Here is a 230,686-nt window from a genome sequence, read left to right on the forward strand (position 1 = left end):
GGCATCTTTCCGATACAGTTCTTCAATCTGACGGACAATCCTCACGAATCGGCTGGCGATAGACCGGTTCTGCTCCTCAATCCATTTGTCAACACCGAATATCGGAGGTTTACCAGTGATTCGTGGCGGCTCAAAATCTATCTTGTGATTGCGGAAAGGTTGCACCACTCTACCGACACGGTCTATATTCTTTGTCATCTGCTCCAGTTCCTGCTCCTTTTCTTGAAGCTTACATGCCTTGTCTTCAAGCTTTGACTGGTATTCGGAAATCTGTTTTTGTATCCTGGTCTTTTGAATTTCATATTCCTGAAGAGCGATTTTGCCGGAAGCCAGAGACTTCTCAATTTCTTCAAGTTGGGATTGAGACCTGAATATCTGTGCTTCCAACCTCCGTGTCATAGTCTGCAGCCCCTTGACTGCTTTCTCTGCTTGTTTAGCATCTTTGGCCAGTTTCCGGATATAATCGCGTTTACTAAGATGACTGACATTCCGGCCTTCAATACTGTCACCACGTTCCAGTCCGTATTTGCTCCCTACCTCTTCGTATAGTGAGGTGTGCATTTCCCGAAGAATATGGCCATACCCATAACGGCTCTTCCCGAACTTAGCCGACCACATGACGCATTCGCGTCCGCTTTTGGCTCGTTGTCCGACAGGAACGATCAAGGCATGGATATGCGGGCTGCTCTCATCAAGATGAACCTGGAAGCCGATGATGTTTTCCTGTCCGTACCGTTTGGCGCACCAGTCATAGACATCTTTCGCCCATTGTTCGATTTCCGGACATCGCTGGAGATGACTGTTGTCTGCACCCTTGTCCAGATTTACGGTTTGGGGCCCAAATGCCATCTCAAGCATACGGTCATGATTACCTCCGAAGATAAATTTCGCACAACAGTTTGGTTGAATTTTGCTGTCCGGTTTGAAAGGCTTCCAGCCCAGTTCAGTCAACCGTTCATGCAAACGTACTTCAAGCGATTTCTCTTGATAGCCTAACGGATGAACTTTCCCATCGGGCCCAATCTCAAAATTCAGTTTCATTCGGGTCTTGTCATAGTGATTGGTCGGATCCTGATTCTTTCTGTCAATCTTGTCGTCATTCCAATGCCTTTCGTTTTCATTCGCCTCTGATGTGCCGAATGACTTCCCGGCTTCAACATGCATGGCCTGTTTAATATCTGTGTTCATATAGGGTATTCTTTTGATAAATGATTAATATTTGAGCTTGCTCTTGTACCAGTCCGCTCTGCGGGACAATGACCGGATTTTATTGCCGCCAGGCAAAAAGTCCTTATTGTGTTAAGGACTTTCTATAAATCCTCGGAACAAGTTCCTTTACTATTCAATAAGTTCCAGATCCAGTTCATCAATGAGTAATTGTAATGCTGGATTACGTTGTATCATCTGATGGAGTATCTGTCTCTTTGATGGTGAATACAGAAAGAAGTCTGCAATGTCCAATCCTTGGCTGCGTTGCTCTTCATCGGATGTACATTCCAAAACATTGGACACAACAACCCGTTTGCATATTCCAGACAACAAAGCAGACTTTTCTTTCCATTGTTCGGTTGCTCCTAAATCAGGGATGAGAGTAACCTCCCTGCCTTTGAGGACCTGCATGGCTTCACTATTGAAACAACCGTTCTTTCCACCTGTTGCCAGCCATATATAATCGGGGATAAAATGGCTCATTACAACAGCGGTCTTTTCACTTTTCACTTTCCACCAGCATTACCGGAGACGATGAATTTTTCAGAAGATGTTCTCCAAACAGACATTGCTTCAAATGGAAATCCTGCAACTTCAACTCGGAATGCGCCCAGCTGACAAAAGCCTTAGGCTCTTTAACCCGATGCCCTGTCTCAGCATTATAGCACATTACCTTGCCTGTTCTTACCTGTCCATTTATATCTGTCTGCCAGAAAACCGTTGCGCCTCCCCATTTTGAAGATAGGCATCCAACGGAAGACCTGTTTCCGGAATGCCTTCCACTTCCGAACGAAGCATGTTGGTCAAATGAATGGTGTTAAACATAACCACCTCCTTCCTGTTGGGGAAGTTCATCACCAATAGCGAAAGCTTCATAATGGAAACGACGCAGAAAGCGGTCCACGTCTTCCTGCGTGTACCAGTATTTATCACCTTCACGCGAGTAGCCGAGATAGCCGTTGTCTCGCAACTTTTTCAGATACTTTTCTTTGATGTTCAATTTCTCCATCAAAGACTTGTTGTCATATAGACGGTGTCCGCCTTCCTGTGCCGGAGGCGGCAGTTTCTCTTGTCTCTCCACTATGCTGAGAATCTTTTCAAGCAATTCCCGGTCGCATAGTTTCTTTTCACCATTTAATTTTTGAGCCATAGTTTATAGTATTATGGCTTAACCTTCCTTATGCACACTCGGACTGTAAGCCGGGTTTACGTGCTATGATACGACTGTGCACATCGTACCAAAAGCACGGTGCAAAGGTTCAAACTCATTAGTAATCTTGGTGTTAGAATGAATTAGATACTATATTAGAGGTCGTGTTAGAGTTGCATATAACACGGAGGTAATGAATTTATAATCTGCTGCTTATCAAACAAAAAAAGAGTAGCACATTGGCTACTCAAATAACTTGTCAATTTTCTCGGATCCTGTAGGCGCAGCTTTGTTTTTTCGGGTATGCCTTGATTGAGTCAGATCTTTCATGTTAAATAACTTATCTAATTCAGTACCCGGAAATAATTCCACCCTGCCTGGCATCCAGAACGGCTTATCATCATACTTGGTTTTTTCAGGATAATCTTCGCAATAGATACGTCCACACATATATGCAAGAAGAACTTTGTTCAAAGTCCACTCATAATGGTCATCGTCGATAATGATATATCCTTCTTCAATGGCTTTATCAAAGATCTTTCTTGCCAATTCAGTATCAAGCCGAGGCGGTAAAGTCACTTTATGGTGGTCTGGAACCATATCTTTTTGCACAGATTCAGTTTCTGCGATTTTCTTTCCCTTAATTCGCTTCTTTTGATACAAGTCCTCTGCTGCATAGATCAACGTTATTGCACATCCGATAGCAGTACTGATTCCGACAATGACAGCCGTGCCGGTTTCTGTTCCCCAAGATGGACGAAGCACCCCTAAGCCAAGAAGGATGAGGATACCGATAATGGTAGTGAGTCCTACTCCCCAGAATACCTTACGGCTGTTTAACCTGTATATATAGGTTACAACCAGTACAATAAGGAATCCTGCTATCAGGATACATGCAACTCGAAATGGCAATGATATCATGTTTCTTTATCTTTTCACAGTGATTATACAGTCAGGTTGATTAATTCTCCGCTCAGTTTTGCCACCTCTGCCGATAGCGTTTCCGGCAGGAAACGGGCATAAACCTTCTCTGTAATATCCGTGCTGCTATGTCCGAGCAGACGGCTGACTACCGACATGGATAGTCCCTTGTTCAGCGCAAAAACCGCAAATGAGTGCCTGGCTGCATGCATCGAGAGACTGAACGGAAGGCAGATCTGTTCACCGACAACGGCCAGCGACTGGTTGATGCATTTCGTGGCATTGTTGCGGGCTTTGTACAGTGCCTCCGCATCATCCAAATCCAAAGTCTCTTTTACAAGGTTGAACACATACCGGCATCCCTCACGTTTTTCCCGCCATTGCTGTAATATATGTAATGCAGGTTCAGTGAGCGGTATGACATGCCGTTTGTTTGTCTTTATCATAATCTTCCGCAACTCTTTCCTTGCGAAGTCGATATGTTTCCATTGCAGGGTCATCACATCCACTACACGGAGACCGCAGGCGTGGAACGCAAAGAAGAACATCTCCAAAAATTCTTTTCTACGAGGTTCAGTACAGGTCTTGTAATATTCAAGCAATGCCGCCATCTGTTCCTTACTTAGACTTTTGCCGTCAAACTCTGCCTCTTCTTCAGAAAGCGATACCTTAGTTACAATGCGCATATCTTGAATCCTTGCATTGACGGCAGGTTCCATCATGCCCATTTCACAAGCGTATGCACATGCTTTTAATATCGGAGTCAGAGAGTGGTTGATAGTGGCATCACTATTCTGCTTGATTTCCCTGCGCCACGATATATAACTGTCTAACAACTCCGGAGTCATATCGCCTACATAAATGCTGTCAGAACGATAGGTTCCCTGTCGGGTAGCCCTCAGGAATGTCTGGAATATATTCATGCAGCTCTTTCCGTTTTCATACCGACTCCTTCCGATTCTGTTTCTTGCATAGTCTGAAGAAAGACGTTCCAATGTAAACTCTACAAAGTCCTTCCCTTGATCACGACGCGCAAGAGGTTTGTCCGCAAGAAAGCCGGATACGACATCAACGGTTATCTGATTAGGATGTTTTTCGTTATATTCGGCAAGTAGCGAATCTATACGTTCAACACGTGCCAACAATAACTGGTTAAGCCGTTTGGATTCAGCGCCATGACTTGCACGTATTTCACCCCGTCCCTGATTGCCGTTCTGGTTCCAGTCCGCAACCTTGACAAAAACATTCGTTGTCTTACGGATTACCTGCCTGTTCCAAGTGTATTCCAACTCGACAGGATAGGCTTTTTCCTTGTCAACTACTTTCGGTGTGCGAAGGCGGTATTTGCCCAATGGATATAGTCTTTTCGGTCTTCCCATATGCTTTTCCTCCTAATTCAATATTCCCGAGGAGAAGCAAAGGTAATGTATTTTAGACAAACAAACCCAGTTTTCGAGAAGAAAAACTGCAATTTAGACAAACAAACCGCACTATATAACACCATAAAACACCAACGCGACAAACAATTATCTTTGTTTATCGCGTTGATATTTAATTGTTTAAATAGTCCGAGGGGCGTCAATACTCGTCCTCGTTGAAGAAGAAGTCGTCCTTGGAGGGGTAGTCGGGCCAAATATCCTCGATGGATTCGTATATTTCGCCTTCGTCTTCTATTTCCTGAAGGTTTTCGAGGACTTCGAGCGGAGCTCCCGAACGGACTGCATAGTCAATCAATTCGTCTTTGGTTGCGGGCCAGGGGGCATCTTCGAGCTTCGAGGCCAGTTCAAGCGTCCAATACATAGTTATAAAATTTTAAGTTCTTAATAATCAGCAGCTTAGTTGCTCAATAGGGCATATTGCCCTTATGATCGATTTGCAAAAGTATAAAAAAAACGAGAAAAACAAAGAAAAATTGTTATTTCTTGGAGACGTAGAGGGTGAATCGAACAAAAACGTTCGAAATCCGAACTCCGACAGCAAGCTTCGGAATCAGCCCTGGGACCAGATTCCTGAGACCGACGGATGCTTCCCGGGGCGTATTTTCTGCCCGGCTATTTTGTGGCGACGAAGAAGAGGTCGTAACACCCCTCGGCTACGGGTCCGAGGCGATAGTCCTCCATGCGGATCGAGGTTGTCAGGTCGTTGTTTTCGCGGAGAAGTTTGCGACGGTTGAGGCGGTTGAGCAGGTCGTAGGGGATCTGCAGCATCCAGCGGGGGAGCCGGTGTTGGAGATCGAGGGGGTCGAAGCGCGTGATGCGCTCCACGCCGCGGCGGTTTTTCTCGTAATAGGCTGCGACCTGCTCGTTCCCGAAGACCCCGAGCGCTTCGATCCCGGGGAAACAACTCCCGAGGAGCTGCCTCAACTCTTCGGCGGTGTATTCGCGGACGTGCCAGGGATTGCGTGTGAGCGACATCGGGGCATTGGGCGTGGTGACGATAAAGCGGCCTCCGGGTCGCAGCACGCGGTGGATTTCGCGCACGAACTGCCGGTCGTCGCGGATGTGCTCGATGACCTGGAACGAGATTACGCAGTCGAACGACGCCTCGGGAAACTCTATCGGGGGGACGACGGCCTGGCGGAATTCGACATCGGGCCGTGCGAGCAGTTCGTTTGCGGGTCGGTGCTTGTCGAGGGTGACGAACCGCCGGGCATGAGGGGCCACGACCTCGATTCCGTATCCGGCCCCGGTTCCGATTTCGAGCACGTCGCCCGCGATGCGTTCCGCGGCGGCGTGATAGGCGAGCAGCGAGCGCTGGAATACGAAGTTGTCGGACGCCTCGCGGGAGACCCGTTCCGCGGTGTTGATTTTGGCCATCTTCCCGATTCTTTTTTATAAAGTCTTGTCCTCTTTGAGTTTCGTGCCGTTAGGGCCGGTTTCGACGAGCCCGCGCTTGAGGAGCATCCCGAGCGAACGTTTGAAGGTCTTCTTGCTCATGCGGGTCATGCGCCTGACCTCTTCGGGGTCGCTGTCGTCGTTCAGGGGGATGAACCCGTTGTTTTCGCGGAGCAGGCGGAGCAGCACTTCGGCGGAGTCCCTGACCTGAGCGATCCCGGACTGCTGGAGCGAGAGGTCGATGCGGTTGTCGTCGGTGATGCGGGCGACGTAGGCGGTCAGTCGGTCGCCGACGGCCACGGGCTGAAAGATCTGGTTGCGGTAGATCATGCCCCAGTGCCGGTTGTTGACGACGACGCGGAATCCGATGGGGCTTTCCGATGCGACGAGGATTGCGACCTGTTCGCGGGGTTTGACGCTGATGAGTTCGTTGTTGACGAATGCCTTGAGTTTTTCGGTTGCCACGCAGCGTCCGGTGATGTCGTCTTCGTAGAGATAGACGAGGTATTCGTGTCCGACGAGTACGCCTCCCTGCTGGTTTCGGTTGGGGAGGAAGAGGTCCTTTCCGTGGAGTCCCCAGTCGAGGAATGCGCCGTGCGGGGTTTTGTCGACGACGCGCAGGAATCCGGCCTCACCGGCCTTGAGCCGCGGGGTTTCGGTGGTAGCCACGAGCCGGTCTTCGGAGTCGTGGTAGATGAAGACCTCCTTTTTGTCGCCGATTTTGTCGGAGAGCGACGTGTAACGGTTCGGCAACAGCACCTCCTGGTGCTCCTCGTCCGCGAGGTAGATGCCGTATTCCGAGATGCGGCTGACGGTAAGGGTTTCGGTATGTCCGGCTCTGAGCATTTCCTTGTCGAGATTGGTCCGGTGCAAAAGTACGTTTTTTTCGCGGGTTTTCAAATTCCGGGGCGGGGGACGCCGCGATTCCGACCCCGGAAGTTGCCGTTTTGCGGAGAAAACCGTATCTTTACGGAGATCCGGAGCCGTTGCTCCGGACGTAAGAAAAACGACGTGCACGATGAATTCCCGAACTGGTCTCGAATTGAGTTTTCTGCAACTGGACGCCGGCCTGGTCCGCTACCGGTCGCTTTCCGCACTGGGGGAGGTGGTGGAGCGTGCTCCGGGGGATCTGGTGCTTCTTCCGGAGATGTTCGCCACGGGCTTCCGGACGGATGCCGGGGCTGTTTCGCAGCCGATGGAGGGGGCGATCGTCACCTCGCTGCGGTCGTGGGCATCAAGGAGCGGGAAGGCGGTCGTGGGGAGCGTGGCGATCCGGACGGCGGAGGGCTTCCGCAACCGGCTGATCTTCGCACACCCTTCGGGCGAGGTGTCGTACTACGACAAGCGCCACCTGTTCCGTCCGGGCGGGGAGGCGGAGGCGTTCAGCCGCGGGACGCAGCGCACGGTGATCGAATACCGGGGCGTTCGGTTTCTGCCGCTTCTCTGCTACGACCTTCGGTTTCCGGTCTGGAGCCGCTGCCGGGGCGACTACGACGTGATTCTGTGCAGTGCGGCGTGGCCTGAGTCGCGGCGCGACGTATGGCGGACGCTGCTGTGCGCCCGGGCGCTGGAGAACCAGGCGTGGATCGTGGGTTCGAACTTCTGCGGCGAGGATGCCGCAGGGCGTTACGGGGGCGGTTCTGCGGTCATCGACTGCTTCGGGCGCTTCCGTGCGGAGGCCACGGCGACGGAGGAGACGTGCCGCACGGTTCGTTTTCTGCCGGAGGAGCAGCGGGCCTTCCGGGATCGTTTTCCGACGTGGCGCGAGGCGGACGACTTTGTGCTGACGCAATAAAATCGGAGAAAATATCGTATCTTTGCACGATTCCCCGACCCCGAGGGGCATGAAGTCTTGTGCGCGGGAGTGAACGGGGTGTTTTTTGGATTCCGATATGGAGGAGACGATCAAGATAGAGGGCGCGCGGGTCCACAACCTGAAGAACGTGGATCTGGAGATTCCGCGCCGCAAGTTGGTGGTGATCACGGGCCTTTCGGGCTCGGGGAAGTCGTCGCTGGCCTTCGATACGATCTATGCGGAGGGGCAGCGGCGCTACATGGAGACGCTGTCGACCTATGCGCGGCAGTTCGTGGGGACGATGGAGCGCCCCGACGTGGACAAGATTTCGGGTCTGAGCCCGGTGGTTGCCATCGAGCAGAAGACCACGAACAAGAACCCGCGCTCGACGGTGGGGACCGTGACGGAGATCAACGACTTCCTGCGCCTGCTCTACGCGCGGGCGTCGCGGGCCTACTCGCCGGTGACGGGCGAGGAGATGGTCCACTACACGGATGACCGGATCGTGGAACTGATCCTCGAAGGCTTTGCCGGGCGCCGCATTGCGCTGATGGCGCCGGTGGTGAAGGGCCGCAAGGGCCACTACCGCGAACTGTTCGAGTCGCTGGCCAAGAAGGGCTACATCTACGCACGCATCGACGGTGAGATCCGGGAGATTTCCTCGGGGATGCGCCTCGACCGCTACAAGATCCACACGATCGACCTGGTTGTCGACCGGCTGATCGTGGGGGAGGAGTCCCGCGACCGGCTGATGACCTCGCTCAAGGAGTCGATGCGCCAGGGCAAGGGTACGATGGCGGTCTACGACTACGGGACCGAACAGCAGCGCTTCTATTCGCGGCACCTGATGTGCCCGACGACGGGCATCGCGTTCGAGGACCCGGCTCCGCATACCTTCTCGTTCAACTCGCCGAAGGGCGCCTGTCCGCACTGCAACGGGCTGGGCGAGGAGGCGGTCTTCGACCTGGGGAAGATCATCCCCGACATGCGGCTTTCGCTGCGCGAGGGGGCCGTTGAGCCGCTGGGCAAATACCGCAACAACATGCTTTTCGCAACGCTGGAGATGCTGGGGCGTCGCTACGACTTCACGCTGGACGATCCGCTGGATAGTTTTTCGGAGGAGGCGCTCAACGCGGTGCTGTACGGCGATTCGGAGCCTTTGACGGTCGACCTCACGGAGTTCAGCTCCTCGGGCGGGCGCCAGTTCCTCTCGTGGGAGGGCGTCGCGGAGTACATTGGCCGCACGGAGGACGACGACTCGAAACGGGGTCAGAAGTGGCGCGAGCAGTTCCTTGTCTACCGGAAATGCTCGGTCTGCGGGGGCACGCGGCTCAAGAAGGAGGCGTTGCAGTTCCGCATCGCGGGGAAGAACATCGCGGAGGTCTCGGCGATGTCGATTGCGGAGTTCTCGGAATGGGTTCCGACGCTGCGCGGGGCGATGAGCGACAAGGAGTGGAAGATCGCGCAGGAGATCGTCAAGGAGATTTCGGAGCGTCTTCGCTTCCTGATGGACGTAGGCTTGGGCTACCTGTCGCTGGCGCGGTCGTCGCGGTCGCTGTCGGGGGGCGAGAGCCAGCGGATCCGGCTGGCGACGCAGATCGGCTCGAAACTGGTGAACGTGCTTTACATCCTGGACGAGCCCTCGATCGGCCTGCACCAGCGCGACAACCGGCGGCTGATCCGGAGCCTCGAGGAGCTTCGCGACGCCGGGAACTCGGTGATCGTCGTGGAGCACGACGAGGAGATGATGCATGCCGCGGACTTCATCGTGGACGTGGGCCCGAAGGCGGGGCGCCGGGGCGGACTGATCGTAGCCGCGGGGCGGTTCGACGACATCCTGAAGGCGAATACCATCACGGCCGACTACCTGACGGGCCGGCGCCGGATCGAGATTCCGGAGACCCTGCGCCCGGGCACGGGCGAGGCGATCACGATCCGGGGGGCGCGGGGCAACAATCTCAAGAACGTTACGGTGCGCTTCCCGCTGGGGAAACTCATCTGCGTGACGGGTGTGAGCGGATCGGGGAAGTCGACCTTGGTGAACGAGACGCTGCGTCCGATCCTTTCGAAAGCGCTCTACCGGTCGCTGGACCAGCCGCTGGAATACGATTCGATCGAGGGGATCGAGCATATCGACAAACTGGTGGTCGTGGACCAGTCGCCGATCGGCCGCACGCCGCGCTCGAACCCGGCGACCTATTCGAATGTCTTTGCGGACATCCGCAAGCTGTTCGAGATGACGCCCGACGCGCAGATCCGGGGCTTCAAGGCAGGCCGCTTCTCGTTCAACGTGAAGGGGGGCCGGTGCGAGGAGTGCCGGGGTGCGGGCGTGCAGACCATCGAGATGAATTTCCTGCCGGACGTCTACGTGCGTTGCAAGGCGTGCGGCGGCCACCGCTACAACCGCGAGACGCTCGAAGTGCGCTACAAGGGGAAGAACATCGACGACGTGCTGAACATGACGGTGAACATGGCGGTGGAGTTCTTCGAGAACATCCCGACGATCTACCAGAAACTGAAGGCGATCCAGGACGTGGGACTGGGTTACCTGACGCTGGGCCAGCCCTGTACGACGCTGTCGGGGGGCGAGAGCCAGCGGATCAAGCTCTCGGCGGAGCTGTCGAAGCGCGATACGGGCCGCACCCTTTATATATTGGACGAGCCGACGACGGGGCTCCACTTCGAGGATATCCGGCTGCTGCTCGACGTGCTGAACAAACTGGTCGACCGGGGGAATACGGTGATCGTCATCGAGCACAACCTCGATGTGGTGAAGGTTGCCGACCACCTGATCGACATCGGCCCGGAGGGTGGCGTTGCGGGTGGCGAGATCATCGCCGAGGGCACGCCGCACGAGGTGGCCCAATGCGAACGGAGCTATACGGGCCAGTTCCTGAAGCAGATGGGCCTTTGATTTCGGGTATCCGGGCGGCACGCTGTGCCGTCCGGTCTTTTTTGCGGGAGAGAACGGCTGCTCCACAGCCCGGATTCCCCGGACAGTGGAGTTCCAGGCCGTTTTTGCAGGTAGTTCTGCCCGTGCGGGCGTTAGTTTGCGTTCCGGGCCTCCGGGTTTGCCTGCGGCATCGATTTTGTGTTCATGGCCGGTACAAAACCTGATGTGCCATGAAAAAAACAGCCATTATTGTAGCGGGCCTTCTGCTGTTTGCGGGGGCCGTCACCGTGATCGGACAGAAGAAGGTCCTCTCGCCGAAGGAGGAGCGTCGTGAAGTGCGCGAGCAACGGCGTGCGGAACGTATCGCCAACTATGAAAAGACGATGGATTCGACCATTCTGTCTCGGAATTTCCAGTTCAACCCGCAGACGATGCAGCGTCAGCCGGCGGGCCCGATGCGCCAGATCATGAACCCGACGTTCAACGTGGGGATCTGGGACGGGACGGTGGACATCTGCCTTCCCTACATCAAGGGATATGTACCTCCCTATTACACGACGATTCTGAACTATACGGTTTCGAATCTGCAGGGTTATACGACCGAGCAGACGCACGAAGGATGGATGGTGACCTTCTCGACGTCGCTGTTCTCGGCGTCGACCTACACGTTCACGTTCGAGATCTACTCGCGGACGGGCGGTGCGAACCTGACGATCACGAATCCGTGGTACAGCCCGGTCCAGTATTCGGGAACGATCTCGCAGCTGTACTGATCGGCGCCGACCGCGTGAAAAAGCCTCTCCGGAGTTCGGAGAGGCTTTTTTTACGGTTTGCGATCCGCCTCGGTCAAGGCCGGAAGATGAGCGCCACGGCCGAGACCGATACGCCCTCCTCGCGGCCTTCGAATCCGAGCCGTTCGGTGGTTGTGGCCTTGACCGAGACGCGGTCGGCGCCGATTCCGAGGTCCGCGGCCATCACTTCGCGCATCCGGTCGATGTAGGGGCGGAGTTTGGGCCGCTGCATTTGGATCGTGCAGTCGACATTGCCTATTTTGTACCCCTTTTCGCGGAGGAGCGCCGCGACGCGCCGCAGGAGGACCCGGGAGTCTATTCCGCGGAACTCATCCGCGGAGTCGGGGAAGTGGAGCCCAATATCCCCGAGCGCTGCGGCGCCGAGCAAGGCGTCGCAGAGGGCGTGAATGGCGACATCGCCGTCCGAATGGGCGACGCACCCTTTGGTGTGGGGGATCTCGACGCCTCCGAGCACGAGCCGCAGGCCGTCGGCCAGGGCGTGTACGTCGTAACCGTGTCCGATTCTGAAATCCGTCATAACGTGAGATTTTGAGTTGCCAAAATAGGGAAAAAAGCGTAACTTTGCAAAAATACATGAAGCCTATGTCAGCAATCTCTACTTTGGAACCGCGCCTGGTGTGGGAGCAGTTCGATGCGATCACGCGGGTTCCTCGCCCCTCGAAGAAGGAGGGCAGGATCATCGAATTTCTGGTTGATTTCGCCCGGCGGCACAACATCGAATATAAGAAGGACGCCATCGGAAACGTGGTGATGCGCAAGCCTGCGACGCCGGGCTACGAGACACACCCGGGGGTGATCCTCCAGTCGCACATGGATATGGTGTGCGAGAAGAATTCGGACGTGGAGTTCGATTTCGAGCACGACGCGATCCGTCCGCGGATCGACGGCGAGTGGGTGAAGGCCGAGGGCACGACGCTGGGTGCCGACTGCGGGATCGGGATGGCTGCGGCGCTGGCCGTGCTGCTGGACCCGGATGTGCAGCACGGGCCGCTGGAGGCGCTCTTCACGGTGGACGAGGAGACGGGCCTCACGGGAGCCTTCGAACTGGGCGAGGGGATGCTTACGGGCAAGTACCTCATCAACCTCGATTCGGAGGACGAGGGCGAATTGTTTATCGGCTGCGCCGGGGGTATCGATACGATTGCGACGTTCCACGGCACGATGGAACCGGCGCCGAAGAACTACGCCTTTTTCCGGGTGGATGTTTCCGACCTGCAGGGCGGCCACTCGGGCGACGACATCGACAAGGGGCGCGTCAACTCGAACAAGACGGTTGCGCGGCTGCTGTGGGACGGGATGCAGTCCTGCGAGCTGCGCCTGAGCTACTTCAACGGCGGGAACCTGCGCAACGCGATACCGCGCGAAGCCTATGCGATTTTCGGGGTCCCGGCGCGCCTGAAGGATGATTTCGTGAAGCGCTACCGGCTGTTCGCCGCGGACCTTGAGGCGGAGTTCCGCTTCCGGGAACCGAACTTCAGGATCACGCTGAACGAGATGCCGGAGGTCGAGGAGGTGCTCGACGCGCGGACGCAGTTCGGACTGGTCTACTCGCTGGTGGGCGTGCCCAACGGGGTGGTTTCCATGTCGTTTGCGGTTCCGGGGCTGGTGGAGACCTCGACGAACCTCGCATCGGTGAAGTTCGAGGGGCGGGACCGCATCGTGGTGACGTCGTCGCAGCGGTCGTCGGTGGAGAGTGCCAAGACCTACGTGATGCAGATGGTCGAGTCGGTCTTCGCTCTGGCGGGCGCCGACGTGGCGCACTCGGACGGTTACCCGGGCTGGACGCCGAATCCCGATTCGGCGCTGCTGAAGGTGACCGAAGCGGCCTACGAGCGGCTCTTTTCGACGAAGCCGAAGGTGCGTGCGATCCATGCGGGCCTGGAGTGCGGACTCTTCCTGGAAAAGTACCCCGATCTGGAGATGGTGTCGTTCGGCCCGACGCTGCGGGGCGTTCACTCGCCGGACGAGCGGCTGGAGATCGCCACGGTGCCGAAGTTCTGGTCGCTGCTGTGCGAGACGCTGAAGAACCTGTAAGGGGAGGCTGCGGCGCCGTTTTCGCGGCTCCGGAATCGTCTGCCGTCCCGCTGATTTTCATGAAAATGTAACAGAAAAGTTTCGGTTTCGCAGTCAATGTTTCAGACCTTTGCGCCGAAACCCACGTCCATGTCGAAGATGAGAAACCTTCTTCCCAAACTGATCCGGCCGCTTGTTTTGTCCGGTCTGCTGCTGCCGGTTTCGGGTCCTGTTTTCGCCGATGGGGCGGATAGCTGCCGGAGCGCCCAGACGCTTGCGTCGGCGAGGCCGGACGGCATCCGGAGCCGGGCATCCGAACCGGTCTTTACGGTTCAGTTGCACGGGACCGTCCGTGCAAAATTCGAATACCAGCCCGACTTGGGGCAGAGTCGTTTCCAGGTGCGCAATGCGCGTTTCAGCGTTTCGGGAAGCGTGACCCGGGTGGTGGACTACAAGGCGGAGATCGACCTTTCGGACGAGGGAGCGATCAAGATGCTCGACGCCTATGGCCGTTTGAATCTGCTGGACCGGCGCCTGCGGGTGACGATCGGCCAGATGCGCGTCCCGTTCACGATCGACGCGCACCGCTCGCCGCACCAGCAGTATTTCGCCAACCGGTCGTTCATTGCCAAACAGGCCGGGAACGTGCGCGATGTGGGTGCGACGCTGGGCTGGACGTTCGGCCGTGAGGTCCCTGTAACGCTGGAAGGGGGTCTTTTCAACGGTTCGGGACTGACGGACCAGAAGGATTTCTGGACGCGGTCGTTCAACTACTCGGCCAAGGCTCAGATAAAGTTTGCCGACCGGGTGAACCTTGCGCTGAGCATCCAGAAGACGCATCCGGACATCGTGGACATCCATATGTACGACGTGGGGGCCTACTACGAGAATCCGCTGTGGCACATCGAGGCGGAGTACCTCCGGAAGAACTACGCCAAGGATGCCTTCGAGGGGGTGAACGTGGTGGATGCGTTCATTTGCCGGAATCTGCCGCTTCGGAACTGCCGGGGCCTGCGTCAGATCTCGATCCTGGCGCGCTACGACTACATGTCGGACCACAGCACGGGTATCGCCGACCCGACGACGGGGCGGCTCGTGCTGGACGACCCGGAGCGCCACCGCGTGACGGGCGGTGTGACGCTGAGCCTGGGCCTTCCCTTCCGGGCGGACCTGCGGCTCAACTACGAAGCCTATTTCTACCGCCGGACGGCCACTCCGGCCCTCTCCGAACAGGACAAGGTCGTGGCGGAGTTCATGATCCGCTTTTGATGATCCGCTGCTGAGGCTCGGTGCAGAAAATTGCCCGGACCGTTCCATCGTCGGCCTGTTTTGTTAACTTTGTATCAGAAAAAAGTTTACGGAATATGTCGAACGGGCTTTTTTGCCGCTTCCTTCCGCTTTGCGCCTGCCTGGCGGCGCTGTTTCTGCACGGCGTGGCCGCGGCGCAACCGTATTCCGACGACGAATATTATCCCTATGCCGAACGGGAGGAGCGCCGTCCGCTTCTCACGACCGATACGGCGCTCTTCTACCGGGCGGTGCAGGGCACGGCGGACCTCTACGGCGAACATACCGACTTCACGCTGCCGGATGTTGCCGCCCGACGCCGGGGGCTGGACTACGACACCGAACGCACGGCCCTTTCGGGAATCGACCTTTCGTATCGTTACCTCACGCTTTTGCGATTGCTCGGGGCCGAGGAGACGCGCACTCCGGGCCTGCAGCCGGTTCCGGGTCTGAGGGCCGGGGCTGGTGGAGCGACCCTGGTCCGCTTTCCGGCCGGGGAGCCGTTGCAACCCTACCTGGTTTCGGCGCGTTTTGCCGACCGCAACTACCGTTTCGGGGCCCGGCTGGCGGGGACGACCCGCCTGGGGCGGACGTGGCACCTTTCGGCCGCCGCGGATTTCCGCACGGGCCGCGACCTGCGGGTCGAGGGGGTCTTCACGAATGCCGTGACGGGCGGTTTCCGCCTGTGGCGCCCGTTCGGGGAGTCTGGCGATGAGGGCACCCTGTCGCTGCTCTGCATCGTTCCGGTCTCGGCGCGGGGCACGCGCCTCTCGACTTCGGAGGAGGCCTTCACGCTGACGGGCGACCGTCTCTACAATCCGGCCTGGGGCTTCCAGGAAGGCCGCGTGCGCAATTCGCGGGTTCGGCGTGAGACGCTTCCGCTGACGGTTGTGACGTGGGAGCGGCGGCTTGCGCCCTCGACGACGGTTTCGGCGGCACTCGGTGCGGAGACGGGCACGAACCGCTACAGTTCGCTGGGGTGGTACGACGCCCGGACGCCGATGCCGGACAACTACCGCTACCTGCCGAGCCATACCGGCGACCGGGCGACCGAGGAGGCGTGGCTTGCGGGGGATCCGCACTATACGCAGATCGACTGGGACGAGTTGATCCACCAGAACCGGATGGCGGGTGGACATGCGGTCTATGCGCTGGAAGACCGTGTGGAGCGACTTTGCAATCTGGGGCTCTACGCCTGTTTCGAGACGGATGTGAACCGGCGGCTGACACTCCGTTACGGCGTGGAGCTGCGCCTCGACGACCGCCGTCATTACAAGGAGATGCGGGACCTGCTGGGAGCGGGTTATATTACGGACATCGACCAGTACCTGATCGACGACGACACCTACGGCAACCAGCTTCAGAACAACTTGCGGCATCCGGACCGGACGATCCGCGAGGGCGACCGTTTCGGCTACGACTATACGCTGTCGGCGCGCTCGGGGCATCTGTTTTTCCAGACGGACTACCGCTCGGACCGCTTCCGAGGGGACGTCTGGGTGTCGCTGGGGAGTTCTGCGGTGAACCGCCGGGGCCACTACGAGAAGGAGCTCTTTCCGGGGAGCCAGTCCTGCGGGCGTTCGCGGGTGCTTCGCTTTGCGCCCTACACGCTGCGGGCCACCTGCGGTTGGTCCTTCACGCCGCGCCAATACGTCGGGCTGTCGCTGCTGGCTGCGGCCCGCACGCCCGATGCCGGGGATCTCTTCTACCAGCCGCTCTACAACAACCGCACGCTTGAGAATCCCGTTCTGGAACGAACCTTCGCGGGCGAGGCGACCTGGCGCATGACGGGTCCGGTCGTGGATTTCCAGGCGACGCTTTTTGCGGTGCTGACACTCGACGGCGCGGAGACCCGCCGCTACTACGACGACCTCTCGTATGTCTATTGCGACATGGCGGTGACGGGCATCGGAACCGCCTCGTACGGGATTGAGGCCGCTGCCGACATCCGGCTTTCGGATCGCTGGCTGTTGACGCTGGCGGCTTCGGCGGGCCGTTACCGCTATGTCCGGGATCCGGTTGTGACGGTCCTTTCGGACGTGGACAACACGGCAGTCGACCGGGGATCGCGGAGCCGGATGGGCGGTTGCGAGGTGGGCGGGGCCCCGCAGGTGACCGCGGCGTCCGAACTGGCGTGGTTCGGCGGAAAAGGGTGGGGCGTTCGCGCCTCGGTGGGCTATGCGGGCCGACGCTTTGTGGAGGCGATGCCGCTCCGGCGCACGGACCGCCTGGCGTCTCAGACCGGCATTACCCGGGAGGCCTTCGCGTCGTTTACGGAGCAGGAACGGCTTGCGGATGCGCTGACGCTGGATGCCTCGCTGTTCAAGAGTTTCTGGTTCGAGCGCTCGCGGCTGACGGTTTCGCTGCTGCTGAAGAACCTGTTAGGGGATTCCGACATCGTTTACAACGGTTACGAATCGCTCCGGGTTCGGCGGATCTCGTCGGGCGACACCTGCTATTACACGCCCCACGCCACGCGCTATACCTATCTGCTTCCGCGGACGTTCTACCTTACGGTTTCGTACCGGTTCTGAAAGGGAGCGCGAAAAATCTCGAAATTTTTTGGGATTTTGGTTTCGAATTCGTATTTTGTTGGGGTAAAACCTTAAAAACTTCAACCCATGATTGTCGGAATTCCAAAAGAGATCAAGAACAACGAGAATCGCGTTGGTCTGACCCCGGCGGGGGTCCAGGAGCTCGTGAAGCGGGGACACCAAGTGTATGTGCAGGCTACGGCCGGAGAGAACAGCGGTTTTCCGGATGCGGCCTATACGGCGGTCGGCGCCGAACTGTTGCCGACGATCGAGGATGTCTACGCGCGTGCGGAGATGATCGTGAAGGTCAAGGAACCGATTGCCCCGGAGTATAAGTTGATCCGCCGCGACCAGTTGGTTTTCACCTACTTCCACTTTGCGAGCAGCGAACCGCTGACGCACGCGATGCTCGACAGCGGTGCGGTTTGCTGTGCATACGAGACGGTCGAGCGGGCCGACGGGTCGCTTCCGCTGCTGATCCCGATGTCGGAGGTTGCGGGGCGAATGGCCGCGCAGGAGGGGCGATATTTTCTGGAGAAGCCGCGGGGCGGCAAGGGGGTTCTGCTGGGCGGCGTTCCGGGCGTGAAGCCTGCAAAGGTCTTCGTGATCGGCGCGGGGGTCGTGGGTACGGCTGCGGCGCGGACGGCTGCGGGAACGGGCGCTGACGTGACGATCTGCGACATCTCGCTGCAGCGTCTGACCTACCTGGCGGACGTGATGCCGAAGAACGTGAAGACGCTCATGTCGTCGGAGTACAACATCCGCGAGGAGTTGAAACACGCCGATCTGGTGATCGGTTCGGTGCTGATTCCGGGCGCGAAGGCCCCGAAACTGGTTACGCGGGAGATGCTGAAACTGATGGAGCCGGGGACGGTGATGGTTGACGTTGCGATCGACCAGGGGGGCTGCTTCGAGACTTCGCACCCGACGACGCACGAGGACCCGGTCTACTACGTGGACGGGATCCTGCACTATTGCGTGGCGAATATTCCGGGCGCGGTTCCGCGGACGTCGACGCTTGCGCTGACAAACGCGACGTTGCCCTACGTGCTGCAACTGGCCGACAAGGGCTGGCGTCGTGCGGCGCGCGAGAATGCGGAACTGGCCCTGGGCCTGAACATCGTTTCGGGAAAGACGGTCTACCGGCCGGTTGCCGAGGCGTGGGATCTTCCTTACGAACCGTTGGCGTTGTAACGGCGGATGTGGGGCGATTTGCGGCCCTCCGAGTTCCGGACTCGGGGGGCCGCTGCCGTATGAAAGGATGAAATTTGCGTATTTTGTTTTTGAAAATCTTAAAAAATGATTATATTTGCCAAAGAACGAGCCTGTTATGGGACCCGGGAACCTTTCGGACTGACATGAAAACGGACGCAAACGGGCGGGCTTTCAAGGCCGAAGGCTGGTTTGGGTTACGAATTGTAAGCATACAGGCGAAAAAACAGCTGCAAGAGCGTTAAGCGGTGGCGTTTTCCGCACGGGATCGTGGGGCGGCGTCACTGAAATTTTTACCCTATAATAACGGAGGTTCGAGTTATGAGTGAAAGACTGTACATTTTCGACACGACCTTGCGCGACGGGGAGCAGGTTCCCGGTTGCCAGTTGAACACCACGGAGAAGATCGAGGTCGCCAAGTTGCTGGAGGCTTTGGGCGTGGATATCATCGAAGCGGGTTTTCCGATTTCGAGTCCCGGAGATTTCAATTCGGTGCTTGAAATATCGAAGGCGGTATCGGAGCCGACGATCTGTGCGCTGACGCGGGCCGTCGAGAAGGATATCGACGTGGCGGCCGATGCGCTTCGGCTTGCGAAGCGGAAGCGGATCCACACGGGCATCGGGGTTTCGCCGCAGCATATCTATGACAAGCTCCGTTCCAATCCGGAGCAGATTCTCGAACGGGCGATCGCGGCGGTGAAATACGCGAAGCGTTATGTCGAGGATGTGGAGTTCTACGCCGAGGATGCGGGCCGTGCGGATCCGGTGTACCTGGCCCGGGTCGTGGAGGCTGTGATTGCCGCGGGCGCCACGGTGGTGAACATCCCCGACACGACGGGCTACTGCCTTCCGAACGAATACGGGGCGAAGATCAAGTACCTCGTGGATCACGTGCCGAACATCGACCGGGCCATTATCTCGACGCACTGCCACAACGACTTGGGGATGGCTACGGCCAATACGCTGAGCGGCATTCTGAACGGGGCGCGTCAGGCTGAGGTGACGATCAACGGCATCGGGGAGCGTGCGGGCAACACGTCGCTCGAAGAGGTTGTGATGACGTTGCGCTGCCACAAGGACGTGGCGATCGACACGGGGATCAACTCGCGCCTGATCACGAAGGCCTCGCACCTGGTTTCGAGCCTGATGAACATGCCTGTGCAGCCGAACAAGGCGATTGTGGGTCGGAATGCCTTCGCGCACTCCTCGGGGATCCACCAGGACGGGGTTCTGAAGGCCCGTCAGACCTACGAGATCATCGACCCGCAGGACATCGGGCTGAACGAGTCGGTGATTGCGCTGACGGCGCGGAGCGGACGTGCGGCGCTGGTTCACCGTCTCGAACTGCTGGGTTACGACCTGACGCAGGAGGAGATCGACGCGACGTACGAGAAGTTCCTGGCGCTGGCCGACAAGAAGAAGGAGATCCACGACTACGATTTGCTCTACCTGGTCGGGGACATCGATCGGATGAAGCAGCAGTCCATTGCGTTGAAGTTCCTGCAGGTGACGACCGGGACGCTGGTACCGACGGCGACGGTCGTACTGAAGTTCGGGGACCACGAGCGGATGGCGATCGGTACGGGCAACGGACCCGTGGATGCAGCGGTTTCGGCGATCAAGACGCTGATCAACGAGAAGGTGGTTCTGACGGAGTTTCTGATGCAGGCCATCACGCGGGGTTCGAACGACGTGGGCCGCGTCCACGTTCAGGTGGAGTGCGGCAACCGCACGGTCCACGGTTTTGCCGCGCATACGGATACGACGCGTGCGTCGATCGAGGCGTTCCTCGACGCACTTCGCGCCTTGAATGTTACGGAACGCAAGGAAGAGCAGGCGTGATATGATGGGAAAGACGCTTTTGGACAAGATTTGGGACGCACACACGGTGCGTATCGAGGACGGGGGCCGGTGCGTGCTCTACATCGACCGCCAATACATCCATGAGGTGACCTCACCGGTCGCCTTTGCGGGGCTGGACCGGCGTGGGATCGGGGTGGCCCGTCCGTCGCAGATCACGGCGACGGCGGACCACAACATCCCGACGTTGAACCAGCATCTGCCGATCGAGGAGCCGGAGTCGCGGCGCCAGGTGGCGGCGCTGGAGGCGAACTGCGCGAAGTACGGCATCGAGCACTTCGGCGTGGGGAACCCGCGCCAGGGGATCGTGCACATCATCGGCCCGGAGCTGGGCTTCACGCAGCCGGGGATGACGATCGTCTGCGGTGACAGCCATACGTCGACGCACGGGGCCCTGGGCGCCGTGGCGTTCGGCGTGGGGACGTCGGAGGTGGAGATGGTCTTCGCCAGCCAGTGCATCATCCAGACCAAGCCGCGTACGATGCGCATCACGGTCGACGGGGCGCTGCGTCCGGGCGTGGAGGCGAAGGACGTGATCCTCTACATCATCTCGCGGATTACGGCATCGGGCGGTACGGGCTACTTCATCGAGTTTGCCGGGAGCACGATCCGCTCGCTGTCGATGGAGGGTCGGATGACGGTCTGCAACATGAGCATCGAGTGCGGGGCGCGGGGCGGCATGATCGCTCCGGACGAGAAGACGTTCGCCTACCTGCGGGGCCGCGAACGGGTGCCGCAGGGCGCGGATTTTGAGGCCGCCGTGTCGCGCTGGCGGGAGCTGTACAGTGATCCGGACGCCCGGTTCGACAAGGAGTACCGCTTCGACGCCGCCGACATCGCCCCGATGATCACCTACGGCACGAACCCCGGCATGGGCATGGCGATCGACGGTGAGATCCCGGCTGCTGCGGACCCGAAGGCACTGGAATACATGGGCTTCCAGGCCGGCGAACGGATGCTGGGCAAACCGGTGGACTACGTTTTCGTCGGGAGCTGCACGAACGGACGGATCGAGGACCTGCGGCGCTTCGCCCGACTGGTCAAGGGGCGCCGGAAGGCCGAAGGCGTGACGGCGTGGATCGTCCCGGGCTCGAAGGGCGTGGAGGCTCAGGCACGGGCCGAGGGTCTGGACACGATCCTGGCGGAAGCGGGCTTCGAACTGCGGCAGCCGGGCTGTTCGGCGTGCCTGGCGATGAATGCGGACAAGATTCCGTCGGGGAAATACAGCGTTTCGACTTCGAACCGCAACTTCGAGGGTCGTCAGGGTCCCGGTGCGCGGACGATGCTTGCGGGCATAGCGGTGGCTGCGGCTGCTGCGGTAACGGGTCGCATTACCGATCCGCGCGAACTTTTCGGATTTTAAAACCACGAAAGAGATGTCCATACCCAAATTCGTTACGTTCACTTCGGGGGCGGTGCCCGTCGAGGTGGAGAACATAGATACCGACCAGATCATCCCGGCGCGCTTTCTGAAAGCCACCGAACGCAAGGGCTTCGGGGATAACCTCTTCCGGGACTGGCGCTACGATGCGGCGAACCGTCCCGTTGCGACGTTCCCGCTGAACGACCCGCGCTATGCGGGGCAGATCCTCGTGGCGGGGCGGAACTTCGGCTGCGGAAGTTCGCGCGAGCACGCGGCATGGGCCATTGCGGACTACGGCTTCCGGGTCGTGGTTTCGAGTTTCTTTGCGGACATCTTCCGCAACAATGCGCTGAACAACGGCCTGCTGCCGGTCCGTGTCGAGGAGCCGTTCCTGCGTGGGATTTTCGACGAGATCCGCCGCGACCCGTCGGCGCAGTTCACGGTCGATCTGGATAACCAGCGCTTCACGATCGTGTCGAGCGGCGCAAGCGCACCGTTCGAGATCGACGCCTATAAGAAACGGTGCCTGCAGAACGGCTACGACGACGTGGACTACCTGCGGAGCATCTCGGCGGAGATCGCCGCCTTCGAGAAGAACCGCAGCTGACCTCCGGAGCGATGCAATCCACGGTAGAGATTCTGGATACGACGCTGCGCGACGGCGAACAGACCTCGGGCGTTTCGTTCAACGCCCGGGAGAAGCTGTCGATTGCGCGGCTGCTGCTCGAAGAGCTCTGCGTGAACCGGATCGAGATTGCCTCTGCGCGGGTTTCGCAGGGCGAGGAGCGTGCCGTGCGGGCCATTGCGGAGTGGGCCGCGGGACGGGGATATACGGATCGGATCGAGGCGTTGGGTTTCATCGACGGGGGAGTTTCGGTCGAATGGCTTTGGCAGGCGGGCTGCCGGGTGGTAAACCTGCTGGCCAAGGGTTCGCGGAAACACTGCGAGGAGCAGTTGCGCCGCACGCCGGCCGAGCACCTGTCGGACGTGCGTGCGGAGATCCTGCGGGCCTCGGAGCGGGGGATGGGTGTGAACCTCTACCTCGAAGACTGGTCGAACGGGATGCGCCATTCGCCGGATTACGTCTATGCGATGCTCGACGGGCTGGCGGATCTTCCGGTGCGGCGGTTCATGTGTCCCGACACGCTGGGGGTGCTGGACCCCTATGATACGGAGCGCTTCTGCCGCGAAATGACGACGCGCTACCCGTCGCTTCGTTTCGACTTCCATGCCCACAACGATTACGACCTGGCGGTGGCGAATACGGCCGCTGCGGTTCGAGCGGGCTTCGGGGGCGTTCACGTGACGATCAACGGGTTGGGCGAGCGGGCGGGTAACGCGCCGCTGTCGAGTACGGTGGCGGTTCTTCACGACCGGCTGGGGTGCCGCACGGAGATCGACGAATCGAAAATCTACCGCGTGAGCCGCACGGTGGAGTCCTATACGGGGGTTCGCATCCCGACGAACCGTCCGATCGTGGGCGCGAACGTCTTCACGCAGTGCGCGGGGGTGCACGCCGACGGCGACAACAAGAACGGGCTCTATATCAGCGAACTGCTTCCGGAGCGCTTCGGCCGGGTCCGGGAGTATGCCCTGGGCAAGACCTCGGGGAAGGCGAACATCCTGAAAAACCTCGAAGTGCTGGGCATCGACCTGGACGAGGCGGCGATGCGGAAGGTGACGGAGCGGGTCGTGGAGCTGAGCGACAAGAAGGAGCTGGTGACGCTGGACGACCTTCCGTACATCATTGCGGACGTGCTTCGCTACGACCAGACGGACGCACCGGTTCGGATTCTGAACTACAGCCTGTCGCTGGCACAGGGTTTGCGGCCTGTTGCGACGTTGCGGATCGAAATCCACGGCGAGCAGTACGAGCATACCTCGGCGGGAGACGGACAGTACGACGCCTTCATGCGGGCTTTGCGGTTGATCTACCGCGAGCAGTTGGGCCGGAAGTTCCCGATGCTGCGGGACTACGCGGTCTCGATTCCGCCGGGCGGGCGGACGGACGCCTTCGTGCAGACGATCATCACGTGGGAGTGGGAGGGGCGCACGTTCCGCACGCACGGACTGGACGCCGACCAGACGGAGGCGGCGATCAAGGCGACGGTCAAAATGTTGAATATCATCGAAACAAACCATACGAATCATGGAAATCAAGATTGCACTGTTGCCCGGTGACGGCATCGGCCCCGAAATCATCGCGGAGGCCGTGAAGGTGTTGGACCGGATTGCCGAACGTTTCGGCCATCGAATCACCTATACGCGGGCGCTGGTGGGCGCTGCGGCGATCGACGCCGTGGGCGACCCTTACCCGGAGGAGACGCACCGGATCTGCCTGGCGGCGGATGCGGTGCTGTTCGGGGCGATCGGGGACCCGAAGTACGACAACGACCCGACATCGAAGGTGCGTCCCGAACAGGGGCTGTTGCGGATGCGCAAGTCGCTGGGGCTGTTTGCGAATCTGCGTCCGGTGACGCTGTTCGAGGCGTTGGCTGACCGTTCTCCGCTGCGCACGGAGGTGGTGCGGGGCACGGACTTCATCTGCGTGCGGGAGTTGACGGGCGGCATCTATTTCGGGCGTCCGCAGGGACGCGACGAGGATGGCCGCCGGGCCTTCGACACCTGCACCTATACGGTCGGGGAGATCGAACGGGTGCTGCATGTGGCGTTCCGGCTGGCAATGGCGCGCCGCCGCCGGCTGACGGTTGTCGACAAGGCGAACGTGCTGGAGACTTCGCGGCTGTGGCGGGAGACGGCGCAGCGCCTGTCGGGCGAATACCCGGAGGTGAAGGTGGACTACATGTTCGTGGACAACGCGGCGATGCAGATCATCCGCCAGCCGACGCATTTCGACGTGATCGTCACGGAGAACATGTTCGGGGACATCCTGACCGACGAGGCGAGTGTCATCAGCGGGTCGCTGGGGATGCTATCGTCGGCGAGTGTCGGGGCTGATGTGGCCCTGTTCGAGCCGATCCACGGGTCGTATCCGCAGGCTGCGGGGAGGAATATCGCCAATCCGATGGCGACGATCCTCTCGGCGGCGATGCTGCTCGAACACCTGGGTCTCGACGCCGAGGGCCGTGCGGTCCGCGATGCGGTGAATGCGGCGCTTGCCGCGGGGATTGTCACCGAGGATCTGGCGGCTCCCGAAGCGCGGCGTTATACGACCTCGGAGGTGGGCGACTACGTCGCGGCGCACGTGTAGCGGGCCAACGGCCCCGGACCGCCCGGACCGCCCGGACCGCCCGAACTGCCTGGACCGCCCGGATAGCTCGGACCGCCCGGACCGCCCTTTTTGCGTCCGTTTTTTCCGCTCCTTTCCGGCAACCGGCCGGGCCCGGAATCAACCTCTTGTGCAGACCGTTTTCGCGGTCTGCATTTTTTGTACTATCTTTGCATCGGAAAAACGGCGGCCCGGCGACCGACCATCACGGGCTGCAGATAATCGACAAGAGACATGGCAGGATCGAATTTCGTGGATTACGTCAAGATTTTCGCCCGTTCGGGGCACGGCGGAGCGGGCTCGGCACACTTCCGTCGCGAGAAGTTCGTGGCCTTCGGGGGGCCGGACGGCGGCGACGGCGGCAAGGGGGGCAGCGTCGTGCTGGTGGGCGACAAACAGTACTGGACGCTGATCCACCTGAAATACCAGCGCCACCAGTTCGCCGAAGATGGCGAGAACGGCTCCGGGGCGCGCTCTTCGGGCAAGGATGCGAAGGACATCGTGATTCCGGTGCCGCTGGGCACGGTGGCTCGGCGCGTGGTGGAGCTGGAGGACGGCACGACGGCACTCGAACCGGTAGGGGAGGTGACCGAAGACGGTGAACGCCTCGTCCTGTTGAAAGGGGGCCGTGGCGGCCTCGGAAACTGGCATTTCAAGAGCGCCACGAACCAGACCCCGCGCTACGCCCAGCCGGGCGAGGAGGGCGACGAAGGGGCCTTCGTGCTGGAGCTGAAGGTGCTGGCGGACGTCGGGCTGGTGGGGTTCCCGAATGCGGGGAAATCGACCCTGCTGTCGGTGGTCTCGGCCGCGAAGCCCAAGATTGCGAACTACGCCTTCACGACGCTGGAGCCGAACCTGGGGATCGTCGAGGTGCGCGACCACAAGTCGTTCGTGATGGCCGACATCCCGGGCATCATCGAGGGTGCGCACGAGGGCCGGGGGCTTGGAACGCGCTTTCTGCGGCATATCGAACGCAATTCGGTGTTGCTGTTCATGATTCCGGCCGACAGCGGGAATATCCGCCGGGACTATGAGATCCTGCTCGGCGAGCTGACGCAGTACAACCCGGAACTGCTGGACAAGGAACGGCTGCTGGCCATTACGAAATGCGACATGCTGGATGACGAATTGATGGCCGAGATGCGGTCGCACCTGCCGGAGGGTGTCCCGTCGGTTTTCATCTCTTCGGTTTCGGGCCTGAATATCCAGACCCTGAAAGACATGCTTTGGGAGGCGCTGCAACGGTAGCGTGATGCCCTCCCTTGCATTGAATCACACCCGGGACGGCTCTGTCCCGGGTTTTTCGTGGAGTGGGGCCGCCATGCACAACAACCCTCCCTTTTGCGTGCGCGGATGGCTGTTTTCGCCTCCGTTGCTGTTGCCGTTTTCTTTGTTTCCCCCGCCCCCCCCGTTTCTATCGGGCGGTTGCCGCCGTCTCGTCGGAAAATACCACCTCCCGAAAGGTGACGCGCAGTGCATATTTCCCGCCGAAATAGTCGATCACTCCACCCAGCGTCCCGCTTCCTGCGGGCAGGGGTTCCTTGGCATAGTCGCAGTTTTCGAGTGTTCTCACGAGAAACCGCATTCCGTTTGCATCCATGATTTCACGTTCGGTGGTTACGGTTCGTCCGGTTTCGGGGTCGGTGTCGCACCACGGCTTCCCCGCCTCGACGAACCGGACACCTTCGAACCGCACCCGGGTGTCGATGTGCTGGCTCCCGACCTCTTCGAACGCGAGCGGAACGCTGCGGGGCATCTCGACATCCGTGCCGGGAAAATGAAAATAGCGTTCGATCTCCTCCTGCGGAATCACTCCGCTGCCGTATTCGCCGGGTTCTGTTCCGAGACCGACCTTTCCGCCGTAGTCGGTGAGCACGAGCCCGTTGCATCGCACCTCCACCCGTGCGCCGAACGGGAACCGGTCTGCCAGCGGATCCCCTTCGACGGCGATGGCAATGCCTCCGCTGTCGTCCTGGAGGATGATTTCGCGGGAGAATTCACCGTAGAGGTCATTGGCGACGACCTGCCCGCGAATGGTTGCATCCTGCGAGATCCGGAGAGCGGACCGACCGTCGCACAAGGCCTTGAGCCCGGCGATCGAAAGTTGCGACGCCTGGGGTGTTTCCTGAAATTCGGGCTCGGTTGCGGTGTTGCAGGCGGCGAGGAGCAGCAGGCTAACGGATACAATCGTTTTCATCGCGCAGTTTGAGGATGTACCGACCCTCCCCGGCCTCGTCGTACTGCAGGATTCCGACCAGGGCGACGGTTTCCGTGGGGACCTCTTTTCCCGCGAATGCGGCATAGGTACGGACATAGGTGTAGATGGTGTTTCCGGATTCATCCGAGAATTGTTTGTATCCGGCCCATGCGGAGGTCGTGATCTCTTCGGGGAGATAGCGGAGGCGGTCGATCCGCACGAGGGTTCCGCAACGTTCGGGTGTGAGTTCGGGGATCGAGAGGCGGGCGGGATCGATGGGGCAGAGGGTTTCGGAGTCGCGGGAGAGCACGTTGTCCAGTGCGGCCTTCGAGCCGATGTAGTCGGTATCGTATCCGCTACCGGGAGCGGACGGGTTCCCTATCTGGAGGACCCCGCGGCTTTCGGCAGCGGTAAGTCCCTTCAAGTGGAGGGTCACGCGGCATCCGACCGGGAAATCGTTGTGCAGCCGGTCGATTCCGGCCATGATTTCGAGGGCTGCGCTATTCTCTTCGATGCAGATCGTGCGGTAGAAGTTTTCTGCGGCATCGGAGCTGGTGACGGTTCCGCGGACCGAGATGTCCGAGGCAATGGCGAAAGGCACGCCGAGGTATCGGCTTCTGATGTTGGCGATGGTTTCCGATACGGGCCCTGCGTTCTCCGTTTTGCCGGGAGATCCGAATCCGGAGTCATAACACGCAGCCATACAGGCTCCGGCCAGGAAGACCAGGAGCGCCGCAAGGGTTCGATGCAACAAGTTTCGGAAATTTTTCATGGAGTCTTGTTTTCCGATCACACTTTTCTCTTCCTCTTTACAGCCCGTTTTCCGGGGCAGGCATCCTTCCTCGCCTCTCTCCCTCTTTACAGCCCGCCTTCCTGGCCAGGCTTCCTCTCTCCTCGTCTCTCATCTTTCACCTCTCTCACTCACTTCTCACCTCTCTCACCTCATACCTCTCACTCTCTGCACTGCCCCCCCCCTCGGTCAGGCTTCGATTCTCGAATCCTTCAGACCGAGGAAGTAGAGGATTCCATCGAGCCCGATGGTTGAGATGGCCTGACGGGCCGTAGCCTTGACCTTGGGTTTTGCATGGAATGCGATTCCGAGCCCCGCAAGGTTGAGCATCGGGAGGTCGTTCGCCCCGTCGCCGACGGCCACGGACTGTTCGATGTTGATCGACTCGAACTGACAGAGCAGGCGGAGAAGTTCCGCCTTGCGCCGTCCGTCGACGACCTCCCCGACGTATCGTCCGGTGAGTTTCCCGTTTTCGATTTCGAGCTCGTTTGCGTATACGTAGTCGAAACCGTATTTCTGGCGGAGGTAGTTCCCGAAGTAGGTGAACCCTCCGGAGAGGATTGCGGTCTTGTATCCGACACGCTTGAGGATTGTCATCATGCGTTCGAGGCCCTCGGTAATGGGGAGGTTGTGTGCGATCTCCTCCATGACGGATTCGTCGAGGCCCTTGAGGAGCGCGACGCGGCGGGTGAAGCTTTCGCGGAAGTCGATTTCTCCACGCATGGCGCTTGCGGTGATTTCGCGGACCTGATCACCGACTCCGGCTCGTTCTGCGAGTTCGTCGATGACTTCGGTTTCGATGAGCGTGGAGTCCATGTCGAAGCAGATGAGCCGGCGGCTGCGGCGGTAAATGTCATCCTTTTGGAATGAAACGTCGAGCCCGATTTCGGAGAGGTTCATGAAAGCCTCGTGCATGGTGCTTCTCTCCTGGTCGGACAGGGACCCGCGGACGGAGAGTTCGATACATGATTTTGCGGCCCGGTTGTCCTCCTTGAGGGGCATTCGGCCGGTGAGACGTTTGATAGCGTCGATATTGAGTCCGTGCTGAGTGACGACCTTGGTGACTTCGGCGATATGGCGGGCGGTAACGGTCCGTCCGAGGAGCGTAAGGATATATCTGTTTTTACCCTGTCTTCCGACCCAGTCGTTGTATTTCTCCTCGGAGATGGGCGTGAAGCGGATCATGACCCCGAGTTCCGTAGCCTTGAATAGGAGTTCCTTCATGATGTTTCCGGACTTGTCGGATGTCGTTTTGATCAGGATTCCGAGGGTGAGGGACTGGTGGATGTTCGCCTGTCCTATATCGAGGATGAATGCGTTGTATCGGGCGAGGATCTCCGTGAGAGAAGAGGTCATCCCGGGCTTGTCTTCGCCGGATATGTTTATCTGGATAATTTCGACGTTGTTCTGCATGGTTTCTCGACGGGTGTTTTTGATGTTTTGTTTAAAAAGGATAAACAAAGTTAATAAAGTTCTCTATTTTTTGGCTATTTTTGCATGATAAAATGGATTGTGGCGAGTCAAAAAATGCGAATTCGGAGGCATTTTTGCAGGGCCATCCTTAAACGACAAGAATTATGTGGACACTATTTGCCGCCGATGCTCCCGCAGCTCCGCTCATGCTTCCCGACAGCGTGCAGAAGGCGAACTTCGCCGAAGCGGTCAACCGCCTGATGAATCTGAATTTCGGAGAGATTCTCCACAATCTGCTGTCGGAGTCGCTGTGGATTGTCGTCAAGATCGTGATAGCCCTGGTCATCTACTACCTTGGGCGATGGATCCTGCGTCGTCTGATCCGGCTGCTGGACGTAGCGATGGAGCGCCGGAACGTGGACCAGTCGTTGCGGACCTTTTCGCGGAGTTCGGTACGAGCGGTATTCATGCTGCTGCTGCTCCTGATCGTGGTATCGACGCTGGGCGTGAACGTGACGTCGCTGATTGCGGTTGCCTCGGCTGCGACGCTGGCCATCGGTATGGCGTTGAGCGGCACGGCTCAGAACTTTGCGGGCGGGGTTATGATCCTTCTGATGAAGCCCTACCGGGTCGGGGACTATATTTCGGCGCAGGGACAGTCGGGCACGGTGCGCGAGATCAAGCTCTTCTCGACGGTGATCACGACGACGGACAACCAGACCATCTATATCCCGAACAACTCGATCGCGACGGCGATCATCGACAACTATTCGACTGCGGAACTCCGGCGTGTGGACTGGACGATCGGGATCTCCTACGGCGACGACGTGGATACGGCGCGGGCGGCAGTTCTGGGGATGCTGAAGGGCGATCCCCGGATCCTTCCGGACCCGGCACCTGAGGTGTGGGTTGCGGCGCTGGCGGACAGTTCGGTGAACCTGACGGTTCGGGTATGGACACGGAACGAGGATTACTGGAACGTCCTTTTCGAATATAACGAACGCTACTACAAGGAGCTTCCGAAGGCGGGGATCAACTTCCCGTTCCCGCAGATGGACGTTCACGTGAAAAACGATTAACGGAGGGCCAGCCCCTCGGGACAAATAAGCTGTCGAACCAAATCAAGAAGAGACTATGGAACTGAAAGAGATTCTGGCCATTTCGGGCCAACCCGGTTTGTATAAATACGTAGCGCAGTCGACGCGGGGAGTGATTGTTGAGTCGCTGTTGGACGGGCGTCGGATGAACGCCTCGTCGAATGCCCGTGTGAGTGCGCTGTCTGAGATTTCGATGTTCACCGAGGGGGATGACATTGCGCTGGCGGATGTCTTCACGCGGATCTACGCACATACGGGCGGGCAGCCGGCCATCGATCCGAAGTCGAGCCCCGAGGCGTTGAAGGCGGCCTTTGCGGAGGTTCTTCCGGAGTACGACCGGGACCGGGTTCATGTTTCGGACATCAAGAAATGCTTCTCGTGGTATAACCTGCTGGTGAGCGTGGGCTTCACGGAGTTCAAGCTTCCGGGCGAGGATGCTGCCGCTGGGGAGGAGAAATAACCTTATTTTTTAAACGTATGGAAAGTCGGATGAAACGGGTTCTGGCGCTGGTTGCCCACGATAACATGAAGCGCGACCTGGCGGAGTGGGTGGACTGGAACAGCGACAAGCTGGGACGCCACCATCTGGTGTGTACGGGAACGACGGGCAAGATGGTTGAGAAGACGCTTCGCGCTCACCATGCGGAGCACGAGGCCGCGGATGGCACGGCTCCCGAGTTGGAGATCACGCTGCTGAAATCGGGTCCGTTGGGTGGTGACCAGCAGTTGGGGTCGATGATTGCCGACGGGAAGATCCATGCGCTGATCTTCTTCTGGGATCCGATGTCGGCGCAGCCGCACGATGTGGATGTGAAGGCTTTGCTTCGTCTGGCGACGCTTTACAACGTTCCGACGGCCGTCAACCGTTCTTCGGCGGACTTTCTGATCTCGTCGCCGCTGTTCGAGGACGACGACTACCGGCCGGAGGTGAAGGACTACAAGGCCTACATCGAACGGGTGCTGCAATAGGGCAGGCGCGGGGCGGGAATCTGCCGCCATGCGAGCGTGTGCCGTCACGCGAGAGCCTGCCGCCATAATCGAAGGGCCGTTTCCCGGAAGGAGAAACGGCCCTTCGTTTTTCCGGTTTCCGGAGAGGGGGAGGGACGGTTTTTCGGTTGTTTTGTGCCGCCTTCGGACCGAGACCGGGGCTTTTCCCCGGGGTCAGAGATCGTGGGAGAGGGGAGCCGGGACGACCCCCGAGAGGTCGTATCCGCCCCAGCGTTCGGCAACGTAGTCGAGCGTGGCGGAGAGTTCGTCGACGTCGAGCGACGTGACGAGCCTGAGCCGTGTGGGCTTGAAGTCCGGGAGTCCCTTGAAGTAGGTGGTGAGATGGCGCCTCATTTCGAGAATCCCGACATGGGGGCCCTTGATTTCGAGTGATTTGCGGAGGTGTTCCTTGGCGATGGCGACGCGTTCCGTGACCGACGGCTGCGGCAGGACCTCGCCCGTAGCGAGGAAATGCTTGATTTCGCGGAAAATCCAGGGACGTCCGTAGGTGGCGCGGCCGATCATCACGCCGTCGACGCCGTAGCGGTCGAACATCTCGCGGGCCTTGGGACCCGAATCGACATCTCCGTTCCCGATGATGGGGATGCGGATGGCGGGGTTGTTCTTGACGGCGCCGATGAGGGTCCAGTCGGCCTCTCCGCGGTACATCTGGGCGCGGGTTCGCCCGTGAATGGTGAGTGCTGCGATCCCGACGTCCTGGAGGCGGAGGGCGATCTCCTCGATGTTTTTCGAGTCGTTGTCCCATCCGAGGCGGGTTTTGACCGTGACGGGTGTGTGGACGGCCCGGACGATCTGTCGGGTCATTTCGACCATGAGATCGGGGTTGCGCATCATGCCGGAACCGGCTCCGCGCCCGGCGATCTTCTTGACGGGGCATCCGAAATTGATGTCGATGATATCGGGTCCGGCGGCTTCGGCCATGCGTGCGGCCTCGACCATGGGCTCGATCAGATGGCCGTATATCTGAATGCCGACGGGGCGTTCTGCGTCGTCGATTTCGAGTTTTTTGAGCGACTTGGCAGCGTCGCGGATCAGTCCGTCCGAAGAGATGAATTCGGTGTAGACGACATCGGCCCCGAAGCGTTTGCACATGTACCGGAACGAGGGGTCGGTGACATCCTCCATGGGAGCAAGCAGCAGGGGCCGTTCTCCGAGGTCTATGTCGGCTATCTTCATGCTTCTTTATCTTCTTCGGAGGGGACGGGTTTGAAGGCGACGAGGATTTTGTCGATGCGTGCACCGTCCATGTCGACGATTTCGAACGAGAATGCGTTCCATTCGATTTTTTCGCCTGTTTCGGGGATATGCCCGAGCAGGTCGAGGATCAGTCCGCTGACGGTGTTGTAGGCATTGGCGGGGAAGTCGTCCTCGACGCCGAATGCGGCGAGGAAGTCATAGAACGGGCACTGCCCGTCGACGAGCGCGCTTCCGTCGTCCCGTCGGACAATATCGGGCTCTTCGCGGGGGTCCGGGAGTTCGCCGACGAGGGCTTCGAAAATATCCTTCAGGGTGATGATCCCTCGCGTGACGCCGAATTCGTCGCAGATGATTCCGTATCCGAGTTGTTCGTTGCGGAGTTGTTCGAGGGCGTTGTAGACTTCGAACTCCTCGTGGAAGAACTTCCCGGGGGTAATCAGTTTGCGTATATCGAAACCGGGGTCGGTGAGATGGAGGAAGAGGTCCTTGAGATAGACCACGCCGAGGATTTTGTCGAGGCTTCCGTCGCCGACGGGATAGCGGTTGTGCGGCGCCTGTGCGACGATTTCGTGAATCTGTTCGGGGGTCATCGAGACGTCGATCCATGCGATTTCGCTGCGGTGGGTCATGATCGACTCGACGGTACGGTCCCCGAGCGAGAATACGCGTCCGACGATTTGCTGTTCGACCTCCTGGACTTCGCCGTCCTCGGCCCCCTCCTGGATGATGGAGCGGATTTCGGCCTCGGTGACCTTGCTTTCGGCCTCTTGAATTCCCAGCAGGCGGGTCATGGCGGCGGTGCTTTTTGCGAGGAGCCAGACGAAGGGCGAAGCGATTGCGGCGAGGAATCCCATGGGTCGGGCGACGATCTTTGCGGCGCGTTCGGCGGCATTCATGCCGATCCGTTTGGGAACGAGTTCTCCGAAGATGATGGTCAGATAGGTGACGATGATGACGATGGCGACCTGGGCGATGACGGTTGCGGTCCGGATGGGGATGCCGAGTGCGGCGAGTTGCGTACCGAACTTGGCGGCGAGGGTATCGCCGGAGTAGATACCGGTAAGGATTCCGATCAGGGTGATTCCGATCTGAATGGTGGAGAGGAATCGGTCGGGGTCTTTCGTGAGTTTGAGTGCTTTTCGGGCACCTTTGCTTCCCTGTCGGGCCTGCATTTCGAGGTTTGACTTCCGGGCGGAGACGAGTGCCATTTCGGACATGGCGAAGATTCCGTTGAGGAGGATCAGGATGACGATGATGAGAATTTCCATGCGTAGGTGGGGGTATTTCGGGGTACAAAGATAATGCAAGTCGGGAGAAAAGCCAAAAGAAAAGGTCCGGGAGGTTGGTAATTCGTTGAAAAGCGTTAAATTTGCGGACAAAAATCAAACGGACATGAATATCGAGAATTATATTTCGGAAGCGGTTCGCGGTTCGGTCGAGTCGCTTTACGGTCCGCTCGGGGACGAGCAGTTGCAGATTCAGAAGACGCGTCGGGAGTTCGAGGGCGACTATACGCTGGTCACGTTTCCGCTGTTGCGCCGGAGCCGGAAGTCTCCGGAGGCCACGGCGACGGAGATCGGGGAGTACCTGACGGCGCATGTTCCGGAGATCGGGTCCTATAACGTGATCAAGGGTTTTCTGAACTTGTCGTTGAATCCCGCGTTCTGGGGGTCCCGTTTTTCGGAACTGGCCGCCGACGAGCATTACGGGGAGGCTCCGGCAACGGGCCGGACGGTGATGATCGAGTATTCCTCCCCGAACACGAACAAGCCTTTGCACCTGGGCCATATCCGCAACAACCTGCTGGGCTACTCGGTCGCGCAGATCCTGCAGGCGAACGGCCACCGGGTGATCAAGGCGAACCTGGTGAACGACCGTGGGATCCACATCTGCAAGTCGATGCTGGCGTGGAAGCTCTACGGCGGGGGTGAGACCCCCGAATCGTCGGGCATGAAGGGCGATCACCTCGTGGGCAAATACTACGTGGAGTTCGACAAGCACTACAAGGCGCAGGTCAAGGAGCTGATGGCCGCGGGGCAGTCGGAGGAGGAGGCGAAGAAGAACGCCCCGATCATGCGCGAGGCGCAGGAGATGCTGCGGCGGTGGGAGGCGAAGGACCCGGAGGTCTACTCGCTGTGGGAGACGATGAACGGCTGGGTCTACGCGGGTTTCGACGTGACGTACAAGGCGCTGGGCGTGGACTTCGACAAGGTCTACTACGAGTCGCAGACCTACCTGCTGGGCAAGTCGCTCGTGGAGGAGGGCTTGAAGAAGGGGGTCTTCTATCGGCGTCCGGACAACTCGGTGTGGATCGACCTGACGGGCGACGGCCTGGACGAGAAGCTGCTGTTGCGCGGCGACGGGACGTCGGTCTACATGACGCAGGACCTGGGTACGGCCTACCGCCGCTTCGAGGACAACAAACTCGACGACATGATCTACGTCGTGGGCAACGAGCAGAACTACCATTTCCAGGTGCTGAAACTCGTGCTGAAGAAACTGGGCTATGCCGAGTGGAGCGACCACATCACGCACCTGTCATACGGTATGGTGGAGCTTCCGGAGGGTAAGATGAAGTCGCGCGAGGGCACGGTGGTGGATGCCGACGATCTGATCGCCGCCATGGTGCAGACGGCGCGGGAGATGTCTGCCGAGCTGGGCAAGCTGGACGGCTGTACGGAGGCGGAGGCCGATGCTGTTTCGACGATGGTCGGACTGGGCGCGCTGAAATACTTCATATTGAAGGTGGACCCGAAGAAGACGATGCTGTTCGACCCGCGCGAATCGATCGACTTCAACGGCAATACGGGCCCGTTCATCCAGTATACGCACGCGCGAATCTGCTCGGTGCTTCGGAAGGCCGCGGAGAGCGGGGTTGAGGCGGCGAAGGGGATTGGCGCGGATATTCCGCTGCTTGCGGAGGAGATCGACCTGATCAAGCAGTTGACGGAGTACCCGGCGACGGTGAAGGCGGCGGGCGACAACTTTGCTCCTTCGATCATCGGGGCCTATGTCTACGACCTTGCGAAGCAGTTCAACGGCTACTACCACGACCATTCGATCCTGCGGGAGGAGAATGAGGCGGTTCGGTCGATGCGGCTGGCCCTGGCGCAGCAGGTTGCGCGTGTGATCCGCAAGGGCATGTCGCTGCTGGGCATCGAGGTCCCGGAGCGGATGTAGAGCGACACAGGAAGGGCGCAGATGTTCTGCGAACTGCCCGATACGGAAAGCGGAGACTCCTATAGGAGGCTCCGCTTTCCGTTTTTATTGGATATGCAATGTCAGTTCAGAGGGATCAGATTGATGATTTTATTGCTGGATTCCTTCTCGTTGATGATCGAAATCCGGCCCTCGGTCGATACTTCACCGATCACGACCTTTCCGTCCTCATAGCGAAGCGCCGTAAATATCAGCCGTTTATTTGCTGCATCCGCAGTCATTTCATAAAGCTCGTATTCGTTATAGGGGAAGATGTAAGACGTTTTCTGGATCGAATAATCATCCAGATTGATTGAATACATGGCGTCATTCGTAAAACTGATATTTGATTCAGGGATGGTTTTGTCGATATAATCAAATATTATATAATCAAGTAAAGTTTGGTTATCGACCAGATTCCCGCCGTCATAGTAGGGTTGATCTGCCGGATAAGTCTTTTTTGCGGTAACTTTCGTTCCGTCAAACTCGTAAAGTTTATCGGCAACTCTTTCCAAACTTCCATCTTCACCATCTTCCGTAATGCCTGTCACGAACAAATCGACACCACTTTTCCCATTTATCATGTGACAGGAGAAACTCTCATTGGAAGGATTTTCAAATTGGCAGACTGGTGTTTTTTCGATGTTGTCGACAGCTTTGGGCGTTATTCTGTAAAGCCAATTTTCACTATTCTCAAAGACGTAGAAATTGCCATCTGTGGTAATAAAAGGCGCTGTACCGCCGTATGGGACAATGCTTCCATTAGGAAGCTTGAATTTGGAAGTTTCATACTGGTAATAGATAATACCATCCTTATTGACCAGACAGCCTCCACATTTTTGGCCCTCCGGTAATACGGATTCCCAAGTAAAATTTTGAGGATTCAATCTGTAAAGTTCGTAGTCATGTGTAATGAAATACAACATGCCATCAGCCCCCTCTGAATACGGGACAACAGAAGAACTTTGAAGCAATGAAATATTAGGAAACAGATATAATTTTTCCGTTTTCAGATCGGCGATCATCCTGGAATATAAGGCGGGCTCGATCAACAGGAGATTCTTGGTAAGTCTTTCGATATTATCCCATTTCTCCCGGAGGAAATATGAATACACTTTTTATTTAAAGGAATTCAAAGATACTCAAAAATTATCGTTAACCAAAAAACAGGTTGAAAAAACTTTGATTGCACAAGTTTTTTGTGGGATGAAACTTGTGAAAATGGAAGTCGTTAACCAACACTCTACAGACGTGAAAACCATCGCACTGACGTACTGTGGCATGTGCTGTAGATGTGGCAACTGCCGCAACGGCCACATGAGCAAGCATGTTCAGACATCGATGGGAGAAGTGACCATAAACACTCTTACGGATCTCCAGAACAGAGGAGTTCACAGCCATCGAAGAAGAGATACGATAGAACTCAGAGAGCAAGGAAAACGAATTAAAAGAACCTCAAGCGGAAGGGTCATTGTCTACCCCCCCCCAATACCTCGGTTGAATCGATCCCTTGTGAGCAGGTTTTGGACACGGATGCTTCCGAGCCCGTCGAACAGGAGCCCGACGCACAGATATGTCCTTATCAGATTGCATAGCTGGAATATACGTCGGTAACATCGGATGACTTTGCACAAGGTTATTATGACTCACAAGTGATGGATAAAGTACGGTCTGTTATAACAAAAGAGGCCCTGTCAGTCGAGCGTAGCTTTGTAAACGAGTACTGAATTCTTTTGCTATTGCTATCGCACACATGGGTACTCGGCTTGCGGCTCATATGGATTATTTTTTGAAACAAATGAACCTTCGAACTACGAGGAAAAGAACCACTCTCTATTGGAACGAAGATCAGTATCCGGAATCAAACAATCTTCAATCAATCTTTAAGACAAACCATGCAAAAAAACGTTCCTGGGGGTGTGACGTTTTTGTTTCGGCTGTTTCCGCCTTCGGCCGTGATGCGGGGAGCAGACTCGGAGCGGAGTCAATTGCTTGTATAACAACGGCCCGCAGCCTTTGAAGGTTGCGGGCCGTCTTTTCCGAAGGAGGTACCTCTGCCCCGCCTTCACCCAGTCGTTTTTTATTCGGGTCGAAGAGGTGGATTGTAAAAACCATGGCGGAGCCGTTCATGGAATGGCAGTTCGTCCGTATGCGGGTCAGTTTCCTCCGGAGACCACGATGAGCGCCAATCCCAGGATGAACAGCACGAACATTCCAGTCAGGAGCCGATGGACCTTGGGACCGGTACCTTTGAACTCCTTCCAGACAAATACGCCCCACAATGCTGCAATCATGGGTGCCCCCTGTCCCAGTGCATAAGAGACAGCAGCTCCGGCTTTCCCGGCCGCAATGTAGCTGAACAATGTTCCCAGAGCCCAGATGCATCCGCCCAGGATTCCGACCAGATGGGTGGAGAAACTGCCCCGAAAATAACTCCCATAAGCGACCGGTTCTCCGGAGAACGGATATTTCATCACCAGTGTATTGAATACGAAATTGCTCAGGAAAACACCGACGGAGAAGAGAACAAAGGCACTGTACGGAGTTGCCAGTCCGGCTTTCGGTGCCGCGAAGTTTGTCAGATCCATGGCATCTGCCACGAAACGATAGAAAAACGACATTAAAATACCTGCCAACAACGCCAGGATCAGCCCTTTACTTTTTGAATGGCGATCGACACCGTCCTGATTGTGTTTCGAGGCAATGCCATTGCAGACAACGGCCAAGACGACAAGGAGAACGCCCGCAAAGAGGAATACGGGATCACCTTTCGGGGCTCCGATGTAATTGATGATAACCCCCAACACCAGTGCGATTCCCACACCCAGCGGGAAGGCCACGGCCATGCCGGCCAAAGACACGGATGCCGAAAGCAGGATGTTCGAGGCGTTAAAAATCACACCGCCCAGGATGGCACTGCCCATTTTCCCGGGATCGATCTGTCCGATATCGGTCAAAAAACTGCGTCCTTCCGTTCCGACGCTGCCGAGCGTAAAGGCCGCAAGGAGCGAGAAAATTAACATTCCAATCGTGTAATCCCAATAGTAAAGTTCATAGCGCCAGGTATTGGCAGCCAGTTTCTGCGTATTTCCCCAGGAACCCCAGCACAACATCGTCACGATGCAAAACACGACGGCCAGCGGATAACTTTCTACGATAAACATATCTTTCTCGGTTTTAATTCATTTTAAATCGACTTCCCCGTGCAAACCTCAATCAGGCGGGTTGTTGCCGCCGGGATCTGCTCTTCGGAAAGGGTCAGATAACGATGGCGCCCTTCAGGGTCCGGAGTAAACCGACTGTATCCCTCCTCGGTGATGGTGATCCGTCCGGATTCGGACGTATCGAAGGAACCTTGCTCCGGTTCAATAGCATACAATACCGCCGTCAGATCCCAAGTTTCCCGGTCGTATGGCATGGGCAGATAAGTCTTGTATGAGATACACAACGGAGCGGTTTCCCCTCCGAAATCTCGAAGGACGCTCTCGGCCGGATAATGAATGCGGGCCCCGACCTCCCATCCGCTTGCGATCAACGGTGTCGGCCATTCCGAGAAGAGGATCCGGGAGGCGTTCAGATCTTGCAGAATATTCCATTCCGGGTTGTTGAAGGTGGCGTCGTTGTAGGTGCCGCCCATCAGCGAAAGCAGTTTCACCTTCCGGGCAACCAGTTCCTGCCCGGTCATTGGAGAGATCTCGTCGCCTGGCGACTGCAAAAGCCGCGCGACGTTGGTGTAGGGCCCCACCGCGATGAACACCACCGAAGCGTCTTCGGCCTCGGCCAGCAACCGCCGGTAGAGTTTGTACCCCTCGGGGATACTGTCCGCAAAACTCCGTGCCGGCACAAGAACCGGTTTTCCGGAGATGAGCGTGTCGAGCGTCCGGTCGATGTAGTTTCCAGCTTCCGGATAGGGGTTGACCCCTTCATAAACATACCCCAGCGGGATGTCGGGTTCGCCATTGTAACGGCAATAGGCATCTATGTACTCTATCGAACGGGGATACATCTTTCCGATTCCGATACCCCGAAGTTCTATCTTGCCGGCCTTGTGGTAATTCAACAGCATTTGCAGGGCCAGGACATCGTCAATGTCGTTTCCCGGATCCGTGTCGAAGATTACGGGAACGGGAGCCGGATGTTGCGGCTGGTCGGAACAGCCCGTCCATGCAAACGACAGGCCGATCAACAGGAACAATACGATCGATTTCATGTTTTTTCTGTTTGGGCTCTTTCCGAATGAAGGTTCCCCATCCGGAAAGAGCGTTTATATCTGTTTATTATTCTACCTGCGGCATGTCCTCCACCGCAATCATCTTGAACTCGTAATACTTGTCACCCAAGGCCTGGTAGTTCACGAAATCCGGGCGTCCGTCCGCACCGCAGCAGTAGAACGAATAGACCCCGATGCGGGTTCCATTGTCGGTCACGGTCAGACAACTGCTCATCAGATCGGGCGATGGATTGGGATGGCTGTCCCACAAGGCAAAGAAGTGTACGAAACGGACATCTCCCGTGCTGTTCACATCCATGAACCATCCATCCCACGGGTCGGCGCCCATTGCCCCCGTCACCGGATCCACCGGATTGTTGGGCCAGGCCATTCCGGTCCATTGCAGGACGCTGTGCGTGGCGACATTATAGAAATTATAATACTCCAGAACAGGAACCGGTCCATAGCCGAAATGATACCCGTTGCGGAACATTTGCTTTTCGCTTCCGTCCCAGGTTTCGACCTTATAGGGAGCCGTCGTATTCTCGACGTCGGCTGCTACGACTTTGTTCAGGTCATCCTTCAGGCAAATGACATAATCCTTGCCCTCCCGCCATTTGAAGCGGTTCCCGTAATCACTCATGACGGCCGTCAACGTAAACTGAGTGGTGTAGGTTCCTTCCGCATAGGTCAGCGTATGCTTGATGAGCTTGGTGCCGGGCGTTGCCACGGAATAGTCCAACTGGCCCGTGGTCGAGATCTCTTTGCCGTCGACCGTCCACGATTGGGTTCCCGTAATATTATCGTCGAGTTTGGCCGTAATCCGGACCATTTCGCCGATACTGCGTTCGAAGGAGCGCTGATCGGTCGAGAAGGTGATTCCCGGATTGGTACCCTGGGATACAATGACCGTAAAGCTGTGCCGATCGGCTCCGTATCCGTTCAGTGCGGAATAGACCACCTCGAACGTTCCCGCTTCCGGGAATGAATATTCCAGACGGGCCTCTTTTCCGATGACCACATCGCCGATCCGCCATTCATGTTGGACGTTGTATCCTTGGGTGACGGTGGCTTCGAGGACGAACAGGGCTCCTGTCTTCGCCTCAAACGTGGTTTGGTCCGACGACAGAACGGCCTTGGGCGGGATGGTGTGCCCCGGAATATCGAGATCATCTTTTTCCGAACATGCGGCCGTTGACAGCAGCAGGCAGAGAACAAACACCTTCGGGATAAACTGTTGAAACGTTTTCATAGGTTAGGTTCATTAGAAATTTCGATTCTTGACTAAAAACTCTTCTACTTCACTCCGGTTCGGGATGGAGGGTTGTGCCCCGCGTCGCATCACGCTGAGGGCCGAAGCAGCGCTGGCAAAGCGCATGGTATCAGCGGTGATTTCGGCTCCGCGGGCCTCTACGGCCAATGCTCCGCAGAAAACATCTCCTGCGGCGGTCGTATCTACGGCCTCGACCCGGAATGCCGGGATGGTCAGACTCCCGGATGCCCGATACAGGTAACAGCCCTGGCGACCCAGGGTTATGACGATTTGCCGGGCCCCGGCCTGATGTAGCCGTTCGGCGACTTTTTCCAGCGGATATTCATCCAGGGAGAGTCCGCTGACCAACGAGGCTTCCGAGCGATTTACGACCAGGATGTCAATGGCCGACATCAGATCCGGATCGATTCGGCAGGCCGGTGCGGGGTTCAGCAAAACGGGAACACCCCTACGTTGAGCCGCAAAGGTGGCTTCCCGAATCGTCGCATAGGGAATTTCGGCCTGCAGCACCAGCATTCCAGCGCCCGAGAGTACCGATTCCCGTGATTTGAGAACCTCGGGGGTCAATGAATAATTGGCACCCGGAGCTACGGCAATGGAGTTTTCGCCGCTTTGATCGACCAGAATCAGGGCAGTTCCGGTTGCCTTATCCGGGTCCGTAAAGATGTGTGAGACATCGATTCCTTCCGAAGCGAAATGCTCCAGCATGGCACGGCCCGAGAGGTCATCGCCCAGGGCCGCCACCAGGACGACGTCGCCTCCCAACCGGGCTGCGGCTACGGCCTGATTGGCTCCTTTGCCGCCGAAGGCCTGCATGAAACGTGCACCTCCGACGGTTTCTCCGGGCCGCGGCATCCGCTCCACGACCGAAATCAGATCCATATTGGAACTTCCGATGACAACTGTTTTCATGACTTCGTATTTTTGAGTTCGAATTCATATTCTCCGGGCCACAGCGATTGCGGTTTTTGTCCCGGCAACCGCAATGTCGCGCGCGTATTGGGCGGGATCCGGAAGCGATACACCGTTTTCTGTCTGCCCACCCGCCATTCCGATTCGATTGTTCCGCAGATCGATCGATACGAGCCTTTCATCCATCCGATCCGGGAATCTGGGTGCGGGGCGAGGATGATATGCCGAAAACCCGGACTGGCGGTCTCGATTCCGAGCGCGTAGCGGAAGAGCCATTCGGCGACGGATCCGAACGCATAATGGCTGAACGAGTTCATGCGAGCGTTGTTCTCTCCGGACCGGCCACCAAATCCATACTCCCGGGTGTAGCTGTCCCATCGTTCCCAGATCGATGTGGCGCCGTTGAGTATCGAATAGCCCCATCCCGGATAATCGGGCTGCAGCAGCAGATCGTAGTCCAGTTCGTCATAGCCGTACTGAGAGAGGACCATCATGACGTGTTTGGTTCCCAGGAATCCCGTGGTGAAGCGTCCTCCGTTCCGGACGATCATGTCGGCCAAACGGTCCGCAGCGGCCTGAGCCAGAGTCGTCGGATAGAGTCCGAAATAGAGAGCCAGCGCATAAGCCGTCTGGCAGTCGTTTCCGCGCAGCGTTCCGTCGGGTGCGATATACCGCTTGGCGAAAGCGCTCCGGATACGGGCTGCCAGCGAGGCGTAATGGACCGAATCCTGACGGGCGCCGAGGGCTCCGGCCATCTGTGACATCAAATCGGCATCATACGCATAGTAGGCATTGGCGATGAAGTCATCCGAGGCTGTTTTCCCTACGGCCAGCCAATCTCCGAACGTCGGAATCGGTGGCTGCAGGTCTTCCGAGGCGCTTTGCTCGTAGAACGAGAGGAAGCGTTTCATCCCGGGATACATCCGCTGCAGAACCCGGCAGTCGCCATAGACCTGCCAGAGTGTCCAGGGGACGATGACTCCCGCGTCCATCCACCCGGGGGCATACTCCATTGCGATGGCATACGGATACGGCGCATAGCTTGGATAGGCGCCATAGCTGCGCTGAGCATCGTCCAGATCGACCAGCCACTTCGAAAGGAACGATTGGACATCGGAGTGGTACGTGGAAGATCGGGCGTAGATCTGAATGTCTCCGGTCCAGCCCAGGCGCTCATCCCGTTGGGGACAATCGGTCGGAATCTCGAAGAAATTCGCCCGCTGGGTGGTCGAAATGTTGGCCCAAAGCCGGTTCACGAGTTCATTCCCGCAGGAAAATTGTCCAGCCTCCTGAAACGAAGAGGTCAGGACGATTCCGGTGAGGGTCCGTTCATCCGGTTCATACCCCAGCCCCGAGAGCTCTACGTACCGGAATCCATGATACGTCATGCGGGGCATCCACGACTGGGAGCCGTTGCGCAGCGTGTAGTAATCCGTAGCGCGGGCGTATCGGAGATTTTCGGTCATCAGGCTTCCGTCCGCATTGAGCATCTCTCCGTATCGGAGTTTTACGGTCCTGCCCGCTTCTCCGTGCACCTGCAAGGCGACGGTTCCGGCAAAATTCCGCCCTAAGTCGAAGATCCAGGCATCGGGGCCCGTCCGCCGGATCGACACCGGGGTCAGGCGTTCGATTTCACGTACCGGGTCGGTCGGTGCGGCCATCAATGCCCCGTCGGGATTCATCGCCACGGAGGCGGGGGCCCAGGACTGCGCCTCGAATCCCGGGGAATCCCACCCCGGTTGTTCGAGACGTGCATCATAGACCTCCCCCATGAGCAGATCAGCCTGACGAATCGGGCCTTCCGCCGCCTTCCAGTCCGGTCCCGAGACCAATGCGGTGCGGCTTCCGTCGGCATATTCGATCTCGATCCGGCACAACAGGGCCGGATCGACTCCGTAGAACTCCCGGGAGCGTTCCAGGTGTTCCAGAATCCCGAATCCGACATATCCGGCATACCATCCGTCCGCGACGATGGCACCGATCGTATTCTCTCCGTCCAACACCAGGTCGGTCAGATCGTACGTGTTGTAATAGATCCGTTTTCGGTAATCAGACCATCCCGGTGTAAAGTAGTCGGTACCGATCCGTTGTCCGTTCAGGCGCAGTTCATAAATGCCTTTGGCACTGGCATAGACTACGACTCGCCGGACCGGTCCGTCTATCACGAAATCGCGTCGGAAGTAACGTGCCGGTGGCAGAACGAGTCCGGTGCTGTCGGCCGGAGTCTCGATCCGGTACGTAATCCACCGGGCCGGGGCCCAGTCCTGATAGGTTTGCAGTCCCATGCTCCAGCGTGCCGGAGCGCTCCAGTCGGAGCTAAATTCATCACCGGGGATCTGTACATTTTCAAAAAAGATTACGGTGTTTCTCACAAGGCGAACTCCACTTGATCGTAACGGTTCCATCCGCCGCGCGTAAAGTCGGGAATCTCGACCGGAACAGAGCCGTTGTCGAGCGAAATCTCCGACAGCGGAATCAGGCAGCACCATTCGGCCAGATCGTAGACATCCATGTCCAGCGGCAAGCCGTTGCGCAGACAGTAGATCAGACGATAATCCATGATGAAATCCATGCCGCCGTGTCCACCCACCTGCTTGGCTTTCTCCTCGATGTCGCGGACGATGGGATGCTTGTAGCGCTCCATCATGGCATTGAACACCTCTTTGGGCAGGAAACTGTGGGCATTGAGGTTTTCGTGATCCTTGGCGGCTTCCGGATCGATGGCTTCACCGGCCAGCGCAAGCCCGCTGACGGGATATTTGTTGGCAAAGCCCCGGGTTCCGCTCAACTGGAACATCCGGCTGTACGGACGGGGTGACGAGACGTCATGCTCGATGAGAATCGAGCGGCCCTGCTCCGTGCGGATCATCGTCATCGTGTGATCGCCGTTCCGGAAGTCAGCGACCTCCTCTCCGGTTTTTTCGCGGATATAGGCGGGCTTGTTCACGGCCCTGGTGTCAAGCGATACCAGATAATTCATCTTGTCTCCGCGGTGAATGTTCATCGCCAGACATACGGGGCCGAGTCCGTGCGTGGGATAGACATCTCCCCGGTGGTGACGGTTGTAATCCATCCGCCAGTCGTTCCAATATTCATCCCAGAAGGCTTCCAGATTGTGGATGTAGGCACCTTCACCGTGGAGCAGATCGCCGAAAACGCCGTGCTGGGCCATGTTGAGACAGGTGAGTTCGAAGAAATCGTAGACGCAGTTTTCAAGCTGGATGCAATGTTTGCGGGTCTGTTCCGAAGTGTTGACCAATTCCCAGATCTCGTCCATGGTCATGGCGGCCGGGACCTCGATGGCCACGTGTTTGCCGCACTTCATGGCCTGGACGCCCATCCGGGCATGGTTCTTCCAGTCGGTGGCGATGTAAACGAGGTCGACATCGGGCAGTGCGACGACCTCCTGCCAAATCTCGGGATCGCCGGAGAACTCACGGGCTGCCGGAAGGCCCCGGGATTCCAGAATCCGGTTGCATTTGGCGGTGTTCTCCGGCAGGATGTCGCACAGAGCCACGATTTCGACGCCTTCGATGTGGGTCATCCGCTCGACGGCTCCCGGGCCGCGCATCCCCAGTCCTATGAATGCCACGCGGACCGTGGGGATGGGTTCGGCGGCAAATCGGAGCATGTCGCTCTGCCCGGCCGGCCGGGGCGGGGTTGGCGTGTGGATCATGCCTGTCCGGGGATCCGAACAGGCGGCCGACAGCAGCAGGCCGGCGATAAACAGCAGTTTCTTCATTTCTTTAATTCATTAGATTATTCACTGATAAACCAGCTTGAATTACAATAACCGATTCAAATGAGCAATGTTTTCAGATAAAAAACTCAACTGTTTCACATTTTCCTCGCCTTGGATGCAGGGTTTGAAACGCTCGTTTTCGGGAGTGGCGATCAAGACGGCATCCGCCGTCTGGGGAGGCTCGAAGAAACGGTTATAGCCCGCAAAACAATGCTCGGGATCGATTCCGAACTTGTCGGCCAGCGCTTTCCGGCGCAGCGGATTGGGTTCCACCACGCCGGCTGGTCGCAGCCGTTCGGGATGACGTACGGCATATTCGAGGTATTTGCTGGCCCGGTTTCCGGCGCCGGTGGCGACGATGGTCACCGGGCGTTTCAAAAAGGAGGTTCCGGCTATGGTTTGTATGTGAAGCAGCCTTGCGGGAGGGGAGGGCATCCGAATGCGTGAGGCCCTCCCTCGCCGCAGGATTCAGAGTTCTTTGATTCGGATGTTGCGGAACCGGATGCCGGGCCCGTGCCCGAGGAGTCCGATGTGCCCGCGTTTGTTGAAGAGTCCGGGATGGTTGCGTCCGTCGACCGTATAGGGGTTCTTGTTCGATCCGTCGGGAGCGACGTTGTGTCCCTTGCAGGCCGTGCGGATGTTTCCGTCGAGGATCACCTCGCCGTTCACGGTGACGGTGATACGGTCCCCTACGGCGCGGATCTCCTCGGTGTTCCAGGTGCCCAGTTCACCGAACACGACGTGTTTCTGTGCGGGAATGATGCCGTACACCGAGCCGTGCTGCTGGTAGATGCGCAGGTTCTTGTAGATCGGAGCGTCGTGGTCGAGGATCTGTATCTCCATGCCGTGGTAGGCGGCATCGACCCCCATCGGGGTACGGATTCCGATGCCGTTGTTCACGCCCTCGCGGACGAACGAGAACTCGAACCGCAGGACGAAATCCCCGTACTCCTTGACGGTATAGAGGTTCCCGCTGCCTCCGAACTGTGCCGTGACGTAGATCGTGCCCTCCTGCGGGACGTAGTTGGTCTTGTTTCCGGTCCACTTTTCGAGCGAGAGCCCGTCGAAGAGGAGTTCGAAACCCTCCTTCGCCTCGTCTTCCGGGAGTTCAAACCGCGGGATGGCGGCATAGCGCGCCAACAGTCCCTTGATCTGGTCGACGGCATATCCGGCATCGGGGTCGTTTTTTGCGAGTCCGGCATAGATCGTCCGGGCCTTTTCGAGCGCATCCACCACGCTTTCGCCGCCCATGCCGGGGTTCCGGGCCGCGATGCTCTTGACGGCGTAGGCGGCGGACTCTCCGGTTGCCGGATCGTCGAGGTATGCCGCGGCGATGTTCAGGGCAGGCAGCGAGCCGGTTTGGGCCAGGGCCCGGAGGAGTTTGTTCCGGACCTGTGCTCCGGGTCGGAGATCGAGCCCTTTGCGGTAATACTCGACCTGTCGGCCCGGCTCGGCTGTGGCGACGAAGTCGGCATAACGCGCGATGGCGGCATCGGTCCAGCGGGGATTCTGCCGGGCCAGCTCATGGAGCACATCGAGCATGGAGGGGTTGTCGACCGTGAGCAGGGCCTGGAATGCGGCCTCGGGGTCGGATGCGGCGAGCAGGTCGTCGATGGCCTGCCGGGTTCCGGCGAAGGCCAGCAGGGGGTAATAGCGCGTTTTCTCGGGTGCACTCTTCAAATGCTCCGCAACCCGTGCATAACGGGCATCGGGCTCCTGTGCGGCAAGCGCGTTTTTCAGCGCCGCCTGATAGTGGGTCACCTCTTTTTCGGACGCCTTGTCGAGCAGCGCGCAGAGCCGGTCGAAATCCCGCATCGTGCAGATCCCGGCCAGCGCCTCGATCGCGGCGTTGCGGACCTCCCCGCTGTCGGAGTCGAGGCGGTCAAAGACCTTCTCCGCCGCGGCCGAGATACGGCGTGCGGCGATCAGTTTCAGTGCGCGGACCTGAATCCCGGGAGTGCGGTCGAGAGCTGCCATGAGCCCCTCGTTCACCGATCCGTTGAATGCCGCGAGGGCGGCCTCGGCTTCGGCGGCATGGGGGCCATCCAGCGCGGCGATCAGGGCTTCGAGGGCCTGTTGGCCGCCGATCCGCCCTGCGGCGCGGATGGCAGCCGCAGCGAGTTGGTCGTCCGAGGATCCGATCAGCGGCGTGATGCGTCCGATCTGTGCCGCGGCATGGCGTTCTCCGAGCCAGTTGACCAGATCGGTGCGTGCCTCGTCGTCCAGTGACGGGATCCGTGCGGCCAGTGTGGCGCAGAGCTCCTCGTCGGCAAAATCCCGGGCGAAGTCAAACGCTGCCCCGCGGTATTGGCGGTTGGGATCCTCGAGTGCCTGAACCATCCGCCGGGTGCGTTTGCCGACGTCGTAGCGGAGCTGCAATTCCAGCGCTGCGATCCGTATATTGGTTCGGATGGCGGCCTTCGTCAGGGATTTTGCGGCAGCCAGCACCTGTTTCGTCTGTCCCATCTCGGCGAGACGCCCCAACAGCCGCAGGTAAGCCTCCGGGGCGTCGCTCGTCCCGGAATCATAGTCCGCAGCGGCCGCCGCATCGGCCAGTACGCGGAGCGAGGCCTTGCTTCCGCAGCATCCCAGGGCGTGATAGACGGCGTTGCGGGTTTCACCGTCGCACTCGCCGGCCCAGCGGAGCAGCGTCGGCTCTGCCGCCGCGACTCCTTTTGCTGCAGCGGCCAGCGCCAGCCGGGCGTCGGGTCGTTCGCTGTTGCGGATCAATCCGGCCAGGATCTCCTCACTGCCCGGAGTGGAGATCAACCCCCGGATGGCCACATCGGCAAGGTATTCGTCATGGGCGTATGCCTCGAAGAGCGGGGCATCCTCCGCCGTGGAGCAGAGCTGGAGCAGCGAAAGCAGGAAGGCCCGGTTGGGATTGTCCGTGCATGCGGCGATGCTCTGCGCGAGCCCTTGCCGCACGGCATTGCGGGCCTCTTCGCGTCCTTGTTCCGTTACGTAGTGGACCACGCCGCTGAGCGCATATTCCACCGGGGCGTTGGAACCCTCGGCTGCCGGGACGAGCATGCCGGCCATTTCGCGGATGCCGACGCTTCCCGTGGCGGCCAGCTCCTCCATCATCTCGTTGTACTGTACAGGGGTCTGGGCCGGGAGTTGAGCCAGGGCGTCGGCAATGATCGTCGAGAGCGTCCGTTGTCGGGCATCCCTCACCTCCTGGGCCCCGGCGAACAGTGGCAGGAGCAGCCCGCCAAGCAGTATGATGAACAGTTTCTTCATGGTTTGCAGATTTTGACGGTTGGCTATCAGATTTTCCAGGGCGCACGCATCGGCTGGTCGATGAGTCGGTTTGCGGCGTCGTCGCCGATGAAGAGCTGGGACTCGGGGTCGAAGTGCAACGTGCGGTTCAGCCGCAGGGCGCAGGCGCCCAGGTTGACCAGCGTCGAACTCCGGTGCCCCTTGGCCTCGTCGAGCGTAAAACGCTCCCGCGTGCGGACGCAGTCCAAAAAATCGGTGTTCTGCGGCTCCGGGTCGGGCATCTCGGCCAGTTTGTTCATGATGTCGGGAATGGTGCACTCGAAACCCTTGTAGACCTTGCCTTCGGGACCTTCGATGTAGGGAACCTTTCCCTCGCTCTCGAAGCCTTCGCCTTCGAGCACGATCTGGCATCCGTCGTCGTAGGTGTAGGTGATCTTCCGCCAGATGCCCACGGCGTCGGGGTGCTGCTGCGGAGCGTCCACCTCGATCTTCACCGGCGAGGTGCCGTCCTTGCCCAGCAGGTACTGGACCGGGTCCATGTAGTGCTGCCCCATGTCGGTAAGGCCACCGCCGTCGTAATCCCAGTACCCGCGGAAGGTCTGGTGCGTGCGGTGGGCGTTGTAGGGCTTGTAGGGTGCGGGCCCGAGCCAGAGATCGTAGTCCAGCGCCTCCGGAACGGGCTGCGGAGCAAGGTGCTCCTTCCCGACCCAGAAGAATTTCCACGTGAAGCCCGTGGCTCCCGAGATGGTCACTTTCAGTGGCCAGCCGAGCAACCCGCTGTCGATGAGCTTTTTGAGCGGCTGCACCGTGGTCCCGAGTCCGTAGAAGGTGTCCTTGAAGCGGAACCAGGTGTTGAGCCGGAAGATCCGGCCGTTCTGCCGGACGGCCTCCACGACGCGCTTGCCCTCACCGATGGTGCGGGTCATCGGCTTCTCGCACCAGATATCCTTCCCGGCGCGGGCCGCCTCGACGGCCATGATCCCGTGCCAGTGAGGCGGCGTGGCGATGTGGACGATGTCCACGTTCGGGTCGTGGATCAGATCCCGGTAGTTATGGTAGGCTTGCAGCTTCTGCCCGAATTTCTGCTGTCCCAGCGCCACGGCGCTGTCCAGATGGTTCCGGTCCACGTCGCAGACGGCGACCAGACGGCATCGCGCGTCGCTGGTGAAGTGGTAGCTCGAACGGCCGATGCCGCCGACGCCGATGATTCCTTTGGTGAGTTGATCGCTCGGGGCGATGTGTTTCGGACCTCCCAGAACCCAGCGGGGTACGATCGTGAAGAGCGTTGCGGCACCCGCGGCCTTGAGAAATTCCCTGCGGTTGAGTCCCATGTCTTTTGAAGTTTTGCGGTGGTTGTTCGTGTTGTCAGAGTGTCGTGAGTTTCAGGTTCCGCCATTGGACCTTGATGCCGCCGCCGTCGTGGATTTGCAGCGCGATGCGGCCCTGTGCGTCACCGATCTTAGCGTCGTGCAGGTCGCTCATGGGCTCGCCGTTGAGCCAGGTCTGGACATGGTCGCCCTCGACGCGCAGACGCAGCGTGTTCCAGTCGCCCTCTTTGAGGAGAGACTCCTTCTCTTCGGGAATCTCCGACAGCCAGCCCCGTCCGTAGGATTCGTAGATGCCGCCCGTATCGTTGCCCTTCGGCGCCACCTCGCACTGCCAGCCGCGGATCTTCACCGGCGGCAGCACGAACGACCGGAAGAAGAGGCCCGAATTGCCGTTGGACTGCTGGCGGAACTCGACCGTCAGATCGAAATCGTCGTAATAGGCGCGTGTGGCAAGGTAGCCGTATTGCTTGTCGGGACCGCTCTCGCAGACGAGGTTCCCCTCGGCGTCGACGTACCACTTCTCCGTGCCGTAGATCTCCCAGCCCGTAAGGTCGCGACCGTTGAAGAGCGTGATCTCACGGCCTGCTTTGCGGGGCAGCTCCTTGATCTTCAAATTGCGGAACGAGGCCGGATAACCGTGGTCTTGAAGGCAGATCACACCCCGGTGCGCCAATCCGTATTCGGGTGCGTTCTCCCACTTGCCGCTGTGCTTGCGGGCGAACCAGTCATCCGTCCAGGCCTCGAATTCGAGGATTTTGCGGCCGTTGAGCCAATGCTCGACGTGCCCGTTGTCAAAGACGATGCGCGAGGTGTTCCATTCGCCCTGCGGGTTGACCTGCATGGCCGACTTGTCGGGCAGATACATCGCGTAGTCCACGCCCAGACGCTGCCACTCTTCGAGCTTCGTCGGTGCGTTGTCGGCCTCCCACCCCGCTTCGTCGATGAGCTGGTATTCCGGACCGGTGACGTAGGGAACCTCGAAGTTCGGATCCTCCACCACGTGGTAGAGCATGCCGCTGTTGCCGCCCGGGGAGAGTTTCCAGTCCCAGTCGAGAATGAAGTTTTCATACTGTTTTTTGGTGACGATGTATCCCGTAAGGTCGCTGCCGTCGCCTGCGGCCTGGATGCAGCCGTCGACAACGTGCCACGGCATCGTCAGCGAGTCGCCGTTGAAGTCTTTCCATTGGTCGAGCGTCTTCCCGTCGAAGAGCAGCTGCCAACCCTCGGCCTGCTCCTCCCGGGTCAAGGTATTTTGGGGCGTCGAACAAGCGACAAGGGACAAGGATAATCCCAAAAGAGAAGCAGTTACCTCTGCAACATATAACTTCATAGTCTTAAATGTTTATTTGTTAAAAATTATATTTAAAAAAACCGTTGGTGGAATTAAAGACATAAAACTTTTATGGAGAAAAGGATGCGCATATTATATTTAGTAAATTAGATGTGCTCAAACATCTGATTTACATATACCGTATGCGCAACTTATATGCAATATTCGCAAAATATCTGGACATCTGCAAACAAAAAGCAGGAAATTTAGTCAATGAACAAGGTAATGTGCCCCGTCCGGGCGGGAAAATCTGCGCACTTACAATCCTACAATATATTAAGTTAAGGCTCTTTTGTTGTCCATGTAATATCATTTACCGAGGAGGCTAAATAGCTTGTATTGGTCATCGCAGAGAATAGCGGACAGATCTCGTCCGTTGTGAGGTCGTACCTGCGAAATGGGATGATTTTTTATAATAACTATTACATATTCGATATATTTTCCGGTACTTTTTGATTGTAAACAGAATTTTTTGCTATATTTGCAATAGTTCGTAAAAGAGATTCTCATTCAGGCCGCCGTTACATCAATTGTTGAATTTAAGCCAGATCGATGATATAACGAATACCCTCACTTGGTTATGAAACTGCGAATCGCATGCTTGCTGTACGTATTGGTTTCTACTGCTTCAATGGAAGCAGCACCGCTATGGCTGCGCTATCCTGCCATCTCTCCCGACGGTTCGCAGATCGCCTTTACCTATAAAGGCCGCATATACGTCGTTTCTGCAAATACCGGAGGGGGGGGGAATTTTGCCCGTTCTGTAACATCCGGTGAAAGTTACGCCTGTTATCCCGTCTGGTCGCCCGATTCGAAGATTTTGGCCTATGCCAGCGATCGGTACGGTAATTTCGACATCTTTACCATTCCTGCCTCAGGGGGTGTTCCCACTCGCATAACTGCGAACTCGGCCCAGGAGACGCCTTTCGCGTTTTCGAACGACGGCCGCAGCATCTATTTCGGGGCTACCATTTCCGATCCGGCGCAGAGCGCGCTCTTCCCGAAAAGTTACATGGAGGAACTTTACCGCGTCAGCGTCCGGGGCGGCCGCTATGAGCGCGTATTAGCCACGCCGGCCCAGTGGATATGCCTGAGCGACAACGGAGAATCATTTCTCTATCAGGACCGCAAGGGCGGGGAGAACGAATGGCGCAAGCATCATACCTCTTCCGTCACCCGCGACATCTGGAGTTACGATATCGCATCGGGCAAACACACCCGTCTGACAACTTGGGAGGGTGAGGACCGCAATCCCCGATACTCACCGGATAACCGATCCGTCTATTTCCTGAGCGAGCGCAGCGGAAGTTTCAATGTCTGGAACATGCCTGTCGATAATCCGTCGGAAGCCCGCCAGGTAACCTTTTTCAAGACCCACCCGGTGCGTTTTCTGTCGATTTCCCGCGACGGAACGCTCTGTTTTGGTTACAACGGCGAAATCTACACGATGAGCGGTTCCTCCGCGCCCCGAAAGCTCGACGTAGCGATCGTGCCCGAGGAACCCGCGGATAAGTACGCACGGCTACCGGTCAAGGAGGGCCACGACGCAGTCGTCTCTCCCGACGGAAAACAGATCGCGTTCGTTTCCCGCGGCGAGATTTTCGTAACATCGTCTGCTTACAACACGACCCGGCGCATCACGACATCCGCAGAAGCAGAGGAGAGCCCTGTCTTTGCTGCCGATAACCGCACGCTGGCCTACGCTTCGGAACGCGACGGTTATTGGAACATATACACGGCGACGATCGTTCGGGATGAAGACCCCGATTTTCCGAATGCGACGATACTCGAAGAAAAACCGCTGTTCAAAGCCGGGAAAATCGACCGGACATGCCCGCAATACTCCCCCGACGGAAAGGAACTGGCTTTTGTCGAAGAGCGTTGCCGGCTGATGGTTCTAAACCTCGCCAGCGGCAAGATCCGCAGGATCACCGACGGCGAACGGTCGTATTCCACCGACGGAAGTATGGATTACGCATGGTCCCCCGACGGCAAGTGGTTCGCCCTGAGCTATACGGGCAACCGTCACTATCCCTATTCCGACATTGGCCTCGTTAGCGCCCAGGGCGGCCCGATCCATAACATCACCAACACGGGTTATTTCGACAGGCAGCCGGTATGGTCGCCGGACGGGAACGCGATTCTCTTCTCGTCGGACCGCTACGGCATGCGCAGCCACGCTTCGTGGGGATCGCTGTATGACGTGATGGCCGTATTCCTGAATCGCAGGGCCTACGAGATCGCGCAGATGGACGAGGAGGAGTACGCATTTTACAAGGAGTCCGAAAAGCGTTCTGCTGAGGACGGCGATACAAAAGATCCCGAAAAAGAGAATGATTCCCCAAATTCTCCGAAAGATATTGTCGTGGAACTGGCCGGTATCGAGGACCGCATCGTACGTCTCACCCCCTTTTCCGGGAACCTGCGTGGATACACGCTCGACAAAAAGGGTGAACATCTCTATTATTCGATGTCGTACGGAGCCGCCTACGACATTTGGCAGCTGAACCTGCGCAACCGGGAAAACAAGGTGCTGCACAAAGGACAGGGCGGCGCGCTCGCATGGGACGAACGGATGGAAACGCTCTTCAGCTTCGGACGCGGCATGAAGAAGTTCAAGAACGGGACCGGTGCGGTGGAAACCGTACAGCCCAGCGGTGTCCTGCAACTCGACCGGCGCGCCGAGCGGGCCTATATGTTCGACCGCATCCGCCGGCAGGAACGGGAGCGTTTCTATGAGGAGTCGATGCACGGCGTCGAGTGGGAGGGCCTGTGCCGGAATTACGAACGTTTCCTGCCTCATATCGACAACGACTACGATTTCGCCGAGATGACCAGCGAATTGCTCGGAGAACTGAACGTCTCCCATACCGGATGCCGTTACAGCCGCCCGGCGAGCGACGATGACGACGCCACGGCCGATCTGGGGCTGATCTTCGATTTCGACTATCGGGGCGCTGGCCTGCTCGTGGCGGAGGTGGTCGCGGGAGGACCGTTCGACAAGGCGTCGTCGGAGGTCAGGGCCGGGGATATCGTGGAGCGAGTCAACGGACAGGAGATTCCGGCGGGAGCCGATTTCTATCCTTTGCTGAATCACCTGGCCGGACAACGCACGCTGGTTTCACTCTACCGGCCCTCGACCGGAAAACGCTGGGACGAAACGGTCGTCCCCATCTCCCAAAGCGCGCTGTCGAAACTGCTGTACAAACGTTGGGTAAAACGGCGGGCCGCCGATGTCGAACGGCTTTCGAACGGCCGTCTGGGATATGTCCACATCGAATCGATGGGCGATGCCAGTTTCCGCACGGTCTACGCTGACATGCTGGGTCGTTACAACCATTGCGAAGGAATCGTCGTCGATACCCGATTCAATGGCGGAGGGCGGTTGCACGAGGACATCGAGATATTGCTCAGCGGGGAAAAATACCTGACCCAGGTCATTCGCGGCAAGGAGGCCTGCGACATGCCCAGCCGTCGGTGGAACAAGCCGTCGGTCATGCTCACGTGCGAAGCGAACTACTCGAACGCCCATGGAACCCCCTGGGTGTATCAATACCGTAAAATCGGCAAAGTGGTGGGAATGCCGGTCCCGGGAACCATGACGAGTGTGTCGTGGGAGCGGTTGCAGAATCCCGCCCTTGTTTTCGGAATCCCGGTTGTCGGATATCGAACGGCAGAGGGAAAGTATCTTGAAAATTCGCAATTGAACCCCGACATCACAGTCGCAAACACCCCCGAAATGGTGGTATGCGGTCGGGACGAGCAGTTGGAGCGGGCTGTAAAGACACTCATTGAGCAGATCGACGCTCCTGCCGGGCACCGGTATCGATGATCGTACCCGTGTACGTTCTTGCCGAATTGTCCACGGGTATGCGGTCATAGCAATTCCAGTCTTCGAAACTCCTGCGAGTTCTCATAAAACAATTCATTTCATTTAACCCAAAAGCAAAACGATGAAAAAGATCTGCATTCCGTTATTGCTTTCCCCGCTCATACGCCACGCGGGGAAGCGAACTCATTCAGCCCGAAAATCGATGGCCAACAGTATCGTTGCGGAAGTGACAGCGAGTCGTAGGCATACACCGCTGAATCGATCGGGAGGACTGTCCAAAAGTTCCTTTTATTCCTAAGGGCCCGGATCAGACCGGTCTGCAAAGAGAGGTCTTTTCCATGAACGGTATGCATTATTTCAATTTCAATTCCATATGATTAGAAAATTACTCGTATTGTTATCGACGGTTTTCTGCATAACGGCAGCTTCAGCCCAGACCCAGACGGTCAAAGGCCGGATCGTCGATGAAAACAACGCACCCGTCATCGGTGCGACCGTTGTCGTCAAAGACCGCCCGACAATCGGCACTTCGACCGATGTCAAAGGCGAGTTCGTCCTCGCGGGGGTTCCTCAGAAGGGGAAACTCCAGATCTCTTACGTCGGCTACAAAACGCAGGATGTGGATATTTCAACATCGCTCATCAAGGTAAAACTCGAACCCGACTCCCAGGCTGTCGAGGCCGTTGTGGTGACGGGTATGACGAAAATGGACAAACGTCTGTTCACGGGAGCTGCCGACCAGTTAATCGCCGATGACGTGAAGCTGGCCGGTATGGCGGATATCAGTCGCGGTCTGGAAGGACGTTCGGCGGGAGTATCCGTTCAGAACGTCTCCGGTACGTTCGGCACAGCGCCGAAAATCCGCGTGCGTGGAGCCACCTCGATTTACGGCAGTTCGAAACCGCTGTGGGTCGTCGATGGCGTCATCATGGAGGATATTGTCGATATTGACGCCGATGCCCTCTCCTCGGGCGATGCCACAACGCTTATTGCATCGGCTATCGCCGGGCTCAATGCGGAGGACATCGAAAGTTTCAATATTCTGAAAGACGGTTCGGCTACCTCGATTTACGGAGCGCGAGCCATGGCGGGTGTGATCGTCATCACCACCAAGCGCGGCCGTGCCGGCGTCAGCAGCATCAATTACACCGGTGAATTCACCTACCGCATGATCCCGTCCTACAAGGATTTCAACATCATGAACTCGCAGGATCAAATGTCGGTGTACATGGATATGCAGCGGAAAGGATGGCTCAACCTCGCCGAAACCGTCACCGAATCGGAATACGGTGTATTCGGTAAAATGTACCAGCTTATCTCGGCGGGGCAGTTGCAAAACGACGATGCGAGTACCGCGGCATACCTGCGTGGGGCAGAATACCGCAATACGAACTGGTTCAAGGAGTTGTTCAACAATAACATCATGCACACCCACTCGGTGAGCCTCTCGTCGGGTACCGAAAAATCGACGTACTATGCTTCACTGAGCGCCATGAGCGATCCGGGCTGGACGAAGGCCAGCAAAGTGGAACGCTACACGGCAAATATCAACGCCACCTACAACATCTTCAAGAACCTGTCGCTGAACGTGATCTCGAACGGCTCCTATCGCAAGCAGGAGGCTCCCGGAACCCTCTCGTCGGCAACCGACTACGTAACGGGCGAAGTGAAGCGTGATTTTGACATCAACCCCTATTCCTATGCCCTCAACACTTCGCGGACGCTCGACCCCAAGGAGTTCTACACGCGCAACTACGCGCCCTTCAATATCCTGCATGAGTTGGACAACAACTACATCGACCTTTCGGTCGTCGAGACCAAATTTCAGGCGGAACTGAAATGGACGCCTGTCGAAGGGCTCGATCTGAGTGCCCTGGGAGCCGTGAAGTACCAGGCTTCGACCCAGGAGCATAATATCACGGAGGCTTCAAACCAGGCGGTTGCCTACCGGACGGTTGATCCGACCACGGTCCGGGATAAGAACCCCTACCTCTACACCGACCCGGACAACCCCTATGCCGTACCGGTAACGGTTTTACCCGTCGGCGGTATCTATGAGCGGACGGATAACAAAATGCTCTCGTATGACTTCCGGGCTTCGGCCACCTACAACAAAACGTTCAACAACACACATATCATCAGCCTCTACGGCGGTATGTCGGTGAACAAAATCGACCGCCACAACACCTGGTTCCGCGGTTGGGGACTCCAGTACGACATGGGTATGGAGCCTTATTACGATTACCTCGTCTTCAAGCAGGGCATGGAAAACAGCAGCAAGTACTATACGATCGGCGACTCGTTCTACCGCGAGGTGGCGTTCTTCTTTAACGGCACTTATTCCTACAAGGGACGTTACACGATCAATGGTACATACCGCTACGAAGGGACCAACAAGATGGGCAAGAGCCGCAGGGCCCGCTGGCTGCCTACGTGGAACATTTCCGGAGCGTGGAACGTCCATGAGGAGCGTTTCTTCGACCACATCCGGCCGGCGTTGTCGCATCTTTCGCTGAAAGCCTCCTACTCGCTGACCGCAGACCGCGGTCCGTCGTACGTCACCAACTCACTGGCCGTCATCGAAGCGACGACTCCCTGGCGTCCGTTCAGCGGCGACAGTGAAACCGGACTTGAAGTCTCCAGTCTCGAAAATGCACAACTCACCTACGAGAAGAAGCACGAGTTGAATCTCGGCCTCGATGCGGGGTTTGTCAACAACCGCATCAATCTGGCTTTCGACTGGTACAAGCGTGACAATTTCGATCTGATCGGAACGGTTACGACACAAGGCATCGGCGGCGAGGTCTCCAAATACGGCAATGTCGCCGAGATGAAGTCGAACGGTGTCGAACTCAGTCTCTCGACCAAGAACATCCAGACCAAGAACTTCAGTTGGACGACCAATTTCATCTACTCGCACATTCATAACGAGGTGACCAAACTCGAAACCTCGACACGCGCGATGTCGTTAATTTCCGGTACGGGATTTACCATGGAGGGGTATCCTGCGCGTTCGCTCTTCTCGTTCCAGTTCGCGGGACTAAGCGAAACCGGTCTGCCAATGGTTGTCAATACGGAGGGTGAGGTCAGCTCCACATCATTCAACTTCCAGGACAGCAATGAAGACCATCTGAAAAAGAACCTCGTTTACTCGGGCCCTGTCGATCCGACTGATCTGGGTAGCTTTGGTAATATATTCCAGTATAAGGGCTGGCGTCTGAACGTCTTCATGACCTACTCGTTCGGCAACGTTGTCCGGCTCGATCCCGTCTTCAGCGGCTCCTATTCGGACCTCGACGCCATGCCGCGTGAGTTCAAGAACCGTTGGATGATCGCCGGCGACGAAGCGTACACGAATGTTCCCAGCATTGCATCGAAGCGCCAGCTGCAGCTGGACTCCTCCATCAAATACGGATACAGCGCCTACAACTATTCGACGGCACGCATCGCCAAGGGCGACTTTATCCGCATGAAGGAGATCTCGCTGTCGTACGACTTCCCGAAGAAACTGATTTCAAAGATTCGTCTCTCGTCGCTGTCGCTCAAACTGCAAGCCACCAACCTCTTCCTGATCTATGCAGACAAGAAACTCAACGGTCAGGACCCGGAATTCTACAACACCGGAGGCGTCGCAGCTCCCGTTCCGCGTCAGTTCACGCTCACGGTACGAATCGGTTTATAAACTCCGGCCATTCCAACTAAAAAAGATTCTTATGAAAAAAAGCATCATATATTTATTGAGTACCGCGATCATCATCCCGGCATTGGTGTCGTGCAGCGATTTTCTGGATCAGAATCCCGACCTGCGCACGACGCTGGATTCCGAGGAGAAAATCGCCAATATTCTCGTTTCGGCTTATGTGAGCGGATCGGGCAGCTATCAGCTCGTCGCTGAATTGTCGTCGGACAACGTCTGCGACCGAGGTGTCACAAAAGATTACAACCAGTTCTATCAGGATGTTTATGAATGGGCGGAAGATGTAACCAGCAACAACGATGCCCCGCGGAACATCTGGAGCGCCAACTACAGCAACATCGCCAATGCCAATCAGGCCCTCTCGGCTATCGAGGAAATGGGCGGTCCCATCACGGCATCGCTCAAGGCCAGCAAGGGCGAAGCGCTGTTGTGCCGGGCCTATTCGCACTTCGTGTTGGCCAACATGTTCTGTATGCCCTATAACGCCGAAACGGCGGAGAATTATCTGGGCATACCTTATATGGATCATGCCGAAACCGATCTTAATCCCCAATACGAGCGCGGGACGCTCAAAGAGGTTTATGAGAAAATCGGCCGGGACATCGAAGAGGGCATTCCCCTGATCGACGACACATCCTATTCGGTACCCAAATACCATTTCAACTATAAGGCCGCCTGTTGCTTTGCCTCACGCTATTATCTCTTCATCCACGACTGGGACAATGCCATCAAATACGCGACGATGGCGCTGACCTCCAATCCGGAGTCGCTGCTGCGCGATTACGATGCGATCGCAGCCCTGCCCAACAGCTCCAGCCGACATCAGGAATACGTCAATTCATCCAGTAAGGCCAATTTCCTGCTTCAAGCCGCCACTTCGAGCAGCGGACTGGTTTTCGGATGGTACACGACTGCCGGACGTTACGCGCACGGCAAACTGCAGGGAACTTATGAAACCGTTCAGCCCAAAAAAGGCGGCCCGTGGGGCAGCGGAGTGAGCTTCAAGGCCGGGCATGCGGTGCTCGGCTCCTCCGGCAAATACATTCTTCCCCGAACATGGCGCGTATTCCAATATACCGATCCCGTGGCCGGAACCGGCTTTAACAAGGCTGTATCCGTCTTGTTCAGCACCGAAGAGGCACTGCTCAACCGCGCCGAAGCTTACATCATGAAAATGAGCGAAGATCCGTCAAACGCGGACCTCGCATTGGCGGACATGAATCTTTACGCCGGAAACCTCTTCTCATCAGGCTTCACCCCCATGACGCTCGAATCGATCAAGGAATGGGCGACGGTAACCTACAAGGATTATTCGGAACTCTATGTCGGGAAGACTTCGACCACCAGTCCGCAGACGCTCAATCCCAAGAAAAAGCTTTTCGCCGCCCCCTACAACGCGCTGGAAGAGGAACAGGAAAGCATGCTGCAAGCGCTCATCTTCATGCGCCGCTACCAGTTCCTCCACGAAGGCATGCGCTGGTTCGACACGCGGCGTTTCGGCATCACGGTCTACCGCTACCTGCTCGACGAGGACGATGAAACCATCCTGCAAATCACCGACAAAATCAGTGATGAAAACGGCACACCCGATCCCCGCCGGGCTCTCCAACTTCCGTCCGATGTCATTTCAGCCGGTCTGACTCCCAACCCGAGAAACTAAAAACGACACGTATGAAAAAGTCTCTGATTTATATTCCATTTTTAGTCGCACTGATTTCAGTGTGCGTAACATCGTGTTCAAACGATGATGACCTGAGCTCCACCAGCGTGGTTCGGGCGACGGCCACCGAAGAGAACGATTTCGACCGCTGGCTTACCCGCAATTACGTGGAACCCTACAACATCCAGTTCAAATACCGGTTCGAGGACATCGAGTCGAGCATGTCGTATTATCTCACCCCCGCCAGCTACGAGCAATCGGTAGCCATGGCCAAACTGGTGCGCCACATGTGTCTGGAAGCTTACGACGAGATCACCGGCAGCAAAGAGTTCATCAAGAACTATTTCCCGAAAATCCTTTACATGGTCGGCTCCTATGCCTACAAGACCAATGGATCCTTGGTGCTGGGAACAGCCGAAGCCGGGACCAAGATCACGCTCTACAATCTCGACAACCTGAACCCCAAGGCTGTCAATGCGAAAACGGCCTACTTCAAGACGATCCATCACGAATTCGGCCATATCCTTAATCAGACAAAGCCCTATTCGACCGATTTCGCCGAAATCTCGGGCCCCGACTATGTCCAGGATCAGTGTTTCGATATCTACACGACTGACGCAAAAGCATTGCAGGCCGGATTCATCTCACCTTACGCTTCAAAGGCCGACAGCGAAGATTTTGTGGAACTCGTCGCGCTTTATGTGAACCGTACCGCTGATGAGTGGGAGGAGATGCTTGCGACAGCCGGCGACTCGGGACGCTCGAAGATCGAGTCCAAATTCGAAATCGTATACAACTACATGAACAACAGTTGGAACATCGACCTGGACGAATTGCGTGAGATCGTACTGCGCCGGGCTGCCGAAGCTCCCAACCTCGATTTCGAATCTTTAGACGATTAGAACAATTCCGAAACAAACGAATAATAAGACAATATGAAAAAAACAGCAATACTGGCGCTTCTGTCGCTTCCGCTCCTTCTCTCCTCGTGCCTGTTCGACGAGGAGGACGTGTTCGACAAATCCGCGTCGGAACGCATCGAGGCAGCCAAGATTGAGGCCAAAACGGTCCTCGAAGGGGCGCCGAACGGATGGCACGTCCGTTATTTTCCCTCCCCGACCCAGGAATTCGGCGGCTATAACGTATTCTTCAAATTCTCCGAGGGCAATGTCACGATTGCCTCCGAAACCGAGACGGATCCTGCAACCGCTGAGACAAGCCTCTATACACTGGGTGAGGACCTGGGTGTCACGCTCAACTTCGACACGCAGAATTCGGTTATCAACTATTTCGTCCATCCGCGCAACCCCGACGGGCTGGGCTCGACCTATAAGGGAATGGAAGGCGATTACAAATTCACGGTAATGAGCACTTCGCCCGAAGAGGTGCGTCTGCGCGGCATCATCTCGGGCAATACCTACATCCTGACCCCCCTGGCCGACGATGTCGTCTGGGCGACTGAAATGGAGACCTATCAGGACTGTGCCGTGGATATGTCGTTCAACAGCTATTCGTGCGTGGTAAATGGGCAGACTTATCAGACTACCCTTACCAACCGCCGGTTCACGATCAAGCTCGATGATGAAACCACCATCTATGCTCCGTTCATCTACACCAAAGACGGCATCAGTCTCTACGAGCCGATCACGATCGACGGCGTGACGGCACAAGACTTCACATTCGTTGATGAATACTACTTCGTGGAGGCTGGCGGCGCCGACTTCAAAATCATGACACCCGAGCCGGTCCGTTCGGACATCACGTTCCAGGTGGATGTTCCCGACGATACGAAGACCTACAATAAGGTCGTCGTAAATGCGGTTCCCTCGAACGATACGGAGTACTATTACATCGGAGTGATGCTGAAATCCGAATTCGAAGCTCAACACGAAAAGAAACTCCTGCAAAGTCTGGTCAGCACGCTCAACGAAGACATCGGCGCAGGAGATGATGTAGAAACGATCGCAGCAAGCAGACTTCTGAAAGGAACAAGCACTTATACGATGGAGTACCCGAGTTTCTACGACGAATACGTGGCTATCGTATTCGGATGTGCGGTTTCCAATGGATTCATAGTTTCCACAACGTCGATTACCTCAGTACCATTCTCAATTGACTCCTCGCTGCTGCCTTCGGATACCAGCGACCTGTACAAAAGATGGTTGGGCAAATGGAGAGTTACCAGCACCTCGTCGCAGGTAAACGGGGAACCCGTAACATTTGAAATAACCGTAAAACCGGGTACGGTCAATTCTTCCTATATGATCCGTGGATGGGGTATTACGATTTACGGTGACATGTACGATTTGCGAGCCTATTACCAAGCGTCCTATAAAGGAACAAGCACTTCGGCCATTCCGATCCCGGAGTCCACTGGTATTCTGTACACCAAGACCGATAACGATATTTACGGCTACGACGATATTTACCCGATTCGAACACGCTACTCCCGCATTACCTATTCGAGTGGGGCTTATTCGTCATTCACGACGACTCAGACCTCGCCCAAACTCGTTGGTATATATGACGATACGAAGACAGGCGAGGCGAAGATGTACGGCGTCCGTTTCAATACCGGAACCGATTACGTCGGTATAGAGTTCTATCGGTGGTCGGAAAACATGGCATCCTACTACACCTCGCCGACCGTTCGTCCGGGCTATACCGCCAAAGACTTCCCTGTGGGACCATTCACGTGGGTTCAGTTGGTGGATGCCGATGGAAACGTGCTTTCTTCCGACGAAGCCGTTACAACCAACACCGTTGCAACGTCCGGATCAGCCGCAAAAGTTGCCGGTTCGGAGAGTATCGCAGCTTGGGAATAATCCCTTAGCCTCCTGTATAAAAACTGTCTGCGTTAAGCAGACAGTTTTTATTTTGTATTGAGCGTCATGGGTATTTGCAGACTTTGGGCGGAGACCTGTGGGTCGATTGGTTGATAACCGCCCTTCTGGCGCTATTTCACGTAATTAGACTGGATACTATGTTCTGGAGGAGTAAAGTGTAATTTTTAATCAACTCCTAAACTGAGTTGCCATTTCATCATCTGCCACAGGCCCGATTACGATGTCGAAATGGTGTGTTGGATGCACACTGTTTCGGTCCCTGTTTCCCATCACAAAGAGAGCCCATTCTTCATTCGGAGTTGCAAATTCCTTGATCGATAGCTGTAATAGAGGCTGATTCCGTACTCCCTGGACAGGGGTTCGAGGATGTCCGTGCGGTGGATCTCCTTCGTGTCGAGGTTTACAAGGTGGTAGAGGAATCCGTTTGCCGTGTGCTCGACCCGGCAGATGACATAGCGTTCCTGCGACATGTAAGGGCCGAAGCCGATAACGATCTGATTCTCTTGGGCGACTTGGATTTCGGTGTCGGTGGTCGTACCTCCGAACAGGGAATAATACCTGGACATGGTGTTGTGTGTTTAGATGTTAGCAGACGAGAGAGAAGAGGAAGGAAAAGAGGCCGATCAGCACGACGGAGGAGAACAGGCGAGAAGACCCCGCAGGAGGTTAGAGCAGAAGAGAAGGGACAAAACGACCCCAAGAAAGCCATTCCCGAAGAGGTGGAAGTAGAGGACTGCCGCCCCGAGTTGAGCCGCCGCCCGTACCCCCAAACCGATGCTGAGTGGAAGGTTGGAGGTTTTCTGGTTCCTGTTGTTTTTCGTTGTGCTTTTCATAGCCTTCGACTTTTTTTTATGCCGTAGCGGAGCCGGTATGGATGGTATCTTGGTTCAGGAGCTATGCAAGGCCGGGCTTAGCCCGAGCAAGATTTTTGCGCCAAATACGCTCGCCCGCAGGGAAAGAGGAAGATTTTGCGCAAAACCCCCGAGGGGCCTGATCTTGAACGGGCGTGAAGCCCGAAGATACCTTCGCTGCTGAACCGGGATACCTTCCATCCGATCCGGGAAGGTGGTCGTGAAGGAGGAGAAGGTTATAGGAAAAGGATAACGAAAAATGCGAACGCAGGTAGGGGTGATTATTCTTTAATCACTGCGGAATGCAGAATCGCATTCCGAAGGATTCCATCAGATAAGATGCTATGATGGATTATAGGTATAATAATAAGAGCAACACCGTATTGGCGTTGCTCTTACGATAAATGGTTTTGTAAATTTAGCTCACCGGATATTGATCGTCTAAATCGAACGGCATGACGACCATTTTGTGTTGCGGACGGTAAAGCAACCATTTCCGGAAGGCTTCGGATTCCATGGTGCGAACTCTAAATGACAGAGCCGCGATCATCTCCAGATTGTAAAGATCCACATAGCCGGACATTTGATGCGTGTGAAATTCATCCATCCGTTTGTCTTTGTAGATTGCCCGAATATTGCTGCTGATGGCAGCCGGGAAAACCCCGAAGAGCCGGGCTATCTGCAACTGTGTCATCCAAACCGTTCCATCGGGTGAGAGGTGAACCGTAACACGATTGTTTTCTGCGTCAATGGTTATTGAACCGAATTTTATCTCGTATGCCTCCATAATTATGTTGCAGTGTTTTATTATATAACGCTTGTCGTGCGGTGTTTTCGTGTGCCGACGTGATTGAGTTTTTGGGCCAGTAAATCCATGTCCTTGCTGACTTTTCGGTCTGTGATTCTGGCGTAGATCTGCGTGGTGCGGATATTCGTATGACCGAGAATCTTCGAGACGGTTTCGATGGGCACGTCGTTGGCCAGCAGCACCGAGGTGGCGCAGCTGTGCCTTGCCATATGGAAGGTCAGTTTCTTGTTTATCCCGCACATGGCGGCAATCTCCTTCAGATAGTCATTCACCCGCTGGTTGCTGATTACGGGCAGCAGTTTTCCGTCGGGGAGCTTACCCTTGTACTTTTTCAGGATGGCAATCGGAATATCCAGCAGACGGATCGATGCCGTTACCTTGGTCTTGTGCCGTTTGCGGATGATCCAGAGGTTGCCGTCGAAGCCGGTGCTGATGTCGTCGGGCTGCAGCTCGCAGACGTCGATATAGGAGAGAGCCGTGAAGCAGCTGAAGATAAACAGGTCGCGGACCTGTTCAAGCCGTCGGGAGGGGAACGTGTGGTGGTAGATGGCCATAATCTCCTCCATGGTCAGGTACCCGCGGTCGGTTCGTTCGAACTTGACCTTGAAGTTTCCGAAGGGATCTGCGAAGAGCATACCCGTATTCTTGGCGAAATTGACCACGGTGCGGAGCCGCTGGACGAATTTCATGGCCGTGTTGTGGTTGCAGCCGTGGACATTTTCGTTGAAGAGCAGGAAATTTTCGACGAACAGGACGTTGATATCCTTCAGCGGCATGTCCGACACGGAATACTTGTATTTGATAAACTCTTCGAGCCGGCGCCTGGTCAGCTCGTAGCGCCAGTAGGTTTTATTGGTCGGATCCATCTTCACCTTCTGCAGATACTGCTCGTTGTGCTGTGCAAAGAATTCGAGGATGGTGCGCGTTTTTTCTGTTTTTCCCAGGTAGGCGTCTCTGACTCGCTCGGCCGTAACGTAACCATCGATATCAAGAAGAGTATGATAATGTCTCTGGACCTTCATCTTGATATCTTCAAGTAACAGGTTGATTCTCACCGATTCGGTAGTTCGACCAGCGGCTTTTCCCAAAGAGACGCTCCACAGTTTGGGGTCTATTTCCAGTTGGGTGTTAAACTGGCTGATGGCCTGATCGACGGTAATGCGGGCAATAATTGGCGCTTTTCCGGTCTTTTTGACCGCGTTTCTCTTCACATAGAAGAGTACCTTGAAAGTGTTTTTCATAACCTCATTCTTTAGGTTGTAAAATTATTGTAATTAGTTAAAAATGAGGAGTATAAAACACAGACAAATTGCGACAGGAAGCTGCCAATTTGCGACTTTTTGTGACCTAAAATTGAAAAACAAAAATCGGTCACGAATTGGTCACAAAACTCTGTCAAAATATGGCTGTTTTGTGTCCGAAATTGGCTGACCGACTCAATAAAAAAATCTCACAATACCCTGATATTGTGAGATTTGGCTAATTTTTGTCCGGATTTGTCCGGATAGGTGGTGAACCCGCTGGGGCTCGAACCCAGGACCCCAACATTAAAAGTGTTGTGCTCTACCTGCTGAGCTACGGATTCTCCCGAGCCAAAAGGTTTGAATCTCCGTTTTGGTGGTGCAAATGTACGGATTTATTTTGAATTTCCAACATCCGACCTGAAAAATTCTGCAAATATCGCTTTTCGATTGCTTCCTTGCTTCGTATTCCCGTTCCCGACATTCCCGATTGCGAAATTTCCCGTGCCGATTTTGTTTTGCCGAAATAAAAAGATAATTTTGTAGTCGTTAAACCCGAAAGTTCACTTTTAAACCCTGTATATCTATGTGTAAAGCGCTGATTATCGGAGCCGGAGGTGTTGGGACCGTGGTGACCCAGAAGATTGCCGCCAATCCCGTCTTCACGGATGTGATGCTGGCCAGCCGTACCAAATCCAAATGCGATGCCGTGGCTGCGGCCATCGGCGGCAACCGTGTGAAGACCGCCGAGGTCGATGCCGACAACGTGCCGCAGCTGTGCGAGTTGTTCCGGTCCTTCAAGCCGGATATCGTGGTCAACGTGGCGCTCCCGTACCAGGATCTGACGATCATGGATGCCTGCCTGGAGTGCGGCTGCAACTACCTCGACACCGCGAACTACGAGCCCCGCGACGAGGCGCATTTCGAATATTCGTGGCAGTGGGCCTACCAGGACCGCTTCAAGGCTGCGGGGCTGACGGCGATCCTCGGCTGCGGCTTCGACCCGGGCGTGACGGCGATCTTCACGGCCTACGCCGCCAAACACCACTTCGACGAGATCCACTACCTCGACATCGTGGACTGCAACGCCGGGAACCACGGCATGGCCTTCGCCACGAACTTCAACCCCGAGATCAACATCCGCGAGGTGACCCAGAAGGGCCGCTACTACGAGAACGGACGGTGGGTCGTAACCGAACCGCACGAGATCCACAAGCCGCTGAACTACCCGGGGATCGGCGAGCGCGAATCATACGTAATCTACCACGAGGAGCTGGAGTCGCTGGTGAAGAACTACCCGACGATCAAACGGGCGCGCTTCTGGATGACCTTCGGGCAGGAGTACCTGACACACCTGCGCGTGATCCAGAACATCGGCATGGCGCGCATCGACCCGATCATTTACAATGGGGTGGAGATCGTTCCGATCCAGTTCCTGAAGGCGGTGCTTCCGGACCCGAAGTCGCTGGGTGCGAACTACCACGGCCAGACCTCGATCGGCTGCCGGATCCGCGGCGTGAAGGACGGCAAGGAGCACACCTATTATATCTATAACAACTGCGACCACGAACAGGCCTTCAAGGAGACCGGTACGCAGGCCGTGTCGTTCACGACGGGCGTTCCGGCGGCGCTGGGCGCTTCGATGTGGGCCAAGGGGCTGTGGCGCGGAGCGGGCGTCTTCAACGTCGAGGAGTTCGATCCGGATCCGTTCCTGGCGGAGCTGGGTGAGCAGGGCCTTCCGTGGCACGAGCTGTTCGACGTCGACCTGGAGGTGTGATTCCCCGATTAAATTGCGGATGTGTTTTAGCATCCGCAATTTTTTTCTTAAATTTGCTTTGGAACCCCAAATCTGTCCTGCCTATGACATAATCCAATGAATCCTGATCGAGACGCCCGGACATAGGCGTCGAACATATATATAAAAGCGCATTGGCTTTTTTTCTTACTCCCGAAAATTGGACACTTTCGCACAACGTAAGGAACAAAGGTTGATGCTTGCGCTGTTTATCAGCGTGGGCATTGTCTTATATTCTACGTTGTGTGGGTCGTCCAATACCCCGGGAGTGGATATAATGATATGTCCACGTTTTTTTATTGAAACAATCCATTGTTGTTATGAAAAGGTATATTTTACTTGTTTTTTGCATCGTCCTGGGAATTATTTTTTTATACATGCCGCTGGCCTACGTCGAAGCCTTCGGATCCGGCCAGGGCCTCGATTTCGAATACTACATCATATATAGCAATGCCGCCGGCGATGATGTGACCTCGGTCGCCTTGACGATCTCGTTTTTTTCCTATTTTCTGATTTTCGCGGCATTGCTGCTCCGGTGGATCCGGATCGCCAAATGGCTGAGTGCGCTGGCGCTCATTTCTCCGGTTGTTTTGCTGTTTTATCTCGATTTCATAAGCGGTGTGGATTACACCGGCACGTTCGTATATGTATTGTTGAGCGTCGTATTTTTCATTCTTTGCCTGACGCTCAAGCCCAACCGGCGACCCGACAAAAAAACGGCCGGGGCAGCCGAGTACAACCGAAACGAGGATATCGCACGGAATAAGTGGATCAGCGTTTGCTCCTATTTGGGCATTCTGGTGTTGATCCCGCTGTTTGGCGGCAGGGATTCACGCTTCGCGCGCTTTCACGCCAACCAGGGCCTGGTTCTCCTGATCGGCTTTGTCGCCGTGTATGTTCTGAAATGGATCCTGTGGAAAGGCCTGTGGGTATGGCTGATGGAGGATTCGTCCGAACCCGGAGTACCTTGGATATGGGTTGTTTTCAATAAGTTCGAGATATTGGTCACGCTGTTTTTTATTTTCCTGGCTGCATTTGGAATCACCAATGTCCTCCGAGGACGGGAGGAGCGGCTGCCGTTGATCGGGAAAATCCGTTTGCTGAAATAATTCCGTGTCCGATCTTCGCAGAACGGACAAGTAGGTATAAATACCTATTTTGCAAGAAATCATCGGCCGCAAGTCGCTCCGAGCCGATGATTTTCTTATTTTTGTCCCTGTTTTGAGCAAAAAACGACGCGATGATTGACTTTCTGAAACTGCCGTCTCCGTGCTACGTGCTCGACGAGGAGCTGCTGGACCGGAACCTTGCGGTGATCGACCGCGTGCGCCGCGAATCGGGCGCGGAGATCATCGTCGCCTTGAAGGCCTGCGCCATGTGGAGCATCTTCCCGGAGCTGGCGGCCCATGCCGACGGCGCGACGGCCAGTTCGGCGGCCGAAGCGCGGCTCGTACTGGAGGAGTTCGGCAGCCCGGCGCACACCTACGCTCCCGTCTATACGGATCGCAACATCGACGAAATCCTGCGCTGCAGCAGCCACATCACCTTCAACTCCCTCACGCAGTACGAACGTTTCGGACAGCGGGCCCTGATCAACGGGCTCTCGTGCGGCCTGCGCATCAACCCCGAGTATTCGCCCGTGGAGACCGACCTCTACAACCCCTGTGTGACGGGTTCGCGGCTGGGCGTCACGGCCGAACAGCTGGCCGCCTGCGGGGGCCTTCCCGAGGGGATCGAGGGGCTTCACTTCCACGTGCTGTGCGAATCGCGCCCCGAGCACCTGCGGCGGGCGCTGGAGGCCGTCGAGCAGCGCTTCGGCGCGTGCCTCGATCGCGTGAAGTGGCTCAACATGGGCGGCGGGCACCTGATGACCCACGCCGACTACGACTGCGACGAACTGATCGCCCTGCTGCGTGCGTTCAAGACCCGTCACCCGCACCTGCGACTGATCCTCGAACCCGGAAGCGCCTTTACGTGGCGGACGGGCTACCTGGTCTCGACGGTGGAGGATGTGGTCGTCAACGGCGGCGTGCGCACGGCGATGCTCGACGTATCGTTCGCCTGTCACATGCCCGACTGCCTCGAAATGCCCTACAAACCGGCCATCATCGGGGCGCATGAACCCGCCGACGGAGAGCCGCGCTGGCGGATGGGCGGCACGAGCTGCCTGGCCGGGGATTTCTACGGCGACTGGGCATTCGACCACGAACTGCAGGTCGGCGAGCGCATCGTCTTCGAGGACATGATCCACTACACGATGGTCAAGACGACGATGTTCAACGGCGTGCAGCACCCGTCGATCGTCATCGTGCGGCGCGACGGCCGTGTGGAGATCGTCCGCGAATTCGGCTACGAGGATTTCAAGACGCGGATGTCCTGACGGGCCCGCAAGCCATACGAACACAAACAAGAACCCCAAGATAGATGGAAAAATTCGAACCTACCGCTTATACGCTCGAATGCGTGGCCACGGGCCGCGAGTTCGAGGATACGGGCTGGATGCTCTCCGACTCGCAGTGCAAGGAGCCGTCGCTGATCCGCGCACGGTATGCCAAGAAGCAGATCGAGGTGAAGCCCGCCGAATGGGGGCTCTACCGCTTTGCGGACTGGATGCCGGTGCGCCGGATGCTGAAAGGCTCGTCGGCCCCGGTTACCTATCGCAGCAAGGGCCTTGCCGAGCGCCTCGGACTGGAAAACCTCTGGATCACGTTCAACGGCTATTATCCGGCCATCGGCGCGACGATGACGACCTGCTCGTTCAAGGAGACCGAAGCCTATTCGGTGTGCGGACGCGCGGCGGCCGACGAGGATCGGGTGCTGGTGGTGGCTTCGGCCGGGAATACGGCGCGGGCCTTCGCCAAGGTTTGCTCCGACAATGGCATCAAGCTGCTGCTGTCGGTGCCGTATGACAACATCGACGCACTGTGGTTCGAGAAGCCGCTGAATCCCTGCGTGAAGCTGATCTCGTGCGCCGCGGGCGGCGACTATTTCGATGCTATCCACCTGAGCGATCTGGCGCTCAAGGGCAAGGGCTTCTACGCCGAGGGCGGTGCGAAGAACATCGCGCGCCGCGACGGCATGGCCTGTACGGTGCTGTCGGCCGTAACGACCATCGGCCGCATCCCGGACTACTATTTCCAGGCCGTCGGCAGCGGTACGGGCGCCATTGCGGCGTGGGAGGCCAATATGCGCCTGATCGAGGACGGGCGTTTCGGCAAGAACCTCATGAAGCTGATGGTTTCGCAGAATGCGCCGTTTGTTCCGATGTACGATGCCTGGCAGGCGTCGTCGCGGGCCATGCTGCCCTACGACAGCGACAAGGCACGGCGCGATGCGGAGATCATCGACGCCAAGGTGCTCTCGAACCGCAAGCCGCCTTACAGCCTGGCGGGCGGTCTGTACGATGCACTGAAGGCCACCGGCGGGGAGGTGTTCGCCGTGACGAACGCCATGGCGCGCAAGGCCCGCAAGCTCTTCAAGGAGCTGGAGGGTGTGGATATCTACTCGGCTGCGGGTGTGGCGCTGGCCTCGCTCATCAACGCGGTGAATGCCGGGAAGATCGCCAGGGACGCCACGGTAATGCTGAACATCACGGGCGGCGGTGAAGAGCACTTCAAGGAGGCTAAGGAGCTCTGGTACCTGAAGCCGAGCCTGGTTTTCCCGCTGGATCCCGACACCGACGAGGTGGTCTCGAAGGTCGAGGCGCTGTTTGCCGAGTAAAGGGCGGACTCCGGTCCCGGAGCAATCCAGCCGAATTCAGAAAAAGCGACCTTCGGGCCGCTTTTTTATTTTCCCGAAATACTTATCTTTGTCGGCGGTTCCGCCCGGGGCGAAGCAGCCGGACCCGGAGGGGCCACGGACACAAGTTTTATTAACCCAAAATTCAACATTTATGGAACACATCCAGGCACAGATGCTCCCCGCGGGGATGCGCTGGCGGCGTTGGAACCGCAAGGGCTGGTCGGCCTTTGCGAGTCTGAACCGGAGCGTGTCAATCGGGGTGCTCGCTGTGGGGATGTCGATCCTGCTGCTTGCGACGCCGAGTGCGTTGGCGCAGACCTCCGACACGACCGCGGTCCTGAAGACCCTTCGGATCCGGGAAGTGGGGGTCACGGGGAGCCAGACGGCCCCCACGCGCAACGCCCAGTCGCACACTCCGCTTTTCGACCGGAAAGCCCAGGCCGCGGCGCCTGTCCAGACGCTGGAATCCGCCCTGCGCCTCACGCCTTCGGTCGACATCCGCGAACGCGGGGGGAGGGGAGCGCAGGCCGACATCTACATCCGCGGCGGATCATCCGACCAAACCATGATTCTGCTCAACGGCATCGACTTCACGGATGCCCGCACGGGACACCAGTCCCATGCGCTGCCGGTCGATCTCGACTGCATCTCTTCCGTCGAGCTCATCGACGGAGTTCCGGGCGTGGGGGCCTACGCCGGGGCGGTGAACATCCGCACGGCGCCCCTGCGCCCGACCTATATCCGCTTCGAGGGCTCGGGCGGCCAGTACGGCTACGGCTACGGCAATCTCTCGGGTGCCGTGACGTCGGGACGTTTTTCGGTGCTGGGCGCGGCGTCGTACCGCCGCAGCGACGGCTACCGCCACAACACCGACTTCACGAACTGGAATACCTTTGTCCGGGCGACTTACGACGGCCGCCGGGCGGGCTTCTTCGATTTCCAGGCCGGGTGGCAGGACCGCGATTTCGGCTCGAACGGCTTCTATGCGGCCTACAACCCCGACCAGTGGGAGCATACGGCTACGGCCTTGACTTCGCTGCGGTGGACGAAGCGTGTGGGGCGCTTCTCGCTGGGAGCGGCGGTGAGCTACCGACTGAATTTCGACCGCTACGACTGGACGCGCGGCACGGCACTCAACCGCCACCGGACGGACAATGCCGGGGCAAAGGTGTGGGCCGACTGCAACTGGCGGTGGGGCACGACGACCGTGGGCGGCGACTGGGCCTTCAACCACATCTACAGCACGAACCTCGGCGAACCGCTCGCTGTTCCCGAGGGACACTACACCCGCGCCAAGGCGCGTCATACGGGGAACGTGTGGCTGCGGCACGCGCGGAGCTGGCGGCGTTTCGACCTTGCCCTGTCGGGCGGTGTGAGCCTGACGCCCTACGGAACATCGGCGCTGTGGAGTGCTTCGGCGGGCTATGCGCCGACGGACGGGCTGCGGATCGAGGCCGGGGCGTGGCAGTCGATGCGGCTGCCGACCTTCACCGATCTCTACTACAGCTCCCCGGCACAGATCAACAACTTGGACCTGACACCGGAACGCGCTGTCACATACCGCATCGGCATGAGTTATATGAAGCGTTGCTGGAACCTGTCGGGACAGCTCTACTACCGCCTCGGGCGCGACATCATCGACTGGGTCTGGTACGAGGATTCGGACGAGAGCCCTGCCGCCTGGCGCGGGAAGTGGCACTCCGAGCAGTCGAGCCGTCTCAACACCTTAGGGGTCGAGATTTCGGGCGGTTACGCCGTCACGGAAGGGTTCCTGCGGCGCGTGACGCTCTCCTACGGCTACATCACCAACGACCGCCGCTCGGACCTCATCGCCAGGAGCGCCATGGACTTCATGCGCCACAAGGCGGCCCTGTCCGTCGGTGTGCATTTCCTGCGGCGGCTGTCGCTGACGCTGACCGGCTCGGTTTACGACCGCAACGGCAGCTACACGGCCTATCCCGTCACGGGGAACTCGTCGATCACCGAGGTGCGTGATTATAAACCCTATTTCCTGCTGGACGGACGTCTTGCGTGGGAGAAGGGGTGGTGCCGCCTCTATGTCGACGTTGCGAACCTCACCGATACCCGTTATTGCGACATCGGGGGCATCCCGCTGCCGGGCATCTGGTGCACGGGGGGCGTGGTGCTGACCTTCGGCTCGTGACTTTTTCGGGGAACAGGATTCGGCTCGTCGGGTTTTCCGGCGGAGGCCGGCGCCTCGATTCCCTGTCTCCGGCTGCAATTCAGGACCGCCCGGTCTTCCCGGGCGGTCCTTTCTGTTTTTCGGAAAATAGCGCCTTTTTGTTACGCTCTGTCGGAAAAATTCCGAAAAAATTCGTATATTTGAAGCAGAAGAACCCTAAAAGCAGTAATTTATGCGGAAACGTATCGTGGAGTGCGTGCCCAATTTCAGCGAGGGACGCGACAAGGAGGTGATCCGGCAGATCGTGGCGGCCATCGAGTCGTCGGGAGGTGTGAAGGTGCTCGACGTGGATCCGGGCGAGGCGACCAACCGCACGGTCGTAACCTTTGTCGGCGACCCCGAATCGGTTGTCGGAGCGGCTTTTGCCGGCGTGAAGCGGGCCGCGGAGCTGATCGACATGCGCCGCCACAAGGGGGCGCACCCGCGGATGGGCGCCACGGACGTCCTGCCGCTGATCCCGATTGCGGGAATCACCCTGGAAGAGTGTGCGGCACTGGCCCGCGACCTGGCGAAACGCATTGCCGATGAACTGCTCATCCCGACCTACTGCTACGAGGCGGCGGCCTTCCGCCCCGAACGGAAGAACCTGGCGGTCTGCCGCGCCGGCGAGTATGAGGCGCTGCCCGAGAAGTTGGCCCATGCGGAGACGGCCCCCGATTTCGGGGCGCGGCCCTGCGACGAAGGGGTGGCCCGCACGGGCGCCACGACCGTCGGGGCGCGGGATTTCCTGATAGCCGTGAACTTCAACCTCAATACGACCTCCACGCGGCGGGCCAACGCCATTGCGTTCGATGTGCGTGAGAAGGGGCGCCCGGTGCGTGAGGGGAATCCCATCACGGGCAAGGTGGTGAAGGATACCGCGGGCAATCCCGTGATGCAGCCCGGCACCCTGAAGGCTACGAAGGCGATCGGATGGTTCATCGAGGAGTACGGCATCGCGCAGGTCTCGATGAACATCACGGACATTTCGGTCACGCCGCTGCACGTGGCTTTCGACGAGGTGTGCCGTCGGGCCGATGCACGGGGCGTGCGCGTCACGGGTACGGAGATCGTGGGACTGGTCCCGAAACGGGCGCTGGTCGAGGCCGGGAAATACTTCCTGCGCAAGCAGCACCGCTCGGTGGGGATCTCCGAGGAGGAGATCGTGCGGCTGGCCGTGAAGTCGATGGGCCTGGACGATCTGAAACCCTTCAAACCCGAGGAGAAGGTGATCGAATACCTGCTTGAAGCGCAGGTTGAGAAGAAGCGGCTGATCGACATGACCTGCAAGGGGTTTGCCGAGGAGACCGCAAGCGAATCCCCGGCTCCGGGCGGCGGGTCGATTTCGGCCTACATGGGGGCGCTGGGCGCCGCGCTCGGGACGATGGTGGCGAACCTCTCCTCGCACAAGGCGGGGTGGGACGACCGCTGGGAGGAGTTTTCCGACTGGGCCGAGAAGGGGCAGACGGTGATGCAGGAGCTGCTGCACCTCGTGGATGAGGATACCGCGGCCTTCAACCGCATCATGGCGGTCTTCGCCATGCCGAAGTCGACCGATGAGGAGCGGGCGGCCCGGAGTGCCGCGCTGCAGGAGGCGACGCTCTATGCCACGGAGGTGCCGCTGCGCACGATGCGGGCGGCGCTGTCGGTCTTCCCGATCGTTCGGGCGATGGCCGAAGAGGGGAACCCCAATTCGGTGTCGGACGCCGGGGTCGGGGCGCTGGCGGCCCGGAGCGCGCTCTTCGGGGCGCGGCTGAACGTCAGGATCAACGCCGCCGGGTTGAAAGACCGTGCAAAGGCCGACGCGCTGGTGGCCGATGCCGATGCCCTGGCCGCCGAAGCCGAACGGCTCGAAAGGGAGATCCTGGAGATCGTCGAACGGAAAATAGGGTAGTGCCCTCGAACAACTCACGAAGAATGACGAAAAACACGAAAAATATGACAAGGGAAGAGTTCCAGAACGATATTCGCGCGGGAATCCCGGACCGGCTGCCCGCCGCGAAACCTTACGACAAACAGATCAACCACGCCCCGAAGCGCAAGGAGATCCTCTCGGACGAGGAGAAGGTCCTCGCGCTGAAGAACGCCCTGCGTTACTTCCCGGCCAAACACCACGCCGTGCTGGCCCGGGAGTTTGCCGAGGAGCTGCGCCGGTACGGCCGGATCTACATGTACCGCCTGCGACCCGACTACGAGATGTATGCGCGTCCGATCGACGAGTATCCGGCACGGTGCCGTCAGGCCGCAGCCATCATGCTGATGATCCAGAACAACCTCGACCCGCGCGTGGCGCAGCATCCCCACGAACTGATCACCTACGGCGGAAACGGTGCCGTGTTCCAGAACTGGGCGCAGTACCGGCTGACGATGAAATACCTCTCCGAGATGACCGACCGGCAGACGCTGGTCATGTATTCGGGTCATCCGCTGGGTTTGTTCCCTTCGCATCCGTGGGCGCCGCGCGTTGTGGTGACCAACGGCATGGTGATCCCCAACTACTCGAAACCCGATGACTGGGAGCGCATGAACGCCCTGGGGGTCTCGCAGTACGGGCAGATGACCGCCGGGTCGTACATGTACATCGGCCCGCAGGGCATCGTCCACGGCACGACCATTACGGTGATGAACGCCGCGCGCAAGCGTTTCGCCCCGGGGCAGACCGATGCCCGGGGGATGCTGTTCGTCTCGTCGGGACTCGGCGGCATGTCGGGAGCCCAGCCCAAGGCGGGCAACATCTCGGGTATGGTCTCGGTCATCGCCGAGGTCAACCCCAAGGCCGCGCAGAAGCGTTACGAGCAGGGATGGGTCGACGAACTGCATGAAGCACTGGATGAACTGATACCGCGTATCAGACAGGCCGTCAAGGAGAAAGAGGTCGTCTCACTGGCCTACGTGGGCAACGTTGTCGACCTCTGGGAGCGTCTTGCCGCCGAGCAGATCCCGGTCGACCTGGGGTCGGACCAGACCTCGCTGCACAACCCCTGGTCCGGCGGCTACTATCCCGTCGGGCTGAGTTACGAAGCCTCGAACAAGATGATGGCCGAGGAGCCGGTGCGTTTCCGCGAATGTGTGCAGGAGTCGCTGCGCCGTCAGGTCGACGCCATCAACAAACTCGCCGCGCGCGGCATGTACTTCTTCGATTACGGCAACGCCTTTCTGCTCGAAGCCTCGCGCGCCGGGGCTGCCGTCATGGGGCGTGAGGGGCGTTTCCGCTATCCCTCCTATGTCGAGGACATCATGGGACCGATGTTCTTCGACTACGGCTTCGGGCCCTTCCGCTGGGTCTGCACCTCGGGCCGCGAAGAGGACCTCGCCACGACCGACGCGCTGGCCGCCGAGGTGCTCGAAGAGATCCGCAAGGATGCTCCGGAGGACATCCGCGGGCAGCTGGACGACAATATCCACTGGATCCGCGAGGCCGGGCGCAACCACCTGGTCGTCGGTTCGCAGGCCCGGATCCTCTACGCCGACTGCGAGGGGCGCACGAAGATCGCGCTGGCCTTCAACCGCGCCGTGGCCGACGGACGTTTGTCGGCTCCCGTGGTGCTGGGGCGCGACCACCATGACGTCTCGGGAACCGACTCGCCCTACCGCGAGACGGCCAACATCTACGACGGTTCGAACCGCACGGCCGACATGGCCGTGCAGAACGTCATCGGCGATTCGTTTCGCGGCGCCACATGGGTCTCGATCCACAACGGCGGCGGCGTCGGCTGGGGCGAGGTGATCAACGGCGGCTTCGGCATGGTGGTCGACGGCACGGAGGAGTCCGAGCAGCGGATCCGCGGGATGCTCTTCTGGGACGTCAACAACGGCATTGCCCGCCGCAGTTGGGCCCGCAACGACGGAGCCCGTGCCTCCATTCTCCGCGAGATGGAGCGCACTCCCGAACTGCGGGTGACGATGCCCCATTCGGCCGATGATGAACTGGTGCGCAACGCATTGAACAAAAAAGGGTAACAACGGTTATTTAACATGGAAATTCATCATATCTCGACGGCGCGGCTGACCATTGGCCGTGTCCGTGAAATCCTCGAACGCCACCTGCCGATCGACCTGGGCGCCGATGCCAGACGGCGCATCGTCCGCTGCCGTGAATACCTCGACCGCAAGATGGAGAACCCCGACCGCCCGATTTACGGCATCACGACCGGGTTCGGGTCGCTGTGCGACATCTCGATCGGCCGCGGGGACCTCGCGCAGCTGCAGCGCAATCTGGTCATGTCCCACGCCTGTGGAACCGGGGAGCGCGTTCCCTCGGAGATCGTCCGGCTGATCCTCCTCTTCAAGATCCAGTCGCTGGCCTACGGACATTCGGGTGTGCAGCTGGCAACGGTCGAACGGCTCGTGGAGTTTTTCAACCGCGGCATCCTGCCCGTCGTCTACCAGCAGGGATCGTTGGGCGCTTCGGGCGACCTGGCTCCGCTGGCCCACCTGAGCCTGCCGCTGCTGGGTCTCGGCGAGGTCGAATACAAGGGTGAGGTCCGTCCCGCGGGCGAGGTCCTCGACGAGTTGGGCTGGCAGCCCATCGAGCTGCAGTCGAAAGCCGGGCTGGCCCTGCTCAACGGCACACAGTTCATGAGTGCCTACGGCGTCTGGTCGGTGATCGCCGCACAGCGGCTGAGCGGGTGGGCCGACCGTATCGGCGCCCTTTCGCTCGACGCCTTCGACGGCCGCATCGAACCCTTCTGCGACGAAGTGCACCGCGTCCGTCCCCACAAAGGGCAGCGCGAGACCGCACGGGTCATCCGCACGCTGCTCGAAGGCAGCGAACTGATTGCCCGACCGAAGAAGCATGTGCAGGATCCCTATTCGTTCCGCTGCATCCCGCAGGTGCACGGCGCCTCGAAGGATACGATCGACTACGTGGCCGGGGTCCTCGAAACCGAAATCAACTCCCCGACGGACAACCCCACGGTCTTTCCCGAAGAGGATATGGTCGTCTCGGCCGGGAATTTCCACGGCCAGCCCATTGCCCTGGCGATGGATTTCCTGGCCATCGCGCTGGCCGAGCTGGGCAACATCTCCGAGCGGCGGACTTACCAGCTGATCTCCGGAGCCCGCGAGCTCCCGAAATTCCTCGTCGCCAATCCCGGGCTGAACAGCGGCTTCATGATCCCGCAGTACACCGCGGCGTCGATCGTCAGCCAGACCAAGGGGTTGTGTATGCCCGCGTCGGTCGACTCGATCCCCTCGTCGCAGGGGCAGGAGGATCATGTCAGCATGGGCTCCAACGCCGCCACGAAGCTCTGGCGCGTGGTCGGCAACACGGAGCGCGTCCTGGCCATCGAACTCTTCAACGCCGCACAGGCCCTCGAATTCCGCCGCCCGGCCCGCACGTCGCCCGTTCTGGAGCGTCTGGTCGCCGAGTACCGCAGGCGGGTCCCCTTTATCGACAACGACCAGGTGATGTATCCCCACATCGCCGCGTCGGTCGAATTTCTGCGTGAACAACGATGAAACGGCTGCTGGTTAAAAACATCGGCCGCATCGTCGGCATTCAGCCCGTCGGGCGGCAGCGCATTTGCGGCGCGGAGATGGACCGTCTGGAGACGCTCGACGACGCCTGGCTGCTCGCCGACGGCGAACGGATCGCCGCATTCGGGCGCATGGAGTCGCTCGACGGCGTGACGGCCGACGAGGTGGTCGATGCCGGAGGCGGGATGCTCTTCCCGTCGTTCTGCGATTCGCACACCCACCTGGTCTATGCCGGGAGCCGCGAGCAGGAGTTTTTGGACAAGATTCACGGGCTCTCCTACGAGGAGATCGCCCGTCGTGGCGGCGGGATTTTGAACTCCGCCGACCGGCTGCACGAAACCTCCGAGGAGGAGCTCTACCGCCAGGCCATGGAGCGCGTCCGCGAGATCATCGCAATGGGAACCGGCTGTGTCGAGATCAAGAGCGGTTACGGACTTTCGACCGAGGACGAACTGAAGATGCTGCGCGTGGTCCGCCGCATCCGGCAGACCGCACCGCTGGAGGTGCGTGCCACCTTCCTCGGCGCCCATGCCGTTGCGCGGGCCTATCGCGGACGGCAGGCGGAATATGTCGATCTGGTCTGCCGCGAGATGATCCCCGCCGTGGTCCGCGAAGGGTTGGCCGATTTCGTCGACGTCTTTTGCGACGAGGGGTTCTTCACCGTTGACGAGACGCGCCGCATCCTCGATGTGGGGCGGCAGTATGGTCTGCGGGCCAAGATTCACGCCGATGAACTGGCGGTTTCGGGAGGTGTGGAGGTCGGCGTCGCGTGCGGGGCCCTTTCGGTCGACCATCTCGAACGCGCCGGAGAGGCCCAGATCGAGGCGCTGCGCGGTTCGGAGACGATGCCCACGCTGCTGCCCGGTGCCGCCTTCTTCCTCGGGATGAGTTATCCCCCGGCCCGGGCGATGATCCGCGCGGGGCTGCCCGTGGCGCTGGCTTCGGACTACAATCCCGGCTCGTCGCCCTCGGGGAACATGCGCATGGTCGTCTCCCTGGCCTCCATCCGCATGAAGATGACCCCCGCCGAGGCCATCCATGCCGCCACGCTCAACGGCGCCTGTGCCATGGGGTTGAGTGCCGATTTCGGAAGCATTACTTCCGGTAAGGCAGCCAACTTCTTCATTACGAAGCCTATGCCTTCCGTCGAGTTCTTCTCCTATGCTTATCAGACGCCCGTTATCCGCAGGGTATTCCTGCAAGGGCGTCCGATAATAACGCTTCCTGACCCGATGGCGTGATGCCGATTGTGCCGATTGATCCCGCAGGCTCTCCGATTTTCCCCTCCCCACAACCGAATCCGTGTCATCCATGAACAGTCTGAAAGGTATCCTCTGGGCGGCTCTCTCGTCGTCCACGTTCGGCCTGGCGCCCCTCTTTACGCTCCTGTTGCTCGGGGTCGGTTACTCCTCCTGCGAGGTGCTTGCCTATCGCTGGGGCGTCGCCTCGATCTGTCTCATCGCTTTCGGGGCGTTGTCCGGCCGCAACTTCAAACTCTCCCGCGACGAATGGAAGAGCGTGCTGCTGTTGAGCCTCTTCCGCGCCACAACCTCCTTCAGCCTGGTGATCGCCTATCAGAACATCGCCAGCGGCGTGGCGTCGACCATTCACTTCATGTATCCGCTGGCCGTGGCGCTCGCCATGATCTGCTTCTTCCGGGAACGCGGCTCGGTCCGCATCTTCCTGGCCGTCGCCCTCTCGATCGTCGGGGCCGTGCTCCTGTCGCTCGGAAACGAAGGGTTCGTCCGCGGAAATACCACCCTCGGAGTCGTTGCCGCCGCCGTCTCGGTATTCTCCTATGGCGGCTACATCGTCGGCGTGCGCCGAAGCCGCGCCGTACAGATCGACTCCATCGTCCTGACCTGCTACGTGATGGGAATCGGCGCCCTGCTCTTCTTCATCGGCGGGTGCTGCTCCGGCGGCGTGCGGATAGAAACCGACCCCCGGGTCTGGCTCTATATTCTCGGAATCGCAATCCCCGCTACGGCCGTCTCGAACATGGCGCTCGTCAAGGCCATCAAGAGCATCGGCCCCACGATGACCTCGATCCTCGGCGCCATGGAGCCCTTTACGGCCGTGGTGATCGGAATCCTCGTCTTTGCCGAACCCTTCACCGGACAGGGCATGGCGGGAATCCTGCTGATTGTGGCCTCCGTTACGATCGTCGTGTGGAAGGAGCGCCGGAGCGAAGGTCGGGCAGAAATATCGCAATGATGCCCAACAGCGGCAGGAAAATCGACGAGGTGATCTGAAAAATCAGCGTGATGAGCCCGATCTGCGCGAAGGTGAAGCCGAAACTCTCCCGGAAGATCGGGTACATGGCCGGAATCACCGACTGGATCATGTCGTTCAGCAGATGGCAGAAGCCGATTGTGAAGAGGATCGGGTAGGCTGTTTCCGCCTTGAGCGTCGGGTGTCCCTTGAGTTTGTCCAGCAGGCTTTTCATCGCTTATCTGTTCGGTTTGCGGATCGTCCGCGCGGGCAATCCGGCCGCAAAGATAGCAATTTTTACCCGACCCCGGCACCTCCTGCCTGCCCGTCTGCCCGCCCGCTCACTTGCTCGACCGGTACGCCGAAGGGGTCATCCCCGTGTGCTGTTTGAAATACCTTCCGAAAAACGACTGGTTCGAAAAGTTCAGGTAGTAGGCGATCTCCTGGATGTTCATCGGCGAGTGTTTCAGCAGATTCTTCGCCTCCAGCACGACGTATTCGTCGATCCACTCCGTTGCCGTGCGCCCGGTCGTCGTACGCAGGAGCGTGGTCAGGTATTTCGGCGTCAGGTGCAGTTGCTCGGCATAGAATCCTACCGAGCGCTCCTGCATGTAGTGCTTCGACAACTCCTCGATAAAGGCATTGAAATAGGTGTTGTTGCGCTTGCGGGTCGGATTTTCCTCCGTTTCGAGGCTTTTATGCCCTCCGCCGGTCCGGTTGTCGATGAGCCGGCACAGCCGGTAGGCCAGCGTCCGGAACAGCGTGCGCATGATCTCCTTCGACAGCGGGTCGCGGCGTCCGCTCCGCCATTCGGACGTAATCTCAGACAGGCTCCGGAGAATTTCGTCCAGCTCCTCGCGGCTCAGCGGAAGACACGGGTTTTCCCGTACCGCCATGAAGAGGTGTATCATCTGTTTCAGGTCGACCTGTATCCGGCTCAGGAACTCCTCCTCGCACAGAATAAAGTGGACCGAAACCTCCTCCTGCGACTCCACCTGGACGATCGTTCGCGGCGGACAGACGAACAACGTCTGGGATTCGACCACGCAATGCTTCAGATTCGAGGTGACCGTCATCGAACCTTTGGAACAAAATATCGCCCCGAAAGCATTGACCCGGGTCGGAAACCGGAACAGGCTCATCGCCTCTTCCGTATCCAGACCCTCCCGGTGTCCCAGAATGCAGCCGTCGTAGTAGAGATCCTCCGGTTGCGGCGGGTAAATGGCAATCAGGGAGGCCAGCGAGAAACTTGAAATTTCCTTTTCGTTCATTTTTTTACTCGATTTTTTCGCAAAAATAAATATTTATCGTTATCTTTTTGTCGAAAAGTACGAAATCGAACCTTTCGGCGAATTCGTCCGACGCGGAGGCCTTTTCCGTCGACGCCGAAAAGGGGATATTTGCATCGGAAAACAAACGGAAATTAGAATCGATATGAAACGTATGCTTTTTGCCGCCGCACTCCTGTTGGGAGGCGGTTGTGCCTCTTCCGGAACCTCTTCCGCACCGTCCGGACCCCTGAGCGTCGGAACCCTTGTCGTCGAACCGCGGGCCGACATCGATGCCGGACGCTATGTCGGTGTCATCGAGGAGACGGAGGCTGCGGCCCTCAGTTTCCCGACTTCCGGGACCATCCTCCGGATGTCGGCCGAAGAGGGTGACAGGGTCCGTCGCGGTGACCTGATCGCAGAACTCGATCCGACGTCGGCACGCCAAACCTTCGAAGCCACCGAGGCTGCGCTCGGGCAGGCCCGCGATGCCTGCGCACGCCTGCGGCAGCTCCACGATGCCAACAGCCTGCCCGAAGTCCAGTGGATCGAGGCCCAAACCCGCCTCCGGCAGGCCGAGGCGGCCTTCGGAATCGCCCGGAAAAACCTCGATAACTGCAAGCTCTACGCCCCCTTCTCCGGGGTCGTCGGAACGAAACGGGCGGCGGTCGGCGAAACGGCCATGCCCGGCGTACCGGTCGTGACCCTTCTGGAAATCGGCTCCGTGAAGGTGCGCTTCTCGGTCCCCGAGCAGGAGATCGCTGCCATAAGCGCCGACAGCCGGGTGACCCTGCGCGTTCCGGCACTGGGTGATTCGCTCTTCACGGCCGGGCCCGTCGAGAAGGGGGCCGTGGCCAATCCCGCCGCACATACCTATGACGTCCGGGCCGTGCTGCCCAACCCCGGTGCAAAACTCCTCCCCGGGATGGTCTGCCACGTGACGGTCGTACCCGCCGGGGCTGTCGAGGAGATTGCCGTACCGGTTCGGGCCGTGCAGCAGGCCGGTGACGGCAGCCGTTTCGTCTGGTGTGTCAAGGGCGATTCGGTCGTGCGGGCCGAGGTCCGCACGGGACGCTTCGTCGGAAACGAGGTCGTGATCGAGTCCGGGCTCCGGGCCGGTGAGCGCATCGTGACGGACGGTATGCAGAAAATCGGTCAGGGTTCCAAAGTCTCGCTGCGATGAAAGCCTCGAACAACATCATAGCCTGGTCCATGCGGAATTTCCGCATCACCTTCCTGATCATAGGCTGCCTTTTCGCCTTCGGGGTCTATGCCCTGGTGCACATCCCCAAGCAGGAGTTCCCCGAATACACCATCCGCCAGGGCGTTGTCGTCGGACTCTATCCCGGCGCTACGACCGAGGAGGTCGAGGAGCAGTTGGCAAAGCCCCTCGAACAGTTCCTGATGACCTACAAGGAGGTCAAGCGCAGCAAAACGACCTCCACGTCGCAGAACGGCATGTGCTACGTCATGGTCGAGCTGAACGACGACGTCAACAACAAGGACGAAGTGTGGTCGAAGATCAAGCACGGACTGGCCTCCTTCAAGGCGCAGCTGCCTGCCGGAGTGGTCGCCCTGGTGGCCAACGACGACTTCGGGGACACCTCGGCGCTGCTCATCACGCTGGAGTCCGATACGCGCTCCTACCGCGAACTGAAGGAGTACATGGATGAACTGAGCGACCGCCTGCGCCGCATCGAGTCGGTCTCGAACCTCCGCCCCTACGGCGTGCAGCAGGAGCAGATCTCGGTCTACGTCGACCGCGAGCGGCTGGCCGCCTACGGCATCGGCGAGAAGGTCGTCTCGTCGGCCCTTGCCGCGCAGGGGCTCACCCCGCTGGGCGGTTCGGTGGGCAACGCCGAGACCGAAACCCCGATCCATCTCGCACCGTCGCTCGCCGGGGAGCACGAGGTCGCCGAACAGATCGTCTGGAGCGATCCCGACGGCCATGTCCTCCGCGTGAAGGATGTGGCGCGCGTCGTGCGCGAATACGACGACCCGGACAGCTACATCCAGAACAACGGACACCGCTGCGTGCTGCTCTCCATGGAGATGCAGGCCGGGAACAACATCGTCGAGTACGGCAAGGAGGTCGACGGAGTGCTGCGGCAGTTCGTCGAGGAGGTGCTCCCCGCGGATGTCTCCGTCGAGCGCATCGCCGACCAGGCCAAGGTCGTCGGCGACTCCGTACACTCGTTCCTGAGGGACCTCTTTGTCTCGATGGCCATCATCATCGTCGTGATGATGATTCTCTTCCCGTTCCGTTCGGCGCTCGTCGCCGCCATCACCATCCCCGTCTCGACGTTCATCTCCGTCGGGGTGATGTACCTTTTCGGGATACCCCTCAATACGGTGACACTCGCCGCGCTGATCGTCGTCCTCGGCATGATCGTCGACAACTCGATCGTCGTCATCGACGGATACCTCGACCTCCTCGGACGCGGCCACTCGCGCTGGTATGCCGCCGTCGAGAGCGCCCGCGAATTCTTCCCCTCGCTGCTGCTGGCTACGGTCTGCATCTGCATGATCTTCTACCCGCTGCTCTTCACCATGACGGGCATGTTCCTCGACTTCCTGAACTTCTTCCCCTGGACGGTTACGATCAACCTGATGGTCTCGCTGCTGTTGGCCGTGCTGGTGATCCCCTTCCTGGAGGTGCTCATCATTCCCGCCGTCCAGCCCCGCAGGGAGGACCGGGTGTCGTTGACGGACCGCGTGCAGAACTTCTACCGCCGCGTCCTGGCCTGGACATTCCGCCACGGATGGCTCACCATCTCGATGGGCGTCGCTTCGGTGGTCATCGCCCTGGCGATCGTTCCGCTGCTCAAGTTCCGCATGGTGCCCTTCGCTGACCGCGACCAGTTCGCCGTGGAGATCTACCTCCGGTCCGACGTCCCGCTCGAACGGACCGCTGCGGTGGCCGACTCCGTATACCGGGTCCTGCATGACGACGAGCGCGTGAAGTCCGTCACGTCGTTCGTCGGATGCTCCTCGCCCCGGTTCCAGATGAGCTACGCCCCGCAGATGGCCGGGAAGAACTACGCCCAGTTCATCGTCAATACGGCGTCGGTCAGTGCCACCGAGGAGATCCTCGACGAATATGCCGATGCCTGGGCCGACCGTTTCCCCGAAGCCTATGTCAAGTTCAAGCAGCTCGACTATCAGAACGTCCCCTCGCTGGAATTCCGCTTCTACGGCGACAATCTCGACTCGCTGCACGTGGTTGCCGAACGCCTGATGGAGCGGATGAGGGAGATGCCCGAACTGCAGTGGGTTCACTCCGATTACGAGGACCCGCGGGCGATTGCCGAAGTGGCGCTCGACCCCGTGACCGCCCCGCAACTGGGTGTTACCCGCGCCCTGACTGCTGCCAATCTGGCCCTCGCGGCCGGAGATGTCGCCGTGGGAAGCATCTGGGAGGGCGATTACAAACTCCCCGTCGTGCTGAAGAACGACCCCCGCAACGGCGAACGCTCGCTGTCCGACATCGGCGATACGTATGTCTCGTCGCTCGTCCCGGGTGTGAGCGTCCCCCTGCGGCAGATCGCCACGGTCGAGCCCCGCTGGAGCGAAACGAAAATCATCCACAGAAACGGAATGCGCTGCATCACCGTCTCGGCCGACCTCAAACGCGGGGTGAATGCCATGCGCATGACCTCCCGGATCCAACAGGTCGTCGATAACGAACTGACGGTCCCGGCCGGGGTTACGACGGAGGTTGGCGGCGCCCGCGAGTTCGATGCCGAGACGCTTCCGCCCATCATTTACGGATTGAGCATCTCGCTGGTCATCATCTTCTTCTTCATCCTTACGAATTTCCGCAAGTTCGGCATTTCGCTGGTCATCATGGCTGCCATGTCGCTCTGTCTGTTCGGCGCGATGGTCGGGCTGTGGATTGCCAACTTCACCATCGGGCTGACCTCCGTGATGGGATTTATCACGCTGCTCGGCATGATCGTGCGCAACGTCATCCTCATGTACCAGCACGCCGAGGACAAACGCAAGGTCTGCCACTGGTCGGCTCGCCTGGCCGCCTACGATGCCGGAAAGCGGCGCATGGTCCCCATCTTCCTGACAACGGCCACGACCGCCGTGGGTGTCGTGCCCATGATGCTCGGCAGCAGTACCTTCTGGGCGCCGGTCGGCGTGACGATCTTCGCCGGAGGCATCGGGTCGCTGATCCTCGTGGTGACGATTCTTCCGGTTCTCTATTCCAAAATCTACAAGTGATGAAAACTCCTTTCATATATCTGTTCCTCGGGGCGGGCCTGCTGTGCACCGTCCCGGCTGCGGCCCGGACGCTGACGCTCGAAGCGTGCCGCGAGGCTGCCGCGGAGCACAACCGCACGCTGCAAAACAGCCGTTTCGATCTGGAAGCCGCACTCCAGACCCGGCGTGAAGCCTTCACGAACTACTTCCCGCAGATCTCCGCTTCGGGCGGCGTCTTCCAGGCCCAGCACGGGCTGGTACAGGCCGATTTCGGGGTGACGATCCCCCAGATGGGGACGATGAATCTCCCGATCTCGATGGTCAAGCGCGGCGCGTTCGGCAGCATCACGGCCGTGCAGCCCGTGTTCGCAGGACTGAAGATCGTCAACGGAAACAAACTGGCCCGGTTGGGCGAAGAGGTCGGGCAGCTCCAGGTGCGGAAGACCGAAGCCGAGGTCCGCGAGCAGACCGATACCTATTTCTGGCAGATCGTCTCGTTGAAGGAGAACCTCTCGACGCTCGATGCCGTTGAGCGGCAGTTGGATGAAATTCACCGTCAGGTCGAACTCTCGGTCAAGGCGGGGCTCGTGACGGCGAACGATCTGCTGCGGGTCGAGTTGCGGTGCCAGGAGATCGCTTCCGACCGGCTGAAGGTCGAGAACGGGCTGAAGGTCTCGAAACTCCTCCTGGCCCAGCATATCGGCGTCGACTGGCACGGTTTCGACATCGAGATGCCCGCGCTGGCCGAACCCGAAGCGCCGGAGCGTTTCTACGTCCCGGTGGAGGAGGCCCTCGACCGCAGGGCCGAGTACCTGCTGGCTGAAAAGAACGTCGAGGCGCAGAAGTATCAGAAGCGCATGGAGCGAGGCAAACGCCTGCCGACGGTCGGCGTCGGGGCCGGGTATCTCTACTACAACATGACGGAGAAGGATGTCGATGACGGGATGGTTTTTGCGCAGGTGTCGGTGCCGATCTCCGAGTGGTGGGGCGGGGCCCACGCCCTGAAGAAGGCCCGCATCCGCGAGCAGCAGGCCGAGAATGACCGCCTGCAGGCCCGCGAAATGCTGGTCGTGGAGATCGAGAAGACCTGGAGCGAGGTCCAGGAGTCCTATGCCCAGATCCTGCTGGCCCGTCGTTCGGTAACCTCCGCCACGGAGAACCTGCGCCAGAACCGCAACTTCTACGAGGCCGGTACCGCTCCGCTGACCGATCTGCTCGATGCCGAAACGCTCTATACCCAAAGCTGCAACGACCTGACGTCGGCCTGTGCCGCCTATCGCACGTCGCTGGCCCGCTACATGCGGGTCACCGGACGGTAGGGGAGCCGCGCGTGGAGTGCCGGATGCGGAGGGACGGCCCGGAGCCGCACCTCCGCATCTTTTTATTTCGGGTGCGATTTCGTATCTTTGCCGCGGGTATGCTGCTGCGCATCAAAAATATGGTTTGCGACCGTTGCGTAATGGTTGTCCGCACCGAGTTGGAGCGGGCGGGGTGTCGCGTGCTTGCCGTCCGCCTGGGCGAGGCCGAGGTCGAGGGCGGATTGTTGCCCGGGGAGAAGGCCCGGCTGGCCGAAAGGCTCGAAGCCCTGGGGTTCGAACTCCTCGAAGACCGCCGTGCCCGGATGATCGAGGCCGTCAAGCGGGCCGTGATCGAACTCGTCCGCGCGGAGGAGGTGATGCCCGACGTGCGCCTCTCGGAATACCTGCAGGAACGCCTGCGGGTCGATTACCGGCAGATCAGTACGCTCTTTTCCGAAACCGAGGGCCGGACCGTAGAGAAGTATTTCATCGCCCAGAAGATCGAACGTGTGAAGGAACTGCTCGTCTACGACGATCTCTCGCTCGGCGAGATCGCCTTCCGGCTCGGCTACTCCAGCGTGGCGCATCTCAGCGCCCAGTTCAAGCAGGTGACCGGGATGACCCCCAGCCGCTACAAACTCATGGGGTCGGCCGGCCGCCGCACCATCGACTCCGTATAGTTCCCGGGGCAGGGCCGGTGCCGGTGCCGATTCGGTCCCTGTCCTTCCTCCGCTCTCCCGTCTGCGCCGTCCGGCTTTCCCGTTTCGGGCCGTTCGCACGCCACACCCCTCCCGCCCCGGGGTGTTTGCACCGTTTCCCCGCCCCTCATCCCTGAAAAATCCTGTAACGGAAACCGAAAAATCTGTAACGCCGAAGCCCTCCCCGCGCGCTACCTTTGCAGCAGAAAAACCGATCTGTCATGCAGGAGTATATCATGCCGTTCGTCGGGCTGCTCAACGAAATGTCGCCCTATCTGTTGTTGGGATTTCTGATCGCCGGGGTGTTGCACGCCTTCGTGCCGGGCCGTTTCTATGCCCGCTATCTGTCCCGCAACGACTTCCGTTCCGTGGCGTGTGCCGCACTCTTCGGCGTGCCGCTGCCGCTCTGCTCCTGCGGCGTCATCCCCACGGCCATGGCCATGCGCCGCGAGGGAGCTTCGCGGGCCGCCACGGTTTCGTTCCTGATCGCCACGCCCCAGACCGGTGTCGACTCCATCCTGGCAACCGCCGCACTGCTCGGCCTGCCCTTCGCCCTGATCCGTCCCGTCGCGGCTTTCGTGACGGCGTTGTTCGGCGGGATGCTGGTCGGACGGGTCGTGCGCCGGAGCGAAGCGGTGGCTGAAAGCACGGCTGCGGAGTCCGAAAGTCTCCGACGGCCGTTCCTCGAAAAGTGCCGGGAGGTATTCCGTTACGGGTTCTCCGGGATGATGCAGGACATCGGCCGCTGGCTCCTTGTCGGACTGCTGCTCGCCGGGGCCATTACGATCTTCGTTCCCGATGACTTCTTCGCCGTCACGGGACAACATCCCCTGTTGGAGATGCTGCTCGTACTCGGGCTTTCGATCCCGATGTACCTCTGCGCTACGGGGTCGGTGCCCATTGCCGCGGCGCTGATGCTGAAGGGGCTCTCGCCCGGGGCCGCTTTCGTGCTGCTGATGGCCGGGCCCGCCACCAATATCGCCGCCATACTCGTCGTCGGGAAGGTCCTCGGGCGCAGAACCCTGTGGCTCTATCTCGCCGCCATCATCGTCGGAGCCGTGGGTTTCGGATTGGCAATCGATACGCTGCTCCCCGCCGGGTGGTTTCAGCCCCGGGCGTTTGCCGCCTGTGCGGAGCATTGCACCGATGCGGCTGTCCCCTGGTGGAAGGCGGCATCGAGCGTGCTCTTTCTGCTGCTGCTCACTGCGGCGCTTGTCCGCCGGTTCCGGAAATCCTCAAACGACAAACTCGATAAACCTATGGAAAAACGTTTCAGAATCGAAGGCATGATGTGCAACCACTGCAAGGCCCATGTCGAACGAGCCTTGTCCCGGGTCGAAGGGGTGACGGCCGTGGAGGTCGACCTCGCGGCGGGTATCGCCCGTGTCGAGGGGAAGTTCGAGACCGAAAGTGTCCTCTCCGCGGTCCGTGAACTGGGATACGGATGTTCGGAACAGGGGACGGTCAACGCACGATAATCTCGTCGGTGAAGAGCCCGCCGCCCGGACTCCCGTTGTACAGGGCCCGGCAGCCCGGCAACCTGCACGCCCGGGCCCGTTCGGTCAGCCACAGCGCCCAGCGGTGGAAATCGGCGTAATTTTTCCCTCCGGCGTGCTCCACGCCACCTCCGCTTCTCCGCAAGTACGAATCGGTCGGCTGACGGCTCCGGAACCGGGTCTCTGCAAATGCCCCGGAGCCCTTTTGCGGCCCGGGACATTTGCTTTTTCGGGCGGATTTCCGTAATTTGGCACCCGCAAAATCTCCGAGAAATGGCTGACAACTATCTGGGCCGCAAGATGGAGGAGTACCGGGCCCGAAAGGATGCCCCGGTCCGCCGCCCGGCGATGACCCTGACGAAACTCCTGTTGCGCAACCGCAGCTACAGGGGGTATGACCCCCGCTTTGAGGTCCGCGAGGACCAGCTTCGAAGCCTCATCGAGGTCAATACCCGGATCCCTTCGGCGCGCAACCAGCAGGTCTTGCGTTTCCGGCTGGTGCTTGCCGACGAGGCTCCGCGGCTGCTGCCGCTTATCCGCCTGGGCGGGGCGCTCCCCGAACTGCACCTGCCGTTGCCCGGTACCGAACCCAATGCCTTCATCGTCATCTGCGCGACCGTTGCCGAGGACCGCTATGTGGATATCGACCTCGGGATCTCAGCCCAGAGCATGTTGCTGCGGGCTGCCGAGATCGGGCTGAACGGCATCTGCATCGGGGCGTTCGACCGGACGCGGGTCCGCGAGGTGCTTCGCCTGCCTTACGATCCGCTGCTGATCCTGGCCGTCGGGAAGGGGGCCGAACGGATCGAACTCGTGGAGATCGCCGCCGAGAAGAGCCATGCCTATTACCGGCGTGAGGGCGTGCACTACGTGCCGAAAGTCCGGCCCGACGACCTGCTGATCGCCCCGAGTTCCGACTGATCCCCGGGCCCGGGCATCCCGACACCTCTTTCAGAAGTTTGAGAAAGTTTCTTGCCGGATGTTTGCTGTTGTTTCGAGGCCGTGATGCCATTCGAAGGAATGGCAATAGCGATCTGGGGGTCATCGGGAGGCATACAACGCTGATCCTTGCAGATCATCCATCCGACAGACACTCCAAGAACAAAAAGCCTTGTAAACAAACAGTTTACAAGGCTTTTGCTTCATTTGGCTCAACTCTATGTCGGCGCCTCATTCATATCGGCAGACTTCTTCGTCACCCCCCCCCTCCCTGGCGGTGTGTAGGGTGGGGTGGATGCTTGTCCGCACCATGAAGATTATCAGCAGGATATGTGGCAGCAAAACATGGCCCACCGATCAGGTGTCTTCACATATCCGCCCATCTCTTATTGGGTGATGGCAATGTTACGCACCTGATCCTCAAATTCGCTGCGAACGCAAAGTACGCGGTTTCGGATTTTCGACCGATAGTTGCAAATAGTACTTATCGAATACCGTAGAAATGTCGAAGATTCAGGAGCGTCGTATCGGAGATACGCACGGACAAGCTCAAAAGCGCGGCTACCGATGCTGCCACTGTCATAGCAAGCGGAGTGGGTTCTCTTTTCGGCAGCGGAAAAATGAAGAAACTGGAGCAATCCAATGAAGAATTGTGTCAGGAAATTGCCAAACGGGACAAGGACATTGATGACTTGAAAGCCCAAATGCAACGTATGCAGGAACAGCACGGCAAGCAGATACGCAACCTGCAAGGAATACACAACCAGGAACTTGAAGCCAAAGACAAGGAAATATCACGGTTGAATACCCTGCTTGAAAAGGCTCTCAAGTGGTTTCCGATGCTCAGGGAGATGTTGAGAATGGAAAAGTTGTGCGCTGCCATCGGCTTTACCAAAGAAATGATAGAGAGCCTCCTGACCAAGAAAGAGGCTATCAGGTGCAACGGCAGGATTTATTCCGAAGAACACAGGCGGAAGTTTGACATCAAGAACGATATTTTCAAGGTGGAAAAGAATCCGACAAATGACAGCAAACTGGTACTGACCATAAACAGACAGCCGATTGGCGAATGGTTCAAAGAGCAGTTTGATAAGTTACGGCAAGGCTTACGAATATCAACAGAAGAACCCCAAAAAAGTAGAGGATTTAAATTGTAATTACCCGTTGGCGGAATTAAAGGCATAAAACTTTTATGAAGAAAAAGTTGCGCATATTATTGGTGTTTAGTAAATTAGAGGTGTCTAAACATCTGATTTACATATACCGTATGCACAACTTATACGCAATATTCGCAAAATTTCTGGACATCTGCAAACAAAAAGCAGGAAATTTAGTCAATGAACAAGAGAATGTGCCCCGTCCGGGTGTTGTCCCCAAGTTTTCCGACCTTGAGGTGGTCGCTCTGAGCATGGCATCCGAAGCGGTCGGAATAGACAGCGAGTCCCTGTTGTTTTCCAGATTGAAGGAATACGGGGACAAAATGCCGAACCTTATATCCCGGAGGCAATACAACGACAGGCGCAAGTTTACGGCACAGCTCTGCAGGCTCATCCGGGAGAGAATCGCCAATGAGATGGATGGCGGCGAAGATTATTTCTGCATTGACTCCAAGCCGGTAGAGGTATGTCGGATAGCACGCGCCAAGCGTTGTACGATGGGCGGGAATGACTACCGGAAAGCCCCGTCCTACGGATATTGTGCCTCACAAGGTACATACTACTATGGGTATAAGCTGCACGCCGTCTGCGGGTTGAGCGGGGTCATACACTCTTTCGACCTGACGAAGGCGGGCGTGCATGACATCAATTACCTGAAGGATGTCAAGGTCGATTATTCCAACTGCACTGTGATTGGAGACAGGGGCTATATCAGTGCCGATGTGCAACTGGACCTTTTTGAGACGGCCCATATTCGTTTGGAAGTGCCTTACCGGAGAAACCAAAGGGACTGGAAACCTGTCTTCCATCCATTTGCCAAAGCCAGGAAAAGGATAGAAACCTTGTTCTCACAGCTATGTGACCAGTTTATGCTCATACGCAATTATGCGAAAGACACGGATGGGTTGTTCGCCCGGATTATCGGGAAAATCAGCGCACTTACAATCCTACAATACATTAACTACAAAAACAACAAGCCCATTGGAAGAGTCAAGTATGCGCTGACTTAATTCCGCCAACGGGTTGTAATTGTTAAATCGCTCAAATTTAGCAGGAAGGAGTAAGCGAATAGCATTTTGGTTACTCCTTTTTTCCTATCTTATGCTATCTTTGCACCCGTGTTTAATTTATCATTTACATTTCAGTTATGGGAATTATAAAAAGAATGTCCGTTCTCCTAATAGTTATTCTGTTAGGTTATACTTCTGTCTATTCACAAACACCGGCGGATGTGAAAATGGGTGAAATCCTGAACCATGGTGATTTATTTCAAATTAAGGAGCAATATCCGATATTAAGGGATTCTGTCAGCATAGAAATGTTGAATCTTGTGTCTGAAGCGCAACTCGGTGTAGGTTTCAATCAACTGGAAAGAGCAGGTGTTGCATTGGATAGTCTGTTGCAGTTTCATCAGGCCGAGCTTGGTGCAGAGACATCAATAGGAATGGCAGCCTTGCAAGGCATGAATTTCTTGAATTTGGGAATGTATGAGCAAGCTGGAAAAGTTGGAGAAGGTTTGGTTAATACGCTTAAAAAATCTGTACCGTTTGAAGCTCTTTATAGTTTTGTGTTTATAGAGAAAGTCGGCAAAGCACTTGCCAATGTACCTAAGCCTTATCTTGAACGCCCTGACCGGGACATTACTGTACCGTTAATTGTGGAAACCGTAGGAAGAGGCAAACATATTTATATTCCTGTGGAAGTAAATGGCATAACGAAAAACTATATTTTCGATACGGGCTGTTCATTTGGAAATTTCGTTTCAGAAAAGTATGCGGAAGAAGTTGGTTTAAAGGTTTTGGCGGATTCAATTCCTGTATCGGGTATGGAAATAGGCTTTGTAAAGCTTGCTATGGCAGATTCATTGAGAATCGGAGAACTGGTATATCATAATCCTGTTTTTATGGTTGCACCTCCTGACAATGAAGTGGACCCAGTGTTTGCATTTGACGGAGTACTGGGTTATCATTTTATCAGAGATGCAAGGGAAATAATCATAGACAATGAAGCGGGCGAATTTGTATTTCCACAGAAAATATCTGATGGAGAACCGAATATGTATCTGTCATCAAATACACCTCAAGTAAGGATTAGTTATGATGGACATCCTTTTGATTTGATTTTTGATACAGGCAATGTAAAATCTGATTTGGGGAATAAATTTGCAGAAACATTTCCCGATGCAATTGAGGGGCTCACGGAACAGACAACCTCCCGTGGAGGCTTTGGTGGTATATCTCAAACAAAAGCAGTCGTATTACCTGAATTTCGTTTTGAGGTGGCAGGTTCCACAGTTACATTATATAATACAGAAGTCATTAAAAATACGGAATCCGGTAGTCAGTTATTTTCTGGCTCATTAGGAGCGGATTTCGTGTTATCATTCAAACGGTTAGTTATTAACTATCAAAGCATGTTTATACGTGGAGAAAAATAGCAATAGTCGCAATAAATGAAATGAGGGGCAAACTTCAAGGTAAGTTTAGCCCTTTGTTTTTGCTTCATAATAGAAAACACCCGACCTTACATTCTTGGGTGTAAAATCGGGTGTTTAATTTGCAAAACATTGATTTTCAATGTTTATTGCGGTGCGTAGGGGACTCGAACCCCTGACCCCGTGCGTGACAGGCACGTATTCTAACCAGCTGAACTAACGCACCCCTTTTCGGTATTGCGAATGCAAAGGTAGTGTATTTTTTTGAATCGGCAAGCGTTTCAGGCCTTTTTGAAGAAAGAAAATTGTACGCTTCCGTAACTTCTTAATTGCCAGAACTCCGGATAATCCTCAAAATCCATTTTTCTGGAATGTTCGAAAATCAGCATTCCGTCCTGCCGCAGCAGATTGCGGTCCAGCACCTCCCGAATGACCGATTCGCTACCTTCGAGATCGTAGGGAGCGTCCGAAAAGATGATATCGAACTGCTTGGCGCAACTCTTCAGATAGAGAAAGACGTTGGCCTTGACGGGGTGGAGGCTTTCGATTCCCAAATTCCGGGCCGTCTGCCGGATAAAGTCGTAATGCACGGGATTGATCTCCACGGAGGTGACGCTCCGGGCACCTCGCGAGGCGAATTCGTAGCTGATCGACCCGGTTCCGGCGAAGAGGTCCAGGACGTCGCACTCCTCGAAATCGACGAGGTTGTTCAACACGTTGAAAAGATTCTCCTTGGCGAAATCGGTCGTAGGCCTTGCCTTGAGATTCCGCGGGGGATTGATCGCCCGACCCTTGTATTTTCCGCTGATTATTCGCATGTCACGGTTTTGAATTTTTTCCCGAACCATTTGCGGAGATCCCGGTCCTCGTGTCCGGCGAGTCTCAGGTCGTATTCCGCGAGCGGGAAGCTTTGCGCGAGCCGTTCGATGAAGTAGGTTGTTTCCTCGGGGCTGGGGGCCGGGATCACCTCGGCGAACTGCAGCACGCCGTCACGGTATATTTTCGTGTAGAGCAGGTTTTCCCGGCGGGTGATCCAGACTGTTTTTTCGCGTTTTTCGGGCTGGTGGAGCAGCGGCGTGGAGAAACTCAGCCGTCCGGAATATCGCGTTTCGAGTTGTTCGAGGAGCGTTCCGTCCACGGCGACCAGGGCCACAACACCGTTTCGGGGTCCGCAGCAGACGACTTGTTCATTGTCATGGGCCGGGGTCCCGTTAGCGGTGAGGAGTTCGCGGGCGGCCTGGGGGTCGAAGAGGTGCTCCGGGACGAGCACGGTGCGGGGGAGGATGAGCTCCACCTCCAGTGTTTCAGCGCCTTCGGCCGCGGGCCACCGGGCAGGCTCGGGGCGTGAAAAAGAGTGTCCATCCAACGACTGCTGAATGGACACTCCGAAGGATGAGGATGCGGAATTACTCCCAGTTACCTGCTTCATTGTTACCGGCATCCATGGAGCCGAACTTGAGTCCGGCATAACGGTTGAAGTTGTTCTCCTCGTCGTCGATGAGGTTGATGACCTCCTGGCGGTAAGCGATCGTATCGAGGAACATCTTGTAGGGGGCGCGGCACTCTACGACGGGGATTACGACTTTGGATTCGGTGGTGATGATACCTGCCTCCAGGATGAACTGTGCCTTGTTGTCGGTTCCGGGGATGTATCGGAATGCCTGGACATCCTCACGGGTGAGTTTCTTGGGGGCGAAGATGGTATCGATGACTGCGATTTTGAACTTTTCGACATTCTTGCGGCCCGATTTCTTCAGCATGGCCATAGCGACGGAGTCATCTTCGTCGACGATCTTTCGTTCGAGTTCGAGGGTATCGGTCAGGACGAAGGCCTCCAGGGTATCGAAGCTGGCGGTAAAGCGCTGATATTTGGTTTTGAAGGCGCGCTCAGCGGTACGGATGTCCTGCAGGCGTTCGATGACCAGCGCTTTTTTCTCCTTGGTTTCCTGTTCGAACCGGATCGGGGTTGAGATCTGGTCGTAGATGACATAAACCAGTACGATGATAGCTACAGCAAGAATGATTTGAAAGAGTTTTTTCATTTTATAAAATATTTGTTGTTAATTTTGCACGGTAAATCAGCGCCACATGTTCAGTACACGTATTGCGACCCAAATTTACGGTAAAATTTGTTTCGAAACAACTCCCGGACAAAAAAAAATCATAGAAAAATTGTCTGAATACCTTTCTGACGGGGATTTTTCGAAGATTTTCGTCTTGAACGGCTATGCGGGTACGGGCAAGACGACGCTTGTGGGGGCCCTGGTCGGGGCGCTCAAGGATTTGGGGATCAAGTCCGTATTGCTGGCGCCGACGGGCCGTGCGGCGAAGGTTCTGGCGCGGTACGCGGGGGAGAAGGCGCTGACGATCCACAAACGGATCTACCGTCAGCGGACGAACGCGGATTACGAGTCGAAATTCTCCCTGAATCTGAATCCCGAGCGGGGAGCCGTGTTCATTGTGGACGAGGCATCGATGCTTTCGGACCGGAGTTCGGAGGGGGCGGTTTTCGGCAGCGGGTCGCTGCTTTCGGACCTGGTGGCGTATGTGCGTTCGGGACGCGGGTGCCGTCTGATTCTGGTGGGGGACAGTGCGCAGCTGCCGCCGGTCGGGAGCGATTTCAGTCCGGCGCTGGACCCTGCGGCGCTGTCGGCCTACGGCGAGGTGGTCTACGGGACGATGGACGAGGTGGTTCGCCAGGAGTCCGAATCGGGCATCCTCTTCAATGCGACACTGGTTCGGTGTATGGTTGAAAACGGGCTTTACGAGATTCCGCATTTCGAACTGGACTTTCCGGACATCGAGGCGATCGACGGCGGGGAGTTCCTGGAGCGGCTGGAGGATTGCTACGCCCGCTACGGGCGTGACGAAACGATCGTCATCACGCGCTCGAACCGCCGTGCGAACCGTTATAACGAAGGGATCCGCCGGAATGTCCTGTATGCCGAGGAGGAGATCGAGAGCAACGACATGCTGATGGTGGTGAAGAACAACTACTATTTTCCGGAGCATACGCAGGATTGCCCGATGAACTTCATTGCCAACGGGGACATAGCACGGCTCAAGCGTCTGGGTCGTTTCGAGGAGTTCTACGGATTCCGGTTTGCGAATGCGGTTCTTTCGTTTCCGGACTACGACGATGCGGAACTCGACTGCAAGATCCTGCTGGATACGCTTGCGTCGGAATCCCCGTCGCTGACGCGGGAGGAGTCGACGCGGCTTTTCTACGAGGTGGAGAAGGACTACACGGAGATCCGGAGCAAGCTGAAACGGTTCCGTGAAATCCGTGAGAATCCGCATTTCAACGCCCTTCAAATCAAGTTTTCCTACGCCGTGACGTGCCACAAGGCGCAGGGCGGACAGTGGCGAGCGGTTTTTGTGGACCGTTGCCTGTTCGGGGACGAGCCGATGACGCGGGACCTGCTGCGGTGGCTCTATACGGCGCTGACGCGGGCCACGGACAAATTGTATCTGGTCAATTTCGACAAGGCATTTTATGAATAGCGAACGACACCCTTTGCAACCGTTTTTACCGTCGGGGGCCCGGATTCTGCTGCTGGGGAGCTTCCCGCCGCAGCGGAAACGCTGGTCGATGGAGTTTTTCTACCCGAACCTGCAGAATGACATGTGGCGGGTCGCCGGGTTGCTTTTTTTCGGGGACCGGGAGCACTTCCTGACGGCGGACCGCAAGGCATTCGACCGGTTGCGCATCGAAGCGTTCTGCCGTGAGCGGGGAATCGCTCTTTACGATACGTCGGAAGAGGTAATCAGACTGAAGAACAACGCTTCGGATGCGTCACTTCAAGTGGTGCGCGAGGTCGATCTCGAAGCCCTTCTGGCGCAAATCCCGGCGTGCCGGGTGCTTGTCGCCACGGGCGGGAAATCGGCCGAGACACTGAGCCGGATCCTCGGATGCGAACTTCCGGCCGTGGGCGAGTGGACCCGGGCCGCGTATGCGGGCCGGGAGTTGCAGGTTTGGCGGATGCCCTCCACGTCGCGGGCCTTCCCGCGCCCGGTGGAGTGGAAGGCGGAGTTTTACCGGCGGGCCTTCTCCGCCGCGGGAATTTTCTGAGCCGCTGCGGGGCTTTTCAGTCCAGGGATCTCCGAAAACCCCGCAGGGTTGAAAGGGGCCCCTGCTTGATCGTCGCGGAGGGGATTCTCTGCTCCGACCCTGGCCGCCCCGGGAGGGGAAAAAGTTGGAAAAAGGTCGAAAAAAATTCGAACCGGGGCTTTGCACGGTATCCGAAAAAGCCCTATCTTTGTGTGTCAAAATTATACCTTTTCCACTTTGGCCTCAAATCAAAAAACCGAAAAGAAAAACGAGAAAAAATACGTCGAGACACCCCTGATGAAGCAGTATTACGCGATCAAGGCGGTGCATCCCGACGCCATTCTGCTTTTCCGCGTGGGGGACTTCTACGAGACGTTCGGCGACGACGCCATCAAGGCGAGCGGCATCCTGGGCATCACGCTCACACGCCGTGCGAACGGCGCCGCCTCCTACGTCGAACTGGCCGGATTCCCCTACCATGCCATCGACACCTACCTTCCGAAGCTGGTTCGGGCGGGCGAGCGGGTTGCGATCTGCGAGCAGTTGGAGGACCCGAAACTGGTCAAGGGATTGGTCAAGCGGGGCGTCATCGAACTGGTGACACCGGGCATCGTCCTCGGGGACAACATCCTGGCCAACAAGGAGAACAACTACATCGCGTCGGTATACTTCGGGCGCCAGACGACGGGCGTCGCCTTCCTGGACATCTCGACGGGCGAGTTCTACGTCGCCGAGGGTACGGACGGCTACGTGGACAAGCTGATCTCGAATCTCCAGCCGAAAGAGGTTGTTTATCAGCGGGGCTATGAGGATCATTTCACGCAGGCCTTCGGGTCGCGGCTCTACACCTACCGGCTCGACGAATGGGTCTTTTCCGAGGAGGTCAACCGCGAAAAGCTCTGCAAGCAGTTCGGCACGAAGTCGCTCAAGGGCTTCGGCATCGACCACTTCACGAGCGGCATTTCGGCCGCGGGGGCGATCCTCTACTACCTGGAGTTCACCGAGCACCGCGAAACGGGCCATATCGCCTCGATCTCGCGCATCGACCAGAACGACTACGTCTGGGTGGACAAGTTCACGATCCGGAACCTGGAGCTTTTCTCGTCGAACGGCGCCCGGGAGAAGTGCAGCTTTGCGGATGTCATCGACCGCACGCTGACGCCGATGGGCGGACGCCTGCTGAAACGGTGGATCGCCATGCCGATCAAGGACCCGATGAAGATCAACGAGCGGCTGGACGTCGTGGAGCGCTTCACGAAGGATGCCGACCTGGCGGATACGGTCCGGGAGCAGGTCGCGCTGGTCGGGGACCTGGAGCGGATTGCGGGACGGATTGCGGCCCAGCGGGTTGCGCCGCGGGAGTTGGTCCAGCTGAAGAACTCGCTTACGGCGATCGGGACGCTGAAGGCGGCGCTGGAGTCTACGGACGACGAGCGTCTTCACGCCCTGGCGGCGCAGATCGACATCCTGTCGGAGATCCGCGACCGGATTGCGCGCGAGATCTACCCGGACCCGCAGAACAACCAGATCCAGAAGGGCGGCGTCATCGCCGACGGCGTGGACCCCGAGTTGGACGACCTGCGGCGCATCGCGCTGCACGGCAAGGACTACCTGGCGCGGATCCAGCAGCGGGAGAGCGAAGAGACGGGCATTCCGTCACTGAAAATCAGCTACAACAACGTCTTCGGCTACTACATCGAGGTGCGCAACACGCACAAGGACAAGGTCCCGGAGACGTGGATCCGCAAGCAGACGCTGGCGAATGCCGAACGCTATATCACCGAGGAGCTGAAGGAGTACGAGGAGAAGATCCTCGGGGCGGAGGAGAAGATGCTCGTGCTGGAGCAGCGGATCTATGCCGAGATCCTGGCCTTCATCTGCGGGTCGCTGACCCCGATGCTGCGCGACGCGGCGGCCGTGGCGCGGATCGACTGCCTGCAGTCGTTTGCGCAGCTGGCCGTCGAGCGGCGCTACGTGCGCCCGGTTCTCGATGACGGCAAGCGTATCGAGATCAGGCAGGGCCGCCACCCGGTGATCGAGACGCTGATGCCCGTGGGCGAGGAGTACATCCCGAACGACGTGATGCTCGACGACCAGAAGCAGCAGATCATGATGATCACCGGACCGAACATGTCGGGTAAGTCGGCGCTGCTGCGCCAGACGGCCCTGATCATCCTGATGGCGCAGATGGGGTCGTTCGTTCCGGCGAAATCGGCCCATATCGGGGTTGTGGACAAGATTTTCACGCGCGTGGGGGCCTCGGACAATATTTCGCAGGGCGAATCGACCTTCATGGTGGAGATGCTGGAGTCGGCGAGCATCCTGAACAACATCTCGGACCGGAGTATCGTGCTGCTGGACGAGATCGGCCGCGGGACGAGCACCTACGACGGTATCTCGATCGCGTGGGCGATGGTCGAGTACCTGCACAACCATCCGACGGCCCGTGCCAAGACGCTCTTTGCGACGCACTATCACGAGCTGAACGAGATGGAGCAGATGTGCCCGCGGGTGAAGAACTACCACGTTTCGGTGAAGGAGATGGGCAACCAGATCGTCTTTCTGCGCAAGCTGGAGCGGGGCGGTACGGAGCACTCGTTCGGTATCCACGTAGCGCGGATGGCGGGCATGCCGGCGTCGGTGGTGGCGCGTGCGGACGAGATCCTGCGCAACCTGGAGCTGGTCTACGGCAACAACGAGATCGTCCCGAGCCGGAGCCTGAAGGACCGGGGCAGGAAGTCGGCGGCACAGGCGGTGAAGGAGGCGGCCGAAAGCGGCATCCCGCAGAACATGCAGCTGTCGATGTTCCAGTTGGACGACCCGGTGCTGGTCCAGATCCGGGACCAGATCAAGGGGATCGACATCAATGCACTGACGCCGCTGGAGGCGCTGAACAAGCTGAACGAGATCAAGAAGATCACGGGATTATAAACCGTTGGATACGCATACTGAAAAGCCCCAAACCTGGGAATGGTTGGGGCTTTTGCTTTTGGCGGCCGTTTTTTCCGTACCTTACCCGCGCTCGATCAGGGATCGGATGCTCTGAATAAGCATGGCCACGGCTACGGAGTTGAAACCTCCCTCGGGGATGATGACGTCGGCATACTTCTTCGAGGGCTCGACGAATTCGTCGTGCATGGGCTTCACCGTGGAGGTGTACTGCGTGATGACGGACTGCATCGTGCGGCCGCGTTCGCAGACGTCGCGCAGGATCCGCCGTGCGAGCCGGATGTCGGCATCCGTATCGACATAGACCTTGATATCCATCAGGTCGCGCAGCTCCTTGTTCTCGAAGATGAGGATTCCGTCGACGATGATCACCTTCGAGGGCTTCACGCCGACGGTCTCCGGCATCCGGTCGTGGTCGACGAACGAGTAGACGGGATGTTCGATCGGAACGTTGTTCTTCAGGGCCTTGATGTGCTCGACGAGCATGTCGGTATCGAAGGCCTGGGGATGGTCGTAATTGAGTTTGGTGCGCTCCTCGTAGGTGAGTTCGGGATGCGCCTTGTAGTAGTAGTCGTGGCAGAGCGTAGCGACGTCATCCCCCTCGAATGCCTCCTGCAGTCGTTTGACGAGGGTCGATTTTCCCGATCCGGTACCTCCGGCAACTCCGATAACCGTAACTTTCATCTCGTGTCGATCGTTTTAGGGTAGTCTGATGGTCCAAAAAAGGACCGCCCTCCGTTGTAGGGCAGTCCTTTTCCGTAAATTAAGCGTCGATATTGGCGTAATGGGCGTTTCGTTCGATGAACTCGCGGCGGGGCGGCACGTCGTCACCCATGAGCATCGAGAAGATGCGGTCGGCTTCGGCGGCATTTTCGATGTTCACCTGGCGCAGAATGCGCGTGTCGGGATTCATCGTCGTCTCCCACAACTGGTGGGCGTTCATCTCACCGAGACCTTTGTAGCGCTGTACGTGGGCACCCTTGCCGAACTCGGCGGTAATTTCGTCGCGCTCCTTCTCGGTCCAGCAGTAACGCTCCTGCTTGCCCTTCTTGACGAGGTAGAGGGGCGGGGTGGCGATGTAGACGTGGCCGTTCTCGATGAGCTCCTTCATCTTGCGGAAGAAGAAGGTCAGCATCAGCGTGGCAATGTGGCTTCCGTCGACATCGGCATCGGTCATGATGATGATCTTGTCGTAACGCAATCCTTCGAGATTCAGTGCTTTGGAGTCCTCCTCGGTACCGATCTTGACACCCAGGGCGAGGAACATGTTCTTGATCTCCTCGTTCTCCCACATCTTGTGCTCCTGGGCCTTCTCGATGTTCAGGATCTTGCCTCGCAGCGGCATGATAGCCTGGAAGTTGCGGTCGCGGCCCGACTTGGCGGTACCGCCTGCGGAGTCACCCTCGACGAAGAAGATCTCGGCTACGGAACGGTCGCGGCTCGTGCAGTCGGCGAGTTTTCCGGGCAGTCCCGATCCGGAGAGGACGGTCTTGCGCTGAACGAGTTCGCGGGCATGGCGGGCGGCGTGGCGGGCCGTAGCGGCAAGGATGACCTTCTGCACGATGGCGCGGGCATCCTTGGGGTTCTCTTCGAGGTAGTTGCCCAGGGCTGCGGCCATGGCCTGGTCGACGGCTGCGGCGACCTCGTCGTTCCCGAGTTTGGTCTTGGTCTGGCCTTCGAACTGGGGCTCTGCGACCTTCACCGAGACGACGGCCGTCAGACCTTCGCGGAAGTCGTCGCCGTTGATGTCGAACTTCAACTTGGCGAGCATTCCCGAATCCTCGGCGTATTTCTTGAGCGTGCGGGTCAGGGCGCGGCGGAATCCCGTGAGGTGCGTACCGCCCTCGATGGTATTGATGTTGTTGACGTACGAATGGACGTTCTCCGAGAAGGAGTCATTGTACTGCATGGCGACCTCGACGGGGACCCCGTTCTTTTCGGTATCGAGGTAGATGATCTGCTCGATGATCGGCGTGCCGCGTGTGGCGTCGAGGTACTTGACGAACTCCTTCAGCCCCTCTTCCGAATAGAAGTGGTCTTCACGCAGCTTGCCTTCGTCGTCGGGGCGGCGGTCATAGAGGTTGAGCCGGATTCCCTTGTTCAGGAAGGCCAGTTCGCGCAGCCGGTTGGCGAGGATGTCGTACTTGTACTCGGTGGTATGGGTGAAGATTTCGGCGTCGGGCTTGAAGGTGACGATCGTACCGCGGTCGGAGCACTCTCCGACGATCTCGACCTGCGACGTGGGCTTGCCTTTGGAGTAGGACTGTCGGAAGATCTTGCCGTCGCGGTGGATTTCGGCGATGAGGAGTGTCGAGAGGGCGTTGACGCACGATACGCCGACGCCGTGGAGGCCTCCGGAGACCTTGTAGCTTCCCTTGTCGAACTTGCCTCCGGCGTGGAGGACGGTCAGAACGACCTCGAGGGCCGATTTACCCTCCTTCTCGTGGAAGTCGGTGGGGATACCGCGGCCGTTGTCCTTGACGGTGATGGAGTTGTCCTCGTTGATCGTGACGTCGATGTCGGTGCAGTACCCGGCGAGGGCCTCGTCGATGGAGTTGTCGACGACCTCGTAGACGAGGTGGTGGAGGCCCTTTTCGCCGATGTCGCCGATGTACATGGCAGGGCGTTTCCGCACGGCTTCGAGGCCTTCGAGGACCTGGATGTTCGACGCGGAATATGCTTCTTCCTGTTTCTTAACGTTTTCTTGTTCGGTGCTCATTTCGTCGTTTTGAAATATCGTACAAATGTACGAAAAAGTTTCGGATAATCCAATAGAGCGGAACGCCGCCGGGGATCGAAAAAAAATCAGGCGAGTTCGGCCGTGAGATCGACTTCGCGGATCTTTCCCTGGGCGAAGAGGATGGCGCGGGCGGGGTAGTTCTCGATCAGCGCCGTGTTGTGTGTGGACATGACGACGGCGCAGCCGTTCTCGGCGATCCGCCGGAAGAGCTTCATGATTCCGTCGGCCGTCACGGGGTCGAGGTTTCCGGTGGGTTCGTCGGCCAGCAGCACCTGTGGATCGTTGAGCAGCGCCCGGGCGATCACCAGCCGCTGCTGCTCGCCTCCGGAGAGTTCGAAGGGCATCTTGTAGCTTTTGGATCCGAGTTCGACCAGCCCGAGGACCTTGTCGATGCGTTCGCGGATCTCGTGCTCATGCTTCCAGCCGGTAGCCTTCATCACGTAGTAGAGGTTCATGAAGACGTTTCGGTCGGTGAGGAGCTGGTAGTCCTGGAATACGATTCCTATGCGGCGGCGCAGGTGGGGGATGTCGCGGCGGCGGAGCCTCCGCAGGTCGAACCCGGCGACTTCACCTTCACCGGTCAGGAGCTGCATTTCGGCATAGAGGGTCTTCAGCAGGGAGCTTTTTCCGCTGCCGACGCGCCCGATCAGGTAGACGAACTCGCCGGGCCGGACGGCGAGGTTTACGTCCGAGAGGACCATTTCGCCCTGTCGGAGGAGTTTTTTTTCGGAGATGCTCCCGAAGGGGTCGTCGGCGTGGTAGATGGCTACGTTGCGGAGTCTTACGACGTATTTGCTGTCCATGGTTGTCGCGGTTTTCGGAAAACAAATATAGGAAAAATATCCGGAAAGGGGAGCGTGGCGGGAAAAAACGAAAAAAATGTATTATCTTTGCGGGGTCTACGGTCGACTTCGCCGCAGAATCCGGGGGTGCCCGGTTTTGACAGCAGGCAGAGTTTGATGGTAAGCACGCCGAGCGCTGTGTGGCGGCTCGTAAATCCCGACGCTCGAACTATAAATGGCAATAACAGCTACGCACTCGCTGCCTAATTTTCAAGGAAAATTGGCTTAATCGCCGGAGCCCAGGAGCTTTGGCGACGAGTATCCCGGAGGGCGGTTCCGCTCCTTAACGGCTCTCCATACGGGGTATCATTCATTGGGGGATAGCGCGCCGGAAGTCCCGGCCGGTGTGCGAAAATCAAGGGACTGGGCCTTGCACTGGGTTGCCGCCTGCCAGGTGCGAGGAGAAGGACCAAACGGCGGCTAAGCGTGTAGAAAGCTTTCGGGTTCCCTGTTTGGACGCGGGTTCGACTCCCGCCACCTCCACGAATTAAAATGGTATCTTCTTAAATATTAAGTAGATACCATTTTCTGTTTCACTAACCGTTTCACTATTTGTCGATGCCGGCAAAAAATGGATGTCTGCTCAACATATCGGCATTCTCCTGGGCGGATACCTTTATGTATTTCAAAAACGTGCTCTCTTTGGTGTGCCCAGTTATCTTCATGATGGCGATAGTTGGGACCCCAGATTTGTAAGCGTTCGTCGCAAATGAACGCCGAGCCGTATGTGATGACACCAATTTATATTTGGGCATTACGACTTCTACGTTTCGTCCTCCAACGTTTCTATTTATGAGCACGTCTTTCGTAATACCGGCCATCCGGCACAATTCCTTGATGTGTCCGTTTAACTTCTGATCTGTAATGGTGTCGGACAGGTCGAATCCGCTGTCGATAATCTCCCGGACAACGGGGTGGATAGGGATAACAACCGATGTTCCAGTTTTATGCGTTTTGATTGTAATAAACGTGCCGATATGCGCATCCCTCAGCCGCGAGAAGTCTGACACTCGGAGTCCCGTGTAGCAGCCGATCAGGAATAATCCTCTTGCTCGCTCTAATGCGGCTATCCTCCGGGGTATATTATCCCCTTCTTTGGCCTTTTTCGAGGCGGTATCAGACAATACGGCCTTCTCGATGTCGAGATCATGAATCAGCTTCAGCTCGTCCATGTCGAGATAAACGTTGTCCACAGGATCCTTGGGCGCTATAAAATCCCGGTGATCCGTACCGTGCCCATCGTGGAGGCCGTCGTTATCACGCGATTCTCTGTAAGTCTGTTTGACGATATTTATAACGTTTCCGAAGTAGTTCCGGGAATATCCCTTTTCGTAAAACCAATGCTGGAATCGGTTGTAAAAGTCGATATTAATATCTGTAATGCGGAGCCTACTCCGGGTATATTTCTCAAATTCCCGAAGTTTTCGCAATGCCTGCTCGTATTTTATGACCGTGTGCTTGTCTCTTACCAGAGCGTATCGGGGGATGTATACCGTCTCGATATAATCACAGAAGTAAGCGGTGTTTTCGCTTCCAACTTCATCCCTATCGTCATTCTTCAGCTCCGATATTACCTTTGCAAACTCTTCCGGAGATGGAACTCTTTGTTCAGATTCGAACTTCATGACGGCTTGTCGCCCTATATTCTCCCAATGCTCAATGGCTTCGTTTATCGGCTTACCGTCAAAATTGGCCGTCACCTTCGCGCGGTGTTTCACAGAGCTCCAATACTTCGGCGGGAGGCTTACCCCGATGCTCTTGCGATACTGCTTGCCGTGGAGTGACACAACCATTGCAACGGTAGCTGTGGGCCGCCGTTTATTTACAATTATGAAGGTGATCATTCGGCTTGAGATATGGCCTCCGAAGCTGAGATTAGTTTTTGCAGGCAATCTTCTCCGTATCTCCTTACAAAATGTCCTTCAATAAGATACGTATTGTCTATATAATCATAATATACTCTTACCCCGGTGTCTTTTGTGTACCCTACCAGCGCTATTCCTTTATCTTTCGATATTGCTATTGCCTTGTCTATGTCGTATTCTTTGTAATTGGTGAGACTGTCTGCCTCCGAACGTTCCGATTTATAATCAGAGCGTGTAGTAAATTTTTCAACTGGAGCACTCTTTGACATTATAAATACATATGCTCCGGAGCCTTTTGCTGATACTGTTTGCCACGCAGCTTCGAGTTTCCATCCTCTATATCCAAAATAATTCAGGGCGTCGATTTGGTTGTTAAAAACAATAGGGTTACCATTGCTATCCACTAACCTTAAATCATTATTATTCTTGAAAAGCGAACCATATTCTTGCCCATAGTTAACCGACACCTGAACCTTTTGGGAAAAAGATTTAGGTATAGCCCAGATTTCGATGAAAGAAGTAACATTCTGCGAAAAAGAGGTGCAGAATACCGATGTTGAAATCAATAAAAGTAAAATCTTCTTCATAGTAACTATTTTTTGTTTACAACTCGATTTATATTTGCGATAACACTTATTATGAATATACCGGCGAATACAACAGCTACAAATGTTGAATTGATCTGTAATAGTCAAGACTTGTTCTGACATTTTCTATACTATCGGGCAAAAAAAGTGTCCGATGCCATCTGCGAAGATACGCAACTATTCTCACTCTCACAACCTGGTGAGCCAATAACCTGCTCATCAGGTTGTATTTTCCCTGCATCCTGCAATTGATATCTCCTTGCCACCTCCATTCCTTCGAGGAAAGTCTGCATGGGTGTTTTCCCGAAACAGTATTTCCCGGAGTGCGTCCTTTGCGTGTTATAGGAGTTCATCCAAGTGTCAAGGTCTGCCTGCAGTTGTTCTATCGAGGTGTATATCTTCTTCCTGAAAGCGATGGCGTAGAATTCGTTCTGGACAGTCCTGTTGAAGCGTTCACAGATGCCGTTTGTCTGCGGGCTCTTGGCCTTGATCTTGGAATGGTCTATGTCCTCGATGGCCAGATACAGTTCGTATTCATGTGTTTCCCTGTTTCCGCAGTATTCGGTTCCCCTGTCCGTGAGCATCCTCATCAGTTTCAGGTCATGCTGCTCGAAGAACGGAACCACCCTGTCATTGAGCATGTCCGCCGCCACGAGCGCGTTCTTCCTGTCGTAAAGTTTGGCGAATCCGATTTTGGAATAGGTGTCGATGACCGTCTGCTGGTAAATGTGCCCCACGCCTTTGATATACCCTACATAATAGGTGTCCTGCGCCACAAGGAAGCCTGGATAATAAGTCTCTATTTCCCCGTGTGCCTGTTTCTCCGCCTTGGCTTTTTCCAGCGCGGCCACCTGGTTCTCGTCAAGCACGATGCCTTCCTGCTCCACCTTGGTCGAAAGTGCCTTCAGGCGTTTCTGGAAGGTCTCCATGTCATGCCTGAGCCAGATGGAGCGCACTCCTCCGGGAGATACGAGTATGCCTTTCTTGCGCAGCTCGTTGGATACGCGTACTTGTCCCAAAGCCGGGTTGGCTATGGCCATCTGCACTACAGCCTGCTCTATGCGCTCCTCCACGCGGTTCTTTATCACCGGCTTTTTACGGGAAATCTCCTGCAGGGCCAGTTCTCCGCCCTGCTCGTACAGTTCCTTGAAACGATAAAAACTGTCACGGCTGTATCCCATAATCTTGCAGGCTCGTGACACGTTTCCCAACTGTTGGGACAGCTCAAGCAGTCCCAGTTTGTTCTTGATGACTTTTTCTGATGTGGTCATAACTTAATCTGCTTTTATGTTACAAATCTACTCTTTTTATGCGTAACTGTCAGATTAAGTCTTGACTAATTCAATTGATCCAATCCGCCGCCACCGCTATGACAAGGAATATCATAAAACCCACAACGATGATGCCTCCGATCGTGAGCTGCATATCTTTTCGGTCCTTTTCATGCTGGGCTTTCAACATATCGACCTCTGCACGGAGGCGGCTTATCTCGGCATCACGGCGAGCCACCTCGGCCATCTGCCTGGATATTTCCTTTTGCGCATTCTCCAATGCGCGCCCATATTGAGCTTTCAGTCTTTCTATCTCCGACGCCAATCCATTGATTCCGCTGTCTGTCGTTCTTCGGCTCCTTCTGCGCGTTTTCCCCGGGTTGGCTATGTCGTTGTAGGCTTCATTTATCCGTTTTATAAGATCGTCGAAAAATGGATCTCCGTCGTGTTTGTCGGGATGAAGTTTGCTTACGTACAATTTGTACGCTTTCTTCACCTCCTCCAATGTTGCATTGTCGGACAATCCAAATATTTCGTATGGATCCGTCATATTACAGCTGTCTTCTATTTACTTTCCCTTTCACGAGAAATATTTTCAGAACGCAGTCCCGAGGGACTATCGTGTCGCCGGCATATCTCGGATTCGTGGCCCGGAGGATGAATTTCTGCCTATCTTCTGACAAATATACGTTTTTTATTGTTCGCAGGTTGTCGCAATCGGCATTCGTGATGACGAGATACGGCTCGCCCCAAAGCATCGAATCGACATTGCGAATCTCTCGGACCAGAATCACCTCCCCGGGGTAGAAGTCTGGGATCATACTGTCACCGTATACGGGGAATGCGGCGTCGCAGTCGTTCAGTGGCGGGAAGTTGATATAGTATTGCACCTCTTCGCGCACGTCGTGGAACGATTCGGTTATGGACGCCGTCACGTCCATGTCGTAGTATGGTATTCCTTTCTCATCGGGGACCAAGGCCGCCGATTTCAGCATCTGTCCTTCTCCCGTCTGCAACCATACGATATTGAGTTCGGGATATACTTTGGATATTTTCGCCAAATTATCGGCCCGAATGCTGTCTCCTACATTGTTTGCAAAACCACGAGACACACCAATGCGTTCAGCGAACTTCGCTTGTCCAATACCCAGGTATTTCAAAAATTCTTTGAGCCTTGATTTAACGGTGGAGCCCATTGCATAAAATATTTATGTATATTTGTAAAAACAAACCATTAAATTATGATTCTTACTCTTGTTATTGCCGTTGCTTTCGGATCTATTTTCGCAGCCATCATAGAACGGTGGCTATGAGATATTTTATTTAAAAATTAAGAGTATCCATCAAATCATCAACATTATGAGTACATTGAACAAGATTATCGATTTCGCCCGGCACATTCGGTATAAAAAGAAACATCATATAAATCTGACAGAACAAGAAAAAGATGATGCTGATTTCTTATTGTCGTGCGTCTTCTCTACCATATCATTGATCGGGTCTATTATCGTACTTATTTTAACGTTCTTATAAATGCCCAAATAGACAATACAATCGATATGGTGGATATGATATAGGGATACCATCTTGTAGAAAAGTCAAAAATATCCTTCCTATCCCTTGCTTTCTGCGCCTTGTGCCTTATCTTCTGCTCCTTGTTAATGGCGGTTATGTATTTGACATAGCCGCCGTTTTTGCATATTTCACGAGTCTTTGCATTCGCTCCCCATCCGGCGCCTACCTGATCTAAAAGTCCCGAATCCACTATTTCGCGTTCTATATCATCCTTTTCAGAATCAGACAGCACACGGCCAGCCACGCTATCGGCCAAAACGCCTATATCCTGATAATATCCACGGGCTTCCACACATTTGAAAAGGATAGCGTTAATTATATCGTTTAATTCCATATCTGACAATCAACCATTTATAAAATAGCATAAAATAATTATGCAAAATAATTTGTTTGCATAGAATATTTATGTATATTTGCACTGTCCGGACGAACGTACTACAAAAGTACGCGGGTTCGGACAAAAGCAACTGTAAAGATTTACAAAAATTTCGACAAAAGCAAATGATTGAGACTGTTTCTGAGAGTACGATGCCTACAACCGCATTTGCAAAAGGCATAAGAGAACTCGCTGCGAAAGATCGGCTGAAGGCCGCAAGGGTCCGCGAGGCCATAACCATGGCGACCGGTGTCCGCCGCTCGCAGTATTTCGAGCGACAGAACGGCAACGTGCCTCTGTCGCCCGCAGAGAAGAAGGTAGTAGGCCAGATATTCCGCCGCTACCGGATAACCGACCCCTGGGGCGTATGAAATGTGATGCCGACATACTGTCTCGGGCAGAGACCCGAGTGATGCAGGCTGTTATCAATACGAAAGGCGGCAATATAACACGGATAGCGGCATCTCTGCACGTCACGTATCAGGCCGTGGCCAATACGCTGTCGGTGATGTACGACAAGTTGCAGGGAGAATTAGACGGGAATCGAACGATTCAGGCGCTGGTTGTCTGGTATTACAGGTTCGAGATAGGGCGTCGCATCGGGGCCGCCTGCCTGCTGGGTTTGTTCTGCGCCTACACCTTCGGAGGCGGAGAGTTTGAGCGAGCGGCACGCCGGACACGACGCAGTCGTCGGGAGGTTGAATATGTAATCGAAGCATAATATCATGACTGCATACGAGGCATTTGAGCACTATTCGCAACTGGAGGCGAAATGCGCAGCTCAGGAGGAGTTGCTTTCGCACAGCGTAGACGTGAGGCGGTTCGACGGCATAGGGATGACAACCAAAGAAGCTGCCCGATACCTTGACATGCGTCCGAGCACGGTTCGGGATTATGTCAAGCGCGGACTTCTGGTCCTGCATCCGGATTCTACCGACGCAAAGATTGTGGTAAAAGCCTCGGACGTGCTGTCGAAGACGAAAGAGCAGCTTCGCCGTGCGAAGAGAAGATTGAAGTGGCACTTGAAAGACTGACATCTATGACAATGACAGAACGCTGGCCCCACCGGGGCGATGAAATCCAGGTGTTTGACCTGACGCCGGAGGAGGCATACCGGCAGAACCGGAAAGATAACCGGACGCGCCGATGGGCGATTATCCGATGCACGATCCGGCGGTGGCTGGGAATGAAATAGCAATCCGGGTGTGTGGTGGAACAATGAGATACACGGGAATCTGAAGCGGTCGAACGCAAAAGGACTGGTCAAAACAGTTGAGAGGTTGGAAATCCTCGTACCGGTCGCCCAAAACCGCATGGCAGGGATGCCGATCGGGTAATAAGATCAAGAGACGTAACGTCGTTCCCCGGTCAATCGACAATTAAAAGCGTTGCAGGTGCAAGTCCTGCCACACCCTCAGATAGCCACCCGACGAGGTGAGGGGTCTATCGCTGGCAATAACCCCACAGCAAAGCGATGAGGCAGTCGGAGCCGATACCATTCCGACCAACGCTGGCGACGTATACGTCAGGCGTGCGGACGCTTTGAAGATTCCGCCGCAAGTAAGCAAATAGCCGAAATGCGCGAACAACCGGCACAGGTTCCGAAGCTGCGATGATATGAGCGGTTAGGACCACCGGGAGAAATCGACAATACCATTATACCCGGTGTGGCTTGACCGCCTATCCGGGTGCAAACCAAAACTACAAAAACATGTACGTATACAAATGGATTGAAGGCGAGAAGGAAATGATCGACTTCTGCCTGAAACGCTTTAAGATGAAGCCTCACTTCTGCGAAACGATCGGTCACTGCGGGACTGCGACCATTCACATGATCTACAAATACAGAGATGTGAATGACACAAGTAAGGGATGCGCGCAGATGTTCTTCCTATTCATGGAGCACCCTGCTGGGAAAATTGGATGCATGGACCTGGACAAAATAGAACGATGGACCTATGAAGAAATCAGAGCTGATCGAACTTCTCTTGTCAAGTGACGAGGAGGAAGTGTTTGTCGAGATCGACGGATGGCAGCACGAGATAGAAATTGGGCACGTAGAAGAAGCCTTCGATGGATTTGACGAGGTGTTTCCAGCGTCGATAAGTTTGAAAGCAAAAAACAGTTGATATGGTACGAAACCCACAACGCGAAATCCTCGCCTACCTGCTGGCTGGCGGGAGGCTGACGGTACAGAAGGCAATACAGATGTTCGATACAACGGAACTGCGACGAATCGTATCCCGGCTGAAAGACCGGGGATTCCCCGTTATCGCCGATAAACAATACGGCGAGACGAAAACGGGCCGACGGGTACGGTTTAACGAGTACCGTATGGGTCAAGACCTTGGCAGCTTACAATAGCCGGTCAATTCGCAAACTTACCATTTCCGCCGCCATCCGTGAGGACCGCGGCGGTTCCGCTCCAATCATGCCCGACGGGGTAGGGGCGGTTTAGAGGGCCTTTTGTTGGAAAGCCGACAGGGGTGTCCCCTTCCGGTCCCATGTTCGATTCCGGGAGGCCCGCAACTTTGACTACAAGTATGGCAAAACTGTTTATGCGTTACAAACAATTAAACAAATGTTTTGCCGTTATACAAAAAAAACATATTTTTGCATCAACAAGGGATTTGCTTTATGAAACGATTTTTTATCATATTCATTGATAGCGTCCTGTATTTCTTCTCCAGCGGAGAGAATCCTATAGAGAAATATCAGAAGATGCGGCGTCAAAAATCCGATTCGGAAAATATGGCGCAGGATTGGGTAAATGTGGGAAATGATATAAGACGTGCTTATGAAAACTACAAATCCTGTTGAAAGAAATTCCCAGTTAGTACAGGTTGAACAGCCTTATTCGGGCCCTCTTCCTCGTCCAGAGGATTTAGCCAAGTACGATCAGATTGTGCCCGGAGCTGCGGAACGCATTATAAATATGGCAGAGAAGGAAATGGATCATCGACATAAAACCGATGACAAAACGACGAAAAATGTCGTAAGAGTTACTCTGCTGGGTATTATTTTCGCTTTCATATCTGTGCTGATTCTATCGGGTTTGGTAGGATATGCCTTATATAAGGGGTTTGATTCCGTGGCAGCCTCTATTGCTGTCGGGTCTATCGCCGCTGTTGCAGGAGTATTCATATTTTTCAAATCCAAACAACGGAGATAAATATCAGCATTATAAGTACGGAACCGAGGTTTTTCCTCGGTTTTTTCGTTTTATTTTTTGCCAATTCAAAATGAATCGCTATATTTGCCATTGCCAAACAACTGCAATACGCAGCTAACAAGTACATACGAAGCTCTTTTGGGCGTGTTCCCGTAGCACTTCTACTCTGCGTAGTTGTGGTTGTTTGGCGACAATAGGGGGCACGCCCTCTTTTTATACATACGTCAAACAAACTTGTGTTCTACAAATGCCAAACAACAACACAAGTGGGACCCGGGTACAAGGTACCCCGACCACGTCTTACACGCGGCTCACGAAAGCCGAACTGGTTGCCATCATCAACGGCAACGTCATGAATCATCCCCTCTCCTTCGAGGAGTTCTACCGCTGCGCAATTGCCGCTGTTTCGAAATGGTGCCACCAGGTTCGGAACTGCAATTTCGCCTGCACCGACAGCGTCAAGTCGACGCTCGACAGCCTGCATCACATCTACAAGAATCTCTGACTATGGCAAGCCTCGTAACCTTGCTGCTGTGGCTGGGAGCCATAGCAGCGGTGTTCGGGATCGTGTATTCCGACAAGCGCATCTACAACGCCGTGGATGCCATTCTCAACCGTATTTTCGAAAAATTCGACTGACCATGAACACACAGAACCAACCAGTAGAATCGCTCTGGTATTATCCCAGCGAGTACATCACGGGCCGTGAATCGAATATCCCGAGATCGACGGCCGAATTCTGCCTCAAAGAACAGACGATTGAGGAATTCTGGCGCAATGCGGTGAAGGCTATCGACCAGATGTCGGACAGCGACAAGGACGGTGTGGTTTACACCAGCGACGGGATCGGGGTGTTTCTCGGGCCGTGGGACATCGACATCCGGCACAACTACAAGTGGACGGAGGAGCGGGGCGGATATACCTATATGGGGATCTGGGAGCCGTATGCCGAACTTGCCGAGAGCTTCGAGGTAGTCGGCGCCCACGACTACGACAACGACGTCGAGCTGCACAGGGTTGTCCGGCTGCTCAACCAATACTACAAGGATAACGAGAACATTTTGTTGAACCGATAAAAATCAGAATTATGGAAAACACGAACATGAATGCCGTAGCAACGGTAGATTTCCGCAACCTTCCCGACCTCTCGAAAGCAGAGCCCGAACCGATCGAAATGTCGGGCGAATACTGGACGCCCGAAAAGGAGGGTGAGACCCGCCGATTGTTCTTCGTGGGGCTGAACATGGAGAACGTAGTCGAAATGGAGACAGGCGAAACCCGCGAGCTGTTGGTGGCCCAGTTTGCCGAGCACGTCAACGGAGATCTTCGCGCCGTACGCAACGGATCGCGCCGCCTGGTGGGGATCTTCGAGTCGTTTCAGGCGTCGATCAAACCGGGCGATGCATTCGAGATCACCTACCTGGGCAAGAAGAAGAACTCGACGAACAGCTACAAGTCCGACAACTGGAGCGTCAAGCGGCTTGTCATCAAGAAATAGTGTGATGGAGGTAGGTTTTCAGACATACGATCTTTCGGAGGCGACTGTAACGGGCGAGGAACTTTGCCCGTTGCAGTTCGACCGGACGGAGTACACGCCTTTTGAGGAGTTCATCCACCGCCTCGATAACCTTCCCGAGAAACCACGCCGCGTATACAACTATGCGCTGGCGGTCAACGGAAGGGTAGCCAACGATCGGATGGAGACGTACCTCAAAGCGGCAGGAGAAAGTTCCTCGCTGCTGAAGGAGGCGTTGAAGTCTCCGCGGCACTATCTGATCGCCCGCAATGAGGAGATCGCGCCGCGCGATGTCCGACACTTCGAGCTGGGGACGTTCGCACATGAAGCAATACTCGAACCCCGTCGGTTCGAAAAGGTCGTGGTGAAACCCAAGGCCGACCGTGGAACCATCCGCGGGTGTGTCGAGTTGATCCGATTCTTTTCCGATCTGTTGAATATACCGCAGGTTGAGATCGACCCGTCATGGAAGCTGCCGACGCTCAAAGGGATGGCCGCGGACATGGAAGCTCAATGCGAAAAGGCCGGGTACACGCTGATCGACCGCACGTATTACGACATCATCCGGGCCATGAAGGTATCGTTCAATACCTACGGCGGCGGCATTCTCCCGCGGATCATGCCATACGTGAAGACCGAGACGTCTATGTACGGGTGCGATACGTCGACGGGCCTCAAAGTGAAGATTCGACCAGACGGACTGCTCCTCGAAGAGAACTTCGGCGTGAATGCCATTCTGTCGGTGAAGACCACCAATGCGACCTCCGTCGAGGCATTCATGCGGGACTGCGCGAAGTACCGCTACGAACTGGCCGAGGGAATGTATCTGAAAGTCGCCGGTGAGATCACGGGCCGCGAGTTCACCGCCACGCTGATGGTCATGGCCCAGACGGTGCTTCCGTTCCAGGTGGCGGTGTTCTACTGGGACGCCGAGGATCTGCAGGTCGGCAAGTACAAGTACGCGCAAGCGCTCGACATCGTGAAGCAATGTCGGGCCGCCGATACATGGCCGGGATTCGATGCCAAGGCCGAAGAGGGCGCACACGGGATCATCCAGTGCAAGTTGCCCGACTACATTAAGGCGAAATTGCTGCCGCAATATCTTTCCGAATAACCAAATCCAATTCACAACACCATGATTGATTTGAAAAACTATGTTCCGGAACATCCGGAATTCAAACTGCCGAAAAACGTATCGTTCCCGAAGGTGATCTTCGAGGGTGCCAAGAACATGGACGAAATCCGCAAGCAGTTGTCGGGTAAGTTCATCGCCGAAAGTACGCCGGGTGTGAAGGCTTTCCGCTTGCTCGATGCATACGAACGAGCCTCGATCCGCGCCAACTACTCCGAGTTGATGGAGGACGAGCAGCCGAAACTGGAGGACGCACTCGCGGAGGTGGAGGCACAATGCAAGGCCATCATCAAAGAGGCCAAAGACAAACTGCAGGCCGTGACAACGCAGATCCGAGATCTCGTATATCAGGTAAAGCGCGGTGACAAGGAGGTCGACCTCCCGGGAGAATCGACGATGCGCATGGCCCTGTGCGGGTACTATCTGTATTACGCCTGGATCGACGGGAAATTCCAGTTGTGCCGGGTAGACAAGATCCCGTCGTGGGATGAGCAGAGTCTCTTCGCCAATCTTGAGACCAACAAGCAGGCATTCCTCGAAGTGTTGGGTATCGACATGAACGAGACGTATGAGCAGGCTTCAGCACCGTCCGGGACGGAAGAGTAACTATGTGAAGAAGCTGCAGAGCAAGGAATGGCAGGAGGTGTGCCGCCGGGTGAGACTCCGCGACGGCCACCGCTGCCAGATCTGCGGCAGGAGCTATTCACTGGAAATTCACCATACGACATACTACGACGACACGGGTATGTCGATCGTAGGCCGCGAGGCTGACTTCCTGGATAAACTGATCACTCTCTGCGAAGAGTGTCACCGAAAAGTACATCGAAAATGACATGGCAAGACCCAACAAGACAGGATTAGACTATTTCCCGTTGGATGTTGACTTCTTTGCCGACGAAAAGATCGCAGCCATATCCGGAGAATTTGGGATCAAGGGCGAAATCACGGTCATCAAGCTGCTTTGTGCGGTATACCGGAACGGATACTTCATACTGTGGAATGAGCCGCTGAAATACAAACTGCTCCGTGATCTCCCGGGTGTGAGTCCTGAATTGATCGACCAAATTGTAAACCGCTTGGTCAGGTGGGGATTCTTCGACGAATCCCTGTTTGACTCGGTGAAGGTTCTGACGAGTCGAGGCATTCAGAAGCGATTCTTCTCCATAACCCGCAGACGCGGATTGCCGCATGACGCAAAGTATCTGTTAGCAGAAAATGGGTGCAATGGAGTTATTGACGACAATAACCCAGCCGCAACTGAATTATTGACGGCAAAAACCCCACAAAGTAAAGTAAAGAAAAGAATAATATCTACTACGACGACTACCGCGCGCGAGGATTTGGACGATTCCAATGATTCGGTAAATGACTTTTCTGCAACCCCCGAAAAAGGTTGCGCGGAAAAAGTCCCCCCGCAGGTGCCGCCGGGAACATACTCGCTGGTACCGATCGACGAACTGGCCGCGTGGATGAAGTCCGAAACGGCATGGATAGAGCAGCTTTGCATCAACCTGCACAAGGATCCGGAGTACGTGAAACGCAGGATCGACGAGTTCGCAGCGCATTGCGCCAACAACGGCGAGACGGCCAAAGACAAGGGCGACTGCAAACGGCACTTCAACAACTGGCTGCGGAAGGTAGAAAATCAACCGAACAACAACTACACAAATGGCAAACGAACCTACAACAAGACAGAACCCCCAAGCGCCGACGAGCTTGACCGCGCCATTGCGGAAGGATTCGCTCGCGCTCACACTCGCCAGGAATGGGAGTAGTGAGGTGTCCGTATTCGGATCGACGCCCGCCACGGTGATGCAGATCCGGCAGAGCGTGCACAAGCTTTCCGTGGCATTCCCGCAGATGAGCCAGGATTTCTTCAACCTGCTGGTCGAGCGCATTGTCAAGACGAATATGTCGTCCCGGCGGCTTGAATACGCCGTGAACCGGGTGCTCGACACGTTCACCTACAAGCAGCTCACGATAGCCGACATTTTGAGCATAGACGTCCGGTGCCGGATATTGTCCTACTCCGAAATGTGCAACGAGGCCGCCCGCCGCAATGCATCCACCGACGATTACGCGCCTGTCCGCATCGGAGGGTCAGATAAGCCCGGCTGGGTGCTGAAGGTCGACAAGGCGAGATACAATATCCCCGACGAGCTATGAAGTACATCGGGATAGACCCGGGCAAGAAAACCGGATTTGCAATTTGGGATCACGACGCCAGGTATCTGGCCGAGGTGACCACGGTGTCCATCACTCAGGCGATGGAGAAGGTCCGCATGATGGCCGACATCCTGGGTCGTGAGAACATCCGCCTGTTCATCGAGGATGCCCGGCAAAGGACGTGGTTCGGGAACAGCGGACCCGAGAAGTGGAAGGGCGCAGGGAGCATCTGCCGGGACAGCACGATATGGGATGACTTCTGCCGTGAGCTGGGCGTGGAGTACGTCATGGTCGCCCCGCGTCACAATACGACGAAGTTGAAGGCGGCACAATTCAAGACGATCACCAAATGGCAAGGCAGGACTGACGAACACGCAAGGGATGCCGCCATGTTAATTTTCGGGCGGTAAATTTCGACGATCTATCCCGGCGTGGATAGTTCTACTTTGGAAAAGTAATCGAAAATATGAAACCCAAAGAGTTTTTCGACAAGGTTTGCCGGATGCGCAAGGCGCAGAAGGAGTATTTCCGCACCCGGTCGGGGCGGGCACTCTCTGACAGCAAGAGGTTAGAGAAGAAGATCGACGACGAGATCGAGCGGGTGAACAAGGTGGTGGAGGCAAAGAATAACCCGAAAATGGAATTTTGAATATGTCAGGTAACAAAAATAAAAAGATTGCATTCAACTACTTCGGTGGAAAGTTTACATGGACCGAATACCTCTATGCGAACTTTCCCGTGGGTTTTACGCATTTGATCGATCTGTTCGCCGGGTCGATGGTAGTGTCGCTAAACTATCACGGGAATGTGATTCGCACGGCAAACGAGATCAACGGCGAAATCACCAATTTCTTCACGCAGCTTCGAGATCACGAAGAGGAACTCGTCAGGGCCTTGCGGCTGACCCCTTACTCGGAAGTAGAGTTTGACAATAGTTGGGTGGCAGAAGATGCAGAGATCTCCGATTTGGAAAAGGCTCGTCGATTCTACGTTCGCGTGCGGCAATCCTTCTTCGGACTGGGTGCGCAGCGTCAAAAGAAAGGCTGGCACATGGCGAAACAGCAGGTCCGGGCACAGGCTGGCGAGGGCGTGTCCCGCTGGAAAAATGCCGTCGAAAAATTGCATGAAGTAGCTGCAGAGATTCGCAACAATTTCCAAATTATGAACTGCGACTACATGACCGCGATTGATCGAATTGACTTCCCAGGGGCCTTCTTCTACTGCGATCCTCCGTATCCGCAAGAGTGTCGGAACTCTCGAAATGATTACCGCTATGAATTTTCGGTGGAAGATCATGAGCGCTTGGCGGATCGACTTCACCACATTGATGGGCTGGCTATGGTCAGCAGCTACGACTGCAATCTCACCAATCGATTGTATGCCGACTGGTACAAAGTCAAGTTTCCGTTCAAGAGGACCAATATCCGGAGCGGCATTGTAAACGGATCGGGTACTCTGATGCAGGAGTGCATTTGGATGAATTACGAGCCGCAAGCACAGACTCTGAAACTCTTTTGATATGGCAGCCGAACTCCTCTACATCGACCTGTTCTGCGGGGCCGGAGGTACCTCGACGGGTATCGAACGTGCTCGCCTCAATGAGCGGAAGTGCGCCCGGGTGATTGCCTGCGTGAACCACGACGCGAACGCGATTCTGTCGCACGCGGCCAACCATCCGCACACCCGACACTTCACCGAGGACATCCGCACGCTCGACCTCGGTCCCCTGAAGGCGCACACGACCGCCGAGCGCATGAAGAACCCCGACGCGAAGGTCGTGCTATGGGCGTCGCTCGAATGCACGAACCACTCACGGGCCAAAGGCGGCATGTCGCGCGATGCCGACAGCCGGACGCTGGCCGAGCATTTGTTCCGCTACATCGAGGTGCTGCGGCCCGACTATATTCAGATCGAGAACGTCGTCGAGTTCATGGAGTGGGGCCCGCTGCGGGTGAAGGTTGTTCGCGATCCGGAGACCGGTGCCGAGAGCTGCCCGCTCGACATCAAGCACGACCGCAAGCGGAAACAGACGACGGTCGCTCCCGTCTGGATCCCGGATCCCGAACGGAAGGGAACCCTCTACCGCAAATGGGTAGAGGAGGTATGTGCCCGCGGCTATCGGTTCGACCATCGCGTCCTGAACTCGGCCGACTTCGGCGCCTACACCTCGCGGGTCCGCTACTTCGGGCTATTCGCCCGGGTCGGCCTGCCGATGGTGTGGCCCCAGCCGACACACGCTCGGAAACCGACGGCCGATCTGTTCGGAGGCTCGCTGAAACCTTGGCGTGCCGTGCGCGACGTACTGGATTTCGACGACCGGGGCGAGTCGATCTTCACGCGCCGCAAGCCGCTCGTCGATGCCACGCTCGACCGGATCCACGCCGGGCTGGTGAAGTTCGTGGCCGGAGGTCAGGACGCCTTCCTCGTGAAGTGGAACTCGGTGAACGGAAAGACCGGGAAATACATCGCCCCGGATCTCGATGCCCCGTGCCCGACGGTCGCCACGCAGAACCGCCTCGGCGTGGCCCGCGTAAACTTCCTGTCGAAGCAGTTCGGCGGAGATCCGCAGAGCAAGAACATCGGCGTCGACGGTCCGGCCGGGACTCTGACGACGGTCGACCATCACGCCTTTGTCTCGGCCTACTACGGCAACGGTTACAACTCGTCGATCGACAGCCCGGCGCCGACCCTCACGACGAAGGATCGCTTCCAGGTGGTGCGGCCGTTCTTTGAAGGTCACTGTATTGCCTGGGCGGTCCGCGCGGATGACACCCCGGCGATGCGGCGCATCAAGGAGTTCTGCGCGCTGTACGGTATTGTCGACGTGACGATGCGGATGCTGCGGATCTCCGAGATGAAGCGCATCCAGGGATTCGGTGACGACTACGTGCTGGTCGGCACCCAGGAGGAACAGAAGAAGTACCTCGGCAACGCCGTGGTGACGCAGGTAGCTACGGCGATGTGCGAGGCGCTGGCCAGAGCCCTTTCGGAACAGACGGCGGGGCGGGTCGCATCATAAAAACCAAAAATCGAGGAATATGAAAATACTTTACCTGCCGCTCAAAAAGGAGTGGTATGAAATGATCGAGCGGGGCGAAAAGCTACCGCCGAGGAGACTGAGAATTTCTTAAAAAGATAGGAAAATGAAAAATGTTATAACACACGGATCAAAGTATGGTAAATCCATATACAGCCGTAAATGTTCGCGATGCGGATGCGTGTTTGAATTTGATAGGGGAGATATTGATAAAGTTTTTTATGACCATCGAGATGGATGCACTTATTGGTATATTGAATGTCCCGAGTGTGGTGATAAAACGGGATTCCCCGAAATAAAACCGATAAGAGTTGAATTGGTAGAATAGCGAGATTCTCGCAAAACCTCTAAATAATTATGAAAACGATAAAAGAAATAGCCATTGAGAAGATACCTGACGCTTTCGACCCCGATGAAATACTTCCAGCAAGAGAAGGCCATTTGGTGAATATTGAAAGGAGAGGATTCATTGAAGGAGCTGCTTTCGTGAAGCAAGACCTAACACGCTGGCACGACCCGGAGGAGTTTCCGGAGACGGACGTCGAGGTGCTGGTAAAAATAGACACGCTGCGCAACAAATACGACATTATGAAGCATAACCAGCACGGATGGTGGCAGAAGGCCCCGGGCGGCGGATGGTGTGCGCCAAAGTACAAGCCGATCGGATGGCGGCATATTCACGAACTATAACAGCGTACGATATGGAAACGTGCGATGAATGCGCAAACTATGAATGCGACAACTTTGATGGGGTAGGATGGTGTAATCTTAACAAGGCTATGGTGCTACACGATGATCCTGCCTGCAAAGAATTTCGGGTGTCGGCGAACGTGGATAGTCGGTAAAATAAGAAAAAGAGGCAACCCCGAAGGATCACCCCTGCTCAAAACAAAGATAGTGATTTATTTCGGGTTTGCAACATGACGAAGCGAGAACTTATCGACAACATCGCAAGGGACGGGCTGGTCGAACGGCTGGTGGCGAACGTATGCCACCGCCGCCATCGCTCCCTCCCGGACCTCGTGCAGATGGTCTACGAGGTCCTGCTCAACTACGACGAAGAGAAGCTGATGCGCATCCACCGAAGGGGTGCGATCAACTTTTTTATTGTACGGATTATCGAGAATTTATATTTCTCACGGACGAGTCCCTATTATCGGCAGATTCGGAGATTCGCCCAGCATAGCGACATCTTGAAAGATGAATAACGATCGCCACATTCGGCTGCGGCTCCTCGATGAGGAGTACACGGCCAGCAAGGGAGTGTTCGACGATGACGACGCCCGCGTACGCCGTTGCAAGGCGGCGCTCCGAAGGTTGTCAGACTCCGACCGCCGTCTCTTCATCCTGTATGCCGACACGGGAAGTGTCCGCAAGCTGTCGCAGACTCTCGGTGTCAGCAAGTCGACGGTGCAGAACCGAGTATCCGAAATTCGTCGCAAACTTAAAAAGAGCATGAAATGAGACCATATTTTGACCTTCTCCTCCTCGCCGTTGTCATCGTCTATATCATCGACGTCAGCGGCGTAATGGAAAGTATCAAGGGCACATTATCCCGATGGCTCGGCGCCAAGGTATCCAGGATTCGCCGCCCTTTCGACTGTTCGCTCTGCATGATCTGGTGGGCGGGCATCATCTACATCATCGCCGTCGGAGAATTCTCGCTGCCCACTCTCTCGTGGGTGGCGGTTCTGTCGGCCATGTCGACCCGCATCCATCGGGCCATCCAGTTCCTGCAGGATGCGGCCGACGCATTCTTTGATTTCCTCACCTCCAAAATAAACGGTCATGGCAACGAATAAGAATCTGCGAGACATATCGAAGCTACCGCCGGAGGAGCATCGCAGGCTTTCCAGCAAGGGAGGCAAGGCGTCACAGAAGGCACTGCGCGAGTTGAAGACCATGCGCGAGTATGCCCGGGAGCTCGCAGCCATGAAGACGACGATCGTCAACCAGGACGGCACCGAGCAGGAGGTTCCCTACCTGGCTGCCGTAGTGGCCTCGCAGTACAAGCAGGCCATCGACAAGTCAGACACCCGGGCAGCGGAGTTCATCGCAACGCTCCTCGACGAGTTGAAGCAGGCGCAAGTCATTGCCCCGAGCTTTGTGATTCAGGTCGGGGATGCCAAGCTGGCCGAGGAGCTGGCGAAGGCCGTAAAGGACAAATGACATGATCACGGAAGCGACATTCTCCCGCAACTTCCGCGAGAAGTTGCTCCCGGCGTGGAACCTTCACCCCCGCTACCTGGATTCGTGCGGAGGTGCCCGATCGGGGAAGACATACTCGATTCTGCAGATGTTCGTATTGAAGGCCTTGGCCGAGGCCGCCGACGGAAGCCCGGCGAAGATCACATCCGTGGTATCGGAGACTCTTCCCCACCTGAAGCGAGGCGCCATCCGTGACTTCAAGAGCATCATGCAGAGCTGGGAGATATGGAATGACCGCCAGTGGAACCGCACCGACAACATATTTACCTTTTCCAACGGCGGCATGATAGAGTTCTTCTCGGCGGACAGCCCCGGCAAGGTTCACGGCCCGGCCCGCGACCGGCTCTTCATCAACGAGGCACAGAACGTTGACTACGAAACCGCCCGGCAACTCTTCATCCGAACCCGGGACCGCATCATCATCGACTACAACCCCGTGCGGGAGTTCTGGGTGCACGAACACATCCAGGGACGGCCCGAGTGCGTGTCGATTCATTCGACGTACAAGGACAACGATTTTTTGACTCCCGAGCAGGTAGCCGAGATCGAGAGCAACAAGGGATCGGGCAACTGGTGGCGGGTGTACGGTGAGGGCAAGATCGGGCAGGCCGAAGGCGTGATCTTCGACTTCACGCAGATCGATGCCATGCCCGAGTCGTCGGATATGGTCGAGACATACGGCATCGACTTCGGATTCACCAACGACCCGACGGTGATTGTCCACGTCAAGGTGCACACCGGGCGAAAGGAGATCTACGTCGACCAGCTCGAATACCGAACCGGAATGCTCAACCGGGACATCATCCGCACGCTCGATGCGTACAAGGTGCCGAAGCGGACGATCCCTATCTTCGCGGATGCTGCAGAGCCCAAGAGCATCGCCGAGATTGCGCAGGCCGGATTCAACTGCAAGCCGAGCTACAAGGCGACACGCAAGGCCGAGCAGATCGCCTTCATGCAGCAGTATAAAATGTTCATCACGAAGCGGAGCGTCGAGGGCATCAAGGAGGCCCGCAACTACTGCTGGGCGAAAGACAAGGACGGCCGCCCGCTGAACGAGCCGCAGGCATTCGCCGACCACTTCATGGATGCGATGCGATACGCTGCCTATTCACCCTTTGCCGACTTCCGCAAGTCGGGACACTACAAGATCATCAACAGATAGCAGACTATGATAACCAACTACAACAGCCTCACGGTAGGCAAGTATGAGGCCCTGCTTCGAGCACGGGCCGACCACGAAGGCGACACGAACGAATTGAACCTTCACGTGCTGTCGATTCTCTCGGACATGACCGTCGACCAGCTCCTCGATCTGAAGGTCCCGGAGTTCCGGGCCATGATGGACCGGGCGGGATTCCTTTGCACGGCACCCCGGCCGTCGGATGTCGCCCGGCAGTACCGGTTCGGGAATCTGACTCTCGTGCCCGTGACCGACATCCGGAAAATGGTGGCGGCTCAGTACATCGACTTTCAGAATTTCTCAAACGCCGGTGAGGGCCGACAGGCGGAACTGCTCTCCTGCTTCCTCGTGCCGAAAGGCATGAAGTATAACGACGGCTACGACATCCTCGAAGTGCAGCAGGCGATCCGGGATTTCATGCCCGTGACGGCTGCTTTGGGCTTGCTTGCTTTTTTTTTGAGAAGATTGCATCGCTCAACAATCAATACCCTGCGCTCTTCGGCAAAGAAGATGCCGAAGAACCCGCAGACGGAGGAGACGATCAAGGCGACGAACCGGTTGATCAGTTCTCTGCAAAGTGGGGCTGGATTGCCAATGTCGATGCCGTTTCTGAATTGATGCGCACGCCGTGGTCCGAGGTATGGGAAATGCCGGTCATTGAATTTCTCAACATGCTGGCATACCGCCGAGACAAAATCGAACAGAAGAAAAAAGAACATCAGGAATGGATTCGAACACATTGATCAGTTTCTCGAACCTCGCTGCCGTGCTGGCGAAATACGGCGAGGCCGTATGCGAGGCATATCGCAAGGAGCTGCGCGATATGGGCAAGGACGCATCGGGACTGCTGTCGAAGAGCGTCCGGTATATGGTCAACCGGGGCGGCACCACCTACGCCGTGGATCTGTCGTTGCAGGACTACTGGTATTATGTCGAGTATGGCCGTCGCCCGTTGAGCCGGTTTCCGCCGCTGGACAAGATTCTGCAATGGATCAAAGTCAAGCCTGTAATTCCCCGTCCGATGGACAACGGCAAGTTGCCGACGGAGAAGCAGCTCGCCTTCCTGATCGGGCGAAAGATTGCCATGGAAGGCATCAAGCCCACACCGGCACTCGACACGGCCGTGGGGCTGGCCTATGACCAGTTCATCGAAGAGATAGGCAAAGCTATCACCGCCGACCTGTCCGACGCCGTGGATGGGGCTCTCGACAGCCTCGTGACGCGATGAGCGCGGACGGAATACGAAGATTTTATATTTCCCCTAAAATACACAAGTATGGCAACACCTATATGGAAGGGATACACCGTGAGTCAGCAGACCGAAGACGATTCGCTGTCTTATATCATCAAGTGTGACGGGGCCACGATCTACACCGGAAAGGCATACAAGCGCCCGGGGGCTTCCGATATATCGTTCAACATCGGAGACGTATGCGCTCCTTTCTTGTCTTCGAACGCCAAAATAGCGACGGCTACCACGGGCTTTATGGCATCTTCCGAAATGCAGCGGACATTTGTCGTAGAGGATTTGTCCGGGACCGCTCTTGCGACCGTAGATTTCTCCAACGATTGGAGTTGCAAAGGTGCCACCCCAAACTTCGCATCGGACCCGGTACAGCGTAAAATTGACCCAAGGCAGCTTCTGCTCGCTTCGATGTATGAGGCATCCAAGGTGATTGCGCAGACGGAAGGATCGTCGCCTCAGACGCAAACACTCTACGATGGAGATCCCGCATCGGGTGTGGCCTGCGTGGACAGCCTTTCAGGAGCGACATCCGTCACGATATCCGCGAACACGACGGGTGGATCTTCGACGATGACATACGATGTAGTGAAGCCGTGCGCCAGATACGTCCTCTACTATGTCAACGCCTTCGGGGGATGGGATTCGCTTCTGACGGCAGGGAACGACAAGCGGGTCGACAACTACACCAGATCGACGTACAAGAAGGTTTACTCGCCTTCAGATCTTTCCGACCGCGGTACGGTGAATTACCGCAACGATATAAATCGGACTATATCGCTCGTTACCGACTGGCTTACCGACGAGGAATCGGCGCGGATGCACCATCTGTTCGGGTCTACGAATGTCCTGCTGCATGACTTGGTGGATAACATTATCCGTCCGGTTACGCTTACGGCTACTTCGTGGACCGAGAAGACCTTCCGAAACAACGGCGCCAAGCTCGTGAATTATCAGATCGATGTAACTATCGCGCAGGATTTCGTGAGATTATGAGACGAAAAATCAGACTATACATCGGCGATGCAGAGGCCGATCTCTCGACCGATTCACTGGTTCAGATGAACTACAAGGCCGACGACCTGAATAACCCGGCCATCGTCAAGAACAGCTATTCCCAGCAGGTGACGCTGCCGTCGACGCGCAACAACGATGCTATCTTCGGCATGATGTTCCGGGCCGACCGGAGAACTACGGCCGGAAGCGGCGGCACCGGCCCGGCTTTCAGCCCGCTGGTACGCACCCCGTTCTCGATATACGACGAGGCCGGAGAACTGCTTGAATCCGGCTACGTGAAGCTCGACAGCGTGACCGACAAGAACGGCAGTGTGTCGTATGGCGTGACGCTCTACGGTGGTCTCGGGTCGTTCTTCTACACGCTCTCGTATGACGACGAAGGCAATGAACTCACGTTGGCTGACCTCCCGCTGTTGAGCGACGACCCGGATGACAAGATCGAGTTCACGATCAACAAGGAGACCGTGGCCGAGGCGTGGGCGTCGCTTCGGGCCGGAATTGCCGGACCGTGGCAGGTCGTGAATTTCGCACCGGCTTACAACGGACTGCCGAAGGGCGACTTCAGCGCCGATGTGGGTGTCGGCAACCCCGCAAATGTAGGCGGCGAAACGTCCTACCCGGATGGGAGCAACGTATATCGCCCGATCAACAACAACGCCCTTTATGAACTTGGCGAGGAGTTCACGGAGTGGCAGACGAAGGATCTGCGGAGCTACCTGCAGCGGCCTGTGTTCTCGGTGAAGGGCATGATTGCGGCCATAGGGAGATATGCCGCATCGAAGGGTTTCACACTGAAACTCGACGATACGTTCTTCAATTATGCGAACGAGGCGTATGAGAAGGCGTGGGTAACGCTTCCGTTGCTGACAACATACGAGCGGGAAGGGATGGAAGATGATTTTACTGTTTCGGGTAGCGCCGATTCGGAACAAACCGGAATCGGCGAATACGAGGATGGTATTGTAATGAATTTAAATCCTAACAATACGAATACGGATGCTCTGGTAACTGTAACGGTAAAACCCGATATTTTTCTTTCAACAAATCCCGATGGCAATCCGTTACCCAGTTACCTCAATAAAGGGAAAGGCCCAACTTCTCAAGGGACTCTTGGCATCATGATATTTGAGCAACTGATTCTTTATGGTGCAAATAACGATATTGTGTCAGCCAGTCCTATACAAGTATACACTTCGTATGATCTTGATGAATTTGAATCCGCCGCAGATTGGGCAGACAAAGCAAATCTCCCGGGGGCAGATTATGGCTATGGCGCTAATTTGGTAGTGTGCGGGACCCTGGATCATACTACTACGCTTGCGGGTACAAGTCATGCTATCGGATCGAATTATCTTCAAGAGTTGACTGCTTCGGGGGTCGGAGTTGTGAAAGCATCTGTTAGGATATGGGTGCGAACGGTGAGCTATGTTGTTGCTGGCGGTGTTACCACTTGGACGCTTAGCGATGATGAACCAATCAAGATTCCATGGTACTCGCCTGAATATTTCGATGTTAATTCTTACGATTCGACGGTAAGTGATGGCACTCTGCATTATAAGATCGACGTCCAACTCCGCAGCGACTCGAAGATCACGCAGTCGATTATGTTGTCCGACACGATGACCCCGGCGGAATTCCTGCTGTCGTACTCCAAGACATTCGGGCTGTCGTACGCCTACGACAAGGGATCGAAGACCGTGTCGCTGCTGACCCGCAATTCGCTCTACACCGACGATGTCGTGGACATAGAGGATCGCATAGATCGGTCGAAGGAGATCAAGACCACGCCGCTGGTTTCCGAATCGAAGTGGCTCTCCTTCGCTTCGGGCGAAGCCGAAGGTGACTTCGTCGAGTTCTACCGCAATAAGTACGGCAGGGAGTATGGCGATCAGAAGGTGAATACGGGCTACGACTTCAATGCCGACACCAACGACGTACTCGAAAGCGTGGAGTTCACCGGAGGCGCCGAAGTGCTGGAAAAATCTATCTACTACAACAACATCACCAGCGGACCAACCGGACCTTCGGGTCTTAATGGACGAACGCGCATCTGCTCGACGTTCCTCAATGGGGCGGCGTCCTACAAACTCTATTTGAACGGGTCGGACAAGGACGACAGCGTGGACCTCGAAGGCATCACGCCGGATGCTACGGCCACGATCACTCCGTTCAACGTTCCGCTTCCGGCCTACGACATCATCCCGAAACTGCAATGCCACACGGACGACGGAAGCGCCACCGATGGGAAAGGCATCCTGCTCTTCTTGCGTGGCAGCATCGCGGATGACGAGGCGGCGGCAACGGCCTACGCCCGATTCATCATCACCGACGATTCGAGTGCGATGTACGATCTCAACGGCGGCCCCTGCTGGGAACTGTCGGAAGGAATCGTCGCCAGCGATATGCCGATATTCGGGCGTCACTGGATGAGCGGCAACGAGATCGAGCAGATGATGGATTTCGGCATCCCGGCCGAGATCGACATCCCCAATCTGTCGGTAAACTCCGAAGCCTCGATCTACACCCGTTACTGGAAGAACTATATCGAGGATATGTACAACGTCGATACCCGGATATGCTCGGCATACGTCGACTTTCGCGGCATCCAGGTGAGCGACGAGATGCTACGCAAATTCTTCTTTTTCGACGGGTCCGTCTGGCGGCTGAACGGCATATCGAACTACTCGCTGACGACTGTCGGAACGGTGCAATGCGAGTTTGTGAAGGTGATGGATATGAAGGCCTACACCGAAGGGCAGATTATGCCCTATGAGATGATTATCCAGTTGACGACCGATGGAAATGATCTATATGTGAAGACATCGATGCCTCTTAAAGAAGGCGAGCGAATATCTATCCTTACGCGAGGGGCTGCACGTAGCGGGAGAATGGATATTACTCTTGGGAAAAGAGTTTACAAACGATCATCCCGCAGATGGCATATCAGCAACTCCCAATTCATCGTGTCTGATAATGGTAGAATATCCGTACCGGCGGAAGGCGAAGCCAATAACTATCGTTGGCGTATAGATGATGACGTAAAAACAGGAATTCAATATCTGCACATCAGAAAGGCCAATTGGTCGACCGGGTTTGGTTATAAGATCACCGGTGATACAGATCGCGCCGTTACGTTCGCAGTTGCAGTGGTATCCGGAAAGAATTCATACGCGAAGGAGGTTTCGAACCGATGCTACTTCGAATCAAGGGCCCACATCCGAAATGGAGAGCTCACCCAGGAGTTCGTAGTGACGAAATAGAACCCCGCTCGCCGAAGCAAAGCGGGGCAATCCAACGTGGAAGATAACTCCAACGCAATAGCAAAGATAGGCGTTTTTTGTAAAAAACCAAAAAATAATGGCAGAAGAGATCAAACGAGTGATCGAGGTGGATGCGACATCCAGCTCGAAAACCATCCGGGAACTCCGCGAGGAGATCGAGAAGCTGAAAAAGACCCTCTCCGAGTTGACGGCAGGGACCAAGGAGTTTGCCGAGGCGCAGGCCCGAATGTCGCAGGCGCAGGAGGAGGTCAACCAGGCGATGGAGATCAGCGCCAAAAACGAGGATGCGCAGGTCAAGAGTATGCAGGAGCTGCGGGCGATCATCGACGAGAACACGGGGTCGTTCGGCTTCCTCGTGGCCCGGATGCAGGAGTTGAAGGCAGGCATCGACGCCACCAATGCCCGGATCAAGCAAATCACCAAGGATTACGATGAGGGCCGGATGGCCGTCGACGACTACAACCAGGAGCTGCAGGAGAACCTGGAAGAGTTGCAGAAACTCCGCACGGAGCAGGGCGATGTCCGCTCCTCGCTGAACGCCTCGACAAAGGCCCTGCTTGCGGCCAAGGGATCCTACACCGAGATGTCGCAGACGCTGGGCCAGCTCCGCAATGCCTACCGGCAGTTGAGCAAGGAGCAGCGGGAGGGCGCCGTCGGCACCGAAATGCTGGGGCAGATCAAACTGCTCGATGCGGAGTTGAAAGAGGTCGACGCATCGATGGGTAACTTCCAGCGGTCGGTGGGAAGTTATGAAGAGGCTCTTCGAGCAGTATTGCCAGAAGAGGCATCTCAAATTGTTACTCTTGGCAAAATGGTAGATAAAAGCGGAGGGGTTTCAGCCGCTTTTAATATCATGACATCGGCAGTAGGAAGAATGACAAAGGCGGCCATCGCCTTCATAGCTACGCCACTGGGTATGGTGTTGACGGCTCTTGCTGCCGCCGCAGGAGTCGCCTTTGCGCTGTTCAATGCCCGTAACAAGGAGATCGAGAAGCAGGCCGATGAAAGCGCCAAGGCATTGGAGAGACAGAAGGAGCAGATGGACCGGCTGTCGGCAGATATTGACTACACGATCCGCCTCCTCCGGGTGCAAGGTAAGGAAACCGAGGCCAATGCGATGCAGATGCAGAAGTATGAGGATGCCGTCACCGCATCGAAAAACGCTCTCGAATCCTTCCAGGCGGAATATGAGCAGATGTCAAAGCGTGAAAAGCGGGCGAATGAGGAGAATTTGAAAACGCTCCAGGAACGGTATAATGCCGCCAGGGATGCTCTCGAAGGCTACCAACAAGATCTCGATGTCGCTTATGCCGCAGAGGTCACCGCCGAGCGGAAGAAAAACGCCGAACTTGCGGAGGAGCAGCGCAAGGCCGCCGCAGAGAAGCAGCGCATCGCCGAAGAGACGAACGCTGCCATCCGTGAGGCCAACGCCGCATTCCGGGATGAAACGGCCTTGATGCAGGCCGAGCAGGGCGCGGGAACGCAGAGCGGAGATCTCGCCCTGGCGCAGGAACAGTTCCGGCAGGAGTTGGCCGCCTTTGAGGCGATGGTCGACGAGAAGCAGATCGCCGAAGAACTGGCGATGGAAAGGCGGAAGGTAATGCTCGAACAATTCGGGCAGGAGATCGCCGAGATTCAGGCCAAGTATCTGAAGCAGGAGAACGACCAACTTATCAAAGCGCTCGACGAGGAGATGGCTGCCGAGTTCGAGGTAGACAAGAAAAGGATAAATCAGGAACTTGCCAATAATAAAAAAAGAGAGCAGAACGCAGAGGATTTACTCAAGCACAGGAGGATGATCACCCAGCAGACAGGAGCACTTCTGCAGGCGGGGGCGCAGCTGGCTGGAGAGAGCACGGCGGTAGGTAAAGCGATGGCAGTTGCAGCGGCAACCATATCGACTTATCAGACCGCACAAGCTGCCTACCAGGCGGCATTTATGCCGGTGCCCACATTCGCCAGCCCAGCATTGGGCGTCATCAACATGGCGGCGGCCATTGCCACGGGGTTGGCAAACATCAAGAGTATCCTTTCTGTCGATTCGTCCGGTGGTACCGGTTACGGGTCGTCCAGCTCCTCCGGGGCTGCGGTCAGCACTCCGACGATCGTCACACCTCCGGCCGTGGTGCAGGAGGTCGCAACGGTGCGCTCGCTCACCGGAGCCAGCGAGGAGGAACGGCTCAATCAGATGGCCAGCGACCAGCGTGTCTACCTGGTCTATGCGGACGTCGAGCAGGCCGGGAGGCGGGTGCAGGTCCAGCAGTCGGAGACGAGTTTCTAACAGCCCGGATGACGGGTTAAGGTCGCAGGAAACTGCGGCCTTTTTTTGTGCCCTGTTGGACAGAAAACGGGCAATGAATATTTCCCGGTAGAATGGCAACTTTGAATCGAAATATACCCTTCTACTGGGCAGAATTGAGCGACAACGAGGACGGCATGGTGTGCGTATCTCTTGTCGACGATCCGGCCGTTGATCGCAACTTCATGGCATTCTCGGCCGAGAAGAAGATCCCCGTGTGCGCTATCTCCGACGAGGAGAAGCGACTCGTGCGCGGTGTTCTCATGCGTGCCGACTTCCCGATCTATCGCGTAGCCCCCACCGGTGAGGAGTTCTACATCATCTTCTCGGCTCCTACGATTCGCCGCATGACCGAGCGGTTTCTCGAACAGGGGAACCAGGGCAACGTCAACACAATGCACATCCCCGGATCCGACGTCGAGGGGGTCAACCTCGTGCAGCTCTTCATCAAGGACAAATCGGCCGGCATCGACCCTGCGGACTTCGAGGACGTGGAGGACGGCAGCCTCTTCGGCGAGTACCATGTGACCAATGATGCCGTGTGGTCGGACATCAAGGCCGGGAAGTTCAAAGGCTTCTCCATTGAGGGGATCTTCTCTGTGTCCAAGGATTCACATCAGTTCAACAAACAACAAATAAACGAAATGGCAAGACTCGAAAAACTCAAAACTCGGCTGGCGAAGCTCCTGGCCGAGTTCGGCGTCGTATCCACCGACAAAGGCGCGCTCTACTGGGACGGCGACGAGGACCTGAAGGCCGGAGACATGGTGCACAAGGAGTCCGAAAGCGGCGAGCGCAGCGCGGCTCCCGATGGCCAGTACACCACGGAGGACGGCAAGACCATCGTCGTCGTGGACGGCAGGGTGTCGGAGATCGTCGACCCGAAGGCAGAGGTTGACGGGGCAGGCGAGACTGATCCCGCAGGCAGCACCGAACCGACGCCCCCGGAAGACGACCCTTCGCCCCGTGACGCCGAAATGCAGGAGATCCGCAAGGATCTCTCCGACATCCGCGACATGCTCGAAAAGCTCATGGGCGCGATCGAATCCACCAAATCCGACTTGAAGGCCATGAAGCAGGCCCCGGCCGCTTCGTCGGCACACGAGGAGTTCAAGAACCTCACCCCCGGCAAGACCGGAGATTCGCGGCTCGATCACCTGGCCGCAGTCGTAGGCGCAAAAAAGTAACCAAAAACGCAGACAATATGGCAACGAACAACATCATTGCAACGTCGCTCCCCGAGTACGTGGAGCAGAACAAACTGCCGCTGATCAACATGGTTGTATTCGGCGGCCGCACCATCGGTATGATGACCAAGCAGACAGGTATCAAGACCAAGGCAGCCATCAACTACCTGGATACCGACCCGGTATTCCAGGAGGGACAGGGCTGCGGATTCACGGCACAGGGTACCGCAACGCTTACCCAGCGCGAGATCGAGACGGGTCTCATCAAGGTGAACATGGACTTCTGTCCCGATACGCTGTTGGGCAAGTGGGCCGAGTACCTCGTGCGCATCGGAGCCAACAGCGAGGAGCTGCCCTTCGAACAGTATCTCATCGAGAACATCATCAGCCACATCAACGCAAAGATGGAGAAGGCCGTATGGCAGGGCGACACTTCGTCCGGAGATAACGACCTGAAGCACTTCGACGGGTTGATCAAGATCGCCACCAACGAATCGGACGTCATCGACGTGAGCGTGGCTTCAGGAGCATCAGCCTATGATGCCATCAAGCAGGTGTACATGGCTATTCCCGAGGAACTCCTCGACAAGCAGGTGTACATCTTCGTTGCTCCGGCGATCTTCCGCGCCTTCACGCAGGAGATGGTAGCCAAGAACTACTATCACTATGCCGGCCCGCAGAACGAGAACCCGCAGGAGTTTATCTTCCCCGGCACGAACGTCCGCGTAACCTCTGCGGCCGGACTGACCGGAACCCGCTACCTCTTCGCGTCGACACTCGACAACCTCTTCTACGGCTGCGACGTGGAAGGCGATAAGGAGGAGGTGAAACTCTGGTTCTCGGACGACGACGACGTCTTCAAGCTCAAGGTGCGGTGGAATGCCGGTACGCAGGTCGCATTTCCCGACCGGGTTGTACTCGGCACCATGGCAGCCGATCCCGTGGAGCCGACGGCGCTGAAGGTTGCAGTCGAAGGTACCGTGACTACCGAGGCGGCCGAGGCAGCTGAGGCGGCTGAGGCGGCCGTGACTACCGAGGCGGCCGAGGCAGCTGAGGCGGCTGAGGCGGCCGTGACTACCGAGGTGGCCAAAACGGCCGATGTCGGAGCGTAATCCACACAAAACAGGATTTATTAACCGAGCGGGGCGGGTATAACGCCCGCCCTGTTCATAAAGCACAAATACATGGCTTGTTCTCAAACTTATAACGGGATTCCTTATGATTGCAGCTCCTCGATGGGCGGCATCCGGGAAGTATACATTGCCAACCATGACGATGTTACGGAAAAGACCGTATCTGAAGACATGATCACGGCGATCACCATGGCGGAAGGCGGCGAACCGAGTGCGACGAAGAAATTCAAGACCTACAGTTTCCGTAAAGGCACCGCGTCGATGACTTCGACGCTCAATGTCGACGCTGCAAATGGCGTGAACTACGTCTCCACGGACCTCGTTCTGCAGTTCGGGAAGATGGAAACGGCGAAACGGGTAGAGATCGCCAACCTCGCCATCGGTGAAGTAGACGTCATCGTTAAGGATGCCAATGGGAAATATTGGTATCTGGGATACGACGAGCCTGTGACAGCCAGTGCCGGAGAGGGCTCAACGGGTACCGCGGCGACGGACGCGAATCGTTACCAGATCACCTTGCAGGACCAGTCGCAGACTTTCCCATACGAGGTCGACCCCGAGATCATCGAAGGCCTCATTGACTGACATTCGGAACGCACCCCTTCGGGGGTGCGATTCCTTAAAACACCGTAATCATGAAACTGACGCAGAATGAACTGGAAATCGTCGGCCGTTGGGAGAAGAACCTCCGTACCGCGATCCGGGCGAAATATCTCCGCCATGTGGGGCGGGCGGCCATTGAGACCATGGTGCCCATCTACGAGCGGGCGACGGGGTATCGGATTCGAGTGAACTGCAACTGCGGAGCCTGCGTTCTTGACTTCCTGCAGCGGATGGGCGCTGTCTACTTCGCGGATCTCGAAGAGATGGAGGCGGCCAAAAACACACAACCGGAAACCGAGGTGCCCAAACGCCGATCGAAAAAGAGAAAACAATGATATACGCCAAGCAGACATCCGATGCCCAGACGCTATACATCCCGCGCAACGTGTTCATGACGCAGGCCGGGGTGTTCGTCCTCTCCGTGAAGAATACGGTGGGGCTCGATCGTATGGGTATCAAGCCGGACGGCGTTGTGCTCGGCCCGCTGTACTACGAGGTGGCCGTGTCGTTCCCGGATGGCATGACTGAGGGCGAATACGAGTACGAACTCACGCAGGGAGGGTGTCTGATGGCTTCTGGCCTTATGATTGTGGGTAATTACGACGAGCCGAGGTCTGAATTTGCTCAATCAATTCAATACAAGCAGTATGGCAGATGAAGAGAAGAAAATATCGCTGTCCTTCGCAGCTCTGAACCCGTACATCGAACAGTCGATCATCTCACCCAAGGAGGAGAAGTATCCCGGCCGGGAGTTCATCCAGTGGGGTGACCGTAACGCGTATCCTGACTACCTCGAAGACCTTTGCGAGAATGTAGCATCCCTGCAGAGCATCATCGACGGATCGGCCGACTATGTATGCGGCGAGCGGGTCAACGTGTCGAGGGCTCTGCAAGGGCAGTACATGAACCGGAAGAACCAGACAGCCGACGATCTGGTCAGAGAATTGGCCGTCTCGTTCTTCACCTACGGCGGATTCGCCGTGCAGGTGATCCGCAGCCAAAGCGGAGATATTGTCGAACTGTATGCCATGGACATGAAGAATCTGCGATGTGACAAGGATAACGAGGTATTCTACTACTCGGAAACATGGAATCGTCGTTTCTCTATGGTCAAGACGATAGTGTATCCGAAGTTCATCCCGGATGCGCGCGGCATACCGTCATCTGTGCTGTTCGTCAAGAACACGGCATACCACACCTACCCGCGGCCCAAGTATGCCGCCTGCCTCAAAGCCTGCGAGATCGAGAGAAGCATCGACGAATACCACCTGAACTCCATCAACAACGGATTCATGGGATCTGTTCTTGTGAATTTCAATAACGGAACCCCCACAGACGAGGAGCAGGAGGAGATCGAGAAGGGTATCAACGAGAAGTTTGCCGGGAAAAGCAATGCAGGGCGAATCGTTATCGCCTACAATGACACGAAGGATAACGCCACGACGATCGAGAACATCGACGTGCCCGATTACGGTGACCGCTACGACTCCCTCGCCAAACGCAGCCGTCAGCAGATCTTCACGGCCTTCCGGGCCAACCCGAATCTGTTCGGCATCCCGACGGAGAACCTGGGATTCTCGCAGGAGGAGTATGACGCCGCCTTCAGACTCTACAACCGGACGCAAATCATGCCTGTACAGAAGCTCATATGCAGATCCATCGGCAAAATCTTCGGCGACCAGAACTATATGAAGATCGAACCTTTTACACTTGCGCAAAATGGCAGAAGTTCTACTGACATCTGAGGAGTTCGTGAAGAGCATCTCGAACATCAGCGACAACCTCGCCGGGAAGTATATGCTGCCGGCTATTCGCGAGGCGCAGGAGATCAACCTCCGGGAGATCCTCGGCGATGCCCTCACGGACAAGCTGAAGAAGATCGTGGAATTAGGTCAGACGAATAACCCCGAGAATGCGATATACAAGGAGTTGATAGAGGTATCGCAGTATTTCCTCGCTTATCAGACGATCTCTGGCCTGCCCTACAAGGTAGGCTACAAGATCGGTAACATCGGCGTGGCGAAGACTACCGACACCAACGTGCAGGGAAGCACTCTTGCCGAGATCTCGAACATCCAGAACTACTACCAGAGCAAGGCGGATTTTTATGCGGCAAAAATTCAGCGTTTCGCGCTTGAAAACTACACGCAGCTCCCCGAACTCACGCAGAACGACTGCTACCATATTCGAAAGAACCTTCACAGCTCCGCAACGTGCAGCATCTGGCTGGGCGGCGCGCGTGGCAAAATATACGGAAAGAAATGACGCTCGAAGAAACAATCCGCACGCTTGAAGCCGTCGCCCTGCAACAGCAGAGCGTGGCCATGGTCATCGACAACGACATCTTCAAGCTCAACACCATCCCCAATGCCAAATATGCGGTGTTCGCCTACACGCAGGGCGAGCATCTGACCAGCGTGAGCGGGGATTTGGCAACATATAGGCTCACCCTGTTCTATGTCGACCGCCTGCTGGCCGACAAGAGCAATCAGACGCAGATCCAAAGCACGGGGACGCAGGTGCTCCGCAATATCATGACGATGATGTCGGAATTGGACTTCCAGGTCGACAATATGCCGATTCAGCCCTTCACTCAGCAGTTCGTAGACGAATGCGCCGGAGTGTACTGCGCCGTGTCTATCGGAGCCGCCAATGGCTGCGAATGTATGCCGGGATTTACGGAGGTTCTCCGCAAGCTGAATGCGGCGACCGATAAGGCCAATGAGGCGGCAGACCGCGCAAATGCCCTTGCCGACAACCCTCCCAAAATCGTGCTCAACGATCAAGGCTATTTCTGGGCGTTCTACGACGAGGACACGAAGCAGTATGTGGTTTCGGAATATCCGGCTCGTGGCGAGAAGGGTGACACTGGCGACCCTGGCGCGGATGCCGCAATCACGGGTGCCACGGCATCGGTAGGCACGGGCGTCGGCAATCCTGCGGTCAACGTCACGACGGGAGGGACTCCACAGGCCCGAACGTTCGACTTCGCGTTCGACGGCCTTACACCGGACATCACGGCGGATGCGCAGGGCGTGATCTACTCCAACGGCAAGCAGGTTACGGACGTCATCAAGGAGGCGGTAGGGCTGGCCACGACGGCCACGAAGGACGCCAACGACGCCGCAGACCGAGCGAACGAACTGGCGGACAATCCTCCGAAGATCGTGGAGGTCGACGGCGTGAGATATTGGGCCTTCTGGGACGATGATACCCAGAAGTATGTCACGTCGGGGTACCGGGCGGATGGTGTGCCGCTCTATGCCTCGTTCTACGTCGACCCGGAGACGATGGACCTCTTCGCGGTCTATCCGGAGGGCTACGGAGACGGGCCTACGTTCTCGCTCAATAACGGCGACCTTTCAGTAACGATTAACGAATAAAGACAAAGATATGGCAACAACGAATCTCGGCCGGGTCGGCCTTGTCAACCAAGGGGTTTACAGCGCCTCGGAAACATACTCGAAAAACGACTTCGTGAGCGACGGTAACAACTCGCTCTACTTCTCGCTTCAGGACAACAACACGGGGCATGCCTTGAGCGAATCGGCGTGGTGGTTCAAGTTCTTCGACGGGACGGCGGCCAACACGGCGGCGGCAGCGCAGGCAGCAACGGATGCCGCAGCGGCGGCGGCTCTTGTCGAGCAGCAGGTGGAGGGCGCGACTCCTTCTCTCGACGTTGCGGAGAATACCTTGTATCTCTGCGGAGAACTGACGTCGCTGACGCTAACGAGCATACCGACGTCGACGAAACTCTCCATCATCCGCTTCACGTCGGGCGATACGGCCACGCAGTTTGCATACCCCGAAGGCACGAGCATCACGGGCTGGAGCCAGCCGCAGGCAAATACGAACTACAGCCTTTTCATCTGGGAGGGCGCGATAACCATGATCTACGATGAATAGCTTCTACGAATATTTCGCCGCACAACAGAAGATGGCCGCCTACCGGCAGGCCAAGCGGATGCAGCGCGGGGTGAAGTTGGGGGAGAACCAAGCACCTTCGATGGCGACGAAGTTTACAACAGCGCCGCTACAAATAGGAACGGGAGATTTCTCGGTGGAGTTCTATGGTAACTCATACGGGTCCGACGCGAATCTTGGTTATCCTTTTATCTCATACGCTGATGGTATCGCTTTGAATAGAAAATTCAGTGCTATTGCGCGACCAGGGACAAACGGCGTTGCGCTTCTGCCATTTGGAGAATCTACATTTAGGCCATCCTATGTGGTAGAGGATGCTGACGCTTTATTTCACATGGTCGTAACGAGATCAGGAACTGACGTCGCTCTGTATATTGATGGTAGTAAAGTGAATGATTTTGCCACGGATTCCATTGTTGATTTTGGTACTATGGATTTCCTGATAGCCAACAGCCAAAATGTAGGCTTCGTTCGTGTCTGGAACTACGCCCTCTCTGCAGACGACGTTACCGCACATTATAACAACGGCGACCCGATGGGGTATGTCGTGCCGAAGGCGATGCGGGACTTGTCTCCTATTCAAATAACTGGCGTAAATACATATACATGGACAGGCCCTGAAGATGTAACAGAGTTTCGTGTAACATCTTCCCCTCGATTGCAATACTTACACAAATATCGAGTGAATATAAGTGTGTCCGATTATCAATCAGGTACTCCATATTTATATGCAGGCTCTGTTGTTAACATTCCTGCTTCTAACGGGACGTATGACGTTGAGTTAGAAGTATCCGATGCTCAGTATATTTACGTTACAATGTACGGTGGGAGCCCTGGTTCTGATCGCCGCCTGACTCTCACCGTCAACAGCATCACTCCCGTCGGCCTTCTCGCGGAATACTTGCCGCAGAATCTGATGTACGGACGGGACGACAAGACGATCGCAACCTCCTGGCTCGACAGCGCGAAGCAGCTGCCGCTGTCGGACGAGTATATGGAGCCGCTCTTTCAGTCGATCGGCGGATACGACATGGCGGCCAACGGTGTGCCGGAAATACTCTACCACGAATAACCAAAAGCAATCACTATGCAATACGCGAAACTTGAAAACGGATATTTGATCCCGGCCCCCGGCGAGGTACGGCAGGGCGGGATGGTCATCATGAACCCAGGGCCGGAAATCCTCGGCCCGCTCGGATACAAGCCCGTGGAATATGCGGAGCGTCCGGAGATCACGACCCCGGGCAACGAACTCCGAGAGGCCTACACCGACAACGGCGACCGCATCACGGTGACGTGGGTTGAATACACGCCGGAACCGGCGCCGGAACCCTCCTACGAGGAGCAGGTCGTCGCCTTGATCCGCGAATGCTACTCGTTCGATGATGAGCTGGCAATCCTCCGCCAGCAGAACCGAAAGCCGGAGGAATTTGCAGCCTACGACGACTACTGCGAGGCGTGCAAGGCGCAGGTAAAACAGAAACTCGGCATGGTATGAAACAGCTCCTCGACAAGATCGTCGGCTGGCTGAATAAGATCCCGGCCGACAAGTACAAGCACTTCGCCGCAGGAACGGCCGTTGCGGCGGTTGTCCTGCTGGCTGTGGCGTTGTTCGTTTCCAAATGGCTGGCGCTGACAGCCTCGGTCGTGGCGGTGATCGCGGCGGCCGTCGGCAAGGAGAAGGTCGACGCCAAGGCGGATCTCCGCGATATTGTGGCCACCCTCTGCGGAGGCGCTGTCGTGTGGATAACGTATTTAATCGGATAAAGATATGGAAGTGGATGCCGGACAAATTACGAGCGTAGCGAAAGGAATCAGTGATTTAGGAATGATGGCTGTGACGGCAGGGGTGTTTCTCCTGCTGTCTATGGGGCTGATGATTTCGTGCTTCGTATGGTTCAAATCGCTAATCAATGGTATCATAAACGACAACAGAGGCGCGATGCAGGAGTTGTTGGATGAAACCCGCGCGCAGAATGAGAAGTTGACAGATATATCGGAGGGACTTCGCCCCGAAACCCAGTTGCGAATCAAGAACACTGCTAATGTGTTCTTCGATCTGGCTGTCGAGAAGGTGTGCCGAATCATTAAGAAGGTTCGGGAGGAGAATCATATTGTCGACCACGAAGCGACAGCGGCAAAGATCAGAACGCTTTTGCACAACATCCACGAAGATCGGAATACGCGATTCGAAAGCTATACCTATCGAGGTCGGAAACTGTCCGAATATACGGATATCGCATGGGTTGAGAAGGTCGCCTCTGTTGTCGAGGATGAGATCTACAATTCGGCCGGGCCAAATAACGGGCGGGCATACACGAATGTGAAGGCCGCCTATGACGATATTAAACTCGATTTCTATAAAAGACTGAACCGTTAAACAAAATAAAGCTATGACAAGGACAACGAAGAAGATTATGATTATCGCGGCCGCCGCGGTGGCGCTGGTTATCGTGTTCAACCTGTTGCCGAACGGCATCCGCATCGCCTCGACGATCTCTGCAGGCGTCGGATTTGTGGCCGGAATCGTCGCCAAAGTGTGGTATGACCACGAAACACAAAAGAAGGAGATCGAGGTATGAAAATACTCCTGGATAACGGACACGGCGAGGATACGCCCGGCAAGTGCTCGCCCGTTTGGCCGGACGGGTCACGCTTGCGCGAGTATGAATTCGCCCGGGACATCGTGCGCCGGATCTTCGATCGGCTGCACGCCCGGGGTGTCGTGGCGGAGATCATCGTCCCGGAGCTCCGGGATGTGCCGCTGTACGTGAGGGCCAACCGGGTGAACGATATCTGCGAGGTCGCCGGGAAGTCGAACTGCCTGCTGGTGTCGGTCCATGCCAACGCCGGAGGCGGTACCGGCTGGGAGGCCCACACCTATCTGGGCGATTCGATGTCGGACCGCTATTCGGCCCTCTTCTACGGGAAGGCCGAGGCGGCGTTCGGCAGGGAGTGGAAGATCCGGAAGGGAAGCGCCGATCCCGCGGATCCAGACTGGGACAGTGACTTCGCGATCCTGCGCGACACGAAGTGCCCGGCGGTGTTGACCGAGAACTTCTTCATGGACACGGAGCGCGACTGCCTGTTCCTGCTCTCGGAGGAGGGCCGCGAGCGGATCGCCGCGATGCACGTCGAGGCGATCATGGCCTGCATCGACTACCACCAAACGGCGGCGAGGAAATGAGTAAATGGATCACTTCAGCGATTGTCCTGTCCGCCACCTTCCTCGGAGGGTGGTGGCTGGGACAGCGCATGGCCCGGCCGGAGGTCGTCGAGCGGGTGCAGGTCGATACGGTGTTCTACGAACGGCCGAAGCCGATCAGCACGTCGGACATCACGGTGAGCGTCAATGTCCCGAAGCTGGTATTTGCCCGAAACCCCGTAATGTTGCATGCTGACTCGGGAAATGTTGCCAGTAATGTTGCCAGTAACGTTGCCAGCTTTACTAACCAAGGCACTAACCAAGCTACTACCCAAGTTGCTGAAACCGTGACAAATTGTAACGGTTTGGAACCATCAATTAAGAATTACTTAAATATCGACAGCGTGCAGATAACGGTCGCGGAGCGCACGCTGGAGTACCGGGATTCGACATACTACGCCCGGGTTGTCGGGCCTGTCGTGGGTACGCTGGGTCCCCGTCTCGACTACTTCGAGATTTACAACACGACGGTCGAGCGGGTGCAGCTCGTCCGCGAACCTTACGCCTGGGAGTTGGGCCCTGCTCTGGGGACCTGGATAACCTCGGACGGCAGTGGTGTGTGGGCCGGAGCCTGCGCCAGGCGAACGTTCGGCCGATTCAGCGTGTCGGCCTCGGCGGGATACGACCCCCGCAAAAAAAGCGCCTTCGGCCAGATCGAGGCCCGCATGGCGCTGTGGAGACGGTAATCCTATTTCAAGGCGTTGAGTGCGGCCTTTACGAAGTCGGCCATGCTCAATCCTCTTTCTTTTAGAATCGCATTCAGCGCGGCTCGGGTGTCGATTGGGATCCGAAACGACATGGTGACCGTCTCGACGTCCGACGGCTTTCGTCCGGCACCAAGTCGTGCTCCGCCGCGCTTCTCATTCTTATTCATGTTTCGTTATTTTTTGAAGCAGCTCGACCGACTCGCGTGCCGATTTCAGCGCATTGATGAATCGGTCGGATCCGGCTTTCCCGTTCATGTCTTCAAGGAGGCCTCGCTGCGATTCGGCAATTCGGATCACGTCGTCGATTGCGGCGATCTGCTCGTCGAACGGAAGTCCCTCGCGCCGGACGGCGGACTCCTCGCCATGCAGATAGGCTTTCAACGCCTTCTTCATCAGCGGCCGGAGCCGGTTGATGTGCGCAACAGGTTCATAAAGCATCCTCACGACCTCCAAGACACATATCACCTCGCCGACAACGGCGAAGATGTACCGGTTATCGATCTCTGATTCAGTGAGCCCTTCCAGACTCTTCTCGAACTCTCCTCGGCGGGACTTGGGCAGTTTGTAGACGCGGGCAATGAACCCGACCTCTTTGTCGGGGCAGACCACGAAGTCGTCGGAGAAGCGGGATGCTTCCGACCGACGACTCCGATCAATGATGAAAGAAGGGTATTCCCTACTCATATTCTTGCTGATTCATAGATTACGATATTCATCATATTCTTCAGGCGACAGACTCTGTGTGCATTTCAATTTGCATCGCAACTCAAAAAAACGTTCGTCTTCAGCCGACATAGGGGGATATGAAATTTGCTGGGGCTCGTTATAGACTTCGTTGAAAAGTCGAATTATCTCTTCCTTAAAAGCCTCCTCTCCGGCTCTCCGACGTATTCTCTGCGCATTTTTAACCTCCCTCGAGGCCATTATCCGGCAAATAGTCCTACCGTCAAATAGATGAATGAATACACGTCCGCTTTCTTGAAACTCGTTAATCAATCGGACTTCGTTGATGTTGATGTTTTTCATAATTTCCGCTTAAAGCCCGTCGGCTGTATTAGTTGTTTTCTGTACTGCAAATATAATACGAATATTTGAATTGTGCAAGCATTTTTCAAAAAAATGTTTCACTGTTTCACTAAAAAGTGAGAATTTAATCCGTCTATTTGTTAACCATAATGCCGTAAATGTAGATCCTGCACGCAAACTGCCCTATATGGTAGTGCGAAATAAGACCCGCCACCTCCACGAACGAAACCGGCATCTTCCTGAACAGAAGGGGGATGCCGGTTTTTGTTTTACGTGCGGTCTGCCTGAATTCCGGATTTTCCCGAAACGGCGCCGCCTATCGGGAAAAAATGCTATCTTTGTGTTGCGAATCATAAAAAACTACCGTACCGATGAAAAAAATATTGTTGCTGGGCTCCGGGGAGCTGGGCAAGGAGTTCGTGATTGCGGCCCAGCGGCTGGGCCAGACGGTCGTGGCGTGCGACAAATATGCCGACGCTCCGGCCATGCAGGTAGCCGACGGCTTCGAGGTCTTCGACATGCTGGACGGCGAGGCCCTTGCGGCGGCCGTTGCGAAACACCGCCCGGACGTGATCGTCCCGGAGATCGAGGCGATCCGTACCGAACGTCTCTACGACTTCGAATGCGCGGGCATCCAGGTGGTCCCGAGTGCGCGTGCCGTGAACTTCACGATGAACCGCAAGGCGATCCGCGACCTGGCAGCCAAGGAGCTGGGGCTGAAGACCGCCCGCTATTTCTACGCTACGTCGCTGGAGGAGCTGCGCGAGGCGGCCGACCGGATCGGCTACCCGTGCGTGGTAAAACCGCTGATGTCCTCCTCGGGCAAGGGCCAGTCGGTCGTGAAGGGTCCCGAAGAGGTGGGGGCGGCCTGGCGTTACGGCTGTGAGGGTTCGCGGGGCGACATCCGCGAGCTGATCGTCGAGGAGTTCATCCGTTTCGACAGCGAGATTACGCTGCTGACCGTGACGCAGAAGAACGGCCCGACGCTCTTCTGCCCGCCGATCGGCCACGTACAGAAGGGCGGGGACTACCGCGAGAGTTTCCAGACGCCGCCCATCGCGCCGGAACACCTGGCCGAGGCGCAGCGCATGGCCGCCGCGGTGACCGAAGCGCTGACCGGCGCCGGGCTCTGGGGCGTGGAGTTCTTCCTGAGCCACGAACACGGCGTCTACTTCTCGGAGTTGTCGCCGCGTCCGCACGATACGGGCATGGTGACGCTGGCCGGGACGCAGAACCTCAGCGAATTCGAACTCCACCTGCGGGCGGTGCTGGGGCTTCCGATCCCGGAGATCACCTTCGAGCGGATGGGGGCCAGCGCGGTGATCCTCTCGCCGGTGGCCACGCAGACGCCGCACTACGAGGGTATCGGAGCGGCCCTGGCCGACAATCCGCGCACCGACATCCGCATTTTCGGCAAACCCACGGCGCGGGTCAATCGCCGCATGGGGGTCGTCGTGGGCTACGAGCCGCTGGGGAGCGACCTCGACGCACTCCGTACCCGGGTGAAAGCCGCCGCCGCCAAAGTCAAAATCACCGAATAAACGAAAATAGAGACGACGACACATGAAAACCTACGCGATTATCGAGACCGAGAAGGGGACGATGAAGGCCGAACTGTATGCCGACGAGACGCCGGGTACGGTGGCCAATTTCGTGGACCTTGCCGAGCACGGCTTCTATGACGGGCTGACTTTCCACCGGGTGATTCCGGACTTCGTGATCCAGGGCGGCTGCCCGCGGGGCGACGGGACGGGCGGTCCGGGCTATACGATCAAGTGCGAGACCTCGGCGCCGCGTCAGCGTCACGACCGGGGCGTGCTCTCGATGGCCCACGCGGGGAAGGACACCGGCGGTTCGCAGTTCTTCATCTGCATGAACCGCGAGAATACGCAGCATCTCGACGGCGTACACACCTGCTTCGGCCAGGTTGTCGAGGGGCTGGACGTCATCGACGACATCCGCCGCGGGGACCGCATCCTCACGATCCGCATCGTCCGGGAGTAATCCGACGCTCCGGACCGCATACCGACCGCTCCGATTGCATCGGGGCGGTTTTTTGTGCCCGTGCCGGCCACGCCGGCCACACGTCCTCCCTCCGGACGGCTCTTTTCGGGCCACCTCTCCCTGCCTGATTCCTTCGCCCCCCCACACACAAAAAAAAATCAGCCGCCCCGAAGGAGGACGGCTGAAGGAGAATCGGCATTCGATCAGCCGGTCTATTTCCCGAATGCGGCCTTGATCTTGTCGGTCGCCTTCTTGAGCAGCTCTTCGGGGCAGCAGAGCGTGATGCGGATGTAGTTCTTGCCCTCCGAGCCGAAGATTCCGCCGGGGGTGAGGAAGACGTCGGTCTTCTCCATCACCTCGTCGGAGAACGAGAAGCTGTCGCCCTCGTAGCCTTCGGGGAGCTCGGCCCAGACGAAGAGCCCGGCCTGATGCTCGCGGTAGCGGCATCCGAGCGTATTGAGCAGCTCGTAGGCCTGACGCTCGCGGCCGTAGTAGATGGCGTTGAGCTCCTTGAACCACTCCTCGCCGAGTGCGAGGGCCGTAGCCGAAGCCGCCTGAATGGGGTAGAACATACCCGAGTCCATGTTGCTGCGGAAGGTCATCACGTCCTTGATCCATTCGGCCTTGCCGACGAGCACGCCGACGCGCCATCCGGCCATGGAGTGCCCTTTCGAGAGGGAGTTGAGTTCGAGGGCCACCTCCTTGGCGCCCTCGACGGCCATGATCGACAGCGGGCCTGCCGAGTTGCGGATGAAGCTGTAGGGATTGTCGTGTACGATCAGGATGTTGTGCCTGGCGCCGAAGTCGATGATCTTCTCGAAGAGCTCCATCGAGCCGACCTGTCCGGTGGGCATGTTGGGGTAGTTGACGAGCATCATCTTCACGCCGTCGAGCCCGGCCTTTTCGATGGCCTCGAAATCGGGGTAGAAGTTCGTCTCCTTGTTGAGCGCATAGGGGACCATGACGCCCCCTGCGAGTTTCACGCCGGCGGAGTAGGTCGGATACCCGGGGTTGGGGACGAGGACCTTGTCACCGGGATTGAGGAACGTCATGCAGATGTGCATGATACCCTCCTTGGACCCGATCAGGGGATATACTTCGTTCTTGAAGTCGAGGTCCACGTGATACCATTTCTTGTACCAGTCGGCAAAAGCTTTCCGCAGGATGGGTTCGCCCTGATAGGACATGTATTTGTGAACATCGGGGCGCTGTGCCTCTTTCCCGAGGCATTCGATCACGGAGTGGTGCGGCGGGAGGTCGGGGCTTCCCATGGCAAGTTTGATGATCTGGCGGCCGGTTGCCGCTTCGATCTCGGCGATTTCACGCAGGCGGCGCGAAAAATAGTACTCTCCGATTCCGTCCAGCCGATGCGAACGGGCGATGTTGACTGCTTTTGCCATATTGTGATAGTATTTGGGGATTATGTACTGATGGCAAAGATAGGGAATTCGGGTGATATTAAAAAATTATAGGAATAAAAAAACGGCCGAAGCCGCTTTTTTGTTATAACGCAAACAGAATAAAGATCTGGGCGGAGAGGAGCCTGAGGAACATGACCATGGGGTATACGGTCGAATATCCGACGGCGGGCATGTCATTCCCGGCCGTGGCGTTGGCATAGGCCAGGGCCGGGGGATCGGTCGTGGAACCGGCGATCAGGCCCATCAGGGTGTAGTAGTTCATCTTGAGCCAGAGGCGTGCGACGATGGCGACGATGAGGATCGGGACCACGGTGATGATGACGCCGTATCCGATCCAGCGATACCCGCCGTTGACGATGGCATCGACGAAACCGTCTCCGGCGCCGATTCCGACGGCAGCGAGGAAGAGTGCGATTCCGATTTCGCGCAGCATGAGGTTGGCGCTGGCGGTGGTGTAGGTAACCAGGTGGAAGTGGGTTCCGAAGCGTCCGATGAGGATGGCGACGATCAGCGGGCCTCCGGCCAGGCCCAACTTGACGGGCTGGGGGACATTCAGCAGCGGGATCGAACCCAGCAGGACTCCGAGGGCGATTCCGACGAAGATGGTGATGAGGTTCGGATGGTCGAGTTTCTTGAGGGAGTTTCCGAGGACGTCGGCGACCTTGGCCACACCTTCGGCGGGCCCGACGACCATCACGCGGTCTCCGACCTGGAGTTCGAGGCCCTGATAGGGGATGAGGTCCATACCGGCGCGGTTCACGCGGGTGATGTTGATTCCGTACTTGGTGCGCAGGCGGAGGTCTGAGAATTTCTTGCCGTTGATCGAGGATTTGGTGATGAGGATGCGCCGGGAGATGAGCTCGGCATTGGGGGTGTTGTTGCCCCAGTCCTCGTCGGTAAGCTCGACGCGGTGTCCGAGGAAGGCCACGACGGCCTCGACATCCTCGGCCTGGCAGATAACCCAGAGACGGTCTCCGAGGTGGATCTTCGTGTCGGCGTCGGCCATCGTGATACTGCCGTCGGGGTGCATCACGCGGGAGATGACGAACTGCCGGTTCACCAGATCGCGGACATACTCGATGCTGCGGCCCTCGATGATCTGGTTGGTGAACTCCACGGAGACCTTTTCGGCGAGTTTCTGTTCGTTGGCGAGTTCGGCGAGCCCCTCGTCCTCCTTCCTGAAATCGACGCGCAGGGCGTATCGGATGAAGATCATCGAGAGGATGATGCCGACGACGCCGAGGGGATAGGCCACGGCATAACCGAGGGCGATCGAGGGGTCGTTGATTCCCGAGGCGTCGGCATAGGCCTGCTGGGCGGCACCGAGCCCGGGGGTGTTGGTGACGGCGCCGGAGAGGATTCCGACCATGGTGGGGATCGGCGTGCCGGTTGCGACGTGGATGATGTAGGCCGCCAGAACGCCGAGCAGGACGATGGCCGTGGCGCACCCGACGAGGGTGACGCCTCCGTGCTTGAATGCGGAGAAGAATCCGGGGCCGACCTGCAGGCCGATCGAGAAGACGAAGAGGATGAGCCCGAACTCCTGGACGAAGTTCCGGACCTCGCTGTCGACAGTCATGCCGAAGTGGCTGGCGATGATCCCGACGAAGAGGATCCAGGTGATGCCGAGCGAGACGCCCTTGATCTTGATCTTTCCGAGGAGGATGCCGAGGGTGATGACCAGTGCGAAGGTCAGCACGGCATGCGCGATGCTGTTTCCGAAGAAGAGGGAATACAACCAGTCCATATTTAGCCGAAATGTTCGAGGATTTCCACAAAAGTAGTGTTTTTGCAGAAATTTAAAAAACTTTTCCGACGGGATTTTTCGCGGCGCGGGCGAATCAGTATAAATATCGCTCCATGAGGGGCATCAGCAGGGCGGTAGCCAGTCCCATGAGGGCCATGGCCAGGCCGCTCAGGGCCCCTTCGACGGCCCCGATTTCGATGGCGCGGGCGGTTCCGATTCCGTGAGCAGCGGCGCCGAGCGCAAAGCCTCGGGCTTCGGGGTCGCGCACGCCGCACCTGCGGAGAATCCATTCGCCGAAGATGCTGCCGAAGATCCCGACGCAGAAGACCACTACGGAGGTGACGGAGACGTTGCCGCCCAGGGGCCCGGCAACCGACACGGCGATGGGGACGGTGACCGATTTCGGGGCGATGGAGTTCAGGATCTGCCGCTCGGTGCCGAAGGCCATGGCGATGTAGACGACGCTCAGCACGCCGACGACGCATCCGGCGAGGGTTGCCACACCGACGGGCAGCAGACTGCCGCGCAGGCGTTCGACCTGCTCGTAGAGGAGATAGCCGAGAGCGACGACCGACATGCCGAGGGCGAAATTGAGCGCCCCGGTGGCCTGCTGGTAGCGGGGGTAGTCGATTCCCGTGCACTTGAGGAAGACGATGACGGCGACGAAGGTCAGCAGCACGGGGTGGAGCAGCGGCATCCGCAGGCGACGGTAGACGAGTCCGCCGAGACAGTATAGTCCGACGGTGAGCGTCAGCAGGAAGAGGTCCGAGGAGAGGAACGAACGGTCAAGCATCGTGGCGGTGTTGTTTGATATGACGGAGGCGGGCCCTTCGGTTCAGGCTCTGGAAGGTTTTCCCGGCGACGAGCAGCACGAGGATCGTGGAGACGATTCCGGAGACGACGATGGCCCAGAGGTTTTCGAGGATGACGCGGTAGGAGTCCATGAGCCCGACGCCGTAGGGTACGAAGAAGAGGGCCATGGCGCCGAGCAGGAACCGCGCGGCGGGGCGGACGGTTTCGGCCTTGACCCAGCGCAGGCAGAGCGCGGCAAAGAGGAGGATCATGCCGATGATGTTTCCGGAGACATAGCCTCCGGTGAGCAGGCTGAGGGCATTTCCCACAAGCCAGAAGAAGAGGATGAAGAAGAGTCCGGTCATAGGATCGAGGTCGTCCGTGCGGGGCGCTCCGCGACGAAGCCGGCTTCACTGCAAGCCGGCTTCGGGGTGCTCCGCCGTTTTCGGGCGGCAAAGATAGTACAGGCGGAAGGGAAACGCAAATTTATTTTTGTTTGGCGCCTCTCAGGGGGCACTGCGTCGAGGAGCAGGAGGCGCATCCGCCCCTGCGGCGCCCGCACAGCAGGCGACAGAGCCACCCGACGGCCGCCACCACGGCGAGGAGGACAATCCCTCCGGCGATCCACTCCTGCCACTCCATCCCTCAGAAGATGCTTGCGATGTGGTAGACTGCCCAGGCCATGACCCAGGCAACCGCCGTGTTGTAGAAGATCGAGGCGACGGCCCATTTCCATCCGGCTTCGGAGCCGATGGCGACGACCGTGGCGATGCAGGGGACGTATAGCAGGATGAAGACCAGGAACGCCAGGGCCGAGGCCTTCGAGAAGTCGCCGCTGGCCAGCAGCCGGCGCGACAGCGAGGCGTTCTGCTCCTCCTCCGAGAGCTCCGCCGCCCGGTGTTCCGCAGCCGTACCGTCGGCAACCGCGATCGAGGTCGGGCCGTCCGCCCCGCCGATGATCCCGACGGATTCGGGCGGCTGCGCCCCGGCTTCCGGCCGTGTTCCGGCGGCTTCCGCCGTGGCGATCGGCCCTTCGGTGACTTCGGGCATCGCCTCCGTGCCTTCGGCGTAGAGCACACCGAGCGTCGAGACGACGATCTCCTTGGCCGGAAGCCCCGAGAGCAGCGCCACGCTGGCCTTCCAGTTGAACCCGAGGGGTTCAAAAACCGGCTCGCAACCCTTTCCGATGCGCCCGAGATAGGAGTTTTCGTAATGGGATTCGCTTCCGGCGGCCTTGTCCGTGCGGGGGTAGTAGCTCAGGGCCCAGACGATGACCGACGCGACGAGGATCATGCCGCCCATCTTTTTGAGGTACTGTGCACACTTGTCCCACATGTGGGAGAGGGTTGTTTTCCAGGTCGGGAGGCGGTAGGGCGGGAGTTCCATGACGAAGGGGGTCTCGTCCACGGGGAAGAGGAACCGCCGCATGAGCCGTGCGGTGACGACGGCCAGCAGAATCCCCAGCAGGTAGAGCCCGAGCATCACGGTCCCGGCATTCGCCGGGAAGAAGGTGGCCGTCAGGAGGATGTAGATCGGGATCCGGGCGCTGCACGACATGAACGGCGTGATGAGGATGGTGATCAGGCGGCTGCTTCGGCTTTCGATGGTGCGGCAGGCCATGATGGCGGGGACGTTGCATCCGAAACCCATGACGAGGGGTATGAACGACTTTCCGTGTACGCCGATGCGGTGCATGACGCGGTCCATGATGAAAGCGGCGCGTGCGAGGTATCCTGAATCCTCCATGAAGGCGATGAAGAGGTAGAGGATCATGATGTTCGGGAGGAAGACGATGACCGAGCCGACGCCTCCGATGATTCCGTCGACGAGCAGGTCGCGCAGGGCCCCGGCGGGCATCAGGGCGTCGATTCCCGCACCGATCCATCCGACCAGGGCGTCGATCCACGCCTGGGGATAGGCCCCGAGGCTGAACGTGCACCAGAACATCAGCCCCATCAGGGCGAAGAAGATCGGGAATCCCCAGAGTTTGTGGGTGACGAAGGTGTCGATCAGGGCCGTGGCGGAGACCTCTTCGTTCTTGCCGGGGGTGAAGGTCTCCTTCAGGGCTCCCTGGATGAATCCGTACTTCTGGTTGGCGAATGCGGTCTCGACATCCTCGCCCAGGGCGTCGGCGATGCGTTTGGCCTCGCGGTCGCGGATCTCGGCCCAGACCGGGTACCGTTCGCACCCTTTCAGGGTTGTTTCGGCCTGGGCGTCGCGTTCGAGCATCTTCATGGCCCAGTAGCGGGGCGGGAATGCCTTGGGCAGTTCCCCGCGGTGGAGGCTCATGTCGCCGTTCAGCTTGCGGAGGCTCTCGTCGATCACGGGCCCCATGTTGATATGGATGTGGCGGACGCGCTCGTCGCGGTTTTCGTAGACATCGATCACCGTATCGAGCAGTTCGTTGATACCCTTGTTGTTGCGGGCCTCGACCGGGACCATCGGCACACCCATCATGCGTCCCAGGCTGTCGTAGTCCAACCGTGCGCCGCTGGCCTGCAGTTCGTCGAACATGTTCAGCGCCACGACCATCCGAGGGTTGATATCGATCAGTTCGGTCGTGAGGTAGAGGTTTCGCTCGATGTTCGAGGCGACGACGGAGTTGATTACCACGTCGGGGGTCTTCGTGGCGAGGTGGTGGCGCACGTAACGCTCCTCGGGGGTGTAGGCCGAGAGGGCATAGGTCCCGGGCAGGTCCGTGATCTCGAAGCGGTAGCCGCGGTAGAGGCAGTAGCCGCTCTTGGCCCCGACCGTCACGCCGCTGTAGTTTCCGACATGCTCGTGCCCGCCCGAAATGGCGTTGAAGAGCGATGTTTTGCCGCTGTTGGGGTTCCCGACGAGCGCCACGGCGATCGTGCGGCTCTGCCGGGTGAGGACCTCCTCGATCGACGAACACTCCTCCTCTTCGGAGGCGGTCTCCGCTGCGGTTGCGGGGAGGCCTTCGGGGCTCATCTCCGGAGCTGCGGCGTTCTGCCGGATGTGTTCGGCCCGGCGTGCGAGGTATTCGTCGGCCTCGGAGTCGGAGAGCACCTCGACCATCTCGGCCTCGCTGCGGCGCAGCGAGATGTCGTATCCCATGATCCGGTATTCGATGGGGTCCTTGAGCGGCGCGTTGAGAATCACCTCGACACGCTCTCCGCGGACGAAACCCATCTCCATGATGCGGCGCCGGAAACCGCCGTGTCCCATGACCTTGACGATTGTGGCGGACTCGCCGCTTCTGAGTTCGGAAAGACGCATTTTTCAGATTTCAATTTGGCCTCCAAAAATACGACATTATTCCGACATAGGCAATCCCCATTTGTGGGTATCTCCGTACGGCCCCGGGCTTCGGAGTTCGGGGCGCGCGGCTCCGGGTTGCGGGTAACGGCCGGAACGGATCGCCCCGCCGGACCCGGATAAACCGGCCGTCGGAGGATATTTTTTTTGTTCCGGATTGCCAAAAAGCGGTGCAGAAGCCCTTCAAAGCGATTTTTTTGTCAAAAAAGATGCGTTTTCCGGGCTTGGAAAGATGATGTTTAGAATATTTTTATATCTTTGCGTTGATAACAACCCTAAACAACTCCAAAACAATTAAATTAAAAAAGACATGAAAGAGTTAGTAGAAAAGATCAATGCCGAGTTCGAGGTATTTGCTGCCAATGCGGCTGCTCAGGTTGAGAAGAACAACAAGGCTGCCGGCACGCGCGCCCGCAAGTCCGCTCTGGAGCTTTCGAAGCTGATGAAGGAGTTCCGCAAGGTTTCCGTAGAGGCTGCGAAATAATTCGGACTCCGAATTTACGGGAAAGGCCGCATCCCAACACGGGGTGCGGCCTTTCCCGTATGTTGTGTGTCGGAAAAGATGCCTCAAACGGGGCGCTGCCCCAACCTTATTTGCTCTCCGGACGGCTTCCGGATCCCTTCCGGTCGCCCATCCTTGTCCCTTCTCTCCCTTCTCTCCCTCCTTCTCTTCCTGCCCCGCTTGCCCCGGGCCTGGCCGGAATCCTACGGTTTTACGCCGTAGCGGTCGAGCACCTCGAAATCCTCCTCCCGGAGTCCGGTTTTGGCGTAGGGCACGGCTTCGTTGTGGTCGTTCAGGTAGAACCGGGGGGCATTCCAGTCGAAATCGGAACTGACGAGCGAGACCTTCGTCGTGAGATAACGCCCCTGGATCGAGGCCATGTCGGCCATCGTGTGGAAGAGGGCATGTGTCGTGGCCGGGGCCGTTTCGTTGGCGCGAGCCGCGGCGACCTTTTCGGGGAAGAACCGGCGGTAATCCTCCGAGAACCAGGCCAGCGAGGCCACGTAGAGCTGATAGGCGGTCGTGGTGGGCGAGGCGTGGAGGAAGCGTTCGCGCCGGTCGTCGATCAGGTCCTCGCCGTGGTCCGCACAGTAGAGCATTGCCGCGGAGGTACCCTCTAACGAGCGGAGGAACCCGATGGTTTCGGCCAGGAAATGGTCCGTATAGAGGATCGAGTTGTCGTAGGCGTTGACCAGGAAGTGCCGGTGCTGGGGCGCGATGGCCACGTCGTCGTCGGGCAGGAACCGGGCGAATTCGCGGGGATAGCGCTGGTGGTAGCTGAAGTGCGACCCGTAGCAGTGGAGGATGAAGAGGATCTTCCGGGCTTCGGAACGGTCGATGACCTTGCGCATTTCATCGAGGAGCTGCATGTCCTGCCGCGGGGACCGGATATAGATCACGTGGCTGGCATCGTGAGCGAGGTTGTCGATCATGGCACCCTGTGGCGACTGGTTGGAGATGAACCACGTTTCGAAGCCGGCCTCGTTGAAGAGTGCGGGCAGCCCCTTCCGGCGATAGAGTTCCTCGTGTTCGCCGGTGGCCACCGACGAGAGGATCAGGGGCACGCTCTTGTGGGTGGTGTTGCTTTGGGTGAGCATGTTCCTGAAGACCACGACATCCTCCATCCGGGACAGGCGCGGATTGGTTTCGCGTTCGTATCCGTAGAGCTGCCAGTTCATGGCCCGGGCGGCCTCACCTATAATATAGACATAGATTTCGCGTTCGGGGAGCTGCGCCGTGCGCCGCGCCTCGAAGGTAAAACCTTCGGACGTCTTGTCGAAGTTGTGGGCCTTTCGGAACTCCGAACCGCTCAGCCCGAGGTTGTAGAGCACGTTCAGGGGGAATATTTCGTCGCGGAGGACGTGCTTCTCCTCACTCACGCGGTAGGCGGGCCAGAGGGCGATCAGCCCCAGCGCGAAGAGTGCCGCACCGGTCAGTCCGATATTCAGCCGGGTAGTCCGTGTGATGTAGCGTTTGTGGGCGATTTCGCGCGCGGCGAGCCACAGCAGCGGCAGGTAGAGCACGCAGACCAGGACGACCGAAGGGTAGATGTTTCCGAGGAGTTCTCCGGCCTCCCCGGGGTTCGTGGTGAGGAGGTTGGTGAACATATCGGTAGCGATGATCGAGCTGCCGAAGAGGTAGAGCAGGACGATCTGGAAGGCGCAGAAGAAGATGAAGGGGAATCCGAGCCAGATCATCACGCCGGACCTCCGGAGCGCGACACTCCACATCATGTAGAAACCCAGCGGCAGCAGGATAAGCACCTCGTCGGTCCATCCGGAGTAGGGCTCGGTATTGGCCAGCACACAGTTCGGGATGATCAGCACCACGAAGAAGTAGACGGTCAGCAGCGTAGTGAAACGGCTGCGCGTCTTGACCTTGCGGGGTTTTTCGGTCCGATTCTTATCCGCACCCATAAGCGAAAGTTCTTAACTTAAAATGCCTCGTTGACACTCAGCAGGAAACTGCTGGTCTCCTTGCCGAATCCGTAATCGAGGCGGACGTTTACTCTTTTCTTGAGTTCCCAGCGCAGGCCGAGCCCGTAATTGGGCAGGGTCTTGCCCCAGTCGAATTCAGCCAGCGAGGGGAATACGTTTCCGGCACCGCCCCAGACGACCGCGCCGATACGCCGCCAGATGCGCTGCCGGAGTTCGATCTGGAAGGTGATCATGTCGTTGTCGGTGAAGCGTCCGAGGTAGTATCCGCGCATCCGCTGGTTGCCGCCCATACGGGCGAGCATGGGCCAGGGGGTTCCGTCGGAGTTGAATTCGGCGTAGAGGTCCGTGGCGAGGATGGCATCCTTCCAGACCCGGTGGTAGGCATCGGCCGTGATGGTGGTCTGCCAGAGCGCCTTGCCGCAGTTTCCGAGGCTTTTCGGGTAGCAGGTCTCCTGGAAACTGACATAAACGCCCTTGAACGGATTGGGAATGAAGTCGCGGCTGTCATACTCGGCGATGGCCCCGATTCCGGTGGCGATATACTGGGGATTCTCTCCGGCGATATATTCGGGCCTGGAGAACTTGATACCGCGCGTATAGTCGAAGTTGACAACTCCTCCGAGGTAGGTATGGGGCAGGATCTCATGCAGGTAGCGGCCTTCGATCTGGATTCGTTTTTCGGAGTAGGTGCTCACCTCGTTGTGAAGACCGTTGTCGTAGCCGATTCCCCAGAAGTCGCGGGGTGCGGAGATGAACTCCGCGGAGTAGCTCAGCCGCTGTCTGTTCTTCGCAAAGATGGTGTTTCCGGAGACGCCGACGGCATAGAAACCCGAAATGTAGATGCTTGCGAATACCGAAATATCCGAAGGGACCGTAATCGAATCGGTCCGGTCGATCCGGTAGAGCCCCGCAGCGAGGAGACCGATTCCGAGACTGGTGGTCTTCGAGTAGCTGGGGCCTCCGGCGAACGTGAAGTCGATCTTCTTTTCGAAGGTGCGGTCGGTGGTCGATTGGCCGAAATAGTCAACGATCCGTTTCAGGAAGGGCTTCTTCCGGGGAGCTTCCTGCGGCAGGGGGGTATAGGTGTAACGGATCGTATCCGAGTCCGACACACGGATTCCGGATTCCTGGGCATACCCCGGGCAGACGGCTCCCGCACAGAGAATCAGGAGAGCCCATAAGGCGGATCGGTGCACCATGCGCCTACCGGTACTTCTCAATGGTTTGATAGAAAGCCTCCTTGTCGGCCTCGGAGAGCACGCCTTTCCGGAGGAAGACCAGCTCGCCCTCCTTGGAGACGATCATCAGCACGAACTGATTGTTGCAGTCTCCGAGTTTCCAGGCCGAGCTCAGCGTCCGTTCCTGATCGGCCAGTACGATAGCACCGTTTTTTTCGGTGCGTTTCTTGGCCATGCTGCGAGCCATTCCGTTGGGGATCATGGGGGCATCCTTGAGGTTCATGACGCCGAAGCCGTAGATGTTGTCGCCCTGGGCGCGGTGGTTCTCTTCGAGTTCGAAGGTAAAGTCCTCGTTCTGCTTGTGGCGGTCGGGATCGACGTAGAATATCATGAGGTTCTTCTCTCCGAAACAGGGCAGTTTGGCGGGTTTCCCGTCCAGGTCGAGCAGTTCGACATTCTGGACCTTGCGCGGGAGTTCCTGGGCAGAGGCCGCTGTCGACAGGGTCAAAACCGCGGCAGCCAGCAACACAGTCATTTTCATCTTCATGGTAGGTTCTCTCTGTTTGTCGTTTTCGTTATAAACAAATCGGGGCAAAGGTACGATAAATTCTTCGAACATGGGGAGTTTTGGCGTCCCTATTATTGTTCTAATCGTCATTTTTTTCAACAGGAAGGGCCAAAGCGGGGCTGTGACGCGGCCGTTGGAGAGCCAGTCCGCATTTTCCGGACGGGCCAGTCGGAAAAAATCGGGAGAAAGAGTTGCCGGAACGGTCGTCAGGAATTATCTTTGCAATCATGAAAACGAGCATACTTTTTGTCTGCCTGGGCAATATCTGCCGGTCGCCGGCCGCCGAAGGGATCCTGCGCGACCGGATTGTGCGGGCGGGGCTTTCGGATCGGATCGAGGTGGATTCGGCGGGGACCTACGGGGGTCACCGCGGCGACCTTCCGGACCCGCGGATGCGGAGTGCGGCCTCACGGCGGGGGTATTCGCTGACCCACCGGGCGCGTCAGGTCCGGGAGGAGGATTTCGAACGCTTCGACCGGATCGTGGTCATGGACGACATGAACTACGAAACGCTGCATCGGCTGGCGCCGTCGCGGGCCGCGGCGGAGAAGATCTGCCGCATGACGGATTTCTGCCGCCGCCATCCCGACCGGACGTATGTCCCGGACCCGTATTACGAGGGTCACGAAGGTTTCGAACTGGTGCTGGACATGCTGGAGGACGGTTGCGAGGGCCTGTTGGCGGACCTGGAGCGGGAGAGGCGGATTTGAATGCCGTATTCGGATATACGACGGGCGCCGGATCCTCTCCGGCGCCCGTTTTTTTTGTGTGATGACTTGGCTAAAAGTCGAAACCGAAACTCAGGCTGTAGGTATTGTGGAGAAGTGTCTCCTTTTTGGCGAATAGGTAGGCGAAATCGAGTCTCAGGTGCAGGATGCGCACGCCGCCGCCGACCGACCAGTAACTCGGATAGTAGCAGCGCTGTTCACCGTAGTGATATCCGGCGCGGAACTGGACGAGCTGCATGAGGTTGTACTCCATGCCGAGTGAGAGTTGGAATCCGCGCACCCCTTTGGGATAGAAATAGTAACCGAGATCGGTTCCGACGGTGATTTCGTGGGCGTCGGAGAGGTACGTATCAAGGGCGACACCGGCGGCGAGGTCCATCGGGAGGATGTAGTCGGTATCGTTGAGATAGGCCCCGAGGTTGGCGATCTTGGCACCGGCGCGCAGGGCGGAGTAGGAGCCGATGTTTTCGAGGGGGAGCTGATAGGCGATGCAGAGGTCGGCGGCCAGGGCGTCGGCCGAGATTTCGGGACGGCTCAGGTGCAGATAGCGGGCCACGACGCCGACGGCCCAACGGCCGTTGATCTGTCGCGAGTATCCGAGATCGACGGCCATGTCGCTGTTCCCGCGTTCGCGCAGATACTGCCGCCATCCGGCCAGGATAAGGTTCTCGCTGCCGAGGCGGCAGGAACCCGAGACGGCATAGTAGTCGAAACTTCCCTGTCCGTAGTAGGAGGAGGAGATTTGCGAGGGGCTCCGCTGGAACAAGGCCGTTGCGGAGTTGTTGTAAATGGCGTGTGAGCCGGAGAGGGTAGTCATCATCACGCCACCCATTCCGATGGTTTTGGCATCGGGCGTGGGGAGTGTAGCCTCCTGAGCGGAAGCAGCTCCGGAGATCAGGGCCGTAGCGGCCAGCAGGGTCATGAATCGTTTCATACGGGACAAAATAAGGGAAGCGCCGCGGCAAACGAAAAGCGCGTTACTGTGCCGAACCGCATCCTATATTCTGCAAATATACAAAAAAACGCGCCCTCCCTCAGTTTTGGGCAGAAAAAAGAGGAGCGTCTCCGCAAAGAGGGGTAGGGAGACGCTCCGGCAAGTTTTTGGAGTCCGGATGGTTCCGGACTGCGGACGGGCTGTTTTAGCAGTTCATGGCTCCGCAGCAATGGATCACCTGACCGCTGACATACGACGAGAGGTCCGACGCGAGGAACAGGGCGACTTTGGCCACCTCTTCGGGCGTGCCGCCGCGGCGCAGGGGGATCTGCTTGTACCACTCCTCCTTGACCGAATCGGGGAGTTTGTCGGTCATATCGGTCATGATGAACCCCGGGGCGATGCAGTTGGCGCGGATTCCGCGCGATCCCATCTCCTTGGCGATGGACTTGGCCAGGCCGATCATACCGGCCTTCGAGGCGGAGTAGTTGCACTGACCGGCGTTTCCGCTGACACCGACCACCGACGACATGTTGATGATCGAACCGGCTTTCTGACGGGCCATCACGGGCGTCACGGCGTGGATGAAGTTGAAAGCGGACTTGAGGTTTACGGTCAGGACGGCGTCCCACTGCGCCTCGGACATGCGCATCATCAGGCCGTCCTTGGTGATTCCGGCGTTGTTGACGAGGATGTCGATGCGACCGAAATCCTTCATGATCTGGTCGATGACCTGATGGGTCTCTTCGAAGTCTGCGGCATTGGAGGCGTAGCCTTTTGCCTTGACGCCGAGCGCGGCGATTTCGGCTTCGGTAGCCTTTCCGTTCTCATCGATAACCAGGTCGGTGAATGCGACATCGGCACCTTCGGCGGCGAATTTCAGAGCGATGGCCTTTCCGATACCGCGGGCGGCACCGGTCACAATGGCCACTTTTCCTTCGAGCAGTTTCATAATCTGACTATTTTTAAGGTATTATCATCCAATTTTCCGGCACAAAGATAGGAAAAATATCTTAAAAGCCCGCTTGCGGAAAGAAATTCGGCAAATTTGCTTATCTTTACGGGCTGTAAAGCATGTCGACGCCATGAAAAGCCTGTTTTCCGTATTTCTGCTTCTTCTTGCCGGATCCGCAGCGGCCTCCGAGCCGTGGATCTGCACCGACGCGGGAACGCGCCTGGTCTATGAGGAGTCGATCGGCGGAGAGCGGACCGCGACGCTGGACAAACTCGTGTCGGTAGAGAGCGACGGTGAAATCCGCCTCTCCTATACGCGGCAAGGCCAGCCGGTCGTCGAACGCTGGAGGGTCTATCCCGATTCGACGGTCCTGCTCATCGAGGCTCCGGAACAGATGTACGAACTGCTCCGCACCATGCAGGTGGATGAGGTCGAGATCACGGTTCGAAACCAGGTCCTGCCTGCGGAGATGAACCCCGGCGAGGAATTCCCGGGCTTCGGATTTACGCTTTCGGGGCGGAAGGAGGGCGAGCGGACGTCGATCTCGGTGCTTTCGGACCGCGTGCGGGTGGTCGGCCGGGAGCGAATCAAGACGCCGGCTGGAAAATTCGAGGCCACACGCATCGAGTACCGGACCACCACCACGACCGGAGACACGACGGTGGAGATTCCCATGACCCAATGGGTTGCTCCCGGCATCGGCCTGGTCCGCCAGGAGATTCCCGTTCTGGGAGAGATCACCAGCGTCATCGAACTGCAAAAAATCATTCAATAACCCAGATAAAACATGAAAAGAGATTCCCGGATTTTCGAATTGATTGGCGAGGAGCGCAACCGTCAGATGCACGGCATCGAGCTGATCGCCTCGGAGAACTTCGTCAGCGAAGAGGTGATGGAGGCCATGGGCTCGGTGCTCACGAACAAATATGCGGAGGGCTATCCGGCAGCACGCTATTACGGCGGCTGCGAGGTGGTGGACAAGGTGGAGCGTCTTGCCATCGAACGGATCTGCGAGATCTACGGCGCGGAGTGGGCCAACGTGCAGCCGCACTCGGGTGCGCAGGCCAACATGGCGGTCTTCTTCGCGTGCCTGCAGCCTGGCGATACCTTCATGGGGCTGGACCTTGCACACGGAGGCCACCTTTCGCACGGTTCGCCGGTGAACATGTCGGGCAAATACTTCAAGGCCGTCGGCTACCAGCTGGACGAGGCGACGGGCCGCATCGACTACGACGCCATGGAGCGCAAGGCGCTGGAGTGCCACCCGAAACTGATCGTCGGCGGGGCTTCGGCCTACTCGCGCGAGTGGGACTACAAGCGGATGCGCGAAATCGCCGACAAGGTGGGTGCGCTGCTGATGGTGGACATGGCCCACACGGCGGGTCTGATCGCCGCGGGGCTGCTGGAGAATCCGGTGAAATACGCCCATATCGTCACCTCGACGACGCACAAGACGCTGCGCGGGCCGCGCGGCGGTATCATCCTCATGGGCAAGGACTTCGAGAACCCGTGGGGACTGACGACGCCGAAGGGGGCGGTGAAGATGATGTCGCAGATCCTCAATTCGGCCGTCTTCCCGGGCATCCAGGGAGGCCCGCTGGAGCACGTGATCGCCGCGAAGGCCGTGGCATTCGGCGAGGCGCTGCAGCCCGAATACAGGGAGTACCAGCGTCAGGTCCAGAAGAACGCCGCAGCGATGGCCGCGGCCTTCACGAAGCGGGGCTACAAGATCGTCTCGGGCGGCACGGACAACCACCTGATGCTGGTCGACCTGCGGACGAAGTTTCCCGAACTGACGGGCAAGCTGGCCGAGAAGTGCCTCGTGGCCGCCGACATCACGACGAACAAGAACATGGTTCCGTTCGACACGCGCTCGCCGTTCCAGACGTCGGGACTGCGCTTCGGAACGCCGGCCATCACGACGCGCGGACTGAAGGAGGAACAGATGGACTACATCGTCGGGCTGATCGACCGGGTTCTGAACGATCCGGAGAACGAGGCGAACATCGCCGCCGTGCGCAAGGACGTGAATGCGCTGATGGCAAACTACCCGCTCTTTGCCTGGTAACCGGAAGGGAGAAGCCATGGAAGAGGTCCTGGATTTTCTGCGACGGTTGTCCGAGAACAACGACCGGGAGTGGTTCGACGCCCACCGGTCGGAGTGGGTGCATGTCAAGGGGCTGTGGGCGGACTTCACGGCGGAGCTGATCGAGGGGATCGCGTCGTTCGACCCCACGGTCCGGGGGCTCCGGCCGCAGGACTGCACCTACCGCATTGCCCGCGATACGCGTTTTTCGGCGGACAAGCGTCCTTATAAGAGCTGGCTCGGGACATTCGTGGCTCCGCGCGGCAAGAAGTCGGGCTATGCGGGCTACTACTTTCACGTCGAACCGGCGGGCGACGGACTTCTGGGCAATCACCTGCTGGCCGCGGGGGCGGTCTGCATCGAACCCCAGGTGCTTCGTTCAATCCGCGAGGAGGTGCTGGACCACGGCGCCGAGATGCTGCAGTCGATCGATGCGGCCCGGGGCTTCCGGCTCGACACGACGAACCGCCTGAAACGGGTTCCGACGGGGTTTCCGGCCGATTCGGAGTATGCCGAACTGCTCAAGCAGAAGGATTACTGCCTGGAGAAGCCGGTCCCGGAGGAGTTCGTGCTGGCCGACGGCCTTCCGGAGCGTCTTGTGGAGGAGTTCCGGCGGACGAAACCCTTCCTCGATCAGCTGAACCGGGCGGTCCAGTACGCCTACGAGGAGATGTAATCCTCCGATTGCATAAAAAAGTAGAGAGGTCGATCCCGTGATGGGACCGGCCTCTCTCTTTTGCCTTTGCTGCGGCCGGCTGCGGGGAGGGGGGGGTGAAGCAGCCGCACGCCTTTCGTCTTCAGCCGAACCCCGGATCTTCTGAATCCCGGCCCCCACCGGAGGCCGGAGCCAGCCCGGCTATTCGACCGTCACCGACTTGGCAAGGTTCCGGGGCTGGTCGACGTTGCGGCCCTTGTAGACGGCGATGTAGTAGGCCAGCAGCTGCAGAGGTACCGAGACGACAACCGGCATGAGACACTCGGTGATGACCGGGACCTCGATCACGTAGTCGGCCGAACGGCGCACCTGCTTGTCGTTGCGGGCGCAGACGGCGATGATCTTGCCGCCGCGGGCCTTGATCTCCTCAATGTTCGAGGCGGTTTTTTCGTAGGTATGGTCGGGGGTGGCGATGGCCACGGTGGGCATTTCGGCATCGATCAGCGCAATGGGCCCGTGCTTCATCTCGGCAGCGGGGTAGCCTTCGGCATGGATGTAGGAGATCTCCTTGAGCTTCAGAGCCCCTTCGAGGGCCGTAGGGTAGTTGTAGCCGCGCCCGAGGTAGATGAAGTTGTGGGCGTAGGTGAAGATCTTCGAGAGGTCGGCGATCTGCGGGGCGACCTTCAGCACCTCTTCGAGCGTCTCGGGCAGACGGAGCAGCGCCGCGGCCACTTCGTGATAATAGGCATCGGAGACGGTTCCCTTCTCGCGTCCGATGGCCAGGGCGAGCATCGCCATGACGGTCACCTGCCCGGTGAAGGCCTTCGTCGAGGCGACACCGATTTCGGGTCCGACATGGATGTAGGCTCCGGAGTCGGTAGCGCGGGCGATGGAGGAGCCTACGACGTTGCAGATTCCGAAGACGAAGGCTCCGGCCTTGCGGGCGAGTTCGACGGCCGCCAGCGTATCGGCGGTTTCGCCCGACTGCGACACGGCGATGACGATGTCATCCTCGCAGATGATGGGGTCACGGTATCGGAACTCCGAGGCGTACTCCACCTCGACCGGGATGCGGCAGATCGACTCGATCAGGTGCTCGCCGATGAGCGAGGCGTGCCACGAGGTTCCGCAGGCCACGAAGATGATCCTCCGGGCCCGCAGGAAGCGGTCGCGGTGGTCGATCACGCCGGAGAGTTTCACCTCGCAGGTCTCGGGGTTGATCCTCCCGCGGATACAGTCGACGAGGGTCCGGGGCTGTTCGTAGATCTCCTTGAGCATGAAGTGGGGGTACCCGCCCTTTTCGAGCTGTGAGATCGAGAGTTCGAGTTTCTTGATGTCGATCCGGGCGTCGTGGTTGTCGAGCGTCAGGAGTTTGAGCGGGGCGTTGCGGTTGATGACGGCGATCTCCCCGTCGTTTACGTAGACGAACTCCTGCGTATATTCGATGATCGAGGCGGCGTCCGACGAGAGGAAATACTCCCCGTTGCCGATCCCGACCACCATCGGGCTGCTCTGCCGGGCGGCGATGATCTCGTCGGGGTTGCCTTTTTCGATCACGGCGATGGCATAGGCCCCGACCACCTGGCGGAGCGCCTGGCGCACGGCTTCGAGCAGCGAACAGCCGTTCGTCGTGCGGATGTACTCGATGAGGTTGACCAGCACTTCGGAATCGGTGCTGCTGCGGAAGGTGTATCCGTTTTCGACGAGCGCCTCCTTCAGCACGCGGTAGTTTTCGATAATCCCGTTGTGGATCAGCGCAATGCGCTCCGATTCGGAGTAGTGGGGGTGGGCGTTGGCGTCATTCGGCACGCCGTGCGTGGCCCAGCGGGTGTGGGCGATTCCGATGGACCCCGAGAGGTCCTTGCCCTGGAGGAAGTGCTCCAGATCGGAGACCTTTCCCTTGCATTTGAAGACGTTGAGCGCACCCTTGTCATTGACCAGCGCGACTCCGGCACTGTCATAACCCCGGTATTCGAGGCGGTGCAGCCCCTTGATCAGAATCGGACACGCCTCGCGCCGTCCGACATAACCGACGATTCCGCACATGAGTTATCGAGATTTTAGCGGAGCCAAGATAAGAAAATTTTTTAATAACACCACACGGCAAGGGGCGGGAATTTGCTCCCGCCCCTGAAATCGGCCCGTCATGAGCTTCCCGAAGCCCCTTCCGGCAGTTACCGGACGTAACGGCGCATTTCGGCGACCAGTTCGGGCGTTCCGGCGAGGATCGAGATCCCGCGGTCGGGGCGCAGCCGCTCGACGACGCCTCCGGCCTCCGTGACGATCAACTCGCCGGCACGGATGTCCCAGACGTGCAGGGCCAGTTCCCAGAATCCGTCGATCCACCCGGCCGCCACGGCACAAAGATCGTAAGCCGCCGACCCCATGCGCCGCAAACCCCGGATGCGGGGCAGCATCCGGGCGACGTTGTCGCAGTTGTTGTCCGGATTCACATCCTTGTCGTAGGGGAATCCCGTGGCGAGGACCGCCGCTGCCAGCGACTCCTTCCGCGGGACGCGGATCTGCCGGGGCTCCCGCCCGCGACCGGCGAGCCAGGCCCCTCCGCCCTTCACGGCCGTGTACAACTCGTCCAAATAGGGGGCGTACACCACCCCGACGATGGTTTCGCCGTCCAGCTGCAAGGCGATCGAGACGGTGAAGACGGGCAATCCCTGGCTGTAGTTGGTCGTTCCGTCCAGCGGGTCAACCACCCAGAGCCAGCGGCTTCCGGCCGCACCGCGTTCGCCGCCCTCCTCGCCCAGCAGGGCGTGCTCCGGAAAACGCTCCGCAATGCGCCGGGCAATCAGCGCCTCACACTCCTTGTCGACGCGCGTCACCACATCGTAGAGGTTCGATTTGGTCTCGATGCCGAGATCCCCGCTGCGGAACGCGGCGAGTTGAATGGCCCCGGCCTCGCGGGCTGTGGCGACGGCAAAATCCAGGAATTCTTCATATCTTAATTTCGCCATTTTATTTCTTCATTAATTCCAAGACAAATGTTATGTTTATCAAATATTAGGCGAATCATGTAACCACGATGATGCCAAAGATGTGACGATTGTCCATTCTCTAAGGTCTCTGAGGCTGAAGGAGGTCCAACTTCCTTGATAATTTCATCGTAGGTTTTTCCTTGTAGAGTGCCTAAATTTATAAACTTTTTATTTAAATCATGACCTGGCGGAATATAGATGGCTTTATAAATAAAATAAATTAAAACAACTATTACAATAATATATAATATATATTCCATTTTATTTTTTTACCCTCTATCATTTGCGAAATACTTGTAGAAGAGCGGAATGGTCTCCACGCCGCGTTCGAACTGTCCGAGTCCGAAACTCTCGTTCGGGGAGTGGATGGCATCCTCGGCCAGCCCGAAGCCGATCAACAGGGACTTGATGCCCAGAATCGACTCGAAGCCGCTGATGATCGGGATCGACCCGCCGGAGTAGAAGGGCAGGGGCTTCTTGCCGAAGGTCTCCACGATGGCCTTCTCGGCGGCCTTGTAGGCGGGCATGTCGGTCGGTGCGACGTAGGGCATACCTCCGTGCAGCGACTTCACAACGACCTTGACGCTCTTGGGCGCGATCCGCCGGAAATGGCGTTCGAAGAGCTTCGAGATCTTGCGGTAGTCCTGATTCGGGACCAGCCGCATCGAGATCTTGGCCGAGGCCTTCGACGGGATAACGGTCTTGGTTCCCTCCCCGGTGTACCCGCCCCAGATGCCGTTGACATCGAGCGACGGACGCACGCCGGTGCGTTCGAGGGTGGTGTAGCCCGCCTCGCCCTCGACATCGCCGATCTCCAGCGCCTTTTTATAATCGGCCATGTTGAACGGGGCTTTGTTGAAGGCCTTGCGCTCGGCGGGCGTCAGCTCGCGCACGTCGTCGTAGAAGCCGGGGATCGTCACGCGGCCGTTCTCGTCGATCAGACTGGCCACGAGCCGCGTCAGGACGTTGGCCGGATTGGCCACGGCCCCGCCGAACAACCCCGAATGGAGGTCCTTGTTGGGCCCCGTTACCTCGACCTCCATGTAGGCCAGACCGCGCAGCCCGCAGGTGATCGACGGCGTCTGCATCGAGAGCATCGAGGTGTCCGAGACGAGGATGATGTCGGCCTTCAGGAGTTTCTTGTGCTCGCGGCAGAAGCCGTAGAGACTGGCCGAACCGATCTCCTCCTCGCCCTCGAGCATGAATTTCACGTTGCAGGGCAGCGAATCCGTGGCGCACATCGCCTCGAAAGCCTTGGCGTGCATCCACAACTGCCCCTTGTCGTCGTCGGCACCGCGGCACCAGATGCGGCCGTCGCGGATGACGGGCTCGAAGGGGTCGGTGCGCCACTCCCCGCGGGGATCGACCGGCATGACGTCGTAATGGCCGTAGACCAACACGGTCTTGGCTTTCGGACTGACGATCTTCTCGGCATAGACCACCGGATTCCCGGCCGTAGGCATCACCTCGGCCCGGTCGGCACCGGCCTTGACGAGCGCCGCGGCAAGGAACTCGGCACAACGCTGCATGTCGGGTTTGTGCTCCGACTGGGCACTGATCGACGGGATGCGCAGCAGGTCGAACAACTCATTGACAAAGCGCTCCTTATTGGCGCTTATATAATCTTTTACTTTATCCATTTTTCCCTATTTTTTCCGCAATACGTAATGTTCGGCCAACTCGCCCGCAATCGGCTGCCGGTCGGCATCGAGGTGGCGCAGACGGTTCTCCTCGACTTTGTAGTACCCAATCTGTCCGCCGTCGGAGGGCGTCAGTGTCAACAAATTGCCTTCGACCTTGAAAGTCCCCTTTTCATCAAACGCCGAGTCGCGTTCGAGGTACTCCATGTGGAGAGCATAGCTGCCGTCGGCTGCCAGTACGATGGTTGTTCGGATGCCCGGGCAATCAGCTCCGGGGAGGGTCCCTTCATAGGTTCCCAGATAGTCGAGCGACGTTTCGGCGGTGTGGCTGTCGGGGATTTCCCCGACCGTTTTTCCCGTTCCAGCCGTCCCAGCCGTCCCGGACGCCCCGACCGTTTCGGATTTTGCCGCCCCGGCCCCCACTTCCGTCGCGGAGGCCTGTCTGCGGCTGTTCCCACCGCAGGAGACCAGAACTCCCGCGGCGGAAAGGATCAACAGGTATTTTCTCATCGTGCTCAGAGGTTGCAGATCGCCTTGATTTCGGAGATGAAGCGCTGTGCCAGGGCATCGGCCTCCTCCATCGACTTGGCCTCGGTGTAGACGCGGATGATCGGCTCGGTGTTCGACTTGCGGAGGTGTACCCAGTTCTCCGGGAAATCGATCTTCACACCGTCTATATCGTTCACGTTTTCACCGCCATAACGGGCCTTCACCTCACGCAGCACTTTATCCACGTCGATGGCCGGCGTCAACTCGATCTTGTTCTTCGAGGCGTAGTACGCGGGGTAGGTGGCGCGCAGCTGGGTCATGGTCATGCCCTTCTTGGCCAGCCAGGTCAGGAAGAGCGCCGTGCCGACCAGGGCGTCGCGGCCGTAGTGAAGCTCGGGATAGATCACTCCGCCGTTTCCTTCGCCGCCGATCACGGCTCCGACCTCCTTCATCTTGGTGGTGACGTTCACCTCACCCACGGCCGAAGCGTAGTATTTGCCGCCGTGACGCTCCGTGACGTCACGCAGGGCGCGCGACGAGGAGAGGTTCGAGACGGTCACGCCGCCGGGATTCTGCGAAAGGATATAGTCGGCCACGGCCACGAGCGTGTACTCCTCGACGAACATCGAGCCGTCCTCCGAGACGAAGGCCAGCCGGTCCACGTCGGGATCGACCACAACGCCCAGGTCGGCCTTTTCGCGGACGATCACCTCGGAAATCTCCGTCAGGTGCTGCGGCAGCGGCTCGGGGTTGTGGGCGAACTCTCCGGTGGGTTCGCAGTTGAGCTCGATGACCTCGCAGCCCAGTTCGCGCAGGAGCTTCGGCATGACGATGCCGCCCACGGAGTTCACGGCGTCGATAACCACCTTGAAATGGCGTTTGCGCACGGCCTCGACATCCACGAGGGGCAGAGCCAGCACCTGGCGGATGTGTTCGTCGTTGAAATCTTCGCGGGCAATGACGTGTCCGATTTGGTCGATCGGGGGGAACTCGAAGGTTTCGTCTTCGGCCAGCGTCAGCACCTCCTGCCCTTCGGCCGCGGAGAAGAACTCCCCGTGTGCATTCAGGAGTTTGAGGGCGTTCCACTGGCGGGGGTTGTGCGAGGCGGTGAGGATGATTCCGCCGTCGGCCTTGCGGGTGATGACGGCCATCTCGGTGCCGGGCGTGGTGCAGAGCCCGACGTTGATGACGTCGACGCCGCAGGCCAGGAGCGTACCTTCCACCAGGTCCATGACCAGTTCGCCCGAGAGTCGGGCGTCGCGTCCGATGACGATGGTCAGGTGTTTCCCGGGATTGTTGCGTGCGATCACGCGGGTATAGGCGGTTGTGAACTTCACGATGTCGAGCGGCGTAAGGTTCTCGCCGACGAGTCCTCCGATGGTGCCGCGGATGCCCGAAATGGATTTGATAAGCGTCATGTTACGTTAGGTTTTATGGGTATTTCACGTAAATAAAATTTCGCGGTGAAGTTTTGATATTCGAGGTAAATATATTACTTTTATGCCAATTATGGAAATTTAAAAGCAAAAATTTATGAGGACGATCCCTGCTTCCGAATTGATTATCAACGACGACGGTTCCATTTTTCACCTTCACCTGCGTCCGGAGCAACTGGCCGACACGGTGATTCTGGTCGGCGACCCCGGGCGCGTGGCCCTCGTGGCGGAGCATTTCGAAAACAGAGAATGTGAGGTTTCGAACCGCGAATTCCGGACCGTAACGGGCACCTATCGCGGCAAACGCATGACGGTGCTCTCGACGGGCATCGGTATCGGCAACATCGACATCTGCGTCACGGAACTCGACGCCCTGGCCAATGTGGACTTTGCCACGCGGCAGGAGAAGGCCGAAAAACGGCAGTTGACGCTCGTGCGGCTGGGGACCTCGGGGGCCCTGCAGCCCGACATCCGGATCGGGGAGTTCCTCTTTTCGCGCACGTCGTGCGGCTTCGACGGCCTGCTGAGCTATTACAAGGGACGGGACGGGGTCTGCGATCTCGCACTGGAAGAGGCCTTCGTCCGCCATACGGGTTGGTACGAAAAGATGCCGCGCCCCTACTTCGTGAATGCCGACACGACCCTTTTCGAGCACTTCCGCGACACGACCAGGGAGGGAATCACCATTGCAGCCCCGGGCTTCTACGCCCCGCAGGGCCGTTGGGTGCGTCTCGAACCCCACGACGCACACCTGAACGAGAAGATCGAATCGTTCGACTTCGGAGGGCGCCGCATCACGAACTTCGAGATGGAGGGTTCGGCGCTGGCCGGGCTGGCCGCCCTGATGGGCCACCGTGCCGCCACGATCTGCACGATCATCGCCCAGCGTGTCGCCCACGAGGCCAATACCGACTACAAGCCCCACGTGAAGCGGATGATCGTCATGGCGCTCGACAAGCTGGCCGCGCTGAAGTAAACACCGCCCGGGCACAAGGCGATGCGCAGGAGTAAGCCCCTTAAAAAATCCGGATTTCGGAGCGCCCGAATCCGAAGGAGGGGGGGGGTGAGAGAGAAGAGGGAGAGAAGAGGAGGAGAGGAGAGAGGAGAGAGAGGAGAGAGAGGGAGAAGGCAAGAGAAAAAATTGGAATTGAAGATACTTATAAAGAGACCAGGGAGACTGAAGATGCCTGGAGACCTGGGAGATTGGAGATATTTAATTGAAGAAAAGAGATAAAAACAGAAAACGATTATGAAATTTTCCGTATCAAGTTCGGCACTGCTGTCGCTTCTGGCAACGACGGGCAAGGTAATCAGCAATAAGAACACGCTGCCCATCCTGGACTATTTCCTCATGGAGCTGAACGGCAACACGCTGAAAGTTACGACTTCGGACCTCGAAACGACGCTTGTGGGCCAGATCGAGGTGGAGAGCGTCGAGAGCGAGGGGACGATCGCAGCCCCGGCCAAGCTGATGCTCGACTCGCTGAAGGAGTTCCCGGAGCTTCCGCTGACGATCGACGTCAACGACAAGAACTGGGAGATCAAGATCAACTGGAAGAGCGGCTCGCTCTCGATCCCCGGGGCGAGTGCGGTGAGCTACCCGGCCGTTCCGCAGCTGAGCGCCGAGCGGAAGGAGTTGCAGATGGATGTCGACACGCTGGTGAACGGCATCAACAAGACGATCTTCGCCACGGCGGACGACGAGTTGCGCCCGGTGATGAACGGTATCTACATCAACCTGGCGCCGAATACGCTGACCTTCGTCGGTACGGACGCCCACAAGCTGGTGAAGTACGAGTCGGAGAACGAGAACGAGGTCACGGCCTCGTTCATCCTGCCCAAGAAACCGGCCAACCTGCTGAAGTCGGTGCTGCTGAAGGAGGATGACGCCATCGAGATGGCCTTCGATTCGAAGAATGCGATGTTCAAGCTCAAGAGCCATACGCTGGTATGCCGCCTGATCGAGGGCAACTACCCGAACTACAACGCGGTGATCCCGGCGAACAACCCCAACAAGGTGCTCGTGGATCGCATCGAGCTGGTGAACGGCATCAAGCGCGTGGCGGTGTGCTCGAATCCGACGACGAACCTCATCCGCATGGACATTGCCGACAACCGGATCAACCTCACGGCCCAGGACATCGACTTTTCGGTGTCGGCCAACGAGACGATCTCGTGCAGCTACGACGGACAACCCATCTCGATCGGCTTCAAGTCGACGTTCCTGGTCGAGATCCTCTCGAACATCGACACCCCGACGGTGGTGATCGAGCTGGCCGATTCGACGCGGGCCGGGGTCTTCAAACCGGTCTACGACGACAGGCAGACGAGCTCGACGCTGATGCTTCTGATGCCGATGATGATCAACGCATAAGGGCCCGCGCGACATGAAGCTGAACCTCAAACGCCCGATCATCTTCTTCGACCTGGAGACTACGGGCGTGGATACGGCGCGGGACCGGATCGTGGAGATCTCGATGATCAAGGTGATGCCCGACGGCGAGGAGATCACGCGGACGCGGCGGCTCAACCCGGGGATGCACATTCCCGAGGAGGCGACGGCCGTGCACGGCATCACGGACGACGACGTGCGGGACTGCCCGACGTTCGCGCAGGTGGCCAAGTCGCTCGAACAGTTTATCCGGGGGTGTGATTTCGGGGGGTTCAATTCGAACCGCTTCGACCTTCCGGTTCTGGTGGAGGAGTTCCTGCGTGCGGGCGTGGACGTGGACCTGAAGCGCCGCAAGTTCGTGGACGTGCAGAACATCTTCCACAAGAAGGAGCAGCGGACGCTGGTGGCGGCCTACAAGTTCTACTGCGACAAGGAGCTCGACGAGGCGCACTCGGCGGAGGCCGACACGCGGGCGACCTACGAAGTGCTGAAGGCGCAGCTGGACCGTTATGACGACCTGGAGAACGACGTCGACAAGTTGGCGGAGTTTTCGAGCCGGGGCGAAACGGCGGACTATGCGGGTCGGATTCTCTACAACGAGAAGGGTGAGGAGGTCTTCGGCTTCGGGAAGTACAAGGGCCGCTCCGTGTCGGAGATATTCCGCATCGAGCCGAGCTACTATGCGTGGATGATGAACGGCGATTTCCCGCTCTATACGAAGAAGGTGATCACCGAGATCCGGATGCGGGACAAAATGCAGAACAAATAGATGATGAAACGACTCTGTGCCACCCTTCTGATGCTTGCATGGGGGCTTTCGGCCCTTGCGGGCGGGAAGTCCGAGACGATCGTCTACATCAACGGAGCCAAATACTACATCCATACGGTGCGGGCCGGGGAGACGCTCTACGGACTGACGAAGACCTACGGCGTGGGGGAGCAGGTAATCCTGGAAAACAACCCCTCGATCGCCCGGGGGTTGCAGGCCGATGCGAACATCAAGATTCCCTACATGGCGGCGGCTCCGGAGCCGAAATCGGAACGGAAGCTGCGCAAGACGTTCGATTTCCACTACGTGGCGCAGGGCGAGACGCTCTACGCCATCTCGCGGCAGTACGAGATTCCGGTGAAGACGCTGCTGGAGGACAACCCGAACCTCGACCCGCTGCACATGCGCCTCGGGGAGCGGATCCTGATCCGGAAGAAGCTGATCGGCTCGGAGGATGAGGCGGGCACGCAGGAGCAGTGGGAGGAGTACAGGCAGTCGCTGAACAGCGTGGCCGATGCGGGGACGTCGTACCATATCGTCCACCCGGGCGAGACGTTCTACTCGCTGTCGCGGCGTTTCGGAATCACGGAGGAGGAGCTGAGCCGTCTCAACGGGGGGCTGAAGCCCGCGGACCTGAAGGCCGGGGCGATGATCGTCATCCCGGGAACCGGGAGTCCGGTTGCGGTGTCGGCCGACAGCCTGCGCCACGATTCGCTGGCGGGCTTCCGGACGGTGGAGCCGATCGAGTTCCGGGCCCTGCGGCGCAGCGACCCGCTCGATGTGGCGTTGCTTCTGCCGCTCTCCGTGGCCGGGCAGGCCAACGACAACTACCTGGACTTCTACCAGGGATTCCTGCTGGGTCTGGACAGCGTGAAGCAGAAATCGGGGATCTCGGTGAACGTGGAGCTCTTCAATACGGCGCGCGACACGGCCCGCATCCGGGAGATCGTTGCCGATGCGGCATTCCGCAAGGCGGATCTGGTTGTGGGCCCGGTCTACGAGGAGGGACTCGACGCGGTGATCCGCTTTGCCGAGGAGAAACGCATCCCGGTAGTTTCGCCGCTGGCGCACATCGAACGGACGAACAGCGACGTACTGTTCCAGCTGGCGGCGGATCCGGCCCGGAAATACGAGAAGGTGGAGGATCTGGTGGGCGACGGTCGGCGGGTGACGCTGATCTACACGTCGACGACCGACAAGGAGTTCGAACGTGAGGTCCTTGCGCTGCTGGGCAACCGGCCCTTCGAACGTTACAACTACCGTTATGAGCACCCCTCGACGCAGGGCGAGAACAGCCCGAGCGACCTGACGCCGCTGCTGGAGAACGATGCGGAGAACGTCTTCGTGATCCTCTCGGACAATGAGGTGGATGTGGACCGCATCCTGGCGGCACTGGCCTCGGCCGACTCGAGCATTACGTCGCGCGGGCGCACGGCGCCGCGCTTCACGGTGCTGGGCAACGCGCGCTGGAACCGCTACAACAACCTCGACCGGGCGATCTTCTTCAAGGACCGCGTGGTTTTCGTCTCGACGTACCATGCGAAGCGCGATTCGGAGGCTGTGAAGGCCTTCGACAGCGCCTACCTGCGATCGTTCGGGATGCTGCCGACGCTCTTCTCCTACCGGGGTTACGACACGGCGATGATCTTCGCCCCGGCGATGTACGGCGACATCGAGTACGACCTGGAGGACCGCCGTTTCACGCCGCTGCAGACGACCTACCTGTTCAGCCAGCCCGAGGGGCGCGCGAACCATGTCAATTACAACTGGACGCGGGTGAACTACCACAAGGATTTCACGATAACGATCGAATAATCATGGCATCACTGACGAATACGATTCCCGAAAAGACCATCGAGCGGCTGAGCGAGTATCGGCGGACGCTGCTTTCGTGCCACCGTCAGGGGATCACGCATGTTTTCTCCCATGTGCTGGCGGGCATCCACGGCATCACGGCGGTGCAGGTGCGGCGCGACCTGATGCTGATCGGGTTTTCGAGCGACACGAAGAAGGGCTATGACGTGCAGGTGCTGATCGAGTACATCAGCAACATCCTCGACAGCCCGACGCCGATGAACATTGCGGTGCTGGGTATGGGCCACCTGGGTCAGGCCATCACGAAGTATTTCAACGGCAAGGGTCTGAAACTGAAGATCACGGCGTCATTCGACGTCGATCCCGAGAAGGTGGGCAAGACGATCGACGGGATTCCGTGCTACCACATGGACACGTTCGAGGAGCGGGTCGAGGATCTGGACATTTCGATCGTGATCGTCTCGTCGCCGACGAAGGTGGCGCCGACACTGGTGCTTCCGATCATCAATGCGGGCATCAAGGGGGTCCTGAACTTCACCTCCACGCCGCTGAACTTCCCGCAGGGAATCGTCGTGGAGAACTACGACATCACGACGCTTCTGGAGAAGGTTGCCTACTTCGTCAAGGAGAACGACAACAACGCCAATTCATAGGGAGCGCGAAACAGGGGGAAAGGGCGAGCATGAGAGTATGCTACGGTATGTACGCGACAAGCACGCCGAGGAGTGCAATGCGGATCTTCTGCAGAGAGCCATGAGGGTATTCCACGGATTCGAGCATCTTCCGCATTTCGTTCACCCGGCGGTTACGGTCGGGTCCTACGACGGCGTGCACCGGGGCCACCGGGCGTTGATCGAACGGCTGGTGGCGGAGGCCCGGGCGCAGGGCGGGGAGAGCATCGTGCTGACCTTCGAACCGCATCCGCGCATCACGCTGGGGCGAGCCGAGGGGTTGCAGCTGTTGACGACGCTCGAAGAAAAGGTCGCCCTGCTGGCCGGATTGGGGGTCGACAACGTGATCGTCATTCCGTTCGACCGGAGGTTCAGTGCGCTTTCGGGGCTGGAGTTCGTCGAAGAGTACCTGATCGGGCGGCTGGGAGCCGAGACGCTGGTTGCGGGCTATAACCACCGCTTCGGTCATGACGGCCTGGCGTGCGACGCCCCGGAGCTGGCGGCACGCCTGCGGGTCGTGAAGGTCGGGGCCTGCACGATCGACGGGGTGCGGGTCAGTTCGACGGCGATCCGCCGCTTGCTGGAAGCGGGAGAGCGGGCCGCAGCGGAACACCTGGCAGGCCACCCGCTCCCGGAACATGCTCCCATTGCTGCAACTCCCGAAACCGCCGAAAAGAAGTAGACAGGGCTCGAAGGGGGCAAGAACGGACCCACAAGGAGCTGACGCGGGCAAGAGAGGCGGCCGGCGGCCGTGCGGAAAACCAAAGAAAGTCTTGAAAAATCAATGAAAATCCGAATATTCCATGGTAAGCCACGACTGTAAAATCCGGGTCTGGTACAAGCATACCGACCAGATGGCGATCTGCCACCATTCGAACTACATCTGCTACTACGAGGCCGCGCGAAGCGAGCTGCTGCGCGAACTGGGCATGTCGTTTGCCGAGGTCGAACGGCGGGGTATCATGATGCCGATCCTCGAAGTGCAGTCGAAGTACCGCAAACCGGCCTATTTCGACGAACTGCTGACGGTGCGGATCATCCTTCGTGAGATCCCCTCGACCCGCATCAACTTCTTCTATGAAATCTATAACGAGAAGGGGGAACTGATCAATACGGGGATGACGCAACTGGGCTTCATCCACAGCGATACGCGGCGTCCGTGCCGCTGCCCGGAGTGGTTTCTGGATCTGCTGCGGGATCGCTGGACGGAGGAGCAGACAGCCGAGTAAAGATCAAGAAAATGATGTTTTCACGATGAAGCGCTGTATCTGAATCCGATTATCCGTCGTGTCGGGACTGTCCAACGGTTCCGACCGGATGGTTATACCTGATTCTGAACGAATAAACGCTTTAAAAGACTGAAAACATGATGACTAAAATCTATCCGCGGACGGGCGACCGGCAGACAGTTTATCTGAATGCCGTCATCGACGATCCGCAAATCGAAATCGGCGACTACACGATCTATAACGATTTCCGATCCGACCCGCGCCTTTTCGCTACCAACAATATTCTCTACCATTATCCCGTCCATCACGAGCGGCTCATCATCGGGCGTTTCTGTTCGATTGCCTGCGGAGCAAAGTTCCTTTTCAACTGTGCCAACCACACGCTGCGGTCGCTTTCAACCTACACGTTCCCGCTCTTCCATGAGGAATGGCAGGGCGACCGGGCGCGGGTTGCCGAAGCCTGGGACTGCAAGGGCGATATTATCATAGGCAACGACGTGTGGATCGGCTATGAGGCTGTCATATTGGCCGGCGTGCGAATCGGGGACGGAGCCGTCATCGGAACGCGTGCCGTCGTCACCCGCGACGTGGCTCCTTATACGATTGTCGGAGGCGTCCCGGCCCGCCCCATCCGCACCCGCTTCGCTCCCGAGGTGATTGAACTCCTGCTGCGTATCCGCTGGTGGAAGTGGTCGGACGAACGCATCCGCCGTGCTATCCCGGCGATCCAGTCGGGCGACTGGATACAATTGGAACGGCTCGCCTGCCGGGAAGCCGCCAACTGATACGCACCGCATCAGACGGGACACAAAAAAGCGGGACGGAATTTCGATATGGAAATACCGTCCCGCTTTCTGTTGGATACCGTGCCCCGGTCCGTCCGATGACACACGGTCGCACGGCTATTTCTTGATGAGCGGGATCGACCGCTGGATGAAATCCGTAAGGTTCTTGCCCGGCAGCACGCTATTCGAGCATCTCGCGCAGGGTCGCAACCAATGCCGAATGGTCGCGCAGGTCGTTGCGCAGGCGGTACGAGCCGTCACGGTCGACTACGACGTACGACGGGATGCCGTCAATATCGAACTGCTTGCAGAGGTGCTTCCACTGCTCGTCATTGAGCCGGAAGTGCTTGCCACGGATCTCGGGGATCATCGTCCTGTAGGTCACCAGCGGCGAGGTCTCGTTGGCAAGGTAGATCCACACCATCTCCCCGGAGTTCAGCTCGTCCTCCTTGGCCGGTTCGATGGCCTTGAGCGCCATGCGGCACGGCCCGCACCAGGTGTTCCAGAAGTCCACGAGGACGACCTTGCCCCGGTAGGGCGCGATGATGGCGTCGAAGAGCTCCGCAAGCGGCACGTCGGGCGTCGGCTCGATCACGGCCTTGCCCTCGGCCTCGGCAAGCGCCTCGCGCACCTGCCGACGCATCGCCTCGAACGCCTTGGCGTAGAAGGGCTCCTTCAGGGCGCGGAGCTCCGCGAGGTCCTCATCGGTCAGGGTGTTGTTCTCGACCTTCCCGAGGAACTTCCTTGCAACCCGCAGGTCGTTGACAGGACCCTCCGAGAGTCCGGTGACCGCAGGCCAGTCGACCGTCGGGAGGCAGACGGCCTGGACATACTCCATCACATTCGCCCCGACAAGCAGCTTCGGATCGTTGATGTCGAAGAGCTTGCAGACCTCGGCATAGTGGCGCGGTTCGAGGCGGGCAAGGCGCACGGCGAGCGGGCGGCGGTAATCCCACTGGTTGTGGACGTGACGGTAGTTGTGTTCGAGCAGCAGGGAGGCTTCGGTGAAGGCCGCGACGGTCTCCTGCCGCAGGTCGTTCAGCCGCATCCGCTGCACGGCAACCGGAGCGCCGCTGCGCGCGATGCTGTCGGAGAGTGCACGGTACTTGTCGCAGACCATCCGCACGTATTCGTCGGCCGTCATCCGGTAGTCGGCGAACTCGCCCGTCAGGCGGTTGAGCGAGACGAAGGCCGCCGCAGAACTGGAATCGGAAGTATTGGCAGCGGCATTGAGCCCTGCGTAGGAGCCATTCGTATAGCAGCCGGACCGGGCTGCCGGCTCGCCGCGGCGACGGGCCATCAGCTGCGCGCCGCTGCTGCGCAGGTCGACATAGACGTCGATCGTCTCGCCCGGGACCGTCCAGAAGGCCCCGAAGGTATTCCCGAGACCCCCGAAGGCGTAGGCCGTGCCGTACTGGTCGAAGCGGAACGTCGCGGTAGACGTCGCGGGGTCGACCGGCGCGGAGCATGGTTTCTGCTCTCCGAACATCGTATTGACATAGAGGTTGGCCTCACGGCCGAGGCCTTCCCGGTAGCCGATCAAGTGCATGCGCACGGTCGTCTCGCCGATCCCGAAGACCGGGTCGCAGAAGAGCTCTCCGGAGGGCACCTCCGTAAGCACGTCCTGCGGAAGGTCGCGCGGCTTGTCGGCGCGCTTTTTTCCGCTCAGATCGATGCCGTAGAGCTTGAAGCAGTCGTCGCAGTCCGACTCGATGAAGTCGAACGACTGCGTGCGCAGCGGCAGGGGTTCGAAGGTCAGGCGGAACGATGCGCGCCCCGAATCGGGCATCCAGAAGAGCGAATCGGGCGTAATGCCTTCGGCGGCCGTCAGCACGTATTTCCGGCCGCCTGCCTGCAGGTAGGTGTCGTGCACGATGCGGATCCAGTAGCGGGGCGTATACCACGCCTCGACATCGAGCACGGTAGCCGTGTCGCACAGCGAAACCTTCACGACATCGAGCGTCATGGTGTTCGCCGCTTCGATGAAGGGGTCTTCGACGACACGTTCACGCGGCGTGCAGGAGGTGAGCAGCGCGCCGAAAGCCGCCGCAGGCAGCAGGAGCAGAAGTTTTTTCATGGGTATCAGGTTTGAGTATTCGGGTCTCCGGTGTCTGTCTTTCGGAAAGCCATCGGGCCGACAGGATAAAATTAATCATTTATGTTTGTCGGTGTACCTTTTCGGGAAAAAACTGCCGCCCGAGGCCTCGATTTTGTCTGTTGGACGCTCCGCCGGGCAGAGAGTTACACCTTCGGGCGCAAAAAACCGGCACCCGCCCGTTGTGCAGGTGCCGGTTCTCATTTCAAAGCGTCCCAAGGCATTCCGGAGCGTCCGGTTCTTCCGGTTTTTCCTGTCCCGGTCTCACCGGCCCCGGTTTCCCGAGAAAGGCAGCTACTTTTCGATGAGCGAGATCGACCGCTGGATGAAATCCGTAAGGTTCTTGCCCTTCAACATGCCGTTCGTCAGCAGCGCGAGGTCGATGATCTGCTTGACGAGCTTGTTCTCGCTGCCGATCTGGCGCAGGCGCTCGTTGCGCTCGTCGCGCAGCGTGACGACCTTCTTCGAGAGCTCCTCGCGGGTGGATTTCTCCTCGGGTGTGAGGTCGGCCTCCTTCTTGTCCTTGGTGACCTCCTCGAATCGCTTCTCCTCGGCCACCGCGGCGTCGATCTTCTTGGTCATGGTCTTCAACTTGTCGCCGTAGGCCTTCTCGACGTCGGCAAGAATATCGATGACGATGGGGTGGTTGCCGTTCACCGCAATGGTGAAGTTGTCGGGCATCTGGCCGTAGAACTGGCTCATGCCGCCGCCACCCATCTGGGCCATCTCCTTCATGCGTCGCATGAATTCGTTCTGCGTGATGACGACCGGGGCCTCGTCGGGCGACATGGCCTCGAACGAGATGTTGTAGTGAATCTTGTCGTCCTTGGGCATCTGGCTCTCAAAGACCGGTGTCAGCAGCTCCTGCTGGGATTCGGTGAGCGACATCTTGATGCTGTCCTCCTTCTGGATCAGCTTGTCGATCACATCGCTGTCGACGCGCACGAAGCGGGTCTCCTGGTTCTTCGACTCATACCAGTTGATGTAGTGGCTGTCCAACTGCCCGTCCATGACGAGCACGTCATACCCCTTGGCCTTGGCGGCTTCGAGCGAGGTGTACTTCTCCTCGGGGTCGTCGACGTAGAGGAAAACAACGGTCTTGTTCTTGTCGGTCTGATTCTCCTTGACCTTCTCGGTGTACTCCTTCGGGGTGAAGTACTTGCCCTCAATGTTCTTCCAGAGCATGAAATCCGAGGCCTTCTCGGCGAACTTCTCGTCGGTGAGGATGCCGTACTGGATGAAGATCTTCAGGTCGTCCCACTTCGACTCGTAGTCGGGACGCATCGTGTTGAAGAGCTCCTGCAGACGGTCTGCGACCTTGCGGGTGATGTAGCTCGAAATCTTCTTGACGTTGGCGTCGCTCTGCAGGTAGCTGCGCGAGACGTTGAGCGGGATGTCGGGCGAGTCGATCACGCCGTGGAGCAGTGTCAGGTACTCCGGGACGATCCCCTCGACCTGGTCCGTGACGTAAACCTGGTTGCAGTAGAGCTGGATCTTGTTCTTCTGAATCTCGAAGTTGTTGTGGATCTTCGGGAAGTAAAGGATACCGGTCAGGTGGAACGGGTAGTCGATGTTCAGATGGATCGAGAAGAGGGGTTCGTCGCTCAGCGGGTAGAGCTCGCGGTAGAACTCCTTGTACTGCTCCTCGGTGATCTCCGAGGGTTTGCGGGTCCACAGCGGGTCGACGTCGTTGATGATGTTGTCCTTGTCGGTATCGACATACTTGCCGTCCTTCCACTCCTTGACCTTTCCGAAGGCGATGGGCACGGGCAAGAAGCGGCAGTATTTCTTCAGCAGCTCCGAAACCTTCGACTCCTCGGCGTACTCCTTGGTGTCGTCGGCGAGGTGGAGCACGATGGTTGTCCCGCGGTCACGGGCCTCGTCGGTCTCCTCCATTTCGAACTCGGGGGTTCCGCTGCAGCTCCAGTGCACGGTCTTGGCGCCCTCCTGCCACGAACGGGTAAAGATTTCAACCTTGTCGGCGACCATGAAGGCCGAATAGAATCCCAGTCCGAAGTGCCCGATAATAGCCTGGTCCTTGTATTTGGCCATAAACTCCTCGGCACCCGAGAAGGCGATCTGGTTGATGTAGCGGTCCAGCTCCTCGGCGGTCATGCCGATCCCGCGGTCGGTGACCGTAAGGGTTTTGGCCTTGGGGTCCACCGAGACGTGGATCGTCAGGTCACCCAATTCGCCCTTCATTTCGCCCTTGGCCGAGAGGGTTTTCAGCTTCTGGGTAGCATCCACGGCGTTGGAAATCAACTCGCGGAGGAAAATTTCGTGATCCGAATAGAGGAATTTCTTGATGACGGGGAAAATGTTCTCCGTCGTAACTCCGATTTTTCCGTTTTTCATAACAGCTTGTATTGTTTTTTTTGATTTTTCTGCCCCGAAGAACAACAAACGGTGTGCCAGCCCGCGATTCCTGCCAGATTGTCAGTCGCAACTGACAGCACCTGACGCCGGGGCGAAAATCCGGGTCGGGCGGCTTCCCGGCGGCGGGAGGGCTGTCCGGGAATTTGTACACGCGGCAAATTTTGCGTATCTTCGCAAAAACGGAATCAGCAAACAAACCTTACTTTTTTACTGCCATGGATTTTCTCGCACTGGCCAAACGGCGCTATGCGTGCCGTCAATACAGCGACCGGAAGGTCGAACCGGAAAAGTTGCAACAGATTCTCGAAGCGGGGCGTGTGGCCCCGACGGGCGCGAACCGCCAGCCGCAGCGGCTTGTGGTCGTGCAGTCGCGGGAGGGACTGGAGCGTCTGACGCACTGCACGCGGGATTTCGGGGCGCCGCTGGCGATCATCGTCTGCGCCGACACGGACGAGGTGTGGACGCGGAAGTACGACGGGAAGAAGATCGGGGACATCGACGCCTCGATCGTGACGGACCACATGATGCTCTGCGCGGCGTCGCTGGGGCTCGACACGCTGTGGATCTGCATGTTCAAACCGGAGGCGGTGCGCGAGGAGTTCCACCTTCCGGCCAACGTCGAGCCGGTGAACATCCTGCTGGTAGGCTACGGGGCCGGGGAGCCTTCGTCGCCCGACCGCCACGATACGCTCCGCAAACCGCTCACGGAGACGGTTTTCGAAGAGTCGTTCTAAAGCGAAGCGGGAGGTCCGGACAGGACCTCCCGCTTTACTTCAGCCAAAACGGCATAAAGGCGCAGTTATCAAATACTTATCATTTCATTCCAGCCCTTTGGCGGACATATAGCCGGTATTTCGCATGCCACGATTCGCCGGGCGCTACGGATTGGAAGCCTTCGGCCTCGGGATCGGCGGCATTCGGGGCGTTGGTCACCCAGGACTGCGGTTCGGGACAGCAGTAGGGCTCCTGCCCGCCGTTGTTCCAGATCGTCCAGTAAGTCGTCTGCCCGTCCACCTCGTAGAAGACCCGCACGCCGGTGCGGAGATTCTCGACCACGGCCCCACGATAGGGTTTGCCGTCGACCTCGATTTCGCGCAGCGTGAAGCCCGCTTCGATCGGCTCGCAGCCCGTCACCCGAAGCCCTTCACCACGCAGTTTCGTGAACTGTTCCGACAACGGCAACTTCCTGCCGGTCGGAAGGTTACGGCTGTTCAGTTCAACCTCTTCTCCAACGGCCGCGCGCATCACGTAATCTTCCGCTCCGCCCCCGGCAAACGGGATCCGCAGCGGAGTATGAAACCCCACGCCCAACGGCATCCGTTCGCGGCTGCGGTTCGTGAAGATCACCTCCTGTTCCAGCCCTTCGGCCGTCAGGCGGTAGACGATCTTGCACTTGAACTCATGCGGGAAGTCGCGGAAAATGGCGTCGCTGCCCGCATTGGCGTAGTAGCGGCACTCGACCAGCACCTCGTCGTCCGTCTCCACGGCCTTCGAGACCTGGAACGGCTGGCTTTTAAGGATGCCGTGATGGTAGTTGTGCTCCTTCTCGATCGTGATCGGGTACTGATAGGTCCGTCCTTCGAAGGTGTAGCGGCCGTCGGCGATGCGGTTGGGCGGGAAGAGGATCGGCAGTCCGAAGACCTGCGGACGCCGGAGGAAGGTCTCGATCTCCGCCTCCGCCGGGGTATGCAGCACCTCGACGCCGCGCCGCGTGTCGGCCAGGCGGATGAGGTTGGCACCCATCCCGGGGACCAGCAGCGCCGTATAGCCGCCCTTCGAGAACTCCACGGCCTGCAGGCCGTGGTAATCCACGCAGCGGATCATCGTTTAAAGCAGTTTTTCGATCTTGGCCTTGAGGGCATCCTTCGAGCAGGCGCCGACCTGCTTGTCGACCTGCTGTCCGCCCTTGAGGAAGATGATCGTCGGGATGTTCCGTACGCCGTACTTCATCGTGATGTCATCGTTCTCCTCGACGTCGCATTTGCCGATAACGACCTTGCCCTCGTACTCGGCGGCCAGTTCGTCGACGATGGGGGCGATCATGCGGCAGGGTCCGCACCACTCGGCCCAGAAGTCGATCACGACGGGCTGATCGCCTGCGATCAGCGACTCGAAATTCTCTTTGTTGATTGCCAGTGCCATTTTCTTGGTGTTTTTAAGTTGTTGTTATGCAATAGAATAGTGTATTTCGTTTTCATCCAGATAGTCGGTCAGTTCGGCCGTGAGGCTCACCTTGTGGCTCTTGGAGAAGAGTCCCAGGGAGACCTTCGCCTCGCGGTCCACGACATTCACGCGCAGCAGCGTGTTTCCCTTTGCCCGGCGGACCCGTTCGGCAAAGTCGCGGATCAGGGTTTCGGTCACCTCCTCGATCGGCAGCTGGACGGAGATCTCCCTGATCATCGTATCGCGCAGCTCCTGCAGCTGGACCATCGAGAGGATCTTGAATTCGAGTTCCTGGTCGTTGTAGGGCCGGGGCTGGACCTTTCCGCGGATAAAGAGGAAGTAGTCGGCGAAGAGGTACTTGCGGAAATTCTCATAATCCTTGCCAAAGAGGGCGAATTCGTGCGAACCGTTGTAGTCTTCGAGTTTGAATTTGCCCCACGGCTTTCCGGTCTTGGTCATGAGGTTCTGCACGCCGACAACCATTCCCGCCACGGCAATCTCCTGACCCTTGAGCGGTTCGAGGTTTTCGAGTTCCGAGAGTTGGGTTTTGCACATGTGGTCGATGATGATCTTGTAGTCGTCCAGGGGGTGGGCCGAGAGGTAGAGCCCGACCATTTCGCGTTCGCGGGTAAGTTTTTCGAGCTGGCTCCAGTCGGCGCAGGCCGGGATTACCGGACGCTGAATATCGACATGCCCCTCCCCGCCGAAGAGGCTCTGCTGGGCATTGTTCTGCTCGTTCTGGTAACGCTGTCCGTAGCGCATCAGCTGCTCGATGAAGGTGACGCCGCTCGAATCGCGGGAGTCGGTCCCGAAGAACTTGCAGCGGGCGAAATCGGAGATCGAATCGAAGGCCCCGGCGTATGCGAGGTTTTCGAGACACTTGCGGTTGACGAGCGAGTAGTTCACGCGCTCGATGAAGTCATAAATATCATTGAACGGTCCGTGGGCCTTTCGTTCGGCGATGATGCTCTCCACGGCGGCGGCCCCGACGCCCTTCACGGCGGCGAGCCCGAAGCGCACATCCCCGGCGATATTGGACGAGAAGGTCTGCATCGACTCGTTGATATCGGGCCCCAGAACACTGATTCCCATGCGCTTGCACTCGTTCATATAGAGTGTCAGCTGTTCGATGTTCGTCAGGTTTCGGCTCAGCACCGCGGCCATGTACTCCGAGGGGTAGTTGGCCTTGAGGTAGGCGGTCTGGAAGGCCACCCAGGAGTAGCACGTGGCGTGCGACTTGTTGAAGGCGTAGGAGGCGAACTTCTCCCAGTCGGCCCAGATTTTTTCGAGGACCTTTTCGTCGTGACCGTTCTTTTTGCCGCCCTCGATGAATTTGGGCTTCAGGTGGTCCAGCTTGTCCTTGAGTTTCTTGCCCATGGCCTTCCGCAGGGTGTCCGATTCACCGCGGGTGAAGTTGGCCAGCAGACGCGACAGCAACATGACCTGCTCCTGGTAGACCGTGATGCCGTAGGTGTCCTTGAGGTACTTCTCCATGATCGGGATGTCGTACACGATGGGGCTGCGGCCGTGCTTGCGGGCGATGAAGTCCGGGATGTAGTCCATCGGGCCCGGGCGGTAGAGGGCGTTCATGGCAATGAGGTCCTCGAAGGTCGAGGGCTGGAGCTCGCGGAGGTACTTCTGCATGCCCGCGGACTCGAACTGGAACGTTCCGACGGTGCGGCCCTCGCTGTAGAGCCTGTAGGTCGCGGGGTCGTTGATGATCGAGAAGTCGTCAATATCGATCTTCACGCCCTTGGTCTGGCGGATGTTCTCCACGGCATCCTTGATGATCGAGAGGGTCTTCAACCCGAGGAAGTCCATCTTGATCAGCCCGGTGTCCTCGATTACCGAGCCTTCGTACTGCGTGACGAGCATCTTCTCGCCGGTCTCCTTGTCGTCGGCCGTCGAGACGGGGACCCAGTCGGTGATGTCGTCGCGGCAGATGATCGTACCGCAGGCGTGCACGCCCGTATTGCGGACGTTTCCCTCGAGCATCTTGGCGTAGCAGATCGTGTCGCGCAGCACGGGGTTGTCCGACTGCTCGGCGGCCTTCAGTTCGGGGACCAGCTCGATGGCCTGCCCGAGGCTCTTCACGGGTTTGCCCTCGGGGGTCTTGTCGGGAACCAGCTTGCAGAGACGGTCCGACTCCGAGAGGACGAGTTTCTGCACGCGGGCCACATCCTTGATGGAGAGTTTGGTGGCCATCGTGCCGTAGGTGATGATGTGTGCGACCTTCTCCTTGCCGTACTTCTGGGTCACCCAGTTCAACACGCGGCCGCGGCCGTCGTCGTCGAAATCGACGTCTATATCGGGGAGCGAGATACGGTCGGGATTGAGGAAACGCTCGAACAGCAGGTCGTAGGCGATGGGGTCGATCTGCGTGATGCCGAGGCAGTAGGCCACGGCGGACCCGGCCGCCGAACCACGCCCCGGGCCGACCGAGACGTCCAGCTCCTCGCGGGCCGCGCGGATAAAGTCCTGCACGATGAGGAAGTAGCCGGGGAAACCCATGGTCTTCATGACGTGGAGCTCGAAGCGCAGGCGCTCCTCCTGCTCTTCGGTCAGATGCTCGCCGTAGCGGCGGTGTGCGCCCTCCATGGTGAGCTTGGCGAGGTAGTCGGCCTCGAACTTGATGCGGTAGAGCTTGTCGTAACCGCCCAGTTTCTCGATTTTCTTGCGCCCCTCCTCCTCGGACATGACGACATTGCCGTTCTCGTCGCGCGTGAATTCGTTGTAGAGGTCCTCCTCGGTAAAGCGCTGCCGATACTCCTCCTCGGTTCCGAACTCCTTCGGGATCTGGAAGTTGGGCATGATCGGCGCATGGTCGATCGAGTAGTTTTCGATCTGGTTGCAGATATCGACGGTCGTGGCCATCGCCTCGGGGTCCGTCTCGCCGAAGATCGACTCCATCTCGGCGGTAGTCTTGAGCCACTCCTGCTTGGAGTAGAGCATCCGTTTCGGGTCGTCGAGGTCCTTGCCTGTCGAGAGACAGATCAGGCGGTCGTGGGCCTCGGCATTGTCCTCGTCGACGAAGTGCACGTCATTCGTGCAGACCATCCGCACGTTGTATTTCGCGGCCAGTTCCCGAAGGTGCTTGTTGACATGCAGCTGCATGGGGTAGGCCTCGTGGTTGGCCCGTTCGACGGTAGCCTTGTGCAGCTGGAGTTCGAGGTAGTAGTCGTCGCCGAAGAGGTCCTTGTACCAGCGGATCGCCTCCTCGGCCTTTTCGAGGTCGTTGGCGGTGATGGCGCGGGGCACCTCCCCGGCCAGGCAGGCCGAGCAGCAGATCAGCCCCTCGTGGTACTTCTCAATCTCGGTGCGGTCCGTACGCGGACGCATGTAGAAGCCCTCGGTCCAGGCCTTCGAGACGATCTTGATCAGGTTGTGGTAGCCCTGGAGGTTCTTGGCCAGCAGGATCAGGTGGTAACCGCTCTGGTCGGGCTTCCCCTCCTTGTCGTAGAGCGTGCGGCGGGCGACGTAGACCTCGCAGCCGATGATGGCCTTGAAGGCGGCCTTGCGGAGCAGCACCTCCAGCTCCTTCTCGCAGCGGGCGATCTCGGCGGCGGGGTCATCCACGGCCTCCGAGCCGTCGCGCAGGGCGGCCAGCCGGGCTTCGCAGGCGGCAGCCTTCTCCTTGAATTTGCCCTTGACCTTCTTGACGTAGTTGTAAAACTCCTTGATCCCGAACATATTGCCGTGATCGGTCACGGCGATGCCGGGTTGGCCGTCGGCGATGGCCTTATCCACGAGGTTGGGGATGCTGGCCTGCCCGTCGAGGATCGAGTATTGCGTATGTACGTGAAGATGTACGAATTGGGACATTTTCCAGGGATTTTCCGTTTTTTGGCGAGGTAAAGATAGCGATATTTACAGAGATTTCCCGGCCGGGTACTTGTATTTTATCAACAAAATGCTTAACTTTATATACCGAACCAAAACCAAACAGATCATGCAAGACGACTCGATGGTTGTATTGGCGGAGTACAACACCATAACGGAGGCCGAGATCGCGAAATCGATGCTCGACAGTGCCGGGATCTGGTCGACGATCCGCAACGAATACATGTCGGCCATATACCCGATCGGAACGATGCCCGCCCAGGTTGTAGTCCGGACGGAGGACCTGGAGAAGGCCCGCACGCTGCTGCAACACAGATAAACGCACGGCAGGGCGTAGATGCGGAGACCCTCGCTGTGTGCAGCACAGGGCGGGAATCGGCATACATGCAAAAGGCTTCGCCTGTACGGGGCGAAGCCTTTGTTTTTTCAACCTGTTGCTACGTATCAACTAAAGCAATTCTTCACCGTTCCAGATACGCCACGAGGCTTCGGCCTGTTCGACGAACATCGTCCGCCCGTTCAGCACGTGCGCCCCGCGCTGACGGCCGTAATCGAGGAACAGCGTCACCTCCGGGTTGTAGACCAGATCGAGCAGGTAGTGGTCCGGCGTGAGGTAGGCGTAGGGGATGCGCGGCGCCTCCGTGACATGGGGGTAGGTTCCCACAGGCGAAGCGTTGATAATCAGATGGCTGCGCTCCACCACCTCACACGGCAGATTATCATAGGTATAGTTTCCCTTCGCCGGGTCGCGCGAAACCAGCGCAAAGGGAATCCCGCGCTCGGCCAGCGCATACTGCACGGCCTGCGAAGCCCCGCCGGTCCCGAGGATGAGCGTCTCGCCCGGCTCGGCGAAGCCCAGCAGCTCGCTCAACGCCTCGCGCAGCCCGATGATGTCGGTATTGAAACCCTCCAGCCTTCCGTCCGGCGTGCGGCGGATGCAGTTCACCGCCCCGATGGCCTGCGCCTCGGGCGACACCGCATCCAGATAGGGGATCACCTCCCGCTTGTAGGGGATCGTGACGTTCAGCCCGCAAAGGTCCGGATACTGCTCCAGCAATCCGGTCAGCGCCCCGATCTCCGGAAGTTCATAAAGTGCATAAGCACAATCGCTTATCCCCTCTTTCGAAAACTTCTCCGTGAAGTAGGACGCCGAGGCCGAATGGCCCAGCGGACGGCCGATCAATCCGAACCTTCTCATCGTTCAATTCTTCTTTTTCCGGGATGCGATAAAATGGGCCAGGGTTTCGATGCCGTAGATGGTCAGGAATCCCACCACGCAGAGGATTACGGCTTCGGCCAGCAGGGCCGGTTTGTCGTAGAGCGTCTCGAAGGTTCCCGGCAGGATGTTGCTCTCGACCAGCGGCTGGACCTTTCCGTGGCTGTCGACGTAGGTTTCGACGACCTCCTTCCAGGGCCAGACCTTGTTGAGCGAACCGACCATGAAACCCATCAGCAGGGCCACCGTAAGGTCGTGCCAGTGCTTGAGCAGCCACGACAGGAGGTGCGAGAAGGAGATGATGCCGATCGCCACCCCCACGACAAAGATCGCCATGACGGGGATGTTCAGATCCACGACGGCCTGCATGATGTACTGATACTTGCCCAGGAGCAGCAGGATGAAGGCTCCGGAGATGCCCGGGAGGATCATGGCGCAGATGGCGATGGCGCCCGACAGCATGACGAACCACCAGTCGTTGGGGGTTTCGGCCGGGGTTGCGATGGTGATCCACCAGGCGACTGCGGCTCCGACCGCAAAGGAGAGCAGGGTTTTCCAGTTCCAGTGTCCGACCTGCCGGGCGACGAGGACCGCCGAAGCGATGATCAGCCCGAAGAAGAACGACCAGATGGCGATCGGATGGTTCGTGAGCAGATAGGTCATCAGCCGGGCCAGCGAGAAGATGGCGATGGCGATTCCGGCCAGGACGGACAGCAGGAAATTGCCGTTGATGTGGCGCCAGAAGTCGGCGAAACGCCCCTTCAGCAACAGTTTGAGGGCCGTGGTGTCGACCTTCCGGATCGAGTCGAGGAGTTCTTCGTAGATACCCGAGATGAAGGCGATCGTACCGCCCGAGACGCCGGGGACCACGTCAGCCATTCCCATGGCGCAGCCTTTCAGGGCAAGGAGGATGTAGCGGGAAAAGTCCATAATTTCTGAATATGCGGTTTAGGGGCCGTTCGGAGGGAGCAGCGGACGGTGATCGAGTCGGGATTTCCGGGGTTTATCCATCCGGGGTCCTCCAGGCCGGTTTTTCGGGAGGCAAAGATACGAAAAAATCGTATAATTACACGTTTCGAAGCGGAGAATTGCGATAGAAAAACGCGGAGGGCGGAGCGTCCGGTTTCTGCGGTTCGGTTCGGGGGCTGTCCGGCCGGGCGGGAATCCGGGATTCCGGAGACGGCGGAGAGCGGAGATCCGGTCGCCGGGCGGCAAGAAAGGCAAGGATACTCCGGCCGCCCGGGCTGCAAAAAACAGGGGTGCCTCGCGCCGGGCAACAAAAACAGGGGCCGTCCGGAATCATCGGACAGCCCCAGTTCCATGAGTTCACGAAACTCATTTCGCCGATTCGGGAATACCCTTGCTGCGGCGAATGAAATCTACGACTTCACCGAGTCCTTCCGAGAACTTCGTAAAATCCTCCTTATACAGAAAGATTTTGTGTCGGTCGTAAGAAGACGAGCCATCGGGAGCCGTAATCTTCCGGCTCTCGGTGATGGTCAGGAACCAGTCGTCGCCGCGTGTAGCCCTGACATCGAAGAAATAAGTACGACGTCCCGCTTTTACGGCTTTAGAGAGGATCTGATCTCCATAATCCTCATTGTCGCGTCGTGGTTGGGTTGGGGTTGACATGGGGCTTATTTTTTAGGGTTAACTCCGAGGGCTTCAACCTGTCGGATTCGTATAGACGAATATACGAAAAAAAATTACAAAATGCAAAAAATACCGGTTATTTTTTCGGCTCCAGGATCGGTTTTCCCCGTTGTTCCCAGGCTTCGAGGAGTTCCACGGCCTGGCGGTAGGCCGTGCTCAGCCGGGGATTCACCACCTGGAAGTAGGCTCCCGTGCCGAACAGGCGCTGGGCAGCCAGGGCCTTGAGCTGCGTGCGCACGATGGATTCCGAGCGGGCGAACCCGTTTTCGTCGAAAGCCACGCCACGCCGTGTACCCAGCTCCGTGAGGGCCCCGAGCACGCTGTCCGCGGGCTCGAACCCGGCGTCGAACTCCCCGAAAGCGGGGTAGAGCCGGGTGAGGCTGTCGCGCGAACGGTCGAGCCAGTCGTTGACGAACTCGGCCACGATGCCGCGCCGGACCAACTCGGCATAGTAGTCGGAATAGCCTGCCGTATCGGCTTCGACCACGATGTCGGGACGGATACCGCCTCCGCCGTAGACCGTGCGTCCGGTGCGGAGCGTGCGGAAGGCCGGAGCTCCGGCATCGAGCGAGTCGCGCACGGCATCGTCATAACGACGCAGGTGGTCGAGGTAGTATTCGCGGCGCTTGCCCTTCTCATAGGGGCGCTGGATGACCCGGCCCGAAGGGGTGTGGTAGCGGGCCACGGTGATCCGCACGGCCGAGCCGTCGGGCAGCCCGATCTGCCGCTGCACGAGCCCCTTCCCGAAGCTCGGGCGCCCGATGATGACACCCCGGTCCCAGTCCTGAATGGCCCCGGCCACGATCTCCGACGCCGAGGCCGACGATTCATCGATCAGAACCGCGAGTTTGCCGCGGAGGTCTTCACCGTTGCTCTGCGCACGGAACGACGAGGAGGGTACGGCCCGCCCCTCGGTGGAGACGATCGTCGCACCGCGCGGCAGGAAGAACCCCGCCATTTCGATGGCCTGTTCCAAGAGCCCGCCGCCGTTCCCGCGCAGGTCGAGGATCAGTTTCTCGGGACGCCCCAATTCGCGATACCCTTTCGAAAACTCCTCCATCGTGGTGTGGCCGAAGCGGTTGACCTTGATGTATCCGATGCCCTCCGGGGTCAGGTAGGCGGCATCCACGGTATTGATCGGGATTTTGTCGCGCACGATCACGAAGTGCAGCAATCCCGGGGTTCCGTGGCGCACGACGTCGATCTCGACCTTCGTGCCGCTCTTGCCGCGCAGGTATTTGGGGACCTCCGTGCGCGACATCCCCACGGCCTGCAGCGTGTCGATACGCACGATGCGGTCGTTGGCCCTCACGCCGACCCGCTCGGCCGGGCCCCCGGCGATGGTGTTCACGACGATCACCGTATCACGCAGCGTATTGAACTCCACACCGATTCCGCTGAACTCCCCTTCGAAGCTCTCCCGGACGCCCTTCATCTCCTCGGCATCGAGGTAGGCCGAATGGGGGTCCAGTTCTTCGAGCATCCCCCGGATGGCCCCTTCGACAACGGGTTTCATCTCCACGTCGTCGACATAGAGCCCGTCCAGATAGCGGTAGACCCGGGCCAGTTTCTGGAACTGCTGCACATTCTCCAGCTCCTGTGCCCGTATCGGCTCCCGGGCCGCCAGAAACTGGAGCACGAAGAGCGTGATGACAGCGATAAGACCTTTTCGCATGATTGGCAATACATTTTATATATGAAGAGACCCGGGCGCGGATCCCCCGGATATTAATAAAAAGGGCCCCGAAGCCGGAGCCCTGAATCGAAGCGTCATGCCAGCACCCGGGCGAGCTCTCCGAACGGCACCTGCCGTTGCTCGCCCGTCCGCATCTCCTTGACCGTCGCGGCCCCGGCCTCCAGCTCCTGCGAGCCGACGATCACCACATAGGGGATACCGCGCCGGTTGGCGTACTCCATCTGCTTCTTCATCTTGCCCGCCTCGGGGTAGATCTCCGCGGAGATACCCTCACCGCGAACCTGGCGAAGCAGCGGCAGCACGGCCGCCTCCTCGGCGGCGCCGAGGTTGGTGAACAGCACGCGGGTCGTGCAGTTGACCTCCTCGGGGAAGAGGTCGAGCCCGGTCATCACGTCGTAGATGCGGTCGGCGCCGAACGAGATGCCGACACCCGACAGGTTGGGCATTCCGAAGATGCCCGTGAGGTCGTCGTAACGTCCTCCGCCGCAGATCGAGCCGATGGCGAAATCGAGGGCCTTGACCTCGAAGATCGCACCGGTATAGTAGTTCAGACCGCGGGCCAGCGAGAGATCCAGCTCTACCTGCAGGTCGATCCCGAGCCGTTCGACGTACCCGAAGACGATCTCCATCTCCTCGATGCCCTTCAGTCCGGTTTCCGAGGCCGACAGCACCTCGCGCAGCTGATTGATCTTTTGGTGGTTGTCGCCGTTCAGCTCAAGGATCGGTTGAAGCCGGTCGACCGCCTCCTGCGACAAACCGCGCTCCAGCAGTTCGGCCTTGACGTTCTCCAGCCCGATCTTTTCCAGCTTGTCGATCGCCACCGTGATCTCCATCATCTTGTCGGCATGGCCGATCGCCTCGGCGATCCCGAAGAGGATCTTGCGGTTGTTCATCTTCAGTGCCACGCGGATGCCCAGCGCCCGGAAGACCCGCTCGACGATCTCCACCAGCTCGACCTCGCACAACAGCGAGCGCGTGCCGATCACGTCGACGTCGCACTGGTAGAATTCGCGGTAACGCCCCTTCTGCGGACGGTCGGCACGCCACACGGGCTGGATCTGGTAGCGCTTGAAGGGGAAGGTCAGCTCGCCCTGGTGCTGCACGACGTAGCGGGCAAACGGAACCGTCAGGTCGTAGCGAAGACCCTTCTCGCAGATCTTCGAGGCTTGGCGCACCTCGTCGTCCGTGAGGCCCGAGGCGTAATCACCCGAATTGAGGATCTTGAAGAGGAGTTTGTCGCCCTCGTCGCCGTACTTGCCTAACAGCGTCGAGAGGTTCTCCATCGCGGGGGTTTCCAGCGGCGCGAAGCCATAGGTGCGGAAGACCCGCTTCACCGTGTCGAAGATATATTGCCGGCGCATCATCTCCATCGGGGAGAAGTCGCGCGTACCTTTGGGTATGGAGGGTTTCTGTGCCATACTATATAAATTTTTGTTTCGTTTTCAGGTATTTTTCCCAACCTGCGTGATCCCGTGCTTCCATGTATTTGGGGTGCTCCCCGAGCAGGCGCTTCAAGGCAACCTCGTCGCGACGGAAGAAAACGACGACCATTTCGCGGATCGCATCCATTCGTTCGACCTCATATATGCTCACGCGGCGCGGTGCCCGCATTCCCGCTTCTGCGGGATATACATATCCGACGAAATAGCCCAACCGGTCGTTGTCGTCGACTGCGGCCGAAATGAAAAGCGAACGGTCGGTCTTCAAATCCGTCACCGACAGCGTGGGGGAGTTTTTCCTGAATTTCAGCGCCTCGCGCGCCTGCTCATGCCAGGGGAACCGCTCCATCCCGGCGAGGAATTCGTCGGCCTCGCACGTTCCGACCGGTTCCACACGATCCGGATCTTCGTGGGCGCGGAGTTGGTCCCAGATAAATGCATCGACCGGGCGGTTTGCCGGCGTCCCGCATGAAAAAAGCCCCAGGAAGAGCAGGAAAAAGGCTGCAATACGCATTCTGTCAAGCCATTAATTTCTTGTAACGCACGCGGTGGGGTTCCGTATCGCCGCCCTGTGCCTTCTTCCACGCCTCGTACTCCGAATAGGAGCCCTGGTAGAAGACCACCTTCGAGTCGCCCTCGAACGAGAGGATGTGCGTGGCGATGCGGTCCAGGAACCAGCGGTCGTGCGAGATCACCACGGCGCATCCGGCGAAGTTTTCCAGACCCTCTTCCAAAGCCCGCAGCGTGTTGACGTCGATGTCGTTCGTCGGCTCGTCCAGCAGCAGGACGTTGCCCTCCTCTTTGAGCGCGAGGGCCAGATGCAGGCGGTTGCGCTCGCCGCCCGACAGCATGCCGCACTTCTTCTCCTGATCGGCGCCCGAGAAGTTGAACCGCGCGACGTAGGCCCGGGCGTTGACCTGCCGGTTGCCCAGCGTGATGAGGTCCGTACCGCCCGAAATCACCTCGAAGACCGTCTTCTCGGGGTCGATCGACTTGTGCTGCTGGTCGACGTAGGCTAACTTGACGGTCGGCCCCACGCGGAACGAACCGCTCGTCGGCTCGTCAAGCCCCATGATCATGCGGAAGAGGGTGGTCTTGCCCGTACCGTTCGGGCCGATCACGCCCACGATGCCCGCGGGCGGCAGCGAGAATTCCAGATGCTCGTAGAGCACGCGGTCGCCGAAGGCCTTCGAAACGTCGTGCGCCTCGATCACCACATCGCCCAGACGCGGACCGTTCGGGATGAAGATTTCGAGCTTCTCCTCCTTCTGCTTCGTATCCTCGTTCATCAGTTTGTCGTAGGCCGACAGACGCGCCTTCGACTTGGCGTGACGCCCCGAGGGCGACATGCGCACCCACTCCAACTCGCGTTCGAGGGTCTTGCGGCGTTTCGACTCCTGCTTCTCCTCCATGGCCATGCGCGTGGTCTTCTGTTCGAGCCAGCCCGAGTAGTTGCCCTTCCACGGAATGCCCTCGCCGCGGTCCAGTTCGAGGATCCATCCGGCGACGTTGTCCAGGAAGTAGCGGTCGTGGGTCACGGCGATCACCGTACCCTTGTATTGTTGGAGGTGCTGTTCGAGCCAGTCGATCGACTCGGCGTCGAGGTGGTTCGTGGGCTCGTCGAGCAGCAGCACGTCGGGCTGTTGCAGCAGCAGGCGGCACAGCGCCACGCGGCGGCGCTCACCGCCCGAGAGGACCTTCACCGACTGATCCGGATCGGGGCAGCGCAGGGCATCCATGGCGCGTTCCAGCACGCTGTCCAGCTCCCAGCCGTTGACGTGGTCGATCTGCTCGTAGAGTTCGCCCTGACGCTCGATCAGCTTGGCCATCGTGTCGTCGTCCATCGGCTCGCACAGCTTCATGTTGATCTCCTCGTACTCTTTCAGCAGGGCGACCGTTGCGGCGCAGCCCTCCTCGACGACCTCCTTCACGGTCTTCGAGTCGTCGAGTTTGGGTTCCTGTTCGAGGTATCCGACCGTATATCCGGGCGAGAAGACCACTTCGCCCTCATAGTTCTTGTCGATTCCGGCGATGATCTTCATGAGCGTGGACTTACCCGCGCCGTTCAGACCGATGATACCGATCTTGGCACCGTAGAAGAACGAGAGGTAGATGTTGTTCAGCACCCGTTTCTGGTTGGGGAAGGTCTTGCTTACGCCGACCATCGAGAAGATGATTTTTTCGTCTGCCATATCCTTATCAGCGAGATTTTTTTCGGTTTTCCGCCAAAGATACGGAGAATTTCCGGATTTTTCCCGTTCTGTGGCTTGAATATTAACGTTCCTCTTCCAAAGAAGTCTTTTTCCCAGGATTCAAATCTCGCCAAAAACCATGAAGAGATCAAATAAAAGATGTATATTTGTGGCGGCAATCGCAAAAGGATTGTCTACATATTTTCCAAGAGGAAAGCGTTTGACTGATTCTCTCTAACGAAGTCTGGTAAATTTCAAGCAGGAGAATAGGCCGACGAGTTTTTTCACGCCTACGATGTATCGGCGTGGATCGTTGCTTATTTTACTGCAAGGTTTACCAGAGCCCGTTAGATAGGATAAGTTGACGGTACCACGCTTTTCTTTTTTATTAACCGCCGGGGTACGGGCGAAAAAACTTGATCACATGAAATTTATTTAACATTTAAATGATTCCATCAATAATCAGTATAATTACGTAGAAGCACTAATCATCTAAAAAACAATAATATGAGGCAAATAATATTAGTTTGCAGTTTGTTTATTTCTTTACATAGTTTAAAAGCACAACAAATTGCTATCGGGAACTATAATCTCAAAATATTACCATCTCCTACTATTCAGAATTATAATTCTACATATTCTAACATTGGAAATTTATTAAGTGCGCAATCATCAGAACTGCCAAATAAATTTCGATTCAATTCAAATTCATATAAGACAACTCTATATGATCTAGAAACAGAAAAAGAAATTTACTCAATAGAAACAACAAAGGCTTCTGTTATATATATTGATTATATCCAAAATAAAATCGCCATAGACACTAGTGATAATTTATTCGAGACGTATAATTTTGAGCAACTCAAAACAAAACTTAATTCATCGGGATATATTGAAATTAATGGTATATTATCCAATGTCGGTCGTTTTACGATTGCCCAAATCACTGATGACAGTTGGATTATAATATTATATTTTCGGTCCGGAGCAAAATGTACGATCAAATCATATCGAGCTTATATGAGTGGATGTTCAAAATAAATTATGTCATGAAAAACATATTATTGAGTTTACTCCTTTTGTTATATTCTTGTAATGGAACAAAACAGGATAAAATTAATGAATTACAGGAACAAATTTCTCTCCTGGAAATAAAAGCAATAGAACAGGAAGCTTATATTAGGAATCTAAAAGATCAAATAAACTCATTAATCAATATAAATACCAATTATGATTTAATGACAAAAGAGTGTAACTCACAAATTATTGCTATGAATTCCAATTTAATAGAACTATCAAGGAAAGCAGAGATATTATACGCAGAGATGGAGCGAGAATATATACGTAGAGGATTATTAATATCTATCGCAGAATCAATCCAGACTTTATCTGAATTAATTCAAAATCAGACAAATGCAATTTATACAATTTGTAACGAGTAATGCATAGCCTCATTATATCTTTTATTGTCAGTTTTTCTTCTTTTTTTATAATAGACGAATATTATCCTACTCAACTAGACAATACAAACATTTCAAAAAAACTACATAATACTAATTTAAGCCCCACCCCTGCCGACACGAAGTGGATCGACAGACTTGATCAGATTCCGTTGCCGGACAGCATCCAAGCAGATGACTTTATCAATGTTTATTTCAAATATAATAAACTCATCTGCGGTTATGAGGTGACGGCTCGCTGGATGCCATTCGATCCCCACAGCGAAACGGGGTATGTCGTAATGAATTTCCGGAACAGCAAGAACGGAACTTCATTTCAATATGTAAATTTCGAAAAATACAACAATTCCAACACGGACGAAGTCACGTTTTCCGACAATTTCAAGGGGCATCGCAACGGAGATGTTTATTATTTTGACTATCCGGCTCCCGAGACAGAACTGCGTGGCGGTCTCTATCAACTTGGATACGTAACCCCTTTTCAACTCCTCGATGTGGACTTTGACGGTGTCCGGGAATTACTCGTTTCCGATTGGGCACAGACCAAAGGAGGAAATCATTACGCTGTTTTTTAGTAGATGACAAAATATAAATTATGTTGTTATATGCCTAATTATTAGTTGTTTATATTTGCAAAAGTCCCTAAGAATCAGTATCTTTAAAGAAAAGTTTGCCCGCTTTTTCGTATGAAGACAACTGACTTTAAGGACTTGGGCAAAGTTAACCAAATCCTTCCGATGATGCAAGAACATTTTGGGAAATCGATGAATCTGGCCCGCATAAAGTTTATGGCTTTCATGCTCCATGCCCTGTGTGTAGTACAGACCGTAAGCCTCCATAAACTCGCGGCGGCAATGCCAACCTCTGTTGAAAGGGACTCCAACCTTCGCCGCATTCAAAGATTCATAGCCAAGTACGCCCTCAACTTTGACCTTGTGGCGCAGATGATATACTCTCTGCTTCCCGTCAAGACAGGGCTGGTGCTGAGCATGGACCGTACAAACTGGAAGTTCGGTGATTTCAACATCAACATCCTCATGCTCGGCGTGGCATACAAGGGGATTGCATTCCCATTGATGTTCAGCCTTCTGCCTAAGAAAGGGAACTCCAATTGGAAGGAACGCAAGGCAATCGTTGAACGATTTGTCCGGCTGTTCGGCTCCGAATGCATCGACTCTCTTGTTGCCGACCGGGAGTTTGTCGGCAAGGATTGGATCGGTTGGCTCAACCGCAATCATATACGATATTATATCCGGATCCGGCAGAATTTCTGGCTTGTCAAGCCTTCCACAGGGGAAAGAATCCGTGCATGGTGGCTCTTCAATTCCCTGAAAGTGGGGCAGGAAAGATTTTATTACAAGCTTTTCCTGCACAAAGGTGAGTACGTTTATCTTGCCGGAAGCCGAATCAAGAACTCCGACGGTGTGCCTGAACTTCAGATCCTCATCTGCTTCAAACGCCCGGAAAAGGGTGTCGACACTTATAAAAGGCGATGGGAGATCGAGACCGCATTCCGGGCTATGAAATCCTCCGGATTCAATATCGAAGACACGCATTTGCGCGACACAGAGCGGATTGCAAGACTTCTGGCAATGGTTTGTATTGCTCTTGTATGGGCGTATCTCGTTGGGGAACATAAAGATGAAAACGTAAAGCCTATAAAGACATTGAAACATGGACGTAAAGCCAAATCTTTAGTAAAGTACGGCTTGGAGGAAATCTCCAACGTGCTTTTTCGACCAATTTATGTCCCGAAATTTGATGTATTCAAATTTTTGTCATGTACTTAGACGCTGTTTATAAAATAAAAGAATCCGGCTTGGAACTTATAACCTGTTCTCCGTTGAATCGCTTGACAACGGATTCCAAGTTGAACCCCCAAGCCAAAACCATTTCCTTGTTTTACGAAGACGGCGCTTACAATGCGGCAGAGTTCTTTTTTTCGCTAAAAAAATCGAACCGGAAAGAGACGAATAGCTTCTCTTTACCAAAATGGTGCTCCGACATGCTCACAGGGTTAGATAAAAGTCCTTTTACATTGGATTCCGTACGCATCTTTGACCACGGCTCTTTTAGAACATACCGGAAGTAAACACCACTTCCCAACACACCCGGTTCAACGAAAACCCCGCTCCTTTCCGGAAGCGGGGTTCTTCTTGCACGCTGCGGCCCACGGGCCGGCATCGCGGATCAATAATTCTCCTTCTTGGGCTCGAAGTAAGCCTGCGGATGCTTGCACGCCGGGCAGAGTTTCGGAGCCTCCTCGGCCTCGATGACGAAACCGCAGTTGCGGCACTGCCACCAGATCTTGCCGTCGCGCTTGAAGAAGTTCCCGTCCGTCAGACGGCTCAACAGTTTCAGATAGCGGCGCTCGTGCTCGGCCTCGACGATCGAGATCATGCGGAACGCTGCGGCGATCTCGGCAAAGCCCTCCTCGTCGGCTACCTGTGCGAATTCGCGATAGAGCACGTCCCACTCCTCGTTCTCACCCTTTGCGGCAGCCAGCAGATTCTCGGCCGTCGTTCCGATCGGGCCGGTGGGGTAGCTGGCCGTGATCTCCACGTCGCCGCCTTCGAGGAACTTGAAGAAACGCTCGGCGTGCTCCTTCTCCTGCTCGGCCGTCTCGGCAAAGACACCTGCAATCTGTTCGTAACCCTCCTTCCTGGCCTTGCTGGCGAAGAAGACGTAGCGGCTCCGGGCCTGGCTCTCACCGGCGAACGCCTTCAGCAGATTCTGTTCGGTACGCGTACCTTTGATGCTCTTTTCCATACTCTTAATGTTTAAGTGTGTTTGTTTTTCCGTTTCTAACTACAAAGATAAACTTTTCCCGCACAAATTACCAAAATTTTTCGATCGGTAGTTTTTATCCCGCTATTCGGTTTTCCTATACGGCGCGTCACCGCCCCCGGCCAACGCCTCGACATCGGCCCGGAATATGCCGTAGGCCGTCGGCAACGCCATCGTGTCGGCCGCTTCGGGCGGCAGGATGCGGTAGCGCGGCAGCGCCACCCACACGGGTGTCACCTCCAGGGCGTAGGACATCCGGCCCTCGGGGTGGCGTACGGCCTCGACCTCGGCGACCAGCCCTCCGTCGGTGTAGCGTCGGCGCTGGTTCGAGACCAGGTTGCCCAGCGAGTAGAGCACCACGTGCGCGGAATCCGCCTCCCAGGGCTGCACCACATGGGGATGGCTCCCGACCACCACATCGACGCCGTGACGCCGCAGGAAGACCGCCAGACTGCGCTGCGCGGCATTGGCCCGCCGTTCGTACTCGTTGCCCCAGTGGAGGCAGGCGACGATGAAATCGGCCCCTCCGGACCGTGCGGCGGCCAGGTCGGCCGCCATCCGCACGGTGTCGATCCGGTTGACGATCATCCCCTCCGGGACGGGCATTCCGTTGGTGCCGTAGGTGTAGTTCACCAGCGCCAGCCGCAGACCGCACCAGGTGAGGTAAAGCGGATGGTTCCTCCGGTAATCCGCACTGTCCGCAAAGACACCCGTATGGCGGATCCCGCAGCGGTCGAGCTCCTCGATGCTCGTGCGGATCCCCTCGGCACCGCCGTCGCAGCAGTGGTTGTTGGCCATCACCGCGACGTCGACCCCCGCCTCACGCAGGGCGTCGGCGAGCGCCACCGGCGAACGGAACAGCGGATAGCCCGTATAGCGTTCCCGGCGTGTCAGCGTGGTTTCGAGGTTTACGACCGCGAGATCGGCAGCCCGCATCCGCGGAGCCAGTGCCGCAAAAACAGGGCCATAATCGAAGCCTTCGCCGCTGCGGGCCGCCTCGATCTGGGGGAGATGCTGCATGACGTCGCCTCCGAACCACATCCGCATCCGTTGGGGCGGCGGCACGGGGCCCGGACCGAACCATCCGGCCGGACGCGCAGACCCGGTCTGCCGGGGAGTCCCCGCAGGGGTGCAGCACGTGGCGACGAGCAGCAGGGCAATCAGGATTCGGGTGCGGCAGCGTTTCATGGCAGCGGGTTTTCGGAGAGGGGCCGGACAGAAGGGGCGGGAGGGGAGACATGGAGTTATTTGCGGGCGGGATTTTTCGGGAACCACCCTTTGGCGACCCGTTTGCGCTGCTCGAACAACTCGCCGATGCTCCACAGCGACGAGGCGCCCCATACGGCCAGCAGCGTCGACCACAGGAGGTGCCGCACGGCAATCGATGCGGCGACGGCCGCGAGGCCCATCCCGAGGAACACCCACCAGATCCGTACGCCGAAGTAGTATTCGCCCTTGATGACCAGCGGGTGGAAGAGGCCGATAATCAGAAAGGTGGCGATTCCGATTACGATCCCCGTCAGGTTGTATTGTGTCAGAAAGTCCATTTCCAGAAACGCTATTGGTTGTCCCGGTTTAAAAATTCATCGCAGGGGTTCGAAGGTCCCGGGGGTTGCAAGTCCGAATCCTTCGAATCGCCGTCTTCTCAAATTTTCAACTCTCAATTCTCCATTTTTCCATTTGCAGAAGGTCCGCTCCGGAGGGACGCTGGAAGACCCGCAACCCGAACTCCGGCAGCACGGCCAGCAGGTGATCGAAAATCGCCGCCTGCAGGGCCTCGTAGGCCACCCATTCCGTACAGCGCGAAAAACAGTAAACCTCGACGGGCAGCCCCTCCGACGTGGGCTGCAACATCCGCACCATCTGCATCATCTCGGGATGGACCTCCGGATTCTGCTTCAAGTATCGCCGGACATAATCCCGGAAAAGATGCAGATTGACAACCGGTTGCCCATCCGGAGCCGCCTCTTCGGAGGCAAGGCCCTTCCGGTGCAGCACGGCCAGCTCCTCCGCCGTGCAGAAACGCACCGTCGCGGCATCGATCGGCAGCGAGCGCTTGATCCGCCGCCCGCCGCTCTCGCGCATCCCGCGCCAGTTCTGGAACGAATCGCTCACCAGCGCATAGGGCGGGATCGTCGTGATCGTCTTGTCGAAGTTCTGGATCTTGACCGTCGTCAGCGTCACCTCCGTGACGTAGCCGTCGGCGCCGTACTTCTCCATCGTGATCCAATCCCCCGGCCGCAACATGTCGTTGGCCGAGAGCTGCACCCCGGCAACCAGCCCCAGGATGCTGTCCCGGAAGATCAGCATCACGATCGCCGCCGAGGCGCCCAGTCCCGCCAGAATCGCCGTGGCATCGCGCCCGATCAGGATGCTCACGATGAGGATCGCACCCACACAGAAGGCCAGCAGCTTGACCATTTGGTAAATGCCCTTCAGCGGGCGGTTGCGCAGGGTTTCATGCTGTGCGGAGATGTCGTGCAGCGTGTCCAGGAAGGCGTTGACCAGCAGCAGCACCGCCACGATCAGGTAGATCAGGCACACCTTCCGGAGCAGGTCCAGCAGCTGCGGCATGTCGTAGAAGGCCGCGGCCAGCAGCATGTACCAGACCAGGGGCGGGATCAGCCGCGCCGCAGCCCGCATCACGCGGTCGCTGAACAGGTAATCGTCCCACGTGGCCTTCGTGCTCCGGCTGAGGCGCTGCAGCGCCGGGACAACCACTCCCCGGAAAAGCTTCGCAGCTCCCCACGAAAGAATGACGATCCCCGCCAGGATGATGATCTTGGTGGTCCAGTCGATATGGGCCTTGCTCCATCCGATGCCGGAGAGCCACTCGGCAATCGGTCCGTTGAGTTCTTCCATCGTATCGTTCGGGTCGTTCGCAGCCCGGAAACCGCCGGTCCCCGTGCTGAAATGCTTGTTTGCTGCCGGCAAAGATAATAAAAAAACGGCCCCCTTCACAGGGGACCGCATCCAAGAGAGTCCGAAAGGGGCTTTATTTAGAAGTTGTACTGCACCATCACCTGGGCCCGGTTGGCATGGCCTTCGAGGTTGTTCATGTCCTTGCGCGTGCCATAGAGGTACTCGGCGGCGATGCGGCAGCGGGAATTGAGCGCGTAGAAGATGTTGCCGAAGATATACTGGCCCTTCTTGTACTCATCGGCGGCATAGTAGCCGTTCTCCTGCTCGACGTTGACCTCCGAATAGCCGCCCGAAATGAAGAGCCGCGGCGTGAGGTTGAACTGTGCGGCCATCTGCCACCCCCACATCGGCATGGTCTGGATCTGGTCGGCATTCTCGGGGTTGGGCGTGAAGTCGAGCCCCGAACCCGTGAGGTCCTGGATGTAGGGCGTGATGCCCTCGCCGTAGACGCCGTTCATGAAGAGCTGCATCCACCGGCACGCCTTGATCGTACCGCTGAACTGGGCGCCCCAACCCAGCAGCGAGGTGTCGTTGCCCGTGCGGAGGTTGTGCAGGTACAGGTTGCGGATGACGCCCGAAGCGCGGATATGACTCTCGCGGTTGGGGCCCCAGGCAAACTGCAGGTAGGCCGGGATGTCGGGAACTCGCTGGCGGAGCGGCGCGAAGTTGTCGTTGTAGGTGCCGCTCACGTGGGGCATTTCGGCGGCGATCCCGAAGGTCATCTTGTCGCGGGCGAAGCTCTTCTCGTAGCGGATCATCGTGGCGAAATTGAAGTTGTAGGCGTTCGGGCCCTGGAAGTCGATGGTCGTGGGAGCGGCCGAGAGGTCGCAGAAGGTCGTCACGTCGCGCCCCAGCGTGAAGCCCAGCATCGAGATGTAGGCCGAACGCAGACGAGGCGTATAGCTGCCCGGCGCCCCGCCCCGGAAATCGGCATCCAGGAAGATCGTCACACGCCCCAACGTCGAGGTGTTCGAGATGGCCTTCAGGTAGAGGCGCGAGGTCGAGGCATCCATCAGCAGCTGCTGCCGCGTATTGTAGTTCCCGACGGTCGGGATGTCGTAGGGAATGAAGTCGAGGTTGTCGGAGATGCCCTCGAAATCGTATCCGGCCCGCAGCTGCACGAACCCGCCCAGGGCAAACGAAAAGCGGTTGTTTTTCGTGGCGAAGAGGAACTGCGGCTTGTCGACCTGCTGGAAGCCCGGACGATGGGTGTCGATGTAGTCCTGCGTGGCGTCGTTCACGGCCTGGTTGTTCATCGCCACGGCACGCTGTACGGCCTGCGGCGAATAGTAAACGGTATCGGTCTGGTGCAGCGAAATGAGGTAGACCGTAGGCGAATAGTCGCCGCGCATGGCCTTGCGGTGGTGATGCTGTGCCGAAGCGGCGCCCGCAAGCAGCAGGGCGGCCAGAAGCAGCCGAAATGTTTTCATAAGCAAAATGGGTTCCGTAAATGTTCTTTCCGTTCTCAAGGATTTTTTTGTTCACGGGGCAAGTTCGCAAGTAGTATGCCAAAGAAATGCGGGGTCTGCGTAATTTTTCCTACCTTTGCCCTTTAGAGAATTGAGAATGGGGAATTGAAAATTTGGGGATAACGGCGAACCGAAGGCTTCTTTTTTCCACAGCCGGAAAGGCCTTCCACATAAAGCCCCCTCCGCAGAGGGGGTTTGAGGGTGGTAGATTTGAATACGACGCCACGGGCGGCGAGCGACGGCGGCTGCCGTCATTCCAACGCTCTGTAAACTTCGGCCGGTCTTAAGTAAATAATAATACGACACATACTATGCTCTTTACACTTACCTTGATTTTTACCCTGGCAGCCTTTGCCGCCGACTGGATACACCTCCGCCACCAACGCCGCCGGGGAACCCCGGCCCTGCGGTCTTTCATCATCTGGGCCCTGGCCACCGACGCCCTGCCGCTGGTCTCGGCCATCGTCGGCTGGATCTGCCGCGACAACGGCCCCGGAGTGATGAACCTCTACATGTGGCTCTTCTGGGCCTGGATCGTAACGGTTCTCCCGCGGATGCTCTACTATGTGTTCCACTTTCTGAAGCTCCCCCGCGCGGGGCTTCTGACAGCCAGTCTCCTCACGCTCTACCTGCTCTGGGGCACCACCTTCGGGCGCACGCGCATCCATGTAAACCGGGTCGAAATCCGCTCCGATCGCATTCCCGCGGCATTCGACGGATTCCGTATCGCGCAGTTCTCCGACGCGCATGTCGGGACGCTCGTCCGCCCGCAGCGCGAACTGACCCGCCTGACCGATACGATCAATGCCCTGCAGCCCGATGCCGTCTTCTTCACGGGCGACCTGGTGAACATCCGCTCCGCGGAACTCGATGACCGCACGATGGCCCTCCTGCAGCGGATCGAGGCCCCGGTCTGGTCCGTCACGGGCAACCACGACGTGGGAACCTACATCCGCGATTCGGTCCGCTATCCGGCGGCCGTCGAGGCCCGCAAGGTCATCGAGCGGCAGCAGGCAATGGGGTGGTGCGTGCTGGAGGACACGACCGCCTACCTGCGGCGCGGCACGGACAGCATCTCCCTGACGGGCATTTCGTTCGACCCCGCGCTGCGTGAACGCCGCCACGACCGCCACCTCCCGGCCGACAAGCTCCCGGCAATCTACGCCGGGGTGCCCGATTCGCTTTACAACATCACACTGGTCCACATCCCGCAACTCTGGGAGCAGATCACGGCGCTGGGCTACGGCGACCTGACCCTCTCGGGGCACGTCCATTCGATGCAGATGAAGATCCGACCCTGGGGCCGCGGATGGTCGCCCGCCGTATGGCTCTACGAACGCTGGAGCGGGCGTTACGACAATGGCCGCCACACACTCTACATCAACGACGGCACGGGATATGTGGCCTATCCGATGCGTCTGGGCGCCTGGCCCGAAGTCACCCTCTTTACCTTGAAACGATGCGAATAACCCTCTCCTTTGCCACGACGGCCGACGGATACCTCGACGACAGCACCGACCGGCGGCTGATGATCTCCACCCCCGAAGACTGGGAGGCGGTGCTCCGCCTGCGGGCCGAATGCGATGCCATCCTGGTCGGGGCCGAGACGCTGCGGCGCGACAATCCGGCGCTGCTGCTGCGCGATCCCGAAGTCCGGGCGCGGCGTGCGGCCGCGGGCCTGCGCCCCGACCTGACGAAAGTGACGCTGACCCGCTCCGGACGACTGGATCCCGCATTGCGGTTCTTCACGGAAGGGGATGCCGACCGATACGTATTTTCCGAGAAGAAAATACCTGCCGTCGAGAATCTTGCAACGGTTATCTCAAGCGAAGGTTCCATTACACCGGCCTTCGTCGTCACCGAACTCGAACGGCGCGGAATCCGCCACCTGCTCGTCGAGGGCGGTGCCCAAATCCTGCGGATGTTCCTCGATGCCGGACTGGTCGATACGGTCCGCCGGGCCGTCAACCCCCAACTGCACCTCGGGCCCGAAAAGAGTGGGGCGCAATTCCTTTTCGAACCTCCGCAGGGCGCCCGCTGCACGCGGGAAAACCTCGGCGGCATGGAGGTCCTGACCTGCACGTTGCGGCCCGACACGGCGGCGGAGGATCGTCGCTGGCTGGCGGAAGCCGTCCGCGAAGGGTTCCGCTGCACGCCCTGTGCGTCGTGCTACCGCGTGGGCGCCGTCATCGTGCTGCCCGACGGGCGCACGTTCCGCGGGTACACCCACGAGACCTCCCCGACCCATCACGCCGAACAGGAGGCCGTCGCCAAAGCCCTCGCGGCCGGTGCCGACCTCCACGGCGCCACGATCTACTCCTCGATGGAGCCCTGCTCGCAGCGAAGCAGCGAACCCGAAAGCTGTACGCAGCTCATCCTGCGCTGCGGATTCGCCCGCGTGGTCTTCGCCTGCTACGAACCCGACCGGTTCGTCCACTGCCAGGGCGCCCGGACCCTGCGCGAAGCCGGGATCGACGTGCGCGTCTATCCCGAATTGGCACACGATGTGCAGGAGGCCAATGCACACCTGGGCAGGTAAACAGGCACAATTTGTGTCCATAAAGGCTTAATAATGGTCTAAAGTGCCGATCAGGTGCAATTCTTGCCCCGGTTCCCGCAGATACTTCGCAGATTTTCGTATATTTGTGGAATACAGGGTTGCGTCGCAGGCAAAACGCCCCGGCCGGACTCCGGCCTTTTGCCCGCGAAGTTGATTTGTAAAATGTAAAATAAACCAATTTTCATACCTCCATGATGAAAAAAACCTGCACGATCGCCCTTGCGGCTTCGGTGATGATCTCTACGGCCGCGTTCGCTCAGCAGGACGGGCAGATGATCTCGCTCGAAGAGGCGATCGCCGTCACCCTCACGGAAAATCCCGCCCTGAAGGCCGCAGCCTACGAGGAGCGTGCCGCCCGGCAGGAACGACGAGCCGCCATCGGACTGCGGATGCCGCAGATCAACCTTACGGGGGCATACGCCTACATGGCCAAGGACATCGGACTCGACTTCAACGATATGAAAGGCCCCGTCAAGGAGCTCACGGGCAAGATCCTCGGAAGCGGAATCATCACCGACCCGGCGCTCCTGCAAGGCATTCAGGGACTGCTCAACCCGATGATGAACGCCGACTGGTTCCTCACCCTGCAGGACCAGAGCCTCGGGTTCGTGGGCGGCGAGGTGACCCTCCCGATCTGGATGGGAGGCAAGATCAACGCCGCCAACCGTGCCGCGAAGATCAACGAAAAAACCGCCGTCGAACAGGGCAACCAGACCCGCAACGCCCTGATCTCGGAGCTCGTCGAGCGTTACTTCGGACTGGCGCTCGCCACGCAGGTCGTTGCCGTGCGCCAGCAGGTTGTCGACGGCGTGAAGCGCCACCTCGAAGATGCCCGGGCCCTGGCCAAGAACGGCATGATCGCCCAGAGCGAACTCCTCTACGTGGAGTTCAAGATGGCCGAGGCCGAACGCGAACTGGCCAATGCCCGCCTGCAGGTCGAAACCATCTCCAGCGCCCTCTCCAATACGCTGGGCAAGGAGAATGACTGGCAGCCCGTTACGGCGATGTTCCTGCTCGAAGAGGTCGAGGAGCTGGCCTATTACCAGGACCTGGCGCAGGCCCGCAACCCGCTGCTCACGCAGGTGTCGCTCAAACGCCAGCTGGCCGAGGAGGGGATGCGTGCCCAGCGTTCGGCTTTCCTTCCGCAGGTGGTGGCCATGGGCGGCGGCTCGTTCTACAATTATCAGGTTGCGGGGTTCGTGCCCCGCTGGGCCGTGGGCGTCGGAGTCAATATCAAACTCTTCGATGGCCTGAATCGTGAATACAAATACTCGGCGGCCAAACAGACCGTCCGCCGCGTGGGCGAACTGCAGAACAAGGCCGGGCAGGATGTTGCGGTCCTGGTCGAGAAGCTCTACAACCAGATGATGAACTACCGCAACCAGATGACCTCGATCGACGCCTCGCTGGCCTTCGCCGAGGAGTATCTGCGCATGAAGAACGCCGCCTTCCTCGAAGGCATGAGCTCCTCGTCGGATCTCATCGACGCCGAGCTGAACCTCGCCGGGATCCGCACCGAACGCCTGCAGGCCGCCTACAACTACGACCTGCTCCTGGCCCGGCTGCTCGAAGCCGCGGGAATCAGCGAGGAGTTCCCGGCCTATGCCCGCCGCACCGATGCCCGGCAGATCCTGTTCGATAAGAAATAAAACGCACATACGATATGAAACGAAACAACGTAATCGGAATCGTGGCCGCCGCAGCGGTCATCATCCTCTCGGTGGTCCTGATCAGCTGGTATCTCAACAAACGCGCCCCCATGCTGATCCAGGGCACGGTGGAATGCACGACCTACAAGGCCTCATCGAAGGTGCCCGGACGTATCCTCGACATGAAGGTCGAAGAGGGACAGCGCGTCGAGAAGGGCGAGCTGCTCTACACGATCTCGACCCCCGAGCTGGATGCCAAGCTCCGGCAGGCCGAAGCCGTGAAGAGCGCCGCGTCGGCCATGGACCAGGCCGCGGTGGCCGGAGCCCGCGTGCAGCAGATCGAAGCCGCGCTGAACATGTGGCAGAAGGCGCAGGCCGGGCTGGAACTCGCCCGCAAGACCTATGAGCGCGTGCAGAACCTCTACAACGAAGGGGTCGTCCCGGCCCAGAAACTCGACGAGGCGACGGCCAACTACCAGGCCATGGAGGCTACGGCCCAGGCCGCCAAGGCGCAGTACGACATGGCTTCGGACGGCGCACGCAAGGAGGAGAAGGAGGCTGCCGCAGCCCGCGTCCGCCAGGCCGAAGGTGCCGTCAGCGAGGTCGAATCCTACATCAGCGACGCCATGGTCTACGCGCCCGTCACGGGCGAGGTCTCGACGATCATCGCCGAGCAGGGCGAGCTCGTCGGAAGCGGCTATCCCGTGGTGGCGATCCTCGACATGAGCGACATGTGGGTGACCTTCAACGTCAAGGAGACCCTGCTGCCCGGGATCTCCCTGGGAATGCACATGGTCGGCTATGTCCCGGCACTCGACGCCGACGTGGAGTTCGAGGTGACCTACATCGCCCCGCAGGCCGACTTCGCAACCTGGGCCGCAACCCGCACCCAGGGCGGTTTCGACATCCGCACCTTCGCCATCAAGGCCAAACCGGTCTCGCAGGTCGAGAACATGCGCCCCGGCATGAGCGTCCTGGTAGACTGGGAACAAATCCAACGGTAGAAAATGCCCGGTTTCCTGTACCATACCTGTGCCGTCATGCGGCGTGAGGCGACCCGCCTGGCCCGTCAGCCGATGTATCTCGTGCTGATGGTCATCCTGCCCGTGGTGTCGTTCGCGTTCTTCGCGCTCCTCTTCGGGCAGGGCGCCATCCGCAACATCCCCATCGCCGTGCTCGACCAGGACAACACCGCGCTGTCGAGAAAGGTCGTCCAGATGATCGACGAAACCCCCACGGCACTGGTCGCATACGGCATCCAGGACATGACCGAGGGCGAACGGCTCATGCGCGAAGGAAAGGTCATGGCCATCGTCCTCGTCCCGCCGTTCTTCGAGAAATCGATCCTGAGCAATTCGCAGACCCATCTCGAAAACTACGTCTCCGGCACCAACATCACCGTCAACGGACTCCTCTCGAAGGATATTCAGACCGCCGTGACGACCTTCTCGGCCGGCATCCAGCTGCAGCTGCTCATGAAGCAGGGACTCACCGAAACCCAGGCCATGGCCCAGCTGATGCCCGTGCGCTTCGACAAGCACGTCCTCTTCAACCCCCACATCAACTACGGCTACTACCTCGCCCCGAGTTTCATGCCCATGATGCTGATGATCTTCGTCGTCATGACCACCATCTTCGCCATCGGTACCGAACTCAAGAACGCAACGGCCCGGGACTGGCTCCAAACCGGAGGGGATTCGATCTGGGCGGCGCTCCTCGGCAAGGTCCTGCCCATCACCGCCGTGATGTTCCTCATCTCGCTCGTCATGCTGGTCATCAACTTCAAGGTCGTCGGGACTCCCCTGAACGGAAGCCTGGCCGTCATCCTCGCCGGGACGCTGTTCTTCATCCTGAGCTACCAGTCGATCTCGGTGCTGATCGTCGCGCTGCTGGCCAACCTGCGCCTCTCGCTCTCGATCGGCGGCGGCTACTCCGTGCTGGCCTTCACCTTCTCGGGCCTCACCTTCCCGATCATGGCCATGTGGGAACCCATGCAGTGGGTGAGCAAGATCTTCCCGTTCACCTTCTACACCGACATCTTCGTCGACCAGATGCTCCGCGGAACCCCCTGGGTCTACTCCCTGCCCGACCTCTGCTACATGTCGCTGTTCATTGTCTTACCGCTACTCTGTATGCCGCGCCTGAAACGTGTCGCTACGGAGGAAAAATTCTGGGGGAGATTGTGATATGAACCGTTTTTCCAGACAAATAGCCTCCTACTGGAGGCAGACAGGCGCCGTCATCCGCAACGAAATGCACACGGTCTTCACCGACAAGGGCGTCATGCTCGTGCTGATCTTCGCCCTGCTGATCTACGCCACGGCATACTCCCTGGCCTACGGTTCGCAGGTCCTGCACAACGTCCCGCTCGGCGTCGTCGACGAAAGCCGCACACCCGCAAGCCGCGCCCTGATCGACGCCTTCAACTCCGGGCCCAACGTCTACACGGCCTATACCCCGACATCGATGGAGGAGGCCAAGGAGCTCTTCCATGCCCGCAAAATCTACGGCGTGGTCTACATCCCGGCCAACTACGAACGATGCCTCCTCGGCGGAACGCAGGCCAATGTGGCCATCTACTGCGACGCCAGCTACTTCCTGATGTACCGGCAGGCATTCCAGGAGATCGTGACGGCCATCGGAAAAACGGGCGCCATGGTCCAGTTCCAGCGACTGATCGCCAAAGGGGCCAACATCTCCCGGGCACAGGCCACCACGCAACCCGTCATCTACGAGTCGCACAACCTCTTCAATCCCTACCTCGGGTACGGGACCTTCGTCATGCCCGCGATCATCATGGTCATCATCCAGCAGACGATGCTCATCGGCATCGGCATGGTCGGCGGCACCTGGCGCGAATTCGGGCTCTACCACAAACTTTGCCCCCCGGGCCGCCGCCGCATGTCCACACTCCCGATCGTCGCGGGGCGTGCGCTGGTCTATGCCCTGATCTACGCCGTGACCTGCGCCTATGTCCTCGGGGTACACTACCGGTTGTTCCACTTCCCGATGAACGGGGATCCCTGGACCGTCGGGCTCTTCATGACGGTCTACATGGCGGCCTGCATCGCCATGGGAATCGCCGTCTCGACGCTCTTCCGCTACCGCGAGAATTCGCTCCTGCTCCTGCTCTGGACCTCGATCCCCGTATTGATGCTCAGCGGTGTGTCGTATCCCCGCGAAGGGATTCCCGACTGGCTCTACAACCTCGGGCAGCTCCTGCCCAGCAGCCACGGCATCAACGGCTTCATCCGCATTCAGACCATGGGGGCGTCGACCGCCGAGGTCTTCGCCGAGATCAAGTGGCTCATCACCCTCACGGTCGTTTACGGCGGTTTGGCCTGCATCGGCACCCATCAGGTAATCCGTCGCGAGCTGAGGCTGATAAATGCCGCAAAAGCTTCCGGAGGAATTCCGGACAGGCAGCCGGCCAAGTAAGCCGGAGGGGGCGAGAGAGAGGGAGAGAGGGAGAGAGGGAGAGAGCGGAGGATGAGAAGGGGTGAGAGTGGAAGAGAGAGGATAGGAGAAGGAGAAGGAGGATGGCAGCAAGGCCGCCGGGCCGAAAGCCTTCCGAACCGAAACAAGAAGAGCCGGGCTGAAAACCCGGCTCTTGTCGTATCGGCTGATCGGCTAATGGAAGCGCCCCATCGGAGGAGGTCCTCCGGGCCCCGGTCGCCGACGCGGCATATCCATTCCTTCGTAATCGCGGATATTCTGCGAACCCTTCTTGCCGAAACGCCGCAGGTTGTAGGTGAACTGAACCATGAAATAACGCCCGATCACGCTGTTCGTGGCATTCTGCGTCCAACCCGAACCCGTCGTGCGGGCAAAGGCCGTATTCTGGTTGAAGATGTCGTTCACGCCGACCATGATCTCGCCCCGCTGGTTGCGGAAAACCTTCTTGCCCAGCCAGGCGTTGCACAACAGGTAATCCTCCTCGTAATCGTTCGTGAAACCGATGTACTGCGTGTAGGCGGCACTCGCCGTCAGTGTGAAGCCCAGCGGGAAGACCAGTTTCAGATTGCCCTGCGCCGTATGGTTGAAATAACGGTTCTTCACGTTCGATGTTCCCAGCGAGTTGGTGGCCTCATTGTAGGTGCCGTTCCACGAGAGCGTGAAGTCGACATTCTCCGAAATGTTGCTGCCCAATACGGCCCGGAAGTCGTAGCCCAGATTCTCCGAATCGTTCCGCTCACCGCCCGTGATGCTGCCGTCGGCATTCACCGTGCCGCCCAACATGCTCGGCGTCGTGGTATAGGTTACGCCCGCCATGACGTTGAAGTTCGACTTCAGGAACCCGATCGGAAGTCCGTAGCTCAGGTGCGTGCGCAACTGCCAGTAACCGTCGAGGTTCGTCGTCGTCGAGTAGTAGTTCGGGGTGTAGAGCTTGTCGTCGATCTGGATGTTGATCGGATTCGAGCTCGTACTCTGCACCAGATGCGTTGCCGTATAGTCCTGCGTCGTCCGCGCCGAGAACATCCACATGAAGGTCCGCCCCTTCTCGACGTTCGAATTCACATAGTGGAAATTCAACCGGTGCGAGTAGGTGGGGCGCAGGTTCGGATTTCCGTGGGTGATGTTCTGCGCATCCGAGACGTCGAAGACGCTTTGCAGTTCGGTCACCGTCGGGCTGTCCGTGTACGAAGAGACGAAGAGCCGCAGCGTATTCTCCCGGTTGATGTTCAGTTCGCCCATCATGAAGTAGGTCACGTTGTCGTAGGAGTGCGAGATCTTCTCGGCCTCACCGCGCACGACCTCGCCGTCGAGCGTCGAGCGCTGGTAATAGACGTTGGCGATGAAACGGCTGCGGTCCTTCGCATAGCGGAAGCCCGGGCCGACGCTCTGCGTCAGGTAGCCGCTCCGGTAGGAGTTCGACAACTGCGGGTCGGGAGTCAGTCCGGCGATCGAGAAGTCGTCGGCCGTCACGTAGGACTTCTTGTCGCGCTCCTGCGAATTGTACGACATGCGGTACTGGAGGCTCACCTGGGCATATTTGGCCACCGGCTCGGTGTAGGTGAAGTTTCCGCGCACGCTGTACGACGACGACGGTGCCATGTTGCGCAGGTAGCGGCGCGTCAGGTAGGCCGCGGGATCCCACGTGAAGGGAATTTCACCCTCGGCACCCGCCATCACATCGGGACGATCCTCCGAACTGGACTGGATGTTCGACCACGAATTCGAGTTGTTCGTATTGTCCGAGTAGCTGCCCGACCCGTCGATGGTGATCGTGCGGCCGTCCTTGCCCAGCTTGGCCCGGTAGACGGCACTCGCTCCGGCATTGTAACCGTGGCGCAGTCCGTCGCTGTAGTTGTCCGTATAGCTGTAACCGCTGCCGCCCGCCTCCGGGGCGCCGAACTGCCAGCCGGTGGTCGTGCTCACCGGGTCGTTCGACTGGTAGCTGAAGCGCGGACGGACCATCAGGTTCTGGTTCTCCGAGATTTTCCACTCCAGGCGGGCGTTGAAACGGTGGTTGTAGCCCTTCGTATCGGAATAGCCGCGCGTCATCAGCGTATCGGGCGCCATCGGCGATTCGTACCACTTGTCGGTCGTCGAACGGTTCCGCGTGTCGGTATTGTTGAAGAAGTAGCTGCCCTGGACCGACACCTGGTCGCGTTTGCCCCACGTATCGGTGTAGTTCACACCGAGGGCATTGACCGTAGCCACACCGCTCTGCGGACGCATCATGTACTGGCCCACGCCGCCACGGCGACCTCCGCCGCCGCCCGAGACACCCAGGATGTCCTCGAACGAGAAGTTCTGCTGGTTGACGTTGTTGAACAGCCCGATGAACGAAACACGGCTGTCGCCCGAGAAGATGTTGGCATTGCCGCCGGCCAGGTATTTGAACTTGTCTTCGGTGGCCGTCTCGGCATCGTAACCGAATCCGGCGTAGAATTTTCCGAACTGTCCCTGGCGCATTCCGGGTTTGGTGACGATATTGAGGGCCTTGTACCCCTCGCCGTCATCCATGCCCGAGAACTCCGCGGCATCGGAGAGCTTGTTGTAGACCTCCACGCGGTCGACAGCCTCGGCAGGCAGCGACTTGATCGCCGTGGTGACGTCCTCGCCGAAGAACTCCTTGCCGTCGACGAAGACCTTCTTGATCTCCTCGCCCTGGGTCTCGACCACGCCGTCCGTCACGGTAATACCCGGCATCTTCTTCAGCAGGCCCTCCACGTCGGCATCGTTCGTCACCTTGAACGCCCCGGCGTTGTAGCTCACCGTGTCGCCCTTCTGCGACGTCCGCATGGCCTTCACCTCCTTGACTACCGTTTCGATCTGTACGCCGGGCTTGAGTTTCAGCGTCCCGAGGTTCAGGCGCGGGGTCGAGAGCCGGAAGGTCGTATCGAGGTTGTTGTAGCCGATAAACGACACCGTCAGGGCATACTCCCCGTAGGCGAGCGAGGAGATCGACGCCGCGCCCTTGTAGCCCGACGCAAATCCCTGTTTATTCTCCGGAGCACTGGTCGGGGCCACGGTCAGCACCGCTCCCACGACGCTGTTCCCGGTCTCCGCATCGACGATCGTGGCCGTCACGCTGCCCTTCTGGGCAAACGCCGCCACGGCAAACAGAGACAGCAGGGTAGACAATAGCAACTGTTTCATCTTTTCTGTTTGGTAAATAGCAAGGTAACTCGGTCATTCGAAGGTCTTCGGGGCCGCGTGGCGGCACTCCGCAGGCTGCGATCCGGATACGGACCGACCCTCCCGGCGCTCCGCGCACAGGCCTTTCAGGCCCGCAAATTTACTTATTTTTAGCCGTCGTTCGACCGGAAATCCGGTGAATCGACAAAAAAAGGGTGTCAGTCGACCGGACCGACACCCCTCCGGCAGCTTCCGGCTGCGGATTTCAGCACTCCCTTATTTCTTGCGCGGGCAATCCTGCGGGCAATCCTGCGGGCAGTCACCGTGTTTCGGGCCCTTCTTGCCCTTCATGTGGTGGGGAGCCTTGCCCTGCAGGCCCGGACGCGGGCCCTGCATCTGCGACCACTGCATGAACTGCTCGGTCGTGAGGATCGACTTCATCTTGTCGGCCTCGGCCTTGCGGGCTTCACGCATCTCCTCGCGCATGGCCTGCATCCGCTTGACCTGAGCCAGATTCACCTCATAGACCTGTTTGGCCTGTTCTTCGGTGAGGTTCAGGCGCTCGGTCATGCGGTCTGTCCGGTGCTGGGCGATCTGCTCGGCCGTGGGAGGCGTCTTGGGCTGAGCCTGCGGTTTGCTCTCCTGAGCGGAAAGGGTCGTCGCGGCCATCAGGCAAAGGGCCGTTACGGCCGCAAAGATCTGCTTTTTCATAACCTTTACTTTTTGCATTGGACTTTTTTCGGTTCGGATCCGGCGTGCCGGCATCTGCGTCCGACACCCTCCGGAGTTCTGTTGCAAAGGTAGGGCCAAACTCCGGAATCGGTGTCGGCAACCGGGTCAAACGCCCGAAGCCGACGGTCAACCGACTACTCCCCGGGGTGAACCGACCGCAGCCAGGCCTTGAATTCCGGCACCCGGGCCTTCGAAATGATGATCCGCTCGGGGGTCTCGACCGTCAGGTGCAGCGACAGCCGGCTCCCGAACCAGACGACGATCTCCTTCACGGCCTGCCGGGCCACGATGAACTGACGGTTGGCACGGAAGAAGTCCGCCTCGGGCAGAAGCGACTGAAGCGCTTCGAGCGTCCGGTCCAGCGGATAGACCACGCCGTCGTAGTCGCAGGCCGTGACACGCTCGTTCGAGGTGTAGCAGTAGGCGATCCGCTCCCGCTGCAGCGGGATGATCCGGTCGCGCACGTGAACCAGGAAGACCTCCTCACGGTTGCGGTGCTCCGTGGCCAGCGTGCGGACCCGCGAACCGTAGCTGCGGCGCTCCGCGGAGGTCAGACGCCGCAGTTTGGCCAGCGCCCGTTCGACATCCGCCTCGTTGAGCGGCTTGAGCAGGTAGTCGATGCTGTTGACCTTGAAGGCATCGAGCGCATAGCGGTCGTAGGCCGTGGTAAAGATCACCGGCGCGGTGATCTCCACGGCGTCGAAGATGCGGAACGAATCGCCGTCGGCCAGGTGTATGTCCATGAAAAACAGATCCGGATGCGGATTCGCACGCAGCCACTCGATGCTCTCCGCCACGCTCTCCAGCGTCGCCACGATCTCCACTTCCGGGGCCGTCTGCCGCAGAATGGCCGCCAGATTCCGTGCAGCGGCGGTCTCGTCTTCGATAATCAGCGCTTTCATCATGCTTTCACTTCAGGGTTCTGCAGCGGCATCCGTACCCGGAAGGTCTCCCCGTCATCGAGGATCTCGATCCGGCGGCCCGTGATCAGCTGCCAGCGGTTGCCGAGGTTTTCCAGCCCGATTCCCGTCGAGGGTTCGGGCTCCAGTTTCGGGATCTTCGGGTTCGAGACCTCCAGCCAGCCGCCGTCGGTGCGGATCGAAATGTGGAACGGTTTGCTGCGCGTGATCGTGTTGTGCTTCACGGCGTTGCCGATCAGCGGCTGCAGCGACAGCGCCGGAAGCCGCCACGGCAGGTACTTCGCCTCGACGTCGATGTCGAAGAAGAGCTTGTCGGCATAACGGATCTTGAAGAGGTAGCTGTACGCCTCGACGAACTTCAACTCCTCTTCGAGGGTCATGAGCGTCGCCTGCCCGTTCTGGATGATGTAGCGGAACGTGTAGGAGAGCTGATCGATGTAGGTGAGGGCCTTCTCGTCCTGGCGCTCCCGCACGAGCATCGCCAGCGAATTGAGCGAATTGAAGAAGAAGTGGGGGTTGATCTGCCCGACGAGCATGTTGTAGCGCGTCGTGAGGTTCTCGTTCTTGAGCCGTTCGTTCTCCACCTTGACGGCCTGCCGCTGCGACAGCAGCACGTAGATCCGCCCGTAGAGCATCGACGCCACGACGGCAAACGAACACTTCAGCAGCAGCATGTAGTCGAACATCCGGCCGCTCATGCAGTTGAGCAGGATGCGCCCCGAGTGCCATTCGGTGACGGGCGCCACGCAGTAGAGTCCCGCGGCGGCCACGCAGCACCACAGACAGCGCCGCAGGTAGTGCGGCATCGAGTAGTTGCGCCGCACGGAGGTGAGGATCGAGAGCATGACGAACGACACGACCAGGTAATAGAATAGCTGCAGGAAGAGTTCCGTACTGCGCGAGGGACGGTTGTAGAGCGTACTGTAATCGAATTCGCGGCCGTTGCGCATCAACACCTTCTGCATCATCGGATGGGCGCCGGGACGCCACGGCGGGGCCAGTTCGGCCACGATCCGGTCTCCCGGGGCCAGATGCAGGCGGTTCCTCCGCTGTGCCGGGACATATACGCTGTCGCCGTTTTCGTAGACCAGGTATCCGTAGCCGTCGGGATGCACGACGAGCCGCCCTTCATCCTGCCGCACCCGGGCCCGTTTGGGCGGATTCTGCTGCTGGGAGCTCTCGTTGTTCAGGTCCACAAGCATCAGCAGCACGTAGGAGAAGTTCACCACCAGGCTGATTGCCACGGCAACCAGCAGGTTCAGCACCACATCGGCGTATTTCGATTGCAGTTTCATGGTCGTTTTTTTCGGTATTTCGGTCCGGCGCCGTCCGCGCGTTTTGCCGGAGAGCGGAGCAGCCACGGGTATCTTCGGATTCCGTCGGAGAACGGGGTTATCACGGGCTCCTGCCGGCTTTGCCGGAGAGCGGGTGGTCACAGACTCCCACGGACCTCGTCCGAGAGCGGGGCAGCCGGGTGTCGGCACCCCGGAGCGGAGACGGCAATTACGCGTCCTCCCCGTACCACGAGGCGTAGAGCATGTAGTCGTGGGCCGTGCGGCGGACAATTTCGTCGCGCTGCTCGGGGGTGATCTCCTTGACCTTGCGGGCCGGGACCCCGGCGTAGACCGAATTGGGTTCCAGCTGCGCGTTCGACAACACCAGCGCATTGGCCGCGATGATGCACCCCGAGGGGACATGGGCGTTGTCGAGCACCGTGGCACCCATGCCGATCAGACAGTTGTCCTCGATCACGGCGCCATGGATCGTGGCGTTGTGGCCCACCGAGACGTCGTTTCCGATGATCGTCTGCGAGGGGTGTTTCGCCTTGTCGTAGATGGTGTGCAGGACGGCCCCGTCCTGAATGTTCGTGCGGTCGCCGATGACGATCCGGTTCACGTCGCCGCGCAGCACGGCGTTGTACCAGATCGAGCAGTCGCGGCCGATGGTCACGTCGCCCAGAATGACGGCCGTTTCGGCCAGGAAGGTGTTTTCGCCGATCACGGGTTCGTGACCGCGGACTTTACGGATCAATGCCATATTTTTCGAGATTTTTCGGAATTCTTTGAGCGTTTTCGAGCGTTTTCGGGATTCTGGGAGAAACGCTGTTGGACGTTTTTGGGGACGTTCCAAGCGGCCGGGACCCGGATGCAAACGGATCGGGCTGCTCCGAGCGCCGTGCGGATCACTCCTTCACCTTGGCCTGTTGCCAGAGCTCCTCCATTTCGTCGAGCGTCAGATCGTGAAGCACATGCCCCTGAGCCGCAGCCTGTTCCTCCATGTAATTGAAGCGTTGCAGGAACTTGTTGTTCGTGCGGGCCAGGGCCGATTCGGGGTCCACGCCGTAGAGCCGCGCCGCATTGATCAGCGCAAAGAACAGATCGCCGAATTCGGCTTCGAGATCGGTCTTGCGGCCCGATTTCATCTCGGCTTCGACCTCGCCCAGCTCCTCCTTGACCTTCGCCCAGACATCCTCCTTCCGCTTCCAGTCGAAACCCGTTCCGGCGGCCTTTTCGCCCATGCGGTAGGCCTTGACCATCGCCGGCAGCGACCGCGGAACCCCGCCCAGCGTACCGCTCTTGCGGTTCTTCTTACGCAGCTTCAGCGCCTCCCAGTTCTCCTTCACCTCCGAGGGCGTATTGGCATGGATGTCGCCGTAGACGTGCGGATGGCGGTAGATCAGTTTGTCGCACAGGGCGTTGGCCACATCGCCGAAGTCGAAGGCTCCCTCCTCTTCGCCCAGTTTCGAATAGAATACCACGTGCAGGAGCAGGTCGCCCAACTCCTCCTTGATACCCTCTAAATTATGGTCGGTGATGGCATCGGCCAGTTCGTAGGTCTCCTCGATGGTGTTGCTGCGGAGCGACTCGAAGGTCTGCTCCCGGTCCCACGGGCACTCGCGCCGCAGGGTGTTCATCACCTCCAGCAGCCGGGCCGTAGCTTCCAGACGTTTGTCTTCCATATCCTAAATCGTATTTCCCGTTCCTGCAAAGGTAGTGTTTTCGGCGAAAAAATCGTAACTTTGTTTCCGACAAATTCGCTTCCCGACATGAAACAAGCGCTCACGACCCTTTGCCTTCTCCTCTGCGGAGGGCTCTCTCTGGCTTCGGCTCAGCCCGCCACCGGGCATCGCACGCCCCGCCCGGGACACTTCGCATTCGGACCCGGCACGACCGTCGCCGCCGATGCGGCGTTGCAGCCGCTGGCCCGTTACCTGGCCGAATACCTCGGCTGCGAGGTCCGCAACGACCGCACCGGCAACGGCGCCGTGGTGCTGACGCTCGACACCCCGGCCGGGGATGAAAACGGAGAGGCTTACCGCCTGGAAATCACGACGGAACATATCCGTATCGGAGGTGGCACTTACGGTGGGGTGTTCAACGGTGTCCAGGCGCTGCTGCGGCTTCTGCCGTCCGACGTCTACGCCCGGCAGGGGTTGGCTTCGGGAACCGAAGTGGCCTGCGCCGAGATCGAAGATGCACCGCGCTTCGCCTATCGGGGCATGATGCTCGACGTGGCGAGAACCTGGATCGGCCCATCGGAAGTAAAACGTTATATAGACCTGCTGGCATATCACAATATCAACAAGTTGCATCTGCACCTGTCGGACGACGAGGGGTGGCGGATCGAGATCCGTTCGCACCCCGAACTGGCCGAGGTGGGCGGATTCCGCGGCGGCGATTCGCCCGTGAGGGCCGTATACGGCAAGTGGTCGGAGAAGTACGGCGGTTACTTCACGCAGGAGGAGATGCGCGAGCTGATCCGTTACGCCGCCGTGCGCAACATCGAGATCATCCCCGAAATCGACCTCCCGGGCCACAGCCGCAACATCGCTTCGGTCCATCCCGAAATCCGCTGCAACTACCCGCCCGACACCCTCTCGACCAACGGCTACGACTACCGCTCGGCGTGGTGCGTGGCCCGCGAGGAGAACTACCGGCTGCTGGAGGATATTTTGGGGGAGATTTGTGAACTCTTCCCCTCGGAGTACATCCATGTGGGCGGCGACGAGGTCGACATGTCGCAGTGGAAACGCTGCCCGGACTGTCAGGCCCTGATGTGGCAGCGCGGCATGACCGACCCCCACCAGTTGGAAGACCTCTTCATGGAGCGCATGGCCGCCATCCTCGCCCGTCACGGAAAGCGCCCTGCCGTCTGGAACGAGGCCATACGCACGGGCCAGTTCACCCGCGAGAGCCGCGTCCACGGCTGGGAGAGCGTCAAGGCCTGCCTCGATGCCACGTCCAAGGGCTACCGCACCGTCGTCATGCCCGGCGAATACTTCTATTTCGACATGCGCCAGACACCCCGCGAGGAGGGGCACGACTGGGCCGCCATCTTCGATGCCCGCAAGGTCTACGGCTTCGACCTCGCACGCGCCGGTTTCTCCGCCGCACAGATGCGTTTCGTGGAGGGGCTGCAGGCCACGTTCTTCAGCGAGGCCTACGTTTCGCATGAACCAGAAAAGCCCGACTACCTCGACTACATGACCTTCCCGCGCATCTGCGCCCTGGCACGCATCGCCTGGAGCGGCAACGACGAAGGGTGGGATGCCTACTACCGGGAGTTGAAGGAGGAGCATTACCCGCGGATGGTCGCCATGGGCATTCATTTCCGGCTCTTCCCGCCGAAGGTCGCCTACGCGGCTCCGAAGGCGGCGGGCGGAAGCGGCCTGTTCACCGTTACGGCCGACGATGGAGCCGAGATCTTCTACCTCGTGGACGGCTCCGACACCGAGCACCGTTACACGGCTCCCGTCCGGACCGACAAACCCTGGACCTACCGGTTCTACACCCGTTATGGCACGGCCCGGAGCCCCTATGTGGCGGATGATTCGCGTTGGCGGACGATCCGCCCGGCGGTGGTGATCGAGACCTCGATGGGCGAGAGCGCACAGTTCCCCTGCACCAATGCCGCCGCCTACCGCGGATTGTCGCGCACCCGGCGCGCCTGCCGCCAGCAGGACTGGATCCTCTACACGTTCGAACAGCCCGTGGTCTGCCGCGAAATGTTCCTCCAGACCGGAAACCGGCAGCTGCCCAAGACCATCATCACGACCGGCTATGCCGAAGTCTCCTACGACGGCGAGCAGTTCGAGCGTGTGGCTGATTTGGAAAAGGGGAGTGCGACGCTCCGTCCCGACCGTCCCGTGAAGGCCGTGCGGATCGTCTCGACCTGCGACGACAACGGCACTCCCTACGTGACCATTCAGCCCCCGCAGGTGCTGCCGAGGTTATAAGCGGCAGGAGCGGCGGACAAACAGGGCAGAACAGGCTGAACCTTCTGCGGAGCTGTCGGCAGCGTCAGAAGTCGAAGCGCAGCTGGATGCAATCGTTGCAGGCTTCGGGCGTATTGCCCACCGTGAGGCCGATCAGCCGCACCTTGCGCCCGTGGAGGTTCACCCCGGCAAGCAGCTCCTCCGAGATGCGCGACAGCTGCTCATCGCTCTCGATGGCCCCAAGCAGCGTCTTCGAGCGCGTGATCTGCCGGAAATTGTCGTATTTGAGTTTCAGAACCACCGTCTTGCCGCGGAATTCGTGGCGCTGGATCCGTGCCCAGACCTCTTCGCGCACGCCGTCCAGCTCCTGCTGCAAGCGGACCCGGTCGTCCAGGTCCTCCGCGAAGGTCGTCTCGGCGCCCAGCGATTTCCGGACCCGGTTCGGCGTCACGGCCCGTTCGTCGATCCCCCGCGCATAACCGTAGTAGGCGTGGCCCGCCTTCCCGAACTGGTGCACAAGCGCCGACTCCTCCCATTGCCGCAGGTCCGCACCCGTGCGGATTCCCAGGCGGTGCATCCGCTCGGCCGTCACCGCTCCGATGCCGAAGAAGCGTTCGACGGGAAGCGCCGCCACAAAGGCTTCGATCTCGTCGGGGGCGATCGTGAACAGCCCGTCGGGTTTGCGGTAGTCCGAAGCGATCTTCGCCAGCATCTTGTTCACCGAGACCCCTGCCGAAGCCGTCAGGTGCGTTTCGGCGAGGATCCGCGCTTTGATCTCCCGCGCCACGAGCGTCGCGGACCGGACATGGCTCACATCCAGGAAGGCTTCGTCCAGCGACAGGGGTTCGACCAGCTCGGTATATTCGTGGAAAATCGCACGGATCTGCTGCGAGACCGCCTTGTAGACCTCGAAGCGCGCCGGAACGAAGATCAGATCGGGGCACAGACGCCGGGCCAGGGTCGAGGAGAGCGCCGAATGCACGCCGTAGGGGCGTGCCTCGTAGCTTGCCGTGGAGACCACGCCCCGGGGCCCGTCGTGCCCCACGGCAATCGGACGTCCCCGCAGGGCCGGGTTGTCGCGCTGCTCCACCGCGGCGAAAAAGGCATCCATGTCGATATGTATGATCTTGCGCGGCGGCATCGTGCGCAGGTGGGATAAAAATTCGGTCGGAAGGTTCGGAGCGGTGTGTATTCGTATTCCGGGAGATGCCGGAGCACTCCCGGAGAGTGGCAGGGTGCAGAGGCGGGCGGAGTGAATTTCCGCCACAACTATCGGGCCATCTGGCGTTCGATCCACGCCATCAGGACGTCGACGACATACGCCTCCTCCTCCGCTGTCAGGGGGCGCCCCGCCGGAATACCGTGCCACTTGCCCAGGCAGCCCCGGCAGCAGCACCCCGTGGCGTGCTGCGCCACGAAGACCGGATGGCCCCGCATCGGGGTCTGGCGTCCGTCGTTCAGCGGAAAGGCCGCGGCCAGGCGCGTATGCACGAAATCCGCAGCATGGCGCCGGATCGTCGCAAGGCCCTTCTCCGTCACATACGCCCGCTCCGCCCTCCGCAGCCGGAAGCGGCTCCGGAACTCCGAACGGGCAAGTCGCGCAAACAACGCATCCAGATCCCCAGCCGCCGGGGCGGCAGCCGGAGTTCCGGTCTGCTGCGAGGCGGAGGCGACGCCCTCCGCCTTCGAAGCAGACTCCGGAGCGTGAAAACGCTCCGGAGCCGCTTCCGTCGGGAAGAGTTCGGGGTCCGGCGAAGGGCCCGGCCGTTTCGGTCGGGTATGTCGCCTCGAAGCGGGCATTACTCGACGAAGCGGACCTTCGATTCGTCACGCGGCTTGGCATCCGGAGCCTCGTCCGGATAGCCCACACCGATGGCGTAAAGCAGTTTGTAGCCCTCGGAGAGTCCCAACTTTTCGAGATAGGGCGCCGCTTCGGCCGCATCCGTCATGAAGCGCGTCGGGCCGCCCAGGCAGCAGGTCCCCAGTCCCAGCGACTGCGCCGCCAGAACCATGTTTTCACCCAGCAGTCCACAATCCAGCTGTCCGCTGCCGTCCGAAGGTGACGCGATGAAGATCACCGCCGGGGCGTTGCGGAACATGTTTTTGAAATTCGGGTCTTCGGCGGCCTTTGGATTGGCCTTCGTGTAGAGCGCCGTCAAGCCGTCGATGTAGGCCGCGTCGTCCACTACGCGCACCTCCCACGGCTGCTTGTTCATACCGCTCGGGGCATTGATGCCGCACTTCACGATCAGTTCGAGTTTTTCGCGTTCGACGGGTTGTGCCGTGTACTTGCGGATGCTCCGCCGCGCCAGGATCGTCTCAATCACGGCATTCTCCGCGGTCGGCGTCGTCTCCGTTGTCCGCGAACCGCCCTGCGGGGCACAACCGCTCAAGGTCAGCAGCCCGGCGCATAACCAGGTCAGATTTCGTGTTTTCATCGTTCTTTGCTATTTGGATCGCATAAATTTACGCATAAAATATGGTTTATGCCGCCTGATCGTCCTGTTTTTTCGCACATCCGAACAAAAAAAGCCGCCCGCAAGCGGGCGACCCTTCTTCGTATCGGCATATTCGGCCCCGTCAGGCACGGACCGTGGCGCCGCAGCGTTGCTCGAACTGCCGCGTGAGGTTCGACATCACCCGCTCGATGGTCTTGTCGTCGAGCGTGCGGCTCTTGTCCTCCAGCACGAAACTCAGGGCGTAGGACTTCTTCCCCTCGGGGAGCTTGTCGCCCTCGTAGACGTCGAACAGCGAAACGCGCTTCAGGAGTTTCCGCTCCGCGGCAAAAGCCGCCTCACGCAACTGCGCAAAGGTCGTCTGCCGGTCCACCAGCAACGCCAGGTCGCGCTTGACCTCCGGGTATTTCGACAACTCCTCGGCCGTGATCTTCAGTTTCTTGGTCGATTTGCAGAGCGCCTCGAAGTTCATCTCCAGGTAGTAGACCTCCTGCTTGACATCCGTGCGGCGGCGGATCTTCGGCGACACCGTGCCGATCTGCAGCAGCGGCTTGCCGTTCAGCTCCACCGAAAGCCCCTCACCGAACAGGTCGCTCTGCAGCGGCTCCGTCTTCAGTGCGTAGATGTCCAGCCCGAAGCGGCGCAGCAGCTTCTCGGCCACGGCCCGCAGCGTGAAGAACGAGGCCTTTTCGGGTTTCGTGTTCCACGACTGGGGTTCGGTCGTACCCGTCACGGCCATAGCCAGCCGGTACTCCTCGGAGTAGGCTGCCAGGTGGTTCTCATCCGTGCGTTTCGCGGCGTCGTAGAAGTAGCAGTTGCCGAATTCGTAGAGCATCAGGTCGCCGTTCTTGTGGTTGATGTTCAGCGCAACGGCCTCCATCATGTTGAACAGCAGCGTCTGGCGCAGGACATTCAGGTCGGCGCTCAGCGGGTTCAGGATCCGCACACAGCGATCTGCCGGGTACGCCGTCAGGTCATCGTAGTAGGAGGCTTTCGTCAGCGAATTGGACATGATCTCCGTAAAACCGTTGTCGGTCAGATAGTCGGCCGCCAGGTTCATCAGCTTCGCACGGTCCGGACGCGGCGCGTAGGAGAGCGTCGAGCGGACCCGTGCGGGAATCTCCACGTTGTTGTAGCCGTAGATGCGCAGGATCTCCTCCACCAGGTCGGCTTCACGCTGCACGTCCACGCGGTAGGGCGGTACGGCCACCGTCAGCACGTCGCCCTGCTCCGAGAGAACCTTCACCTCCAGGGCCGCGAGGATCGTGCGGATCGTCTCCTCGGGGATCTCCTTGCCGATCAACATCCGGGCCCGCGAAATCGAAAAGTCGAAGACGAAATCCGAAGCCGGCTGCGGGCAGTTGTCCTGGAGGTCGCTCGAAATCGTACCCCCGGCCAGCTCCTTCATCAGCAGTGCGGCCCGTTTTGCGGCGTAGAGCTGCAGGTTCGGGTCCACGCCCCGCTCGAAGCGGAACGACGAGTCGGTGTTCAGTCCGAAACGCTTGGCCGTCTTGCGCACCCAAACCGGGTTGAAGTAGGCGCTCTCGATGAAGACGTTGGTCGTCGTGTCGCTGATGCCCGAATCCAGGCCCCCGAAGACGCCCGCCAGACACATCGGGCGTTCGGCCGAGCAGATCATCAGGTCACGGTCCGTCAGTTTGCGTTCCACGCCGTCCAGCGTCACGAACGGAGTGCCCTCGGCACAGGTCCGGACCACCACCTCGCGCCCCTCGATCTTGTCGGCATCGAAGGCGTGTAGCGGCTGGCCCAGTTCGAACAGCACGAAGTTCGTGATGTCCACCAGGTTGTTTTTCGGGTTGATGCCCGCGGCGCGCAGGCAGTTCTGCATCCATTCGGGCGAAGGGCCGATCTTGCAGCCCGTGACCGTCACGCCCGTATAGCGGGGGCACGCCTCCGTATTCTCGACCCGGATCTTCACCTCCAGGTCGTGATTGTCCACGGCGAAGGCCGAAACGTCCGGCCACTGCACCTCGACAGCCTCGCCGCGGCTCCGCAGCCACGCCGCCAGGTCGCGCGCCACGCCGATATGCGAGGCGGCATCCACCCGGTTCGGGGTCAGGCCGATTTCGATCAGGTAGTCGTCCTCGATGTGCAGGTACTCCCTGGCGCTCATCCCCACGGGTGCATCCGCCGGAAGCTCCACGATGCCGTCGTGCGACGTCCCGATACCGAGCTCGTCCTCGGCACAGAGCATCCCCAGCGACTCCACACCGCGGATCTTCGAACGCTTGATCTTGAACTCCTCGTCGCCGCCGTTGGGGTAGAGCACCGCACCCACCGTGGCGCACAGCACCTTCAGTCCGGCCCGGCAGTTCGGGGCTCCGCAGACGATCCCGAGCGGTTCGCCCGCTCCGACATCCACCTTCGTGACGTGCAGGTGGTCCGAATCCGGATGGTCCTCACACGTCAGCACCTCGCCGACCACGACCCCCGCAAGGCCGCCCTTCACCGTTTCGATCTTCTCGAAACCCTCGACCTCCAGGCCGATGTCCGTAAGCACCTCGGCAATCTTCTCGGCCGAAAGGTCCGTCGCCAGGTAGCGTTTGAGCCAGTTGTAGGAAATATTCATATCGTCGAATTTTGATTTTGCAGATTATCACGCAAAAATAGTAATTTTTCCCGAAACTGCACCCGTTTTGCGGCGCGATTTCATCCCCGGATTTTCCTTTATATTTAGGTATCGAAAATAATTCGTAAAAAATTTGCTTTTCACGATTCCGCGTTTTATATTTGCAGAAACCGAACCGAGAAATGGTACGCAATTTCAACATACAGAACTGGTGGTGGTGGCACTCCTCGACGCTCGTGAACAATGAGTGCGCCCCGTCGCATGTATGGTGAAATCACCGAAGATACACAGGAGCCCGTTGTTTACGAAACGTAAGCAACGGGTTTTTTCTTGCACGAATGCTCAAAATACCGAATAACCCAAATTTTCAGACACCATGAACACGAAAAAATTCTGCCTCGCCGAGAACCAGATGCCCACCCAATGGTACAACATCGTGGCCGACATGCCCACGAAACCCCTCCCGCCGCTCCATCCCGCGACCAAAAAACCCGTCACCAAGGAGCAGATGTCGGCGATCTTCGCCGAAGAGCTCATCGACCAGGAGATGTCCACCCAGCGTTTCATCGACATCCCCGAAGAGGTGCAGGAGATCTACAAGATTTGGAGACCGACCCCGCTGGTGCGTGCCACGGGACTCGAAAAGGCCCTCGACACCCCGGCGAAGATCTATTTCAAGAACGAAAGCGTCTCGCCCGCAGGGTCGCACAAACCCAATACCGCCGTGCCGCAGGCCTACTACAACTACAAGCAGGGGATCAAGCACCTGACCACCGAAACCGGTGCCGGGCAGTGGGGCGCCTCGATCGCCTTCGCCTCGAAGCACTTCGGAATCGACCTCCAGGTCTTCATGGTCCGCGTCAGCTACGACCAGAAACCCTATCGCCGCCTGATGATGAACACCTGGGGCGCCGAATGCGTGGCCTCGCCCTCGCCGCTCACCGAATCGGGCCGCGCCGTCCTCGAACGCGACCCTCATTGCTCGGGAAGCCTCGGGCTCGCCATTTCGGAGGCCGTCGAGATGGCGCTCCGCCGCCCCGAAGATACGCGTTACTGTCTGGGCAGCGTCCTGAACCACGTGCTGCTCCACCAGACCGTCATCGGGCAGGAGGCCGTCACGCAGATGGAGATGGCCGATGCCGAACCCGACGTCGTTATCGGCTGCTTCGGCGGCGGCAGCAACTTCGCCGGTATCGGATTCCCGTTCCTGCGCAAGAATTTCGTCGAGGGCAAGAAGATCCGCGTCGTGGCCGTCGAGCCGTCGAGCTGTCCGAAACTCACCCGCGGGCAGTTCCAGTACGACTTCGGGGATGTCGCCGGATACACGCCGCTGATCCCGATGTACACCCTCGGGCACGAATTCCAGCCCTCGGATATTCACGCCGGAGGCCTCCGTTACCACGGGGCCGGGTCGATCGTCAGCCAACTGCTCAAGGACGGCCTGATCGAGGCACAGTCCGTGCCGCAGGTCGAGACCCTCGCCGCCGGAGTGCTCTTCGCCCAA

The 230,686-nt window shown here is 58.0% G+C and carries 207 protein-coding genes, 2 tRNA genes, 1 other RNA gene and 5 pseudogenes (2 of these 215 running past the window's edge); 123 read left to right on the forward strand and 92 right to left on the reverse strand.

All coding sequences use genetic code 11. From position 1 onward, the window contains the following. The 8 genes and pseudogenes from mobV to ABGT65_RS11650 form a co-directional block, all read right to left on the reverse strand. Window positions 1-1,188: the 5' portion of a MobV family relaxase gene (gene mobV / locus ABGT65_RS11615; protein WP_346702345.1), read on the reverse strand. It extends 360 nt beyond the left edge of the window; the window shows 1,188 of its 1,548 coding nt (coding positions 1-1,188); it begins with the start codon at window positions 1,186-1,188; the stop codon falls past the left edge of the window. Between the two features lie 150 nt (window positions 1,189-1,338). After that, a pseudogene (locus ABGT65_RS11620) lies at window positions 1,339-1,951 on the reverse strand (DUF6371 domain-containing protein); the annotation flags it as partial. Window positions 1,952-2,026: 75 nt separating this feature from the next. After that, window positions 2,027-2,359: a DNA-binding protein gene (locus ABGT65_RS11625; protein WP_346702346.1), complete on the reverse strand. Its 333-nt coding sequence runs from the start codon at window positions 2,357-2,359 to the stop codon at window positions 2,027-2,029. Window positions 2,360-2,602: 243 nt separating this feature from the next. Next, window positions 2,603-3,280 (reverse strand): hypothetical protein, encoded by a 678-nt coding sequence (locus ABGT65_RS11630; protein ID WP_118945000.1) that lies wholly within the window; start codon window positions 3,278-3,280, stop codon window positions 2,603-2,605. Window positions 3,281-3,303: 23 nt separating this feature from the next. Further along, entirely contained in the window at window positions 3,304-4,659 is a 1,356-nt protein-coding gene (locus ABGT65_RS11635) for a tyrosine-type recombinase/integrase (RefSeq protein WP_346702348.1), read from the reverse strand. A 199-nt stretch (window positions 4,660-4,858) separates the two neighbouring features. Continuing rightward, window positions 4,859-5,080, reverse strand: a complete 222-nt coding sequence (locus ABGT65_RS11640; RefSeq protein ID WP_009596288.1) for a DUF2795 domain-containing protein — start codon at window positions 5,078-5,080, stop codon at window positions 4,859-4,861. 251 nt (window positions 5,081-5,331) lie between these two features. Then, the gene (locus ABGT65_RS11645; protein WP_346702351.1) at window positions 5,332-6,096 is read right to left on the reverse strand and encodes a class I SAM-dependent methyltransferase; all 765 of its coding nucleotides are present in this window, start codon (window positions 6,094-6,096) and stop codon (window positions 5,332-5,334) included. Between the two features lie 15 nt (window positions 6,097-6,111). Further along, window positions 6,112-6,960, reverse strand: a complete 849-nt coding sequence (locus ABGT65_RS11650) for a S1-like domain-containing RNA-binding protein (protein ID WP_346703089.1) — start codon at window positions 6,958-6,960, stop codon at window positions 6,112-6,114. 172 nt (window positions 6,961-7,132) lie between these two features. Here ABGT65_RS11650 and ABGT65_RS11655 point away from each other — a divergent pair, with 172 nt between their 5' ends. The 3 genes from ABGT65_RS11655 (at window position 7,133) to ABGT65_RS11665 (ending at window position 11,575) form a co-directional block, all read left to right on the forward strand. Beyond that, window positions 7,133-7,909 carry a nitrilase-related carbon-nitrogen hydrolase gene (locus ABGT65_RS11655; protein WP_346702353.1) on the forward strand — a complete coding sequence of 259 codons (777 nt, stop codon included), beginning with the start codon at window positions 7,133-7,135 and terminating at the stop codon, window positions 7,907-7,909. 97 nt (window positions 7,910-8,006) lie between these two features. After that, window positions 8,007-10,823 (forward strand): excinuclease ABC subunit UvrA, encoded by a 2,817-nt coding sequence (gene uvrA / locus ABGT65_RS11660; protein ID WP_346703090.1) that lies wholly within the window; start codon window positions 8,007-8,009, stop codon window positions 10,821-10,823. Window positions 10,824-11,032: 209 nt separating this feature from the next. Further along, window positions 11,033-11,575 (forward strand): DUF4251 domain-containing protein, encoded by a 543-nt coding sequence (locus ABGT65_RS11665; protein WP_346702355.1) that lies wholly within the window; start codon window positions 11,033-11,035, stop codon window positions 11,573-11,575. A gap of 73 nt (window positions 11,576-11,648) precedes the next feature. On the opposite strand, the gene ispF is transcribed toward ABGT65_RS11665, so the two are convergent. After that, entirely contained in the window at window positions 11,649-12,131 is a 483-nt protein-coding gene (gene ispF, locus ABGT65_RS11670) for a 2-C-methyl-D-erythritol 2,4-cyclodiphosphate synthase (RefSeq protein ID WP_346702357.1), read from the reverse strand. A gap of 65 nt (window positions 12,132-12,196) precedes the next feature. Here ispF and ABGT65_RS11675 point away from each other — a divergent pair, with 65 nt between their 5' ends. The 10 genes from ABGT65_RS11675 to obgE all read left to right on the forward strand — a co-directional run bounded on the left by ABGT65_RS11675 (window position 12,197) and on the right by obgE (window position 26,360). Beyond that, window positions 12,197-13,648 carry an aminoacyl-histidine dipeptidase gene (locus tag ABGT65_RS11675; RefSeq protein ID WP_346702359.1) on the forward strand — a complete coding sequence of 484 codons (1,452 nt, stop codon included), beginning with the start codon at window positions 12,197-12,199 and terminating at the stop codon, window positions 13,646-13,648. 129 nt (window positions 13,649-13,777) lie between these two features. After that, window positions 13,778-14,896, forward strand: coding sequence for a porin (locus ABGT65_RS11680; RefSeq protein WP_346702361.1), 1,119 nt, complete (start codon window positions 13,778-13,780; stop codon window positions 14,894-14,896). 95 nt (window positions 14,897-14,991) lie between these two features. Continuing rightward, window positions 14,992-17,448 (forward strand): TonB-dependent receptor, encoded by a 2,457-nt coding sequence (locus ABGT65_RS11685; protein WP_346702362.1) that lies wholly within the window; start codon window positions 14,992-14,994, stop codon window positions 17,446-17,448. 87 nt (window positions 17,449-17,535) lie between these two features. Next, window positions 17,536-18,642, forward strand: a complete 1,107-nt coding sequence (ald, locus tag ABGT65_RS11690; RefSeq protein WP_346702364.1) for an alanine dehydrogenase — start codon at window positions 17,536-17,538, stop codon at window positions 18,640-18,642. A 339-nt stretch (window positions 18,643-18,981) separates the two neighbouring features. Further along, on the forward strand, window positions 18,982-20,502 hold the full coding sequence (locus ABGT65_RS11695) for a 2-isopropylmalate synthase (protein ID WP_346702366.1): 1,521 nt from the start codon (window positions 18,982-18,984) through the stop codon (window positions 20,500-20,502). A gap of 4 nt (window positions 20,503-20,506) precedes the next feature. Further along, window positions 20,507-21,883 (forward strand): 3-isopropylmalate dehydratase large subunit, encoded by a 1,377-nt coding sequence (gene leuC, locus ABGT65_RS11700; protein ID WP_346703091.1) that lies wholly within the window; start codon window positions 20,507-20,509, stop codon window positions 21,881-21,883. Window positions 21,884-21,896: 13 nt separating this feature from the next. Continuing rightward, window positions 21,897-22,490, forward strand: a complete 594-nt coding sequence (gene leuD / locus ABGT65_RS11705) for a 3-isopropylmalate dehydratase small subunit (RefSeq protein WP_346702368.1) — start codon at window positions 21,897-21,899, stop codon at window positions 22,488-22,490. 11 nt (window positions 22,491-22,501) lie between these two features. Further along, window positions 22,502-24,064 carry an alpha-isopropylmalate synthase regulatory domain-containing protein gene (locus ABGT65_RS11710; RefSeq protein WP_346702370.1) on the forward strand — a complete coding sequence of 521 codons (1,563 nt, stop codon included), beginning with the start codon at window positions 22,502-22,504 and terminating at the stop codon, window positions 24,062-24,064. Beyond that, complete coding sequence (gene leuB / locus ABGT65_RS11715; protein ID WP_346702372.1) at window positions 24,033-25,094, forward strand: 3-isopropylmalate dehydrogenase; 1,062 nt, start codon at window positions 24,033-24,035, stop codon at window positions 25,092-25,094. The genes ABGT65_RS11710 and leuB overlap by 32 nt, the downstream gene beginning before the upstream one ends. A 252-nt stretch (window positions 25,095-25,346) precedes the next feature. Beyond that, window positions 25,347-26,360 (forward strand): GTPase ObgE, encoded by a 1,014-nt coding sequence (gene obgE / locus ABGT65_RS11720; RefSeq protein ID WP_346702374.1) that lies wholly within the window; start codon window positions 25,347-25,349, stop codon window positions 26,358-26,360. Between the two features lie 166 nt (window positions 26,361-26,526). Here obgE and ABGT65_RS11725 read toward each other — a convergent pair whose 3' ends face one another. The 3 genes from ABGT65_RS11725 to serB form a co-directional block, all read right to left on the reverse strand. After that, on the reverse strand, window positions 26,527-27,309 hold the full coding sequence (locus ABGT65_RS11725; RefSeq protein ID WP_346702376.1) for a DUF5689 domain-containing protein: 783 nt from the start codon (window positions 27,307-27,309) through the stop codon (window positions 26,527-26,529). Continuing rightward, entirely contained in the window at window positions 27,287-28,081 is a 795-nt protein-coding gene (locus ABGT65_RS11730) for a DUF5689 domain-containing protein (RefSeq protein WP_346702378.1), read from the reverse strand. Before ABGT65_RS11730 ends, ABGT65_RS11725 begins: the two co-directional genes overlap by 23 nt. A gap of 207 nt (window positions 28,082-28,288) precedes the next feature. Further along, window positions 28,289-29,512, reverse strand: coding sequence for a phosphoserine phosphatase SerB (gene serB, locus ABGT65_RS11735; protein WP_346702380.1), 1,224 nt, complete (start codon window positions 29,510-29,512; stop codon window positions 28,289-28,291). A gap of 164 nt (window positions 29,513-29,676) precedes the next feature. Here serB and ABGT65_RS11740 point away from each other — a divergent pair, with 164 nt between their 5' ends. The 3 genes from ABGT65_RS11740 to ABGT65_RS11750 are packed head-to-tail and all read left to right on the forward strand — an operon-like array spanning window position 29,677 to window position 31,578. Further along, the gene (locus ABGT65_RS11740; RefSeq protein ID WP_346702382.1) at window positions 29,677-30,591 is read left to right on the forward strand and encodes a mechanosensitive ion channel family protein; all 915 of its coding nucleotides are present in this window, start codon (window positions 29,677-29,679) and stop codon (window positions 30,589-30,591) included. Between the two features lie 55 nt (window positions 30,592-30,646). Then, window positions 30,647-31,069 (forward strand): DUF5606 domain-containing protein, encoded by a 423-nt coding sequence (locus tag ABGT65_RS11745; RefSeq protein ID WP_346702383.1) that lies wholly within the window; start codon window positions 30,647-30,649, stop codon window positions 31,067-31,069. A gap of 17 nt (window positions 31,070-31,086) precedes the next feature. Next, entirely contained in the window at window positions 31,087-31,578 is a 492-nt protein-coding gene (locus tag ABGT65_RS11750; protein WP_346702385.1) for a methylglyoxal synthase, read from the forward strand. A gap of 192 nt (window positions 31,579-31,770) precedes the next feature. On the opposite strand, the gene dusB is transcribed toward ABGT65_RS11750, so the two are convergent. Then, window positions 31,771-32,793, reverse strand: a complete 1,023-nt coding sequence (gene dusB, locus ABGT65_RS11755; RefSeq protein ID WP_346702386.1) for a tRNA dihydrouridine synthase DusB — start codon at window positions 32,791-32,793, stop codon at window positions 31,771-31,773. Then, window positions 32,790-34,082: a hemolysin family protein gene (locus ABGT65_RS11760; protein ID WP_346702388.1), complete on the reverse strand. Its 1,293-nt coding sequence runs from the start codon at window positions 34,080-34,082 to the stop codon at window positions 32,790-32,792. The genes dusB and ABGT65_RS11760 overlap by 4 nt, the downstream gene beginning before the upstream one ends. Window positions 34,083-34,206: 124 nt before the next feature. On the opposite strand from ABGT65_RS11760, the gene argS reads away from it, so the two are divergent. Continuing rightward, window positions 34,207-35,994: an arginine--tRNA ligase gene (gene argS, locus ABGT65_RS11765; protein ID WP_346702389.1), complete on the forward strand. Its 1,788-nt coding sequence runs from the start codon at window positions 34,207-34,209 to the stop codon at window positions 35,992-35,994. 101 nt (window positions 35,995-36,095) lie between these two features. On the opposite strand, the gene ABGT65_RS11770 is transcribed toward argS, so the two are convergent. The 11 genes from ABGT65_RS11770 to ABGT65_RS11820 form a co-directional block, all read right to left on the reverse strand. Beyond that, window positions 36,096-37,037 carry a hypothetical protein gene (locus ABGT65_RS11770; RefSeq protein ID WP_346702391.1) on the reverse strand — a complete coding sequence of 314 codons (942 nt, stop codon included), beginning with the start codon at window positions 37,035-37,037 and terminating at the stop codon, window positions 36,096-36,098. A gap of 1,131 nt (window positions 37,038-38,168) precedes the next feature. After that, window positions 38,169-39,176: a multidrug DMT transporter permease gene (locus ABGT65_RS11775; RefSeq protein ID WP_346702393.1), complete on the reverse strand. Its 1,008-nt coding sequence runs from the start codon at window positions 39,174-39,176 to the stop codon at window positions 38,169-38,171. A gap of 23 nt (window positions 39,177-39,199) precedes the next feature. After that, complete coding sequence (locus ABGT65_RS11780) at window positions 39,200-40,222, reverse strand: nucleoside hydrolase (RefSeq protein WP_346702395.1); 1,023 nt, start codon at window positions 40,220-40,222, stop codon at window positions 39,200-39,202. A 67-nt stretch (window positions 40,223-40,289) separates the two neighbouring features. Further along, the gene (locus ABGT65_RS11785; protein ID WP_346702396.1) at window positions 40,290-41,474 is read right to left on the reverse strand and encodes a PKD domain-containing protein; all 1,185 of its coding nucleotides are present in this window, start codon (window positions 41,472-41,474) and stop codon (window positions 40,290-40,292) included. Between the two features lie 12 nt (window positions 41,475-41,486). Beyond that, the gene (gene rbsK / locus ABGT65_RS11790) at window positions 41,487-42,407 is read right to left on the reverse strand and encodes a ribokinase (protein WP_346702398.1); all 921 of its coding nucleotides are present in this window, start codon (window positions 42,405-42,407) and stop codon (window positions 41,487-41,489) included. Next, a complete protein-coding gene (locus ABGT65_RS11795; RefSeq protein WP_346702400.1) occupies window positions 42,404-44,779 on the reverse strand; it encodes a family 78 glycoside hydrolase catalytic domain in 2,376 nt (791 codons plus the stop codon). Before ABGT65_RS11795 ends, rbsK begins: the two co-directional genes overlap by 4 nt. Next, window positions 44,776-46,149, reverse strand: coding sequence for a Gfo/Idh/MocA family oxidoreductase (locus ABGT65_RS11800; RefSeq protein ID WP_346702402.1), 1,374 nt, complete (start codon window positions 46,147-46,149; stop codon window positions 44,776-44,778). Before ABGT65_RS11800 ends, ABGT65_RS11795 begins: the two co-directional genes overlap by 4 nt. Before the next feature lie 42 nt (window positions 46,150-46,191). Next, entirely contained in the window at window positions 46,192-46,527 is a 336-nt protein-coding gene (locus tag ABGT65_RS11805) for a Gfo/Idh/MocA family oxidoreductase (protein ID WP_346702403.1), read from the reverse strand. A 90-nt stretch (window positions 46,528-46,617) separates the two neighbouring features. Further along, on the reverse strand, window positions 46,618-49,392 hold the full coding sequence (locus ABGT65_RS11810; RefSeq protein WP_346702405.1) for a DUF1080 domain-containing protein: 2,775 nt from the start codon (window positions 49,390-49,392) through the stop codon (window positions 46,618-46,620). 26 nt (window positions 49,393-49,418) lie between these two features. Then, window positions 49,419-50,702 (reverse strand): Gfo/Idh/MocA family oxidoreductase, encoded by a 1,284-nt coding sequence (locus tag ABGT65_RS11815; RefSeq protein WP_346702407.1) that lies wholly within the window; start codon window positions 50,700-50,702, stop codon window positions 49,419-49,421. Window positions 50,703-50,736: 34 nt separating this feature from the next. Next, a complete protein-coding gene (locus ABGT65_RS11820; protein WP_346702409.1) occupies window positions 50,737-52,029 on the reverse strand; it encodes a DUF1080 domain-containing protein in 1,293 nt (430 codons plus the stop codon). Window positions 52,030-52,121: 92 nt separating this feature from the next. Between ABGT65_RS11820 and ABGT65_RS11825 the strand changes: the two are divergent. From ABGT65_RS11825 to ABGT65_RS11850, 6 genes and pseudogenes are all read left to right on the forward strand, one after another. Further along, a pseudogene (locus ABGT65_RS11825) lies at window positions 52,122-52,265 on the forward strand (IS982 family transposase); the annotation flags it as partial. Window positions 52,266-52,609: 344 nt separating this feature from the next. Next, on the forward strand, window positions 52,610-55,861 hold the full coding sequence (locus tag ABGT65_RS11830; protein WP_346702411.1) for a S41 family peptidase: 3,252 nt from the start codon (window positions 52,610-52,612) through the stop codon (window positions 55,859-55,861). Between the two features lie 373 nt (window positions 55,862-56,234). Then, entirely contained in the window at window positions 56,235-59,543 is a 3,309-nt protein-coding gene (locus tag ABGT65_RS11835; protein ID WP_346702412.1) for a SusC/RagA family TonB-linked outer membrane protein, read from the forward strand. A 31-nt stretch (window positions 59,544-59,574) separates the two neighbouring features. Next, a complete protein-coding gene (locus ABGT65_RS11840) occupies window positions 59,575-61,218 on the forward strand; it encodes a RagB/SusD family nutrient uptake outer membrane protein (RefSeq protein WP_346702414.1) in 1,644 nt (547 codons plus the stop codon). An 11-nt stretch (window positions 61,219-61,229) separates the two neighbouring features. After that, entirely contained in the window at window positions 61,230-62,120 is an 891-nt protein-coding gene (locus ABGT65_RS11845) for a putative zinc-binding metallopeptidase (protein ID WP_346702416.1), read from the forward strand. 33 nt (window positions 62,121-62,153) lie between these two features. Further along, on the forward strand, window positions 62,154-64,043 hold the full coding sequence (locus ABGT65_RS11850; RefSeq protein WP_346702418.1) for a DUF4302 domain-containing protein: 1,890 nt from the start codon (window positions 62,154-62,156) through the stop codon (window positions 64,041-64,043). A 189-nt stretch (window positions 64,044-64,232) separates the two neighbouring features. Here ABGT65_RS11850 and ABGT65_RS11855 read toward each other — a convergent pair whose 3' ends face one another. From ABGT65_RS11855 to ABGT65_RS11875, 5 genes are all read right to left on the reverse strand, one after another. Continuing rightward, the gene (locus tag ABGT65_RS11855; protein ID WP_346703092.1) at window positions 64,233-64,379 is read right to left on the reverse strand and encodes a DUF3990 domain-containing protein; all 147 of its coding nucleotides are present in this window, start codon (window positions 64,377-64,379) and stop codon (window positions 64,233-64,235) included. Then, on the reverse strand, window positions 64,334-64,630 hold the full coding sequence (locus tag ABGT65_RS11860) for a hypothetical protein (RefSeq protein WP_346702420.1): 297 nt from the start codon (window positions 64,628-64,630) through the stop codon (window positions 64,334-64,336). Before ABGT65_RS11860 ends, ABGT65_RS11855 begins: the two co-directional genes overlap by 46 nt. A 703-nt stretch (window positions 64,631-65,333) precedes the next feature. Further along, window positions 65,334-65,702 carry a protein-tyrosine kinase gene (locus ABGT65_RS11865; protein WP_346702422.1) on the reverse strand — a complete coding sequence of 123 codons (369 nt, stop codon included), beginning with the start codon at window positions 65,700-65,702 and terminating at the stop codon, window positions 65,334-65,336. Between the two features lie 20 nt (window positions 65,703-65,722). Beyond that, window positions 65,723-66,964, reverse strand: coding sequence for a site-specific integrase (locus ABGT65_RS11870; protein WP_346702424.1), 1,242 nt, complete (start codon window positions 66,962-66,964; stop codon window positions 65,723-65,725). A gap of 268 nt (window positions 66,965-67,232) precedes the next feature. Next, window positions 67,233-67,308, reverse strand: a tRNA-Lys gene (locus ABGT65_RS11875). A gap of 242 nt (window positions 67,309-67,550) precedes the next feature. On the opposite strand from ABGT65_RS11875, the gene ABGT65_RS11880 reads away from it, so the two are divergent. From ABGT65_RS11880 to ABGT65_RS11925, 10 genes are all read left to right on the forward strand, one after another. Continuing rightward, window positions 67,551-68,741: a saccharopine dehydrogenase family protein gene (locus tag ABGT65_RS11880; RefSeq protein WP_346702426.1), complete on the forward strand. Its 1,191-nt coding sequence runs from the start codon at window positions 67,551-67,553 to the stop codon at window positions 68,739-68,741. 395 nt (window positions 68,742-69,136) lie between these two features. After that, on the forward strand, window positions 69,137-69,868 hold the full coding sequence (locus tag ABGT65_RS11885; protein WP_346702428.1) for a hypothetical protein: 732 nt from the start codon (window positions 69,137-69,139) through the stop codon (window positions 69,866-69,868). 131 nt (window positions 69,869-69,999) lie between these two features. Next, a complete protein-coding gene (gene nspC, locus ABGT65_RS11890; RefSeq protein ID WP_346702429.1) occupies window positions 70,000-71,139 on the forward strand; it encodes a carboxynorspermidine decarboxylase in 1,140 nt (379 codons plus the stop codon). Between the two features lie 44 nt (window positions 71,140-71,183). Continuing rightward, window positions 71,184-72,479 (forward strand): cysteate synthase, encoded by a 1,296-nt coding sequence (locus ABGT65_RS11895; RefSeq protein ID WP_346702431.1) that lies wholly within the window; start codon window positions 71,184-71,186, stop codon window positions 72,477-72,479. A gap of 172 nt (window positions 72,480-72,651) precedes the next feature. Continuing rightward, window positions 72,652-74,664: a TonB-dependent receptor domain-containing protein gene (locus tag ABGT65_RS11900; RefSeq protein ID WP_346702433.1), complete on the forward strand. Its 2,013-nt coding sequence runs from the start codon at window positions 72,652-72,654 to the stop codon at window positions 74,662-74,664. 211 nt (window positions 74,665-74,875) lie between these two features. Continuing rightward, window positions 74,876-76,576, forward strand: a complete 1,701-nt coding sequence (gene ftcD, locus ABGT65_RS11905; protein ID WP_346702435.1) for a glutamate formimidoyltransferase — start codon at window positions 74,876-74,878, stop codon at window positions 76,574-76,576. Window positions 76,577-76,620: 44 nt separating this feature from the next. After that, window positions 76,621-78,642 (forward strand): urocanate hydratase, encoded by a 2,022-nt coding sequence (locus ABGT65_RS11910; protein ID WP_346702437.1) that lies wholly within the window; start codon window positions 76,621-76,623, stop codon window positions 78,640-78,642. A gap of 15 nt (window positions 78,643-78,657) precedes the next feature. After that, window positions 78,658-80,142 carry a histidine ammonia-lyase gene (gene hutH, locus ABGT65_RS11915; RefSeq protein WP_346702438.1) on the forward strand — a complete coding sequence of 495 codons (1,485 nt, stop codon included), beginning with the start codon at window positions 78,658-78,660 and terminating at the stop codon, window positions 80,140-80,142. Then, window positions 80,139-81,401, forward strand: a complete 1,263-nt coding sequence (gene hutI / locus ABGT65_RS11920; protein WP_346702439.1) for an imidazolonepropionase — start codon at window positions 80,139-80,141, stop codon at window positions 81,399-81,401. Before hutH ends, hutI begins: the two co-directional genes overlap by 4 nt. A gap of 70 nt (window positions 81,402-81,471) precedes the next feature. Next, on the forward strand, window positions 81,472-82,374 hold the full coding sequence (locus tag ABGT65_RS11925; RefSeq protein ID WP_346702441.1) for a DMT family transporter: 903 nt from the start codon (window positions 81,472-81,474) through the stop codon (window positions 82,372-82,374). Between the two features lies 1 nt (window position 82,375). Here ABGT65_RS11925 and ABGT65_RS11930 read toward each other — a convergent pair. Together ABGT65_RS11930 and ABGT65_RS11935 are read right to left on the reverse strand one after the other, a co-directional pair. Next, window positions 82,376-82,606: pseudogene (locus ABGT65_RS11930) on the reverse strand (MFS transporter); the annotation flags it as partial. Between the two features lie 106 nt (window positions 82,607-82,712). Further along, window positions 82,713-83,642, reverse strand: a complete 930-nt coding sequence (locus tag ABGT65_RS11935; protein ID WP_346702442.1) for an AraC family transcriptional regulator — start codon at window positions 83,640-83,642, stop codon at window positions 82,713-82,715. A 163-nt stretch (window positions 83,643-83,805) separates the two neighbouring features. On the opposite strand from ABGT65_RS11935, the gene ABGT65_RS11940 reads away from it, so the two are divergent. The 5 genes from ABGT65_RS11940 (at window position 83,806) to ABGT65_RS11960 (ending at window position 91,322) form a co-directional block, all read left to right on the forward strand. Further along, window positions 83,806-84,822 (forward strand): efflux RND transporter periplasmic adaptor subunit, encoded by a 1,017-nt coding sequence (locus ABGT65_RS11940; protein WP_346702444.1) that lies wholly within the window; start codon window positions 83,806-83,808, stop codon window positions 84,820-84,822. After that, window positions 84,819-87,869 (forward strand): efflux RND transporter permease subunit, encoded by a 3,051-nt coding sequence (locus tag ABGT65_RS11945; protein WP_346702446.1) that lies wholly within the window; start codon window positions 84,819-84,821, stop codon window positions 87,867-87,869. Before ABGT65_RS11940 ends, ABGT65_RS11945 begins: the two co-directional genes overlap by 4 nt. Further along, window positions 87,869-89,167: a TolC family protein gene (locus ABGT65_RS11950; RefSeq protein ID WP_346702448.1), complete on the forward strand. Its 1,299-nt coding sequence runs from the start codon at window positions 87,869-87,871 to the stop codon at window positions 89,165-89,167. Before ABGT65_RS11945 ends, ABGT65_RS11950 begins: the two co-directional genes overlap by 1 nt. A gap of 98 nt (window positions 89,168-89,265) precedes the next feature. Next, window positions 89,266-89,826, forward strand: a complete 561-nt coding sequence (locus ABGT65_RS11955) for a helix-turn-helix transcriptional regulator (RefSeq protein ID WP_346702450.1) — start codon at window positions 89,266-89,268, stop codon at window positions 89,824-89,826. Window positions 89,827-90,065: 239 nt separating this feature from the next. Beyond that, window positions 90,066-91,322 carry a permease gene (locus ABGT65_RS11960; RefSeq protein WP_346702451.1) on the forward strand — a complete coding sequence of 419 codons (1,257 nt, stop codon included), beginning with the start codon at window positions 90,066-90,068 and terminating at the stop codon, window positions 91,320-91,322. On the opposite strand, the gene ABGT65_RS11965 is transcribed toward ABGT65_RS11960, so the two are convergent. Next, window positions 91,309-91,464, reverse strand: a complete 156-nt coding sequence (locus ABGT65_RS11965) for a hypothetical protein (protein WP_346702452.1) — start codon at window positions 91,462-91,464, stop codon at window positions 91,309-91,311. The two genes, ABGT65_RS11960 and ABGT65_RS11965, sit on opposite strands and share 14 nt — an antisense overlap. Window positions 91,465-91,613: 149 nt before the next feature. Here ABGT65_RS11965 and ABGT65_RS11970 point away from each other — a divergent pair, with 149 nt between their 5' ends. The 4 genes and pseudogenes from ABGT65_RS11970 to ABGT65_RS11985 all read left to right on the forward strand — a co-directional run bounded on the left by ABGT65_RS11970 (window position 91,614) and on the right by ABGT65_RS11985 (window position 95,873). Further along, window positions 91,614-92,261: a nitroreductase family protein gene (locus ABGT65_RS11970; RefSeq protein WP_346702453.1), complete on the forward strand. Its 648-nt coding sequence runs from the start codon at window positions 91,614-91,616 to the stop codon at window positions 92,259-92,261. A 545-nt stretch (window positions 92,262-92,806) separates the two neighbouring features. Beyond that, window positions 92,807-93,436, forward strand: a pseudogene (locus tag ABGT65_RS11975) (mobilization protein); the annotation flags it as partial. Between the two features lie 35 nt (window positions 93,437-93,471). Further along, window positions 93,472-94,446 carry an IS982 family transposase gene (locus tag ABGT65_RS11980; protein WP_346702455.1) on the forward strand — a complete coding sequence of 325 codons (975 nt, stop codon included), beginning with the start codon at window positions 93,472-93,474 and terminating at the stop codon, window positions 94,444-94,446. Between the two features lie 227 nt (window positions 94,447-94,673). Next, complete coding sequence (locus tag ABGT65_RS11985) at window positions 94,674-95,873, forward strand: retropepsin-like aspartic protease (RefSeq protein WP_346703093.1); 1,200 nt, start codon at window positions 94,674-94,676, stop codon at window positions 95,871-95,873. 149 nt (window positions 95,874-96,022) lie between these two features. Here ABGT65_RS11985 and ABGT65_RS11990 read toward each other — a convergent pair. The 4 genes from ABGT65_RS11990 to ABGT65_RS12005 form a co-directional block, all read right to left on the reverse strand. Beyond that, window positions 96,023-96,096 (reverse strand) — tRNA-Asp (locus ABGT65_RS11990). Between the two features lie 55 nt (window positions 96,097-96,151). Further along, entirely contained in the window at window positions 96,152-96,688 is a 537-nt protein-coding gene (locus ABGT65_RS11995; protein WP_346702457.1) for an RsmD family RNA methyltransferase, read from the reverse strand. Continuing rightward, window positions 96,679-97,299 carry a hypothetical protein gene (locus ABGT65_RS12000; protein WP_346702459.1) on the reverse strand — a complete coding sequence of 207 codons (621 nt, stop codon included), beginning with the start codon at window positions 97,297-97,299 and terminating at the stop codon, window positions 96,679-96,681. Before ABGT65_RS12000 ends, ABGT65_RS11995 begins: the two co-directional genes overlap by 10 nt. Then, window positions 97,277-97,912: a hypothetical protein gene (locus ABGT65_RS12005; RefSeq protein WP_346702461.1), complete on the reverse strand. Its 636-nt coding sequence runs from the start codon at window positions 97,910-97,912 to the stop codon at window positions 97,277-97,279. Before ABGT65_RS12005 ends, ABGT65_RS12000 begins: the two co-directional genes overlap by 23 nt. A gap of 46 nt (window positions 97,913-97,958) precedes the next feature. On the opposite strand from ABGT65_RS12005, the gene ABGT65_RS12010 reads away from it, so the two are divergent. The 3 genes from ABGT65_RS12010 (at window position 97,959) to mutS (ending at window position 102,852) form a co-directional block, all read left to right on the forward strand. Then, window positions 97,959-99,374, forward strand: coding sequence for an AAA family ATPase (locus ABGT65_RS12010; RefSeq protein ID WP_346702463.1), 1,416 nt, complete (start codon window positions 97,959-97,961; stop codon window positions 99,372-99,374). After that, entirely contained in the window at window positions 99,367-99,942 is a 576-nt protein-coding gene (locus ABGT65_RS12015) for a uracil-DNA glycosylase family protein (RefSeq protein ID WP_346702465.1), read from the forward strand. The genes ABGT65_RS12010 and ABGT65_RS12015 overlap by 8 nt, the downstream gene beginning before the upstream one ends. A 276-nt stretch (window positions 99,943-100,218) precedes the next feature. Continuing rightward, entirely contained in the window at window positions 100,219-102,852 is a 2,634-nt protein-coding gene (gene mutS, locus ABGT65_RS12020; protein ID WP_346702466.1) for a DNA mismatch repair protein MutS, read from the forward strand. Window positions 102,853-102,933: 81 nt separating this feature from the next. On the opposite strand, the gene udk is transcribed toward mutS, so the two are convergent. From udk to ABGT65_RS12035, 3 genes are all read right to left on the reverse strand, one after another. Next, window positions 102,934-103,554, reverse strand: a complete 621-nt coding sequence (gene udk / locus ABGT65_RS12025; protein WP_346702467.1) for a uridine kinase — start codon at window positions 103,552-103,554, stop codon at window positions 102,934-102,936. A gap of 79 nt (window positions 103,555-103,633) precedes the next feature. After that, entirely contained in the window at window positions 103,634-105,589 is a 1,956-nt protein-coding gene (gyrB, locus tag ABGT65_RS12030) for a DNA topoisomerase (ATP-hydrolyzing) subunit B (RefSeq protein ID WP_346702468.1), read from the reverse strand. Window positions 105,590-105,675: 86 nt separating this feature from the next. After that, the gene (locus tag ABGT65_RS12035; RefSeq protein WP_346702470.1) at window positions 105,676-106,413 is read right to left on the reverse strand and encodes an ATP-binding cassette domain-containing protein; all 738 of its coding nucleotides are present in this window, start codon (window positions 106,411-106,413) and stop codon (window positions 105,676-105,678) included. A gap of 122 nt (window positions 106,414-106,535) precedes the next feature. Between ABGT65_RS12035 and ssrA the strand changes: the two genes are divergently transcribed. Further along, window positions 106,536-106,938, forward strand: a transfer-messenger RNA (tmRNA) gene (gene ssrA, locus ABGT65_RS12040). 62 nt (window positions 106,939-107,000) lie between these two features. Here the strand turns inward: ssrA and ABGT65_RS12045 are convergent. The 6 genes from ABGT65_RS12045 to ABGT65_RS12070 form a co-directional block, all read right to left on the reverse strand. Next, entirely contained in the window at window positions 107,001-108,296 is a 1,296-nt protein-coding gene (locus ABGT65_RS12045; protein ID WP_346702471.1) for a tyrosine-type recombinase/integrase, read from the reverse strand. Beyond that, window positions 108,293-108,904, reverse strand: coding sequence for a hypothetical protein (locus tag ABGT65_RS12050; protein ID WP_346702473.1), 612 nt, complete (start codon window positions 108,902-108,904; stop codon window positions 108,293-108,295). The genes ABGT65_RS12045 and ABGT65_RS12050 overlap by 4 nt, the downstream gene beginning before the upstream one ends. 131 nt (window positions 108,905-109,035) lie before the next feature. Next, window positions 109,036-110,175 carry an IS481 family transposase gene (locus tag ABGT65_RS12055; protein ID WP_346699178.1) on the reverse strand — a complete coding sequence of 380 codons (1,140 nt, stop codon included), beginning with the start codon at window positions 110,173-110,175 and terminating at the stop codon, window positions 109,036-109,038. Between the two features lie 70 nt (window positions 110,176-110,245). After that, entirely contained in the window at window positions 110,246-110,725 is a 480-nt protein-coding gene (locus ABGT65_RS12060) for a J domain-containing protein (RefSeq protein ID WP_346702474.1), read from the reverse strand. A gap of 1 nt (window position 110,726) precedes the next feature. Further along, the gene (locus ABGT65_RS12065; protein WP_346702475.1) at window positions 110,727-111,371 is read right to left on the reverse strand and encodes a S24 family peptidase; all 645 of its coding nucleotides are present in this window, start codon (window positions 111,369-111,371) and stop codon (window positions 110,727-110,729) included. Between the two features lie 317 nt (window positions 111,372-111,688). Continuing rightward, window positions 111,689-112,084: a hypothetical protein gene (locus tag ABGT65_RS12070; protein ID WP_346702477.1), complete on the reverse strand. Its 396-nt coding sequence runs from the start codon at window positions 112,082-112,084 to the stop codon at window positions 111,689-111,691. A 194-nt stretch (window positions 112,085-112,278) separates the two neighbouring features. On the opposite strand from ABGT65_RS12070, the gene ABGT65_RS12075 reads away from it, so the two are divergent. From ABGT65_RS12075 to ABGT65_RS12305, 47 genes are all read left to right on the forward strand, one after another. Beyond that, a complete protein-coding gene (locus ABGT65_RS12075) occupies window positions 112,279-112,497 on the forward strand; it encodes a hypothetical protein (RefSeq protein ID WP_346702479.1) in 219 nt (72 codons plus the stop codon). 41 nt (window positions 112,498-112,538) lie between these two features. Continuing rightward, window positions 112,539-112,847, forward strand: a complete 309-nt coding sequence (locus tag ABGT65_RS12080) for a hypothetical protein (protein WP_346702480.1) — start codon at window positions 112,539-112,541, stop codon at window positions 112,845-112,847. A 4-nt stretch (window positions 112,848-112,851) separates the two neighbouring features. Further along, a complete protein-coding gene (locus ABGT65_RS12085) occupies window positions 112,852-113,160 on the forward strand; it encodes a helix-turn-helix domain-containing protein (protein ID WP_346702482.1) in 309 nt (102 codons plus the stop codon). A gap of 5 nt (window positions 113,161-113,165) precedes the next feature. Next, a complete protein-coding gene (locus tag ABGT65_RS12090; protein ID WP_346702483.1) occupies window positions 113,166-113,321 on the forward strand; it encodes a hypothetical protein in 156 nt (51 codons plus the stop codon). Between the two features lie 763 nt (window positions 113,322-114,084). Next, window positions 114,085-114,255: a hypothetical protein gene (locus tag ABGT65_RS12095; protein ID WP_346702484.1), complete on the forward strand. Its 171-nt coding sequence runs from the start codon at window positions 114,085-114,087 to the stop codon at window positions 114,253-114,255. A gap of 1 nt (window position 114,256) precedes the next feature. After that, window positions 114,257-114,490, forward strand: coding sequence for a helix-turn-helix domain-containing protein (locus tag ABGT65_RS12100; RefSeq protein WP_346702485.1), 234 nt, complete (start codon window positions 114,257-114,259; stop codon window positions 114,488-114,490). 433 nt (window positions 114,491-114,923) lie between these two features. After that, on the forward strand, window positions 114,924-115,298 hold the full coding sequence (locus ABGT65_RS12105) for a DUF2335 domain-containing protein (RefSeq protein ID WP_346702487.1): 375 nt from the start codon (window positions 114,924-114,926) through the stop codon (window positions 115,296-115,298). Window positions 115,299-115,545: 247 nt separating this feature from the next. Next, on the forward strand, window positions 115,546-115,803 hold the full coding sequence (locus ABGT65_RS12110) for a hypothetical protein (protein WP_346702489.1): 258 nt from the start codon (window positions 115,546-115,548) through the stop codon (window positions 115,801-115,803). 2 nt (window positions 115,804-115,805) lie between these two features. Continuing rightward, a complete protein-coding gene (locus ABGT65_RS12115; RefSeq protein WP_346702491.1) occupies window positions 115,806-115,937 on the forward strand; it encodes a hypothetical protein in 132 nt (43 codons plus the stop codon). Between the two features lie 2 nt (window positions 115,938-115,939). Next, complete coding sequence (locus tag ABGT65_RS12120) at window positions 115,940-116,374, forward strand: hypothetical protein (RefSeq protein ID WP_346702492.1); 435 nt, start codon at window positions 115,940-115,942, stop codon at window positions 116,372-116,374. Window positions 116,375-116,385: 11 nt separating this feature from the next. Further along, the gene (locus ABGT65_RS12125; RefSeq protein ID WP_346702494.1) at window positions 116,386-116,796 is read left to right on the forward strand and encodes a hypothetical protein; all 411 of its coding nucleotides are present in this window, start codon (window positions 116,386-116,388) and stop codon (window positions 116,794-116,796) included. A 4-nt stretch (window positions 116,797-116,800) separates the two neighbouring features. After that, window positions 116,801-117,928 carry a PD-(D/E)XK nuclease-like domain-containing protein gene (locus ABGT65_RS12130; protein ID WP_346702496.1) on the forward strand — a complete coding sequence of 376 codons (1,128 nt, stop codon included), beginning with the start codon at window positions 116,801-116,803 and terminating at the stop codon, window positions 117,926-117,928. Between the two features lie 21 nt (window positions 117,929-117,949). Then, window positions 117,950-118,552 (forward strand): hypothetical protein, encoded by a 603-nt coding sequence (locus ABGT65_RS12135; protein ID WP_346702498.1) that lies wholly within the window; start codon window positions 117,950-117,952, stop codon window positions 118,550-118,552. Next, window positions 118,515-118,778, forward strand: a complete 264-nt coding sequence (locus ABGT65_RS12140; RefSeq protein ID WP_346702500.1) for an HNH endonuclease — start codon at window positions 118,515-118,517, stop codon at window positions 118,776-118,778. Before ABGT65_RS12135 ends, ABGT65_RS12140 begins: the two co-directional genes overlap by 38 nt. A 1-nt stretch (window position 118,779) precedes the next feature. Next, on the forward strand, window positions 118,780-119,721 hold the full coding sequence (locus ABGT65_RS12145) for a DUF4373 domain-containing protein (RefSeq protein WP_346702502.1): 942 nt from the start codon (window positions 118,780-118,782) through the stop codon (window positions 119,719-119,721). 4 nt (window positions 119,722-119,725) lie between these two features. After that, window positions 119,726-120,112 (forward strand): hypothetical protein, encoded by a 387-nt coding sequence (locus ABGT65_RS12150; RefSeq protein ID WP_346702503.1) that lies wholly within the window; start codon window positions 119,726-119,728, stop codon window positions 120,110-120,112. Then, window positions 120,109-120,522, forward strand: a complete 414-nt coding sequence (locus tag ABGT65_RS12155) for a hypothetical protein (RefSeq protein WP_346702505.1) — start codon at window positions 120,109-120,111, stop codon at window positions 120,520-120,522. Before ABGT65_RS12150 ends, ABGT65_RS12155 begins: the two co-directional genes overlap by 4 nt. 56 nt (window positions 120,523-120,578) lie before the next feature. After that, window positions 120,579-120,761 (forward strand): hypothetical protein, encoded by a 183-nt coding sequence (locus ABGT65_RS12160; protein WP_346702507.1) that lies wholly within the window; start codon window positions 120,579-120,581, stop codon window positions 120,759-120,761. Window positions 120,762-120,763: 2 nt separating this feature from the next. Then, the gene (locus ABGT65_RS12165; RefSeq protein WP_346702509.1) at window positions 120,764-121,630 is read left to right on the forward strand and encodes a DNA adenine methylase; all 867 of its coding nucleotides are present in this window, start codon (window positions 120,764-120,766) and stop codon (window positions 121,628-121,630) included. 1 nt (window position 121,631) lies between these two features. Further along, window positions 121,632-123,131: a DNA cytosine methyltransferase gene (locus tag ABGT65_RS12170; RefSeq protein WP_346702511.1), complete on the forward strand. Its 1,500-nt coding sequence runs from the start codon at window positions 121,632-121,634 to the stop codon at window positions 123,129-123,131. A 375-nt stretch (window positions 123,132-123,506) separates the two neighbouring features. Further along, complete coding sequence (locus ABGT65_RS12175) at window positions 123,507-123,839, forward strand: hypothetical protein (RefSeq protein ID WP_346702513.1); 333 nt, start codon at window positions 123,507-123,509, stop codon at window positions 123,837-123,839. 230 nt (window positions 123,840-124,069) lie between these two features. Next, complete coding sequence (locus tag ABGT65_RS12180) at window positions 124,070-124,357, forward strand: hypothetical protein (protein WP_346702514.1); 288 nt, start codon at window positions 124,070-124,072, stop codon at window positions 124,355-124,357. Next, window positions 124,350-124,613, forward strand: a complete 264-nt coding sequence (locus ABGT65_RS12185; protein WP_346702515.1) for a sigma factor-like helix-turn-helix DNA-binding protein — start codon at window positions 124,350-124,352, stop codon at window positions 124,611-124,613. Before ABGT65_RS12180 ends, ABGT65_RS12185 begins: the two co-directional genes overlap by 8 nt. After that, window positions 124,610-124,951 carry a hypothetical protein gene (locus ABGT65_RS12190; RefSeq protein ID WP_346702517.1) on the forward strand — a complete coding sequence of 114 codons (342 nt, stop codon included), beginning with the start codon at window positions 124,610-124,612 and terminating at the stop codon, window positions 124,949-124,951. Before ABGT65_RS12185 ends, ABGT65_RS12190 begins: the two co-directional genes overlap by 4 nt. After that, window positions 124,938-125,318, forward strand: a complete 381-nt coding sequence (locus tag ABGT65_RS12195; RefSeq protein WP_346702519.1) for a hypothetical protein — start codon at window positions 124,938-124,940, stop codon at window positions 125,316-125,318. The genes ABGT65_RS12190 and ABGT65_RS12195 overlap by 14 nt, the downstream gene beginning before the upstream one ends. 1 nt (window position 125,319) lies before the next feature. Then, on the forward strand, window positions 125,320-126,522 hold the full coding sequence (locus ABGT65_RS12200; protein WP_346702520.1) for a terminase large subunit: 1,203 nt from the start codon (window positions 125,320-125,322) through the stop codon (window positions 126,520-126,522). Window positions 126,523-126,528: 6 nt separating this feature from the next. After that, entirely contained in the window at window positions 126,529-127,158 is a 630-nt protein-coding gene (locus ABGT65_RS12205) for a hypothetical protein (RefSeq protein ID WP_346702522.1), read from the forward strand. A 106-nt stretch (window positions 127,159-127,264) separates the two neighbouring features. After that, the gene (locus ABGT65_RS12210) at window positions 127,265-127,768 is read left to right on the forward strand and encodes a hypothetical protein (protein WP_346702524.1); all 504 of its coding nucleotides are present in this window, start codon (window positions 127,265-127,267) and stop codon (window positions 127,766-127,768) included. 48 nt (window positions 127,769-127,816) lie between these two features. After that, entirely contained in the window at window positions 127,817-128,779 is a 963-nt protein-coding gene (locus ABGT65_RS12215) for a hypothetical protein (protein ID WP_346702526.1), read from the forward strand. Beyond that, window positions 128,776-132,060 (forward strand): hypothetical protein, encoded by a 3,285-nt coding sequence (locus tag ABGT65_RS12220; RefSeq protein WP_346702528.1) that lies wholly within the window; start codon window positions 128,776-128,778, stop codon window positions 132,058-132,060. The genes ABGT65_RS12215 and ABGT65_RS12220 overlap by 4 nt, the downstream gene beginning before the upstream one ends. Before the next feature lie 97 nt (window positions 132,061-132,157). Continuing rightward, window positions 132,158-134,362 carry a hypothetical protein gene (locus ABGT65_RS12225; protein WP_346702529.1) on the forward strand — a complete coding sequence of 735 codons (2,205 nt, stop codon included), beginning with the start codon at window positions 132,158-132,160 and terminating at the stop codon, window positions 134,360-134,362. A gap of 92 nt (window positions 134,363-134,454) precedes the next feature. Further along, the gene (locus tag ABGT65_RS12230) at window positions 134,455-135,567 is read left to right on the forward strand and encodes an XkdF-like putative serine protease domain-containing protein (RefSeq protein ID WP_346702531.1); all 1,113 of its coding nucleotides are present in this window, start codon (window positions 134,455-134,457) and stop codon (window positions 135,565-135,567) included. Between the two features lie 17 nt (window positions 135,568-135,584). Beyond that, the gene (locus ABGT65_RS12235) at window positions 135,585-136,679 is read left to right on the forward strand and encodes a hypothetical protein (RefSeq protein ID WP_346702533.1); all 1,095 of its coding nucleotides are present in this window, start codon (window positions 135,585-135,587) and stop codon (window positions 136,677-136,679) included. Window positions 136,680-136,751: 72 nt separating this feature from the next. Beyond that, on the forward strand, window positions 136,752-137,285 hold the full coding sequence (locus tag ABGT65_RS12240; protein ID WP_346702535.1) for a hypothetical protein: 534 nt from the start codon (window positions 136,752-136,754) through the stop codon (window positions 137,283-137,285). Between the two features lie 50 nt (window positions 137,286-137,335). Continuing rightward, entirely contained in the window at window positions 137,336-137,638 is a 303-nt protein-coding gene (locus tag ABGT65_RS12245; RefSeq protein ID WP_346702536.1) for a hypothetical protein, read from the forward strand. Further along, a complete protein-coding gene (locus ABGT65_RS12250) occupies window positions 137,635-137,961 on the forward strand; it encodes a hypothetical protein (protein ID WP_346702538.1) in 327 nt (108 codons plus the stop codon). Before ABGT65_RS12245 ends, ABGT65_RS12250 begins: the two co-directional genes overlap by 4 nt. Further along, window positions 137,951-139,048, forward strand: a complete 1,098-nt coding sequence (locus ABGT65_RS12255; protein ID WP_346702540.1) for a phage portal protein — start codon at window positions 137,951-137,953, stop codon at window positions 139,046-139,048. The genes ABGT65_RS12250 and ABGT65_RS12255 overlap by 11 nt, the downstream gene beginning before the upstream one ends. Beyond that, window positions 139,023-139,568, forward strand: coding sequence for a hypothetical protein (locus ABGT65_RS12260; RefSeq protein ID WP_346702541.1), 546 nt, complete (start codon window positions 139,023-139,025; stop codon window positions 139,566-139,568). Before ABGT65_RS12255 ends, ABGT65_RS12260 begins: the two co-directional genes overlap by 26 nt. Then, window positions 139,565-140,686 carry a hypothetical protein gene (locus ABGT65_RS12265; RefSeq protein ID WP_346702543.1) on the forward strand — a complete coding sequence of 374 codons (1,122 nt, stop codon included), beginning with the start codon at window positions 139,565-139,567 and terminating at the stop codon, window positions 140,684-140,686. Before ABGT65_RS12260 ends, ABGT65_RS12265 begins: the two co-directional genes overlap by 4 nt. Before the next feature lie 10 nt (window positions 140,687-140,696). Next, window positions 140,697-141,209 carry a hypothetical protein gene (locus ABGT65_RS12270; RefSeq protein WP_346702545.1) on the forward strand — a complete coding sequence of 171 codons (513 nt, stop codon included), beginning with the start codon at window positions 140,697-140,699 and terminating at the stop codon, window positions 141,207-141,209. Further along, a complete protein-coding gene (locus ABGT65_RS12275; protein WP_346702195.1) occupies window positions 141,202-142,299 on the forward strand; it encodes a hypothetical protein in 1,098 nt (365 codons plus the stop codon). Before ABGT65_RS12270 ends, ABGT65_RS12275 begins: the two co-directional genes overlap by 8 nt. Window positions 142,300-142,314: 15 nt before the next feature. Further along, a complete protein-coding gene (locus ABGT65_RS12280) occupies window positions 142,315-142,725 on the forward strand; it encodes a hypothetical protein (RefSeq protein WP_346702547.1) in 411 nt (136 codons plus the stop codon). Beyond that, window positions 142,722-142,994: a hypothetical protein gene (locus ABGT65_RS12285; protein ID WP_346702549.1), complete on the forward strand. Its 273-nt coding sequence runs from the start codon at window positions 142,722-142,724 to the stop codon at window positions 142,992-142,994. The genes ABGT65_RS12280 and ABGT65_RS12285 overlap by 4 nt, the downstream gene beginning before the upstream one ends. Window positions 142,995-142,998: 4 nt before the next feature. After that, entirely contained in the window at window positions 142,999-143,607 is a 609-nt protein-coding gene (locus tag ABGT65_RS12290) for a hypothetical protein (RefSeq protein WP_346702200.1), read from the forward strand. Between the two features lie 13 nt (window positions 143,608-143,620). After that, complete coding sequence (locus ABGT65_RS12295; protein WP_346702202.1) at window positions 143,621-143,809, forward strand: hypothetical protein; 189 nt, start codon at window positions 143,621-143,623, stop codon at window positions 143,807-143,809. Beyond that, window positions 143,806-144,414 (forward strand): N-acetylmuramoyl-L-alanine amidase, encoded by a 609-nt coding sequence (locus ABGT65_RS12300; RefSeq protein WP_346702551.1) that lies wholly within the window; start codon window positions 143,806-143,808, stop codon window positions 144,412-144,414. The genes ABGT65_RS12295 and ABGT65_RS12300 overlap by 4 nt, the downstream gene beginning before the upstream one ends. A gap of 323 nt (window positions 144,415-144,737) precedes the next feature. Then, on the forward strand, window positions 144,738-145,118 hold the full coding sequence (locus ABGT65_RS12305; RefSeq protein ID WP_346702552.1) for a DUF6808 domain-containing protein: 381 nt from the start codon (window positions 144,738-144,740) through the stop codon (window positions 145,116-145,118). A 2-nt stretch (window positions 145,119-145,120) separates the two neighbouring features. Here ABGT65_RS12305 and ABGT65_RS12310 read toward each other — a convergent pair whose 3' ends face one another. Together ABGT65_RS12310 and ABGT65_RS12315 are read right to left on the reverse strand one after the other, a co-directional pair. Next, the gene (locus ABGT65_RS12310) at window positions 145,121-145,306 is read right to left on the reverse strand and encodes a hypothetical protein (protein WP_346702554.1); all 186 of its coding nucleotides are present in this window, start codon (window positions 145,304-145,306) and stop codon (window positions 145,121-145,123) included. Next, window positions 145,299-145,823 (reverse strand): hypothetical protein, encoded by a 525-nt coding sequence (locus ABGT65_RS12315; protein ID WP_346702556.1) that lies wholly within the window; start codon window positions 145,821-145,823, stop codon window positions 145,299-145,301. The genes ABGT65_RS12310 and ABGT65_RS12315 overlap by 8 nt, the downstream gene beginning before the upstream one ends. 713 nt (window positions 145,824-146,536) lie before the next feature. Here ABGT65_RS12315 and purT point away from each other — a divergent pair. Continuing rightward, window positions 146,537-147,706, forward strand: coding sequence for a formate-dependent phosphoribosylglycinamide formyltransferase (gene purT / locus ABGT65_RS12320; RefSeq protein ID WP_346702558.1), 1,170 nt, complete (start codon window positions 146,537-146,539; stop codon window positions 147,704-147,706). A 22-nt stretch (window positions 147,707-147,728) separates the two neighbouring features. Beyond that, a complete protein-coding gene (locus tag ABGT65_RS12325) occupies window positions 147,729-148,169 on the forward strand; it encodes a peptidylprolyl isomerase (protein WP_346702560.1) in 441 nt (146 codons plus the stop codon). Between the two features lie 212 nt (window positions 148,170-148,381). On the opposite strand, the gene ABGT65_RS12330 is transcribed toward ABGT65_RS12325, so the two are convergent. The 6 genes from ABGT65_RS12330 to feoB form a co-directional block, all read right to left on the reverse strand. Continuing rightward, window positions 148,382-149,569 carry an aminotransferase class I/II-fold pyridoxal phosphate-dependent enzyme gene (locus ABGT65_RS12330; RefSeq protein WP_346702561.1) on the reverse strand — a complete coding sequence of 396 codons (1,188 nt, stop codon included), beginning with the start codon at window positions 149,567-149,569 and terminating at the stop codon, window positions 148,382-148,384. A gap of 103 nt (window positions 149,570-149,672) precedes the next feature. Continuing rightward, window positions 149,673-151,337, reverse strand: coding sequence for a putative transporter (locus ABGT65_RS12335; RefSeq protein ID WP_346702563.1), 1,665 nt, complete (start codon window positions 151,335-151,337; stop codon window positions 149,673-149,675). A 94-nt stretch (window positions 151,338-151,431) separates the two neighbouring features. Continuing rightward, window positions 151,432-152,130, reverse strand: coding sequence for an LrgB family protein (locus ABGT65_RS12340; RefSeq protein ID WP_346702564.1), 699 nt, complete (start codon window positions 152,128-152,130; stop codon window positions 151,432-151,434). Next, window positions 152,123-152,494 (reverse strand): CidA/LrgA family protein, encoded by a 372-nt coding sequence (locus tag ABGT65_RS12345; RefSeq protein WP_346702565.1) that lies wholly within the window; start codon window positions 152,492-152,494, stop codon window positions 152,123-152,125. The genes ABGT65_RS12340 and ABGT65_RS12345 overlap by 8 nt, the downstream gene beginning before the upstream one ends. 121 nt (window positions 152,495-152,615) lie before the next feature. Then, window positions 152,616-152,771, reverse strand: a complete 156-nt coding sequence (locus ABGT65_RS12350) for a hypothetical protein (RefSeq protein WP_346702567.1) — start codon at window positions 152,769-152,771, stop codon at window positions 152,616-152,618. A 3-nt stretch (window positions 152,772-152,774) separates the two neighbouring features. Continuing rightward, entirely contained in the window at window positions 152,775-155,369 is a 2,595-nt protein-coding gene (gene feoB, locus ABGT65_RS12355) for a ferrous iron transport protein B (protein WP_346702569.1), read from the reverse strand. Between the two features lie 349 nt (window positions 155,370-155,718). Here feoB and ABGT65_RS12360 point away from each other — a divergent pair, with 349 nt between their 5' ends. After that, window positions 155,719-155,892, forward strand: coding sequence for a histone H1 (locus ABGT65_RS12360; RefSeq protein WP_087261971.1), 174 nt, complete (start codon window positions 155,719-155,721; stop codon window positions 155,890-155,892). Window positions 155,893-156,113: 221 nt separating this feature from the next. Here the strand turns inward: ABGT65_RS12360 and ABGT65_RS12365 are convergent, their stop codons facing one another. The 3 genes from ABGT65_RS12365 to ABGT65_RS12375 are packed head-to-tail and all read right to left on the reverse strand — an operon-like array spanning window position 156,114 to window position 159,572. Continuing rightward, entirely contained in the window at window positions 156,114-157,826 is a 1,713-nt protein-coding gene (locus ABGT65_RS12365) for a lipid A phosphoethanolamine transferase (protein WP_346702571.1), read from the reverse strand. Between the two features lie 17 nt (window positions 157,827-157,843). After that, window positions 157,844-159,046 (reverse strand): BamA/TamA family outer membrane protein, encoded by a 1,203-nt coding sequence (locus tag ABGT65_RS12370; RefSeq protein WP_346702573.1) that lies wholly within the window; start codon window positions 159,044-159,046, stop codon window positions 157,844-157,846. A gap of 4 nt (window positions 159,047-159,050) precedes the next feature. Beyond that, window positions 159,051-159,572 (reverse strand): hypothetical protein, encoded by a 522-nt coding sequence (locus ABGT65_RS12375; protein WP_346702574.1) that lies wholly within the window; start codon window positions 159,570-159,572, stop codon window positions 159,051-159,053. A gap of 248 nt (window positions 159,573-159,820) precedes the next feature. Here ABGT65_RS12375 and ABGT65_RS12380 point away from each other — a divergent pair, with 248 nt between their 5' ends. Beyond that, on the forward strand, window positions 159,821-160,303 hold the full coding sequence (locus tag ABGT65_RS12380) for a low molecular weight protein-tyrosine-phosphatase (protein WP_346702576.1): 483 nt from the start codon (window positions 159,821-159,823) through the stop codon (window positions 160,301-160,303). 70 nt (window positions 160,304-160,373) lie between these two features. On the opposite strand, the gene ABGT65_RS12385 is transcribed toward ABGT65_RS12380, so the two are convergent. Then, window positions 160,374-161,255, reverse strand: a complete 882-nt coding sequence (locus ABGT65_RS12385; protein ID WP_346702578.1) for a PorV/PorQ family protein — start codon at window positions 161,253-161,255, stop codon at window positions 160,374-160,376. 205 nt (window positions 161,256-161,460) lie between these two features. Continuing rightward, window positions 161,461-162,207 carry a 3-oxoacyl-[acyl-carrier-protein] reductase gene (fabG, locus tag ABGT65_RS12390; protein WP_346702580.1) on the reverse strand — a complete coding sequence of 249 codons (747 nt, stop codon included), beginning with the start codon at window positions 162,205-162,207 and terminating at the stop codon, window positions 161,461-161,463. A 133-nt stretch (window positions 162,208-162,340) separates the two neighbouring features. On the opposite strand from fabG, the gene ABGT65_RS12395 reads away from it, so the two are divergent. Genes ABGT65_RS12395 through ABGT65_RS12405 form a run of 3 tightly spaced genes read left to right on the forward strand, consistent with a single transcriptional unit; the run spans window position 162,341 to window position 164,972 of the window. Continuing rightward, entirely contained in the window at window positions 162,341-162,985 is a 645-nt protein-coding gene (locus tag ABGT65_RS12395; protein ID WP_346702581.1) for a hypothetical protein, read from the forward strand. A gap of 12 nt (window positions 162,986-162,997) precedes the next feature. After that, window positions 162,998-164,278 carry a serine hydroxymethyltransferase gene (gene glyA, locus ABGT65_RS12400; RefSeq protein ID WP_346702582.1) on the forward strand — a complete coding sequence of 427 codons (1,281 nt, stop codon included), beginning with the start codon at window positions 162,998-163,000 and terminating at the stop codon, window positions 164,276-164,278. Between the two features lie 16 nt (window positions 164,279-164,294). Next, window positions 164,295-164,972, forward strand: a complete 678-nt coding sequence (locus ABGT65_RS12405) for a DUF2461 domain-containing protein (protein ID WP_346702584.1) — start codon at window positions 164,295-164,297, stop codon at window positions 164,970-164,972. 180 nt (window positions 164,973-165,152) lie between these two features. Here the strand turns inward: ABGT65_RS12405 and glmS are convergent, their stop codons facing one another. The 6 genes from glmS to glmM form a co-directional block, all read right to left on the reverse strand. Next, entirely contained in the window at window positions 165,153-166,997 is a 1,845-nt protein-coding gene (glmS, locus tag ABGT65_RS12410) for a glutamine--fructose-6-phosphate transaminase (isomerizing) (RefSeq protein WP_346702586.1), read from the reverse strand. A 128-nt stretch (window positions 166,998-167,125) separates the two neighbouring features. Beyond that, window positions 167,126-167,920, reverse strand: a complete 795-nt coding sequence (locus ABGT65_RS12415) for an inositol monophosphatase family protein (protein WP_346702587.1) — start codon at window positions 167,918-167,920, stop codon at window positions 167,126-167,128. Then, a complete protein-coding gene (locus ABGT65_RS12420) occupies window positions 167,908-168,201 on the reverse strand; it encodes a hypothetical protein (RefSeq protein WP_346702589.1) in 294 nt (97 codons plus the stop codon). Before ABGT65_RS12420 ends, ABGT65_RS12415 begins: the two co-directional genes overlap by 13 nt. A gap of 9 nt (window positions 168,202-168,210) precedes the next feature. Next, window positions 168,211-169,581, reverse strand: coding sequence for a dipeptidase (locus ABGT65_RS12425; RefSeq protein WP_346702590.1), 1,371 nt, complete (start codon window positions 169,579-169,581; stop codon window positions 168,211-168,213). A 6-nt stretch (window positions 169,582-169,587) separates the two neighbouring features. Then, window positions 169,588-170,091: a copper resistance protein NlpE gene (locus tag ABGT65_RS12430; RefSeq protein ID WP_346702592.1), complete on the reverse strand. Its 504-nt coding sequence runs from the start codon at window positions 170,089-170,091 to the stop codon at window positions 169,588-169,590. Window positions 170,092-170,096: 5 nt separating this feature from the next. Beyond that, complete coding sequence (glmM, locus tag ABGT65_RS12435; protein WP_346702594.1) at window positions 170,097-171,488, reverse strand: phosphoglucosamine mutase; 1,392 nt, start codon at window positions 171,486-171,488, stop codon at window positions 170,097-170,099. A gap of 115 nt (window positions 171,489-171,603) precedes the next feature. Between glmM and ABGT65_RS12440 the strand changes: the two genes are divergently transcribed. From ABGT65_RS12440 to ABGT65_RS12480, 9 genes are all read left to right on the forward strand, one after another. Continuing rightward, window positions 171,604-172,482 carry a nucleoside phosphorylase gene (locus tag ABGT65_RS12440; protein WP_346702596.1) on the forward strand — a complete coding sequence of 293 codons (879 nt, stop codon included), beginning with the start codon at window positions 171,604-171,606 and terminating at the stop codon, window positions 172,480-172,482. A gap of 87 nt (window positions 172,483-172,569) precedes the next feature. After that, the gene (locus ABGT65_RS12445; RefSeq protein ID WP_346702597.1) at window positions 172,570-172,740 is read left to right on the forward strand and encodes a hypothetical protein; all 171 of its coding nucleotides are present in this window, start codon (window positions 172,570-172,572) and stop codon (window positions 172,738-172,740) included. Window positions 172,741-172,755: 15 nt separating this feature from the next. Then, window positions 172,756-173,880, forward strand: coding sequence for a DNA polymerase III subunit beta (gene dnaN, locus ABGT65_RS12450; RefSeq protein ID WP_346702598.1), 1,125 nt, complete (start codon window positions 172,756-172,758; stop codon window positions 173,878-173,880). A gap of 13 nt (window positions 173,881-173,893) precedes the next feature. After that, window positions 173,894-174,667 (forward strand): 3'-5' exonuclease, encoded by a 774-nt coding sequence (locus tag ABGT65_RS12455; protein ID WP_346702600.1) that lies wholly within the window; start codon window positions 173,894-173,896, stop codon window positions 174,665-174,667. A gap of 3 nt (window positions 174,668-174,670) precedes the next feature. Then, window positions 174,671-176,482 carry a LysM peptidoglycan-binding domain-containing protein gene (locus ABGT65_RS12460; RefSeq protein ID WP_346702602.1) on the forward strand — a complete coding sequence of 604 codons (1,812 nt, stop codon included), beginning with the start codon at window positions 174,671-174,673 and terminating at the stop codon, window positions 176,480-176,482. Window positions 176,483-176,484: 2 nt separating this feature from the next. After that, the gene (locus tag ABGT65_RS12465; RefSeq protein ID WP_346702604.1) at window positions 176,485-177,135 is read left to right on the forward strand and encodes a redox-sensing transcriptional repressor Rex; all 651 of its coding nucleotides are present in this window, start codon (window positions 176,485-176,487) and stop codon (window positions 177,133-177,135) included. A gap of 37 nt (window positions 177,136-177,172) precedes the next feature. Further along, window positions 177,173-177,835, forward strand: coding sequence for an FAD synthase (locus ABGT65_RS12470; RefSeq protein ID WP_346702605.1), 663 nt, complete (start codon window positions 177,173-177,175; stop codon window positions 177,833-177,835). Window positions 177,836-177,956: 121 nt separating this feature from the next. Continuing rightward, complete coding sequence (locus ABGT65_RS12475; protein WP_346702606.1) at window positions 177,957-178,382, forward strand: thioesterase family protein; 426 nt, start codon at window positions 177,957-177,959, stop codon at window positions 178,380-178,382. Window positions 178,383-178,519: 137 nt separating this feature from the next. Then, window positions 178,520-179,167 (forward strand): CatB-related O-acetyltransferase, encoded by a 648-nt coding sequence (locus tag ABGT65_RS12480; protein WP_346702607.1) that lies wholly within the window; start codon window positions 178,520-178,522, stop codon window positions 179,165-179,167. Window positions 179,168-179,348: 181 nt separating this feature from the next. Here the strand turns inward: ABGT65_RS12480 and ABGT65_RS12485 are convergent, their stop codons facing one another. Together ABGT65_RS12485 and htpG are read right to left on the reverse strand one after the other, a co-directional pair. After that, window positions 179,349-181,244, reverse strand: coding sequence for a thioredoxin family protein (locus tag ABGT65_RS12485; RefSeq protein ID WP_346702608.1), 1,896 nt, complete (start codon window positions 181,242-181,244; stop codon window positions 179,349-179,351). Between the two features lie 312 nt (window positions 181,245-181,556). After that, window positions 181,557-183,617 carry a molecular chaperone HtpG gene (gene htpG, locus ABGT65_RS12490; protein WP_346702610.1) on the reverse strand — a complete coding sequence of 687 codons (2,061 nt, stop codon included), beginning with the start codon at window positions 183,615-183,617 and terminating at the stop codon, window positions 181,557-181,559. Window positions 183,618-183,853: 236 nt separating this feature from the next. Between htpG and ABGT65_RS12495 the strand changes: the two genes are divergently transcribed. Further along, on the forward strand, window positions 183,854-184,372 hold the full coding sequence (locus ABGT65_RS12495) for a nitroreductase family protein (protein WP_346702612.1): 519 nt from the start codon (window positions 183,854-183,856) through the stop codon (window positions 184,370-184,372). Between the two features lie 79 nt (window positions 184,373-184,451). Here the strand turns inward: ABGT65_RS12495 and ABGT65_RS12500 are convergent, their stop codons facing one another. From ABGT65_RS12500 to dnaE, 3 genes and pseudogenes are all read right to left on the reverse strand, one after another. After that, window positions 184,452-185,462: an aldose 1-epimerase gene (locus ABGT65_RS12500; protein WP_346702614.1), complete on the reverse strand. Its 1,011-nt coding sequence runs from the start codon at window positions 185,460-185,462 to the stop codon at window positions 184,452-184,454. A 3-nt stretch (window positions 185,463-185,465) separates the two neighbouring features. Then, a pseudogene (gene trxA / locus ABGT65_RS12505) lies at window positions 185,466-185,789 on the reverse strand (thioredoxin); the annotation flags it as partial. Between the two features lie 15 nt (window positions 185,790-185,804). Further along, entirely contained in the window at window positions 185,805-189,623 is a 3,819-nt protein-coding gene (dnaE, locus tag ABGT65_RS12510) for a DNA polymerase III subunit alpha (protein ID WP_346702616.1), read from the reverse strand. A gap of 127 nt (window positions 189,624-189,750) precedes the next feature. Between dnaE and ABGT65_RS12515 the strand changes: the two genes are divergently transcribed. Beyond that, complete coding sequence (locus ABGT65_RS12515; protein ID WP_346702618.1) at window positions 189,751-189,960, forward strand: DUF2007 domain-containing protein; 210 nt, start codon at window positions 189,751-189,753, stop codon at window positions 189,958-189,960. Between the two features lie 129 nt (window positions 189,961-190,089). Here ABGT65_RS12515 and ABGT65_RS12520 read toward each other — a convergent pair whose 3' ends face one another. The 7 genes from ABGT65_RS12520 to ettA all read right to left on the reverse strand — a co-directional run bounded on the left by ABGT65_RS12520 (window position 190,090) and on the right by ettA (window position 197,837). Further along, window positions 190,090-190,839 (reverse strand): shikimate dehydrogenase, encoded by a 750-nt coding sequence (locus ABGT65_RS12520; RefSeq protein ID WP_346702620.1) that lies wholly within the window; start codon window positions 190,837-190,839, stop codon window positions 190,090-190,092. Window positions 190,840-190,842: 3 nt separating this feature from the next. After that, complete coding sequence (locus ABGT65_RS12525; protein ID WP_346702622.1) at window positions 190,843-191,787, reverse strand: DUF368 domain-containing protein; 945 nt, start codon at window positions 191,785-191,787, stop codon at window positions 190,843-190,845. 405 nt (window positions 191,788-192,192) lie between these two features. Continuing rightward, a complete protein-coding gene (locus tag ABGT65_RS12530; RefSeq protein WP_346702624.1) occupies window positions 192,193-192,489 on the reverse strand; it encodes a DUF3276 family protein in 297 nt (98 codons plus the stop codon). 97 nt (window positions 192,490-192,586) lie between these two features. Continuing rightward, entirely contained in the window at window positions 192,587-194,185 is a 1,599-nt protein-coding gene (locus ABGT65_RS12535; protein WP_346702625.1) for a S41 family peptidase, read from the reverse strand. Between the two features lie 95 nt (window positions 194,186-194,280). Further along, window positions 194,281-195,624 carry a histidine--tRNA ligase gene (gene hisS / locus ABGT65_RS12540; RefSeq protein ID WP_346702627.1) on the reverse strand — a complete coding sequence of 448 codons (1,344 nt, stop codon included), beginning with the start codon at window positions 195,622-195,624 and terminating at the stop codon, window positions 194,281-194,283. 1 nt (window position 195,625) lies between these two features. After that, complete coding sequence (locus ABGT65_RS12545; protein ID WP_346702629.1) at window positions 195,626-196,159, reverse strand: hypothetical protein; 534 nt, start codon at window positions 196,157-196,159, stop codon at window positions 195,626-195,628. A gap of 4 nt (window positions 196,160-196,163) precedes the next feature. Beyond that, window positions 196,164-197,837 (reverse strand): energy-dependent translational throttle protein EttA, encoded by a 1,674-nt coding sequence (ettA, locus tag ABGT65_RS12550; protein ID WP_300255753.1) that lies wholly within the window; start codon window positions 197,835-197,837, stop codon window positions 196,164-196,166. Between the two features lie 507 nt (window positions 197,838-198,344). On the opposite strand from ettA, the gene ABGT65_RS12555 reads away from it, so the two are divergent. The 4 genes from ABGT65_RS12555 to ABGT65_RS12570 all read left to right on the forward strand — a co-directional run bounded on the left by ABGT65_RS12555 (window position 198,345) and on the right by ABGT65_RS12570 (window position 201,087). After that, the gene (locus ABGT65_RS12555) at window positions 198,345-198,878 is read left to right on the forward strand and encodes a hypothetical protein (protein WP_346702631.1); all 534 of its coding nucleotides are present in this window, start codon (window positions 198,345-198,347) and stop codon (window positions 198,876-198,878) included. A gap of 8 nt (window positions 198,879-198,886) precedes the next feature. Further along, window positions 198,887-199,279 carry a hypothetical protein gene (locus tag ABGT65_RS12560; RefSeq protein ID WP_346702632.1) on the forward strand — a complete coding sequence of 131 codons (393 nt, stop codon included), beginning with the start codon at window positions 198,887-198,889 and terminating at the stop codon, window positions 199,277-199,279. Continuing rightward, window positions 199,279-199,872, forward strand: a complete 594-nt coding sequence (locus tag ABGT65_RS12565) for a hypothetical protein (RefSeq protein WP_346702634.1) — start codon at window positions 199,279-199,281, stop codon at window positions 199,870-199,872. Before ABGT65_RS12560 ends, ABGT65_RS12565 begins: the two co-directional genes overlap by 1 nt. Before the next feature lie 111 nt (window positions 199,873-199,983). After that, entirely contained in the window at window positions 199,984-201,087 is a 1,104-nt protein-coding gene (locus tag ABGT65_RS12570; protein ID WP_032528339.1) for an IS4-like element ISBf13 family transposase, read from the forward strand. A gap of 400 nt (window positions 201,088-201,487) precedes the next feature. Here the strand turns inward: ABGT65_RS12570 and rbr are convergent, their stop codons facing one another. From rbr to ABGT65_RS12595, 5 genes are all read right to left on the reverse strand, one after another. Further along, window positions 201,488-202,066, reverse strand: coding sequence for a rubrerythrin (gene rbr, locus ABGT65_RS12575; RefSeq protein WP_346702636.1), 579 nt, complete (start codon window positions 202,064-202,066; stop codon window positions 201,488-201,490). Window positions 202,067-202,168: 102 nt separating this feature from the next. Beyond that, window positions 202,169-203,272 carry a CapA family protein gene (locus ABGT65_RS12580; RefSeq protein ID WP_346702638.1) on the reverse strand — a complete coding sequence of 368 codons (1,104 nt, stop codon included), beginning with the start codon at window positions 203,270-203,272 and terminating at the stop codon, window positions 202,169-202,171. Between the two features lie 56 nt (window positions 203,273-203,328). Then, window positions 203,329-203,631 (reverse strand): DUF4491 family protein, encoded by a 303-nt coding sequence (locus ABGT65_RS12585; RefSeq protein ID WP_346702639.1) that lies wholly within the window; start codon window positions 203,629-203,631, stop codon window positions 203,329-203,331. Window positions 203,632-203,737: 106 nt separating this feature from the next. Beyond that, window positions 203,738-204,946, reverse strand: a complete 1,209-nt coding sequence (locus ABGT65_RS12590) for a mechanosensitive ion channel family protein (RefSeq protein WP_346702640.1) — start codon at window positions 204,944-204,946, stop codon at window positions 203,738-203,740. Window positions 204,947-205,083: 137 nt separating this feature from the next. After that, a complete protein-coding gene (locus ABGT65_RS12595; protein ID WP_346702642.1) occupies window positions 205,084-206,436 on the reverse strand; it encodes a DcaP family trimeric outer membrane transporter in 1,353 nt (450 codons plus the stop codon). A gap of 350 nt (window positions 206,437-206,786) precedes the next feature. On the opposite strand from ABGT65_RS12595, the gene ABGT65_RS12600 reads away from it, so the two are divergent. The 6 genes from ABGT65_RS12600 to ABGT65_RS12625 all read left to right on the forward strand — a co-directional run bounded on the left by ABGT65_RS12600 (window position 206,787) and on the right by ABGT65_RS12625 (window position 214,122). Further along, a complete protein-coding gene (locus ABGT65_RS12600; RefSeq protein ID WP_346702644.1) occupies window positions 206,787-207,944 on the forward strand; it encodes a metallophosphoesterase in 1,158 nt (385 codons plus the stop codon). Continuing rightward, the gene (locus ABGT65_RS12605; protein ID WP_346702645.1) at window positions 207,935-209,014 is read left to right on the forward strand and encodes a dihydrofolate reductase family protein; all 1,080 of its coding nucleotides are present in this window, start codon (window positions 207,935-207,937) and stop codon (window positions 209,012-209,014) included. Before ABGT65_RS12600 ends, ABGT65_RS12605 begins: the two co-directional genes overlap by 10 nt. A 215-nt stretch (window positions 209,015-209,229) precedes the next feature. Further along, window positions 209,230-210,684 carry a TolC family protein gene (locus ABGT65_RS12610; RefSeq protein ID WP_346703094.1) on the forward strand — a complete coding sequence of 485 codons (1,455 nt, stop codon included), beginning with the start codon at window positions 209,230-209,232 and terminating at the stop codon, window positions 210,682-210,684. Window positions 210,685-210,698: 14 nt separating this feature from the next. Then, complete coding sequence (locus tag ABGT65_RS12615) at window positions 210,699-211,688, forward strand: efflux RND transporter periplasmic adaptor subunit (RefSeq protein ID WP_346702647.1); 990 nt, start codon at window positions 210,699-210,701, stop codon at window positions 211,686-211,688. 3 nt (window positions 211,689-211,691) lie between these two features. Beyond that, window positions 211,692-212,870 (forward strand): ABC transporter permease, encoded by a 1,179-nt coding sequence (locus tag ABGT65_RS12620; protein WP_346702648.1) that lies wholly within the window; start codon window positions 211,692-211,694, stop codon window positions 212,868-212,870. 1 nt (window position 212,871) lies between these two features. Then, the gene (locus ABGT65_RS12625; RefSeq protein ID WP_346702650.1) at window positions 212,872-214,122 is read left to right on the forward strand and encodes an ABC transporter permease; all 1,251 of its coding nucleotides are present in this window, start codon (window positions 212,872-212,874) and stop codon (window positions 214,120-214,122) included. Between the two features lie 192 nt (window positions 214,123-214,314). On the opposite strand, the gene ABGT65_RS12630 is transcribed toward ABGT65_RS12625, so the two are convergent. From ABGT65_RS12630 to mazG, 6 genes are all read right to left on the reverse strand, one after another. Continuing rightward, window positions 214,315-217,290 carry an outer membrane beta-barrel protein gene (locus tag ABGT65_RS12630; RefSeq protein ID WP_346702652.1) on the reverse strand — a complete coding sequence of 992 codons (2,976 nt, stop codon included), beginning with the start codon at window positions 217,288-217,290 and terminating at the stop codon, window positions 214,315-214,317. Between the two features lie 255 nt (window positions 217,291-217,545). After that, the gene (locus tag ABGT65_RS12635; protein WP_346702653.1) at window positions 217,546-217,980 is read right to left on the reverse strand and encodes a DUF4890 domain-containing protein; all 435 of its coding nucleotides are present in this window, start codon (window positions 217,978-217,980) and stop codon (window positions 217,546-217,548) included. A 155-nt stretch (window positions 217,981-218,135) separates the two neighbouring features. Continuing rightward, a complete protein-coding gene (locus ABGT65_RS12640; protein WP_346703095.1) occupies window positions 218,136-218,903 on the reverse strand; it encodes a LytTR family DNA-binding domain-containing protein in 768 nt (255 codons plus the stop codon). Next, entirely contained in the window at window positions 218,903-220,216 is a 1,314-nt protein-coding gene (locus ABGT65_RS12645; RefSeq protein WP_346702654.1) for a histidine kinase, read from the reverse strand. The genes ABGT65_RS12640 and ABGT65_RS12645 overlap by 1 nt, the downstream gene beginning before the upstream one ends. A gap of 208 nt (window positions 220,217-220,424) precedes the next feature. Then, window positions 220,425-220,958 carry a gamma carbonic anhydrase family protein gene (locus ABGT65_RS12650; protein ID WP_346702655.1) on the reverse strand — a complete coding sequence of 178 codons (534 nt, stop codon included), beginning with the start codon at window positions 220,956-220,958 and terminating at the stop codon, window positions 220,425-220,427. 145 nt (window positions 220,959-221,103) lie between these two features. Beyond that, window positions 221,104-221,880, reverse strand: coding sequence for a nucleoside triphosphate pyrophosphohydrolase (gene mazG, locus ABGT65_RS12655; RefSeq protein WP_346702657.1), 777 nt, complete (start codon window positions 221,878-221,880; stop codon window positions 221,104-221,106). An 87-nt stretch (window positions 221,881-221,967) separates the two neighbouring features. On the opposite strand from mazG, the gene ABGT65_RS12660 reads away from it, so the two are divergent. Continuing rightward, window positions 221,968-224,157 (forward strand): family 20 glycosylhydrolase, encoded by a 2,190-nt coding sequence (locus tag ABGT65_RS12660; RefSeq protein ID WP_346702659.1) that lies wholly within the window; start codon window positions 221,968-221,970, stop codon window positions 224,155-224,157. 64 nt (window positions 224,158-224,221) lie between these two features. Here the strand turns inward: ABGT65_RS12660 and dinB are convergent, their stop codons facing one another. The 4 genes from dinB to pheT form a co-directional block, all read right to left on the reverse strand. Further along, window positions 224,222-225,277, reverse strand: coding sequence for a DNA polymerase IV (gene dinB, locus ABGT65_RS12665; RefSeq protein ID WP_346703096.1), 1,056 nt, complete (start codon window positions 225,275-225,277; stop codon window positions 224,222-224,224). 128 nt (window positions 225,278-225,405) lie between these two features. Beyond that, window positions 225,406-225,753, reverse strand: coding sequence for a DUF4186 domain-containing protein (locus ABGT65_RS12670; protein WP_346703097.1), 348 nt, complete (start codon window positions 225,751-225,753; stop codon window positions 225,406-225,408). Between the two features lie 182 nt (window positions 225,754-225,935). Then, the gene (locus ABGT65_RS12675; protein WP_346702660.1) at window positions 225,936-226,574 is read right to left on the reverse strand and encodes a nitroreductase family protein; all 639 of its coding nucleotides are present in this window, start codon (window positions 226,572-226,574) and stop codon (window positions 225,936-225,938) included. A gap of 142 nt (window positions 226,575-226,716) precedes the next feature. Then, window positions 226,717-229,182 (reverse strand): phenylalanine--tRNA ligase subunit beta, encoded by a 2,466-nt coding sequence (pheT, locus tag ABGT65_RS12680; protein WP_346702662.1) that lies wholly within the window; start codon window positions 229,180-229,182, stop codon window positions 226,717-226,719. Between the two features lie 376 nt (window positions 229,183-229,558). Between pheT and ABGT65_RS12685 the strand changes: the two genes are divergently transcribed. Next, window positions 229,559-230,686: the 5' portion of a TrpB-like pyridoxal phosphate-dependent enzyme gene (locus ABGT65_RS12685; protein WP_346702664.1), read on the forward strand. 234 nt of this gene lie beyond the right edge of the window; the window shows 1,128 of its 1,362 coding nt (coding positions 1-1,128); it begins with the start codon at window positions 229,559-229,561; the stop codon falls past the right edge of the window.

The sequence above is a fragment of the uncultured Alistipes sp. genome (assembly GCF_963931675.1).
Lineage (GTDB): Bacteria > Bacteroidota > Bacteroidia > Bacteroidales > Rikenellaceae > Alistipes.

What these genes read in the sequence shown, in the direction of transcription:
- ABGT65_RS12365 (WP_346702571.1), bottom strand. Translation starts at nt 157,826, where the DNA reads ATGGGTGCGGATAAGAATCGGACCGAAAAACCCCGCAAGGTCAAGACG.
- ABGT65_RS11665 (WP_346702355.1), top strand. Translation starts at nt 11,033, where the DNA reads ATGAAAAAAACAGCCATTATTGTAGCGGGCCTTCTGCTGTTTGCGGGG.
- fabG (WP_346702580.1), bottom strand. Translation starts at nt 162,207, where the DNA reads ATGAAACTGCTCGAAGGAAAAGTGGCCATTGTGACCGGTGCCGCCCGC.
- ABGT65_RS12420 (WP_346702589.1), bottom strand. Translation starts at nt 168,201, where the DNA reads ATGGAATATATATTATATATTATTGTAATAGTTGTTTTAATTTATTTT.
- ABGT65_RS12130 (WP_346702496.1), top strand. Translation starts at nt 116,801, where the DNA reads ATGGAGGTAGGTTTTCAGACATACGATCTTTCGGAGGCGACTGTAACG.
- ABGT65_RS12455 (WP_346702600.1), top strand. Translation starts at nt 173,894, where the DNA reads ATGAAGCTGAACCTCAAACGCCCGATCATCTTCTTCGACCTGGAGACT.
- ABGT65_RS12085 (WP_346702482.1), top strand. Translation starts at nt 112,852, where the DNA reads ATGACTGCATACGAGGCATTTGAGCACTATTCGCAACTGGAGGCGAAA.
- dinB (WP_346703096.1), bottom strand. Translation starts at nt 225,277, where the DNA reads ATGCCGCCGCGCAAGATCATACATATCGACATGGATGCCTTTTTCGCC.
- ABGT65_RS12210 (WP_346702524.1), top strand. Translation starts at nt 127,265, where the DNA reads ATGGATTCGAACACATTGATCAGTTTCTCGAACCTCGCTGCCGTGCTG.
- ABGT65_RS12105 (WP_346702487.1), top strand. Translation starts at nt 114,924, where the DNA reads ATGAAAACTACAAATCCTGTTGAAAGAAATTCCCAGTTAGTACAGGTT.
- ABGT65_RS12475 (WP_346702606.1), top strand. Translation starts at nt 177,957, where the DNA reads ATGGTAAGCCACGACTGTAAAATCCGGGTCTGGTACAAGCATACCGAC.
- ABGT65_RS12035 (WP_346702470.1), bottom strand. Translation starts at nt 106,413, where the DNA reads ATGGACAGCAAATACGTCGTAAGACTCCGCAACGTAGCCATCTACCAC.
- ABGT65_RS11955 (WP_346702450.1), top strand. Translation starts at nt 89,266, where the DNA reads ATGCTGCTGCGCATCAAAAATATGGTTTGCGACCGTTGCGTAATGGTT.
- ABGT65_RS11865 (WP_346702422.1), bottom strand. Translation starts at nt 65,702, where the DNA reads ATGGAGGCATACGAGATAAAATTCGGTTCAATAACCATTGACGCAGAA.
- ABGT65_RS12145 (WP_346702502.1), top strand. Translation starts at nt 118,780, where the DNA reads ATGGCAAGACCCAACAAGACAGGATTAGACTATTTCCCGTTGGATGTT.
- ABGT65_RS11995 (WP_346702457.1), bottom strand. Translation starts at nt 96,688, where the DNA reads ATGCGAATAATCAGCGGAAAATACAAGGGTCGGGCGATCAATCCCCCG.
- ABGT65_RS12225 (WP_346702529.1), top strand. Translation starts at nt 132,158, where the DNA reads ATGGCAGAAGAGATCAAACGAGTGATCGAGGTGGATGCGACATCCAGC.
- ABGT65_RS11740 (WP_346702382.1), top strand. Translation starts at nt 29,677, where the DNA reads ATGTGGACACTATTTGCCGCCGATGCTCCCGCAGCTCCGCTCATGCTT.
- ABGT65_RS12465 (WP_346702604.1), top strand. Translation starts at nt 176,485, where the DNA reads ATGGCATCACTGACGAATACGATTCCCGAAAAGACCATCGAGCGGCTG.
- ABGT65_RS12415 (WP_346702587.1), bottom strand. Translation starts at nt 167,920, where the DNA reads ATGGCGAAATTAAGATATGAAGAATTCCTGGATTTTGCCGTCGCCACA.
- leuC (WP_346703091.1), top strand. Translation starts at nt 20,507, where the DNA reads ATGGGAAAGACGCTTTTGGACAAGATTTGGGACGCACACACGGTGCGT.
- ABGT65_RS11935 (WP_346702442.1), bottom strand. Translation starts at nt 83,642, where the DNA reads ATGAACGAAAAGGAAATTTCAAGTTTCTCGCTGGCCTCCCTGATTGCC.
- ABGT65_RS11980 (WP_346702455.1), top strand. Translation starts at nt 93,472, where the DNA reads ATGAAGAAAAAGTTGCGCATATTATTGGTGTTTAGTAAATTAGAGGTG.
- ABGT65_RS12280 (WP_346702547.1), top strand. Translation starts at nt 142,315, where the DNA reads ATGCAATACGCGAAACTTGAAAACGGATATTTGATCCCGGCCCCCGGC.
- ABGT65_RS12675 (WP_346702660.1), bottom strand. Translation starts at nt 226,574, where the DNA reads ATGAAAACACGAAATCTGACCTGGTTATGCGCCGGGCTGCTGACCTTG.
- ABGT65_RS12265 (WP_346702543.1), top strand. Translation starts at nt 139,565, where the DNA reads ATGACGCTCGAAGAAACAATCCGCACGCTTGAAGCCGTCGCCCTGCAA.
- ABGT65_RS12290 (WP_346702200.1), top strand. Translation starts at nt 142,999, where the DNA reads ATGGAAGTGGATGCCGGACAAATTACGAGCGTAGCGAAAGGAATCAGT.
- ABGT65_RS12600 (WP_346702644.1), top strand. Translation starts at nt 206,787, where the DNA reads ATGCTCTTTACACTTACCTTGATTTTTACCCTGGCAGCCTTTGCCGCC.
- ABGT65_RS12050 (WP_346702473.1), bottom strand. Translation starts at nt 108,904, where the DNA reads ATGAAGAAGATTTTACTTTTATTGATTTCAACATCGGTATTCTGCACC.
- glmM (WP_346702594.1), bottom strand. Translation starts at nt 171,488, where the DNA reads ATGACGCTTATCAAATCCATTTCGGGCATCCGCGGCACCATCGGAGGA.
- ABGT65_RS12430 (WP_346702592.1), bottom strand. Translation starts at nt 170,091, where the DNA reads ATGAGAAAATACCTGTTGATCCTTTCCGCCGCGGGAGTTCTGGTCTCC.
- ABGT65_RS12555 (WP_346702631.1), top strand. Translation starts at nt 198,345, where the DNA reads ATGAGGCAAATAATATTAGTTTGCAGTTTGTTTATTTCTTTACATAGT.
- ABGT65_RS11655 (WP_346702353.1), top strand. Translation starts at nt 7,133, where the DNA reads ATGAATTCCCGAACTGGTCTCGAATTGAGTTTTCTGCAACTGGACGCC.
- ABGT65_RS11710 (WP_346702370.1), top strand. Translation starts at nt 22,502, where the DNA reads ATGCAATCCACGGTAGAGATTCTGGATACGACGCTGCGCGACGGCGAA.
- ABGT65_RS12315 (WP_346702556.1), bottom strand. Translation starts at nt 145,823, where the DNA reads ATGAGTAGGGAATACCCTTCTTTCATCATTGATCGGAGTCGTCGGTCG.
- ald (WP_346702364.1), top strand. Translation starts at nt 17,536, where the DNA reads ATGATTGTCGGAATTCCAAAAGAGATCAAGAACAACGAGAATCGCGTT.
- ABGT65_RS11745 (WP_346702383.1), top strand. Translation starts at nt 30,647, where the DNA reads ATGGAACTGAAAGAGATTCTGGCCATTTCGGGCCAACCCGGTTTGTAT.
- ABGT65_RS11785 (WP_346702396.1), bottom strand. Translation starts at nt 41,474, where the DNA reads ATGAAAACGTTTCAACAGTTTATCCCGAAGGTGTTTGTTCTCTGCCTG.
- ABGT65_RS12245 (WP_346702536.1), top strand. Translation starts at nt 137,336, where the DNA reads ATGAAACTGACGCAGAATGAACTGGAAATCGTCGGCCGTTGGGAGAAG.
- ABGT65_RS12240 (WP_346702535.1), top strand. Translation starts at nt 136,752, where the DNA reads ATGGCTTGTTCTCAAACTTATAACGGGATTCCTTATGATTGCAGCTCC.
- ABGT65_RS12590 (WP_346702640.1), bottom strand. Translation starts at nt 204,946, where the DNA reads ATGGAAGAACTCAACGGACCGATTGCCGAGTGGCTCTCCGGCATCGGA.
- ABGT65_RS11960 (WP_346702451.1), top strand. Translation starts at nt 90,066, where the DNA reads ATGCAGGAGTATATCATGCCGTTCGTCGGGCTGCTCAACGAAATGTCG.
- ABGT65_RS11900 (WP_346702433.1), top strand. Translation starts at nt 72,652, where the DNA reads ATGGAACACATCCAGGCACAGATGCTCCCCGCGGGGATGCGCTGGCGG.
- ABGT65_RS12340 (WP_346702564.1), bottom strand. Translation starts at nt 152,130, where the DNA reads ATGCTTGACCGTTCGTTCCTCTCCTCGGACCTCTTCCTGCTGACGCTC.
- mutS (WP_346702466.1), top strand. Translation starts at nt 100,219, where the DNA reads ATGAAGCAGTATTACGCGATCAAGGCGGTGCATCCCGACGCCATTCTG.
- ABGT65_RS12270 (WP_346702545.1), top strand. Translation starts at nt 140,697, where the DNA reads ATGGCAACAACGAATCTCGGCCGGGTCGGCCTTGTCAACCAAGGGGTT.
- ABGT65_RS12515 (WP_346702618.1), top strand. Translation starts at nt 189,751, where the DNA reads ATGCAAGACGACTCGATGGTTGTATTGGCGGAGTACAACACCATAACG.
- obgE (WP_346702374.1), top strand. Translation starts at nt 25,347, where the DNA reads ATGGCAGGATCGAATTTCGTGGATTACGTCAAGATTTTCGCCCGTTCG.
- ABGT65_RS12140 (WP_346702500.1), top strand. Translation starts at nt 118,515, where the DNA reads ATGAGCAGGCTTCAGCACCGTCCGGGACGGAAGAGTAACTATGTGAAG.
- ABGT65_RS12630 (WP_346702652.1), bottom strand. Translation starts at nt 217,290, where the DNA reads ATGAAACAGTTGCTATTGTCTACCCTGCTGTCTCTGTTTGCCGTGGCG.
- ABGT65_RS12010 (WP_346702463.1), top strand. Translation starts at nt 97,959, where the DNA reads ATGTTCAGTACACGTATTGCGACCCAAATTTACGGTAAAATTTGTTTC.
- ABGT65_RS11675 (WP_346702359.1), top strand. Translation starts at nt 12,197, where the DNA reads ATGTCAGCAATCTCTACTTTGGAACCGCGCCTGGTGTGGGAGCAGTTC.
- mazG (WP_346702657.1), bottom strand. Translation starts at nt 221,880, where the DNA reads ATGGAAGACAAACGTCTGGAAGCTACGGCCCGGCTGCTGGAGGTGATG.
- ABGT65_RS12660 (WP_346702659.1), top strand. Translation starts at nt 221,968, where the DNA reads ATGAAACAAGCGCTCACGACCCTTTGCCTTCTCCTCTGCGGAGGGCTC.
- ABGT65_RS12215 (WP_346702526.1), top strand. Translation starts at nt 127,817, where the DNA reads ATGGCAACACCTATATGGAAGGGATACACCGTGAGTCAGCAGACCGAA.
- ABGT65_RS11730 (WP_346702378.1), bottom strand. Translation starts at nt 28,081, where the DNA reads ATGAAAAATTTCCGAAACTTGTTGCATCGAACCCTTGCGGCGCTCCTG.
- ABGT65_RS11880 (WP_346702426.1), top strand. Translation starts at nt 67,551, where the DNA reads ATGTGTAAAGCGCTGATTATCGGAGCCGGAGGTGTTGGGACCGTGGTG.
- feoB (WP_346702569.1), bottom strand. Translation starts at nt 155,369, where the DNA reads ATGCGTCTTTCCGAACTCAGAAGCGGCGAGTCCGCCACAATCGTCAAG.
- ABGT65_RS12620 (WP_346702648.1), top strand. Translation starts at nt 211,692, where the DNA reads ATGCCCGGTTTCCTGTACCATACCTGTGCCGTCATGCGGCGTGAGGCG.
- ABGT65_RS12525 (WP_346702622.1), bottom strand. Translation starts at nt 191,787, where the DNA reads ATGGACTTTTCCCGCTACATCCTCCTTGCCCTGAAAGGCTGCGCCATG.
- ABGT65_RS12080 (WP_346702480.1), top strand. Translation starts at nt 112,539, where the DNA reads ATGCAGGCTGTTATCAATACGAAAGGCGGCAATATAACACGGATAGCG.
- ABGT65_RS12160 (WP_346702507.1), top strand. Translation starts at nt 120,579, where the DNA reads ATGAAACCCAAAGAGTTTTTCGACAAGGTTTGCCGGATGCGCAAGGCG.
- ABGT65_RS12330 (WP_346702561.1), bottom strand. Translation starts at nt 149,569, where the DNA reads ATGGCAAAAGCAGTCAACATCGCCCGTTCGCATCGGCTGGACGGAATC.
- ABGT65_RS12530 (WP_346702624.1), bottom strand. Translation starts at nt 192,489, where the DNA reads ATGTCAACCCCAACCCAACCACGACGCGACAATGAGGATTATGGAGAT.
- ispF (WP_346702357.1), bottom strand. Translation starts at nt 12,131, where the DNA reads ATGACGGATTTCAGAATCGGACACGGTTACGACGTACACGCCCTGGCC.
- hutH (WP_346702438.1), top strand. Translation starts at nt 78,658, where the DNA reads ATGGAAATTCATCATATCTCGACGGCGCGGCTGACCATTGGCCGTGTC.
- ABGT65_RS12535 (WP_346702625.1), bottom strand. Translation starts at nt 194,185, where the DNA reads ATGCGAAAAGGTCTTATCGCTGTCATCACGCTCTTCGTGCTCCAGTTT.
- ABGT65_RS11815 (WP_346702407.1), bottom strand. Translation starts at nt 50,702, where the DNA reads ATGGGACTCAACCGCAGGGAATTTCTCAAGGCCGCGGGTGCCGCAACG.
- ABGT65_RS11835 (WP_346702412.1), top strand. Translation starts at nt 56,235, where the DNA reads ATGATTAGAAAATTACTCGTATTGTTATCGACGGTTTTCTGCATAACG.
- ABGT65_RS11820 (WP_346702409.1), bottom strand. Translation starts at nt 52,029, where the DNA reads ATGAAGTTATATGTTGCAGAGGTAACTGCTTCTCTTTTGGGATTATCC.
- glyA (WP_346702582.1), top strand. Translation starts at nt 162,998, where the DNA reads ATGAAAAGAGATTCCCGGATTTTCGAATTGATTGGCGAGGAGCGCAAC.
- ABGT65_RS12090 (WP_346702483.1), top strand. Translation starts at nt 113,166, where the DNA reads ATGACAATGACAGAACGCTGGCCCCACCGGGGCGATGAAATCCAGGTG.
- ABGT65_RS12200 (WP_346702520.1), top strand. Translation starts at nt 125,320, where the DNA reads ATGATCACGGAAGCGACATTCTCCCGCAACTTCCGCGAGAAGTTGCTC.
- ABGT65_RS12120 (WP_346702492.1), top strand. Translation starts at nt 115,940, where the DNA reads ATGAACACACAGAACCAACCAGTAGAATCGCTCTGGTATTATCCCAGC.
- ettA (WP_300255753.1), bottom strand. Translation starts at nt 197,837, where the DNA reads ATGGCAGACGAAAAAATCATCTTCTCGATGGTCGGCGTAAGCAAGACC.
- ABGT65_RS12075 (WP_346702479.1), top strand. Translation starts at nt 112,279, where the DNA reads ATGCCTACAACCGCATTTGCAAAAGGCATAAGAGAACTCGCTGCGAAA.
- ABGT65_RS12310 (WP_346702554.1), bottom strand. Translation starts at nt 145,306, where the DNA reads ATGAATAAGAATGAGAAGCGCGGCGGAGCACGACTTGGTGCCGGACGA.
- ABGT65_RS11685 (WP_346702362.1), top strand. Translation starts at nt 14,992, where the DNA reads ATGTCGAACGGGCTTTTTTGCCGCTTCCTTCCGCTTTGCGCCTGCCTG.
- ABGT65_RS12195 (WP_346702519.1), top strand. Translation starts at nt 124,938, where the DNA reads ATGGCAACGAATAAGAATCTGCGAGACATATCGAAGCTACCGCCGGAG.
- ABGT65_RS11625 (WP_346702346.1), bottom strand. Translation starts at nt 2,359, where the DNA reads ATGGCTCAAAAATTAAATGGTGAAAAGAAACTATGCGACCGGGAATTG.
- ABGT65_RS12045 (WP_346702471.1), bottom strand. Translation starts at nt 108,296, where the DNA reads ATGATCACCTTCATAATTGTAAATAAACGGCGGCCCACAGCTACCGTT.
- gyrB (WP_346702468.1), bottom strand. Translation starts at nt 105,589, where the DNA reads ATGAGCACCGAACAAGAAAACGTTAAGAAACAGGAAGAAGCATATTCC.
- ABGT65_RS11650 (WP_346703089.1), bottom strand. Translation starts at nt 6,960, where the DNA reads ATGCTCAGAGCCGGACATACCGAAACCCTTACCGTCAGCCGCATCTCG.
- ABGT65_RS12230 (WP_346702531.1), top strand. Translation starts at nt 134,455, where the DNA reads ATGGCAACTTTGAATCGAAATATACCCTTCTACTGGGCAGAATTGAGC.
- leuB (WP_346702372.1), top strand. Translation starts at nt 24,033, where the DNA reads ATGGAAATCAAGATTGCACTGTTGCCCGGTGACGGCATCGGCCCCGAA.
- ABGT65_RS11830 (WP_346702411.1), top strand. Translation starts at nt 52,610, where the DNA reads ATGAAACTGCGAATCGCATGCTTGCTGTACGTATTGGTTTCTACTGCT.
- ABGT65_RS11850 (WP_346702418.1), top strand. Translation starts at nt 62,154, where the DNA reads ATGAAAAAAACAGCAATACTGGCGCTTCTGTCGCTTCCGCTCCTTCTC.
- ABGT65_RS11845 (WP_346702416.1), top strand. Translation starts at nt 61,230, where the DNA reads ATGAAAAAGTCTCTGATTTATATTCCATTTTTAGTCGCACTGATTTCA.
- ABGT65_RS12295 (WP_346702202.1), top strand. Translation starts at nt 143,621, where the DNA reads ATGACAAGGACAACGAAGAAGATTATGATTATCGCGGCCGCCGCGGTG.
- ABGT65_RS12460 (WP_346702602.1), top strand. Translation starts at nt 174,671, where the DNA reads ATGAAACGACTCTGTGCCACCCTTCTGATGCTTGCATGGGGGCTTTCG.
- hisS (WP_346702627.1), bottom strand. Translation starts at nt 195,624, where the DNA reads ATGGCACAGAAACCCTCCATACCCAAAGGTACGCGCGACTTCTCCCCG.
- ABGT65_RS11640 (WP_009596288.1), bottom strand. Translation starts at nt 5,080, where the DNA reads ATGTATTGGACGCTTGAACTGGCCTCGAAGCTCGAAGATGCCCCCTGG.
- ABGT65_RS12285 (WP_346702549.1), top strand. Translation starts at nt 142,722, where the DNA reads ATGAAACAGCTCCTCGACAAGATCGTCGGCTGGCTGAATAAGATCCCG.
- serB (WP_346702380.1), bottom strand. Translation starts at nt 29,512, where the DNA reads ATGCAGAACAACGTCGAAATTATCCAGATAAACATATCCGGCGAAGAC.
- ABGT65_RS12100 (WP_346702485.1), top strand. Translation starts at nt 114,257, where the DNA reads ATGGTACGAAACCCACAACGCGAAATCCTCGCCTACCTGCTGGCTGGC.
- ABGT65_RS12180 (WP_346702514.1), top strand. Translation starts at nt 124,070, where the DNA reads ATGACGAAGCGAGAACTTATCGACAACATCGCAAGGGACGGGCTGGTC.
- ABGT65_RS11760 (WP_346702388.1), bottom strand. Translation starts at nt 34,082, where the DNA reads ATGGAAATTCTCATCATCGTCATCCTGATCCTCCTCAACGGAATCTTC.
- dusB (WP_346702386.1), bottom strand. Translation starts at nt 32,793, where the DNA reads ATGAAGATAGCCGACATAGACCTCGGAGAACGGCCCCTGCTGCTTGCT.
- ABGT65_RS12260 (WP_346702541.1), top strand. Translation starts at nt 139,023, where the DNA reads ATGGCAGAAGTTCTACTGACATCTGAGGAGTTCGTGAAGAGCATCTCG.
- ABGT65_RS12345 (WP_346702565.1), bottom strand. Translation starts at nt 152,494, where the DNA reads ATGACCGGACTCTTCTTCATCCTCTTCTTCTGGCTTGTGGGAAATGCC.
- ABGT65_RS11870 (WP_346702424.1), bottom strand. Translation starts at nt 66,964, where the DNA reads ATGAAAAACACTTTCAAGGTACTCTTCTATGTGAAGAGAAACGCGGTC.
- ABGT65_RS11940 (WP_346702444.1), top strand. Translation starts at nt 83,806, where the DNA reads ATGAAACGTATGCTTTTTGCCGCCGCACTCCTGTTGGGAGGCGGTTGT.
- ABGT65_RS12565 (WP_346702634.1), top strand. Translation starts at nt 199,279, where the DNA reads ATGCATAGCCTCATTATATCTTTTATTGTCAGTTTTTCTTCTTTTTTT.
- nspC (WP_346702429.1), top strand. Translation starts at nt 70,000, where the DNA reads ATGATTGACTTTCTGAAACTGCCGTCTCCGTGCTACGTGCTCGACGAG.
- ABGT65_RS12595 (WP_346702642.1), bottom strand. Translation starts at nt 206,436, where the DNA reads ATGAAAACATTTCGGCTGCTTCTGGCCGCCCTGCTGCTTGCGGGCGCC.
- ABGT65_RS11950 (WP_346702448.1), top strand. Translation starts at nt 87,869, where the DNA reads ATGAAAACTCCTTTCATATATCTGTTCCTCGGGGCGGGCCTGCTGTGC.
- ABGT65_RS12605 (WP_346702645.1), top strand. Translation starts at nt 207,935, where the DNA reads ATGCGAATAACCCTCTCCTTTGCCACGACGGCCGACGGATACCTCGAC.
- htpG (WP_346702610.1), bottom strand. Translation starts at nt 183,617, where the DNA reads ATGAAAAACGGAAAAATCGGAGTTACGACGGAGAACATTTTCCCCGTC.
- ABGT65_RS12635 (WP_346702653.1), bottom strand. Translation starts at nt 217,980, where the DNA reads ATGAAAAAGCAGATCTTTGCGGCCGTAACGGCCCTTTGCCTGATGGCC.
- ABGT65_RS12470 (WP_346702605.1), top strand. Translation starts at nt 177,173, where the DNA reads ATGCTACGGTATGTACGCGACAAGCACGCCGAGGAGTGCAATGCGGAT.
- ABGT65_RS12235 (WP_346702533.1), top strand. Translation starts at nt 135,585, where the DNA reads ATGGCAACGAACAACATCATTGCAACGTCGCTCCCCGAGTACGTGGAG.
- ABGT65_RS12495 (WP_346702612.1), top strand. Translation starts at nt 183,854, where the DNA reads ATGGATTTTCTCGCACTGGCCAAACGGCGCTATGCGTGCCGTCAATAC.
- dnaN (WP_346702598.1), top strand. Translation starts at nt 172,756, where the DNA reads ATGAAATTTTCCGTATCAAGTTCGGCACTGCTGTCGCTTCTGGCAACG.
- ABGT65_RS12645 (WP_346702654.1), bottom strand. Translation starts at nt 220,216, where the DNA reads ATGAAACTGCAATCGAAATACGCCGATGTGGTGCTGAACCTGCTGGTT.
- ABGT65_RS11910 (WP_346702437.1), top strand. Translation starts at nt 76,621, where the DNA reads ATGACAAGGGAAGAGTTCCAGAACGATATTCGCGCGGGAATCCCGGAC.
- ABGT65_RS12610 (WP_346703094.1), top strand. Translation starts at nt 209,230, where the DNA reads ATGAAAAAAACCTGCACGATCGCCCTTGCGGCTTCGGTGATGATCTCT.
- ABGT65_RS12625 (WP_346702650.1), top strand. Translation starts at nt 212,872, where the DNA reads ATGAACCGTTTTTCCAGACAAATAGCCTCCTACTGGAGGCAGACAGGC.
- ABGT65_RS11885 (WP_346702428.1), top strand. Translation starts at nt 69,137, where the DNA reads ATGCCGCTGGCCTACGTCGAAGCCTTCGGATCCGGCCAGGGCCTCGAT.
- ABGT65_RS12000 (WP_346702459.1), bottom strand. Translation starts at nt 97,299, where the DNA reads ATGAAGCAGGTAACTGGGAGTAATTCCGCATCCTCATCCTTCGGAGTG.
- dnaE (WP_346702616.1), bottom strand. Translation starts at nt 189,623, where the DNA reads ATGTCCCAATTCGTACATCTTCACGTACATACGCAATACTCGATCCTC.
- ABGT65_RS12185 (WP_346702515.1), top strand. Translation starts at nt 124,350, where the DNA reads ATGAATAACGATCGCCACATTCGGCTGCGGCTCCTCGATGAGGAGTAC.
- ABGT65_RS11775 (WP_346702393.1), bottom strand. Translation starts at nt 39,176, where the DNA reads ATGTTTATCGTAGAAAGTTATCCGCTGGCCGTCGTGTTTTGCATCGTG.
- ABGT65_RS12115 (WP_346702491.1), top strand. Translation starts at nt 115,806, where the DNA reads ATGGCAAGCCTCGTAACCTTGCTGCTGTGGCTGGGAGCCATAGCAGCG.
- ABGT65_RS11970 (WP_346702453.1), top strand. Translation starts at nt 91,614, where the DNA reads ATGGCTGACAACTATCTGGGCCGCAAGATGGAGGAGTACCGGGCCCGA.
- ABGT65_RS12155 (WP_346702505.1), top strand. Translation starts at nt 120,109, where the DNA reads ATGAAGTACATCGGGATAGACCCGGGCAAGAAAACCGGATTTGCAATT.
- ABGT65_RS12165 (WP_346702509.1), top strand. Translation starts at nt 120,764, where the DNA reads ATGTCAGGTAACAAAAATAAAAAGATTGCATTCAACTACTTCGGTGGA.
- ABGT65_RS12125 (WP_346702494.1), top strand. Translation starts at nt 116,386, where the DNA reads ATGGAAAACACGAACATGAATGCCGTAGCAACGGTAGATTTCCGCAAC.
- ABGT65_RS12520 (WP_346702620.1), bottom strand. Translation starts at nt 190,839, where the DNA reads ATGAGAAGGTTCGGATTGATCGGCCGTCCGCTGGGCCATTCGGCCTCG.
- ABGT65_RS11645 (WP_346702351.1), bottom strand. Translation starts at nt 6,096, where the DNA reads ATGGCCAAAATCAACACCGCGGAACGGGTCTCCCGCGAGGCGTCCGAC.
- ABGT65_RS11985 (WP_346703093.1), top strand. Translation starts at nt 94,674, where the DNA reads ATGGGTGAAATCCTGAACCATGGTGATTTATTTCAAATTAAGGAGCAA.
- ABGT65_RS12375 (WP_346702574.1), bottom strand. Translation starts at nt 159,572, where the DNA reads ATGAAGATGAAAATGACTGTGTTGCTGGCTGCCGCGGTTTTGACCCTG.
- ABGT65_RS11840 (WP_346702414.1), top strand. Translation starts at nt 59,575, where the DNA reads ATGAAAAAAAGCATCATATATTTATTGAGTACCGCGATCATCATCCCG.
- ABGT65_RS12545 (WP_346702629.1), bottom strand. Translation starts at nt 196,159, where the DNA reads ATGCGTATTGCAGCCTTTTTCCTGCTCTTCCTGGGGCTTTTTTCATGC.
- ABGT65_RS12395 (WP_346702581.1), top strand. Translation starts at nt 162,341, where the DNA reads ATGAAAAGCCTGTTTTCCGTATTTCTGCTTCTTCTTGCCGGATCCGCA.
- ABGT65_RS11860 (WP_346702420.1), bottom strand. Translation starts at nt 64,630, where the DNA reads ATGTCCAGGTATTATTCCCTGTTCGGAGGTACGACCACCGACACCGAA.
- ABGT65_RS12205 (WP_346702522.1), top strand. Translation starts at nt 126,529, where the DNA reads ATGATAACCAACTACAACAGCCTCACGGTAGGCAAGTATGAGGCCCTG.
- ABGT65_RS12190 (WP_346702517.1), top strand. Translation starts at nt 124,610, where the DNA reads ATGAGACCATATTTTGACCTTCTCCTCCTCGCCGTTGTCATCGTCTAT.
- ABGT65_RS12370 (WP_346702573.1), bottom strand. Translation starts at nt 159,046, where the DNA reads ATGGTGCACCGATCCGCCTTATGGGCTCTCCTGATTCTCTGTGCGGGA.
- glmS (WP_346702586.1), bottom strand. Translation starts at nt 166,997, where the DNA reads ATGTGCGGAATCGTCGGTTATGTCGGACGGCGCGAGGCGTGTCCGATT.
- ABGT65_RS12060 (WP_346702474.1), bottom strand. Translation starts at nt 110,725, where the DNA reads ATGACGGATCCATACGAAATATTTGGATTGTCCGACAATGCAACATTG.
- ABGT65_RS12055 (WP_346699178.1), bottom strand. Translation starts at nt 110,175, where the DNA reads ATGACCACATCAGAAAAAGTCATCAAGAACAAACTGGGACTGCTTGAG.
- ABGT65_RS12640 (WP_346703095.1), bottom strand. Translation starts at nt 218,903, where the DNA reads ATGAAAGCGCTGATTATCGAAGACGAGACCGCCGCTGCACGGAATCTG.
- uvrA (WP_346703090.1), top strand. Translation starts at nt 8,007, where the DNA reads ATGGAGGAGACGATCAAGATAGAGGGCGCGCGGGTCCACAACCTGAAG.
- ABGT65_RS12585 (WP_346702639.1), bottom strand. Translation starts at nt 203,631, where the DNA reads ATGGACTTTCTGACACAATACAACCTGACGGGGATCGTAATCGGAATC.
- argS (WP_346702389.1), top strand. Translation starts at nt 34,207, where the DNA reads ATGAATATCGAGAATTATATTTCGGAAGCGGTTCGCGGTTCGGTCGAG.
- ABGT65_RS12335 (WP_346702563.1), bottom strand. Translation starts at nt 151,337, where the DNA reads ATGGACTGGTTGTATTCCCTCTTCTTCGGAAACAGCATCGCGCATGCC.
- ABGT65_RS12485 (WP_346702608.1), bottom strand. Translation starts at nt 181,244, where the DNA reads ATGAAAAAACTTCTGCTCCTGCTGCCTGCGGCGGCTTTCGGCGCGCTG.
- ABGT65_RS11895 (WP_346702431.1), top strand. Translation starts at nt 71,184, where the DNA reads ATGGAAAAATTCGAACCTACCGCTTATACGCTCGAATGCGTGGCCACG.
- ABGT65_RS12070 (WP_346702477.1), bottom strand. Translation starts at nt 112,084, where the DNA reads ATGGAATTAAACGATATAATTAACGCTATCCTTTTCAAATGTGTGGAA.
- pheT (WP_346702662.1), bottom strand. Translation starts at nt 229,182, where the DNA reads ATGAATATTTCCTACAACTGGCTCAAACGCTACCTGGCGACGGACCTT.
- ABGT65_RS12385 (WP_346702578.1), bottom strand. Translation starts at nt 161,255, where the DNA reads ATGAAACGATTCATGACCCTGCTGGCCGCTACGGCCCTGATCTCCGGA.
- rbsK (WP_346702398.1), bottom strand. Translation starts at nt 42,407, where the DNA reads ATGAAAACAGTTGTCATCGGAAGTTCCAATATGGATCTGATTTCGGTC.
- ABGT65_RS12350 (WP_346702567.1), bottom strand. Translation starts at nt 152,771, where the DNA reads ATGGAGTGGCAGGAGTGGATCGCCGGAGGGATTGTCCTCCTCGCCGTG.
- leuD (WP_346702368.1), top strand. Translation starts at nt 21,897, where the DNA reads ATGTCCATACCCAAATTCGTTACGTTCACTTCGGGGGCGGTGCCCGTC.
- ABGT65_RS12560 (WP_346702632.1), top strand. Translation starts at nt 198,887, where the DNA reads ATGAAAAACATATTATTGAGTTTACTCCTTTTGTTATATTCTTGTAAT.
- ABGT65_RS12175 (WP_346702513.1), top strand. Translation starts at nt 123,507, where the DNA reads ATGAAAACGATAAAAGAAATAGCCATTGAGAAGATACCTGACGCTTTC.
- ABGT65_RS11810 (WP_346702405.1), bottom strand. Translation starts at nt 49,392, where the DNA reads ATGAAGAAACTGTTCATCATACTGCTTGGCGGGCTGCTCCTGCCACTG.
- ABGT65_RS12325 (WP_346702560.1), top strand. Translation starts at nt 147,729, where the DNA reads ATGAAAACCTACGCGATTATCGAGACCGAGAAGGGGACGATGAAGGCC.
- ABGT65_RS12405 (WP_346702584.1), top strand. Translation starts at nt 164,295, where the DNA reads ATGGAAGAGGTCCTGGATTTTCTGCGACGGTTGTCCGAGAACAACGAC.
- ABGT65_RS12005 (WP_346702461.1), bottom strand. Translation starts at nt 97,912, where the DNA reads ATGAAAAAACTCTTTCAAATCATTCTTGCTGTAGCTATCATCGTACTG.
- ABGT65_RS12255 (WP_346702540.1), top strand. Translation starts at nt 137,951, where the DNA reads ATGGCAGATGAAGAGAAGAAAATATCGCTGTCCTTCGCAGCTCTGAAC.
- ABGT65_RS12615 (WP_346702647.1), top strand. Translation starts at nt 210,699, where the DNA reads ATGAAACGAAACAACGTAATCGGAATCGTGGCCGCCGCAGCGGTCATC.
- ABGT65_RS11725 (WP_346702376.1), bottom strand. Translation starts at nt 27,309, where the DNA reads ATGAAAACGATTGTATCCGTTAGCCTGCTGCTCCTCGCCGCCTGCAAC.
- ABGT65_RS12360 (WP_087261971.1), top strand. Translation starts at nt 155,719, where the DNA reads ATGAAAGAGTTAGTAGAAAAGATCAATGCCGAGTTCGAGGTATTTGCT.
- udk (WP_346702467.1), bottom strand. Translation starts at nt 103,554, where the DNA reads ATGAAAGTTACGGTTATCGGAGTTGCCGGAGGTACCGGATCGGGAAAA.
- ABGT65_RS12250 (WP_346702538.1), top strand. Translation starts at nt 137,635, where the DNA reads ATGATATACGCCAAGCAGACATCCGATGCCCAGACGCTATACATCCCG.
- hutI (WP_346702439.1), top strand. Translation starts at nt 80,139, where the DNA reads ATGAAACGGCTGCTGGTTAAAAACATCGGCCGCATCGTCGGCATTCAG.
- ABGT65_RS11680 (WP_346702361.1), top strand. Translation starts at nt 13,778, where the DNA reads ATGTCGAAGATGAGAAACCTTCTTCCCAAACTGATCCGGCCGCTTGTT.
- ABGT65_RS12480 (WP_346702607.1), top strand. Translation starts at nt 178,520, where the DNA reads ATGATGACTAAAATCTATCCGCGGACGGGCGACCGGCAGACAGTTTAT.
- ABGT65_RS11800 (WP_346702402.1), bottom strand. Translation starts at nt 46,149, where the DNA reads ATGAAGAAACTGCTGTTTATCGCCGGCCTGCTGCTGTCGGCCGCCTGT.
- ABGT65_RS12220 (WP_346702528.1), top strand. Translation starts at nt 128,776, where the DNA reads ATGAGACGAAAAATCAGACTATACATCGGCGATGCAGAGGCCGATCTC.
- ABGT65_RS11635 (WP_346702348.1), bottom strand. Translation starts at nt 4,659, where the DNA reads ATGGGAAGACCGAAAAGACTATATCCATTGGGCAAATACCGCCTTCGC.
- ABGT65_RS12425 (WP_346702590.1), bottom strand. Translation starts at nt 169,581, where the DNA reads ATGGATAAAGTAAAAGATTATATAAGCGCCAATAAGGAGCGCTTTGTC.
- ABGT65_RS12170 (WP_346702511.1), top strand. Translation starts at nt 121,632, where the DNA reads ATGGCAGCCGAACTCCTCTACATCGACCTGTTCTGCGGGGCCGGAGGT.
- ABGT65_RS12580 (WP_346702638.1), bottom strand. Translation starts at nt 203,272, where the DNA reads ATGAAACGCTGCCGCACCCGAATCCTGATTGCCCTGCTGCTCGTCGCC.
- ABGT65_RS12650 (WP_346702655.1), bottom strand. Translation starts at nt 220,958, where the DNA reads ATGGCATTGATCCGTAAAGTCCGCGGTCACGAACCCGTGATCGGCGAA.
- ABGT65_RS12015 (WP_346702465.1), top strand. Translation starts at nt 99,367, where the DNA reads ATGAATAGCGAACGACACCCTTTGCAACCGTTTTTACCGTCGGGGGCC.
- ABGT65_RS12440 (WP_346702596.1), top strand. Translation starts at nt 171,604, where the DNA reads ATGAGGACGATCCCTGCTTCCGAATTGATTATCAACGACGACGGTTCC.
- ABGT65_RS11770 (WP_346702391.1), bottom strand. Translation starts at nt 37,037, where the DNA reads ATGATCGCCGATCTGAAAACGGAAAAATTATATCTGTTTCCTAATATT.
- ABGT65_RS11630 (WP_118945000.1), bottom strand. Translation starts at nt 3,280, where the DNA reads ATGATATCATTGCCATTTCGAGTTGCATGTATCCTGATAGCAGGATTC.
- ABGT65_RS11750 (WP_346702385.1), top strand. Translation starts at nt 31,087, where the DNA reads ATGGAAAGTCGGATGAAACGGGTTCTGGCGCTGGTTGCCCACGATAAC.
- ABGT65_RS11695 (WP_346702366.1), top strand. Translation starts at nt 18,982, where the DNA reads ATGAGTGAAAGACTGTACATTTTCGACACGACCTTGCGCGACGGGGAG.
- ABGT65_RS12065 (WP_346702475.1), bottom strand. Translation starts at nt 111,371, where the DNA reads ATGGGCTCCACCGTTAAATCAAGGCTCAAAGAATTTTTGAAATACCTG.
- ABGT65_RS11780 (WP_346702395.1), bottom strand. Translation starts at nt 40,222, where the DNA reads ATGAAATCGATCGTATTGTTCCTGTTGATCGGCCTGTCGTTTGCATGG.
- ABGT65_RS11945 (WP_346702446.1), top strand. Translation starts at nt 84,819, where the DNA reads ATGAAAGCCTCGAACAACATCATAGCCTGGTCCATGCGGAATTTCCGC.
- ABGT65_RS12300 (WP_346702551.1), top strand. Translation starts at nt 143,806, where the DNA reads ATGAAAATACTCCTGGATAACGGACACGGCGAGGATACGCCCGGCAAG.
- ABGT65_RS12570 (WP_032528339.1), top strand. Translation starts at nt 199,984, where the DNA reads ATGAAGACAACTGACTTTAAGGACTTGGGCAAAGTTAACCAAATCCTT.
- purT (WP_346702558.1), top strand. Translation starts at nt 146,537, where the DNA reads ATGAAAAAAATATTGTTGCTGGGCTCCGGGGAGCTGGGCAAGGAGTTC.
- rbr (WP_346702636.1), bottom strand. Translation starts at nt 202,066, where the DNA reads ATGGAAAAGAGCATCAAAGGTACGCGTACCGAACAGAATCTGCTGAAG.
- ABGT65_RS11925 (WP_346702441.1), top strand. Translation starts at nt 81,472, where the DNA reads ATGAACAGTCTGAAAGGTATCCTCTGGGCGGCTCTCTCGTCGTCCACG.
- ABGT65_RS12275 (WP_346702195.1), top strand. Translation starts at nt 141,202, where the DNA reads ATGAATAGCTTCTACGAATATTTCGCCGCACAACAGAAGATGGCCGCC.
- ABGT65_RS12380 (WP_346702576.1), top strand. Translation starts at nt 159,821, where the DNA reads ATGAAAACGAGCATACTTTTTGTCTGCCTGGGCAATATCTGCCGGTCG.
- ABGT65_RS12135 (WP_346702498.1), top strand. Translation starts at nt 117,950, where the DNA reads ATGATTGATTTGAAAAACTATGTTCCGGAACATCCGGAATTCAAACTG.
- ABGT65_RS12110 (WP_346702489.1), top strand. Translation starts at nt 115,546, where the DNA reads ATGCCAAACAACAACACAAGTGGGACCCGGGTACAAGGTACCCCGACC.
- ftcD (WP_346702435.1), top strand. Translation starts at nt 74,876, where the DNA reads ATGCGGAAACGTATCGTGGAGTGCGTGCCCAATTTCAGCGAGGGACGC.
- ABGT65_RS12095 (WP_346702484.1), top strand. Translation starts at nt 114,085, where the DNA reads ATGAAGAAATCAGAGCTGATCGAACTTCTCTTGTCAAGTGACGAGGAG.
- ABGT65_RS12500 (WP_346702614.1), bottom strand. Translation starts at nt 185,462, where the DNA reads ATGATCCGCTGCGTGGATTACCACGGCCTGCAGGCCGTGGAGTTCTCG.